Below are 230,686 nucleotides of genomic sequence, written 5' to 3' on the forward strand. Positions count from 1 at the left end.
CAGCGTCGCGGTAAGCACTGGTTTTCGGGCTCGGCAGATGCCATCTTCCAGTCGCTCAACCTGATCCACGATGAAAAGCCCGACATTGTCGTCGTGGTTGGTGCCGACCACGTGTACCGGATGGATTTCGCCCAGATGGTGCAGCAGCACGTCGAGTCGGGTCTTGGCGCCACGGTGGCAGCGATCCGCCAGCCCCTTGAGATGTCGAAGTCGTTCGGGGTTATCGATGTTGATCCCGAAAACCCGTGGCGTATTCGCGAGTTTCTCGAAAAGCCGGAACACTGCGAGGGACTGCCCGACAATCCGAACGAGATCCTGGCCTCGATGGGTAACTACGTGTTCGACGCCGACAAGCTGGTCGAGGCCGTCTCGCGCGACTCGCTCGACGATGAGTCAAAACATGATATGGGTGGCGACATCATCCCCTACTTCGTTGAGCAGGGCGATTGCGGTGTCTACGACTTCAAGAACAACGATGTGCCCGGCTCAACGCCGCGAGACCGCGACTACTGGCGCGATGTGGGTACGATCGACTCGTTCTACGAGGCCCACATGGACCTCATCGCCACGCTGCCGGTTTTCAACCTCTACAACGAGAGCTGGCCGATCATGTCGCAGCAGCTGAACTCGCCGCCGGCGAAGTTCGTACGCGATGCGCGCGGCTCAACCGGCACGATGATCGACTCGATCATTTCGCTCGGTTCGGTTATCTCCGGAGCACACATCGAGCGTTCGGTGCTCGGCCCGTGGACCAACGTTCGCAGCGGCGCACTTGTCGTGGATTCGGTGACCTTTGACCGAGTCGTGGTGAGCGACGGAGCGGTAGTGCGTCGCGCGATTCTCGACAAAAACGTGGTCGTCGAAAATGGTGCCCAGGTGGGTGTTGATCGCGCTCAGGATGAGGCTCGCGGGTTCGCCGTCACCGAAAGCGGCATCACCGTGGTGCCAAAAAATGCGATTATCAAACGGTGACCAATTCTCAGCTCCGTCTTGATCCGGTCGTCGGTAGCGGCGACATCACCCCTGGCGCCCGATTCCTTGTCGTGCTTGATGTCGATTCGACACTCATTAACGACGAGGTAATCGAACTCGTCGCCGATTACGCTGGTGTGCGTGACCGCGTGGCCGAAGTAACCGAGCGTGCCATGCGTGGCGAACTCGACTTTGAAGGGTCGCTGCGCGAGCGCGTGGCGCTGCTGCGCGGCGTGACACTGGCTGAGATCGCCGAGGTGCGGGGCCGCATCACGGTAACGCCCGGCGTATCCGCGATGGTGCGCGCGGTACACGAGCGTGGTGGCCGCGTCGCGGCGGTATCGGGCGGTTTTCATGAGGTGCTCGACGAGCTCGCTCGCGATCTACAGCTGGATCTTTGGCGCGCCAACCGGTTCGCTGCTGACGAGCAGGGCGTGCTTACTGGCGAGGTCGACGGCACCATCATCGGCAAGCAGCAAAAATTGCTCACTCTGCGGTCGTGGGCAAACTCACTCGGAGTGCCGACTGAGCGCACCATCGCCGTCGGTGACGGTGCAAATGATCTCGGGATGATGTCAGTCGCGGGCCTATCGGTAGCTTTCGACGCCAAACCGGTGGTCCGCGAACAGGCATCGATCTCGATGCCCGATCGCGACCTCTCTCAGCTCATCTCGTTACTGCCGTAGACACCAGGCGGTGGGTTGCCGTAGCAGCAGCCCACCGGCTAGTGGCCCATCCCGAGGCCGCCATCAACCGGGATGACCGCGCCGGAAATATAGCCCGAGTCGTCGGATACCAGCCAGCGGACAGTCTTGGCGATTTCATCCACCCGTCCGAAGCGACCGGCCGGAATTGATGCGAGATACTGCTGCTGGGTTTCTTCCGGCAACACCGCGGTCATCTCGGTTTCGATAAAGCCCGGCGCCACAACGTTGGCGGTGATGCCGCGGCCGCCGAGCTCGCGCGTCAGCGAGCGCGCAACCCCCACCAGGCCCGACTTCGAGGCCGCATAGTTGATCTGACCGGGCGAACCATACAGCCCCACCACCGACGAGATCAGCACCACGCGACCAAACTTTGCGCGCAGCATCCCCTTGGTGGCACGCTTAATCACCCGGAACGCACCGGTGAGGTTGGTGTCGATCACGCTCGTGAAATCATCCTCGCTCATCCGCAGCAGCAGCGTATCTTGCGTAATGCCAGCGTTCGCAACCACCACCGTGATCGGACCGAGCTCCTCTTCAACACGGGCGAAGGCAGCGTCAATGGATGCACTATCGGTCACGTCGGCGGCGACCGTGAGCGCGCCTTCGGGGCCGCCCTCGCCCGATCGCGAGGTCACTGCGACCCGATAGCCGGCGGCCATGAGGTCTTCGGCGATTGCTCGACCAATACCTCGATTTCCACCGGTTACGAGTGCGATTCGCGACTCTGTCATAGTGCTCCTTTGCTCGGCGTCTGGTTGGAAATAACACGCGGAGATACTCCGCGTCAGCGCTGACATCCTATGCGGTGAAGGTCTATCCTGGACTGATAGACAGGAGGCGGGTGCAGCTATGGGCGATCGGGTGGCCACCATCACCTCGATGGCTGATTCAATGCACGAAGAACGTGAGTCGCGCCTGCGCCAGTACGCCATCACCATGTTGATCCGCACGCTCTGCGTTGTGGGCATGGTGGTCGTGCGCGGCCCAATGATCTGGGTATTCGCGGCCGGCGCCATCGTACTCCCCTGGATCGCCGTGGTTTTTGCCAACCATCTCCGACAGCGCCGCCGAGGTAAGCTGACCAGCCCCGAAGAGCGGCCGCTGGTCGTCACACGTGCGAGTGTGAATCAAGAGGCCTGGCGCGACGCCGCGCAGTCGCAGCAACAACAACGACAGGAGCACAATGATGAGTTCCGGTGAATTTGATCTTCGCACGCGTATCGGGCTAGAGGCATTTGCGCCCGAGGTGACCTGCTCGCGAGCGAAATGCGATACGACCGCTACCCGGCGCATCGAATGGCGCAACCCGCGCATTCACAGTGAAGATCGGATCAAAATCTGGTTGAGCTGCGATGAACATCTCGAGTTCCTGCTGGGTTTTCTCAAGTCGCGCGGCTTCCCGGTGCGTTTGCACGCGGTAGCCGACCCGGTGAATGAGGAGCCGATTGTTTGACTGAGTCACATTCCGACCGCCAGCGCGGTGGCTTGCGTTTTTTGCTGTCACGTCGCTGGATCAGCTACTTCGTGTTGCTGGTTATTTTTGCGATCGCCTGCGGCTTTCTTTCGCACTGGCAGTTTGAACGTCGTGACTGGCGGCTAGGCGAAAATCACAAGGTAATCGCCAACTTCGATGCCGAACCGGTAACACTTGAGCAGGCGCTGCCACAGCTGGATTCGTTCGACCCGCAACAGGAATGGCTGCCGGTGGCGATGCGCGGCGAGTATCTCGCCGACCAGCAGCTTTTGGCTCGCAACCGACCGTATGAGCGCCAGCCGGGATTTGAAATTCTCACCCCGTTTCGCACTGACTCGGGTGAGATTTTTATCGTCAATCGCGGCTGGCTGCCAACCGGTGAGCGCGGTGATCTGCCCGACCACATCCCCGCTCCCCCCGAGGGGCAGGTCGTGTTGACGGCTCGATTGAAGCCAACCGAGCCGCAGATTCCCGGTCGCGAGGCGCCCGACGGTCAGGTGCCGACCATCTATTTACCCGGTATTGCCGAGCAGCTTGGCGGGGAGGTTTATACCGGTGCCTATGGACTCCTGCGCAGCGAAAGCGGTGACGCCGAGACCGGTACGCTCACCGCAAAACCAGAGATCACTGAGGGTAACCACCTCAGCTACGCGGTGCAGTGGATCATTTTTGCGGTAATCGCCGCGGTGGGGCTGATCCACGGCGTGCGCGCCGAATTCCGTGAGCGAAACGCCGATGACCCGCGGGTTCAGGCTGCCAAGCAGCGTGAACGGTTGCGCGCACAGCGCCGGCGTGAGCGTTACGGGCCAAGCGATGCCGAAATTGAGGATGCGCTGATCGACGAGGCAATGAACCGGTAGCTCCTGCGCCGCGATGCTGAAGCGCTAGTTCATGCCGATGAGTTCAAAATAATCGGCGCTCCACAGGTCCTCAACCGCCTCGGGCATCACCAGCACGCGTTCTGGGCTCAGCGCCGCAACCGCCCCCTCGTCGTGCGAAACGAGGATCACCGCACCCTCGTAGTGCGCAAGCGCGCCAAGAATTTGTTCGCGCGAGGCCGGGTCAAGGTTGTTGGTGGGTTCGTCAAGCAGCAGCACATTCGCGCTCGACACCACCAGCATTGCCAGTGCCAGGCGGGTTTTTTCACCACCCGAAAGCACCCCGGCGGGTTTGTGCACATCATCGCCGGTAAACAAAAACGAGCCGAGCACCTTGCGCGCCTCGGTTTCGGTGAGGTGCTGTGACACCGAAATCATGTTTTCGAGCACGGAACGCTGCACGTCGAGCGTCTCGTGTTCCTGCGCGTAATAACCGACTTTGAGACCGTGGCCGGGAATAATTTCTCCCGTATCAGGTGCATCCACACCGGCCAGGATGCGCAAGAGCGTGGTCTTGCCGGCACCGTTCAGGCCCAACACCACCACTCGCGAACCGCGGTCGATGGCGAGATCAACACCCGTAAAAATTTCGAGCGAACCGTACGACTTTGACAGCCCCGTCGCCTGAATCGGCGTTTTCCCCACCGGAGCGGGGGTCGGGAACCGGAGGTTTGCCACCCGGTCGGTTTGCCGCACATCTTCAAGCCCGGCGAGCATCCGTTCGGCGCGGCGCTGCATCTGGTGGGCCGCGGCAGCCTTGGTGGCTTTCGCACCAAATTTTGCCGCCTGCTGCTGAAGCGCGGTGGCCTTTTTTTCGATATTTGCACGCTCTTTTCGCCGCCGCTCTTCGTCAGCCTCGCGCTGCTTGAGATAGTGCGACCAGCCCATGTTGTAGATGTCGATGACCTGCCGGTTGGCATCGAGATAGAACACCCGGTTTACGGTTTCGCCGATGAGTTCAACATCGTGCGAGATGACGATGAGCCCGCCGCGATAGGTTTTTAAAAACTCGCGCAGCCACACCACCGAGTCGATGTCGAGGTGGTTTGTTGGTTCGTCAAGAATCATGGTGTCGGCATCCGAAAACAGGATGCGGGCCAGTTCGACGCGGCGTCGCTGGCCACCCGAGAGAGTGCGCAGCGGCTGGTCGAGGATGCGGTCGGGCAGCGAAAGGTTCGATGCGATTGCCGCTGCCTCCGACTCGGCAGCGTAACCACCGAGCATCGCAAATTCGTCATCGAGTCGCGAATAGCGGCGCATATAGCGGTCGCGATCGGCATCAGTTCCGGCGTCGGCGATCAGCTTTGCCGACTCGGCGAGCCGGCTGCGCACCTGGCCGAGGCCGCGCGCATCCAGGATGCGGTTACGCGCGGTCTGCTCGGGGTCGCCAGCCCGCGGATCCTGCGGCAGATAGCCGATCTCGCCGGAGCTATCGACTCGGCCCGCGCTGGGTTGGATCCAGCCCGCGAGCACCTTGGTCAACGTGGTCTTGCCGGCACCATTACGCCCCACCAGCCCCACCTTGTCGCCCGCACCAACGCGGAAGTTAACCTCACTCATCAGGGTGCGCGCGCCCACGGTGATCTCGAGATCGTGGACGGCAATCATGCGGTGGCTCCCTGTGGCTAGTTGGATCGATACGGCGGCGGCATCGGATACGGCGCGCAATAACCAGCCAATTCTAGACGTCTCGTGGCATCACCGCATCGTTTTGATCCGGGGCTAACCGCAGCTAGTGGCGCCACACAACCGAAGTTCTGTGGCGCCACCGGGCAATAGATAGCTCGCTATGAGACGGCTAGCTGTGCCTTGCGCTGGCGGTCGAGTGCTGCTTCGTCGGCGTTGATTGTGATGACCAGCGCCGTGTCGACGTGCATCGTGCTGCGCAACACGGCATACATCGCGGCGGCCAGCACTGCAGTGATAATCGGGCCCCAGGTGGCACCAAGACCACCTGCAAACTGAATCATGGCAATGCCGACCACGGTTGGAACCAGCCACGAGATCATGCCGACCACGTTGAACTGACGGTAGTGATGATCACCAACTGCGGCGTGCTCCTGACGTTTTCCGCGGTTCATCAAAATGTGTGTCACCGCGATGGCTACCCAGGCGGTTACGAGCACCCCCTGCCAAGCAAGTGCGAGGAGGATGTACTCAACGATCGGCAACAGCATCAGCAGGAAGATGATCGTTGACGAGATACACACCCACACCAGATTTGGCAGCTTGATGCGGAACACCTTCTCGCCAAAGATTCGCAGGTTGGCAGCGCCCAGGTAGTAGTTGGCCGTATTGATGCGTGTCTGCGAGGCGAATACGACGAGTAGGCCGAACAGCCCCATGAGTTTGACGAGTCCGGCGGCGATGCCGAGTTCGGATGCTTCGATGCCGGGGATCATGAAGCTGAGGAAGACCCCGAAAAAGCCGTTTAGTCCAAACGCGAGGATGTAGAACAGGGGCCCAAAGGTCACCCGCTGGTGGTATTTGATGTCTTGGCGTTTGCCGAGCGCGGCAAAGTCCATCGTGAACATCATCATGATCCACACGCCCATATAGCCGGCATAGGTGGCGAGCCAACCAGGGCCACCACTGGCGAGTGGCAGCTCGGGTCCGGTGTGTGTCAGCCAGGCGTCGTTGTATCCGTACTGCGCGACAGCCCAGATGCAGGCGATGATGAACCCGCCCCAATAAAGCGGCATCAGGATGCCGTTGATCTTGTCGAGGAAGCGACGCGCACCGCCCATGATCAGTGGCGTCGAATAAACGACGACGATTAGGTACCACATCCAGGTCTCGCCACCGAAGGCAGCCTGGAATGCGTAGGCCACGATCGAGCCTTCAAACACCGCGTAGTAGATCGCCACGAGCGCAAAGATGAGTGCGGCGATGGAGGCACCCGATCGCCCGAGGATGGTTCGCGAAAACAGCGCCACCGTGGTGCGGTTGTTTATCGCATATTTTGAGAGCAGCATGTTGATTGCCCCATAGGTGACGATCGTCAATGCGATACCGATCGCAGCATTCAACGTGCCGTAGCCCCGCGCCATGGCGGCGCCGATATAGACGAAAAACATGGCGCTGATAACACCGTAAAAGGCCATGGTCAGCGGCCCGCGCCTCATTTGGTCGTCATCGTTACCTTCGCGTGCGAGCGCGTCAGTTGCTTCGACCGTGTCGTTTGTTCCAGTGAGATTGATAGACATTTCAGACTCCCCATTGAGCCAGGCGGGTCGACTCCCCCCGCGAAAAAAAGAGTTGGTAGGGGGATGGGGCGATACCCACCCCATCCCCTGCTGCACCGACAACGATGTCGGTCAGCCGATGCGCTAGCTCCAGTGGTCGACGCTGCGGCGCTGCATCGACTCGCGGAATTGCTCGGTCGACTTCGCGAGCAGCTCGCCGGTTCCCCAGTCGAGGATCACGCCGTAGCGGCGAATCACATCGAGCATGTCGATTTCGCCGCTGCGGTAGCCCGCGGCAATTTTCTCGGCGTCGGCGGCGAACCACTCTGCGCGGTTGGCGCGGATGTGTTCGCGTGCCTTTTCGGTGCCGGCTTCGTCAAGGAAGTACTCGTCGAGCTCAATATCGCCGGTGGTGATGACCACACCGTAGTCGCGTTCGGCACGCTCGAGCGAAACATAACCGTCGATGACGTCGTCGAGCACCGCGTGAGGGTCGCGCTCGAGCGGGTCGCCGAAGCCACCACCACCGGCAGAAGGGCGCTCGAAACGGTCACCGGGCTGCAGCGTCACCGATGAGAAGACGGTGCCGAGGAAGCGTTCGTCGTCGCTGCCACGGTTGAGCCAAACACCGTGCGGAATTGAGGGCAGCCCGCCTTCGATTCCCCAGGTGAGCGAGCGTGACCGGTCACAGCAGTAGCTCATCACGGTCGACTCACCGTCGGTGAGCACGCCGCCCTTGCGGATACCGCAACCACCGCGGAATTTACCGGGGCCACCCGAGTCGGTTTGAATGGCGTGTTCGGTGGTGAGTACCGGCGAGAGTCGTTCCTGACCCTCCAGCGGCTGCACTGCCAGGCCGGCACCGAACACGGGCGCGGTGGCATCCGAACCGTCCTTGGTTGCCCGGCCGCCCCAGCCACCGGCCATCCAGTCGTACCACATGAAGTACGGCTTGGCTTCGGTGCGAGCATCGCGGCCACCGACGAGCAAATATTCGAGGTTGAAAGCGCAGGCCATGGCGCGCTCGGGCATGATCTGCGACCACAGCTCGAACACGGCGTTCATGATTTTTTCGTGCGGTCCCGAGCAGAAGCCGGTCACCGCGTTGGGCCAGCCGGCGTTTACCACGGTGCCCTCGGGACCAATATCTGCAGTAACCGCGCGATAAAAACCGGAGTTCAGCGGCACCTCGGGGAAGAATGTTTTCGTACCCGAGTACAGCGACGAGTGGGTGGTGCCGTAGGCCGAATTCAAGAACGTGGCGACAGCCGGTGCCGAACCGTTGAGGTCATAGTGAATACCCTCGTCATCAACGGTGAGCTTGATCCGGATCGGGATCATGCCCTCGGGAGTCGAAGGATCGTTGTCGATGTAGTCGACAGTCTCCCAGGTGCCCTTCGGTAGCTCGGCGATGCGGGCGAGTACGGTGCGCTCGACATAGTCTTGGGTCTCCTGCATCGCGTCGACCACGGTGTCTTTGCCGTAGCGGTCGACGAGTCGCAGCACCTCGCGCTCACACACTGCGGTCGCTTCCGACTGCGCGTGAAGGTCACCCATGGCAACCTCAGGCGAGCGGGTGTTCGAGACAACGAGCTGTGCCACATCGTGCAGGAACTCACCCTTGCGCCACACGCGCACCGGCGGGATGCGCACACCCTCACCAAAGTGGTCGGAGGCGTTGACGTAGAACGAACCGGGCACAACTCCGCCAATGTCTGCCCAGTGGCCCTTGTTCTGCGAGAACGCGATGATCTCGCCGTCCACGAAGATGGGGCGCACGAACGACACATCGTTGAAGTGGGTGCCACCGCGATACGGGTCGTTGATCATGAACACGTCACCGGGGTGGATATCGTCGCCGAATTCTTCCAGCACGGCTTGGGCTTGAAAGTGCAGTGTTCCCACGTGCACGGCGATATCGGCCGAACCCTGCATCACCGTGTTCCCTTGTGCGTCACACAGCGCCGACGAGAAGTCGCGCGAGTAGATGACGAACGAGTAGCACGTGCGCAGGATCTGTTCGCTCATCAGGTCGACTGCGGTCGCGAAGGCGTTTTTCAGCACCTCAAACGTGACCGGGTCGAGTTTACTGTCGAGAGTGTTTACCTTGGTGGTCATTTCGCGCTCCTCTCCAGGTGGATGCGGATATTCAGCCACTCGTCAATCTCAGCGTGCGTGTTAGGCGGCACGACCGTGGTGGAGTCAAGCTGGTTAATGATGGCCGGACCTTCAAATTGAGCACCGGCGGGGATGTTGTCGCGGTCGTAGACGGGGGTCTCGAGCCACTCCCCGTCGAAGTAGACGGGGCGCACCTCAACCGGCTCACCGGGACCGGCGTCTTGTTTCGTGGCGGGCACGAAGGAAGGCTTGTTGACCTTGCCCACGGCCTTGACCTGCACCTCATAGATTTCAACGGGTGCTTCATCGTTGCGGAAGGCAAATTCGCGTTCGTGACGCTCGTGGAAGGCCTCCACCGCGGCATCGAGGAAGTCGGGGCCGCTGCCGACCGGGACGACGAGCGAACGCCACTGGCCCGCGTAGCGCATCGAAATCAGTCGCTGCAGCACGGTGTCGCTTTCGCTGACGCCCTCGTGACGCAGGCGGTCACGCGCTTCGCTCTCGAGGCGACGGAAGACATCTTCAATTTTTTCGGTGGCGGTGTTTGAAAGCGCACCGGTGTGCATCTGTGAGAGGTCGTGCTGGATGTCGACCAGCAGGCAGCCCATCGCTGAGGTCACACCCGGGTTCGGGGGCACCACTACCGTGGGGATGTTGAGTTCTCGAGCAACATCCACACCGTGCAGTGCACCGGCACCACCGAAGGCGAGCAGCGCGAAATCGCGCGGGTCGTAGCCGCGGCGAATCGAAATGAGGCGGACGGCATCAGCCATATTGGCGTTCGCGACTTTGAGGATCGATTCGGCTGCCTCTTCGAGTGAAAGCCCGAGCGGCTCGGCAATTACCCGGTTGATCGCCTCGATCGAGAGGTCGCGCTGGAGCGACTTTGCGCCGCCCGCGAGTGAGGTGCCGAGACGTCCGAGCACGACGTTGGCGTCGGTGTTGGTGGGCTGGTCGCCGCCGGTGTTGTAGCAGGCGGGGCCGGGGTCGGCTCCGGCCGACTGGGGGCCGTTGCGCAGCGATCCCGCGACGTCGATGTGTGCGAGTGAGCCACCACCGGCGCCGATCGTGAGCACCTCGATCGAGGGGAAGATGATCGGGTGACCGTATTCGACCTCCCATTCCTGAGTCACGCGCAGCTCGCCATCAGCGACCATGGCGATGTCGGTTGAGGTGCCGCCCATGTCGAGACTGACCGCGTTGGCGTAGCCGCATTGCGAGGCAATGTGCTGGGCCGAAATCGCGCCCGCAGCAATACCCGAGGCAGCCAGTCGCACCGGGAAGCGGTCGACCATGCGCGGAGTCATCGAGCCACCGCCCGAGTGCAGGAGCAGCAGGTCGCCCTGGTAGCCGCCGTCACTGAGCTGTTTTTCGAGCCGGTTCACATATCCGGATACCAGCGGCGCGAGCACCGCGTTCGCAACTGCGGTGTTGAAGCGGTTGTACTCGAACATCTCGGGGAGAATTTCTGCCGAGGTCGAGATGGTTGCGTCGGGAATTTCTTCCTCGAGGATTTCACGCATCCGAATTTCGTTGGCAGCGTTGGCGAACGAGTTCACGAAGCAGACCGCGATGGTCTTGGTGCCGCGCTTGCGAAGCAGGGCGGCGAGTTTACGGGCCTCGTCTTCGTCAACCGGGGTGAGCACCTCGCCGCGGTAGTCGGTGCGCTCGGTGACTTCAAAGCGGTCGCGGCGGCGGATGTACGGGCCCGGTACGTCGCGGTAGGCATCCCAGAGGTCGTCCTTGGTGCCGTCACGGATTTCAATCACGTCGCGGAATCCCGTGGTGGTCACCAGCGCAGCCTGCGGGAAGTTGCGGGTGATGAGCGCGTTGGTTGCGACGGTCGTGCCGTGCGAAAACAGCTCGACATCCGCGAGGTTGATTTCGGCTCGTTTGACGCCGTTCATAACGGCGATCATGGGGTCGTGCGGGGTTGAGGGAACCTTGGTGACCCTCATTGTCTTTTCGTCTTCGTCGAAAATGCACACGTCGGTGAACGTGCCACCCACGTCGACGGCGACTCGAAGTTGCGTCATTGCTTCCTCCAGTTGGGTTCGTCGTTGAACTTGTCGACAAGCTTGGATTGTGAGTTTCAAAAACTCTATTGCGCAAAATACAGATTCCTCGCCGACCTCTTTGTAGTATTTACAAATACCTGTGGAGCGCCCTGCATATCAGCGCCGATGAACGGCTTGTATTTTCAGCTTCCACTCAGCCAATTTTTTACGCCGCGAATAGTTGAAAAAGGTTCATTTTCATGTGTGCTCAACTCTCTTTGAACTGGCTGCACGAAACCTTGACGCAGCTACCCGACCACCAGCAGCTGCAGAGCGTGCTGCAGCGCATCGCCCAGCAAACCGGCACCTCCGCAGTGTTATTCAACGCCGTCGGCGAGACGCGAGCAACGGTTGGCCCCGCTCCAGTACGGCTCATCTGGGAAGCGCTCCAGCCGCATCTGCATGAAAACGAAAGGGATGCATCCGCTGCATTCCCGGTGCTGCGCGTGGGCCGCTGGCAGCTGCATCCCCTCATCACCGGCACGCGCAGCGCCGCGCACGTGCTCGTACTGGCAACGCTCGATAATCGCGTGATAGATGAGACCACCAAACTCGTCGCCGGCACCGCCACTACCGCGGTACTCTCGGCCCTGCAGGGGCTTGACTCCACGCGAATTCGCGACCGCGCCGGATTGCTCGCCACCCTCGAGCAGGGTATCCCCCGAGATCGCGAGTCGCGCTTCTGGCCGCGACTGGTTGAGTTTGGTTTCATCGCGCACGCACCCTTCGTGTTCGTGACGGGCGCTCCAGCATCACCGAGCGCCGATGCTAGTCGCGCCGTTCACGAGCACATCACCAGAGTCGGTGGCGCTGAATTTGGCGTCCTTTTTGCGGATCACCTGGTCTCGGCCGCGAGCGATGAGGAATTCCACGCGCTCCTTGCCGACACTGCGGATGCGCGCGCCTGGCTTGAAAGGCTCGGCGAAAGCCACTTCTTGGGCATCTCAGGTGTTCACTCAATACTCACAGACGTACCTCGGGCACTTCGGGAAGCAGATCTCGCGAAGCGCGTAGCCGCTGATTTCGGCGCCGCTTTGCACCCGTCGACCGGTGCCCCAGTTCCCCCGGTCGCGCAAGTGCACTACGCTCAACTCCCACTGCGTCAGTGGCTTACCGCCACAGCCGACCGTGGCGAGTTTGCAGCACGACGCCGACGCATCCTGCGCGCGTTCGATGATCAGCCCGAACTGCTCCACACCCTGGTCGTGTATCTGGCTAGCCATATGGAGATTCCAGCCACAGCTCAACACCTCTATGTGCATCCAAATACGGTGCGATACCGGCTCGGCCGAATTGAAGAGGCACTCGATGCGTCAATACGCGATCCGCAGGTAATCACCGATCTCATACTGTGTCTCGAACCACGGGTTGCGGCGCTGGAATTGCAGCCCGATCGCGGCTAACAATGCTCATGCCTGCCACCAAAAAGTGCCTGCAATCCGGTGCGCAGCGTTTGCTCGCTGGCCCGCACTGACTCTGAACCGATCTCAATGCCGAGCGCCACAGCCTGAGCCCGCTGCTGCTCGTGCTGCACCTCACCCAACACCAGATGCAGTGCGGTGGAGGCGAGCTCGACCGGTTGATTCGCCTCCCGACAGACCTCGACCAAACAGGAGTGGGCGACCTCAGCCCCGAGCCCAAACGCGATGGTGCTCGCCACCATTTCGGCACCATCCGGCACCGACACAAGGCACTCGCGAATAGCCATCGCGGCGGTAACCGGGTCACGATATTGCTGGTCGGCAAGCGGTGCAATCAGCTCATCACACACCCCCGCCACCAACAGCTGCTTATTTGCAAAATGCCAGTAGAGCGCGCCCGGCTGTACCCCGAGTTCGGTGGCGATACCGCGCATCGATAGGCCCGAGAGCCCGTACTCGTGCAGTCGTCGCATCGCCACTTGCAGTATCGACTCGCGGGTGAGCTTGGTCATTGCGTCGATCCCCCTCATTGGCTATCTTGAACACTGTTCAAGTGCGTTGAACGCCGTTCAACTTTTTTATCAAACCATGCCGCCGATTACATTTCGGCGCACTCACCAGCTGAAGGAAACCCGCCAATGACCAGCAGCGAATCATCCCTCACCACCCATGGCACCGTCCTGGCTGACCACCTGGTCACCAACCGCTCGACGGTCGCAAACATTGCGCTGATCGGCGCCGGTGCCGCAACCGTTGCTTTGCTGGCACAGGTGGAGATTCCGATGTGGCCGGTACCCATCACCGGCCAAACGCTCGGCGTAATGCTCGTTGGTGCCACTCTGGGTGCCTGGCGCGGCGCCGCGGCGCTGCTCACCTATCTCGTCGCGGGGATTGCGGGACTGCCGGTATTTGCCGGTTTGACCGGCGGTATCGCAAGCGTTGCCAAACCTTCGTTCGGGTTCATCATCGGTTTCGTATTTGCAGCCGCGCTCATTGGCTGGCTCGCGCAACGCAACTGGGACCGTCGCCCGCTCCTCTCACTTGTCGCCTTTTTTGGGGCGAGCCTGGTGCCGTTTGTTTTTGGCGTTCCGTACATGTGGGTCGCGCTCGAACAGCTCGGCACCGACATGAACTTCGCGCTCGCAATGCAGTACGGCGTAACCCCGTTCATCATTGGTGGCATCGTGAAGTGGCTGCTCGCCGCTGCCCTGCTGCCCCTGGCCTGGCGACTCGTGCGCGCAGTCGAACGCGACGCAAACAACTAGTTCGACGTTAGGGCTCGGTATCCCACTAGGATTACACTATGAAAAGCCACAGTGAGATTGTCTTCGAAAACGATCGATTCCGCGCCACCAAGTGGACCATCCAGCCCGGTGGCACGATTCCGATGCACCGCCACGAATATGACTACGTGGTCGTTCCGCTCAGCGATAACCTGATGCACGTCACCACCGCTGACGGCGAACTCATTGAAGCGGCACTAAAACCGGGCACAGCCTACGGTCGCGATGCCGGCTCAGAGCACGAAAACGAAAACCGCGGCGACAGCGATGTCGTCTTTATCGAGGTCGAATACCTCAAGTAGCACGACCCGAGACAACACAAGAAAATGGGCGGATGCGGCACCACAAATCGGTGCCGCATCCGCCCATTTCAATGCTGGCGTTACCCCAACCGGGCTAAATATTGAACCCGAGCGCACGCATCATTTCGCGTCCGTCATCGGTGATCTTTTCGGGCCCCCACGGCGGCATCCACACCCAGTTGATCTTGAACCGTTCCACGACACCGTCCAATGCCTTGGCAATATCGTCTTCGATTACGTCGGTGAGCGGGCAACCGGCCGAGGTGAGCGTCATCGAAATAATCAGCGCATCCAGCTCGTCTTCCCAGTGCAGGTCATAAACGAGCCCGAGATCGACAATGTTGACGCCCAGCTCAGGGTCGACAACGTCTTTGATCGCCTCTTCGATTTCGTCGTATCGTGCCGGCTCTAGCGTGATCAGTGCCATCTTGTCTCCGTTCCTCAGAACCCGGATGGGCCCCGGTAGTGCGCCACGTTGACGAGCTACCGGGGCTCAGCGACTAGTTGCTGCTCGCGTCCGCGAGGTAGCGGTCGTAGCCCTCTTCTTCGAGTCGCTCAGCGAGCTCGGGGCCACCCTCTTCAACCATGCGGCCGTTGACAAACACGTGCACGAAGTCGGGCTTGATATAGCGCAGGATGCGAGTGTAGTGCGTGATCAGCAACACACCGAGGTCGGTCTCTTCCTTGGCGTTGTTGACACCCTCCGAGACGATGCGCAGGGCGTCAACGTCAAGACCCGAGTCGGTTTCGTCGAGGATGGCGAACTTCGGTTCGAGCAGACGCAGCTGCAAAATCTCGGCGCGCTTCTTCTCACCGCCCGAAAAGCCCTCGTTCACGTTGCGGGCGAGGAACTCGTCACCGATGCGGAGTTCTTCCATCGTGCCCTTGACGGTCTTCATCCACGAGCGGATCGCCGGAGCCTCGCCATCAACGGCGGTCTTGGCGGTGCGCAGGAAGTTCGACAGCGTCACGCCAGGGATCTCGACCGGGTACTGCATTGCGAGGAACAGGCCGGCCTTGGCGCGCTCATCCACCGACATTTCAAGCACGTCTTCGCCGTCGAGGGTGATCGAGCCCTCGGTCACCTCATAGCTGGGGTGACCGGCGATAGTGGCCGCGAGAGTTGATTTACCCGAACCGTTCGGACCCATGATGGCGTGAATCTCTCCCGAGTTGATGGTGAGATTCACACCGCGCAGGATTTCCTTCGGTCCCTGGTCGGTCTCGACGCTAACGTGCAGGTTTTCAATAACAAGCTGAGGCATTTATTCTTTCTCCTTGTAGATCGGAGTGGGATCAATCAAGATGTCATCGTTTTCGAGCTTGATCTCGAAAACCGGTACCGGCTCAAATGCCGGGAGGTTTTGTGGCCAGCCAGTGGTCAGCGAAAAACGTGAACCGTGTGCCCAGCACTCGAGTTCGCATCCCTCGACAAAACCTTCCGAAAGCGAGATGTCGCCATGAGTGCAGCGGTCACCGATCGCAAAGAGGTTACCGGCCGAATCCCGCACAACGGCAATGGGCCACTCGCCCACCACCACTCGTTTGGGTGTGTCGACCTGCACTTCGGATGCGGCACAGACTCGTTCGAACGCCATTACTTGCGCTCCTTCTCGGCCTGCTCGCGCTCGTAAATCGCTGCAATGGCGGCGTCTGCCACCTTGAGTTCTTCTTCGAGACGGTTCTGCACGCGCTCAGCGAGTGCTTCATCATCGAGTTGCTGCACGATCTCGTTGAGGAAGCCGTGCACCACGAGGCGTCGGGCGCTGAGCTCATCAATGCCGCGAGCCATCAGATAGAACAGGTGCTCCTCATCAAAGCGACCGGTGGCAGAGGCGTGTCCGGCACCCTCGATGTCACCGCATTCAATTTCGAGGTTGGGTACCGAGTCGGCACGGGCACCATCCGAGAGCACGAGGTTACGGTTCTGCTCGTAGCTATCGGTACCAACTGCGCCCTCACGAATAAGCACGTCACCAATCCATACGGTGCGTGCGCCGCTACCCTGCAGTGCACCCTTGTAATTGACATCAGTACGGGTGCGCTCGGCCGCGTGGTCGATGTACACCTGGTGCTCAAAGTGCTGACCGGAGTCGGCGTAGTACAAGCCGCGAACATCCGATTCGGCACCGTTTCCATCCAGGTGCACCTCTGGGTTCACGCGCACAGCGGCACCGCCGAAAGTGACGATCGAGTGGTCAATCGCCGCGGCTCGGCCGACGGTGGCGTGGTGGATACCCAGGTGCGCCGTGTCGTCATTCCACTCGTGCAGGGCAATGACCTTGAGCGAAGATTCGTCGTCGAGCACAATTTCGACGTTTTCGCTGTGCAGCGCCGAGCCCGTGTATTCGAGAATTACGGTGCCGCGGGCGTGACGTTCGGCGTGCAGCACGATGTGGCCGAGTGAACGCTTGGTGGCGTCATCACCCGAGATTCGCACGCGCACCGGCTCAGCAATTTCTTGCTCGGCGGGGATGCGCACCAGCAGACCCTGCTCGGTGCGGGCGTGTGCGATGGCTGAGGCAATGTTTTCAGGAATGAAGGCGCGGCCACGCGGAGCTTCATTGGCAGCGATCGAAGCCACCTCGACACCCTCGGGGGCGTCAACGTCATAGCTGAGCTGAGCCTGTGCCGCCTCGTCGACAAAGAGCGGCGCGAATTTGTCTACCGGTGAGTATTTCCACTCGGCGTCACGATTCGTGGGCGCACTGAAATCGGCCGGCACGAACGATTTGGGACGCTCCGAACGAGTCTGTACCGGAACAAATTTTTCAGCGTTGTGCGCCACCGGTGATTTTGCGGTCGTCATGTGGCTTAACCCACCGATCCTTCCATTGACATGTCGATCAGCTTGTTGAGTTCGAGCGCGTACTCCATGGGCAGCTCGCGGGCAATCGGTTCGATGAAGCCGCGCACGATCATCGACATCGCTTCGGTTTCTTCCAGGCCGCGACTCATGAGATAGAACAGCTGCTCTTCAGAAACCTTGGTGACAGTCGCTTCGTGACCGAGCTGTACGTCATCCACCCGAATATCGATGGCCGGGTAGGTGTCAGAACGCGAGATGGTGTCGACCAGCAGGGCGTCACAGATCACCGAGTTTGCGGAGTGATAGGCACCGTCGCCGATGCGCACCTCGCCGCGGTAGCCCGATCGCCCACCACCGCGGGCAATCGATTTCGAAACGATTGACGACTGGGTGTGCGGTGCGAGGTGAATCATCTTTGCGCCCGCATCCTGGTGCTGACCGGGTCCGGCGAACGCTACCGAGAGCGTCTCACCGCGAGCGTGTTCACCGGTGAGGTAGATCGACGGGTATTTCATGGTCACCTTCGAACCGATGTTGCCGTCAACCCACTCCATAGTGGCGCCCTCTTCAGCGATCGCGCGCTTGGTCACGAGGTTGTAGACGTTGTTCGACCAGTTCTGGATGGTGGTGTAGCGAACCCGGGCGTCCTTCTTGGCGATGATCTCGACCACTGCCGAGTGCAGCGAGTCGGTTTTGTAAATCGGCGCGGTGCAGCCCTCGATGTAGTGCACGTAGCTGCCCTCATCGGCGATGATCAGCGTGCGCTCGAACTGGCCCATGTTTTCGGTGTTAATGCGGAAGTAGGCCTGCAGCGGAATTTCTACGTGGACGCCCTTGGGCACGTACACGAACGAACCGCCCGACCACACCGCGGTGTTGAGCGCGGCGAACTTATTGTCACCGGCGGGAATCACGGTGCCGAAGTACTCTTCAAAAAACTCCGGGTGCTCGCGCAGCGCGGTATCGGTGTCCATGAAGATGACACCCTGGCGCTCGAGCTCTTCGTTGATCTGATGGTAGACCACCTCAGATTCATACTGTGCCGCAACACCGGCAACCAGGCGCTGGCGCTCGGCCTCGGGAATGCCGAGCCGTTCGTAGGTGTTTCGGATGTCCTCGGGCAGTTCTTCCCAGGTGGTCGCCTGGCGCTCCGAGGCGCGGACGAAATATTTGATGTTGTCAAAGTCGATCTCGCTGAGGTCAGCGCCCCAGCGCGGCATCGGCTTGCGATCAAACATCTTCAGGCCCGAAAGCCGGCGTTCGAGCATCCATTCGGGCTCGTTTTTAATCTCGGAAATATTCCGCACAACTGCTTCGCTGAGACCACGCTGCGCCGCAGCACCGGCCGCATCCGTGTCATGCCAACCGAACTCATAGTTTCCTAGGTCGTTCAGTTCAGGGCGGTCGATGAGCACGTCAGACATCGATAGCTCTTCCTCTCTTTGTGGTCGGTCGTCGGCGCGGTTCGGAGTTTCGAACATAGAATGAAACAACCTAGCGCGGCAAAACATTCCGCGCCCGCGTAGTGCCGCTTCCGCAGCCTCGCTTTTCCGACAGCAATACGAGTCTAGGCCACCGTTGATTACCGTTCGCAGCTGTTACCCAGCCCGCGGCCGGTCGTAATCCGGCAGCGGTGACGAGCTCCCGACCAGGAACTATGGCGATGCCTTCCGCAAAAACTCAGTCTTCCTTCCGCGACCGAATTATGCCCGTCGAGACCACGCGCTACACGCGGGTGATCACCTGGCTGAACGTCATCACCAATATCGGGATTGTCGGCACCGGCGGGCTGGTGCGACTCACCGGCTCGGGGCTGGGATGCTCGGAATGGCCCTATTGCACGCCCGAGTCGATCTTCCCCACCCCCGAGCTTGGCATCCACGGGATGATCGAATTCGGCAACCGCACCCTCACGTTCGTGCTGGTGGTGGTGGCCCTATTGGCGTTTCTCGCGGTGGTGCGCACGCCAAAGCAGCTCGCGCTACGCCGGATTCCGCTGTGGATCGGTGTGCTCATCATCGTGCAGGCCGTGGTGGGTGGAATTACCGTGTGGCTCGAACTCGATCCGCGTATCGTCGGGGTGCACTTCCTCATCTCAGCCCTCCTTGCTGCTCTCGCCGGACTGCAGCTTGCTCGCGTGCAGCGAGTGCATGAGCTTCCGGCAAACCTGGCGATCACGCGCGATCGTGGCGTGTGGTTTGTGGCGCTATTGGTGACGGTGCTGTGTTGGTTCACCGAGCTCGTTGGGGTGCTCACGACCGGGTCTGGCCCGCACGCCGGTGACGAGCTTGCAGCGCGTAACGGCCTCGACCCGGTGATTATGCACCACGTGCACGCCTGGCCGGGGTATGCGCTGCTGATCTCAATCGTGGTGCTGCGCATCCTGGTGGCCCGCGCCAAACTTGATGCCTCGCAAAAACTTACCGACACGCTCGCGGTATTTGTCATGATGCAGATTGGGTTCGGTATTTATCAGGCGCGTACCGGGCTGCCGATCCACTCGGTGGCAGTCCACATGGTGCTCGCAGTGACCGTGCTGGCAATGCTTTCAGTGCTGCTGGTAAATCTTCGACGCGAACTCAGCCAGCCAAATGAGGTGACTGAATAGCGCCGCGATCAATAGCACTCGCTGCCTGCTCACTGCTGCGGGATGCTGGTTCCGACCAGTCGCGGCAGGTGGGGATGCCCGCAAACATGCTCGCGTAATTCACCTTCATGCGATGCAATGAAGACTATGGAATTCCAGCGTGCTCACGTCCTGTCACTTCCAGAGCTGCACGCGCAGCTGTGCACGCTGCGCGACAGCTTGTATGCGGCCGAGGCAGCGGCCGTCGACCAGATCGCTGCGGTACAGCCCCAGCATCGTTCCAGCGCCCGCAATCTCGTCCACTACGTGGCAATTCGCCAGCACGATCTGCGCCCACTGCAGGTATCGCTGTCGGCCTATGGCCTCTCGAGCCTTGGCCGCACCGAATCTGAGGTGCTCTCGTGGCTGCTGACCGTCATCGAGACCGTTGCAGCCATGCTCGAAGGACGACACCGTCACGACATCTGGGGTGCGCTCGACAGTGGCGACCTTGTGCTCGAACGCAACACCATGGCGACCCTCGGTGGCGTCCACAGCAGCGCTGATCGCGACACCCGCATCATGGTGACGATGCCCTCCGAGGCCGCCGATGATGACGCCCTCGTACGCCGCATGGGTGCCGCCGGAATGGATCTCGCTCGCATCAACTGTGCCCACGATGATGAAACCGCCTGGAGCCGGATGGTGAATTCGGTGCGTGAACTCCCCGGTGATGTGCTCGTGGCAATGGACCTCGGCGGCCCCAAACTGCGCACCGGTCCCCTTGAAGCCGGCCCCAAAGTCGTCAAAGTGAAACCCACACGCAACGATCAGGGTGTGGTCACCGAACCCGCACGCGTGCGTTTTGTGCTCGAGAGTGAGGGCGTCGAAGCTGACACAACCGAAATCGAGACGGTCATCCCGGTGCGCGGCAAACTATCGGACCTGCGCGTTGGTGATCAGCTCAAGATGCGGGATGCTCGCGGCCGGCGGCGAAAACTGCAGGTTGTCGCTGCCAATGAGACTGCCGTGGTCGTCACCTTTGACCGCACGGTGTATTTCGAAACCGGTGAGCAGATCCAGCCCGGCGCGCTCGATGCGATCACGGTGGGTGAGCTTCCCGAGGTGCGTCAGCACCTGTTCGTGCTCGCCGGCGAGGAAATTCGTTTGCAGCGGGAAATGTCACCCCAGCCCGCACACACCACGCGGGTGCATCGCATCGGCTGTTCACTCGAGGCCGCGTTCAGTGATGTGCGTCCCGGCCACCGTGCACTCTTTGACGATGGCAAGATCGAGGGGCTCGTCCGCGAAGTTACACCGGATGAAATCGTCGTGGATGTCGTGCGTGCCGGTGCCGCTGGCGTCAAGCTGCGTGCTGAAAAGGGCATCAATCTGCCCGACACCACCCTGCGCATTCCGGCACTCACCGACGATGATCGCTCGCATCTGCCGTTTGTGGCGCAGCACGCAGACATGGTGAATCTCTCATTCGTGCGTTCGCGCGAAGACGTCGCCGACCTCATCCATGAACTCGAGCAGCTCGGTGCCAACCGGCTGGCGATCACCCTCAAAATCGAAACCGAGCCCGGCTTTATGGCGCTCCCCCAGATGCTCCTCGAGGCAATGCGCTGGGGCGAAGTTGGGGTGATGATCGCTCGCGGTGATCTCGCCGTCGAACTCGGCTTTGATCGCCTGGCCGAAGTGCAGGAAGAAATTCTCTGGGTTTGTGAGGCCGCTCACGTGCCGGTGATCTGGGCCACGCAGGTGCTCGACTCACTCGCTCGCACGGGCCTGCCCTCGCGGGCCGAGGTGACGGATGCGGCCATGGCACGCCGGGCCGAGGCGGTGATGTTGAACAAGGGTCCGTTCATTGTCGAAGCGATTTCGGCGCTCGACTCGATCCTCTCGCGGATGGGTGGCCATGTCGATAAAAAGCGCTCGCTAATGCGGCCACTCGCATCCTTCGACCTCAGTTAGCCGCCCGCCGGCGCCGAAATGTGGCGAACGCCGCTACCACTAGAGCTGCGCCCACAGCGAATAGCCACGGCAACAGACCCGGGCCATTGCCGGACGCATCCGGTTCATTCGCGGTGAGCGAGCGGCTCGATTCGACCGGCCACTCCCCCTGCGCCTCGCTGCCATCCGCACTCAGCGGCACCGCAATCGGCTCGCCGGTGTTTTCAACAAGCTGCTGAAATTCATCCCAGCCTGGCACTTCTTCGCTGATAGTGAGCTTCCACCCCATCGCCGCAAGCGGCAACCGCAGGCGCGCAAGCAATTCAGTATCGTCAAGCGCCTCGGGAATATCGCTCCACACCGCAAACATGCCGCCGGTGACCTCGGCATCGTCACCCGCGAGCTGTCCACCCGGAAAAACCCCGGCACCCCAATCACTGAGAATCGCTTCGCCGGTGGGATAGCGATAGCCCACCCGTTCACCGAGCACAAAATACAGGTACTCATCGTTCACATTGAGCAGCGGATTACCGTTCACGGCGAACTCGTCAATACCAGCTACGTCCGCGGGCCGCGTCGTCCAATAGGCCACCGTAATCTCCGGGTTGAGCGCCACCGAGCTGCCCTTCAGCATCCCGTCGCTCCACACGCGCACCGAGTAGCCGTGTTGCTGCAGCCGCGCATCCGCTTCGTTCACGAACTCGGTGAGCGCATCCGAGGCGTTCGCATCCGCGCCAATATTCGCCCGCGCATATTCGCTCAGTACCGCGATCTCGCTGTAGTCGGCGAAGTCGACAAATTCGTCAGCACCGAGATTCCACGGGCCCGGTTGAAAAAGCTCGGCGTATTCGTCGATCAGCTCGAACGCGAACTCGCGCGCCTGCGGATCACTGATATCGAGCGCGCCAAATACCGGCGAACCATCGGTCGCCCGCAGCTGCCATTCGGGATGCGTTTCAAGCACGTGATCGAGATGCCCCGGCATATCGAGTGACGGGGTGATGCGGATGTGCAGATCGGCCGCGTAGGCGATCAGCTCTCGGATTTCAGCTTTCGTGTAGGCATCGTCACTGACGATTTCGGGATGCGCATCGCTCGCAATTGCCCACCCTTCATTTTCTGAAAAATGCAGTTCGAGCTCGTTCAGTCCGAGCCACGACATTTGCAACAGCAGCTGCTCAATGGTCTCGACGGAATAGCGCTTGCGGGCAACATCCAGATGCACGCTGCGAGTCGGGCTTGACTGCCCCAGCTCGTAGCTGCCGTGGCTCACGCCACCATTAGCGTTCAGTGTTTGTAACAGTGCGCGGCCACCGCGAAACAGGCCAGTCGTGTCAGCGGCACTGATCGTGATGCCGCGCTCAGCGACCGTAATGGTGGCGTTGTCGTTCGGGTCGTCCTCATCGCGTCGCTCACGGTGTCCTTCATCGAGCGCGAGCACGAGCTGCGCCGCATCGGGCTGCTGTTCGACAACTTCTGGCGAGGTGTAGGTGATCGTTGGTTCGCTCGCCACGAGCCCGGCCGTGGCAAACTCGTGCGCGAGCCGGTCAGCTTCGCGAAGCGCGCCGGGTGCGACGTCATTGGCGGTTGACGACGATGTAAGCCCGGCTTGGACCACCACGATGCGCTCAAGTGCTGAGGGGTCCCAGATCCCGGTCGCCGGTTCGCTCGTCGTCACCGGCGGAATCGACGTAAATGGCATTTGGGCGGCGACTGGTGACTCGCTGCCGGTGGGTGGTGTGCTTGCGGTTGCCGCCGGTAGCGCTGCCGCGGGTAACCCGGCGTTCGATGGTAATAACAGTGCGAGTGTGGCCGCTGTCGCTACAACAGTCAGCCACACTCGCCGAAAACACATCCGCTTAGAGCCCCGGTAGTGTCAGATAGACGAACGGGTCGATACCCACCGCGAGGAATACGAGCGTCAGGTAGGTGATCGACAGATGGAACACCCGCATCGGCCGAGCTCGACCATCATCCTGCACCACATTGAAGTACAGCTTGTGCGCTTCCCAAATGAACCAGACGCCGCCAAGCAGTGCAACAGCCGTGTAAACCCAGCCCATCGGTGCCACCGGCACGAGCATCAGGCTGGCAATAACCGTGGCCCAGGCGTAGATCACCGATTGCAGTGCCACCGAGCCAACCCCCTCAGTAACCGAGAGCATCGGCACCGAAGCGCGGTCGTAGTCGTCGGCGTATTTCACCGAAAGCGGCCAGTAGTGTGCCGGGGTCCAAAGAAAAACGATCAGGAACAGGATGAGGGGTTCCCAGCTGAGCGAGTTGGTCACGGCAGCCCAGCCGATAAGCACCGGCATACATCCGGCGACACCACCCCAGATGATGTTCTGGTCGGTGCGACGCTTCAAGATCAGCGAATACAGCACGACATACAGCAGAATCGCCACCACCGACAGCACCGCGGCCAGCAGGTTCGACACCGCCCACAGCACCACTGTCGACAGCACACCGAGCGTCCAAGCAAAAATGAGCGCCTCGCGGTCGCTAACCTCACCGGTAACCAGAGGCCGCTTCGAAGTGCGCTTCATCAAGCGATCGATATCGCGGTCGATATAGCAATTGAAGGTGTTGGCACTGCCTGCCGACATGGCCCCACCCACCAGCACGCCGAGCATCAGCCACACATCGGGCAAACCGCGCTCGGCGAGAATCATCGTTGGCAGCGTGGTGATCAGCAGCAGCTCAATGATGCGCGGTTTGACGAGGGAGATGTAGGCGGCCAGTTTCCGACGCCAGGTCGGCGTCGCCACACCCGCCTTGGCGCCAGCTTGCGAGCCCGCGGGCTCGACTTGGTGGACCGAACCGGTGTGCGCACCGGCAATATTTTTGATTGACACAGACACCAATCCCTTACAAACGCGTTCACGGCATTCTACCGTCAGGCGCGCGCAGAGTCACGTAACGTCACGCGGCTGCAAAGCCGCGCCCATCCCGCAATTCACCGCACTCGCCCACATCTCGTGCGGTTTCGTCAGCGAAGAGCCACGCCTGCGCGCTAGGCTCGAAGCAAAGCCAAACGGCGCAACACCGTCGACTCGTTGAGGAGCCACCTTGAGCACTGTGAACTGGACCGAACTCGACCAGCGCGCAACCGACACCGCCCGCCTGCTCGCCGCAGACGCGGTCGAACTCGCAAAGGGTGGCCACCCCGGCACCGCGATGAGTCTCGCGCCCGTAGCTCATCTGCTCTATCAGAACGTCATGCACCATGACCCGGCCGATGACCAGTGGCTGGGACGCGACCGTTTCATCCTGTCGAACGGGCACGCCTCGCTGCTTCAGTACATCCAGCTCTACCTGGGCGGTTTTGGTCTGGAGCTCGACGATCTCAAAAACCTGCGCACCTGGGGTTCACCCACAGCCGGCCACCCCGAATATGGCCACCTCAAACATGTGGAAATGACCACCGGCCCGCTCGGCCAGGGCATCTCAACCGCAGTCGGTTTTGCAATGGCGCAGCGCTACGAACGGGGCCTGTTCGACCCCGACACCCCTGAGGGTGAGAGCCCCTTCGATCACTACACCTATGTGATCGCCGGCGACGGCTGCCTGCAAGAGGGCGTCGCCTCAGAGGCCGGTTCGATGGCCGGACACCAGCAGCTGGGCCGGCTCATCGCGATTTATGACTCGAACCGCATCTCGATCGAAGACGACACCAATATTGCTTTCACCGAGGATGTGGCCAAACGCTACGAGGCCTACGGTTGGGATGTGCGAGTGGTCGACTGGACCAACAACCACACGCGAGTCACCGAAGATGTGCCCGCGCTCGCCGAGGCGATCGAGGCCGCCAAGCAGGTCACCGACAAGCCCTCGCTGATCATCCTCAAGAACTTCATCGCATACCCGGCACCAAACCTGCAGAACACCGGCGCTTCGCACGGTGCCGCGCTCGGTGCGGATGAGATTCGCGCCACGAAAAAAATCCTTGGCTTCAACCCCGATGAAGATTTCATCGTCGAAGACGCGGTGCTGCAGTACACGCGCGGTCTTGCCGAGCGGATGCAGCCGGTGCGCGATCAGTGGCAGTCGCGTTTTGACGACTGGGCTGTCAAAAACCCCGAACGCAAGGCGCTGTTCGACCGGCTCATGGCGCACGAACTGCCCGCCGATATTGCCGAGGCGCTACCGACCTTCGAGGGTGTTGAAAAACTTTCAACCCGCAAGGCTTCGGGGCAGGTGATTAACGCGCTCGCAGCCGAACTCCCTGAACTTTGGGGTGGCTCCGCCGACCTTGCCGGTTCGAACAACACCGTCATCAAGGGCGCGAAGTCGTTTGTTCCCGCCGAGCACTCCACCTCGACCTGGACCGGTGATCTTACCGGTCGGGTGCTGCACTTTGGTGTGCGCGAACACGCCATGGGCGCGATCCTTAACGGCATCGTGCTGCACGGCCCCACCCGCCCCTTTGGCGGCACCTTCCTCATTTTCAGCGACTACATGCGCCCGGCCGTACGTCTGGCCGCGCTCATGCGGATCGCACCCATCTATGTGTGGACCCACGACTCGATCGCGCTCGGCGGTGACGGCCCGACCCACCAGCCGGTCGAAACGCTCACTTCGCTGCGTGCCATTCCGAACGTAGAGATCGTTCGGCCCGCCGACGCGGCCGAAACCGCGCAGGCGTGGCTCGAAGCCCTGCGCCGCCACACCGCGCCGGTGGGGCTCATTCTGAGCCGCCAAGACCTGCCCGTGCTGCAGCGCTGCGCCGGGGATGCGCGGGGTGACGAACTCGCGTCGGCCACGGCAACCAGCAAGGGTGGCTACATCCTCGCTGAGGCTCGCAATGGCGCTCCCGAGGTAATTCTGATCGCCACCGGTTCGGAGGTGCAGCTGGCACTCGCCGCGCGCGAGCAGCTCGAGGATGAGGGCACCGCAACCCGCGTGGTTTCGATGCCGAGTCAGGAATGGTTCGCGCAGCAGAGCGATGACTATCGTGAATCGGTACTGCCCGCCGCGGTAACCGCTCGCGTCAGTGTTGAAGCTGGTCTGGCGCTCACCTGGGCACCCTTCGTGGGCAGCCAGGGACGCTCGGTCTCTGTTGAAGACTTCGGCGCATCCGCCGACGGCAACGATCTGCTGCGCCGCTACGGCATCACCACTGAGGCTGTCGTTGCCGCCGCGCGCGAATCGATTGCGGCCGGCAAGTAGTCGCCCAGCCCGTCAGCACTCTCGTACCGACAAAAACTCCGAGGAGCCAGACCACCATGTCGAACCCCAACACCCAGGCACTCTCTGAACTCGGCGTCAGCATTTGGCTCGACGACCTCTCTCGCGAACGACTCACCTCGGGCTCACTGCAGCAGCTCATCACCGAGCGCAATGTTGTGGGCGTAACCACCAACCCGTCGATCTTCGCTGCCGCACTGCGTGACGGTGAAAGCTACGCCGAACAGGTTGCCCAGCTCGCGGCTGCCGGCACCGATGTCGACAGCGCCATCATCGAAATCACCACCGAGGATGTGCGTCGCGCCTGCGACGTGCTGCGTCCCGTTTACGACGCCACCGGCGGCATCGACGGCCGCGTTTCAATCGAGGTTTCGCCGCTGCTGGCCAATGACACCGAGGGAACTATCGCCGAGGCGAAGGCACTGTGGGAGAAGGTCGACCGCCCCAACGCCATGATCAAGATCCCGGCAACCGTCGAGGGCCTGCCGGCAATTACCGAGGCGATCGCATCCGGGATTTCGGTGAACGTCACGCTCATCTTCTCGCTCCCCCGCTACCGCGAGGTGATCAACGCCTATCTCACCGGTCTAGAACAGGCGCTCGAACGCGGCAATGATCTGCAGAGTATCCACTCGGTCGCATCGTTCTTCGTGTCGCGCGTGGATGTCGAGATCGACCGCCGGCTGGGTGAGGGCCACGAGCTGCGCGGCCGCGCCGCGCTCGCGAATGCCCGCCTTGCCTACCAGCTGTTTGAAGAAATGTTCAGCTCGGAGCGCGCCAAAGTGTTGCTCGATGCCGGAGCACAGCTGCAGCGCCCGCTGTGGGCATCCACCGGCGTGAAAGACCCGCAGCTGCCCGACACGCTCTACGTCACCGAGCTAGTCGCAAACAACACCGTCAACACCATGCCCGAAAAAACGCTCGAGGCATTCGCTGACCACGGTGAGCTACACGGTGATTCAATTCGCGACACCTACCACGACGCTAATCGACTGCTCGATCAGATCGACGCCGCCGGCATTTCCTACACCGAGGTGGTCGAGCTGCTCGAACGTGAAGGCGTTGAAAAATTCATTGTCTCGTGGCGTGAACTGCAGCAAACCGTCGCTGATCAGCTCGCCGCCGCCAAATAAGCTCACGCAAGCCCCCCGCTTAAACCCGTCGACCACCGCAGCCCGCTCTACCGAGAAAGTACCGCTCATGGCCATCAAGGTTTCTACCGCAAACGCTGCCACCAGTGCAGCTCGACGTTATCTCGATCAGCTTGTCGCCGAGCAGTTCGCTTCGCGGCTATTTGCACAGGACGCCACGCTATGGGGCGAGGCCGCGGTCGACGAATCAAGCAAACGGCTTGGCTGGACGGCGGCCCACGAAGTGTCAAAGCCGCTGGTTGCGCACATCACCGCGGCCCGCGATGAATTGCGCGCAAAAGGGGTCACGCGAATCGTGCTGTGCGGTATGGGTGGTTCGTCACTTGCACCCGAGGTAATGGCGCGCACCGCCCAAATCGAACTCGACGTGCTCGACTCAACCAATCCCGAACACGTTGCCGACGTGCTCGAATCCGACCTCGAGCACACCGCCGTCGTGGTGTCGTCAAAGTCGGGTTCGACGGTCGAGACCGACTCGCAGCGTCGCGCGTTCATCGCGGCGTTTGAGCAGCTCGGCATCGACCCGGCCGAACGCATCTGCATCGTTACCGATCCCGGCTCGCCGCTCGCACAGTGGGCGCAGGAGGCGGGCTACCGCCACTTCCTCGCCGACCCGAGCGTCGGTGGCCGGTTCTCGGCGCTCACCGCTTTCGGGCTGGTCCCCACGGGACTCGCCGGTCTGGATATTGCCGCGGTACTTGCCGACGCCGAATCCGTGGCCGCTGAACTCGCCGCCGACTCACCCGACAACCCGGGCCTCGTGCTCGCTGCCGCGCTTGCCGGCGGCGCCCCGCTCAAGACCTATGTGGGAATCGTTGAGGATGGCACCCCGATCGTCGGGTTCGGCGACTGGGCCGAACAGCTCATTGCCGAATCGACCGGTAAAGAGGGCAAGGGACTGCTACCGGTAGTGCTCGGCGCGGATGCACCAGAAATTGGGCTCCCCATTCCCGATCTGCAGGTGGTCCGGCTGGTCGCCGACGCCGCCGACACTCCCGCACAGGGCGATGAGATTGCCGTTTCGGGCACACTGGCCGAGCAAATGCTGCTGTGGGAGGTGGCGGTTGCTGTGGCCGGTCGAATTATCGGTATCAACCCCTACGACCAGCCCGATGTTGAGTCGGCAAAGGCCGCCGCGCGCGAACTGCTCGACAACACCCCCGAGCCCGAGGCAGCCGCATTTATTGATGGCGCAATCGCAGTGCGTGGCACCGAGGACGTGCTGCGAGGCGACGCATCAGTCAAGGACGCTGTCGCGGCCCTGCTCGCGCTGCTGCCCGAGGGTGGCTATGTCAGCATCCAGGCCTACGCCAACCGACTGGCCGCCGAGCTGCTCCCTCAGACCCGCGAATTGATCGCGCATCGTTCGCGTCGTCCGGTCACCTTCGGCTGGGCTCCGCGCTTCCTACACTCGACCGGTCAATTCCACAAGGGCGGACCGCGTGTGGGAGTGTTCTTGCAGATCACCACGGATGAAGACGTTGACGTTGAAATCCCCGGCCGTCCTTTCACTTTTGGTCGCCTGATTGCCGCCCAGGCAGCCGGGGATGCATCGGTGCTGGCAGCCGCGGGTATGCCGGTGCTGCGCCTGGAGCTGACCGACCCCGAGGCCGGTTCACAGCAGCTGCTCGACGCACTTCGTGATCTTTAGGGGATGGCAACAGAGTTGACTCCGGTTCCTGTTTCGGCCACTCATAATCCGCTCCGGCCGCCAGTCGAGCGGCGTCTCGATCGCATCGCTGGCCCCAGCAGTCTCGTGCTGTTCGGCGTTACGGGCGATCTCAGCCGAAAAAAGCTCCTGCCGGCCATTTATGATCTGGCCAATCGCGGCTTGCTCTCGCCCTCGTTCGCACTGGTTGGTTTTGGCCGCCGCCAGTGGAACGACGATGAGTTCCGCAGTTTTGTGCTCGAGAGTGTTCGCGCCCATGCGCGTACCGAGTGGAATGAAGAAGTCTGGCGACAGCTGGCCGCTGGCGTGCGTTTCGTGAGCGGTGAGTTCAACAGCGATGCGGCGTTTAATGAACTCACCCGAGTGCTCGGCGAGCTCGACCGTGATCGTGGAACCCGCAGCAACCACGCCTTCTATCTGTCAATTCCGCCGCGCTCGTTCGCCGCCGTTACCGAGCAGCTGCGCCGCTCGGGCCTGGCCGAATCGGTCGGCGATCAGTGGCGCCGGGTGATTATTGAAAAGCCGTTCGGTCACGATTTGGCCAGCGCCCGCGAGCTCAACAACATCATTGAGTCGTGCTTCCCGAGCGATTCGATCTTCCGCATCGACCACTATCTCGGTAAAGAGACGGTGCAAAACCTGTTGGCGCTGCGCTTTGCAAACACCATGTTCGAGCCGCTGTGGAATGCGAACTGGGTGGATCATGTCCAGATCACCATGGCCGAAGATATCGGCGTTTCTGGTCGCGCTGGCTACTACGACGGGGTCGGCGCTGCCCGCGATGTAATCCAGAACCACCTCCTGCAATTGCTGGCGCTCACCGCGATGGAAGAACCGCTTTCGTTCACCGCCAAAGATCTGCGTGCCGAAAAAGAAAAGGTGCTTGCGGCGGTGCGGCTCGGTGATGATCTCGGACTCACCACAGCCCGCGGCCAGTACGGCAGCGGCTGGCAGGGCGGCGAACGCGTATGCGCCTTCCGTGAAGAAGAGGGGATGAACCCCGAGTCGCTCACCGAAACATATGCCGCGATGCGCCTGCAAATTGATTCGCGTCGCTGGCAGGGGGTGCCGTTCTATCTGCGCACCGGTAAACGGCTTGGCCGCCGCGTTACCGAAATTGCGATCACTTTTAAGCCGGCGCCCGTGCACCTGTTTGCTCCTGCCGAACGTGCCTCGCTCGGGCCCAACGCCCTCGTGATTCGCGTGCAGCCCGATGAGGGCGTGACAATGCGTTTCGGTTCTAAAGTGCCGGGTGCTCGGATGCGCGTGCGTGACGTGACCATGGATATGGGCTACGGACACGCCTTCACCGAGTCGAGTCCTGAGGCTTATGAGCGGCTCATCCTCGACGTGCTGCTGGGTGACCCGCCCCTTTTCCCGCGACACGAAGAGGTGGAGCTATCGTGGCGCATCCTCGACCCTATTGAGGAGTACTGGGCAGCGGCCGGAGCACCCGAAATCTATCGTCCCGGTTCTTGGGGGCCGGCGTCGGCGGATGCGCTGATGCGTCGTGACGGACGGATGTGGAGGCGCCCGTGATTATCGAACTGACCAACACCACCACCTCGCAGATCGCCCGCCGACTCGTTGAGGTGCGTGAGGAGGGCGGCGCGCTGGCGCTCAGCCGAGTGCTCACACTCGTTGTTGTTAACGAAAACACGGTGGATGAAGAAGCCATTCGCGCCGCGAATGAGGCCAGCAGCGAGCACCCGATGCGCGTCATCGTGATCCACACGAGTCCCGATGCCGAAACCCAGTTGGATGCCGAAATCCGTGTCGGTCGCGATGCCGGTGCCGGTGAGGTCGTGGTGCTGCACGCCAGTGGCGAGGCAGCTGCAGACGCCGAGACGCTCGTGCAGGGCCTGTTGTTGCCGGACGCGCCCGTGGTGGTTTGGTGGCCTCGCTGGGCCGGCGGCTCGCCCTCGACGACTCCCCTGGGACGTTTGGCGGCCGTGCGTATTGTTGATGAGGCTACCAACCAGCTACCGCACTGTGCCTCAACACTCGAGCGGTTGCGGCGCCTGGCCGCCGATTTTCACCCCGGGGATGCGCACCTCGACTGGACCCGCCTCACCGGCTGGCGTGCACAGCTGGCGGCGGTGCTCGATCAACCACCGTTTGAGACGGTGCTGGGCGCCCGCGTCGTTGGCCGTGCCGGCAGTACGGTGCCGTTGCTGATGTCGGCGTGGCTGCAGCACTTCCTTGAAGTTCCGGTTGAAATTGTGCCAATCGCCGATGAGACCGATGAGCATCTCAGCGCCAACAGCCGTGTGAACCTCTATTCGGTCACGCTGCAGCGCAACTCGGGATCGTTTGTGTTCGAACGTATTGCTGCCGACACGCTGCGGTTTAGCCAGGAGGAGCAACCCGAGCAGCTCATCCCGCTGCCGGTGCGTACGGTCACCGAAGTGCTCACCGAAGAACTTCGTTCACTGGCCCCCGATGAGGTGTACGCCGATGTGCTGCTTCGTGGTGTTCCGCGCCTGCAGCTCGATGACCACCACGGCGCGCAATAATTAGCGCGCCAGCCCCGAACACATCCCCGCTCACCACCCAGATGGAGGATCTGATGTCGCTGCGCGACGCTGCTCTCGTCCACGCGCCCACCCCGGCGGCTGCGGCCGCAGCTCTCGTTGACGATGTACTCAACTGGTTGATTCGCCGTGCCGAAGCTCCCGAAAACATCCAGATCGCGGTCTCGGGTGGCTCACTCGGAGACGTGGTGTTGCCGCAGCTTTTCCGTGCCGGCACTGCCGCCGGTTTTGATTGGCAGCGGGTGCACTTTTGGTTCGCCGATGAACGATTTCTGCCCGTGCAGGATCCCGAACGCAATGCCACGCTGCTGGCAGCTGCGCTAGCTGAGGCTGCCGATGTGCATCATGAGCAGGTGCACGAAGTGCCCGCAGCAAGTGCTGTGGTGAATGTGGCGGCCGCAGCGGCCCGCTACAGTGACGAAATCGCTCGCACGCTGCCCGCGGATGCATCCGGTACTCCGCAATTTGATGTGATGCTGCTCGGGATGGGTCCCGACGGACACACTGCATCACTCTTCCCCGGTTTGGCCGGGGTCGAGGTGACCGACCGGGTTGCGATTGCGGTGCACGACTCCCCTAAGCCGCCCGCCGAACGGGTATCGCTAACGCTGCCGCTGATCAATGCATCCCGGATGGTGGCGGTGTACGCAACCGGGGCCGGTAAACGCGACGCGCTGGCGGATGCGCTCGGCGAAAACCGGGAAAATTATCCGATTGCTCGGATTGCCGCAAAAGAATCGCTGCGGCTATATGCCGACGATGCCGCGCTCAGCTGAGCGTAGCTCGCCCGCTACGCCAGGCCGGGGGTCTGGTACTTGGTGATAATACCCATCAGCACAATGATGAGTGCCCAAAACACGAGCACCCAGGTGGTGATGCGGTTGAGGTTTTTTTCGGCCACACCCGATGACTGTGCGCTCGAGGTAATCCCGCCACCAAACATGTCGCTAATACCGCCGCCCTTACCGCGGTGCAGCAGCACAAGCAGCACGAGCAGCACGCTGGTGATAGCGAGCAAGACTTGCAGGATGATGAGGAAGATGTCCACAGAAACCTCTTGTTTACGGATGGCACCGAATGCTGTTACGAGGCCTGCCCGGAGCCAGACCTCGTAACAGTCTAACGGTGATACGCCACAGAAAACGACTACGCGCCCACGTGGTGCCGGAATCGAACGATCGAAGCGAAATCTTCAACGTTCAGGCTGGCGCCTCCCACGAGAGCACCGTCAATATCCGGTTCGCGCATGAGCGCAGCGACATTGTCAGGTTTGACCGAGCCACCGTACAGAATCCGCAGCTGTGCGGCACGCTCGGCGCCAAAGCGCTCGGCGAGTGCAGCTCGCAGCGCCTGGCACACTTCCTGGGCCTGCTCGACACTCGCGACCTTCCCGGTGCCAATTGCCCACACTGGTTCGTAGGCGATTACCACTTCGGCGTCATTCGCAACATCTGCCAGCGCCGCCTGCATCTGCGCCACCGCGACCTCGGCCGGGTGATCGGTCGCTTCGCGCTGCTCGAGCGTTTCGCCAACGCACAGCACCGGCACCAGTTCATGGCGTAGTGCTGCCTGCACCTTCGCGGCGCACACCTCGTCGGTTTCGCCGTGAATCGTGCGACGTTCTGAATGCCCCACAAGCACGTAGCTGCAGGCGAGGCGCTTCAAAAAATCGCCCGAAATGTCACCGGTGTAGGCACCCGAATCGTGCGGCGACAGGTCTTGGCCGCCGTAGCGGACGCCGAGCTTGTCGGCGTCCACCACGGTCTGGACCGAACGGATGTCGGTGAATGGCGGAAATACCGCCACCTCAACATCCTGATAGTCGTGCCCGGCATCTTTCAGGGTCCATGCGAGCTTCTGGACGAGAGCGATCGCCTGCAGGTGATCGAGATTCATCTTCCAGTTGCCCGCCATGAGCGGGGTGCGCTGCGTTACCATCCCAGCACCTCGAGGCCCGGTAGGCGCTTGCCCTCGATGAGTTCGAGGCTCGCACCGCCACCGGTTGAGACGTGGCCGAACTCGTCATCCGCGAAACCGAGCGTTCGCACCGCAGCGGCCGAGTCGCCGCCACCCACCACCGAAAGCCCGTCGACCTCGGTGAGCGCCTGCGCAACGGCCTGGGTGCCGTTGGCAAATGCCGGGAATTCGAACACACCCATCGGACCGTTCCAGAACACCGTTTTCGAGGTGCGAATCGCCTCAGCGTAGGCCCGAGCAGTTTCGGGGCCGATGTCGAGACCGATGCCCTCAGCACCGAACTTCGATGATTCGATCGCGTCTGCTGCAACCACCTCGTGGTCGGCATCCGCGGCAAATTTTTCGGCAACGACAATATCGCTGGGCAGCAGCAGCTCAACGCCGCGTTCAGCAGCCTCGTCGATATATCCCTTGACAGTGTCGAGCTGTTCGGCTTCCAGCAGCGACTTGGCCACGGCGTGACCCTGAGCTGCCAGGAAGGTGAAGAGCATCCCGCCGCCGATAACCAGGCGATTCACCCGCGGAAGCAGATTTTCAATGACTCCGAGCTTGTCCGACACCTTCGAACCGCCGAGCACCACGGTGAACGGAGTTTCGGGGTCGTTTACCACGCGACCAAGCTTTTCTACCTCGTTGGCAACGAGGTAGCCGGCAGCTGATGGTAGCGCCTTGGCGAGGTCGTACACCGACGCCTGCTTGCGGTGCACAACACCGAAGCCGTCCGAAACATAGGCGTCACCGAACTTCGCGAGTTCAGCGGCAAAGGCTTCGCGTTCGGCATCGTCCTTGCTGGTTTCGCCGGGGTTGAAGCGCAGGTTTTCAAGCACCACGACTTGACCGTCAGCCAGGTTCGCCACCGCTTCCTGGGCGCTCTCACCCACGGTGTCGGCCGCGAGCACAACATCCTGACCGAGCAGTTCGCCGAGACGGGTTGCCGCGGGCGCGAGCGAAAACTCGGGCTGCGGGGTGCCCTTCGGGCGACCGAGGTGTGAAATGACGATGACCTTGGCGCCCTGTTCGAGCAGTGCTCGCAGCGTGGGCAGCGAGGCACGCACGCGTCCGTCGTCGGTGATCTCGGTGCCGTCGAGCGGCACGTTGAGGTCGCAACGCACGATCACGCGCTTACCGGCGAGGTCGCCGAGGGTTTCCAGCGTACGCAGAGCCATTGCTAGTTCCTTCCCTAGAGGTTCGAAGGTGTCGAAGCGGTGGGTTGTTAGAGGCGTTCAGCGATGTAGGCCGAGAAGTCCATGAGACGCTCGGTGTAACCCCACTCGTTGTCGTACCACGACGAAATCTTGACCTGGTTGCCGATAACGCGAGTCAGCGGTGCATCAAAAATCGACGAGTGGTGTTCACCGATGATGTCGCGCGAGACGATCGGGTCTTCGTTGTACTTGAGGATGCCCTTGAACTCGCCCTCGGCAGCTACCCGGAACGCCTCGTTCACCTCTTCGACGGTGAGCTCCCGCTCGGTGACGATCGTGAGGTCGGTGATTGAACCGGTCTCGACCGGCACGCGCAGCGCAAACCCGTCGAGTTTGCCTGCCAGCTCGGGCAGCACCAGGCCGATGGCCTTAGCAGCACCCGTGGTGGTCGGGATGATGCTCAGCGCGGCCGCGCGAGCACGACGCAGGTCGCGGTGCGGTGAGTCTTGCAGGTTCTGGTCAGCGGTGTAGGCGTGCACCGTGGTCATCAGACCCGAGACGATACCGAAGCTGTCGTTGAACACCTTGACGATGGGTGCGAGGCAGTTGGTGGTGCATGAAGCGTTCGAGACGATGTGGTCGGTTTCGGGGTTGTAGTCGGTGTGGTTCACACCCCACACGAAGGTGGGAGCACCAGCTCCCTTGGCAGGAGCCGAGAGCAGCACCTTCTTGGCGCCAGCGTCGATGTGGGCCTGCGACTTAGCCGGGTCGTTGAAGCGGCCGGTGCACTCAAGCACGAGCTCAACGCCCAGTTCGCGCCACGGCAGCTTAGCCGGGTCGGCTTCGGCGAGTGCGTGCACCTGGCGGTCGTCCACGTAGATGTTTTCGTCATCGTGGCGGATGTCGTTGGGCAGCACACCCGAGGTCGAGTCGTACTTCAGCAGGTGAGCAAGAGTGTGGTTGTCGGTGAGATCGTTGATGGCAACCAGTTCGAGGTTGGGGTGGCTGCCGTCGAGTAGGGCACGGGCGTAGCTACGTCCGATACGGCCAAATCCATTGATCGCGATCTTGGTCACAGGATGCTCCTAGGTGTTGGGAGTGTGCGTTTCTGGTTGAGGTAACGCGGTATTGACCCCGGATTGACTCCGGGGCCAGGTTAGCGGGAAAACGCAAACTCGGTTCCCAGCTTTTAAGCCCGCATACCCGCGGCTATCGAGTTCGGGTCAGGCGGCCGACCAACTAGATCAAATCTTCGTGCTCAAGCGCCGTTTCGGTGTCGGGAATCCCCTGCTCAGCGGCCTTTCGGTCGGCGAGGGCCAGCAGCCGACGGATGCGCCCGGCAACTGCGTCCTTGGTCATCTGCGGTTCAGCCTGACGCCCCAGCTCGTCGAGCGATGCATCCCGATATTTCAGCCGCAATTCACCGGCATAGCGCAGGTGCTCGGGCACATCGTCACCGAGAATTTCAAACGCCCGCTCCACACGCGCGCAGGCGGTCACGGCAGCCTGCGCCGAACGGCGCAGATTCGCGTCATCAAAATTGACGAGCCGGTTTGCTGTTGCTCGGGTTTCGCGACGCTGTCGGTTTTTCTCCCACTCGGCCAGCACTTCTTTCGCTCCGAGCGCCGACAGCATGGCACTAATCGCTTCGGGCTCACGGATGATCACGCGATGTGCGCCGCGCACTTCCCGCGCCTTCGTCGAGATGCCGAGCCGTGCTGCCGCACCCACGAGAGCCATGGCCGTCTCTTGGTTGGGGCAGGCGATTTCAAGTGACGCCGAGCGGCCGGGCTCGGTGAGCGTGCCGGCTGCCAGGAAAGCACCTCGCCACACAGCCACGAGCGTTTCAGCCTGACCGATCGCGAGCCGGTTTGGTAGACCACGAACGATTTGACCGCGGTTGTCCATGAGACCGGTTTGGCGAGCGAGGGTGTCACCTTTTTCGAGCACTCGCACCACGAAGGTTTTGCCCTCGCTACCAACCTGCTTGCTCACCCGTGGGCGGGCGGCAAACAGGGCGCTGAGCTCGGTGGCCAGCCGCAGGGCGGCTTTTTCGTCGCCGAGTTCAGCCTCGATAACATACTGGTTCGAAATTCGTTGCAGGCCGCCGGCAAAACGCAATAGGCTCGACACCTGAGCAGCCCGAGCCTGTGTACTACCCGGGTTCACCGAAGAGATCTCACGCTTCACCTGCGCGGTCAACAACAATTGGTTTCCTGCTTTCTCATCACTCGGTAGTTCCGCCTGAGTTGCGGCTACCGCTTTGTCTGCTCGTGCTTTGGCCGATGACGCGGTGCGAACATCCGGTTGTTATCGGAGCGCAGCCAGATCTATTCGCGACCAAGATCGCGGTGTCGCACTTGGACGGCGACATCATCGCGCTCACGAAGAATACTCGCAATTCGCTCGGTCATGGCTACCGAACGGTGTTTTCCGCCCGTACAGCCGATGCCGATGAGTGCGTGCCGCTTATTTTCTCGCTCGTAACCATCCAGCACCGGCCCAATGAGCTGGCGGAATGCGGCGAGGAACTCTTCAGCCCCATCCTGTTCGAGCACATAGTCACTCACCTGCTTGTCACGGCCGTTGAACGGTCGCAGTTCTTCAATCCAGAACGGGTTCGGCAAAAACCGCATATCGAACACCAAGTCGGCATCGGCGGGAATGCCGTACTTAAAACCGAAGCTGGTCACCGACACCTGGATGCGGTTTTCATCCGGGTCTCCGAAGCGCTCAAAAATTCGCCGCGCCAGCTGGTGCACGTTGAGCTCGGTGGTGTCAATGACCATATCAGCGATGCTGCGGATTTCGCTGAGCCGTTCGCGCTCGCGTCGAATACCCTCAAGAACGGTGCCGCCCTCTTGCAACGGATGCGGCCGCCTCGAGTGTTCGTAACGGCGCACCAGCCGCTCATCGGTAGCGTCAAGAAAAACCACGTCGACATCGTGGTTTTCACGCAGCGTCTTCATAAAGTCGGCAAAGCCTTCGAGAAGTCGGCCACCGCGGATATCGACTGCCACCACAAGCTTCGGAATAGAGCCGCTCGCGTGCGTGGCAATATCGCTCAGCGGCCGAATCATCTGCGGTGGCAGATTGTCGACTACAAACCAGCCCAGGTCTTCAAACGCCTTGCAGGCGGTAGAGCGCCCGGCCCCCGACATACCGGTAACAATGACCAGCCGCTGTCGCTCATCATCCACCGAACATACCGATGTGTCTTCCATACTTCCCCCTCAGCTGCAGGCAGTAGCTAAAGCGTACCGACCTCACCCGCGCTTCCGCTCCGAGTTTAAACCTCAGCTTGAGACTGATTTTTTAGTTCTCTGGGCTGCCGAGAGCGTCATGGATTGCTTTGGCGGTTGTTTCTCCGATGCCCGGCACCTCACACAGCTCGGCTATGGTCGCCTGTCGCAGTTTCGCCACCGAACCGAATGTGCGCAGCAGCGCTGCAATCCGTGTGGGTCCGAGCCCCTGCACCGTTTCGAGCTGCGACCGAATATCCCGGCGTCGCGATTTGCGCTGTGCCGTGATCGCAAACCGGTGGGCCTCGTCGCGCAGCCGCTGCACGAGAAAGAGCGCCTCCGATGAACGGGGCAGGATAACCGGAAAATCATCATCCGGTAGCCACAGTTCTTCGAGCCGTTTTGCGATGCCGACCACGGCGAGCCCGGACACCCCAGACTCTTCGACGGCGCGCTGTGCAGCAGCCACCTGCGGTTGCCCGCCGTCAATAAGCAGCAGCTGCGGCGGATAGGCAAATTTTGATTTTTGTTTCGCTGCCGCCGCATCCACGCCAGAATCTGCCGTGGCCCCAGCGTCGGCTTCTGGCTCGACAAGATATGCCAGGCGTCGCGAAAGCACCTGGTGCATCGCATCCGTATCGTCTCGAGCCGCGGCGATATTGAAGCGGCGATAGTGGCCGCGCTTGGGAAGCCCATCCTCGAACACCACCATCGATCCGACGATGCCGGTGCCCTGCAGATGCGAAATATCAAAGGCCTCGATCCGCAGCGGCGCTTCGCTCAAGCCGAGGACCCGTTGCAAATCATTGAGTGCGTCAGTGCGCGCAACATAGTCGGCGGTGCGCTTCAATTTGTACTGTTTCAGCGACTCGGCCGCGTTGGCATAGGCACTGCGCGAAAGGTCTGCCAGCGCCCCACGCTGTGCCTGGCGCAGCTCAACCTTTGCACCGCGTATTTGGCTGAGCACATCGGCAAGCGCTTCGGCATCATCGGGGAGTTCCGGCACCACCACGACGCGTGGCGGAACCTGCTCGAGTTCGCCATACACTTCTTGCAGCATCTGTTGAACCAGCACCGGATGCTCCACATCAAGTTCTTTATCGAGCACCCACCCGCGTACCCCGCGCACGCGCCCTTTGCGCACGGTAAACAGCTGCACTGCGGCAGCAAGTTCGTCGTCGGCAAGCCCGAATACGTCCGCGTCAGTTGAGTCGGCAACCACCACGGTTGATTTTTCGAGCACGGTGTTGAGCGCGAGCACCCGGTCGCGAAGTTTGGCGGCATCTTCAAATCGCAGTTGCTCGGATGCCTCCCGCATTTGCCGTTCAAGATCTTCCACTATCGACCGGTCATAGGTCTCCATGAAGTGCACAAATTCGGCGACGATTTTGTGGTGTTCTTCGATGCTGACCTTTTGCGAGCAGGGGCCGCCGCATTTGCCAATTTGCCCGGCGAAGCAGGGTTTGCCGGTCAGCATGGCGCGACGATAGTTGCTGTCGTTGCAGGTGCGGATGGGAAACACCCGAATCATCAGATCGATCGCTTCGTTCACCGCCCACACTTTTGGATACGGTCCGAAATAGCGTGCGCCGCGGATTTTGCGGTTGCGGGTGACCATCACCCGCGGTGCCTCATCAGCCAGGGTGACGGCCATGAACGGATATGATTTATCGTCTTTGAGCCGCACATTGAACGGTGGCGAGAGCTCTTGAATGAGCGCGTATTCAAGCTGCAGTGCCTCGACTTCATTCCGCACCACGGTCCACTGGACATCGCAGGCTGAGGTGACCATCCGGCGGGTGCGCTCAGGCAGTGTTGCCGGCGGGGCGAAATAGTTTTGTAGCCGCTGCCGCAGCCGCTTGGCTTTACCCACATAGAGCACCCGACCCGAGGCATCAATAAAGCGATACACACCTGGTTTATTGGGAATGTCTCCGGTGCGGGGCCGCCAATCCAGAGCTTCAGTCATGACGCATCATTCACTACGACTTTTGCCGCGCGACCGGCTTCGCGCCGGTGTAACCATCTCGGCGAGGAACTGACCGGTGGCACTATCGGCGACAGCAGCAACCTGCTCTGGGGTTCCCGTAGCAACAATTTCGCCACCGCCGGCACCACCCTCGGGACCGAGATCGATCACCCAGTCGGCGCATTTAATAACGTCCAGGTTGTGTTCGATGACGATAACAGTGTTGCCTTTTTCGACTAGGCCCTCGAGCACCACCAGCAGCTTGCGCACGTCTTCGAAGTGCAGCCCGGTGGTGGGTTCATCCAGCACATAAACCGTGCGCCCGTTTGAGCGCCGCTGCAGTTCGGTTGCCAGCTTCACGCGCTGCGCCTCACCACCCGAGAGCGTCGTTGCTGATTGTCCGAGTCGCACATACCCCAACCCCACATCAACCAGCGTCTGCAAATAGCGGTGGATAGCGGTGATGGGTTCAAAAAACTCGGCCGCGTCAGAAATCGGCATCTCGAGCACATCTGAGATGGTCTTGCCCTTGTAGTGCACCTGTAGGGTTTCGCGGTTGTAGCGCTTGCCGTCGCACGCCTCACATTTGACGTAGACATCCGGCAAAAAGTTCATCTCAATCTTGATCGTGCCGTCACCGCGACACTCTTCACACCGGCCGCCCTTGACGTTGAACGAAAAGCGGCCGGCCTGGTAGCCGCGCGCCTTCGCTTCTGGCGTTTCAGCAAACAGGTTCCGGATGCGGTCGAACACCCCCGTGTAGGTGGCTGGATTCGAGCGCGGGGTGCGGCCGATCGGGGCCTGGTCAACATGCACGACCTTGTCGAGATGTTCGATACCGGTCACTCGCGTGTGTTTACCCGGAACCTGTCGGGCGCCATTGAGCCGGTTGGCGAGCACCTTTTCGAGCACATCGTTCACGAGCGATGATTTCCCGGAACCTGAGATACCGGTCACTGCGGTAAAAACGCCCAGGGGGAAGTCGACCGTGACATTTTTGAGGTTGTTTTCACGGGCACCCACGACCGTGAGCTTGCGTTTCGGGTCGACCTTGCGCCGCTTCGCAGGCACCGGGATGCTGCGCCGGCCGGCGAGATAGTCACCGGTGATCGAGGCCTCGTTTTTGAGCAGCTCGTCATAGTTACCAGAGTGCACGACCTCACCGCCGTACTCCCCCGCTCCCGGGCCGATATCGACGAGCCAATCCGCAGCCCGAATCGTGTCTTCATCGTGTTCGACCACGATCAGGGTGTTCCCGAGGTCACGCAATTTGATGAGCGTGTCGATCAATCGCCGATTATCGCGCTGATGCAAACCGATCGAGGGCTCATCAAGCACGTAGAGCACACCCGTGAGTCCGGCACCAATCTGTGTTGCCAACCGGATACGCTGCGCCTCACCACCCGAGAGCGTACCCGCTGATCGCGCCAGATCGAGATAGCTCAGCCCGACCTCGGTGAGAAAGCTCAGCCGCGAACGCAGTTCGCGCAGCACCTGGGCTGCCACCTGCTGCTCGCGCGGAGTGAGTTCGAGGTTGTCAAAAAAGGCCAGCGCCTCGTCGAGCGACATCCAGGTGACATCCGCGATTGATTTGCCCTGGATGGTGACGGCCAGCACCTCGGGGCGCAGCCGCGCGCCCTGACATGTGGCGCACGGCACTTCACGCAGATACTGGCGCCACCGGTCGCGGGCGGTGTCTGATTCTGCCTCGGCGAATTGCCGTTCGAGGTAGGGCACGACCCCCTCGAATCCCGATGAGTAGGTGACGTTGCGGCCGTATCGATTGCGGTACCGCACCCGCACCTTGTGGTCTTTGCCGTGCAGCAGAGCGTGCTGCACGTCCTTCGGGAGTTTGCGCCAGGGAGTGGTGAGCGAAAAGCCAAGTTCATCGGCAAAGCCGCGCAGCAGCCGATCAAAATACTGGTAGAGCGATTTCCCCTGCGACGACCACGGCATAATCGCGCCCTCGGCGAGGGATGCATCCGGATCGCCGATAATGAGTTCCTCATCCACCGACATTCGCGTGCCGAGACCATCGCAGGTTGGGCAGGCACCAAAGGGTGCGTTAAACGAGAAGGTGCGCGGCTCAATTTCGGCGAGCGCCAGGTCGTGATTGTTTGGGCACGAGAGCTGCTCTGAAAACGTGATGGTGCGCTCGGAATCGTCGCTGTCGCGATCGACAAAATCAATCGTGACCCGCCCATCGGCCAATCGCAGCGCGGTTTCCAGCGAGTCGGTGAGCCGGCCGAGCAGGTCGTCTTTGGCGGCGAGACGGTCAACGATCACGGAAATATCGTGTTTGTACGATTTTTTGAGCGTCGGCGGGTTCGTCAGCTGCACTCGTTCGCCATCGACAATCGCACGGGCAAACCCCTGCTGTGACAGTGACGAGAACAGCTCGACAAACTCGCCCTTTTTTTGCTGCACCACCGGGGCCAGAATCTGATAGCGCGTCCCGGTGTCAAGCTCCATCAAACGGTCGGCCATCTGCTGCACGGTGGCCGCCGCAATTTGTTCACCGCATACGGGACAGTGCGGGGTCCCAACTCGCGCCCACAGCAGACGCATGTAGTCGTAAATTTCGGTGATGGTGCCAACGGTCGAGCGCGGGTTGCGGTTGGTTGATTTTTGGTCGATCGAAACCGCGGGGCTCAGCCCCTCGATGAGGTCAACATCGGGCCGGTCAACCTGCCCCAAAAACATGCGCGCATATGACGAGAGCGACTCGACATAGCGGCGCTGCCCCTCAGCGAAAATCGTGTCAAAAGCCAGCGATGACTTCCCCGACCCCGAAAGCCCGGTGAACACAATCATTTTGTCGCGGGGAACCGTAACCGACACATTTTTGAGATTGTGTACCCGTGCATGCTGCACGTGCAGCACAGGGGTCTTGGCTTGGTTGGGAGACATAAACGCAGATTCTGGCACCAAACCAGGGTACGTCGCCACAATTAGAATTGGTCGGTCCGCCGCACATCAGCGAGCCAGATCTGCCCCGATCCAAAAAGAGGCAAACCCGCAAGCCACTTCCCAATAACCGAGCTACGCTCGCCTGGTTACTCTCACAGGACTAACGCTGCTCGTCGGCAGCCGCCAGCTGGCCGCAAGCGCCGTCAATTTCTTTACCGCGGGTGTCGCGCAGCGTCGTCGGTACGCCCTTGGCACGCAGCCGTTCCACGAACTCTTCGGTGGCTTCCGGAGTTGACCGAGTCCAGATCGAGCCCGGGGTGGGATTCAGCGGGATCGGGTTCACATGCACCCAGCCGCGACCGCGCGCGTTGAGTTTGTCGGCCAGCAGGTCGGCGCGCCAAGCGTGGTCGTTCATGTCTTTAATGAGCGCGTACTCAATTGACACCCGGCGACCGGTCTTGTCGAAGTATTCGCGGGCCGCATCCAGCGCTTCATCCACCTGCCACCGACTATTGACCGGGATGAGATCATTGCGCAACTCATCGTCTGGGGCGTGCAGCGAGAGCGCGAATGTGAGCGGCAGTCCCTCATCCGCGAGTTTACGGATGGCGGGCACGAGGCCAACCGTCGATACCGTAATCCCGCGCGCCGACATGCCGAGCCCCTCGGGAACCGGGTCGACCATCCGGTGGATCGCATTCATGATGCGCTTATAGTTGGCGAGCGGTTCACCCATCCCCATGAACACAATGTTGTTCACTCGCTCGGGTACGCCATCCGCGCGCACTCCCCCGAGCTCACCGCCGGCGATCGCCCGGTTGGCCTGCACGATCTGGTCGACAATCTCGGCGGTGGAAAGATTACGCGTCAGACCGTTTTGTCCGGTGGCACAGAACGGACAGTTCATCCCGCATCCCGCCTGCGAAGAAACACACAGCGTGATCCGCCCCGGATAGCGCATGAGCACCGACTCGACGAGCACGCCGTCGAAACAGCGCCACAAAAATTTAATGGTGTTGCCATCATCGGTGCGCAGTCGGCGCACCTCGGTGAGCAGCGTCGGCAGGGTCTGTGACACCAGCTCATCGCGATCTTTCGCTGGCAGATCGGTCATATCTTCTGCCCGGTCGGTGTAATGCTGGAAGTAGTGTGTCGAAAGCTGCTTCGCCCGAAACGCCGGAAAGCCGAGTTCTTTTAGCCACTCCTGCCGCTCGGTCATGGTGAGATCCGCCAGGTGGCGGGGCGACGGCTTCACGCGCCGCTTGGCGGCGAATTGCAGCTGCGGACGCCCGTCCGGACCCATCGGCTGCACCCACCCCTCGGCGGTGGGACGCACCTGGGGTCGGTCACTGCGGGGCTGCTGAGAGCGGGTCTGGCGGCTAGTTTCGTTTCGCATCCTCTCCAGTATCCCGGATGCGCTGCAATCTTGCCGGGTTTTGGTCCAGTTAGGCGTGGCCCGCTTTTTCGATCTGCCGCAGCTCCTTTTTCATCTCGGCAAGCTCATCACGCAGCCGCGCCGCCAACTCAAATTTGAGTTCGCTCGCGGCCTGCAGCATCTGCTCGTTGAGGTCGTGGATGATCGCCTCGAGCGTCTCCGCTCCCTCGGCGCCGATCCCCTCACGACGCAGATTCGGGGTGGTGCTGCGGCGATCGTCACGGGAACGCCTCGAAAGCAATTCTTCGGTGTCGTGTCCCTCACGAATGAGCACCTCGGTGATGTCGTTGATTTTTTTGCGCAGCGGTTTCGGGTCAATGCCGTGTTCTTTGTTGTACGCCATCTGTTTGGCACGACGGCGCTCGGTCTCTTCGATCGCAACCCGCATCGCTTCGGTCTCTTTATCGGCATACATGTGCACCTCGCCCGAAACATTTCGAGCAGCACGCCCGATCGTCTGGATAAGCGAAGTAGATGAACGCAAAAAGCCTTCTTTATCGGCGTCAAGAATTGCCACCAGCGACACCTCCGGCAGGTCGAGCCCCTCGCGCAGCAGGTTGATACCCACCAGCACGTCGAACTGCCCCGCACGCAATTCGCTGAGGAGCTCCACCCGCTTGAGCGTGTCGACATCCGAGTGCAAATAGCGCACTTGTACACCGTTTTCGGCGAGAAACTCGGTGAGGTCTTCGGCCATCCGTTTAGTTAGTGTGGTGACCAGCACCCGCTCATCTTTTTCGACTCGCACACGAATTTCTTCGAGCAGATCATCAATCTGTCCCTTCGTGGGCTTCACAACGATCTTTGGATCGAGTAGGCCGGTGGGGCGAATAATCTGTTCGACCACACCATCCGCCTGAGACAGTTCGTATTTGCCGGGAGTTGCCGACAGATAGACGGTCTGGCCAATACGTTCTTTGAATTCATCCCAGCGCAGCGGCCGGTTATCGAGGGCTGAAGGCAAACGGAAACCGTATTCGACCAGGGTGCGCTTGCGTGAGGCATCCCCCTCATACATCGCACCAATCTGCGGCACTGTCACGTGCGATTCGTCGATCACCAGCAAAAAATCATCCGGGAAGTAGTCGAGCAGACAGTGCGGTGGCTCGCCCCGGTGCCTGCCATCAATATGCATCGAATAGTTCTCGATGCCCGAGCAAAATCCGATCTGCTCCATCATTTCGAGATCAAATTCGGTACGCATCCGCAGCCGCTGCGCTTCGAGCAGCTTCCCCTGCGATTCAAACTCCTGCAGCCGCTCGGCAAGTTCGGTACGGATACCGTCCATGGCCCGATGCATCACATCCTGGCTCGCCACATAGTGAGATGCCGGAAACACGCTCACCGAGTCGGCCTCACGCACAACGTCCCCCGTGAGCGGATTGAGCATACTGATCGCATCCACTTCGTCACCAAAAAGTTCGATGCGAATGGCGAGCTCTTCATACACCGGAATAATCTCGATGGTGTCACCACGCACCCGAAAAGTGCCGCGCTCAAACGCCACATCGTTGCGGCTGTACTGCATCGCCACAAATTTGCGGATGATCTCGTCACGGTCGACGAAATCCCCCACGTGCAGCGCCAGCATCGAGTCGTAGTACTCCTCGGGTTTACCGAGACCGTAGATGCATGAAACGGTCGACACCACCACCACATCACGACGCGAAAGCAGCGAGTTGGTGGTCGAATACCGCAGCCGCTCAACCTCATCGTTAATCGACGAGTCTTTTTCGATGAAGGTGTCGGTTTGTGGCACATAGGCTTCGGGCTGGTAGTAGTCGTAGTACGAGACGAAATACTCAACCGCGTTATTCGGCATGAGCTGCCGAAACTCATTCGCCAGCTGCGCGGCAAGCGTTTTGTTGTGCGCCATGATGAGCGTGGGTCGCTGCACCTGCTCAATCAGCCAGGCCGTCGTCGCCGATTTACCCGTACCGGTTGCGCCCAAAAGCACCACGTCTGTCTCACCTGCGTTGATTCGCTGCGCGAGCTCAGCAATCGCCTGCGGCTGGTCACCGGAGGGCTGATATTCGCTCACCACTTCAAACGGGCGCACAAGTCGGGTTGGTTCCATATGTTCAGCCTATGCCGCCAACCTGATGCCAGCCGCGCAATCAGTACACTCGAGACATGGTTGCCGCGCCCGATCCGAATCTCCACAGCGCCCCGGCGTACAGCGTGCTGGCAGACGATGTCGAGCATGAGCTCGAGGTCAAACGCTCGCGGTTTATCACCTATCTCGGCCGGGTTGAACAGGAGGATGAGGCTCGCGAGTTTATCGAGCTGATTCGCCAAGAACACCGCACTGCCCGCCACCACTGCTCGGCGTTTGTGCTCGGCGCGAGCCGCCAGCTCCAGCGCTCAAACGATGACGGCGAGCCGTCCGGCACCGCCGGTGCCCCGATGCTCGAAGCGCTCACCGGATTTGTGGGGCCGGGCACAGCTGTGGCTGATGTGTCTGACACGATTGCGGTGGTGGTGCGCTATTTTGGCGGCGTGCTGCTCGGAACCGGCGGACTGGTGCGCGCCTACGCCGACTCTGTTACCGAGGCGCTGGCCACGGCACGCTTTATTACCCGCCAGCAAACGCGAAAGTATACGGTGACAGCACCGCTTGATGCTGCCGGTCGGTGGGAAAACGAACTGCGCAGCGAGGATGTCGCGGTACTCGGCACCGACTACGACACCGCCGATGTGCGGTTCACACTCGGAATCCCGGACGCACCGGACGAGGTGGCCGCACTCGAGGCTGAAATTGCCGCGCTTTCGCAGGGCACGGCCGACCTCGAGCTGCTGGACACCGGCTGGGTTGATCTGCGCTAGCTCTTACCGATTAGCTTTCGTCGCTGCGCTCTTCTTTTGGGATCGTGATTGGCGCCGTGTCGTAGCTCACTTCATCAATCGTCGCGAGCTCACCGGCGCGTAGTCGGGCGTACAGTTCATCCACCTGGTCGAGCGTCTCAGCAAGCTGCCGGGTGGTGTCAATCACCACATCCGCGATCACGCGGCGCTGTTCATCGCTCACCTGCGCGTCAATGCGGGCCTGCGCCTCTTCGCGGCTCATCGCTCGGGTTTCCATGAGCCGTTCAAGACGAACCGATGCCGGTGCATCCGCCACCCAAATTTCGTCATAGTCAAAATTGGAGCGGTTTTCGGCAAGCAGCGGAATATCGTGCACAAAAATTGTGTCGGGCTCTTCGGCGCGGATGCGATCAATACGTTCGTTGGTCACGCGGCGAATTTCGGGATGCGTAATGTCGTTGAGCGCGGCGAGGGCATCGTCATCGTTAAAAACGATCTCGGCGAGTGCCTTCCGGTTGAGGCTGCCATCTGCTTCAAGCACTCCCTCACCGAACCGCTCCACGATGGCGCGCAGCGTCGGGGTGCCGGGTTGCACGATTTCGCGGGCCACTTCATCGGCGTCGATGATGAACGCTCCGAGCTCACGAAGTCGGTTCGAAATAGTGGTCTTCCCAGAGGCGATCCCTCCGGTGAGTGCGATTGTCGTCACTGGAACCTCCTTAGGGCCGGGCCACGCACCGATGCGAAGCAAACTTCCTTGTCATGCCAGACTACTCCCGAGGAGACAAAACATGCTGGAAACACTCACTGGGATCGGGCTTGCTTCGGCGGCAGGTCTCAACGCCTATATTCCGTTGCTCGCCATCGGTCTACTTGGTCGGTTCACCGATCTCGTTTCGCTACCGGCGGGATGGGCGTGGATCACGAACGACTGGATGCTCATCCTGGTTGCGGTACTCGGCACCATCGAACTCATCGCCGACAAGGTTCCAGTTGTCGATTCGATCAACGATGTGGCGCAGACCGTCATTCGGCCCGCTTCCGGTGGCATCGTCTTTGGTGCTGGCACCGCCGCCACCACAACTGCCGTCGCTGATCCGGGTGGCCTGTTCACCGAGCAAACGTGGATCTCAGTGGTTGTCGGCATTGTGATCTCGTTGAGCATTCACCTCGCCAAGGCCTCTACCCGAGCCGCAGCCACCACGACAACAGCTGGTGTCGTCACGCCGGTGATCTCCACCGGTGAGGATGCCATGAGCATTGGTTTTGTTGCGGCAGCACTATTGGCTCCGGTTCTGGTGCTCCTACTGTTCGCGGCACTCATCCTGCTCGCGTTGACGTTCGTACGGATGCTCCGCATACGGCGTCGAACTCGCCGCGAGCTTGCCGCAAGGCCCGCTTAGTCAAGCCCTCCGGTCTCACTAGACGCAACGCCCTCGGCTTCACACCAATGAGCAACCTCATCAAGTGCAACGGCGAGCCGATTGGGACAAGACACCATCGGCCAGTGACCAGAGTCGATATCAACAAGCTTGATTCTTCGTATCTGCGTGAGTTCAGGTACTTCGCCGCCGTCGATCCAAGCACGCGCTTCGGCGGGTGAAAACTCTGGGCAAATGATCGTCACCGGTATCCCAAAGCGGTCGGGGTTACAAAGTGAGACTGCCGACTGGCTCACTGTTGCGGCGACCGGTCGCAGCGCTGCTTGCAGCCGAAGTTTTGTCTCTTCGTTGAGATCGGCCGAGTCGGGGCCCGAAAATGGCTCCCAACCAGGGAACTGCATCCACCCGTCAACCGCTGGAAAGAAGTCAGCGTAGCTCGCACCGTCGGGTTGCGGGATACCACCTATGAATGCGACACCGGCGATCCGATCGCCCGCGACATCAGCCACCATCCATGCCAGTGTTGCCGCTGCGGAATGACCCACCACAAGTGGACGGTTTGCTTCGTCAATACGAGTTAGTGCCGCATCGAGTTGATCGCTCAGCGTGGCGGCACCGTTGTCGTCGTCTTGACCCGGCAAATCGACAACGAGTGCTCGGTGTCCGAGCTCCGCCAAGGGGGAAACCGTCGGAGCCCACTCATGAGACGGTAACCAAAGCCCGCCAATCAGCACAATGTCCATCACTCGCTCCTTGCCCAGATGAAGGTGTCGAAGGCGAATCTAGTGGTGCCATCTGAGAGGAAATTGCGACTGAGACACGTGGATTTGACGCAGATTCGCCGGTGGAAAACCACTTCGGGGGGCAGTTCGTGAAGAACTGCCCCCCGAAGTAAAAGCGGCAATGCCGTGAAGCTAGCGACTAGTGGCCAGCCAGCTTCTCGCGCAGCGCAGCGAGCGACTCATCGTCGGCGAGAGTGCCGAAGCTGTCATCCGACTCGCTCGAGAACGAACCCTGCGGAGCCTCGGTAGCGACCGGCTCGGCAGCAAGGGCCTTACGGACCTGCTCCTTGTGAGCTTCCCAGCGACCCTGAGCCTGAGCGTACTCCTGCTCCCAAGCCTCACGCTCGGCTTCGAAGCCTTCCATCCACTCGTTGGTTTCGGGGTTGAAGCCCTCGGGGTACTTGTAGTTGCCCTGCTCGTCGAACTCGGCGAGCATGCCGTAGGTGGCGGGGTCGAAGTCGACGCCGTCCGGGTCAACGCCCTCGTTCGCCTGCTTGAGCGAAAGCGAGATGCGGCGACGCTCGAGGTCGATGTCGATGATCTTGACGAAGAGCTCTTCGCCCACCGAAACGACCTGGTCGGCGGTCTCGATGTGCTGGTTCGACAGCTCCGAGATGTGAACGAGGCCCTCGATGCCGTCGGCGACGCGCACGAACGCACCGAACGGAACGATCTTGGTGACCTTGCCGAGCACGATCTGGCCGATGGCGTGGGTGCGAGCGAGCACCTGCCACGGGTCTTCCTGGGTCGCCTTCAGCGAGAGCGAAACGCGCTCGCGGTCCATGTCGACCTCGAGCACCTCAACGGTGACTTCCTGACCAACCTCGACAACCTCCGAGGCGTGGTCGATGTGCTTCCAGCTGAGCTCCGAGACGTGGACGAGACCGTCAACGCCGCCGAGGTCGACGAACGCACCGAAGTTAACGATCGACGAAACGACACCCTTGCGCACCTGGCCCTTCTGGAGCTGGTTGAGGAAGTTCGCGCGGGTCTCCGACTGGGTCTGCTCGAGCAGCGCACGACGCGAAAGCACCACGTTGTTGCGGTTTTTGTCGAGCTCGAGAATCTTCGCCTCGATCTCCTGGTTGAGGTAGGGAGTGAGGTCACGGACGCGACGCAGCTCGATCAACGAAGCGGGGAGGAAGCCACGCAGACCGATGTCAACGATGAGGCCACCCTTGACCACTTCGATGACAGTACCGGTAACGACACCGTCCTCTTCCTTGATCTTCTCGACGTCACCCCAGGCGCGCTCGTACTGTGCGCGCTTCTTCGAGAGGAGCAGACGACCTTCCTTGTCTTCCTTCTGGATGACCAGGGCCTCGATCTCGTCACCGAGTTCGACAACGTCGTCGGGGTCGACATCGTGCTTGATCGAGAGTTCGCGCTGCGGGATAACACCCTCAGTCTTGTAACCAACGTCGAGGAGCACCTCGTCGCGGTCGATGCGAACGACGGTACCCGAGATCAGGTCGCCGTCGTTGAAATACTTCATAGTCTGTTCGACCGCGGCGAGGAAATCATCCGCAGTCCCAATGTCGTTAACTGCGATCTGCTTGTTCGCCTGATCGGTCGTGGGATTCGTCATGTAGGTCGTGCTCCAGAGGATGGATAGGGTCGGCTGGACTGCAGCAGTGGCGGGTTTGCCATTCGCAACATCCAGAAACGGATAAAGCGCACAAAAATGCTGTTCGAGTCTACCCTACTTTTTCGGTAAATATCTACCCGACCAGCTCGGGCGCTCGGCTAGTTACTCTCGGCCGCAAGCACCTCGCGCAGCGTATCCAGGCTCACAGTGCCGAGTTTCAGGGCCCGGGTGTGCCAGTCACGCAGCGAGAAGTTCGCACCCGCGCGCTGCGCGGCCGCTTCCCGCAGCTGTTCCCAAATGCGCTGCCCCACCTTGTATGAGGGTGCCTGTCCCGCCCAACCGAAATAGCGGTTTACCTCAAAACGAATCGAGCCAGGATCCGCCATCATGTTTTCGGTCATGAATGCGAGCGCGAAATCGTAGTCCCACACTCGGCCACGATCATCGGCGCTGGCGAACTCGGCAGGTACTTCTTTGCCAAGGTGTACGCCGATATCGAGCACCACGCGTGCCGCACGCATCCGCTGCGCATCGAGCATCCCGAAGCGGTAGGCCGGGTCATCGAGGTAACCGAGCTCATCCATCAACCGTTCGGCATACAGAGCCCAACCCTCACCGTGTCCCGAACACCAGTTCATGCGGCGCCAGGTGTTGAGGCTCCCTTTTTGAGCCGTCGCTGTAGCGATCTGCAGGTGGTGGCCCGGAACTCCCTCGTGGTACACCGTGGTTAGCTCGCGCCAGGTGGCAAAACTGGTCACACCCTCCGGCACCGACCACCACATCTGGCCGGGGCGCGAAAAATCCTCGCTCGGGCCAGTGTAATAAATACCGCCCTCGTTGGTCGGCGCGATCATGCAGCGGATGGCACGCATCTGGTCGCTGATTTCAAAATGCGAACCGGCGAGGTCGGCAACCGCCTGATCGGCGCGCACCTGCATCCAGTCACGGAATGTTTCCGCCGACTCAATGCGGTATTTCGGGTCATCGTCGAGTCGCTGGGCAAGGTCGGCGATTGCGATACCGGGTTCAAACGAGTCGGCAATTTCACGCTGCTCGGCGATCATGCGCTGCAGTTCGGCGACACCCCACTCATAGGTTTCGTCGAGGTCAATCTCGGCACCCACAAACATTTTCGAGTTGAGCGCGTAGAGCTCGCGCCCAAACGCATCCGAGTCATTCGCGGCCGGTTCGATCTCGCGCTGCAGCGTCAGCGAGAGTCGGCCATACGCCTCGGCCGCATCTCGCGCAGCGGCCGCGAGTTCTTCAGCTAGCTCGGGCGCGATCGCTGCCCCCGCCGCCGCAAGTTCACCGAACGGCCCGTTCAATTTGGCGTAGGCAGCGGTTTGGTCGGCGAGCTCACGCACCTGGCGTTTAGCTGCCACATGCCCGCGCCGCACACCCTCGCGCAGCGTCTCGAGGTATCCCGAAACCGCTTCGGGCACCCGTCGCATTCGCTCGGCAATGACGGCGAAGTCATCGGCGCTCTCTTGCGGCATCAGGTCAAAAATTGCGCGGATGCTGTGCGCCGGCGTCGCAATATTGTTCACATCGCGATACGGCATTCCCGCGTCAATCAGCGCGAGTCTCAGTTCGAGGTCGCGACGCAACTCGAGTTCGGTCACGCGGTCGACCTCGTCCTGCACCGGCACCTCAGCCAGTTCGCGCAGCGCTCGAGCCACCAGCTCGCGGTCGCCTGCGATACCGGCCGGTGAATAGTCGGCGTAGGCGGCTAGATCGCCCGCACGTGCGAGGTCAATTCGCATTTCGGGGTAGAGCTCAACGAGTTGATCTACCCAGCGCTCACAAAACGCATCCAGCGGCGTTGCTGCCCGCGCTTCCGAAGCATCCCCTACCTGTGGCTGTGTCATTAGTGTCCTGCCTCCTGCCAGTTTTTGCCGCGTCCCACCGAAACATCCAATGGCACATCAAGATCTGCAGCTGAACCCATTTCATCGCGCACCAGCTGCTCGAGCCGCTCGGACTCTCCCTCAGCAACCTCGAAGATCAATTCGTCATGCACTTGCAGCAGCAGTTTCGATTGCAATTGTTCGCGAGTCATGCGTTCACTGATCCGAATCATCGCGATTTTAATAATGTCGGCCGCGGTGCCCTGAATCGGCGCGTTAAGTGCCGCCCGCTGCGCGTTCTCGCGGGCAACCCGGTTGGTTGAGTTGAGATCACCAAACGGACGCCGTCGACCGAACAGCGTCTGCGTGTAGCCATCCTTCGCGGCCTGCTCAACCGAGCCCCGCAGATAGTCACGCACGCGACCGAAACGTTCAAAGTACCCCGCCACCAGTGCCTTCGCCTCCGCAACCGGGATCCCCAGCTGCTTAGAAAGCCCGAAGGGGCTGAGCCCATACACGAGCCCGTATGACATGGCCTTCACCTTGGTGCGCATCTCGGGATCAACATCCTCGGGCGCAACACCAAACACCCGTGAGCCAACAAATCGGTGCGTGTCTTCCCCACGCACAAACGCGTCGATCAGATCACGGTCTTGTGAGAGGTGCGCCATGATGCGCATCTCAATTTGCGAGTAGTCGGCGGTGAGCAGCTCGCAATATCCCTCACCCGCAAGAAATGCCGACCGGATGCGCTGCCCCTCTGGGCTGCGAATCGGGATGTTTTGCAGGTTGGGGTCAGCAGAAGCCAGCCGACCGGTTGCGGCCCCGGTCTGCAAATAGGTTGTGTGGATGCGACCGTCCGCCGCCACCGACTTTCGGAGCGACTCGGTCATCTGCCGAAGTTTGGTCCAGTCACGATAGCCGCGCAGCGCTCCGAGGAACGGATGGGGCGATTTCAGCTCGAGCGATTCAAGTGACTCGGCGTCGGTTGAATAGCCGGTTTTCGTGCGTCGAGTTTTTGGCATGCCGAGCTTGTCAAATAGCACCGCCTGCAGCTGCTTTGGCGACGCGAGATTAATACGCTCGCCATCGATGGCGGCAAACGCCTGCTGCTCAAATTCTGCGGCGCGCTCCCCCTGCTCGCGCGAGAGCTCAGCCAGCAGCTCGGTGTCGATGGCGATACCGCTCGATTCCATCTGTGCCAGCACCGGGATGAGCGGCACCTCAATATCGGTAAACACCGGCTTCGTGGGTTCGGGCAGCGAAGCAACGGCGGCTTCGGTAGCGCGACGGATGAACCACGCATCCGCTCCGATCGACCCGGCGTCGACGCTGTCTCCCACCTCGTCAGCATCCAGCAGCGTTTCGGGGGCCGACTCGGGAAGCGTTTCGCCGAGTTCGCGCAACACCAGTTCGGCAAGCCGCTTTGGTACGCCCACGGGGTTGCCGAGAAATGCGGCGATACGACCATCATTAATCGGGCCGCCAATGACGATTCCCGCGTCGATTGCCTGTCGCAGCTGCGGTTTCGCGGTGAAGAAAGTTTTCGGAGTTTCGGTGGCAAGCCACTCCACCACCACTGCCAGCGCATCGGGCGTGGAAACCACCGCTGCTGAGTCGTTACCACCGAGGCCGGCCTGCAACAGCGTCGTGCTGCTCTTGGTATCGGCACCGAACACGAGCTCAACCCCGATACCGAGGGGGCAGCCGGGCTCTTGATCCGCAATCCACTCGCGCAGCTTGTCGGCGTTCAGGTCGCGATGCACCATCAGCTCAGCCGCGGGATGCGCGGCTCGGCTCACAGCGGCACCGTCACGCTCGGTTGCCAGCTTCAGCACCCGGTCTTGCAGGGTGCGAAATTGCAGCCGGGTAAACAGCTCGCGCACCGCATCCACATCCACCGGTGCGATTTCAAGCCCGTCTGGCTCGACACCGAGTTCAACATCGGTGAGCAGCTGATTGAGTTTGCGGTTACGAATCGCATTATCACGGTGTTCACGGAATGACTCGCCCACTTTGCCAGTGAGTTCGGTTTCGTGTTCGAGAATCGATTCGAGCGAACCGTACTGGTTGAGCCATTTCGCCGCGGTCTTCGGGCCGACTTTCGGAACCCCGGGCAGATTGTCGGCTTTTTCGCCCACCATCGCCGCCAGTTCTGAGTAGCGTTCGGGACCGACACCGTATTTTTCGGCGACCTTTTCGGGGGTGTAGCGGGTGAGCTTCGAAACTCCCTGCACCGCCGGATAGAGCAGCGTTGTTTCATCGTTAACCAGCTGAATTGCATCCCGGTCTCCCGAGACCACAAGCACCTGGTAGCCGTCCCGCTCACCCGCGTGCGCGAGCGTGGCGAGAATATCGTCTGCTTCAAAGTCATCTTTTTGCAGCCAGATAATGCCCATGGCTTCGAGCGCCTGCTGCAATAGCTCAATCTGCCCGCGGAACTCCGGTGGCGTTTCTTGCCGACCGGCCTTGTATTCGGGGTATTCCCGGTTGCGAAACGACTTTGATCCCGCGTCAAAGGCGACGGCAAGGTGTGAGGGGTTTTCATCCCGCAGCAGTGACAGCAGCATCGACACGAATCCGTGAATGGCGTTGGTGTGCTGCCCCTCGCTGTTCACGAAGCTGTCGACCGGCAGGGCATAGAATGCCCGAAACGCGAGCGAGTGGCCGTCGATGACCATGAGCGTGGGCTTGGGTTGCTGCTGTTTCGTTGTCACAGTGGCCAGCCTACTGGTCCGTTCAGCTGCGACGCTCCCGTTCACTCAGGAGATCCCCACCCACGCAGATCTCCACCCAAATAGGAGGCTTGAGCCCGATGCACACTCCCCCGCCACCGATCGCGCCCACCGCACATGTCGGCGAAACCATCAATGGGATGCTAGTTCCCGACCAGCTGCACATCACTCACGGCCGCGGTACGGGCGCGCTGGCGGCCACGATGCAGATCTACCTGATCGAGTTTTCGCCCGAGCGCACCGTCGCAGTGATGCCGGTCGAGGGCAATACACAGCCGCTCGGGTTGCTTCACGGCGGCGCGAACTGTGTGCTGGGTGAGTCGCTCGGGTCGATGTCGGCGTATGCCCACGCCACCACGATTTCGCCCGAGCACTACGCAGTGGGTATCGATATCAACGCCACTCACACCGCCTCAGCAACCAGCGGCTGGGTGACCGGTGAGTGCACCGCCATCAGCCTGGGCAGATCGGTAACGGTGCACGAAATCATCATTCGGGATGCGGATGGCCGCCGGTGCTCGACGGTGCGCATCACCAATCTCATTCGGAAACTCAACGGCTGACGGGCAGCGTTGCCGCTTTCCGTCAGCCGTCTGCGCCGCTGCCACACGCCTCTGATGCGGGGCGGCGGCATGAGCGGAATTATTTGCCGGTTTTTTTCGGAGCCAGCTGCTCGACAACCGCCTGGGCGACCTCGTGCATGGTGAGGCGGCGGTCCATCGAGGCTTTTTGAATCCAGCGAAACGCTTCCGGCTCGCTCAGACCCATCTTGTCGGTGAGCAGGCCCTTGGCGCGATCGACCAGCTTGCGCGTTTCAAATCGTTCGGCAAGATCGGCAACTTCGTTTTCAAGGGCCACGATCTGCTGGTGGCGTGCGAGCGCGATCTCAATCGCCGGGAGCAGGTCGTTCTGGGTGAATGGTTTGACCACATAGGCAAGCGCGCCGGCTTCAGTCGCCCGCTCGACAAGGTCACGCTGGCTGAACGCCGTAAGCAGCACCACTGGCGCGACATTGTCGTCAGTCAGCTGTTTGGCTGCGGCAATACCGTCGAGCTTCGGCATCTTGATATCCATTACGACCAGATCGGGCCGCAGCTCGCGCGCCAATGCCACAGCGGTTTCGCCGTCCCCGGCTTCGCCGACCACGTCAAATCCGTTGTCGCGAAGCGTTTCAACGATGTCAATTCGGATTAGCGACTCGTCTTCAGCGACGACGACGCGCCGTGGAACTTGGGGTGCATCAGTATCAGTCACAAAATCAGGCTACTCTACTCATGTTGAAAAACACTTCAAATTGAAGAACGCTCATTGTGAGCAACACATGCCGATGTGGCGGAATGGCAGACGCGGCGCACTCAAAATGCGCTGTCCGCAAGGACGTGTGGGTTCGACTCCCACCATCGGCACCAATTATTTGCGCTGCTTCTCGATTGCTCGCTGCTCGCGACGCACCGGCATTTCGGGCGCCCAGTAATACATACCGATACGTCGACCCTCAATCTCGTGAATCGGGATGTACATGTCGTAAATTTCGGCAAGTTTACGTTCGGTCATCACCTCGTCAGGTTTGCCCTGGACCACCACATGCCCCTCACGCATGGCAATGATGGTGTCGCTGTACACCGAGGCGAAGTTGATGTCGTGCACAACAATCACGATGGTTTTACCCAGCTCGGTCGCGATGCGGCGCAGGTGCTGCATCATGGCCACCGAGTGACGCATATCGAGGTTATTGAGCGGCTCATCAAGCAGCACATAGTCAGTGTCCTGACAGATCACCATCGCCACAAACGCACGCTGCCGCTGTCCACCCGAAAGTTCGTCGACGAAGCGGTCTTGCAGCTCAGTGAGTCCCAAAAACGCCAGCGCCTGATCGATCAGCACATTGTCGTGATCGGTGATCCGTCCCTGCGTGTGTGGAAATCGCCCGAAGGCGACGAGGTCGCGCACCGTCAGTCGAATGGTGACGTGGTTTTCCTGCCGCAAAATAGCGAGCCGCTTGGCGAGGACGGCCGATTTGGTCTTGCTGACGTCGAGACCGTCCACAGTGATCACGCCGGCATTCATCGGCTCGAGGCGGCTCATGAGGGAAAGCAGGGTTGATTTACCCGCCCCGTTCGGGCCAATAATCGATGTCACGCCGCCGGGTGGAATTCTCAACGAGACATCATCAACCACGACAGTGTCACCAAAGCGCTTCACAACCGAATCGATGGTGATCACAGCGGCTTCCTCCTCAGAATTAACACAATAAATAGCAGTCCGCCCACAAATTCCACGATCATCGCGAGTGCGATGTCGAGTTGGAACACTCGCTCCACCAGCAGCTGTCCCCCGACGAGGGCGATCATGCCGATGAGCGCCACGGTTGGCAGCATCGTGGCATGGTGCGAAACGCGCAGCATCCGATATGCCAGATGCACCACGATAAGACCGAAGAAGGTCACCGGCCCCACCAGTGCGGTTGCCACCGATACCGACAACGCCACCGAAGTGAGTGTGCGCACCCGCATCGCCCGCGGTGAAATACCCAGATTAGTGGCAACCGGTACGCCCAGCGCCATCACATCGAGCCGGCGATGATCGTACCAACTCACCGCCATGCTCATGACTAGCAAGACTGATGCTGGCAAGAGCAGCTCTTTGGGCACGTTCGTAAAGGATGCGAAAAAGGTGTTCTGCAGGGTCATGAAGGTGTCGGGGTCGATCATTCGCTGCAAAAAAGTCGAAACGCTTCGGAAAAGCATTCCGAGCACGACACCAATGAGCAGCAGCGTGTGCACCCGCACCTGAGTGTGTAGCAGCCAGCTATACAGCAGCACGGCGAAGATGACCATGCAGCCCACCTCGAGCCAAAAACTCCCGACCGTGCCGAATACGCTCGTCGCAGTTCCGCCAATCAAAAACACGATGACGGTTTGCAGCAGGATGTAAAGAGAGTCGAATCCCATGATGGATGGGGTCAGCAACCGGTTAGCGGTGATGGTCTGAAAGGTTGCGGTCGAAATCCCGATCGCAATCGCAACCAACGCGAAGGCCCAGATCGAGCGCAGTCGACGTCCGAGCACGTAGTCGACATTGCCACTGAGGTCGACCAGCAGGTACGCGGCAATGAGCGCGACCATGAACACCGCCAGCACCACCATGACGATCAGGTCCCGCCGCTGGTTCGCACGCTGAGCGGCACCGGCGGTGCTGCCGGAGTGGCGCGAATTCACCGCTATTTGACTCAGACTAGCCATGAGCCGCTCCCTTCCGCCGTGGCCGCAGCAGCATGGTGAGGAACATCGCGGCACCCACAACTGACATCACGAGCCCAAGCGGCACCTCATAGGGCCAATTAATGAGACGTCCAAAGATATCGCTCACGAGCACCAGCAGCATCCCGAGCACCAGCACCCAGGGTGCAGTTCGACGCACATTGTCACCGAGCAGCATCGCCACCAGGTTCGGAACAACGAGGCCAATAAACGGGATTGCTCCCACATGCACGACAACGATAGCTGTGTTGAGCGCCACGATAGCCAGCCCAAGCAGCACAATGCGTGTGTAGTTCAGGCCGAGGTTGGTGGTGAGGTTATCGCCCAGCCCGACCACGGTGAACCGGTCGGCAGCAATAAACGCCACGACGGTGAGGGCGGCGGCGATCCACATTAGCTCGTAGCGTCCCTCAATGATCGCGCTGAAGCTTGCCGACTGCAGGCTGCCGAGTGATTGCAGCAGGTCGGTGCGATAGGCGATAAACGACGCCACCGCGCCAATAACGTTACCGAGCATGATGCCCAATAGCGGCACCATGAGTGGGTCGCGCATCGGGATGCGTTTGAGGATGAGCATGAACAGGAGCGTCCCCGCGAGGCCGGCCAGTGCACCAACCGCAAGCTTCCCCATCACAGGAATGCCCGGAAAAAACACCATCACCAACACGATACCCAGCGCGGCCGAGTCGACCGTGCCGGCGGTAGAGGGCTCGGCAAAGCGGTTGCGCGCCAACATCTGCATGATCATGCCGCTGAGGGCCATGGCACTACCGGCAAGTAGCAGCGCAATCGTGCGTGGCACGCGGCTGGTCCACAGCAGGTTGATGTCGTTTGTGGCGCTGGAAACGCCGCCAGCGCCGGCAGCCCCGATTCCGAGGCTGACGACGCTCGCGGCCAAGGTGAGGGCGATCAGCGCCCACAACCCCCAGCGCGAAAAACTGCGCTGAAAACTATCCACCGATTGCAGCGGAGAGTTCGTCAATCATGCTCTTGGTGGTGTCAAGGCCACCACCCACGAGATACCAACTGGCCGCATCGAGGTAGGTGATTCGATCATTCTTGGCAGCATCGGTGGCGTTCACAATCGTGTTGTCGAGCACCTGCTCGGCTGCCTGTCCCTCGCGACCGATTGCCGCATCCCGGTCAATCACCAGCAGCTGTGCGGGGTTCTTTTCGCCGATGTATTCGAACGAAATCTCCTTGCCGTGACGCGCTTCGTCAGCGGCTGCCGCTTCATCTACAGATTCGAAGCCAAGGTCATCGAAAACGAAGCCGTATCGACCACCGGGGCCATAGGTGGAGAGCTTGCCACCGGAGCTCATGACAAACATGGTTTTACCGGCTTCACCGGCTTTGCCACGGAGTTCGTCAGCCGCCGCCGTGATCTCGTCAACACGTTCCTGAGCAGCTGCTTCTTCGCCGAACAGCGCTGCCAGGTCGAGTGCGCGCTCGCTCACGCTTTCAAGCCAATTTTTTGAGTCGCTCGACAGGTTCACCGTCGGGGCGATCTCCTCGAGCTGCGGCGCCTGCTCAGCCAGGCGGGCCGAGATGATGATCAGATCCGGGTCGAGTTCGGCAATCGCCTCAAAGTCGGGTTCTTTGAGCGTGCCAACGCTTTCGACATCGGCATAGTTCTTCAATGACTCGGGCAGCGACTTAGTGGCGGTACCAACCACAACATCCGACTTCCCCACCGCGTTGAGCGTGTCGAGGCTCGCATAGTCGAGTACGACCACGCGCTCGGGCACCGCATCAAGTGTGCGCTCACCGTCAACCGTGGTGAGTGTCAGATCCGCGGCGGCTGCACCCTGGCTGGGGCTTGCCGACTCGTTCGGGGCTGCCGCCGACGAGCAGGCGGTGAGGGCGAAGGCAGCTGCAGCGGCAACCGCTGCAGCATAAATGCGACGAATGCGCATACGAATAACTCCTGGTTTTTAACGAAAGTCGTGATCACTCCACGACCTATAGGTAAGGTTAGCCTTACCTAACCATGTAGCGCAAGCTTGCATTTGAACCGGGGCGCAACCGGTCCGGAGCTCGCCGCCACAGCAAGAGCTATCGAACTATTCGCGAGTGTGGCGCCCCCGGTAGGCGGGGATACTCTGGTCCTCTGCCTCGCCCACCCGATGCACGCGCACATCGTTTGTCGACCCCGGAACCCCGGGAGGCATCCCCGAAACGATGATCACCTTGTCGCCGCGCTTAGCCAGGTTGTTGTCGAGCAAATAGCGCTCCACCTGCTGGAACATCTCATCAGTGTGGGTCACCCGCTCGGCGAGCGTCGCTTCCACGCCCCAGTACAGATTCATACGCCGACAGATCGATTCGCGCGGCGTAAATCCAAGAATTGGGATGCGCGGCCGCAGGCGCGCGAGTCGGCGCACCGAGTCGCCCGACTCGGTGAACACACAGTGATACTTCGCACCAAGGAACTCGCCGAGATCGACCGCGGCCAGCGTGATCGCACCGCCCTGTGTAAACGGCTTCGTTCCGAGCGGCGGAATACGGTTCAGTCCGTGTTCCTCAGTGGATGCGATGATGCGGCTCATCGTTTCAACCGCCGCGATCGGATACTGCCCCACGCTCGTCTCCCCCGAGAGCATCAGCGCATCCGCGCCGTCAAGCACCGCGTTGGCGCAGTCGGATGCCTCGGCACGGGTGGGGCGCGGGTTACTCATCATCGACTCGAGCATCTGCGTGGCCACAATCACGGGCTTTGCACGGCGACGTGCCAGCTCAATGGCCTTCTTTTGCACGATGGGCACCGATTCGAGCGGCAATTCGACGCCCAGGTCGCCGCGCGCAACCATGATGCCGTCGAATGCATCCACGATCTCAGCCAGCCGGTCAACCGCCTGCGGTTTTTCGATCTTGGCGATTACCGGTAGTGTGACGCCCTCTTCTTCCATGATCTGGTGCACTCGATGGATGTCTTCGGGGCCGCGCACGAATGAAAGCGCGATGATATCGGCACCGATACGCAGCGCCCAGCGCAGATCAGCCTCGTCTTTTTCGCTCAGTGCGGGCACGTTCACGGCCACGCCGGGGAGGTTGATGCCCTTGTTGTTCGACACCGGGCCGGGCACTTCCACGCGCGCGGTGACAGTGGTGTCTGACACTTCGACCGCACGCAGCATCACCTTGCCATCGTCGATCAGCAACGGATCGCCCACCCGCACATCCTGCGGTAGCCCTTTGAAGGTGGTGCTCACGATCTCGTGATTACCAACGATGTCGTCAGTGGTGATCTTGAACAGCGTGCCCTCAGCCAGCTCATATGGCGCACCATCATCGAACTTACCGAGGCGAATCTTCGGCCCCTGTAGGTCGACGAGAATCGCCACCTGGTGGCCGAGTTCGGCGGCAGCCTCACGAACCAGTTCGTAGTTTTGGCTGTGCACGGTGTGGTCACCGTGACTGAGGTTGAAGCGAGTCACGTTCACACCGGCACTCAGCAGTGCGCGGATCCCCTCGGGTGTGTTGACGGCCGGTCCCAGCGTGGCAACGATCTTTGCGCGACGATTCATGATCCTCCGATCAATACGTGACGAATCCGGGCAGCACTTTACCTGACCGATGTGGTTTGACTGTCGGGGTTACCGACGGCGTCATCGGATGCATCCGGCAACGCTTCGCGGCTCTCGGCACCGGGGCGTTCGGCTCCGGTCGAATCTTGGGTGTCAACCGAATCTGCTGTCGCAGCATCTGGAGCAGTCACACCCGCAGTCTTGGCATCGGTGTCTTCGGGTACAAATGGCTCGTTCGACACATAAATGGTGCGTTCGAGAGGCGTCTCACGGTCACGGCGCGCGGCAACGATGTACACCGCCACGCCAACAAGCACCATCAGCAGCGCGCCAAACACATTGGAGCGCATCCCAAAAATCACTTCCGAATAGTCGACGCGAATCGATTCGATCGCCATTCGTCCCAGGCCGTACCAGATGAGATATCCGGCGAGCATCCGCCCGCCTCGCCAGCGCAGCATCCGTTCAAGCAGCAGCAACACGCCAACACCGGCGAGATTCCACAGCAGCTCGTACAGAAAGGTCGGATGGAAGAGCGTGCCAGCCGGCAGACCGGACGGATAGGCGGGGTTCGTCGGTAAAATTTCCAGCCCCCACGGCAGATTCGTGGGCCAGCCAAAAAGCTCGTGGTTAAACCAGTTGCCGAGTCGGCCGATTGCCTGCGCGAGCAGAATCGTCGGTGCGGCCGCATCCGCAAACGAAAGGAACCGGATGCCTCGCACCCGACACACCAACCAGGCACCGATCGCCCCGCCGATGAGCGCACCAATGATGGCGTTACCGCCCTCCCAGATCGCAAAAATATTCCAAAAATTCGCGCCGGGATAAAAATAGTCGGCCGGATGCGTAAACACGTGCCACAGTCGCGCACCAACAAGGCCCAGCAGCACCGCCGGCATCGCGATATCGATGATCACCCACGGTTCACCGCCGCGGCGGGTCATGCGCTGGTTCGTCCAGAGCACCGAGACAACAATCCCAGCCACGATGATGAGCGCATAGGTGTGGATGGTCAGCGGCCCGAGCGCGAAGGCACGCCATTCGAGCGGTGGTGACGGGATGGCGGTCAGTACCGGTGGCATTAACGTTCCGTTCCTCGAACAAGTTCGGTGGTGGTGGCAGACAACGCGGTAACACCGCCCTCGGCAAGCGACCGTACCAGCGCCGAACCAACAATCGCTCCCTCGGCGTAACCGAGCACATCGCGCACCTGGTCGGCGGTGGAAATACCGATGCCCACGCAGGCACGTTCACAGCCAAGGTCGTGCAGTCGGTCGGCCAGAATGCGGGCCGCGCGGTCGACGTCGGCTCGTGCCCCGGTAATTCCCATGGTCGAAACCGTGTAAACAAAGCCTCGCGAGACTCCGATGATTTTGCGCAGCCGCTCATCGCTCGAGGTCGGTGCCGCGAGGAAGATGCGGTCAAGATCGTATTTATCGGATGCGGTCAGCCACTCACCGGCCTCTTCGGGGATGAGATCGGGGGTCACCATACCGGCACCACCGGCATTTTTCAGATCGCGGGCGAAATTGTCGACGCCGCGAGCGTGCATCAGGTTGTAGTAGCCCATCACCACGATGGGCATATCGACCCGCGAACGCACCTGTTCGATCGCACGGAAAAGTTGGTCGACGTGAAAACCGGCCTGCAGCGCCCGCTGGCAGGCTGCCTGGATAACCGGACCGTCCATGACCGGATCGGAGTAGGGCACGCCGAACTCAAGCGCATCCACGCCGGCTTCCGAGAGCGCCACCGCGGCATCAACAGAAGTTTGAAAATCGGGAAACCCGGCGGGCAGGTAGGCGATCAGCGGGCCGCGACGCTCCGCACGGGCCCGATCAAGCACCGAGACGAGTTCACTCACAGCTGCCCCTCCCCGATCACGCGGTTCGCATCACCGAGCGCAAACCAGTTCATCGCGGTCTCCATGTCTTTGTCGCCGCGGCCCGATAGCGACACCACGATGATCGCGTCTTCACCGAGCTGCTTACCGACGCGCATCGCCCCCGCAAGCGCGTGTGCCGACTCAATTGCCGGAATAATGCCCTCGCTCTGCGAGAGCAGCCGCATCGCGGTCATCGCCTCCGAGTCGGTGGCGCCAATGTATTCTGCACGGCCAATCGAATGCAGCCACGAGTGCTCCGGGCCAACGCCCGGATAGTCGAGCCCGGCCGAGATCGAGTGCGATTCGATGGTCTGGCCATCGGCGTCCTGCATGAGCATGGTGCGCGCTCCGTGCAGCACACCAGCCCGGCCCACCTCAATTGTCGCGGCGGTACGGCCCGAGTTCAGCCCGTCACCGGCGGCCTCGACACCGTAAAGGCGCACCTGTGGATCATCGAGGAAGGCCTCGAACATGCCGATCGCGTTTGAACCGCCACCAACGCAGGCGAGCACCGCATCCGGAAGCCTTCCGGTGCGCTCAAGAATCTGTTCGCGGGCCTCTTCACTGATGACCTGCTGCAAATCACGAACCAGTGCTGGGAACGGATGCGGACCGGCTGCCGTACCAAAAAGATAGTTGGTGGTTTCAACATTCGCGACCCAGTCGCGGAATGCTTCGTTGATCGCGTCTTTCAGCGTCTGTGAACCCGAGGCCACCGAAATTACTTCGGCGCCCAGCAATCGCATCCGCGCCACATTTAGGCTCTGCCGCGCGATGTCGACCGCGCCCATATAGATGGTGCAATCAAGCCCAAACAGTGCTGCCGCGGTCGCGGTCGCAACGCCATGCTGGCCAGCGCCTGTTTCAGCAATGATGCGAGTTTTTCCGATGCGCTTGGTGAGCAGTGCCTGACCGAGCACATTGTTGATCTTGTGCGAACCGGTGTGGTTGAGATCTTCCCGTTTGAGAAAAACGCGCGCTCCCCCGCAGTGCTGCGCAAATCGCGGTGCCTCGGTGAGCAGTGACGGTCGACCGCTATATTCGCGGCCCAGACGACGAAGCTCGTCCAAAAACTCCGGGTCGCGCTTCGCCGAATCCCACTCTTGCGTCAGCTCATCAAGCGCTGCCATCAGGCTTTCGGGCACAAATCGTCCACCAAACTCGCCGAAGTAGGGACCTTCGGCGTGGCGCAGCTGCTGCTCGCTCATACGCTTCTGAACTCCTTAATGGCTGTCACCGGGTCGGAACCGGTCACGAGCGCCTCACCAATGAGCACCGCATCGGCGCCGGCATCGCGATAGGCACGCACGTGTTCGGGGCGTAGCACCGCAGATTCGGCCACCCGAACCACGCCCTCGGGATATTCCGGCGCAAGCTCGGCAAATAGTTCGGGATGCAGCTCAAAGGTCTTTAGATCGCGCGCGTTCACGCCGAGCACCCGCGCATCCACATCGAGCGCGCGCGCAAATTCATCGCGGGTGTGTGCCTCGATGAGGGCGGTCATACCGAGCTGTTCGGTGAAGCGCTTGAGCCGCTCTAGCTGTGCCTGGGTGAGGCTCGCCACGATAAGCAGCACCAGATCGGCGCCCGCGGCGCGAGCTTCAAGAATCTGGTACTCCTCGCCGATGAATTCCTTGCGCAGCACCGGGACATCAACCGCGGCACGCACCGCGCGCAGATCATCAAGCGATCCCAAAAACTTGCGTTCCTCGGTTAGCACACTGATCGCTGAGGCACCGCCCTGTTCGTATTGGCGAGCCAGCTCCGCCGGGTCGGGAATACCGGCGAGGCGCCCGCGTGAGGGCGAAGCGCGCTTCACCTCGGCAATAATGTGCACCTGATCATCGTGCTGCAGGGCTACAGCAGCAGCGATAGCCGGTGCCTGTGCGAGAGCAATACGTTCGAGTTCGGCCGTCGGCAGCTGTTCGCGACGGCGGGCAGCGTCTTCGAGCGACCCGGCAAACAGGTCGTCGAGAATCACTACGCTTCCTTCGGCCCGAGCCCCATAGCCTTCAGAATCGGCCAAATGATTGCGCCGGCAGGCACGCAAGCCACACCGATCCACACCAGCACCTCAGATTCGATGAACAGGCCAACAGCACCCAGCGCAAAACCGAACATGATCAGCGTGACGCCGATCCACCCGGCGACCGAGTGGCCCTCGTCCTCGTAGTGCTCGATGGCTGCCTGCTGGTTCGACATGCATAACTCCTTCAAGAGGTCTGGAACTCTCGCTAGTCTACTGTGAATTCTCGCGGCTGGAGACATCCTCGTCATCGAGCGTCGGATCTTCACCCGCGCTGAGTGCATCCCACTGGTCTACTCGCACGTCGGCTTTCGTTTGCGCAGCTGATTCGGATGCTACCCCGCCACCGGCTACCGCGTAACGCCGTCCGCCGCCTCGCCACAGCTGTGCGGTTGTGGCGGCCAACGCGCCGCCGATGGCGAGCAATGCCCCACCGAGCATCGCCAGCCACGGCGCAAATGTGCGAGCCGGCATTAGGTCTGCACTGCTGTTGAGCGCACCGGCCGGGTCAAGGTGCAGTTGCTGTTCGAGCTCTCGCTGCAGCACCTGTGCATCCGCCATTGTTGCCACGGTCACGACGCCGGCGATGCCGATCAGCACCAGCAGCACTCCGAGTACAACGCGCGGCCAGCGGCCAACGAGCCAGAGCGCTGCGACGCTCGCGAGACCGGCAAGCGACAGCGCCAAGGTTGCTGGATTTGCCACATCGGCACTGGCACTCAGCTGCTGACCGCCTTCGACCTGCACAGTTACCCACGGCAGCAGCGTGGCGACAAGACCCGCCAGCGCTCCGGCCAGCACCAGCAGCATCGCGGCCCGCTGGTATGCGCGTCCCCGAGCAAGCTGTGGCGAATTTATTTCGGTTGTGGTCACAGATCTCCAATCGGCTGCGTGAACCTCACAGCCAGCTCGTCCGTGTCCCAGCAGGTGCGCGTATTGCGGTGACAGGCGGCGCCCACCTGATGAACGCCGAGCAGTACGGTGTCGCGGTCGCAATCGAGCGCAACGGACACCAGCTGCTGGCTGTGGCCCGAGGTGTCTCCCTTACGCCACAGTTCCCCGCGCGAACGCGACCAGTACACCACCCGCCGGTGCCGTAGCGTCTCGGCGAGCGATTCGGCGTTCATCCACGCCATCATGAGCACCTCGCCGCTGTCAAACTGTTGCGCGATGGCGGGCACCAGCCCGTCATGGTTAAAGCACACCGAGTCGACGATCGTGGCAATCTCCGACTCGCTGAGCCCCTCAACGCTGCGCATCTGCAACCGCCTCACCGTCACCGGGTTGGCGCACGGGATAGCCGGCCTCGGCGATGGCGTGTTTCACCTCGGCGATCGTGAACTCACCGTAGTGAAAAACGCTCGCGGCCAGCACCGCATCCGCGCCAGCAGCAATCGCCGGTGCAAAATGGTCGAGTGCGCCAGCGCCACCGGATGCAATCACCGGCACAGTTGCGATCTCGCGTACCAGCCGTGTCAGCTCTAGATCAAACCCGGCCTTGGTGCCATCAGCATCCATCGAGTTGACCAACAGCTCACCGGCACCCCGCTCACACGCTTCCCGGGCCCAGGCAATCGCGTCAAGGCCGGTGCCCTTGCGGCCGCCGTGAGTGGTCACTTCAAAACCAGATTCGGTTTCGTTGCTGCGGCGAATATCGAGCGACAGCACCAGCACCTGGGCACCAAAACGCGCCGCAATTTCGTCAATGAGTTCGGGACGGGCGATCGCCGCAGAGTTCACGCCGACCTTATCGGCGCCCGAGGCGAGCAGTCGCGTGACATCCTTGACGCTGCGCACACCGCCGCCGACCGTCAGCGGTACAAACACCTGCTCGGCGGTTCGGGTGACCAGATCGTAGGTTGTCTCACGCGCATCACTGGTTGCGGTGACATCCAAAAAAGTGATCTCATCGGCGCCCTCGGCAGCATATTTGGCCGCCAGCTCAACCGGATCACCCGCATCCCGCAGGTTCAGGAAGTTGACGCCTTTCACCACGCGACCATCGGCCACATCCAGGCACGGGATAACCCGCACCGCCAACCCGTTTGCCGGCGCGGTGCCACCAGTTCCGTTCGTGGTCATTGCGATCACATCCGAGCCGCTTGCAGCGCGGTTACAAGGATGGCCCGCGCGCCGATTTCACTGAGCCGATCCATCACCTGGTTGAGATCGCCCAGCGGCACCAGCGAACGCACGGCCTTCCACTCCGGGTCGACCAGGTCGGAGACAGTCGGCGATTGGAACCCGGGGGTCACCTCGAGTGCGGCTTCGAGCCGGTCGGCTGGAATGTCGTAGTCCATCATGCTGTACTCGCGCGCCACCAGCACACCCTCGAGCCGCTTAATCAGCGTCGAAGCCGAATCCACCTTGTCGGGCGTGGAAATCAACACCGCGGTCGATTTCAAAATCACCGGACCAAAAATCTCCAGGCCAGCACCGCGCAACGTGTTGCCAGTCGAAACCACATCGGCAATTGCATCCGCGACCCCGAGCTGAATTGAAGATTCGACGGCGCCGTCAAGTTTCACGAGCTCGGCGTCGATGCCACGCTCGGCGAAATAGCGGCTCAGCAGCCCCACATAGCTCGTAGCCACGCGCTTACCCGCCAGTTCGGTGACATCAGTGAACTCGCCGGGGCGCGACGCGAAACGGAATGTCGAGTCACCGAAGTGCAACTCGCGCACCTCCTGCGCGCTCGATTCGCTGTCGAGCAGCAGGTCGCGGCCGGTAATGCCGATATCGAGCACGCCCTCACCCACATAGGTGGCAATATCGCGGGGCCGGATATAAAAAAATTCGACGTCATTGGCCGGGTCAATGGCGGTGAGTTCACGGCCTCGGCGTCCGCGATACCCCGCCTCCACAAGCATCTCGTTTGCGGTTTCAGCCAGCATGCCCTTATTCGGCACTGCGATGCGCAGCATCGTTAATTCCTTTCGAGTTGGCTGTCTCAGCAGCCGTCAAATAGCGGAAGATCAAATAGTGAGACAGGTCAGAGATAGCGATAGACGTCGTTCAGCTCGTAGCCTTTGGCGATCATCATCACCTGCAGGTGATACAGCAGCTGTGCCATCTCTTCCTGGCACTCAGCATCGCTTTCGTATTCGGCAGCCATCCAGGTTTCAGCCGCCTCTTCGACCAGCTTTTTGCCGATGAAATGCACGCCGCGATCAAGTTCGGCCACCGTACCCGACCCCTCAGGACGGGTCTGTGCTTTTTCTTTTAGCTCGGCAAAAAGAGATTCAAAGGTTTTCACGGTTATCCAGTCTAGTCGGGGCAGTGTGGCCAGAGTTTCGTCGTGCACCGGGCCACTCACACATTCAACTAATGAGCCGAGTGTCGATGCTCGGTGGCGAGCTGTCGCAGCCGGGCGATCTCCACCTCTGGTTCGCCACGGAACACGGCCGAACCAGCCACAAAAGTATCGGCACCCGCCTCGGCCGCCATCCCAATCGTGTCGGCCGAAATACCGCCGTCCACCTGCAGCCAAATTTCACTGCCGTGACGATTGGCCCACTCGCGTGCCTGCCGAAGCTTCGGCATGGTCTCGGGCATGAACTTCTGCCCGCCAAATCCCGGTTCAACGGTCATGATGAGCAGCTGATCAAAATGCTCGAGCAGCTCTTCGATCTGCGCGAACGGGGTGCCGGGGCGCAGCGCCACCCCGGCCCTGGCCCCCTGCGCACGAATATTACGGGCGATCGTTGCCGGTGCAGTTGCCGCTTCCAGGTGAAAGGTCACCGAAAACACTCCCATCTCGGCAAATTGCGGCGCCCAGCGGTCGGGATCGGCAATCATTAGGTGCAGATCGAGCGGCAGCTTATCCAGCGATTGCAGCCGCTCCACCATCGGCTGACCCATCGTGAGATTCGGCACGAAGTGGTTGTCCATCACATCCACATGGGCGGCATCAGCGGTGGCGATGCGGTCAAACTCATGTGCAAAGTTTGCAAAATCGGCGGCGAGGATGGAGGGCTGAATACGCACATCGGTCATGTTTCGAGCCTACCCGGCCGCCCGCCCACCGATCGCTACCGGTTGGGTTTGCGCAAGAGCGTCATAAACATCGCATCGGTGCCGTGGCGGTGCGGCCACAGCTGCACCGCTGTACCCTCTCCAAGCTGCCGCGGCACAAGATCAAGTTCAGGTGCGAGCGAACGGCAGGTGGCAACCGCATCCAGTACCGCTACCGGATGCGAACGCATTACCCGCCGCACCACCGCCGCAGTCTCAGCAAGATGCGGCGAACAGGTGACATAGGCGATCACCCCACCAGGTTTTGTCGCGATGATCGCCGCCGCGAGCAGCTCTTCCTGCAGCTGCGTCAACTCGGCAATATCCTCGGGGCGCTTGCGCCAGCGCGCCTCGGGGCGGCGCCGCAGGGCACCGAGCCCCGAACACGGTGCATCCACCAGCACCCGGTCGAAGCTCTCGGGCCGTTCGGCATAGACCCGACCGTCGAGCTCGGTGACCGGCAACTCTTCGTCGCCGTTTGTGAGCGGGCGCAGGGCATCACGCACAAGCTTGGCCCGGGCGGGTGTCACCTCATTGGCCTGAAACTCAGCACCGTGGCGCAACGCTTCGGCTGCGAGCACGGCCGATTTCCCGCCGGGACCGGCACACAGATCGAGTATTCGCTCGCCGGCGGCAATCGGTGCGACTCGGGTCAGGGCGAGGGCAACCAGTTGCGAGCCAGCATCCTGCACCCGCACGGTGCCCTCCCGCACCGAAGCAAAATCGATCGGGTCACCGTGGCGCAGGCGCATCGCCGTGGGGCTGGCAGTCTCGGCGGTGAGCACATCGGGATGCGCCGCCAGCAATTCGTCGCGATCGGCGCGGCCCGGCAGCGCCACCAGCTGCACGGCCGGGTTGTCGTTATCGGCTGCCAGCAGCGCCTCCAGCTCATCGGCACGGCCCTCAATATCGAGGGCGTCGCGCAGCGCTCGCACGATCCAAACGGGATGCGAATGTGCAACCGCCAGGCGTTCGATCGGGCCGGGATGTGCCGCCAGCACCGCGGTATGCCACTGTTCGGGTGTGCGTTCAGCGATGCGCCGCAGGATGGCATTGATAAATCCCACCGCGCCTCGCGAACCGCGAGCTGAGGCGACGTTCACGGTCTCGTTCACCGCGGCGTGTGTTTTGGTGCGCATCCCCAAAAGCTGATGCGCACCCAGTCGCAGCGCGTTCTTGGCCAGGGTGTCAATATCAGTGATCTCCCGCTGCGCGACAAGTTCAATGACCGCGTCGTAGTAGCCAATGAGTCGCAGTGTGCCGTAGGTGAGTTCGGTGGCCAGTGCCGCGTCGGCTCCAGTAACGCCGGCAGCGTCGAGCCGTGGCCGCAGCAACAAATTTGCATAGGCGTCATCACGTTCGACGGCAATCAACACATCGAGTGCCACCAGACGCGGATTGGATTCGGCAATCTGTACGCGACGGTGCCGCCCACCGCGGCGCCCACCGCGATCCCGCTGGCCGCTCGAGGCAATTGCACGTGCTGGGCCACGACCGCCGCCGCTGCGTGGTCGCCGCGACGGCCTATCGGCGCCGCTCATCCGAATATCACCGACTCGGCGCGGCAGCCCCGGAACCAATCGGCGGCATTCATGGCGGCTTTACCCGCGGGCTGCACGCGCACCAGCTCGAGCGCCCCGCTGCCGGTGCCCACCAGCACCGCTCCCGAGACAAGGCGCACCTGTCCCGGCTGCAGTTCCTCGTCAGCCCCGGAGCGTCGCGCCTCATGCACTTTGAATCGTGCCCCGTCGAGCTCGGTGCTGGCACCGGGTTCTGGGGTGGCACCACGAATGGTCGCGTACACCCGCTCGGCATCGAACTGCCAGTCAATTGTGCCGTCAGCGGCGCCGAGTTTTGCGGCGTGCGTGGGGGTCCCCTCTTGTGGTGTTGCCACCGCTTCGCCGCGGGCGAGCGCGTTCACGGTTTCGACCACGTCTGCGGCCCCAAGCTGCGCAAGCCGCTCGAGCAATTCTCCGGCGGTCTCGTCAGCACCAATTGGTTCGGCACGGTTCACGAAGGTCGGACCGGTATCGAGCCCGGCCTCGAGTTGGAACACGGCAATCCCGCTTTCGTGCTCCCCCGCCAGCACCGCCCGCTGCACGGGTGCCGCACCGCGCCATTTGGGCAGCTGTGAAAAGTGCAGGTTGATCCATCCCAGCCGCGGCATCGTCAGCAGCGGTTCGCGCACGATGCCGCCATAGGCGACGATAACGCCCAGGTCGGGCTGGAGTTCGGTGAGCTGTGCGGTGACCTGTTCGTCGAGTCGGTTTGTGCGGATGAGCGGCAGCCCGAGTTCGAGTGCGCGCGCCGAAACCGGTGAGGGCGTCAACACGCGTTTACGTCCGACCGGCGCATCTTCACGGCTGATCACCGCAACAATTTCGTGCTCGGATGCGGCCAGGGCTTCGAGGGTGGGCACCGCGGCATCGGGTGTACCGGCTACAACAAGTCGCATAGTTTTCTAGGGTACTCGGCTGTTGGTTGGCGTTCGGATTGCACGCGCCTCCCCTGCCTCAATGACGGCCCGGCCGGTGACCGTTCGACGACTAGGCAAAAACGCTGTGGTCATCCAGGTGCACCCGCAGCGTCGACGCTACACCGCGGCCACCGGCACCGCGGCGCGCAGTAGCCTGCGCCACCAGCTCGGTTTTGAGCGCGGTGGCAACTGCCGAGCCTGCGCGGTACCCAAAACGCAGCGTGGCCCGGTGCAGTTTCGGGTCGTCCTCATCGGGCACGGGGCCGAGTATCGACACCTCGGCAAGCTGTAGATCGCGGATGCGGCGCAACGCCGCATCGACCTCTCGCTGGGTGCCGCGCACAGTGGCCACGCGAACTGCCGGTGGAAATTCCAGTTCACGTCGCTGTTCAAGTTCGGCATCAACGATAAGCGCCTGCTGCCAAGATTGCAGCGCCGCAACCGGCTCGGAGACCGCGCCGGTGATCGCCACAATCGCGTCATCGGCCGATAGCGCGGCGGCGTTCGACCACATCCGCAGCACCTCAACCACGGTGTCGAGCGATTCGCGGGCCAGCGCAAACTCGGCATCAAGCAGCAGCGCCGCCCGGTAACCGTCTTCGGCAACCGGTTCGGCGCCACGGGTTGCCACCACGAGCGCCGGTGCCGCCCCGATCGTGACCTGCCGCTGCTGCCCATCCGCAACTATCACCGGCACCCCGGAAAACGCGCGGCCGAGCTCTTCGGCGGTGCGCTGATGCCCCACCGCGCCGGCACGCAGCGACTCGCCGCCACATTCACCGCAGTGCCAGCCGGCTTGAATCGCGCCACAAACCCGGCACGAAATCGGGGCTGAGTCTGAGCGCTGCACAATTTCCCCCGAGCAGCTGCGACAGCGAGCAATTTCCCGACAGCTCGCGCAGCGCAGCGTGGGACGATAGCCCGCACGCCCAACCTGTACGAGCACGGGCCCCTCGCGCAGTGCGCGACTGGCCGTTTGCCAGGCAAATTCGGGGATGCGCGCCGCGCTGGCTGCCGAATCGTCCCCGAGCGTTGCAGCGGCGGGAATCACGCGGGCTGCGGCCGGCCCGGGTGCTGCCATCTCGGTGAGCCAGCCGGAGGCAACCAGGCGCCGGGTTTCAAGTGATGGGGTGTGGGCCGCGAGCACCACTGAACAGCTCTGCATCGCCGCACGCATCAGCGCAACTTCGCGGGTGTGTGGATAGGGCGCCAGCGGTTCGCGATAGCTTTCGTCACCGTCATCCCAAATTGCGATGAGTCCGAGCGCTTCAGCCGGCGCCCAGACCGCCGAGCGCGTACCAACGACCACCTGCGGAATCGGCTCGAGCGCACGCAAATATTGTTCGTAGCGTGGCATCGGCTTCAGTCGCGAGTCGAATCGCCGTACCAGTTCGGCGGGGATGCGCCGCTCGAGCGCGGCAGCGGCGAGCTCCAGGTCACGAAAATCAGGAACGAGCACAATCGCCGAGTGTCCGTTCGCAAGGGTTGCTGCAGCCAGATCTGACAGCGCACCGAGGGCGCGCGGCTCATGGCCGTCAACTCCCACGGGCGGGCGCAGCGAAAACCTGCCGCCGGGGTTGATGATTGCTTCCGCCCACGGCATGGCTGCCACTTCGGCTCGCGGGTTGGAAATCCCCGAGGATGTGGCGGACTCGGATGCATTGCCGCCCACCGGGGCGCGGGATGCTTCGAGGCGTCGGGCCCGCTCCCCCGATTCGTCATCCAGCCAGCGCTGCTCGAGCCTGGCCGAACGCTTTGGGATCGCCAGACGCAGCACATCGGCGAGGGTGCCTGCCTGCCGGTCGGCGACGGCACGCGCGAGCCGCGCGAGTTCGTCGGTGAGCACGCGGGCTTCGCTCACCACCGAATCAATATCGGCCAGCCGGCCCGAGTATTCAGCCTGATCGGATACCCCAAGCACCCAACCCGAAATAATCCGACCGCCAACTCGCAGCGGCACTTTCACCCGCACGCCGGGCGCGATTGACTCTGCCAGCGGCGCCGGAATCGCATACTCAAATACGCGATCCAGCTGCGGCAGCGGAGAATCAATCGCAACCCGCGCGACGGAGGCCACGGCTATCGGATGGCTTGCTGTAGGGCCTCGACCCGGTCGGTACGTTCCCAGGTGAAATCAGGCAGCTCGCGCCCAAAGTGGCCGTAGTTCGAAGTTTGGCGATAAATCGGGCGCAGCAGCTGCAAATCGCGGATGATTGCGGCCGGTCGCAGATCGAACACCTCTCGCACAGCGGCAATGATTTTTTCGGGCTCAACCGTGTGCGTACCAAAGGTCTCGCAGTACAAGCCCACCGGCTGTGCCGAGCCGATGGCGTAGGCAACCTGAAATTCCACGCGCTTGGCGAAGCCCGCAGCCACCACGTTTTTTGCCACCCAGCGCATCGCATATGCCGCTGAGCGGTCAACCTTCGAGGGGTCTTTACCACTGAACGCACCACCGCCGTGACGTGCCATACCACCGTAGGTGTCAACGATGATTTTGCGTCCGGTGAGACCGGCATCGGCAGCCGGTCCGCCCAGCTCAAAACCACCCGAGGGGTTGATCAACAGCCGCGTCTTCGACGAGTCGAGCGCCACACGGCTCATCACCGGGCGAATCACCTCGCGTTCGAGATCCTCGGCAAGCTGCGCCTGCTCAACTTTGCCGTGCTGCGTCGAAAGCACGATTGTCTCGACAGTTTTCGGCACATCCCCGTCATAACCGCAGGTCACCTGGGTCTTGCCATCGGGGCGCAGATACGGCAGCGTGCCATTTTTTCGCACCTCGGTGAGGCGTTCGCTCAGCCGGTGCGCCAACCAGATCGGTAGCGGCATCAGCTCGGGCGTTTCATCGGTGGCATAGCCGAACATGATGCCCTGGTCGCCGGCACCCAGCCGGGCGATATCATCATCCGAATCGCCATCGCGCACCTCGAGAGCGTGGTCGACACCGGTCGCAATTTCTTCCGATTGGCTACCGATCGATACCGATACGCCGCACAGCCGGCCATCGAAACCAAAATCTGAACTCGTGTAGCCGATATCGCAAATGGTTTGGCGCACAATTCCGGCCACATCCGCGTAGCCCGTGGTGCGCACCTCGCCAGCCACATGCACCTGACCGGTGGTCACCATGGTCTCAACCGCGACTCGTGCGGCCGGGTCTTGTTCAAGCAGTGAGTCGAGGATGCCGTCCGAGATAAGATCGCAAATCTTATCCGGATGGCCCTCAGTGACCGACTCAGAGGTAAACAGTCGAAGTTCGGACATGTAAATCACCTTCCCTGGGAGTGCGCGGCTGCTGCCGCGTGGGAGAACTTTGTGAATGGGGTTGTGTCATCCAGCGACGGATCGCTGAACAACTGCATCTAGGATGACATCCGCCGCCGACATTTTGTCACCTTCGTGATCGGCAAGCACGCTGCCACTGTCATCGATGATCTGCACGCGGTTGTATTCGCTCTGGAATCCCTCATGCCAACCGACCTGGTTCAGCACGAGCAGATCGCAGCCTTTACGCTCACGTTTGCGACGTGCAATTTCAAGTCGCTCGGCGGCATCAGCCTCGGTTTCGGCAGCAAATCCGACGAGCGTTTGGCCGGGCACCCTGGCGGCAACGAGCTGCCGCAAAATATCTGGGTTCTTGGTGAATGTGAGCGTGAGCGCATCGCCGGTGGCTTCTTTTTTGATTTTTCCCGACTCGACGCGCTCGGGCCGGAAATCGGCAACGGCCGCGGCCATAACGATGATTTCGTGGCGCGGTGCCAGCTCGGCGGCCGCGGTCGCCATCTGTTGGGCGGTGGATACCCGCACCACGGTGACGCCTTCGGGCACCGGAACCTCGAGATTGGCAGCGATGAGCGTCACCTCGGCCCCGCGAGCAAGCGCCCGCGCGGCAAGCGCAACACCCTGCCTGCCGGATGAGCGGTTACCCAAAAACCGAACCGGATCAATCGGTTCCCGAGTGCCACCGGCGGTAATGAGCACCCGGCGGCCGCTGAGGTCGCGAGCCTGCTCATCTTCAATCGCCCGCCGCTTTGCAGCCCGCGCGGCGGTGAGGATGCTCGCGACGATGGTCTCGGTTTCGGCAAGGCGCCCGGGGCCGGAATCTCCGCCGGTGAGCGCGCCCGATTCGGGGCCGACAATAACCGTGCCGCGCTCTTCGAGGCGCCGAATGTTGGCCTGCGTGGCCGGATGCTGCCACATTTCGGTGTGCATCGCGGGTGCCACCACCAGCGGCGACCGGGACGCGAGCACCGTGTTGCCGAGCAGATCGTCGGCCATACCCGCAGCAAACCGCGCGATGCTGTTCGCCGTGGCCGGCACTACCGCGATTACATCCGCCTGTTGCCCGACTGCCACGTGACGCACCTGGGCCACACCCTCATAGAGATCGGTGTGCAACGGGTTGCGACTGATCGCTTCGAGTGTGGGCGCGCCCACAAATTTGAGCGCGTGTTCGGTGGCGATCACGTCGACGTGGTGGCCAAGCAGCACGAGTGACCGAATCACCGAAACTGCCTTGTAGGCGGCAATGCCACCCGTAACACCCACGACAATGCGCAATGACTGCGTATCGTCGTGTCGTGGATCGTGCACCACCACGCCGCTCCTGTCGCGCTGCTCTTATTCTGCGGGGGTTACCGGGTCGTCGCCAAAATCGATGAGGTCATCGAGATCGGTGACTGCGGCCTCGGGTGCGGGCTCGTGCATGACGAGCTTGTTTTGGTTGATCTCGTGCAGCGCAATCGACAGTGGCTTGTCGTCGACGTTCGAGTCGACCAGCGGGCCAACATTGCCGTACACGGTGCCATCCTGCAGATCGCTGTAGTAGTCGTTGATCTGTCGGGCCCGCTTCGAAGCGAAAATTACCAGCTCGTACTTGTTCGACACGCGCTCCAGCAGTTCGTCAATGGGCGGGTCGATGATGCCCTTGGGCTTCTCAATCATTTGTGATTTCCTTCGTCAAGTCCCATGAGGTGCAAAACCTCGTGTGCGGCATCCGAAACGGATGAGTTCACCACGTACGCGTCAAACTCGTTCACGGATGCCAGCTCAACCTTCGCGGTCTGAAGGCGGCGCTCCTGCTCGTCAGCCGATTCGGTTCCACGGCCAATGAGTCGACGCACCAGTTCATCCCAGCTCGGGGGTGCCAAAAACACCAGTCTAGCCTCAGGCATGCGCTCCTTCACCTGGCGCGCCCCCTGCAGGTCAATTTCGAGCAGCACCGGCTGTGATTTTGCCAACCGCTCGCGCAGCGGTTCTGCCGGGGTGCCATAGCGATGCGTATTGTGCACGGTCGCGTATTCGAGCAGCTCGTTATCGGCGATGAGCCGGTCAAATTCGGCGTCGTCGACAAAGTAGTAGTCGACGCCCTCGCGCTCACCCGGGCGAGGTTTCCGGGTGGTTGCCGAAACCGAGATGTGCACATCCGGGTAGTTGTCGCGGATGTATTTTGCGACGGTTCCCTTACCAACGGCGGTAGGGCCGGCAAGCACAATCACTCGCGGCTCGACAGGCGAGGCGGCCTCCCAATCAAGCAGGAACTGCCGCAACCGTTCGCGCTGCTGTTTGCCGAGGCCGCCGAGCTTTTTCACCGGCGAAATTTCGAGGCGTTCGAGGATGCGAGTCGACTTGGTTTCGCCGATATGCGGGATTGCCCGCAAAAATTGCGGCACCCGCATCGTGGCGGCCGGATGCTGCGGAGTGTCGGTGCGCAGGGCAGCGGCCAACACATCCACTGGTCGGGCCGCACCCGAGGCGAGCCGACGCTTCACCTCAGCGCGCGCCCGTCGGGCCTCGACCGCTTTTTTCGAGGCTTCAACCCGGTCGACTGGTGGTGGAGCTTGCGATTTCATTTGAATGCCCGCCGCAACAATTCGTTGTGATGATCGATCGCCGCATCCAGACCCTCAAGCCCATCGCCAAGGACCGAACGCGATGCGTTAACAATCACATTCTCGGATGACTTCCCGAAGATCTCCTTGACGTCCTCAAAACGCGCGCCCTGGTGGCCGAATCCCGGCGCCAAAATCGGCGTGTCAGGTTCGACGGCCAGATCATCCACGTCGATGCCGAGCAGTTCTTGGTCGACCGTGGCACCGAGTACAACACCGATCGAACCCTTTTCGCGACCGGCGTAGTGTTCGCGGTTCCACTGTGCGGCCCGGGCGGCAATACCACCGGCGACAGTGCGACCCTCCTGCGAGCCGCGAACCCGCATCGCGGTCTGCACCGAGGCTGATTCGGGGTTGGAGGTCGCGGCCAGCACGAACAGGCCCTTGTTGTATTTTTCAGCCTTTGCGAGCGGGCTGCTGAGCGTGTCAAAACCCTGATACGAGTTCATGGTCATCGCATCTGCTTCAAGCGGCATACCGGGAGTGAGCCAAGCTTCCGCGTAGGCGTCGAGTGTGGAACCGACATCACCGCGCTTGACATCGGCGATCACCAGCAGTCCGGCAGCCCGGGCCGCCTCGAACACGTCTTCAAGCACGCGGTAGCCGTTGGCACCGAATCGCTCGTAGAACGCAACCTGGGGTTTCACGATGCCAACTCGGCCCTGCAGCGCTTCGACGACGCGCAGCCCAAACTCGTGCGCCCCCACCGCCGATACCGGCAGCTGCCAGCGCTCGAGCAAATAGGTGTGCGGGTCGATACCGACACAGAGGTGGCCGTATTTGTCGGTGGTTTCAGCGAGCCGCTCGCCGAATGTCTTCGCGGTTGTCACCGGTTTACCTTCCGTCGCTCGTTGTATTCCTGCAGCGGCGTCACTTCCAGCCCGTCATGGAGCGCTCGGAACGATCCAACCGCAGCGTGCAACTCCGACATCGTGGTGAAAATCGGGATATCGGCCGTTACTGCTGCGGTGCGGATCTGGTATCCGTCACCTCGCGACGAGGCACCCGAGGGTGTGTTGATGACCATATCGACCTCGCCGGCCTGGATCATCTCGACAATATTCGGGCGGTTATCGGCCGCGACCTCAGTATCGCCCTCGTCAGTGAACTTGCCAACCAGCTTTGCCTCGATGCCGTGCCGGTACAGCACTTTGGCGGTGCCGTCGGTGGCGTAGATTTCAAATCCCAGGTTGAGCAGTTCCATGATCGGGGTAACGATCGCTCCCTTGTCACGGTCATTCACCGAAACAAACACGGTGCCGCCCTCGGGCAGCCCGCCGTAGGCTGCCAGCTGACTCTTGGCAAACGCGAGCGGGAAGTTTTTGTCAATTCCCATCACTTCACCGGTCGAACGCATTTCGGGCGAGAGCAGCGTGTCGACAATCGAGCCGTCGCGCGTGCGGAAGCGTTTGAACGGCAGCACCGCTTCTTTCACCGCTACCGGAGCATCCAGCGGCAGGATGGTGCCGTCACCCTCGGGCAGCAGCAGCCCCTCGGCACGCAATTCGGCGATAGTGGCGCCGGCCATCACGCGCGCAGCGGCCTTCGCGAGCTGCGTACCGAGCGCCTTCGAAACAAACGGCACGGTGCGCGAGGCACGCGGGTTTGCTTCGAGCACATAGAGCCGCCCAGCACCGATCGCAAATTGCACGTTCAGCAGGCCGCGCACGCCCACTCCCGAGGCGATGCGCAGCGTCGCCTCGCGCACCTCACGCAAACGCGCATCACTCAGAGTGATAGCTGGCAGGGTGCAGGCCGAGTCGCCCGAGTGAATACCCGCCTCTTCGATGTGTTCCATGATGCCGCCGATATAGATGTCGGTGCCGTCATACAGCGCGTCGACGTCGATTTCGGTGGCGTCGTCGAGGAAGCGGTCAACCAGCAGCGGGTGGTCGACCGTGACAATGCCCTGGTCGGCGATGCGGTCGAAGTAGTCGTCCAGCTGCTCGGTCGAGTAGACGATCTCCATCCCGCGACCACCCAGCACGAAGCTCGGGCGCACCAGCACCGGGTAACCGATGCGATTGGCAATTTCGTGGGCATCAGCGCGGTTGGTGGCCGTACCGTTGGCCGGCGCTGCCAGGCCGGCTTCTTCGAGGATGCGCGCAAACTGGCCACGCTCTTCGGCGCTGTCGATCGCATCCGGGCTGGTGCCGAGAATCGGCACGCCCGCTGCCTGCAGGCCCTTCGCCAGCCCCAGCGGGGTTTGGCCACCGAGCTGCACAATCACGCCCTTCAATGTTCCAGAAGCGCGTTCGGCGTCAATAACCTCGAGCACGTCTTCGAGCGTCAGCGGTTCAAAGTAGAGCCGATCGGAAGTGTCGTAGTCGGTCGACACGGTCTCGGGGTTGCAGTTGACCATGATCGTTTCGTAGCCCGCGTCAGCCAACGCGAACGAGGCGTGCACACACGAATAGTCGAACTCGATACCCTGACCGATACGGTTCGGGCCCGAACCGAGAATGATGACCTTCTCGCGGTCGCTCGGTGCAACCTCGGTTTCAAGGTCGTAGCTCGAGTAGTGGTAAGGCGTGAACGCCGGGAACTCACCCGCGCAGGTGTCAACGGTTTTGTATACCGGAATGATGCCGCTATTGCGGCGAATCGCGCGCACCTCAGCTTCGGTGAGTCCGCGTAGCTCGGCGAGCTGAGCATCCGAAAAACCGTGCCGCTTGGCCAACCGCAGCGTGGGCGCATCCAGTACCTCAACCGAACGCACCTGTTCGGCAATTTCGTTGATGAGTGCGATTTGGTCGAGGAACCAAGGGTCAATCTTGGTCGATTCAAAGATCTGCTCGACCGTGGCCCCCTTCGACATGGCAATTTGCACGTCGACGATCCGGCCGTCGGTGGGCGTTTTGATGATTTCCAGCAGCTCGTCAACGGTGCGTTCGTCATCGACCCAGGTAAATGATGAGCCGCGCTTTTCGAGCGAACGCAGCGCCTTCTGCAGCGCAGTGGTGAAATTGCGACCAATCGCCATGGCCTCACCCACCGATTTCATGGTGGTGGTGAGGGTGGGGTCGGCGGCCGGGAATTTTTCAAAGTTGAACCGCGGCACCTTGACGACCGTGTAGTCGATGGCCGGTTCGAAGCTTGCCGGAGTTTCGCGGGTGATGTCGTTAGCGATCTCATCGAGACGGTAACCGATGGCCACCTTGGCGGCGATTTTTGCAATCGGGAAGCCGGTGGCCTTTGAGGCCAGCGCCGATGAGCGAGATACCCGGGGGTTCATCTCGATAACGATGACACGGCCATTGCTCGGGTCGACGGCGAACTGGATGTTGCAGCCACCGGTGTCAACACCAACGGCGCGAATAATGGCGATACCCACATCGCGCAGCTTTTGATATTCGACGTCGGTGAGCGTCAATGCCGGTGCCACGGTAATTGAGTCACCGGTGTGCACGCCGACCGGGTCAACGTTTTCGATCGAACAAATCACCACCGTGTTGTCGGCGGCATCGCGCATGAGCTCAAGCTCATATTCTTTCCACCCGAGGATCGATTCTTCGAGCAGCACTTCGCTGGTGGGTGATGAGAGCAGCCCGTCTTCAACGATGCGCACGAGCTCAGCCTCGTCGTGCGCGAAGCCAGAACCCAGACCACCCATCGTGAATGAGGGCCGCACCACCAGCGGGTAGCCGAGGTCGGCGGCGAAGGCTTTGGCCTCTTCGACGGTGTGGGCAATGTATGAGCGAGCCACGTCGGCACCGCACTCGATCACCAGGTCTTTGAACTCCTGACGGTCTTCACCACGGCGAATTGCGTCAACATTGGCGCCGATGAGTTCGACTCCATGCTTTTCGAGCAGTCCGAGCTCGTGCAGCTTCATGGCCGCGTTGAGTGCGGTCTGGCCACCGAGCGTCGGCAAGATGGCGTCGGGACGCTCACGCAGGATGATTTTTTCGATCACTTCGGGAGTGATCGGCTCAACGTAGGTGGCGTCGGCGAAGTCGGGGTCGGTCATGATCGTCGCCGGGTTCGAGTTGAGCAAAATCACTCGCACACCCTCTTCGCGAAGCACGCGGCACGCCTGGGTGCCGGAGTAGTCAAACTCTGCTGCCTGACCGATAACGATCGGGCCCGAGCCGATGACGAGTACTGAATTGATGTCGTTGCGCTTTGGCATAGGTTCGTCGGCTCCTCGTTAGTTGTGCTGTTTGTCGGCTTTAGCGGCCACGACCAGGTCACGGAACCGGTCGAAAAGCGGGGATGCATCGTGCGGTCCAGAAGCGGCCTCGGGGTGGAATTGCACCGAGAACGCCGGAATATCGAGGCAGCGAAGCCCCTCGACCACCTGATCGTTAAGCCCGATGTGGCTCACCTCTACCCGGCCAAGACCCGCCGGTGAGTCGACCGGCCCGTCAAGGGGCACTTCGACCGCGAAGCCGTGGTTTTGCGCGGTGATCTCAACCTTGCCAGTGGCGGTGTCGCGCACGGGCTGGTTGATGCCGCGGTGACCGAACGGCAGTTTGTAGGTGTCAAACCCAAGGGCTCGGCCCAGCAACTGGTTTCCGAAGCAGATGCCCATGAACGGATAGCCCTCACGAAGCAGTTCGCGCAGCAGCTGTGCCTGCGCATCGTTGGCTTCGGGGTCGCCGGGGCCGTTGGAATAGAAGATGGCGTCGGCGCCAGTCGCGCGCACATCATCGGCGGTGGCGTCGGCGGGCAGCACGTGTACATCAAAACCGCGGTAGTTGAGGTTGCGGATCGTTGCGGTTTTTACGCCCAGGTCGAGCAATGCCACGACCCCGATGCGCTCGCTGCCGGTGTGTTCGGCGACATAGGCTGCATCGGTGGTAACGCGGTCGGAGAGATACCGACCGGCCATCTCGGGTTGGGCCTGCACGCGCTCGAGCTGCTCAGTTTTGGCAATGCTGAGCGCCTCGCCGCTGAACACGCCGGCACGCATTGCGCCCCGGTCGCGAATTTTGCGGGTGAGCGCGCGTGTGTCGACATCGCTGATCCCAACGATGCCGCTGTCGACGAGCGCGCTTTCGAGGTCACCCTGTGCCCGCCAATTCGACACCACCCGGCTGGGGTCGCGAACCACATAGCCGGCCGGCCAGAACCCGGCCGATTCCATGTCTTCATCGTTCACACCGGTGTTCCCAATGTGGGGTGCGGTCTGCACCACAATCTGGCCCGCGTAGCTCGGGTCAGAGAGGGTTTCCTGGTAGCCGGTCATACCGGTGGTAAACACCAACTCTCCGTAGCGCTCACCGCGAGCTCCATAGGCAAGACCTTCATAGCGGGTGCCGTCTTCAAGGACGAGGACGGCCGGTTCGGTGCGAATCATGCGTGCTCCTGGGTGTGCGTTTGCGAAATGAGTGAGGTCAGCGCGTCGAGCAGAGCTTGGCGTTCACCGGGGTGGACGACGCGGAAGTAGGTTTCAACTGAATGATCGGCGTCGATGTGCCAGCGAATAACCAGCAGGCCGTCGCGTTCTACGGCGCGATCGATGGTTGCCTGCGCCCGGGCAATCGTCTCGATGCGGTCAATGGGGATGAAAAAGGGGCGGGCGGCCGAAATACCGACGGCAACACCGCCGGGATGCACCTCGACGGTTGCGCGACCCCGATACGCAAGCGGTGGCACAACGATGCGTTCAAGCGCCCGCCCAGTTTCGGAGGTGGCGACATAGTGCACATCATCGAGTGCGTAAAGCGGTTCACCAAGCCCGGCCGGCAATTGCGGTGGTTCGGCAATATCGCGCTGTGTGCGCATCCGATAACGCCAGCCCGACAGCATCAAAAGCAGTACCGCTGCGCAGCAGCCAAGAATTACGGCGGTGGTGAGCAGCACGGTCGTTGGCACTAGCGCTCTCCCTCGGTTGCCAGCTGCGAGCGGCGAGCGGCTCGCAGTGTTTCGACGTCAACCACTTGGCCATCGCGAACGGTGGGCACGCCGCGATAAATCGTGGTGTGTACCCGGCCAGGCAATTGCAGTCCGAGGTAGGGCGAGTTCACCGATTTACCGGCCAGATCAGTCTCGGTGAACACACTCGAGGTTTCGGCGTCGTACAGCACCACGTTCGCGAGCTGACCGGCTTGCAGTGGCTGCCCCGCATCCGTCGCCTGACCAATTCGCGCGGGAGTTTCGCTCATCACGCGCGCAACACCGCGCCAGTCGAGCCGGCCGGTGTTCACCATCGTCGCGTGCACGATACGCAGGGCCGATTCCAGGCCAACCATGCCCATTGACGCGAAGTCCCATTCGGTTTGCTTCGAGTCACTGGGGTGCGGCGCGTGGTCGGTGCCGACGATATCAATCGTGCCGTCGGCAAGGGCGTCACGCAGCGCCTCCACATCGTCTTCGGTGCGCAGCGGCGGGTTCACCTTGTAGCGGGCGTCAAAGCCGCGCACTTTTTCTTCGGTGAGCAGCAGGTGGTGCGGCGTCACCTCGGCGGTGATCTGAATACCGCGAGCCTTCGCAAACCGCACCACATCAACCGATGCGCGCGTCGAAAGGTGGCAAACGTGCACGCGCGAATCAACCTGTTCGGCGAGCAGCGCATCACGAGCGATGATCGAACTTTCGGCAGCGCCCGGCCAGCCACGAAGGCCCAGTTCAGCACTGAGTGCGCCCTCGTTCATCTGGGCGCCCTCAGTGAGTTTCGGGTCTTGCGCGTGCTGGGCCACAACACCATCAAATGCCTTCACATATTCGAGTGCCCGGCGCATGATGAGCGGATCAAACACGCATTTGCCGTCGTCGCTGAAAACGCGAACTCGGGCACGCGAGTTGGCCATCGAGGCGAGCTCGGCGAGCTGTTCGCCCTGCTGCCCTACGGTTACCGCGCCGATCGGATGTACATCGGCGTATCCGGCCTCGCGACCCAGCGCCCACACTGCCTCCACCACGCCGGCGGTGTCTTGCACCGGCTGCGTGTTCGGCATGGCGAACACCGTGGTGAACCCACCCTTGGCCGCGGCTCGGCTACCGGTGAGCACGGTTTCGCTCGATTCAAACCCGGGTTCGCGCAGGTGCACGTGCAGGTCGACGAGGCCCGGCAAGGCAATCAGCCCGGTGCCGTCGATGATTTCGTCGGCGGTTTCGATGCGGCCAGCAGGTGCGATTTGTGCGATGCGATCGCCCTCAATCAGCAGGTCTTGAGCGGTCTCGCCATAGGGGCAAACGTTACGAATCAGGATGCTCATGGTTAGTTAGTGCCTTCTTTCACGCCCGAGCACAGCAGATAGAGGGCGGCCATGCGCACGCTCACACCGTTGGCCACCTGCTCGAGCACAGTGGCCTGTTTGGAATCGGCAGCGGCCGATGAGATTTCAAGTCCGCGGTTCATCGGGCCCGGATGCATCACCACGGTGCTTTCCGGCAGCGAACGGAATCGCTGCTCGGTAAGCCCCCACATTCGCGCGTATTCGCGAGTGTGCGGGAAGAATGCTGCGCGCATCCGCTCGGCTTGGATGCGCAGCATCATGACCGCGTCGGGTTTACGAGCAAGTGCCGCGTCGAGGTCGTAGCCGGTGCTGGCGGGCCAGCGGTCGAATTCGCCGGGCAGCAGCGTCGGCGGCCCCACGAGCTCGACCTCGGCGCCCAGTGCCCCGAGCAGCCACACATTCGAGCGGGCCACACGCGAGTGCAGCACGTCCCCGACGATCACCACGCGCGCCCCGTCAAGCCCGCGACCGCGCGTCTTGTTGCCGTGCAGCCGGCGGCGCAGCGTGAACGCATCCAGCAGCGCCTGGGTGGGGTGTTCGTGGCAGCCGTCACCGGCATTAATGATCGGCGCATTAATCCAGCCGCGTTCGGCAAGCATCTGTGCCGCGCCCGATGCCGGGTGACGAATGACCACCGCATCCGCCCCCACTGCGTGCAGGGTCTGCGCGGTGTCTTTTAGCGATTCTCCCTTTGAAACGCTCGATCCTTTGGCAGCGAAATTGATGACATCCGCGCTGAGTCGTTTTTCGGCCGCCTCGAACGAAATGCGGGTGCGGGTGGAATCTTCGTAGAACAGATTCACCACGGTAACGCCGCGCAGTGCGGGGAGTTTTTTCACCTCGCGGTCTTGGGTGGCGGCCATATCCTCGGCTGTATCGAGCAGCAGGATTGCTTCTTCGCGCGTGAGCGTGGCGGTTGAGATGAGGTGTCGCACTATCGTTCATCCTCGCTGTCTCGAATCACAACCGCATCCTCGCCACCGTCAATTTCTTGCAGCAGCACATCGATACGTTCACTTCGTGCGCTCGGCAGGTTTTTCCCAACAAAATCAGCGCGAATCGGTAGCTCGCGGTGGCCGCGATCGACGAGCACCGCCAGTCGTACCGCGCTCGGGCGGCCGATATCGCTGATGGCGTCAAGCGCCGCGCGAATCGTGCGGCCAGAGAAGAGCACATCGTCGACCAGCACCACTGTGCGACCGTCAATTCCCGAGGCTGGGATGCTAGTGGGGTGGGCGACCGTGATGCTGCGGCGTCGCAGATCGTCACGGTACATAGACACGTCCAGTGACCCGACAAAGTCATTTCCCAGTAGCTCGGCGTCATCGCCGCAGATTTGCCGAAGATTGGCTCCGATGCGCTGCGCAAGCGGCACACCGCGGGTGGGAATTCCCAGCAGTACAAGCCCCTCGGGCCCCTGGTTCGCTTCGAGAATTTGATGCGAGATTCGCATCAGCGCGCGCGACACATCGCCGGATTGCAGCACTGTGCGTTCGGCCAAGGTCGACCCCCCTTCCCCGCCTCACTGGACGGCAATTAAAGGATGATCAGAACGACATTCACTCTATCACCGCCCCGGCACGGCCAGCCGCTAGGCTGCTGTTGTGTCTGGACTCATTGCACTGCTCGACGATATTGCCGCACTCGCTAAACTCACCGCCGCGAGCCTCGACGATGTGGGTGCGCTCACTGCAAAAGCGAGCGCCAAGGCTGCCGGTGTGGTCATCGACGACGCGGCGGTCACGCCACAGTATGTGCGAGGTCTGGAACCAAAACGCGAACTGCCGATCATCTGGAAAATCACCAGGGGTTCGCTGGTCAACAAACTGCTGATCATCCTGCCGGCGCTGCTACTGCTCAACTGGCTGGCGCCGTGGGCACTGCCGTGGCTGCTCATTCTCGGCGGCACCTATCTCGCCTTTGAGGGCGCCGAAAAGGTGTGGCACAAGCTGCTGCACCGCGACGAGCAGCCGCTTGCCGAAGCTGCAGCCGCCGCCTCTGAGACAGATGCTGACACCGAAAAGCGCGTTGTTTCGGGCGCGATCCGCACCGACTTCATCCTCAGCGCCGAAATCATGGTGATCGCCATGAATGAGGTGCGCCTGGACAACTGGATGCTGATGGCGATCGTACTGATCCTGGTGGCGATTGCGATCACCCTCGGTGTGTACGGCACAGTTGGGCTGCTGGTCAAAATTGACGATATCGGCCTGGCACTCACGACCCGAAAGTCAAAAACCGCACAGCGCGTGGGGCAGAGCTTGGTTGCGATCATGCCCCGGGTGATGACCTTCATCGGTATTGTTGGCACCCTCGCGATGCTCTGGGTTGGCGGGCATATTTTGCTCGTGCAATCGCACGCGGTGGGGCTTGCTGAGCCCTACGGTTTTGTGCACGGCATCGCCGAGTCGGTGCTGTCCGTTGCCGGTGTTGGCGCCGTACTGTCTTGGCTGGTTGAGACTCTGATCTCAATGGTGCTCGGATTTGTCGTTGGTTCGCTGGTGGCGGGCGTCCTTGCGCTGATCCACGCATTCGCGCAGCGCAAATCAACTGAGCCGGCTACGCGCGCGGCCAACGCAGCCGGAGAATCGGGGCCCGGCCAGGGCACAGAACAGTAGGTAGCGATGTCGCACTCCCCCGCATCCCGCCGCGTCACCAAGCGTCGCCGCACGCTCGTCATCTATGGCGACGGTGATCACAAGCTGCGCCGCGACACACTCGCCGGCGAGGAACCTCTGGAGATCCGGGTCAATGACCGTCAGCTGGCCGTCACCATGCGCACCCCCGGTGATGATTTTGACCTCGTCGCCGGTAACCTCGTTAGCGAGGGGCTCATCTCTCATCGTGAGCAGCTGCATTCGATGCGCTATTGCGGCGAAAACGTCGATGAACACGGCGATCGCTCGTGGAATGTGATCGATGCGGCACTGCCGCAGCTGGCAGCGGATGCGATCACTTCCAGGAGGGTAATTACCACCTCGGCCTGTGGAGTGTGCGGTGCCACATCGATCGATGCGGTGCGTCGCAGCAGTGTCTTCGGATGCGATACGGGCTCGGCTACCGTTGCTCGCGAAACGCTCCTCGAGCTTCCCGAGCTATTGCGCGCCGAGCAGCGCCTTTTTGACAGCACCGGCGGGTTGCATGCCGCCGGTTTGTTCCGCTTCGATGGCACCGCGCTCTACGTGCGCGAGGATGTCGGTCGGCATAACGCCGTCGATAAGGTGATCGGCGCCGCGCTGCGCGACGATCGGCTGCCGGCCACCGAGACGGTCATGCAGGTGTCGGGTCGAGCCTCGTTCGAGCTCGTCCAAAAGTGTCACTTAGCGGGGGTCCCCGTAATGGCAGCCGTTTCGGCGCCCTCGAGCCTCGCTGCAGAGCTCGCCGATGAGGTGGGCATTACGCTCGTCGGGTTCAGTCGGGGTGAACGCGCGACGATCTACACCCATCCGCAGCGGGTCGCCGGCTGCGGTCAGCGTCTCTAGCGCGCGAGCGGTACCGCTGTCCTGAGTCTCGGCTTAGAGACCCGCAACCAGTTCACCGGCACAGATCCGAACCGCCAGTTCATCCCCCACCCGCAGTGTCGAGTTCGGCAGCCGCATCCGCAGCCCGCTTGCAAGCTGCGCGAGCACCTCGGTACCGTCTCCCAACAGCGCCACCACGCAGTCATTCCAATCGGCAGCTTCGGCCGGCGCCGGCAGTACGGATGTAGCCGGCACGAGCAGCGTTGCCGCGCCGGGCACCGCCTCGGAGGCACGCGACCGGGCGCCGAAACGGTCGTCGAGTTTCGCATTGCCGGCCGCGCAGTGGAAGGCGCCGTCGATGATTTCGCCGTTAATCCGGGCCAGCCCCGCAAATTCGGCGGCGAACGCGCTACGCGGCCGCCGCTGCAGCTCGCCAACACGCAAGTCTTCAATCACTCTGCCAGCCTCAATCACGATCACCCGTTCGGCGAGCCGCACCACATCCACGAGATCGTGACTGGCAAAGAGCAGCGTCAGTCCGTGCCTTGCTGCCGCCGTGGCTACGAGTTCGCGTAGCTCGGCGCTCGCGCTCACATCGAGCGCCGCAAAGGGTTCGTCAAGCACCAGGATGCGCGGCGTAGCGGCAAGTGCCCGGGCAAGCGCCACCCGCTGACGTTCACCACCCGAAAGCTCGTCGGGGCGGGCATCGGCGAGTTTTGTTGCGGCGAGCTCGGCGAGGATTTCGTGAGCGCGGCTGCGCGCCGAGGCTTTTGGCAGTCCGGTGGCAAAAGCCACATTGTCGACGGCGCTCAGGTGCGGAAACAGCAGTCCGTCCTGTGCGAGGTAGCCGATGTTGCGCTGGTCGAGCGGCACTTCACGAAGCGGTGTACCGAAGAGTGTGATGGTGCTGTTGCGGTCGATCGGTGCGAGCCCGGTGAGGGCACCGAGCAGCGTCGATTTTCCCGAGCCATTGGCACCGATGATGGCAATTCGTTCGCCCTCGGTCACCGTCAGGTCAATATCAGCGGTGATCCGGTCGCGAGGCACCAGGATGCGACCGGCAAGCGGCAGGATATTCGGGTTGCGGTTCATCACCGCTCACCTCCCACGCGCCATGAGCGCAGCGCCACCAGGACGATAATCGCGGCGGCCACCAGAATGATCGAAAGCGTATATGCCTCCTGCGCCGAAACACCGCCACCGTTAAACGCCGTGTAAATCGACAGCGGCATCGTGCGGGTAACGCCCTCGCGATTGCCGGCAAACATGGCTGTGGCACCAAATTCGGCGAGCGCCCGCGAAAAACTCAGCATCGCGCCCGAGGCGATTGCCGGGGCGATCAGTGGGAGCGTGATCCGCCACCAGACACGGCCTCGGGAAGCACCCAGACCGCGCGCCACGAGTTCCAGCCGCGGATCAACCGCGCGGATCGCCTGTTCAACCGCGAGCACAAAAAACGGCAGCGCCACATAGCTTTGGGCAATCACGACGGCAGCGGTCGAGAACGGAATTTGTTCGCCGGTAAGTGTCGTGAACAGGTGTCCTACCGCCCCGTTACGTCCGAATAGTGCCAGTAGCGCGAGCCCGCCCACAAGCGGCGGCATCAGCATCGGCACCAGCACCAGCGCGCGGGCGGCAGCGGCAGCGGTGGGCCCCAGGCGAGCGATCCACATTGCCAGCGGCACTCCCAGCAGCGCGCACACGATGGTGGCAGCAAAGGCGGTGCCGAGTGAGAGTCCCAGCGAAACGAGCGTGCTGGTGCTCGTGAGCTGCTGTGTGAGCGCTGACCACTCCACCCGGCCCGCCAGCGCCAATAGCGGCGCCACGACGAACAGCAGTGTGATGATTGCGGCGAGCACCACCAGCACCGGTACATCACGGATGGAGTGGTTGCCGCTCACGCGGGTGGGTGCCGCTTTGTTCGCACGCTCGCGAGCCCCGGCAGCCTCAAGCTCTCGTTGATTTTGCGTCATCGCCTATACGGTTATTTGCCCTCGGGCACCAGGAATCCGTAGCGTTCGAGCACCTCGCGGCCGTGTTCACCGCGCACATAGTCGATGAACGACTGGGCGTGCGGGTGGTCGCTAAGCGCCCCGATCGGGTAGCGGTTCACAATTTCAGTGGCTTCTTCGGGAGCAAAAAACTCCACTCCGTCTACTCCCACCACATCGCTGCGGTACACCACACCGGCGTCAGCCTCACCGAGCGTCACCTTGGTGAGCACGGCCTTAACATTGTCTTCTTCACTCACCACCGAAATCGACACGCCAGCCTCGGCAAAAAGGCGTTCGGTGGCACGACCGCAGGGCACGTTCGAGTGGCAAATAACGACCTTGTTGTTCGCTTCGGCGAGGTCTGCCACCGATTTAATTCGCGCAGCCGCATCCTCGGTGGTCACCACCACCGGCGAATTTTCGACAAAAATGTCGAAGCCATCTGCGTGGTCACCCTCAAGCTGAGTGAGGCTCGTTTCGTCAGCGAGTGCGAGCACATCAACCGGGGCACCCTCATTTACCTGTTGCACGAGCTGCTGCGAACCGGCCGTGGTCAGCGGCGCAAACTCCATACCGGGGTGCTCTGCCTGATAGTCGCTCATGAGCTCGGTCATGGGCTCTTTCAGCGAGGCTGCAGCGTGTATTTCCAACGGTGCCGCCTCGGTTGAAGCTTCACCGGCGCAGCCGGTGAGCGCCATTGCCACCACACCCAGCAGGGCAATCAATCGCAGTGGTTTGCGCAAGGGTCCACACCTCTTCATTGTCGATCCTGCTGCCAGATTCGGCTACAAAAACCGCACCACTGCAACGACGCGAGGTGCTATCAATACCCGTCTGGCCGGGTGCCACCAGCCTATCCGAAACAACGCGCTAGCCTGATTCTCATGCAGCTCGAACATCCCGACACTCGTGAACGGCAACGTCGCCACATAGCGCTGGCGGGTGTAGGCGAGACCGGTGCCGCAAAAATCGCCGCCGCGCGGATCGCGGTGGTCGGTGCCGGTGGCCTCGCAACCCCGGCTCTCACGCTGCTCGCTGCCGCCGAGGTGGGCAACATCACGCTGTTCGACTTCGACACGATCGAGCGCCACAACCTTTCGCGCCAGACGCTCTACCACGAAGCCGATATTGGCGAATACAAAGCCGAACGCGCCCGCGATCAGCTGGCAAGCGCGATGCCGCACGGCAGCATCCGCCCGGTTTTAGAACGCCTCACAGCCGAAAATGCCGAGCGGCTGCTCGCCGATCACGATGTGGTGCTCGACACCACCGACCACTGGCCAACACGCTTTGTGGTGGCTGACGCCTGCGAGCGGCTGGGTGTGCCGCTGGTGTGGGGGTCGGTCGTCGCATTTGACGGGATGTGCACCGTGTTTGCGCCCGGTGGCGCCGGCATCGATGCACTCATAGATCGCGACCGGATGCTCAGCTGCCCGGGCCGATCGGGCTCGGTTGAGGGCACATTTTCGCCGCTGTGCGGGCAGGTCGGTTCAGCGATGGCCGGTGAAACGATCAAACTCCTGACGGGTATTGGGCGGCCGCTCATCGGCCGCGTGCAGCTGTGGGACACCCTGGGCGCCACCATTCGCGAAATGCCGCTGCGCGCGCATCCGAACATTGAAGGAACCGAGCTGTGACACTACGACCACTTACCGAGCACCTTGACCTGGTCTTGCAGCAGGCCCGCCCGCTCACGCCGGTAAAAATGCCGCTGCACTCAGCACTCGGCTGCTATTTGGCCGAAGATGTGCGCTCGGCAATCGATTTGCCAACCGCTGATAATTCGGCAATGGACGGCTATGCCGTGCGCCTCGACGAGCGGCTGCCGGCACGAGCAGAGTTCCCGGTGGTGGCGGATGTGCCGGCCGGAGCGCACATCGATCCGCCGCTGCAACACGGCGAGTGTGCGCGCATCATGACCGGCGCCCCGGTGCCCACCGCAGCCACCGCGGTCGTGCCGCTGGAGGCGACCGATCTCGGCACCGCTATCACCGCCGAGCCTCCCAAACAAATTCGCGTCACAACGCCACCGCGGTCCGGCGCCCATATCCGTCGGCGTGGTGAAGACCTGCGCTGCGGTGACCGCGTGGCGGCGGCCGGTGACCTGCTCGGCGCCCGAAGGCTGTCGGCGCTGGCTGCCTGCGGTGTAGCCGAGGTGCTCGCTCATCCCCGCCCGCGCGTGGTGATCGTGTCGACCGGTGATGAGCTGGTCGATCCCGGCATGCCGCTGCAGCGGGGCCAGCTCTACGACTCAAATCGGGTGCTGCTGCAGGGCCTGCTTGCCGAGTCGGGTGCCGAGGTGGTGGATGCAATCCACGCCGATGATTCGGGAGCTGGGCTACTTACCGCGCTCGAACAGGCGGCGCAGCGGGCGGATGTCATCATCACCACCGGTGGTGTCAGCGTCGGCGCCTTTGATGTGGTGCGGCTCGAGCTTACGCGCAGTAATTGGCAGGTGGAGTTCACCAGGGTTGCGATGCAGCCCGGTAAGCCCCAGGGTTTTGGCCGCGCCCCCTCGGGAGCGCTGTTGTTTGCCCTGCCGGGCAATCCGGTGAGCGTATTTGCATCGTTTGAGGCCTTTGTGCGCCCGGCACTTGCCCGCCTGGCTGGCTCACGAGGGCCAATCCATCAAACGCTTTCGGCAATCGCGGCAACCGGCTGGCGCACCTCGGCGGCACGCGCCCAGCTCATGCCCGTTCGCTGGGTGGATGCCCAGCGCGTAGCCCCGGCAACCGAGCGCGGCTCGGGTTCGCACCTGGTGGCGAGGCTCGCCGCAGCCGAGGGGCTCGCCCTCATTCCCGCGACTGTCGAACAGGTGCTGCCCGGCGATGAACTCACTATTTGGAGGATCCTCGAATGACGAAATTTACCCACCTGGATGCTGCCGGTCACGTGCACATGGTTGATGTGACCCACAAGCAGCCCACCGTGCGTTCAGCCACCGCCCGCGGCCGGGTGAGCTGCCCGCCCGCGGTGGTCGCGGCGCTGCGCGACCAGAGCGTCCCCAAGGGCGATGTGCTGGCCCTGGCGCGTATCGCCGGAATCGCCGGCGCCAAACAGTGCGCACAGCTTTTGCCGCTTGCCCACGTCATCGGTGTGCACGCCGCCTCGGTTGATCTGGAAATCACCGATGATGGCGTCGAAATCACGGCCACTGTGGGCACTGCCGACCGCACCGGTGTCGAAATGGAGGCGTTCACCGCGGTTTCGGTGGCGGCGCTCGCCATCGTCGACATGGTGAAGGGTATCGACAAGCAGGTGGCGATTGAACGGATTGAGCTGGTTCGTAAAACCGGCGGTAAAAGCGGCGAATGGCTGCGCGACTAACGGCGGCTGTGGTGCTCGCCGGTGGGCGGGCGACGCGGCTCGGCGGCGCGGATAAAGCACGCGTGCTGCTCGATGGCCAATCCCTCCTCGAGCGTACGCTCTCGGCGATCGGCGAACTATCGGTGGCGCCGGTGATTGTGGGCCCAGAATCGGCGGCGGACGCGACCACGCGCGACTCTCGATTTGTGCGCGGCGGCTATCGATTCGTCCGCGAAAGCCCGGTTTTTGCGGGACCTGCAAGCGCCCTTGCCACAGGAGTCGCGGCGCTTGCATCCCTACCCGGTGCCACAATCGTGACGGTACTCCCCTGCGATCTGCAGCGGCCACACGAGGCCGTTCGGGCACTCGAGTGCTGGTATGCCGCCGATTCGGCCGACGGGGCGATACTCGTCAGCGACGGCCGTCGACAGTGGACCTCGTTTTGCGCCCGGCTCGAAGCTCTGCGACAGGTGACCGCCGCGGTGCCGATGAACGCATCGCTTCGCGGCGTGCTCAGTGGGCTGAATCTGGCTGAAATTTCGGTGCCAGCAAGTGTCACCGCCGATCTCGATACTCTGGAACAACTGCGGCAAATAGGTGCCCGGTTGCCAATGCGCCGGGTTAAAAACAACGAAAGCAGGACGATCATGTCGCGTGGAATGCATCCCGATCTCGAGCCCTGGGTGGCACAGCTTGCCCCGCAGCTGGGCGTTGATCCCGAGCAGGTGCCGCTCGAATCCATCCTGGATATGGCTCGCGATGTGGCACACGAGGTGGTGCGCCCCGGAGCCCCGGTGACCGCGTTCATGATTGGGCTCGCGCTCGGCCAGGGACGCGTCGACTCGGTTGGCGCAGCCAATGCGCTCGTGCGAGCACAAATTGAACGCCACAGCAGCGAGTCCGCGAATCGCAGCGTCGACGCAGCACCCACCGATCGCGCCGAGGAGAGTGGCAACTAATGCAGGTTCGTTTGTTTGCCGCTGCTGCCGCAGCCGCCGAATGTGAGGCCACCACGAGCACCGCAACTTCACTTGCCGAGCTGCGTGACGAGCTCGTTCGCACACTTCCCAAGGCTTTTGCCGAGGTGCTCCCCCAGTGCTCGTATTTTGTGGACGGTGTGCGCCATGAGCCGGCGGCTGATTGCCCGCTCGACGGCGTCAGCTCGGTGGATGTGCTGCCGCCATTTGCCGGCGGGTAGGCTGCGCGCCGCTACCCACCGATTGCCGACATGGGCCGATCTGGCTGTAAAAATCCCGGCTCATTAATGCCGTGACCGGCGCGCTTACCCAAAATAGCGGCCCGCATCACCCGCGCGATTTGCAAGTCTTGTTCGGCTGCCGCCGCATCCCCGCGCAAAATTTCGCGGAGATCCGACTCTTCGCGCGCAAACAAACAGTTACGCAGCTGACCATCAGCCGTGAGCCGCACACGGTCACAGGCGCCGCAAAACGGTCGCGTAACTGAGCCGATCACGCCGACCGTGTGCGGGCCATCGTTCACTTGAAAAACCTCGGCCGGTGATGAAGCACGATCGCCCGCCGGCGTCAACCGAAATTCTCGCCGCAGCGAGGCGAGGATTTCTTCGGCGGTCACCATTTGTTCACGCCGCCAACTGTGGCCCGCATCCAGCGGCATCATTTCGATAAACCGCAGTTCAGCCTCGTGTGCGATTGCAAACCGCAGCAGGTCACACAGTTCGTCGTCGTTAATGTCGCGCATCGCTACCGCATTCATTTTGAACGGCCGCAGTCCGCTGCGCTGCACAGCCTCGACACCGGCCACCGCCTGGGCGAAACGGTCGCGACGCGTGAGGTCGTGATAGCGCTGCGCATTCACGGTGTCGAGCGAAACGTTCACCCGTTCGAGGCCAGCGGCCACGAGTTCGTCCATGAGTTCCGGCAGCCGCAAACCGTTCGTTGTTAATGACACGCGAAGCGGTCCGGCCACGGTTTCGAGCTGCGTCAACCGCGCCACCACATCGGTGATGTCGGCGCGCAGCAGCGGCTCTCCCCCGGTGAGCCGCACTTCGGTGATTCCCAGCCGCACTGCTACCGACACCACGCGCACAATTTCATCGGTGGTGAGTACCTCCCGCTGCGGCAACCACGGCACACCCTCGGCAGGCATGCAATAGGTGCACCGCAGCGAGCACTTGTCGGTGAGCGACACCCGCAGGTCACGATGCACGCGCCCGAAGGTGTCGGTCAGTGGCCCCGCGGCAAAAGGGTCAGCGCCGTCGTCACCGGGCGGTTGCTGTCGAATCGTGGGGATACCGAGCGAAACCGGGGTCACGAAATCCCCACCCAGTGCGCGGCACCGTCAGCAGTGTGCTGCCGCTTCCAGATCGGCAGTTCATGTTTTACGCGCTCGATCATTTCGCTGCAGCAGCGAATTGCGTGGGCGCGATGTGCCGAGGATGCGCACACCACCACGGCGCAATCACCCACGGCAAGCTCGCCAATGCGATGTGATACCGCCAGCCGCACCTCGATATTGCCCTCGATATCGCCGCCGCAGGATGCCGCGACTTCTTCGGCGAGCTGGCGCAGCAGCCGGGCCGCATCCGGATGCGCCGAATAGTCGAGCCCGGTCACCTCACCGTGCGCTTGCGGATCGTGATTGCGCACGAGTCCCACAAACGATGAGACCGCACCGGCCTGATCGTGTGACACAGCCGCCAGATGCGCCGCCACGTCGAGTGGCGCCGAACTGATTTCGGCAATTACCACGCTCATATGCTGGCACCGTCGCCGGCGCCGTGGTCACCGCCGGCGAGCTGGTGGGCGGCGTGCCGGCCGAGCTGCACCAGCAGTTCGGCGCCGTCTTTTGCGCCACCAACCGAGCCGGGAGCGGCGATCACCAGCACCTCGTACTTGCCTTTTTCACGAATAATGCCGCCGAAGCCGCGTGAGAGCAGCGCCCCCGGTGCACCGGCTGCCACGCCGCGACGGCGCAGTTCTTCACCGATGCCGGGCAACTGCATCGTCAGCAGCGGCGCCACCGCCTGCGGAGTCTTGTCGCGTGGCGCAATTCCGGTGCCTCCGGTGAGCAAAATGGCCGCAACGCCCGAGTCGATCGCTTCTTTAACAGTCTGGCGAATCTGCTTACGGGAGTCGGGCACTGTCGCCACAAAACTCACCCGAAAGTCCGCCGCCTCCAGCACTTCGCGCGCGGCAGGTCCTGAAAGATCGTCACGCTCACCCGCAGCGCTGCGATCGGACACCGTGACGATCGCCACCTCGAGCGAGCTGCACGGTGCGTCAACGGACGAGGGGTGTTGTGTGTCTTTTGCAGTGTTCATAGCAGTCTTTCCAAGATACGCGAACAGTTACCAGACCTGTACGGTGAAACTCAGCTCGCTTGATCTACTGAGTAGTCTGCCACCGTGCGTTTGAGGGGTGCTGACATCCCCGCACGCCACAGGAAAAGCGAACGGGCCGCTAGCGAATCATGCGGCGGCTCCGCCACTCGCCGATCGCCCGCGGCCCGTATGGTCGCAGCGTCCGAAGATGACTACCCCTCGAGCTGGTCACCGATGCGGCCCAGCACGCCGTTGATGAAACGTGCCGAGTCGTCGGTCGAATATTCTTTGGCGAGTTCGATCGCCTCGTTAATGGCCACGCCCACGGGGATTTCGTCGTTATAGACGAGCTCCCACACACCGATGCGCAGCAGCGCCCGGTCGATACGCGGCATCCGGTCGAGTGTCCAGTCACGAGCGGCTGCGGCGATACGGTCGTCAATCGCCGCGGCATGTTCGGTCACACCGATCACGATCTCGCGAGCGTAACGCCATGACGCTGCCCGCTCGGGTTCGTGCACCGCCCGCTCAGCCTCAGCCGCCAACACATGCTCGAGAGTGCGTTCGGTCAGCTCGGCCTGGTAGAGCATATCGAGCGCACGCTTGCGCGCTTTTGTACGTGCCGACATCGACTAGTCGTTAACGCGACCGAGGTATTCACCCGTGCGAGTGTCTACCTTCACGCGCGTGCCCTGGTCGACAAACAGCGGTACCTGAATTTCGGCGCCGGTCTCGACGGTGGCGGGCTTGGTGCCAGCGTTCGAACGGTCACCCTGCAGACCGGGTTCGGTATAGGTGATTTCGAGCACTACCGACGGCGGCATTTCGATGTAGAGCGGTTCGCCCTGGTACATCGCGATCTGCACTTCCTGCTGCTCGAGCAGGAACTTAGCGGCATCGCCAACGATGGTCTCGGGCACGCTCAGCTGATCGAAGTCCTGCTCGTCCATGAAGACGTAGCTTTCGCCATCCTGGTAGAGGTACTGGTAGTCACGACGATCAACGGTGGCGGTCTCGATCTTGGCGCCGGCGTTGAAAGTCTTGTCTACGGTCTTGCCCTGCACGATGTTCTTCAGCTTGGTGCGCACGAACGCACCACCCTTACCGGGCTTAACGTGCTGGAATTCAACGACCTGCCAAAGCTGGCCGTCGAGAATGAGGACAATGCCGTTTTTGATATCGGCGGTGGTTGCCATTACCTGGCCCTTCTCTGCGTAAAAAATCGACGTTCTAGTCTACCGCGCCAATAAGCGGTGATGCTGTGCGCCGGGTTGGCCGCTAGGAGGCGATCTCCTGGTAGGCGGCGAACAGCAACGATTCATCCGGTGCCGTCATGATTGCTGGGCTGCCAATACGTTCAAGCACCACGAATCGCAGCATCGCCCCGCGAGCCTTTTTATCGCGCGCCATTACGGCCAGCAATTGTTGCCAGCGACCCAGCGGATAGCTCGTGGGCAGTCCGAGCAATTCCAGGATGCGGGTGTGCCGGTCGGCGTCAGCGTCACTGAGCCGCCCCGAAAGCCGGGCAAGTTCGGCGGCAAACCGCATCCCCACTGCCACGGCAGCGCCGTGGCGCCACTGGTAGCGCTCGGTGTGCTCGATCGCGTGACCGAGCGTGTGCCCGTAGTTGAGCATCTCGCGCCCACCCTGCTCGGTGAGGTCGGCCGCAGTCACCTGCAGCTTGTAGGCGATAGCGAGTTCGAGGATGCGGCGGAACTGGTCGGTGGTGGGATCGGTGGCGCGTTCGGGGTCGGCCTCGATGAGGTCGAGAATTTCGGGTTCGTGGATAAAACCGATTTTGACGGCCTCAGTGAATCCGGTCACCAGTTCATTGCGCGGCAGTGACTCGAGCACGTCCAGATCGCACACCACCCCAGCAGGGAGGTGGAAAGCTCCCACGAGGTTTTTGCCCTCTTCGGTGTTGATACCGGTTTTTCCGCCAACTGCGGCATCGGCCATGGCGAGCACAGTGGTGGGCACGTGCACGACCTTCACCCCACGCAACCATGATGCGGCCACCCAGCCGCCCAGATCGGTGGCGGCACCGCCCCCGAGCGAAATGATCGCATCCGAGCGAGTGAAATCACTTTTGCCGAGAATGCCCCACAAAAACTGCGCCACCTCGACGCGCTTACCGGGTTCTGCATCCGGCACCTCAGCGATCAGCACCCGACGATAGTGTGAGCCGAGCAGTCGGTGGAGATCCTCTGCAATATTGCGCAGGGTTGGCTGGTGCACAATCAACAGTTGTTCGACGCGGTCGCCGAGAAGCTCTGGCAGCAGTTCGTCGAGCCGCGTAATGAGTCCGCGGCCAATCAGTACCGGGCCGTGGTCACCCACGCTTAGCCGGGTTACATTCGTCACCGCTGATCGCTCTCTTTCTGTGTCTTGGCCGCGCCACTGCCGCTCGCGGGTGGTTGTGGGATGGGTTTCGGCAGCAGTGGTGAATTGATGCGTTTGAGATAGCGGCGCACCTCGTTGACCACCTGCCACATCGGTCGAAAACTCGTGTCGATGGTGATGTCGGCGAGGCGATCATAGATGGGTTTGCGCGCCTCATACGTCGCGATCCAACTGTCGATACCTTTAAGCAGCGGCCGATTCTTTTTACCGCTGATGCGCTCCTCGATTGCCGCGGGCTTTGCCACCAGCTGCACCACGACGTGATCGCCGTGCTCCAGCTCGGCCTGGGTGTCGGGGTCGAGGATCGCGCCGCCGCCGAGCGATACGACGTCGTAGTCGCGAATCGCGGCGAGCACGATTTCGCGCTCGATGCGACGAAACTCAGCCTCGCCGGCGCGCGGAATGAACTCGTGAATCGCCCCGTGCTCGCGAGCAAACAGCTTGTCGGTGTCGGCATAGCTGGCACGCAGGCGCTGGGCGACCCGCTTGCCGGCTCGCGATTTTCCTGCCGCCGGCGGCCCGATGAACACCAGGCTCATACGCGCCACTCGCTGAGTGAGTCGCCCATGGGCGAATCGTCCACCTCGGTGGCCACTGCCGCGGGGTCGATGATTTCTGGGTCGGTTGCCACCGCCTGCGGCATTGCTTCGAGATAGTTCGCCAGGTTTCGCTGCACCTCGGTAAGCGAGTCGCCACCAAATTTTTCGAGCACCGCGTCCGCGAGCACGAGCGCCACCATGGCCTCGGCCACAACGCCGGATGCCGGCACCGCGCACACGTCCGAACGCTGGTGATGTGCCGTGGCATTCGCGCCGGTGGCAATATCGACGGTGTGCAGCGCCCGCGGCACGGTCGCGATCGGTTTCATGGCGGTGCGCACCCGCAGCACGGTGCCGGTGGTCATCCCGCCCTCGATACCGCCGGCGCGGTCGGATGCGCGATGAATCTTGCCGTCGACACCGTACAGTTCATCGTGTGCATGGCTGCCGAGTCGGCGTGCGGTGGTGAACCCGTCACCGACCTCCACGCCCTTGATGGCCTGAATGCTCATGAGGGCACCGGCAAGCCGCGAATCGAGGCGGCGATCCCAGTGCACATATGAGCCGAGCCCCGGCGGCAAACCGTACACGAGCACTTCGGTGACACCGCCAATGGTGTCTCCCGAGTGGCGGGTGTCGTCAATCGCGGCCACCATGCGTTTACTCGTTTCAGCATCGAAGCAGCGCACCGGGTCGGCATCAATTTCGGCCACATCGGCGGCGGTCGGCCAGGTTGCGGTTTCGGGCACCTCGACCGTGCCGATGGCCACGGTGTGGCTCACTGTGGTGATGCCAAGCTCGGCCAAAAACCGCTTGGCCACGGCGCCCAGGGCTACGCGCGCCGCGGTTTCGCGGGCGCTGGCACGCTCGAGCGCCGGGCGTGACTCGCTAAACCCGTATTTTTGCATCCCGATGAGGTCGGCGTGACCTGGGCGGGGACGGGTGAGCGGGGTGCCGCGGCCGGTGTTGAACACTTCGGGGTCGGTGACCGGTTCGGGCGACATGACCTGCTGCCATTTGGGCCACTCGGTGTTTTGAATGCGAATACCCAGCGGCGAGGCGATCGTGTAACCGTGCCGCACACCCGACGAGAGGGTGAGCTCATCCTGTTCAAATTTCATCCGCCCGCCGCGACCGTAGCCGAGTTTGCGACGCGCCAGATCAACGCGAACGTCCTCGAGCGAAATGGGGATGCCTGCGGGCAGTCCCTCAAGGATTGCGAGCAATTCGGGGCCGTGTGATTCCCCGGCAGTGAGCCAACGAAGCATTGGCCTAGTCTCTCATGGATTTCTCAGCTGGCTGAGTTGTCGAGCGCCACACGCATCTCTTGCACGATCGCCGACTCGTTCGGCAGCGGTTCGTCAATCGCGCGGCCTGAGAACAACCGCACCTGCACCACCGCCTGCTGCAACAGCATCTCGGTGCCCGGAATCACCCGACCCGCCCACACTTTTGCAAGCTCCGTCGGCCACGGGTCGTATGCGGCCGACAGCAGCGGCGCATCGGTTACTCGCAGGTCTGGACGCACCGGGCAGCCGCCGGGAATGGTATCGATCACCGCGGCGGCATCGTCGGGCTGCCAGGATGCAAGATCTGCCGCACGCAGCTGCACGCCGGCAAGCTTCGTACCGAGTTCGGCAGCGAGCTCGGCCGCGGCATCGGGCCGGCGCGCGAACACCCGTACCTGTTGCGCGCCCATCTGGGCTGCCGCAGCGACGGCCGAAACCGCTGTGCCGCCGGCGCCGAGCACATCCACATGCCCACCGGCAGGGTCGAGCCCACCGAATGCCGCAACGATGCCGGCCACATCGGTGTTCGCGGCATGTGCCGGCGCCGCCGGGTCGAGCGTCTCAAAAACGAGCGTATTGGCGGCACCGGTGAGTTCAGCGAGCGGGTCGGCCGTTTGCGCAAATGCGAGGGCCTCAGCCTTGAGCGGTGCCGTCACCGAAACTCCGCGCCAGCCCTGACCGCGGTTTTCAAGCTGTTCGCGTAGGGCGCCAGCCGGTATTTGCCAGCGCCAATATTCCCAGTCGACACCGAGCTGGCGATAGGCCGCCAGCTGCAGCTGCGGCGATTTTGAGTGCGCGATCGGGTCACCCAGCACTGCCAGCCGCGCAGCTCCCCGACCGCGCGGAGGTTCACTCGTTACCGCGCCGGTGGGAACCTCGGGAAATACTGTTGCGCACATCGTGATCTCCTGCGTCAGCTGCCAGGTGCTACTCGTAGTCGGGGTGGTCTTCCATCCACTCCAGCCACTTCTCAACCGCCTGTTCGTGCTCTTCAAGCGTATTCGAGAACACGGTCTCACCGGTTTCGAGGTTCACGGTCACAAAATAGAGCCACTCGCCGTCGGCGGGATGCACCGCAGCTTCGATCGCCCGGTCGCCCGGATTCGAGATCGGTGCTGGGATCATTCCCTTGTGCACATAGGTGTTGTAGGGGTTGCTCTCGTCCGCGCGCTCATCATCGGTCGTCGCTGCGCGGTGCGTCTGTTCGGTCCAGTAGGTGACCGTCGCATCCGATTGCAGCGGCATATCGATTTCGAGACGGTTGTAGAACACCCGCGCCACCTTCGGGAAGTCTTCGTCGATCCGGGCCTCGCGCTCAACCAGCGATGCCATCAACACGATCTGCCAGCGGTCTTCTTCCGCAACACCCTGTTCATCAAGCGCCTGGAAGCTGCGATCGACCATGGTCTGCAAAATCTCTTGCCCGCTCACATCTGGCGCAAAGGTGTAGGTGGCCGGAAAGAGAAATCCCTCGAGCGATTTTGCCTCTTCGGGAAGGCCGAACTCCTGCGGTTTAGCGGCGAGCTTTTTGAGTTCGTCCATGGGGACGCCATAGGTTTCTTGCACCAGTTCAAAAACGACCGTCTCGCGTGTGCCCTCGGGGATGGTGAGGGTGTTTTCGATGCGGTTGTCTTCGTCGAGCAGGGCAACGAGCGCTTCCGCCGAGCTCATCTCTTCCTGCAGCCGGTAGGTACCGGGCTGAAACTGCGGTTCTTCGGGGCGCGCCAGCACGGCATCAATGAAGGCGCCCGAAGTGCGCACCACGCCCTGTTGTTCGAGTCGATTGGCAATATCGGTGCCGGTGTCCCCGGGAAGAACCGTGAACTCCACCTCGGTGCCGTTACCCGAACCCTCATAGTCGGCCGACTCATTGTTCAGGATGCTCATAATCCGGTCTCCGGCGACGTTCCATACCAGCACACCGGCACCCACCACCATCCCGATAATGAGCCCGATGACCACCAGGTTCACCACGATTCGGCGACGACGGCCCGGGGCGGGTGCGCGACGCTCGTTTTTGTGCGCACCCACTGCATCCTCGCCAAAAATTTGCGCGAATGCGTCGTCAGCCGACGCGCCCTGTGAAGGTGCGTCGGTGTCGGCTGGCCTGCCAATGTCTGCTTGAGTGTCAGCGCTCGCCAGCGTGTCGGGCTGGGTAGGAGTGTCGGGCTGGGTTGGTGAGTCGGCCGCGGTGGCCGGCTCAGCTGGTTCCCGTGACGCTGCAGCTTGAGCGTCGGGTGTGGTCTCAGCGGTTTCTGCTTGCGTCACCAGTGGCTCAGCAGTGAAGGGTTGCTGCAGCGGCTGCTGTGGCGGTGTCGGCTGATCCTGCGCAGCTAACTGCGTCGGCTGTGCCCGCTGCTCTGCTCGCTGGGCCCGCTGTTCGGCGCTCTGCTGCTGTGCTTGCTCGGCCTCAGCTTCTCGCCGACGCCGCTCCAGCTCGGCGATTTCCCGCGTGCGCTCTGCCGCACGCAGTTCACGCCTAGATTTTGGTTGCTGTTCGTCAGTCAAGTTTGTCCTCGTCGTCGACTTCAATCTCGCGACCAGCGGGTTTGCCGCTGGCACGCTCCTGGTCGAGCGCTTGTTGCAACAGTATTACCGCCGCTGCCTGGTCAATCACCGACCGCGACCGAGATGCGCTGCGTCCGGCCGCCTGAAACTGCCGGGCCGCCGACACTGTCGTGAGTCGTTCATCAATCAGCCGCACCGGCAACCCGGTGCCGGTTGCAATTTCGCGCGCCACCCGAACCGCGTCCTCGGTCGACGGGGTCGACTCACCGCGCAAGTTCAGGGGGTAGCCAACATAGAGTTCCCCCGCGTTGTATTCCGCCACCAGCTGCGCGATGCGGTCCACATGCCCGGTTCCTTCAGTGTCGCGAGTCACTGTTTCGAGCGGCGTCGCCAGCAGGCCGTCGGGGTCACTGCGCGCGACACCGATTCTGGCCTTGCCGACATCAATGCCGAAGCGAACAACGCGTCGCATCTACAGTGCCGCAACCTCGTCACGGAGGCGGTCAAGCGCGGCCGGAATCTGGCTCACATCCTGCCCGCCGCCCTGGGCGACATCCGGTTTGCCACCGCCGCCACCGCCGAGCACACCGGCAGCAACCTTGACGAGGGCACCGGCCTTGGCGCCGGCATCCCGTGCTGCTTCAGTGGTAGCCACCACGACCGATGGCTTACCGGCAGCCTCACCAATAAGTGCGATCACTGCCGCACGCGAGCCCATCCGCTGGCGCAAATCGAGCACCAGACCGCGCACATCATCGGCCGACCGCACCGAGCCTAGAGCGGCTACGACCAGCTCAACCTTGCCAACGGTCTGGGCTGAAGCAAGCAGCTCGGGAATCCGTTGACTCAGCTGTGCCGACTCGAGTTCAGCAATGCGTTTTTCGGCACGCTTGAGTTGTTCGACCAGTTCGTGCACGCGATCAGAGAGCTGCTCGCGACGCACCTTCAAACCGCCGGTAAGCTCACGCACGATTGCACGCTCGGTGGCAAACTCACTGAACGCATCCCGGCCCACCAGCGCCTCGACGCGGCGGTTTTGGGCGCCAACACTCGATTCACCAATCAGGTTAATGATGCCGATTTCGGCCGAGGTTGCCACGTGGGTGCCCGCGCACAGCTCACGCGACCAGGGGCCACCGATATCAACCATGCGCACCGTCGAACCATATTTCTCGCCAAACAGGGCGCGGGCGCCGAGCGCTTTGGCCTCGTCAAGCGGCAGCTCACGTGTAACCACTTCAAGGTTCTGGCGAATCGCGTTGTTGGCAATATCCTCGAGTTCGCTGCGGGTTTCGGCCGAGAGCGGCTGCGACCAGCTGAAGTCGAGTCGCATATAGCCCGACTTGTTGTACGAACCCGACTGGTGTGCGTCGGGGCCGAGCGTGTCGCGCAACGCGGCGTGAATCAGGTGCGTCGCCGAGTGTGCCTCCGAGGCAGCACGGCGGTACTGCGCATCCACCACGGTTTCAACGCGATCGCCCACCGCAATCTCACCCTCGGTGATGTCGACCGTGTGCGAGATCAGTCCCGGCACCGGCTTTTGCACGTCAACAACGGTCGATTCGAAACCACCGCTGGGCTTCACAATCCAGCCCTGGTCAGAGTCTTGGCCACCCGACTCGGCGTAGAGCGTGGTTTCGGCGAGGATGATTTCGGCGTGATCGCCGACGCGTGCGACCGGCACGCTCGCACCGTTAACGATGAGGCCGAGTACCTCCGACTCGCCCCGCAGCTCGTCATAGCCAACAAAAACCGTCTCGCCCGCTGCCCGTAGGTCGCTGTACACGCTGAGATCGGCCAGCTGCGAGCGGCGCGATTTCGCATCCGCTTTGGCACGCGCGCGCTGCTGGCTCATGAGCTCATCGAATTTGTCACGGTTGACATTGAGCCCCGCCTCGGCGGCCATTTCGAGCGTGAGATCGATCGGGAAGCCGAACGTGTCGTGCAGTTTGAACGCGGTGTCACCAGAAATGATGGTGGTGCCCGATTCGCGCGCACTATCGACGGCCTGCTCAAAGATGGTTGTACCCTGCGCGAGCGTGCGCAGGAAGGTTTCTTCTTCGGCGATGGCAATGCGAGAAATCCGGTCAAAGTCACGTTCGACCTCGGGGTAGGCGTCACGCATTGCGCGCATCGAAGTGCTGAACAATTCGGGGAAGGTTGCTTTTTCGACCCCGAGCAATCGCATATTGCGCACCACGCGGCGCAGCAGTCGGCGCAAAATATAACCGCGCCCCTCGTTGGAAGGTTGTACCCCGTCACCGATGAGCATCAGCGCCGAACGCACGTGGTCGGCGACCACACGCATCCGCACATCATCCTCGGCATCATCACCGTAGGCCTTGCCCGACAGTTCGGCAGCTTTGTCGAGCACCGGGCGCACCTGGTCGGTCTCGTACATATTGTCGACGCCCTGCTTGAGGAAGGCGATACGTTCGAGGCCAATGCCGGTGTCGATGTTTTTATTGGGCAGGTCGCCGAGAATTTCAAACGTGCCATCACCGAGGTCGGCACCGCGCTCATACTGCATGAACACGAGGTTCCAGATTTCGACATAGCGGTCGTCGTCGGTTGCCGGTCCTCCGTCAACACCGTATGCGGGGCCGCGGTCGAAAAAAATCTCGCTGTCAGGGCCGGCAGGGCCACCCGGTTTACCCGCCGACCAGTAGTTCGTGTCGGCGCCGAGACGCTGAATGCGCTCGGCCGGAATATCGCTGAGCTCGAGCCAGTAGTTGTAGGCCTCGTCGTCCTTTTCGTAGACGGTGACCCAGAGGTCCTTCGGGTCAAAACCGAGCCCGCCCTCTGCCTCGGGGGTTGTCAGCAGCGTGTAGGCAAAATCGATGGCCTCGCGCTTGAAATAGTCACCGAACGAGAAATTACCGCCCATCTGGAAGAAGGTGCCGTGACGCGGGGTCTTACCCACCTCTTCGATGTCGTTGGTGCGGATGCATTTTTGCACACTCGTCGCGCGCGGGAATGGGGCCGGCACCATCCCAGTGAGGTAGGGAATGAACGGCACCATTCCGGCGATGGTAAACATCACGGTCGGGTCATCCGAGACGAGGGATGCTGACGGCACGACGGTGTGACCGCGGTCAGCGAAAAACTTGAGATAGCGGTCTTTGATTTCAGCGGTCTTCATGTTCTGCGATTCGGTTGGCGAGCGGGCTGCTCGAGCGTGATTGGGTTGAGGGATGCGTTCGGGCTATTCGCCCTGCTGATCAATAGCGGCGTAGATTGCTTCGGTGCGCGCCCGGTAGCCGTCTTTGACCGCACCGGTGAACTCGTCAACAAATTCGTTCACGGATGCAAAGAACGCGCGGCCGCGCTCGGTTGAGTTGACCAGGTGGGCGGCGACAAAACCGATGGCAATACCACCGGCTACCAGTGCAGTGTTACGCAGAAACGAGCGCATGGGTGTTCTCCTCAATTAGGCAGATGCGACAGCAGCTTGAAGGGGTGAAATCGGGGTTAGTGTTTCTTACGGCGGCCGCGGGGGCGCAACGTTTTAAAACCAGCGCGGGCGGCGGCTGAAAAACCGGCAAGTTTGATGAGCGGGCCGCCGACTGTGGCAGCGGTGAGTGCCACCATCGAGTTCACATTGCTTGTGGTTTCGTGCACATCACTGGTGATCGCATCAACCTTGGCCAGCTGCCGGTTTGCTTCGGTGGCGCTGACATGCAGCTCGGTGAGGGTTGGCAGCAGTTCGTCGGTGGAAGTGCGCACCGAACGACGTAGCTCGGTGAATACACCCGCCAGTTTGAGGATGGGCACCGCCAGCAGCAGCACCAGCACTGCAAAAGCGCCTGCGGCAATAAGCCCGGCAATATCGCCTACGGTCATAAAGTGTTCTCCTCGGTGTCTGGGTGGCACTGCCTGATTGTGCCGGAAATAGCACGGGGCGGGCTGTCAAATGACAGCCCGCCCTCGATCTTAGCGAGCGACTTGGCTCGCCTGGTGCCGTTTAGCGCGAGTAGTGCTCAACAACCATCTGCACATCGCAGACGATCGGCACTTCTTCACGCTTGGGCTTGCGCTCGAGGCGAGCCTGCAGCTTGTCAAGCTCAACCGACAGGTAGCCAGGAACTGCGGGCAGCACCTCGGCGTGTCCGCCGGCGGCGGCGACCTGGAACATTTCCAGCTCCTCCGAGCGCGGCTTCACGTGGATGAGCTGACCGGGGGTCACGCGGAACGACGGGCGGTCAACGATCTTGCCGTCAACCAGGATGTGACGGTGCACAACCATCTGCCGAGCCTGTGCGGTGGTGCGAGCAAAGCCGGCGCGCAGCACGAGCGCGTCGAGGCGCATTTCGAGCAGCTCGATCAGGTTTTCACCCGACATACCGCCCATGCGGCGGGCCTGCTCGAAGGTGTTGCGCAGCTGCTTCTCACGCAGACCGTACTGGGCGCGCAGACGCTGCTTCTCACGCAGCCGAACGGCGTAGTCACCCTCGGTGCGGCGACGGGTGCGACCGTGCTGACCGGGTGCGTAGGGGCGGCGCTCCATGAGACGAGCGGCCTTGGGAGTGAGTGCCACGCCAAGGGCGCGCGACATCTTTACCTTTGCGCGGGTACGCGACTTCTTCGACACGAAGTGTCTTCCTTTCGTTGTTGCGTTGGCGCGCGTGAGCGCGCAGAACAATTGCTTCTCCGCCCCTCCCTTTGGAATTCGGGGCGTCAAACGCAAGATGCCCGCAGCCATACGGCAGCCGTTTCACATATAGCGCGAACTCAGCAACTCTAGCACCTTCTGCATCCGTTTGCCCAATCCATCCCCTTCCAGCACGTGAACTGGCCGCCTGCATCGCAGGCCGAGCAGCGTGCAACTGACCAGCCCTAACCGCCGCGAGTGATGCGCCGCAGTTTTGCCAGCCGATCGCTGAGCTCGCGTTCATAGCCGTGATCGGTGGGCGAATAGTATTCCCGCCCCACCAGCGGATCTGGTAGGTACTGCTGCGCCAGCACACCAAATTCAGTGTCGTGCGGATACCGGTAGCCTTTGCCGTGCCCCAGCGCCTTCGCACCCGGGTAGTGTGCATCGCGCAGATGCGGCGGCACTCGCCCGATACCGCCACGCTTTACCTCGGCGATCGCCGCATCAATTGCCAAATATGCGGCGTTCGATTTCGGTGCGGTCGCGAGGTATACCGTCGCTTCAGCCAGTGGGATGCGCCCCTCGGGCATCCCGATTAGCTGCACAGTGGCCGCAGCCGCTTCGGCTACCACCAGACCCTGAGGGTCGGCAAGCCCAATGTCTTCGGCAGCAAGAATCATCAGCCGGCGCGCTATAAACCGCGGATCTTCACCCGCCACGATCATCCGCGCCAAATAGTGCAGCGCCGCATCCGGATCAGACCCGCGCACCGACTTAATAAACGCGCTGATCACGTCATAGTGCTCATCGCCGTTTTGGTCATAACGCAGCAGCGCCTGGTCGGAGGCTGACTCAACATCGGCATCGCTCAATTCACTGTGCCCCTGCGCCCGCGCCGTCTCAGCCGCCGCCTCGAGTGTTGTCAACGCCCGGCGCGCATCCCCCGAAGCCAATCGGATGATCGCCGATCGGGCCGACTCGCTGATGGTGAGATCCCCGCCGAGCCCCTGCGGTGCGGCAACGGCTCGATCAATGAGCTCACCAAGATCGTCGTCATCGAGGCTGCGCAGCGTCAGCAATAGTGACCGGCTCAAAAGCGGCGCAATCACCGAAAATGATGGGTTTTCGGTGGTTGCAGCCACGAGCGTCACCCACCCCTGCTCAACTCCCGGCAGCAGCGCATCCTGCTGGGCCTTGGTGAATCGATGGATCTCATCAAGGAAGAGCACCGTGCCCTCACAGTAAAAATCACGATGCCGCATCGCCTCGTCCATCACCGTGCGCACATCCTTCACGCCGGCCGAAATTGCCGAAAGCTGCACGAATCGGCGACTGCCGGTGCTGGCCAGCGCCTGGGCGATCGTGGTTTTACCGGTTCCGGGTGGCCCCCACAAAATTACCGAGGTTCCAGCCGCCTCAGCGGCGCTGGCATCAGCGAGCCGGCGTAGCGGCGATCCCGAACGCAGCAGATGCCGCTGCCCCACCACCTCATCAAGCGAGCGCGGCCGCATCCGAGCCGCCAGCGGGGCCGCATTCCCGCCGCCACCAGCGAGTGAAAAGCCCGGAGTGTCCTGCGTAGTCATCACCTGCCATGGTAGGCCCCGCAACACAACCGGTCGGTTATGGCCCCTTTTAGCTCGGCAAATGTAGACTCGCCGGCGGATTACCGTGTGCTTTTGGGCGCACAGGATGCGGAGGAAAATTGAGCGAACCAGCCAAGCAGCGCGCAACGGGTCGGCACCAGCGCGAGCAGGAAGCCCGCCAGGTGGTCGAAGATATCCAGCTCGACCGCAAGCGCCGCGACGGACGTATCGGACTGGGGCTGCTTATCGCAGCTGTCGTGCTCGCGGTTGCCGCGCAATGGCTGTTTACCGCGTTGAAGCCCACCGACCCCGCCATCGTCGGCGCCCCCGACCCCGCGCTCGCCGAAAACCGCACCTGGACTGGCACGCTGACCCTCAACCACGATGTCACCCTCGAGATCGAAATCACCGGTGACACTGCACCCCAGGCGGCTGCTAATTTCATTGCCCTCAGCCAGTCACACTTCTACGACAACACCCCCTGTCACCGGCTCACCACCGAGGGAATTTACGTGCTGCAGTGTGGTGACCCCACCGGCACCGGAAGCGGCGGCCCCGGCTACCAGTTCGGCCCCCTCGAAAATGTGCCCGAGGATGGCATCTACCGCACCGGCACAATTGCGATGGCCCGTGCCCAGGCACCCGATTCAATGGGCAGCCAGTTTTTTATCGTGTATGAAGACTCTCCCCTGCCTGCCCCCGGTTACACGGTGTTTGGCCGAGTGACCGGCGGTATGGATCAGCTGCAAACCAAGATCATTGACAGCGGCGTCGAGCAGGGAGTCGCATCCCCGACCGACGGTCCCCCGGCCCAGCCGGTGACCATCACCGGTATCGAATTGCAGTAGCCCCGACGCTGGTTGCGGGCCGCGCCGTATCAAACGTCAACAACGATTCGAGATTGCCCGCAGTAACCGTTCGCCGAAATCATCTAACATGCGGTGGATACGCCCGTGCGAAGTGTTTCGCACGCCACCGACGAGCGTCAGCTCGACGAGCAACTGAGGAATACGTCATGTCCGAACTCCCCCAGCACCCTTTCGGCCGCGTTGAAGCCGACGGCACTGTCTATGTCACCGATGGTGGTGAAGAACGCCAGGTGGGCCAATATCCCGACGGGACCCCGGAAGAAGCACTCGCCTACTTCACCCGGAAATACGATGATCTGGCCGGGCAACTGCAATTGCTTGAGCAGCGAGTGCGCTCCGGAGCCAACCCCGGTGACATCGTCAAGGGTGCAAAAGCCCTGCAGGAACAGCTGGTCGCTCCCAATGCTGTTGGCGACCTCGAGAGCCTGCGCACCCGCTTGAACGAGATCAGCGCCGACCTCGACAAGCTCAGCGAACAGCAGCACGAACAGCAGCAGCAAGAACTTGCCGAGGCTATTGCCCACCGCGAGTCGATCGTCGCTGAAATCGAACAGCTCGCCGCCCAGCCTCCGGCGAGCATCCAGTGGAAGCGCACCTCGGCGCAGGTTGATGAGCTGTTTGCCCGGTGGCAGCAGCACCAAAAGGAGGGTCCGCGCATCCCCAAGGGTGAGGCCAACGCGCTCTGGAAACGATTCCGAGCCGCCCGCACTCACCTCGACTCGGAGCGTCGCAAATTTTTTGCCGCCCTCGACGCCCAGCACAAGCAGGCTCGTGACGCGAAGCGCCGCATCATCGCCGAAGCTGAAGCCCTCGCACCCAAGGGCGCCGGCGGCATCCCCGAATACCGTCGCCTGCTTGACCAGTGGAAGTCGGTCGGCCGTGCCGGCCGTAAGCACGATGACGCGCTGTGGGCCGAATTCAAGGCCGCCGGTGATGTGCTCTTCGCAGCCAAGCACGAAATTGAGGCGCGCGACAACGCCGAGTTCTCCGCCAACCTCGAATCCAAGCTCGCACTGCTCAGTGAAGCCGAGCCCATTCTCGAGCTCACCGACCGCCACGAGGCCCGCAAGCGGCTCACTGCCGTCCAGACCAAGTGGGATGAAATTGGTCGCGTGCCACGAGACCGTTTCAAAGAGATCGAGGACCGACTGCGCAAGGTCGAACAGCACGTGCGCAAGCTCGATGACGACCACTGGGACCGCACCGACCCCGAAAAAGAGGCCCGCCAATCGGGTATGACCTCACAGCTGCAGGACGCGATCGCCAAGCTCGAACAAGAGCTTGAAGCGGCCAAGGCGAGCGGCAATGACCGCAAGATCAAGGAAGCTGAAGAAGCCCTCGAGGCGCGTCGCCAGTGGCTGCGCGCAATCGGCTAGTTTGTAGCCCCTAGCGACTCACCCGCCTGTGGAAAACCCGGGCGGGTGAGTCGTTTTTTGACCAGGATCATCCCATGATCGACCATTCCATTGCCGGCCCACACGTGCATCCCTCGCTGCGCGGGTTTTCGACTATCGAGCTAGAAAGTATGCGGCGTGACGGCGATATCCAACGTCACGGAATCGCCGGCTACGAATTTTATTTACCGATCGGTACGGTCCCCACCGCCGTCGACCGTGCGGCCAGCCTGCTGCCGCTGTGGCGGCCGGGACGCGTATTCATTGAGGCGACCGCTCGATGGATCGTCCGCGGCGGCACACCGCCCGAACAAATTGTGATTGCCCGCAACAGCACCCGCAGACTGCCGCCGGTAGAGCGGGTGCGCTGGCTCAACCGACGAATCCCCGTCAAAGATCGGCTGCAGGTCGGTGGGGTCGAGCTGTGGATGCCGAATGCTCCGCAACTCACCGATCGAAACTAGTTGTTGCGCACTCGGTAGACGTCGTAGATACCCTCGATGCGCCGCACCGCCGCCAACAGACGATCGAGATGCGTGGTGTCGCCCATCTGAAAAGTGAATTTCGATACCGCCACCCGCGACTTTGTCGTGTGAAGCGACGCCGAAAGAATATTCACGTGGTGCTCAGAAAGCACCTGGGTGATGTCGTTCAACAAACCCGCGCGGTCGAGCGCTTCCACCTGAATATTCACGAGGAAGAGCGCATCCGAATTGGGTGCCCACTCAACATCGATTTTGCGTGATTCTTCGAGCGTCGCCACATTATTGCAATCGGAACGATGCACCGAAACACCCTGGCCACGGGTCACAAAACCGACGATTTCATCCCCCGGCACGGGCGTGCAGCATTTCGCGACTTTCACGAGAATATCTGGTGCGCCACGCACCAAGACGCCCGATTCGCTGGTGATCCGTGGCCGCACACCAGTCTCGGGAACAATCTCCGATATCGACGTCGCAGTATCCGATTCGGTATGGAGTTCGGCCCGCAGCTTTTCGATGACATTGTGACTCGAAACATGATTGTCGCCGATCGCGGCGTAGAGCCCCGATACGTCCTGGTAGGTCAATCGCGAGGCAACCGTGGCAATTGCTTCCTGCACCATATCCTGTGACATTGGAATACCAGCGCGGCGCATCGCCTTTGCCAGCTGTTCGCGCCCCTGCTCGATGGCTTCGTCGCGACGCTCCTTCGAAAACCACTGCCGAATTTTATTCCGTGCCCGCGGCGAGGCCACAAACTTCAGCCAGTCTTGTTTCGGGCCCGCGTCTGGGTTTTTAGAGGTAAATATTTCGACGGTGTCACCATTCACGAGCCTGGTATCAAGCGGCACCAGGCGGGAATTCACCTTGGCCCCCATCGTGCGATGACCGACATCAGTGTGGATCGCATAGGCAAAATCCACCGGCGTGGCCTTTTGTGGCAGCCCGATGACCTTGCCTTGCGGCGTAAACACGTAGACGTCGTTACTGCCAATCTCGAAGCGCAGTGAGTCGAGAAACTCCTCTGAGTCGCTGGTTTCTTGCTGCCAATCATTAATGCGTTTCAGCCAGGCAAGATCACTGGTTTCGCGCGCAACGTTTTTACCGCCGGTCACCTGTTGCTTATACATCCAGTGCGCGGCCACACCGTATTCGGCCCGAAGATGCATTTCTTGGGTGCGGATTTGAATTTCTACCGGCTTACCATCCGGGCCGATCACCGTCGTGTGCAGCGATTGGTAGAGATTGAACTTCGGTGTCGCGATATAGTCCTTAAACCGGCCCGGCATCGGCGTCCAGCGCGCGTGAATTGCGCCCAGCGCGGCATAGCAATCGCGCACAGTATCAACGATGATGCGCAGCGCGACAAGGTCGTAGATCTCATCGAAATCATGTCCGCGTCGCACCATTTTTTGGTAGATCGAATACAGCTCTTTCGGGCGCCCCACAATATCCCCGCGAATACGATTTTCACGAAGATCGGCACGCACCTGCGCCATCACCTTTGACAGGTATTTTTCGCGCCGTGGCTGTCGGTCTTCTACCAGCCGGCTGATTTCCTGATAGATCTTTGGATGCAGTACCGCAAACGAAAGATCTTCCAGCTCATTTTTCATGGTTTGAATACCCATGCGGTGCGCCAGCGGGGCATAGATTTCGAGCGTTTCGGTAGCTTTTTTCTTCGCTTTTTCAGGCGGCATGTATCGCCAGGTGCGCGCATTGTGCAGCCGGTCGGCGAGTTTGATCACCAGCACACGAATGTCTTTCGACATCGCAATAACCATTTTGCGCACGGTCTCGGCCTGGGCTGAATCGCCGTAGGTCACCTTGTCGAGTTTGGTGACACCATCAACCAGCATGGCGATCTCTTCACCGAATTCGTCGGTGAGCTGATCGAGCGAATAATCGGTGTCTTCCACAGTGTCGTGCAGCAGGGCGGCAGCCACCGTCACCGCGCCCACACCGAGCTCAGCAAGAATATTGGCGACGGCGACCGGGTGGGTGATGTACGGTTCACCCGACTGTCGAAACTGGCCCTCGTGCTGACGCCGGGCCACCTGATAGGCACGGTACACCAGCGGAATGTCCGCTTTCGGGTCTTGCCGCCGGAGCGTGCGCACCAGCGGTTCAATCTCCTGATAGGCGACCGGTTTGCTGAATATGCGCGCTACCAGGCCACGCCGTGAATTCGCTCCCGCGTCCGACACGTGCCCTCCTTTAACTGAGCGAGCTGTGGAACGCAATTCCGATTGCGGTGACCGCTCGCGTAGCGGACTATTCTACGCTCGCCACAGCCGACTCAACCGCCTTGTCGTGCTCGCGCACCTTGGCCTCGCCCATCCGCAACCGGGCATACAGCGGACCGGCCAAGAAAATCGTTGAGAGCGCGCCCACGATCATGCCGATGAACAGCGCCAGTGAAATATCGCGCAGGGTACCTGCACCCATCAGGAACGACCCGATAAACAAGATGCCCGCCACCGGTAGCAGCGCCACCACCGAGGTGTTAATTGAACGCACCAGGGTTTGGTTGATCGCGAGGTTCACTGAGTCAACGAATGTGCGACCACTCGTGCCATCCAGTGGCGAGGTGTTTTCGCGAATTTTGTCGAACACCACCACCGTGTCATAAAGCGAGTACCCGAGAATCGTCAGGAATCCGATCACTGCTGCCGGGGTGATCTCTACGCCGGTGAGGGTGTAAATTCCGGCGGTCACAACGAGGTCGTGCATGAGCGCGAGTATTGCCGCCAGCGACATCTTCCAGGTGCGGAAGTAGAACGCCATGAATGCCGAAGCGATCACCAAAAAAATGGCCACACCGATGAGCATCTGACGGGTGATATCGGCACCCCACGAGGGACCGATCGTTGAAACCGCGACATCGCTGGTTTCGACCTGGTAGGCCGCCGCCAGTTCGGCACGCACCTTCGAGTTGGCTTCGGACGAGAGTTGATCGGTTTGCACGCGCATCGAACCATCGCCAAGCTCCTGCACCCGGGCCGGAGTGTCAGACACTTTCGCAACCACGTCGGTGGCCAGTGTCTGATCGGTGGAGGCCGGGTGGGTGACCTGAAATTCCGAGCCACCGGTGAACTCGATACCGAGGTTGAATCCGCCGCGCACCAGGGGCACCAGCACCGAAAGCACAATCATGATTGCGGCAATGCTAAACGCGATACGGCGCTTGCCGATGAAGTTGATCGACCGCGCTCCGGTGTAGAGATCGTTACCGAATTGCTGGAAACTCACTACTTCTCCCCCGTCGTCGCGGCTGTGGTTTCGGAAGCGGCCTGCGCCTCCGCCGCCCGGCGTTCAGCCAGGGTCTGTCGGCGCTGTGCCTCACCGCTGGCGGCCTTATTACGTTTTGACAGCGCCTTCACGTCCTTACGGTCGCGCGGTGCGAATTCGCCGCGGCCGCGGTAGACGGCTCCCAGAGCTCGCGGATCGAGACCCGACATCGGATGACCACCACCGAAAAAGCGTGTGGATGCCAGCAATTGCATCAGCGGATGCGTGAACAGCGACACCACCAAAAGGTCGATGAGCGTGGTGATACCGAGCGTGATGGCGAAGCCGCGCACATTGCCCACAGCGACGACAAACAGCACGCCAGCAACCAGGAAGTTCACCGCATCCGAAGCGAGGATCGTGCGAATCGCGCGACTCCAGCCGTGTTCCACAGCGGCTGCGAGGGTACGCCCCTCGCGGATTTCATCCTTAATGCGCTCAAAATAAACGATGAACGAGTCGGCGGTGATGCCGATCGCGACGATCAAACCGGCCACACCGGCCAGCGAGAGCCGATACCCCTCTTGGCTCGACAGCAGCGTCACCACGAGGTAGGTCAAAACCGCCAATAGCGCCAGTGAGGCAACCGTGACAAACCCCAGGGCCCGGTACTGCACGAGCGAGTAGACCACCACCAGTGTCAACCCGATGGCGCCGGCAATCAGGCCGGCCTGCAGCTGCCAGCTACCGAGTGTTGCCGAAATTGTCTGGCTCGACTTGGTTTCAAAGCTGAACGGCAGTGCGCCGAACTTGAGCTGGTCAGCCAGCTCTTTTGCCGATGCTTCGGTGAACGAGCCGCTGATCTGCGACTTACCGTCGGTAATCACGGCCTCAGAAGTTGGCGCGGTGATCACTCGGTTATCCATTGTCACCGCAAAGCGACCGCGGTTGACGTCGACCTGTCCGGTTTCGGGATCGGGCTGAGTGAGATAACCGTTGAGCCGGCTGGTTACTTCGCGGAACTGTTTGGTGCCGGCGGCATCGAACTCGAGATTGACCACCCACTGACCGGTGGCAACACCCTGCGAGTTCGTTCCCATCCCGCTGGACGCATCACGAATTGAGGAGCCTTCGATTTCGACGGGGCCAAGCAAATATTTTTCGGTGCCGTCGGTGTTGCAGGTGACGAGCGGTTTTTTCGGGTCGGCAATCTGCGCCGACTTGGTCAGCTCAGCAGCACAGTCAAAGCCCGCAAATTCGATCAGTCGTTCACTGGTGATCTGCGACTTATCGCTGGCGTCGGTAGGTTCAGGCTCGGGCTCGGGCTTGTTGGGATCAACGCCGAGATCTTCCGGGCTGAGCGCCTGCACATTGGCGGCCTCGGTCGATAGCAGCACCGGACGGAACTCGAGCTTCGCGCTCGACTCGATGCGGCGGCGGGTTTCGTCGGTCATCTCACCGGGAACCGACACCACCACGTTGCGACCGCCCTGCGTGGTGATTTCAGCTTCGGAAACACCCGCGGCGTCAACTCGCTGGCGAATAATCGACACCGCCTGCGCCATCTGGTCTGCTGATGGTGCTGCCTGCCCCTCAGCAAGCTTGGCCTCCAGCACAACCTGCGTGCCGCCCTCGAGGTCGAGAGCGAGTTTCGGCGCCCAGCTGCCCTGTTGCCAGGTCACCGCCACCCAGTTCAGGGTGGTCAGCGCGACCACAATGAGGGTCAACCAGATAAGCGAATTACGTGCTGCTCGGGTGGCAGCCGATGTCCGATTTTTCCCAGCCACGCGCAGCTAAGCCTTCGGCTGTTCGTTATTAGTGTCGTCGTCGCTGTCAATGTCCGACGCATCGGCCTCGTCTGCAAGCGGATTAGCCGGTGCATCCGTCGCGTCGGTGCGAGGCGCTGCATCATCGGCAATAGCGGTGTCATCGGTCAGCGAGCTGGCGTCGTCGGGTACGACCACATCGGGGCTGACAACGTTGACGATAGTTGCCGAGTGCACCCTGAGGTTGGTGCCGGGCGTGGTCTCAATGATGGCGGTGTTGAGATCGTGGTCGATTTCAATCACGGTGCCGTAGATACCGCTCTGGGTCATCACCTCAACACCCGGTGCCAGCTGGGCACGCAGCTGCTGCTGCCGTTCCTGGTTCTTCTTGTTCGAGCGCCACATGAACACCATCATGAGCACGAGGAGAATGAGGGGCAGAAAAAGCATAATGTCCAAAATAGGCTCCCAGGTTTGGCTGAGTCGGTCAGGTTTTATTACTCAGTGCTATTGCTCAGTACGGCAAACGAACCGATTATAGGTCAGGCATCTGGACGCCGAGATGCTCATAGGCGGCGGGGGTGGCAATTCTGCCCCGCTGTGTGCGCGCAATCAGACCGGTACGCACAAGGAACGGCTCGACCACCGATTCGACCGTATCGGCTTCTTCACCCACCGTTACGGCCAGGGTGCGCACCCCCACCGGGCCACCGCCGAAACGCTGGATGAGCGCCCGCAACACTTCTCGGTCGAGTCGATCAAGGCCCCGCGCATCCACATCGTAGAGCTCAAGCGCCGCGCGCGCCGCAGCCACATCCACGTCGGTGTTGTGCACGAGTGCCCAGTCGCGGACGCGCCGAAAAAGCCGGTTTGCGATACGCGGGGTGCCGCGCGAGCGGCGACCAATTTCCGCGAGTGAGTCGGGAGCCGCATCCACGGCAAGTAAATTCGCGGTGCGGTGCAGCACCCGCTCGAGCTCAGCATCATCGTAAAACTCAAGATGCGCGGTAAAACCGAATCGGTCACGTAGCGGCGCAGGCAGCAGCCCGGCGCGGGTGGTGGCACCGACGACCGTAAACCGCGGCAGCTCGAGCGGCACCGATTGGGCACCGGCGCCCTTACCCACCATGATGTCGATACGAAAATCTTCCATGGCGAGATACAGCATCTCTTCGGCGGTGCGCGCCATCCGGTGAATCTCGTCGATGAACAGCACTTCGCCTTCAACCATGCTCGAAAGCACCGCGGCAAGGTCTCCCGCGTTCTGCAGGGCCGGCCCCGAGGTGAGGCGCAGCGCGTTGCCGGTTTCTTCGGCAACAATCATCGCCAGTGTGGTCTTACCAAGCCCGGGCGGGCCGGCGAGCAGGATGTGGTCGGGTGCCCGGCCGTCGAGTTTCGCGGCACGCAGCAGCAGATCGAGCTGCGTGCGCACTTTTTGCTGCCCGACAAATTCGTCGAGGGTGCGCGGCCGAAGCGATGATTCAAACTCGAGCTCGGCAGCCGACTGGAGTTCTTCCGGCAGCATCCGGTCGTAGTCGTCAGCAGCCATTACCGCCGACCTCCCAATTCTTGCAGTGCGGCGCGCAGCAACGACTGCACATCGCGAGCATCATCGGCATCGCGCTCGAGCACCGCCGCTACCGCAGCTGCCGCCTGTTTTTGCTGGGTGCCGAGGGCCACCAGCGCCTCGATCACATCGTCGGCGACCACGCTCGTGGCCGGGCTTGTGACCGCTTCGGTGGCTGCCGGCTGAGCTGCCGCGAGTTTGCCTTTCAGCTGCAGCAGGATGAGTTTGGCGGTTTTTGGGCCCACGCCGGGCACGGTTTTGAAGGCGCGCTCGTTGTCGTTGGCGACGGCTTCGGCAAGTTCGGCCGGTGTCAGCTGCCCGAGCACCGCCATCGCCGATTTGGGGCCCACTCCAGATACCGAGGTGAGCAGGCCAAACACTTCGCGCTCGGATACATTTCTGAACCCGTACAGCAGCAGGGCGTCATCACGCACCACAAGCTCGGTGACGATAGTTGTGTGCTCGCCGGTGCGCAATTGTAGGGCGTGTGCGGCGGTGATGAGCACGCGATAGCCGACGCCCTGCACATCGAGGACGGCCGAGGCGGCGCCGATTTGAACGATAGAACCGGAAAGCTGGGCAATCACGACGCTAGCCTAGGCGGCGCCGCGGACGTTTGGCAGCTGCCTCGGCGGCGAGCCACGCTTCCTGGGCCGGGGTGCTGGCGCGCTGTACGGCAGCGTCGACCGATCCGTGGTTGCGCGATTGTGGCGCAATTTTTGCAATCGGCGATTGGTAGGCGGCGCAGATGGCAAGTGCCAGCGCGTCGGCCGCATCCGCCGGTTTGGGTGCGGATTTAAGCCGCAGGATGCGCCGCACCATCTCCTGCACCTGGGCCTTGTCGGCGCGGCCATAACCGCTCACCGCAGCTTTTACCTCGCTCGGTGTGCGCAATTCGGTGGCGATGTCTCGAGCGGCGGCCTCACGCAGCACGATTCCGGTGATCTGGGCCACGCCCATCACGGTGTTGAGGTTGCGGGTTTCGGCAAAAACACGCTCGATTGAGACGGTGTCGGGCTGGTATTTGTCGAGCAGTGTCTCGACCGCATCCCCGATCACCTGCAAGCGTTTAGCCAGGTCACTATCAACATCGGTACGCACCACATCCACGTGCACCAACTCACAGCGCCGCGCTGCAGCGACATCAATGACACCGACCCCGCACCTGGTGAGGCCGGGGTCGATGCCGAGGATTCTGCGTGTCATCTCGACGCAATTATTCGTCTTCTGCGTCGAGCTGTGCCTGCACGTCTTCGGGAATTTCCATATTCGTGAACACGTTTTGCACGTCGTCGAGGTCTTCTACCGAGTCGATAACGCCGATGACCTTCTTGGCGGTTTCAAGGTCGACAGGCACGGTGACATTTGCCACGAATTCAGCATCCGCCGACTCGTAGTCGATACCCGCCTCTTGCAGCGCGGTACGCACGGCCACCATGTCGCTGGCTTCGGTGCGCAGCTCAAAAGTCTCGCCGTGGTCAATAACCTCTTCGAGACCGGCTTCGAGACCGGCTTCAAGCAGCGAGTCTTCGTCGGGCTTACCGTCCTGCTTCGCGACGGCGATAACGCCCTTGCGCTCAAAATTGAACGACACCGAACCCGGGTCGGCCATGGTGCCACCCGCGCGGGTGACTGCCAGCCGGGTCTCGGCCGCGGCCCGGTTTTTGTTGTCGGTGAGGCATTCGATGAGCATGGCCACACCACCGGCCGCATAAGCCTCGTACATGATGCTGTCGTAGCTAATCGACTCGCCCGTGAGCCCCGCGCCACGCTTGACCGCGCGGTCAATATTGTCGTTGGGCACCGACATCTTTTTTGCCTTCTGGATGGCGTCGGCGAGCGTCGGGTTACCGGCTGGGTCGGGACCCCCCATCTTTGAAGCGACTTCGATGCCCTTAATCAGCTTCGCGAACGACTTGGCACGTTTGGCGTCAATAGCGGCCTTCTTGTGCTTGGTGGTCGCCCATTTGGAGTGTCCGGCCATATTCCTTCCGATCCGGTTGAGATTCGTAGAGTCAACGGTTCAGTTTACTGTGCGCTCACCATGAAGCTGCCGAGAACGCGACCGAGCCCGTCAAGATCTTCGAGCACGGCAAGCTCACGCACCGAGTGCATCGACAAAATCGGGATGCCCACATCCACCGTGCGAATACCGAAGCGGGTGGCAATAAACGGCCCCACTGTTGAACCGCACGGCATGGTGTTATTTGAAACGAACCACTGCACCTCAACTCCCGCGGCTTCCGAGCACTGGCGCCACAGCGCCTCCCCGGCGCCGTCGGTGACATAGCGCTGATCGGCGTTCACCTTGATGATCGGGCCGCGTCCGGCGATGGGACGCACCGCATCATCGTGGCGCTCGGGATAGTTGGGATGCACCGCGTGCCCAACATCGCTCGAAACCACCCAGCTGGCAGCGCGGGATACGCCGCGCTCATGTGCGGTGGCATCGGGCTGGATGCGTTCAAACAGTTCGCCAAGCAGCGGGCCGGCGGCTCCGGTGCGGGTGGACGAACCAACCTCTTCGTGATCGAATGCGGCGAGCACCGAAATACCGTCCGTGGGCTGGCTGTCGATGAGCGCGCGGGTGCCGGCCCACACGCTGGCGAGATTGTCCATCCGGCCGGATGCGATCAGCTCGCCACGGGTGCCAAGGCGCGCCGGTGCTTGCGAGTCGACAAAAAAGATGTCAAAGCCGCGGATGTCATCGACCGCAACACCTGCGCTCTTGGCCAGTAGCTGTAGCGGTTCGGTCCCCTCGGCCAGTCCGAGCACCGCGTGGGTGTGCTGCTGCTGGTCAAGTTTGAGCCCGTCGGCGTTCACACGCCGGTCGAGATGAATGGCAAGTTGCGGGATGCGCGCCACCGGTTCGGTTGTCACCAGCGTGGTGCTGCCATCAGTAAGCACCAGGCGGCCGGCAAGCCGAAGATCGCGGTCTAGCCACGAGTTCGTGAGCGGACCACCGTAAATTTCGGCGTTGAGCGAGCACCATCCCGCCCGCTCGGTGCTTGGTACGGGCTTGAGCCGGAATCCGGGTGAGTCGGTGTGTGCCACCACGACGCGGAAGGGGGTGGTGTTTGCCACCTGTTCGGGGGTGCGCCACGCGATCACCGCACCATCCCGTACGACAACGCGACCGTTTGGTGCCGCACCGGCCCAATCGTCAGTGTCACCGAGCCGGGTAAAGCCAGCCGCTTCGAGCCGCGCCGCAACGCTTTCGGCAGCGTGGTACGAGGTGGGTGAGGCGACAACAAGATCCGAAAAATCCGAAAAAACTTCCTGGTGTGACAGCTCAGACATACCCGTCACTCTAGCGCCGCCCGCCGCGAGAACCGTGTAGAAGCGGAACTGTCGCCCACCCCCGCCCCAGCCGCCGCGCGCTTGGCGCCCGCCAGGATCCCTGCATCAGCCCTGCACCTGCCCCGCACCAGCCCCGCATCCGCCCGCACCCGCCCTGCACCAGCCCCGCATCCGCCCGCACCCGCCCTGCAGATTTTTGTTTCCTGACTGCATCCCGGTTGATGAAATTTGTTTCCTGACTGCATCCGGTTGAAGAGATTTGTTTCCTGACTGCATCCCAGTTGATGAAATTTGTTTCCTGGATGCATCCGGTTGATGAATTTTGTTTCCTGGATGCAAATCAGCCGGATTCGCGCCATTTCAGACCAAAACTCGACACAATGCAGCCGAAAAACAAAAAACAGGAAACAAAATTCCGAGGCCAAGAAACAAAAATCCGAGGCCAGGAAACAAAAATCCGAGGCCAGGAAACAAAATTCGTCAGCTGGGGGCGCAGCACAAAGGGCGCAGCACAAGGGGCGGATGCAGCAAAATGCATCCGCCCCTCGCGTTAGCTCGTGTCGCTACGAGTCGGCGTCAATTCGACGACGGTTGCGTTCGCGCAGCAGTAGCGCGGCCCCGAGCACGGTGAAGATGACAATCATCGTGCCAAAGGGCAGCATCGACACCTCAGCACCGGTAGTGGCCAGCGCCCCTGCGTCAGATTCCTGTCGACCATCCGCGGTCGGGGTGCCGGCGGGAATAGCAGTTTCTCCGGCGGTGCCGGTCGGCATGGCTGTCTCGCCCGGACCGGTCGGAGCTGCGGTGGGTTTACTCGGCGCCTCGGTCGGGCTCGCGGTGCCGGTCGGCTGCGGTTCGCCGCAATCGGGAGCCGTGGCTGCAGTACCCGCCGGTGCCAACCACTCGATGGTGCGACCGATCCACAGGTAGCTGCCAATCGGGTGGTTACGGAAGTTGACCGTGTGCCCGATCAGCACCATGCGCGGTCCATCCGAATCGGCGTTAACGGTCACCACCGAGGGTTTACCGGCCGCGTCCTGTACGGCGCCGCCATCGCTCGCACCCCAGTGTCCCGAAACGAAGGTTTCCGATTCGGCATAGCGCTGCTCTACCCGCACATTGCTACCAAGGTTCTCGTACCAGGTGGCTGGATAGACGAAAGCGGTCTGCAGTGAGTCATCCAGTAGCGGCGCATCCGCTGCATCGCTCACCCGCACAATACCATTAGAGGTATCCGGCCCAGAGGCCGCGGTAATTTCGGCAACACCAAACTGAGTGGCGATAGTGGCAACCGTTTCACCTTCACCGGCGATGCCCTTACCCGCATCCAAATAGGCACGCAGCTGCTGTTCGGCGTTGGTGCCGGCCTCGATCTTGAACCTGGCGGTGTCACCGATCCAAAGCACATCAATGCTGTCGAGGGTGACGCTGCCGTCTTCGAGGGCTGCTACCGACACCTCGGTGAGATCGGTGAATCCGAGCTGTTCGAAGGCAAATCGCTCTTCGGGTGCGCCCACATAACCGATCCGCGGCTGGGCGTAACCACGGTTTGCCTCGCACAGGGCCCGACCATCAGTGCCCGAAAAACGCACTCCATAGCGGTCGACAATTTGCTGCACGGTATCGGCGGTCGCGGCATCGGTACCAATGATGAAGCGTCCGTCATCGAGCACCGAAACCGGGATGCCCGCAGCCAGCAGTGCATTAACCGCCTGGTATTCGATGGGCCCGGTGGGGATGAGCTCGAGATAGTCGCCGGCGGCGGCTTCAGCCACCGAGCTATTCGTCACGGCACTAGCCGCGGTCACGGTGTCGCTTGCTGGCAACTCGAGCGCTTCACCACTGGTGCCGTGGCGGTCGACCGTGACACCCCACAGCAGCGGCAGACTCCACGCCGAAATGTCATACATTTCGGGTACCCGCTGGCTGATGTCCTGACCATCAGCCAGCAGCGCGTTCGCGAGCCCTCGCAGCGGTTGGTGCATGTCAATGACATAGCTGCCAGCAGGATAGGTCACGCCACCGAGCGTGAACTCGCCGGGAGCCTGCCGCACCTCGATGTTGTGGTGCAGCAGTTGTTCGACCAGCAACCCGGCATTCGTCTCGGAGCGCTGGGTGTCTCCGAGCGGGATCACGTATGCCCGCGGGAACTCGGTGGTGTAGACGTCGGTTTCGTCCCAGATTTCTGCCCACTGGTTCGGTTCGGGAACCGAGGCAGGGTCGATATCGGCGGGAATATTGACTTTGGCCTCACCGGCTTTACCGCGACGGAAGACCTCCAGCTGGTTTGCCTGCACCTCATCCGATTTTTCGCCGATGTAGGCGATGAATGAGTCCATGGCGACATTACCCACCTCAATATTGATGCGGGAGTTGCGCTGGTTCGTTTCGGTGTCGTCGGTGCGGCCGTGCGGCAGCTCGACAGTATTGGTGATCGCGCCGTAGAAGGTCAGGTACTGCGGCGTAAAGATCGGTGGCCAGTCATCCCAACCCTGGCGAATATCGCGGTAGGGAATCTTAATTTTGCCGGTGTTTGTCTCGGTGGGTTTGCCGTCTTCTCCCAGGTAGGTGTTGCCGGGAATATTGGCCTCGACCACGGCCTGTTCGGCAGCCAGTGCCATGTCATAGGCGTGCGGCAGGAACAGATCGTATTCGTAGTTTTCGCCGTGGGGTGGGCCGGTTGGTTCCACCTGTAGCACTCGGGTGTAGCCGTGCAGGTCGATGTAAAAAGTCGGCTGAATTACGGGAGCGAGATCGCGCAGCACTCGCGATTCTGGCGTTGCCGAGGTGATCATGTCGCGGTTTGCGTCGTAGTTTTCGGCATTGCGACGGGTGCCATTGTGGCGACCGTCCGGGTTCAGCGACACCGTGAAATAAAACCGGTGGTTCGCCAGCAGCTCGTTGGTTTGCTCACTCGTGTCGGTGCTCAGCTTTCGAATCGAATCGAGGGCAATATCGGTGCCCTCCCACTCGTTACCGTGGATATTTGCGTTAACCCACACCGGCACCTTGTATTCGGCCAGTTCGGCGTCGGTAACCGACGCCGCATCGTCACGGATGCGGTCACGCAGCTCGGCCTGCCGAGCGGTTTCGGTTTCGCTTTCGGGGGCGGTCACGGTCACGAGATAGATGTCGCGCCCTTCAACGCTGTTCCCCACGACCTGTGCCGAAACCCGGTCGCTGGCCGCCATCACTTCGTTGATGGCCGGCGCGATCTCGTGGTACGGCATGACGCCGCGGGCAATCGAGGCGTCATCGTCACTGGCTTCGGGCACCGGCAGCGGTTGCTGCTGCGGATACGAGCTCGGCGCCACATAGTCAGCGGGTTCATGCGTGATTGGGCGGGGTGACAGTTCATCCGCGGCGGCGTGCTGGGTTGTCAGCGGATAGCCTGCCAGCAGCGTTGTCGTCATTGCCAAAGCGGTTGCTGCGGCAAGGAGACGACCACGTGACAAACCCCGCTGGGTTTGAATTTGCATCGTTGCATTTCCTTCCAGACCGATCGCGATGCGGCTCCTTTGCCGCATCCAATTGGGCCTGGCGACATGGTAGCCGACCGATTCAAAGCGAGTTAACCGGCGGTTACGGGATGGAAAACAGTTTGCCCCGTGAACCAAAAATTGTCGGTTCACGGGGCAATTGCGGTAGCAGGCTCGGTTGCCCGCTACTGGATGCACGGGCTCGGCTGGCCGTTATTGGATGCACGGCTACTGGCCGCGCGAATGCGCTAGTTGGCCGCCTGCTGCTGTGCGGTCACCCTACCGGTCTCGTCGGCAATGGTGAGCCCGACCGCATCCACCTTCTGCAAAAAATATTCGTGCCAGCGCCGCTCACCGGCGGCAGCAGCCTGACGACGGCCACCGGCAGCGCGGATATCGCCGTAGGCGAGCTCGGGATGGAACGACAAACCCAGGAGGTTGCCCTGTTCGACCGCCACGATTCGATCGTCAACGCTCGCGAGCACGCGCACCTGCTCCCCCACCGATTCGACAATGGGTGCGCGAATAAACACAGCTCGGCACGGTTCCGCACCGAGTTCGGGAACCTGCAAATCAGCCTCGAACGAGTCAACCTGTGAGCCGAACGCGTTACGACGCACGAGCACATCCAGGCCGCCGAGGGTCAGCTGCCCATCGATTCCGTCTGAGATGCGGTCGGCCAGCATGATGAGCCCGGCACAGGTGCCGAACACCGGAAGTCCACCCGCAATCGCGGTGCGGATGGGTTCGCGAACGCCGTAACGGCGGGTGAGCTTGTCCATCACGGTTGACTCACCGCCGGGCAAAACCAGGCCCGCGAGCCCGACGAGATCGCCGGGCTCGCGGACTCGCCGCACCGGGCGGCCGAGCGCTTCGAGCATCTGCTGATGCTCACGCACGGCCCCCTGGAGCGCGAGAATACCTACGGGTGCTTGACTCACCAGCCGCGCTCAGCGAGCTTGTGCGGAGCGGGCAGGTCGGCCACGTTAATACCAACCATGGCCTCACCAAGACCGCGCGAAACATCGGCGATCTTGCCGGCATCGTCAAACGACGTGGTCGCCTGCACGATAGCGGCAGCACGAGCCTCGGGGTTACCCGACTTGAAAATACCCGAGCCAACGAACACACCATCGGCGCCAAGCTGCATCATCATGGCCGCGTCGGCCGGGGTGGCGATACCGCCGGCAACGAACAGCACCACCGGCAGCTCACCGGTTTCGGCAACCTCGCGCACGAGGTCGTAGGGTGCCTGCAGTTCCTTGGCGGCGACGTAGAGCTCGTCTTCGCTCTTGCCCTGCAGCGCGCGGATTTCGCCACGGATCTGGCGGATGTGCTTCATCGCCTCCGAAACGTCACCGGTACCGGCTTCACCCTTCGAGCGGATCATTGCGGCGCCCTCGTTGATGCGGCGCAGTGCCTCACCGAGGTTGGTTGCACCACACACGAACGGCACGTCGTACTGCCACTTGTCGATGTGGTTGACGTAGTCGGCGGGGCTGAGCACCTCTGACTCGTCGATGTAGTCGACACCGAGGTGCTGCAGCACCTGGGCTTCAACGAAGTGACCGATACGAGCCTTTGCCATCACCGGGATCGAAACCTCAGCGATGATCGAGTCGATCAGGTCGGGGTCGCTCATGCGCGCCACGCCGCCCTGTGCGCGGATGTCGGCCGGCACGCGTTCGAGCGCCATAACCGCAACGGCACCGGCGTCCTCGGCAATGCGAGCCTGTTCGGGGGTGACGACGTCCATGATGACGCCGCCCTTAAGCATTTCAGCCAGACCGCGCTTGACGCGGTCGGTACCGCGGGCAGCGGAAGTCGATTCAGACATGAGTTCCTTCCTTGGATTGTCTACAGCGATGGAGAATGCCGTTCATATTATCTGGGATTGCTGAGCGAAGCACGTATATCACCTTGGTGTCCGCGCCCAGTCTCAGTACACCGTGCCCTCGCTCAGTCTGCAAACCAGGCGTCTGCGAGCAGCTGCCGGAGGTCCCCCAGCAGCTGTGGCACCGGCTTCGTCTTACCAATGATTGGCAAGAAGTTTGAGTCACCAAACCAGCGCGGCACGATGTGCTGATGCAGATGCCCTGCTACCCCGGCACCCGCGACCTCGCCCTGATTCATACCGATATTGCAGCCGGCCGTATTTGAGACTCGCTCAAGCACTCGCATCGCCCGCTGCGTGAGATGCGCTATTTCGAGCACCTCATCGTCGTTGGCGAGATCGTAGGTGGGAATGTGCCGGTAGGGGCACACCAGCAAATGACCCGAGTTATAGGGATACAGGTTCATCACCACATAGGCGAACTCACCGCGAGCCACGATGAGCCCCTCGGCATCAGTTTTTTTCGGCACCGCGCAGAACGGGCACTCGGCATCCGGTTCACGCCGCTCATCCCCCGAAGTAACGTACGTCATCCGGTGCGGCACCCAGGTGCGCTGCATTGCATCCGGCACCCCGGCAAACTCTCCCGCCGAACGAAGCTCGACACCGTCGAGTTCGCCCTCAGGAAAGCCCAGGAATCCGCCAGCCACTACAGATCCTGTTCGGTATTGATGTTGCGGTGGTCGCGAATCGCACGGCCGATCAGCTCGACCGCCTCGGCCACCGGCACACCGTTGCGCTGCGAACCGTCACGGAACCGGAACGAAACCGCGCCGGCCGAGCGGTCATCTTCACCCGCGATCAGCATGACCGGCACCTTGGCCTTGGTGTGGTTGCGAATTTTTTTCGGCATCCGGTCATCCGAATCGTCAACATAGGCCCGCACGCCCTCCGTGCGCAGCTGGGCAACAATTTCGTTGAGATAGTCAGCGTATTCCTCAGCCACCGGGATGCCCACCACCTGGTCGGGGGCAAGCCACATCGGGAACGCGCCGGCGTAATGCTCCACAAGCACGCCAAAAAAACGCTCAATCGCGCCAAATAGGGCTCGGTGAATCATCACCGGGCGCTGGCGGGTGCCGTCAGCGGCGGCGTACTCGAGATCGAAACGCTCAGGCAGGTTGAAGTCGAGCTGGATGGTCGACATCTGCCAGGTGCGACCCATCGCGTCACGAGCCTGCACCGAAATCTTGGGGCCATAGAACGCGGCACCCCCCTCATCTGGCACGAGCTCCAGACCAGATTCTGCTGCCACCTCGGCGAGCGTGCGGGTGGCCTCTTCCCAGGTTTCGTCGTCACCAACAAACTTCTCGGGATCCTTCGTCGACAGCTCGAGATAAAAGTCATCAAGGCCGTAGTCTTCCAGCAGCGACAGCACGAAGTTCAGCGTCTTTGCGAGCTCATCACGCATCTGTTCACGGGTGCAGTAAATGTGCGCGTCATCCTGCGTGAATCCGCGCGTGCGGGTGAGGCCATGCAGCACACCCGACTTTTCATTGCGGTACACCGTTCCGAACTCGAACAGTCGCAGCGGCAGCTCACGGTAGCTGCGTGAACGTGCCGAATAGATGAGGTTGTGCATCGGGCAGTTCATCGGCTTCAGGAAGTACTCCTGGCCCTTTTTGACGATATTGCCCTCGTCATCGCGCTCTTCGTCGATCTGCAGCGGTGGGAACATACCGTCGCGATACCAGTCGAGGTGCCCCGAAACGTCATACAGGTGCCCCTTGGTGATGTGCGGGGTGTTCACGAACGAGTAGCCCTCGGCAATGTGGCGGCGGCGCGAGTGGTCTTCCATCTCGAGCCGAATGATGCCGCCGGCCGGGTGAAACACCGCGAGCGATGAGCCGATCTCGTCAGGGAACGAGAACAGGTCGAGCTCTTTACCGACCCGGCGATGGTCGCGTTTTGCGGCCTCTTCGAGACGGGCCTGATAGGCACGCAGCTCTTCTTTCGACGGCCAAGCGGTGCCGTAGATGCGCTGCAGCATCGGGTTTTTTTCGCTGCCGCGCCAGTAGGCGCCCGCATTACGCAACAGCGCAAAACCGTTGCCGATGTATCGGGTCGATGGCAGATGCGGGCCGCGGCACAGGTCGTACCAGCAGGTTTCGCCGGTCTTCGGGTCGACATTGTCGTAGATGGTGAGCTCGCCAGCCCCCACCTCAACGTTTTCGTTGTCAGCCGAGCCGGCGTTGCTTTTGAGATTGACCAGCTCGAGCTTGTAGGGCTCGTTTGCGAGTTCCTGTTTGGCCTGTTCGTCGCTCACCACGCGGCGCGCGAAGCGCTGGCCCTGCTTGATGATGCGCTGGGCTTCTTTGGTGATTGCTTTGAGGTCCTCTGGGGTGAAGGGCTCGGCCACATCGAAGTCGTAGTAGAAACCGTCCTCGATGAACGGGCCAATGCCGAGCTTCGCGTCCGGATGCAGTTTTTGCACCGCCTGAGCGATCACGTGCGCGGTCGAGTGCCGCAAAATGTTCAGCCCGTCCGGCGAGTCGATCGTCACCGCTTCAACCTCGTCACCGGGCTCAACTTCCCGGAACAGGTCGCGCAGCTCACCGTTGACGCGCATCGCCACCACCGGAGGCTGCTTGGTGGCATCAGCAAATAGTGCGAAGCCGTCAGTGGTCTCGGTCACCTCGACGCGGAAGGGTGCGGCAGCAGGATCGATTACGTCGTTTGACACGAGGTTCTCCTCAACGGTTAATCAGTGGATACAGGGTGACGGCCGGAGCACGCCGACTAGTCCATCAGTCTACGTCGTGCGCACCGACGCTTCGGCACCATCCGGCGAACATCACCGACTGGCGGTTAGTACACGGTGGTTCCACCGAGTTGTTCGACGAACTTTTCGGGGTTGGGAGTATTGATCACCCAGTTCTCGCCCACCAGCAGGTGGGTCGGGGTGGCGAGCTGCTGAGCTCGCCCCACCACCTCGGGAATCTGGCCGGGGCTCCGATACACAGCCAGCACGGTTGATTCACCGCAGCGGCCGGCTTCGGCGTCATATTCACCGGGGTCGACCGCTTCCCACTCATCGCACTCCCCTCCGGCTGCCACGAACGCGGCTTTGAGCTCAGCCAGCGTTTGATACTCGGTTGCCTCACCCGAGATCGTGGGCTTGACCTCATCATCACCGCCGCCAACGAGCGAGCATCCGGTGAGCGCCACTGCCGAAATCGCAAGCGGTGTAGCCAACCGCCACAGAGAAGTCTTCATGCATTCGATCCTACGTGTCGCGCTGCTCTCGGCACACACGGGGCCGCCCCGCGGGGGGTGCGATGGCGGCCAACAAAAAAGCCCCGGCACCTATCTGGCCGGGGCGAAGTGGAGCGGATGACGAGACTCGAACTCGCGACCCTCACCTTGGCAAGGTGATGCGCTACCAACTGCGCTACATCCGCGTAGAAAACTCCGGGGAGTTTTCAGTGGGCGATACTGGGTTCGAACCAGTGACCTCTTCCGTGTCAGGGAAGCGCGCTACCGCTGCGCCAATCGCCCTTGCGAGGTGACGGCGGGATTCGAACCCGCGTAAACGGCTTTGCAGGCCGCTGCCTAGCCTCTCGGCCACGTCACCGTGTGGGATTGAATCCCGTGCTCGTGAGTTTTACCTCACTTCACACTCGAGCGGATGACGAGACTCGAACTCGCGACCCTCACCTTGGCAAGGTGATGCGCTACCAACTGCGCTACATCCGCACTGCCCTGCACAACATGTTGTTTCCGCGATGTCGTTCAGCGCGTAGATGACTCTAACGCAACTTTTGCGCGAAACACAAATCGCACCGCTTTTGCGGCGAGTTGCGCACTACCCCAACGCGCATCTGCGCAGCACAGCGACTTCCCCGCAGCGTTTGTCTATCACAGCACGGCGATTTGCGCCCGCTCGCAATTGTGTGGCAAGATTGCTCCTTGTCCACGGGCGATTGGCGCAGCTGGTAGCGCGCTTCCTTCACACGGAAGAGGCCGTCGGTTCGAGTCCGGCATCGCCCACCAAAAAAGTTTGAGGCGCTGGTTTTACCAGCGCCTCAAATGCTTTCGACCGGAAACTACCGTACGCAGCTACGGCTACTCCGTGCCCATAGTCTCAGACATGCACTGCTCGGTTGCATCCATAACAACCTTCTCGGCGAGATCCTTCTCTTCTTCGCTGTCGTAGACGGTCTGAGTCTTCCCTTCCTCAGCATCCTTGACCAGGTCGCTCAGCGTCTGGTCTGACAGCTCGGAAGCGTGAATTTTTTCAGCCATGCACTCAAAAGTCTTGTCGAGCAGCTCGGGGTCAGCCCCCGCGGTGTCACCCGCCGACTTGTGGAAGGCCTGCTTGATTTCGTCAACCGACGGGCGTTCGGCGCCCGCACACGCAGTTAGCGCCAGTGCCGAAATAACTGCGGGAACAATCGCAAATTTGCGCCACTGCTTCATGAAGATCTCCTCTTAATCGGGAATTACGTAGGGAGCCTAGCGTAGTGATGCAGGTTAACGATCAGGACAATTCGCCACGTGATTAGGCGCATCGCGGGAGTTCCAACCCCTCGCACTACTTCGCAAGTCGTAACCCACCATCCATCGCGAGGATGAGAAACCGCCGCATCCCAGAAACTGGAATGCGGCGGTCCAAAGCTGCGACTACTGGGCGGGGTTCGAGTCGGCAGCAGCGCCGGTCGAGGCAATCAACCGCGAAACCGAACGCAGGTATTTTTTGCGATAGCCGCCGTCAATCATCCCGCCGCCAAAAATACCGTCGAGTGACTCCCCCGAAGCAATGATTGGAATCTGGGCGTCGTAGACGCGGTCAATAAAGGCCACAAATCGCAGGGCCTCCGATTGATCGGTCAGTTCACTCACGTCGTCGATCACCAGCGCGTCAATACCCTCAATCAGTTTCACATAGCGTGAGGGATGCACCTTGGCCAGATGGTCGATCAGGTCACGGAAGCCATCGCGCGCCACGGCCTGCCCGGCAGCCACGCGGGCTTCCGTCCGACGCTCGAGTTCGTCCGGCGCGGTCACCGTCGCGCGCCCCTCAACGGCACGACGCCGGTAGTCGACGCCGTCAATTCGCACGGTGCGGAACACATCCGCGAGCTTGGTGATTTCACGCAAAAAATCCTGTGCCGCAAATCGACCCTCGCCAAGCGCGTTCGGTGGCGTGTTCGAAGTGGCGGCAACCCGGGTGCCGGTGTCAACCAGCTCACCAAGCAGCTTCGACATCACCATGGTGTCACCGGGGTCATCAAGTTCGAACTCATCAATCGCGATGAGCTTCGTGCCCGTGAGCGCTTTCACCGCGTTCTGGTAGCCGAGCGCGCCCACCAGCGAGGTGTATTCAATGAAGGTGCCGAAGTACTTCCGGCCGCGTGCAGCGTGCCAGGTTGCCGCCAGCAGGTGCGTCTTCCCGACGCCAAAACCGCCGTCGAGGTACACACCGGCCTTAACGGGCCCGTCTTTGCGGGGACGCAGGCGCGAAAAAAACCCGCGCCCGGTCTGCGCCCCACCGATCGTCGAGGCAAAACCACGGCAAATCTCCACCGCCTCAGCCTGCGAGGGATAACTTTCGTCTGGGCGATAGTTATCAAAGCTCGCCGTTGCAAACTGCGGCGGCGGCACCAGTGCCTGCACCATCTGCTCGGTGGTCATGGTGGGCATGCGATCAACGAGATGCACGAGAGTGCCTTCGGCCACGTAACGCTCCTGAACTTGTGTACGACAGCTCGGTGCCACAACCGGCACCCTCTCCAGGTTACCGTCAGCAACCAACCACCCGAACCGCGGGAATAACAAACTTCCAAGAAGCGTTGCCATACTCGATTACCGGGCGTTGGATGCTCACCAAAAGCCGCCGCCCGCGCACGATCTGACCGCGACCGCGAATCGTTTCAAGGAGACCCATATGGCTGCCCCCATCGACACCAGTGCCAAGTTTGCCGAGTACGCGCATCCCGAACGGTTGGTTTCGACGCAGTGGCTCGCCGATCACCTTGACGAAGTGGCGACCGTGGGCTCGGGAATTGTGCTCGTTGAATCCGACGAGGATGTACTGCTTTACGAAACCGGCCACATCCCCGGCGCAGTGAAACTCGACTGGCATACCGACCTCAACGACGCGGTGATGCGCGACTATGTCGATGGCGCAGGCTTTGCCGAACTCATGTCACAGCGCGGCATTTCGCGCGACGACACCGTGATCATCTACGGAGACCGCTCGAACTGGTGGGCCGCATACGCGCTGTGGGTATTCACGCTGTTCGGACACGAGGATGTGCGCCTGGTCGATGGCGGACGCGACAAGTGGATTGCCGAGGGCCGCGAGCTCACTCGCGAGCGCCCCGAACGTGAACGTACCAACTACCCGGTTGTTGAGCGAAACGATGCCCCGATTCGTGCCACCCGTGATGATGTGTTCGCCGCCCTGCGTGATGGACGCCGCCTGATCGACGTGCGCAGCCCCGAGGAATACACCGGCGAACGCACCCACATGCCCGACTACCCCCAGGAAGGCGCGCTGCGCGCCGGCCACGTTCCCACCGCGCAGAGTGTGCCCTGGTCGCGCGCGGCAGCCGAAGACGCCACCTTCCGACCGCGCGCCGAGCTCGAGGAGATTTATTTTGCGGGTGCCGGCCTCTCCCCCGACGATGCCGAGGCGATCGCCTACTGCCGAATCGGCGAGCGCTCGAGCCACACCTGGTTCGTGCTGACCTTCCTGCTCGGGTTGGCGGATGTGCGCAACTACGACGGATCTTGGACCGAATGGGGTTCGCTCGTCGGCGCTCCGATCGTGCGCGGTAGCGAGCCGGGCGAGCCCCCCACCCGCTAACGGTTCGCTCACACTCGCCCACTACGCTTGGCGCTATGACCGATACCGCTCTTCCCGCTGAACTCGCCTCGATTCGTGATGATTTTTTGGCGCTTCCCGCAAGCGAACGACTGACCCTGCTGCTCGAACTGTCGGATGAGCTGCCGGAGGTACCCGAGCGCTATGCCGATGCCGAATTTGAACGCGTCATTGAGTGCCAGTCACCGGTGTTCATCACGGTTGAGGTGAGCGACGGCAAGGTGTCGGTGTACGCCAAGGCTCCCGCCGAGGCCCCAACCACCCGCGGTTTTGCCTCGGTGCTCGTGCAGGGCCTCGCCGGTGCCAGCGTCGAGTCGGTGCTCGCGCTGCCGGCCGATTTCCCGTTCTCGCTCGGCATTACCGAACTGGTTTCGCCGCTGCGCCTCAACGGCATGGTCGGGATGCTCACCCGTGTCAAGCGCCAGGTCGCGGAGCACAGCGCGTGAGCGCGATCACCGAGTCGATGCCCGACCCGGATACCCTGCGCATCATTCCCGGAGATGGCGCATCCGAGTTCACCATCGATCTCAAAGCGAGCGACACGAATACCCGCCTCGAAGCGATCTATCGCCCACCGCATCCAAATTGGATGCGGATGAATATGATCGGTTCGCTCAACGGCCGCGTCACCGGATCGGATGGCACCTCTGACACGCTGTCAAACCGCGCCGACCGACGCATCCTCAAGCTCATTCGGCAAATGAGCGATGCCGTCATCGTTGGCGCCCAAACCGTGCGCCAAGAACGCCACACCAGCACCGCCCCGACGAAGCTGTGCATTGTGACTGCCAGCGGCAATCTTGACGGGCACCGCATCACTCCCGACGAGGCGGCCTCCTCGGTGCTCGTGTGCTGCCCCGCAGAAGTGCGCAGCCGGGTGCTCGGCAGCATGCCCGGTGCCACAGTCATCCCGCTCACCGCGCCCGAGGGCCGCATCCAACTCGCCGATGTGCTGCACGAGCTGCACGAGCGCGGACTGCACCAGCTGGTGGTTGAGGGCGGGAACCAGCTGATCAGCCAGTTTTTGGATGCGGGGCTGCTCGACGAGGTGTGCCTCACGCAGGCACCCGTATTCGCCCCCGATTCGGCGCCGTCACTTCCCGGTTCGGGGCGCGGAACCGAATTTCGGCGCGAACTGCTCGCGGTTGATTCGGTCGGCTACGTTTATCAGCGTTTGTTCGCCCGGCACTAGCCGCCTGACTGTGAGGTCGTAGATAGACCCGCGACGATCGTCGGCGGGCGAAACTACGATTTGCCGGGCTCGCTGAGGCGATCAAACCACTTCCCCACCGCCGCCTCCCAGCGCTCAGGGTCGGTGTTCCACAGTCGCGTGTGCCGGGCGCGAGTGAATTCCTCGTAGGTGACAAGATCTGGCCGCGCCTTCGCCAAGCGCTGGCTCCCGCTCACCGGCACTACCGTATCGCCCGTTGAGGCGAGCACAAGCGTTGGCCAGCGCAACTCGGCCGCGCGAGCAACCACATCCAGTTCGGCAAGATCGAGCGGTTCTTCGGCACCCAAAACCGACCGTGCTAGCGGTGAGCCAAGCAGGCGAATACCGAGCTTCGCGATACTCGGCGGCACATTCAATTGCCCCGCCTGCCAGATCAGCGTCTCGTTCCAGTCAAGCGCCGGCGATTCGAGCATCAGCCCCACAACCAGATCGGCATGCACTGAGCGCAGCGCTGCCTGCACCGCAATTGCGCCACCCATCGACCAGCCCACCAGCACCACGCGGCGCGCTCCGCGCGATTTGGCCCATTCGAGCGCCGCATCCACATCTCGCCACTCGGTGAGCCCCAGCCCGGTTTTACCGTGATGCCCGGCTGGCGCGCCCGGATCGTTCCGGTAGCGCATCACCAGTGAATGCCAGCCCCGCTCGGCCACCAGCGGCACAGTGCGCAGGGGCTCTGTGAGCGTCGCACCGCGCCCGTGAATGTGGATGCACCAATCGCTGCTTTCGCCAGCCGCCGGAATAAACCATCCCGGCAGCTCTCCCCCTTCGCCGGGGATCGCCACCTCACTCCACGGCAAACCAAGGTCTTCAATGCCAAGCTGCGGGGCGGATGCCAACCGCACCGAACGCACCCCGGCAAAATCTGCACCAAGCACATCCCCATACCGGCGCGTCACCGTGCGGTCGGTTGCTTCCAGTCGTTCGAGCAGCCGCGCCCGGCCAGCTCCCTGCCTCCAAAGCATCGTGAACTCGCCCAGCGCATGTGACTCAACCGTGCGCTCCAACACCACCGTGCCGCGAGTGCCGTCGCCATCAGAATCGGGACGGATTTCAACCACCCGAACCGGCTCCCGAGCCTTTGACGGCAGCGTGACCACCTGGCGTGCGAGGCTCAGCGCGATAGTGCCGACCAGGGCTCCCGCAAACGTGGTTGCTCCCGCAAGCGCCGCGGTCGCGGCTCGTATGGTTCGCTGCTGCTGCATCTCACATCCCCCTCGTTCACACCCGCAGGTTTTCGTCGCTGGCACTGTGGCCGGTGCACCATTGGCTATCTCAACAGTAATAAGCAAGTTGTTCGCTCGGCGGCGTGGCACCCGATACCGTGCTGCACGGATGCCTAACCTCATGCGTGTGGTGGTAAGTCTGCATCCGGTTCCTGCCGAGTTTGATGCCGCTGTCGAAAGCATTCGAGGCGTCGAGTTCCGCAGTGATTTGCGCGTGCAAGAAATTCGCCCGCCCGAGGGGCTGGCACCGAACGCTATCGCGCTCGCGGCCGATGTGAGCCCCGAGCACCGGCACGGCGACTCACCGCTGGGAACCGGCCGATTCATCCTGATGCACGATTTGTCGCAGCCCGAAGCCTGGCGGGGTGAGTTTCGCGTGGTGTGTTTTGCGCAGGCCCCGCTCGAAACCGATATCGGCGACGATGCCATGCTGCCTGAGGTTGCCTGGTCGTGGCTGGTGGATGCGCTGGCCGAAGCGAACGCCGAATACGACTACCCCTCGGGTACCGTCACCGTTGTGAACTCTCGCGGATTTGGTGAGCTCTCACCACAGGGGCAGGGGTCGCAGATTGAAATGCGCGCCTCGTGGACACCGCGCACTACCGATATTGGTGCGCATCTTGCCGGCTGGTCGAAGCTGCTGTGCATGCTGGCCGGGTTGCCACCGGTTGATACCCGCGAGGTACCTTCGCTACAGACGTTGAGAAAGGCTCATGGTCGCGGTTGATGCACGACGGCTCGAACAGGGCGAGCTGCAGGTAATCGACACTCCCGAGGCTCTGGATGCGGCGATTGCGCGCATCGGGGCCGGCGAGGGGGCAATTGCCGTAGATACCGAACGGGCGGCGGGTTATCGCTACTCCGACCGTGCCTACCTCGTGCAGCTTTTTCGGCGCGGTGCCGGCACAATGCTCATTGACCCCGTCCCGTTTGGTTCGCTGGCGCAGCTCGGCGAGGTCATCAATGGCGAGCTGTGGGTGTTGCACGCCGCAACCCAAGACCTGCCAAGCCTGCGCGAAATTGGTCTCGATCCGCAAGAAATTTTTGACACCGAACTGGCTTCGCGCCTGCTCGGCAAAGAACGCGTCGGGCTCGGAGCGGTGGTGCATGAACTACTCGGAATCGAGCTTGCCAAGGCGCATTCGGCCTCCGATTGGTCGCGGCGACCGCTCCCCGACGAGTGGCTTGCCTATGCGGCGCTCGATGTTGAGCTGCTGCTCGACGTACACGACCGGTTACTGGTTGAGCTACGCGAGGCCGAAAAGCTCGAGTGGGCAAGCGAAGAGTTCGCCGATATTCTCACCCGCGAGCTGCGCCCCGAGCGCGAGGAGCCCTGGCGACGACTTTCGGGCATCCACACCGTTCACCGCCCGCGTCAGCTTGCCATAGCGCGCGAGCTGTGGCTGGCCCGCGATGCCTATGCTCGCGAAACCGACACCGCGCCGAGTCGTCTCGTTCCCGATCGAGCGCTCATCGCGGCGGCAAAGGAGATGCCGCGCACCAAGGGCCAGCTGGCCGCTCTCAAATCGTTTACCGGCCGCGCGTCCCGCGAGCAGCTTGACCGCTGGTGGGCGGCAATTGAGCGCGGTCGCACCACTGACGCACTCCCCGACCGGCAGGCCCGATCGGCGAACGCTATTCCCACGCCGCGAGCCTGGGCAAACAAGCGGCCCGAAGCTGACGCCCGACTCAAATCGGCAAAACCGGCGGTTGCCGAAACTGCCGAGCAGCTGAACCTCCCCACCGAAAACCTGCTCACGCCGGCAATTTTGCGGCGGGTGGCGTGGGAACCGGCCGGAGACAGCGAGGCAGCGATTGCCGAACAATTGCGCGAACTCGGTGCCCGGAATTGGCAGTGCAACATTACGGCACCAATTATTTGGGATGCTTTTGTAGCCTCGCGCCAAGACGCTGAGGAATCCGCCGCTCGGGAAAGCTAGGCTGCGAGAGTCCATCTCTGCCGTTGCCACTGCACGGCACCGATCTGCAAGGAGGCAGTTTGGCTCAGCACAGCGCCCTTGATGCGTACTTCATTGATGGTGCCCGCACACCGTTTGGTCGTGCCGGCGACAAGGGGATGTATCGACGCACCCGCGCCGATGATCTCGCGGTAAAAGCGATTCGCGCCGTTGTTGAACGCAACGCCACGATTCCGCTCGACCGCTATGACGATGTGGCGATCGCCGCCACTACCCAGCAGGGCGACCAGGGTCTCACGCTTGGTCGCACGACGGCAATTCTGGCGGGCCTGCCCAATACGGTCCCCGGCCTTGCCATCGACCGGATGTGTGCCGGTTCACTCACCTCGGTAACCACCATGGGCTCGGGAATCCGCGCCGGTGCCTACGATGTGGTGATTGCCGGCGGTGTCGAGCATATGGGTCGTCACCCAATGGGCTTCGATGCCGACCCGAACCCGCGGTTTTTGGCCGAAAAGCTCGTTGAACCCGACGCGCTCTACATGGGCAAAACGGCCGAGCGGCTCCACGACCGTTTCCCGGACCTCACTAAAGAGCGTGCCGACAGCTACGCCCTAAACTCGCAGCGCAAGGCGGATGCGGCCGTGCGGGCGGGCAAATTCGATACCGATATCGTGCCGGTTGCTATTGAATCTGACGCCGGCTGGGGGCTTGCCACCCGCGATGAGCATCTGCGCCCAGACACTTCGATGGAGGCGCTCGCCGGACTCAAGACACCGTTCCGGCCGCACGGCCGGGTTACCGCGGGGAACGCCTCGCCACTCACCGACGGTGCCACCGCATCCATTCTGGCTTCGGGTGCCGCGGTAAAGGAATTTGGGTTGACTCCGAAGATGCGCCTGGTCAACTTTGCATTTGCCGGTGTTGAACCCGAGGTTATGGGGCTCGGCCCGGTTCCGGCCACCAAGAAAGCGCTACAGCGTGCCGGGCTCACTATCGATGACATCGGCCTGTTTGAACTCAACGAGGCCTTTGCCGTGCAGGTGCTCTCATTCTTGGATGCGTTCGGAATCGCCGATGACGATCCATCCGTTAACCCGTACGGCGGTGCCATCGCCCTCGGGCACCCCCTTGCGGCGAGTGGCGTGCGGCTGATGATGCAGCTGGCGAACCAGTTTGCCGAGCACCCCGAAGTGCGATTCGGACTCACCGCCCTGTGCGTGGGTCTTGGCCAGGGTGGTGCGGTGATTTGGGAAAACCCGCATTGGAACGGCAAGCGTCACGCTCGAGTCGGAAGGTAAGACCACATGACGAACCAACTCTTTGATCGCAATCGCTACTCGGCCATTCTCAACGCTGCCGATAGCGAGGTCATCACCGAATCAAAGGTGCGGGATGTGCCGCTAGCCGGCGACCGCACGCTGGCACTCATCACGCTCGATAACAACCTCGACTACCGGCGTCCCAACACGCTCGGACCGAATACGCTCGCCCAGCTCGGTGAGCTGCTCGCCTCGCTCGCACAGCGCGCGCAGGACGGCGAGATTCACGCCGTCGCGGTCACCGGTAAACGGTTCAACTTTGCGGCCGGTGCCGATCTATCACTGGTCGACCAGATCCCCGACACGGTAGCTGCCCGTCAGATGGCCGAGCTCGGCCATGATGCGCTGGGGCTGTTCAGCAAGCTGGGTGTGCCGAGTTTCGCGCTCGTGAACGGTATGGCGCTCGGTGGCGGGCTCGAGGTGGCGCTGCACTGCGACTATCGGGTGATTGATGCATCCTGCCCTGCCGTGGCCTTCCCCGAAACCTATCTGGGCCTCGTTCCCGGCTGGGGTGGTGCCACCATCACGCCAAACCTGATCGGCATCGAAAACGCACTGCGGGTAATCATCGAGAACCCGCTCAAGATGAACCGCATGCTGAAGGCCGAACAGGCATACGAGCTGGGTTTGTTCGATCGCATGATTGCCCCGGTGAACTTCATTGAAGACTCGATCAAGTTCATCACTGCGGTGCTTGATGGTGAAAAGATCAAGCGGCCGAACGAGCCCGGAAAAATCGAACGGGCCGTGAAATGGGATGCGGCCATCAAAATTGCCCGCAAGTCGCTCGAACAAAAAATCGGTGAGGTGCCACGAGCACCCTACCGGGCGCTGGAAATTCTCGCCGCCGTGAAAAAGGGCGACCGCGAGGCCGGGTTTGAACTCGAAAACCAGGCGCTGGGCGATCTGGTGGCCAGCGACCAGTTCATGGCCTCGATGTACGGCTTCAACCTGGTGCAAAAACGAGCGAAGCGTCCTGTGGGTGCTCCCGATAGTGAGCTCGCACGCCCCGTCAACAAGGTCGGAGTGATCGGCGCCGGGCTGATGGCGAGCCAGTTCGCGCTGCTATTCGTGCGCCGTCTGCAGGTTCCGGTGGTGATGACCGACCTCGATCAAGAACGGGTCGACCGTGGCGTGGCTTCGGTGCAGGCCGAGATCGACAAGCTGCTCGACAAGGGCCGTATCAACGCCGACACCCACGCTCGACTGAAGGGCCTGGTCACCGGCACCACCGATCGCCAGCAATTTGCCGATTGCGACTGGGTGATCGAAGCGGTGTTCGAAGAACTCAGCGTAAAACAACAGGTGTTCAGCGAGTTTGAACAGATCATTCCCGAAGACGCCATCGTGGCCACCAACACCTCGTCACTCTCGGTGACCGAAATTGGTTCGGCGCTCAAGCATCCCGAGCGGCTTGTCGGTTTCCACTTCTTTAACCCCGTTGCGGTCATGCCGCTCATCGAGGTGGTGAAGGTGGATTCCACCAGCGATGCAACGCTGGCAACCGCGATGGCTGTGGCCAAGCAACTGAAAAAGAACGCCGTCATTGTTCGCGATCGCCCCGGGTTCGTTGTCAACCGTGTGTTGGCACGCATGCTCGGCGAGGTGATGCACGCGGTCGACACCGGCACCAGTGTCGAGATTGCCGATACCGCGCTGGCACCAATGGGGCTGCCCATGTCGCCATTCACGCTGCTCGAGCTCATCGGCCTCAAGGTCGGGGCGCATGTGTTGCGATCGCACCACGAGCCCTTCCCCGACCGCTTTTTCGACTCGGCAAGTTTGCATGAGCTAGCCGACCGTGATGCGAAACTGCTCAAGCGTGACGGCAAGGGCAATGTCACCGGTTACACCCGCGAGCTGCAGGCTGTAGTGGGATCGGCGGGCAACGAACCACTCACCGCCGAGCAGTTGCTCGAGCGCACACAGAATGCGCTCGCCGATGAGGTGAAAATTATGCTCGATGAGCAGGTGGTCACCGCCGCCGAAGATCTTGACCTCTGCCTGATTTTGGGGGCCGGGTTCCCGCTCATCAACGGTGGGCTCACCCCCTATCTCGACCGGATTGGCGCATCCGAGCGCGTCTTTGGTGGCACATTCCACACCCCAAAGATTCTCGGTGCTGCAACTCGCGAAGCTGCCAACTAATTGGCATCACAACGGGGCCGAGCTCGCTAGAGTTGCGAGCTCGGCCCCTTTTTTTCGTGCAGCTGCGGCGCGCGTATTAATTGTCGTGTGCGCTCGAAGCCTCGCTTGAGCTGAGCTGCCGCAGCACAGTTTCAATCGCCTGCGTTTCGGTTTCGGGAGGTTCAGGGCGCGCGTGCGGCACGCGTGAACCGAGCACCTGCGCCACGATGTTCATGGCAATTTGACGGGGCGTGAGGCCCGCATCCGCCAAAATTTCATCACGGCTCGCGTGATCGATGAACTCATCGGGCAATCCGAGCTCGGTAACCGTGGCCTCAACCTCGGCGGCACGCAGGTCTTGGCGGATGCGAGTACCGATGCCGCCAACCACAATGCCGTCCTCAATCGACACCACGAGTCGATGGTGACGGGCCAGCGCGATCACGCTCTCGGGCACCGGAACCACCCAGCGAGGATCAACAACGGTGACCCCAATCCCCTGCTTTTCAACCAGGTCAGCAACCGCCAGCGCGAGTTTCGCCATCGGGCCAACTGCGACGATCAGCACATCCGGGCGGCTGCCGCGTCGAAGCAGATCGACGCCGTCGGCAAACCGCATTTCGGCTTCCATCTCGTCGCCAACTTTGCCCTTTGAATAGCGCACGACGGTTGGGGCGTCTTCGATCGCAACCGCTTCATGCAGCTCTTCCCGCAGCCGGGTGGCGTCTCGCGGCGCGGCAATCCGGATGCCCGGCACCAGCTGCAGCAGTGAGAGGTCCCACAGGCCGTGGTGACTGGGGCCGTCCGGCCCGGTCACGCCGGCACGGTCGAGCGCAAAGGTCACGCCCGCCCGGTGCAAACCGACATCCATCAGCACCTGGTCAAGGGCGCGGTTCATGAATGTTGCGTAAAGCGCCACCACCGGGTGAAGCCCGCCAAACGCCATACCGGCGGCCGAGGTGACCGCGTGCTGTTCGGCAATGCCCACATCAAATACGCGGTCGGGGTACGCCTCTGCGAAGGGCGCGAGTCCAACCGGCCGCAGCATGGCCGCGGTAACTGCCACGATGTCATCACGTTCGGCGCCGAGTTTGACCATCTCTTCGCCGAATACGCCCGTCCACGACTGGCCCGAAGATTCTGAAACCGGTTCGCCGGTGATCGGATCGATCTGCCCCACCGCATGAAACTGGTCGTTTTTATCGTTGCGGGCGGGCTCGTATCCATGGCCCTTTTCGGTGATGGCGTGCACGATCACCGGTTTGCCGTAGGCACGCGCCAATCGCAGCGCTTCTTCCATCGCCTTTTGATCGTGGCCGTCAACCGGTCCGAGATATTTGATGTCGAGGTCGGAATACAGGCCGCCGGTGTCCCCCAGCCGGGATGCGAATCCGTGCAGCGCACCGCGAGTGGCACGGAAAATACCGCGACCGAATTTACCGAATAGCCGCGAAAACAGGTTTTTTGATTTTGATTGCAGACTCGTGTACACCCGGTCGGTGCGCACCCGGTTGAGGAAGCGCGCGATACCGCCGATTGTCGGCGCATACGAGCGACCGTTGTCGTTCACCACGATTACGAGCCGACGGTCATTGTCGTCGGTGATGTTGTTGAGCGCTTCCCAGGTCATTCCGCCGGTGAGCGCACCGTCACCCACCACCGCAACAACGGTGCGATCGTCCTGCCCCGACGCCTTCCAAGCCCGCGAAATACCATCCGCCCAGCTCAGCGAGCTCGACGCATGTGATGACTCGACAATGTCGTGCTCCGACTCGCCGCGCTGTGGGTATCCCGCTAGCCCACCGCGCTCACGCAGCTTTGAAAAATCTTGTCGTCCCGTCAGCAGCTTATGCACATACGACTGGTGACCGGTGTCAAAAATAATTGCGTCAGTTGGCGAGTCAAAAACCCGATGAATGGCCAGTGTTAGCTCGACCACTCCGAGGTTGGGGCCGAGGTGACCACCGCTGCGCGACACATTTTCGACCAGGAACGAACGGATTTCGGCTGCGAGTTGTTGCAGCTGCTGTGCGTTGAGTTCGCGCAGATCGCGCGGGCTTTGGATGCGCGCGAGTAGCGATTCGCTCATAACGCCTGTTCCCTCCTGCTCGACCAAATGCTTCCCTGCAACTGAATTCCCTGCAACTCAAGTTGCTCGATGCCGCAGCACTGAACGGTAAGAGTTCATTCTAAGCGCAGTGGGCGCAACCAGTCTGGTTGCGCCCACTGCGTGGTGTGGTTCAGAGCCGTGTGACTACTTCTGTACCAGCGACCGCAGCACGTACTGCAGGATGCCGCCGTTACGGTAGTAGTCAGCCTCACCCGGCGTGTCGATGCGCACTACCGCGTCAAACTCGACCGGCTCTTTACCCTCGGGCGAGTCGGCGGTGGGAGTGGCCACCACGTGCACGGTCTTCGGGGTGACGCCCTCATTGAGCTGCGTGAGACCGGTGATCGCGAATTCCTCGGTGCCGTCAAGGCCCAGCGACTTCGCAGATTGCCCCTCGGGGAACTGCAGCGGAACAACGCCCATGCCGATCAGATTCGAGCGGTGAATACGCTCAAAGCTCTCGGTAATTACGGCCTTGACTCCGAGCAGACGCGTGCCCTTGGCAGCCCAGTCACGCGATGAACCGGTGCCATATTCCTTACCGGCAAGCACCACCAGCGGGGTGTTCTGCGCGGCATAGTTCTGAGCCGCGTCGTAAATGAACGACTGCGGGCCACCAGCCTGGGTGAAGTCGCGAGTGTAGCCACCCTCGACACCATCCAGCAGCAGGTTTTTCAGCCGAATGTTGCCGAAGGTACCGCGGATCATCACCTCGTGGTTACCGCGACGCGAACCGTACGAGTTGAAGTCCTTGCGCTCCACACCGTTCTCGGCGAGATAGCGGCCGGCTGGCGAGTCAGCCTTGATCGAACCGGCTGGCGAAATGTGATCGGTGGTGGTTGAATCACCGAGCTTGGCGAGCACACGAGCACCGGCGATATCGGCGACCGGAGTGGGCTCGAGTGCCATGCCCTCGAAATACGGGGGCTTGCGCACATAGGTCGATTCCGCATCCCATTCGAAAGTGGCACCGGTGGGGGTCGGCAGCGAACGCCAACGCTCGTCACCCTCAAACACCGAGCCGTATTCGCTGGTGTACATTTCGGTGTCGATTGCCGATTCGATGGTCTGCTGTACCTCGGCAGCGTCGGGCCAAATATCGCGCAGGTAGACGTCGTTACCGTCGCCATCCTGGCCGAGCGGCTCGTTTTCAAAATCGAAGTCCATCGTGCCCGCCAGTGCGTAGGCGACCACCAGCGGCGGCGAAGCCAGGTAGTTCATCTTGACGTCGGGATTGATGCGACCCTCAAAGTTGCGGTTACCCGAAAGCACCGCGGTAATGGCGAGATCGTTCTCGTTGATCGCATCCGAAATCGGTGCGTCGAGCGGCCCCGAGTTACCGATACAGGTGGTGCAGCCGTAGCCAACAAGATAGAAGCCGAGCTGGTCGAGGTACTGCGTGAGCCCCGCCTTCTGGTAGTACTCGGTAACGACCTTTGAACCGGGAGCGAGGGTGGTTTTTACCCAGGGCTTGCGCTGCAGCCCCTTTTCGACGGCGTTGCGTGCGAGCAGACCGGCGGCCATCATCACCGAGGGGTTCGAGGTGTTGGTGCACGAGGTGATCGCGGCAATACCGACGTGACCGTGGTCGATCACGAAAGTGTCGTCGTCACTGTTCACCGAGACGGGCCGCGAAGGGATGCCGTCAACCTTGTCGTCATCGGTGAACTTCGGCAGCGTCTCGCGGAACACATCCTTGGCTTCGCTGAGCAGGATGCGGTCTTGCGGGCGCGAAGGACCGGCGATCGAGGGCACCACGGTCGACAGATCGAGTTCGAGGTATTCCGAGTAGTTGGGCTCGTTGGCCGGGTTGTGCCACAGTCCCTGTTCCTTGGCGTAAGCCTCGACCAGGCGCACCTGGGCTTCGTCGCGGCCGGTGAAACGCAGATAGTTGAGCGTCTCATCATCGATGGGGAACATTGCCGCGGTCGACCCAAACTCGGGCGACATGTTACCGATGGTCGCGCGATTGGCGAGCGGCACCTGGGCGACACCCTCACCGTAGAACTCAACAAATTTGCCAACCACACCGTGCTGGCGCAGCATATCCGTGATGGTGAGCACCACGTCGGTGGCGGTCACACCCGAGGGAATCGTGCCGTTGAGCTTGAAGCCCACAACCTTTGGAATGAGCATCGAAACCGGCTGGCCAAGCATGGCGGCCTCGGCTTCGATACCGCCAACGCCCCAGCCGAGCACACCCAGACCGTTCACCATGGTGGTGTGTGAGTCGGTACCCACAAGGGTGTCGGGATACGCCTGCTTGACACCGTCCTGCTCGCGAACGAAGGTAACGCGCGCCAGATACTCAATGTTGACCTGGTGCACGATACCGGTGCCAGGAGGAACCACCTTGAAGTCATCAAAGGCGGTCTGGCCCCAGCGCAGGAACTGGTAGCGCTCACCATTGCGCTGGTACTCGATTTCAACATTGCGCTCAAAAGCGTCCGAGCTTCCGAACAGTTCGGCGATCACCGAGTGGTCGATGACCAGCTCTGCCGGAGCCAGCGGATTGATGACCTCGGGGTTACCACCCAAATCGGCAACCGCTTCACGCATGGTGGCCAGGTCGACGATGCAGGGAACTCCGGTGAAGTCCTGCATCACCACACGAGCCGGAGTGAACTGAATCTCGGTGTTGGGTTCAGCCGACGCATCCCACGCACCCAGAGCCTTGATCTGCTCTGCGGTGACATTTGCGCCGTCCTCGGTGCGCAGCAGGTTTTCAAGCAGCACCTTCAGACTGAAGGGCAGCTTGTCGTGGCCGGCAACCTTGTCGATGCGATAGATCTCGTAATCGGTGCCGTCGACGTTCAGTACGTCTTTTGCACCGAAGGTGTTCACTGCACTCATGCGGATACTCCTTCGATCGGATTTATCTCGATATCAAGATATCTTATCGGGTGTTGATATTGGCTGATGACGTTTCGCTGGGTTTGGCGGCACGACGGGCGCACAGTCGAGCCAGGACGACGCTAAGAATCACGGCAAGCGCGTACAGCGGCACACCCATCACGATGCGCGCAGAAGCGAGCGCTTCAACCGCTCCGGCCTGATAGAGCGGTACCTGCACCAGCAGCCGGATGACAAACACACCCATCCACATGATGGTCAGCCCGTGCATCCACAGTCGCTGCCGACGCGATCGCCGCCAGTGCGCGAGCTCGGGCCACAGCAGCCCAACCACCACACCAATCAGCGGCCAACCAAAAGTGATCGAAAGCGCAAGTCCGACAGTCCACAGGGCGTTGATCCAAAGGCCGAGCACAAAATAATCGACCCCCTGACCGGTGGCAACGGCGATAAGGCCGCTCACGACCATCCCGAACAGCCCCGCAACCGCACCGCCGACAGGCTGTTTCATCACCAGCCGCACAATGATCGCCAGCACCCCAAGCGCTGCCGGCACGGCAACTGCCACACCCAGCTCACCAACAAACCGGAAAAGCAAAACGAATGTCAGGCTCGGAACGATGGCCTCGACAATCCCGAACCAGCCACCAAATGTTTCGAGCACCTGCTTCCCGCTCAGCTCGCCGTCCGCAGCCTTGCCAATTGCGCTGCTACGGGCCGCGTCGGTGAGCTTGTCGCGCAATTGCTCACGAGTCGCAGTGCTCGTTGACTTCGCCACCGACTCGTCAGTAGACGACGCTGACGCCGTATCTGCCGAGTTGCGCGGTTGCGGGTCGGTGGGCACTATTTTTCGCCACCGTTCTGCTGTTTGAGCAGTTGTTCACGAACTTTTTGCTGAGCGAGCTGAGCCGTGCGCTGCTCGGGAGTGGGTGGTGTTGCCTGTTGCTGCTGTGCTGCAGCCTGTGCCGCTGCCATCTGCTGTGCCATCGCCTCGGGCACCTGCAGTGGCAGCAGATCACGCGGCGGTACCGGATGCGCACCGCGCACAACCGTTAGACCGCGGAAGATCTCATAGAGCTTGTCACGAGCCTCGTCATCGACCGTTGCCTGCCCGGTAATGACCCCGCGCAAAAACCAGCGGGGACCGTCTACGCCGATGAACTCGACTCGCCGCTCAGGCTTACCGCCCGCAATCACCGGAACCTTGGCGTGCAACACGGTACCGAGATCGGTTTCACGCTCTTCAGCCGTGCCGCCCTGTTTGGCGAGCTGTTCGACGAGCTGTTCCCGCACCGAAGCCCAAAGTCCCGACGAGCGCGGGGTAGCAAATGCCTGCACCTGCACGCTCGATTCACCGTAATCCAGTGCAATTGCGACCAGGCGCTTGGTTTTTTCCTGCACTTCAAGCCGCAGCCCGAGCCCCTCTACCACCGGAATCCGAATCGCTCCGAAGTCGATAACGTTGCCGGCCTCATGGTCATCGGCCTCATCAAAAGGGCCGTTCTCTTCGCGGTCTTCGGGTGCCTCTTTATCACGCAGCCCTTCTTCGACCTCGAGTTCGTCTTCGACCTCGAGTTCTTCCTCATCGTCGAGGACGAGGCGATCAGCCTTTGCCCTGGGCTCTTCACGCTTGAAAAAATCAAAAAGTCCCATGAAACCTCTCCTGCAAATTTGCTGTTTTCAAACTACTCGGCCTCGGTTACGGCGCGCTGGCCATATCCACTCGAACCAAAGCCAGCATCGCCACGCTCACCGTTTGGCAGCTCGGTCACCGCTCGATACGTGATTTGCGGAATGGGCAGCACTAGCAGCTGGGCGATGCGGTCGCCGGCTGCGATCTCATATGCCTCGCGGTGGTCGGTGTTGAGCAAACACACCTTGAGCTCGCCCCGGTAGCCGGAATCAATGATCCCCGGGGCATTCACGATGGTGATGCCGTGTTTGGCCGCCAGCCCCGAGCGCGGGGCCACCAAACCGACCGTGCCATCTGGCAGCGCAACACTCGTACCCGTGGGCACCAGCGCGCGTTCCCCCGGCGCGAGCGTCAGTGAAATCGCCGAGACCAGATCGGCACCAGCATCGCCCGGATGCGCCTGAACTGGCTGCGTCCCGGTAAAGGGGATATCGAATGATTCGGTCATAGCTCGAGGTTACCGTGTCTGCGTCCCGAGGCGGCACGAGTGGTGACTGTCATTCAGCATCTGCACGGATGCATCCGCCCACAATGGAAGTGTGCGATTTCGAGAACGAGTAACCCCGACCATCTTCGCCTTCTTGGTGAGCGCGATGGTGATCCCGGCCGTACTCATCGTCTTTTGGCCGATCAATGCCACGGTCGGGATCATCCTGGCAGTCGCCTGCTATCTGGGGATCTGTCTCATGCTGTGGCTGTCATCGCCAGTTATCGAAATCGATTCGACAACCCTGCGCGTCGGCTCGGCACGGGTGCCGCTTCGCCACATCGGTGACGTGACCGCCTACGCCAACCGTGAGCGCGCCCGCATGGCCGCCGGCCCAGAATTGGATGCGCGCGCCTGGACTTGCTTGCGGGGTTGGGCTCCACTATCGGTGCGGGTTGAAATCAGCGACCCGCTCGACCCCGTGCCCTACTGGTTGTTCTCAACTCGCCGCCCTGTCGAGCTGCAGCGCGAACTCAAACGCGCGGCTGCGGCCGTACAGCAGCGCTAGCCACTGACAGCCACAACCGCGCGAAAAATACTTGGGCTACAGGCCCCGTTAGAAGGCGCAGTCGTTGCAGATCGGATTGCCCTCGGTCGACTGCGGCGACAGCTGCGAGCGGTGTTTGATCAGGAAACATTCCATACAGGTGAACTCATCGACCTGCGGTGGAATTACGACCGTCTCCAGCTCGACGTCCGAGAGATCGGCGTCGGAGAGGTCGAAGCCGTGCACGCCATCGCCCTGGTCGATGTCAACGTTATGAGAGCTCGACTGCGGCACTCGCTCTTTGAGAGCCTCGATCGAGTCGTTATCTTCTTCGCCTTTTCGGGGCGCGTCGTAGTCGGTTGCCATTACCATCCAAATTTCGGTTACCCGGGAAATCATTTCCCCGTCGGCGCGCTATTTTGCACGAACCTACACCATTGCGCAAGTGCCGACGCGCGGCGCGTCGAGCGCAAAACTCTCAAGTAGCACTTCAACCCGATTCCGCCACGATTTTTCGGCGCGCTGCGGTCATGTCGCCGCGCCGCGCTTGAGAGGCGAGAACATCACTGCATTGGCATCCGTATGGCTACGGCTTGAGAACCGGGAGGCACAGTGCAAGAGCTCCGTTTTGTGGGCGTCGAGCAGGGCGCCGTTATTGCAACCAACGCTGAGGGCGAACGTTTCCAGCTCGTCATCGATGAGGCGCTGCGCAATGCGCTTCGACCGCAGCCCGCACATCGCTCAACCGAGACCAAAACGGTGCCGCCACGACTGATCCAGCAGCTCATCCGGGCTGGCCGCACCGTGCGCGAGGTGGTCGACCAGACCGGTGCCGATCAAGAAATCGTCGAGCGCTTCGAGGGGCCGATTCTCGCCGAACGCGGTTATCTCGTTGAGCAGGCCCGCGCGGTGCCGGTGCGTCTGCAGCAGTCAATCGACCCGTTTGCCGGCGAGGGCGCTACCTTTGGCTCTGCAATTGACGAGCGGCTCGAGCAGCTTGGTGCCGAAAACGTACGCTGGGATGCTTGGAAAGACCCCGAATCGGGCTGGCACGTCGGCATTGATTTCACCACCGATGAGGTTGAGCGCAATGCACTGTGGGCGTTCGACCCCAAAAGCCAGTCACTCGACCCGCTCTCACCGGCGGCAACGAACCTGTCTCAGCAGGATGGCGCGGCACACGTTTCGGCACCGCATTTGCGTGCCGTCGACCACGGTAGCGCGGTGATTCCACTGGCATCTGCCGATGAATCATCCGATAGCACCGATGCTGCGGCACAGCGCCATAACACCCAGTTCGACACGGCCGATCTACTCGATGCGCTGCGTCGCCGCCGCGGCGAACGCGCCAGCGACCCGTACGACGAAGAGGCGGAATACGTTGACGATGAGTTTGATGAAAACTTCGTCGACGATTTTTCAGCAGCCCATGAGCCCGAGCGGGAAGCTACGGTCACCCCATTCCGTGCGACCGGCACCAACACCACACGCGCGGTCGATATTCCGCTCGCGGGCCTGGATGAAGACACCGAACTGGATGCGGATTCTGCGGCCGAGGAATCGAGCGCGGACACTGCTTCGAACGATCCTGATACTTCGGACGATGCCGCCGACGAAGACTCGGATGCTAGCCGCGGTGCCTCGCGCGCAGCTCGGGAATCGACTGACAGCACCAGCGAATCTCGTAGCGGCTCAGAAACCAACAGGCTCAGCTACGACACCGGATCCCTCGGTCGACGCGGCCGCTCCGGCCGGCCTCAGATGCCATCCTGGGACGAAATCGTATTCGGCACCCACAGCGACGATTAACCGGATCCGAGCACTCCAGCCGGCTGCACGTTGCGGTTAGCAAAAGGCGCTCTTGCCGGCAAAGGCACCGTGCCGCAGCAGCGGTACGAGCGTTTCGGCATCCGTAATTGACCCGTGCTGCCCAATCATCCGCCGTTTTGATTCGGGTGTGCCGGGAGCGTAATAGGTCAGCTCAGCGGTGGCGGCCACGAGCACATCCCCGATTCGGGCTTCGGCACGCGGATCAATTACCGCACCAAACCATCCCGCGGCGATCGCCTCGGCACGAGTGCACACCACTGCCTGCCCCGCCTCGTCGTCGGCGATCCGCTGGGAGAGCTCAAGACTCGCCCGAGGTGACGGGTCGCTGAGATAGAGGTGGCGCAATCGCGGCTCGCCCGCAATAGCTGCCACGCCGTCGAGCAGATCGGTGTTGAACTCGCGATAGTTTTCTTTTGGAATATCAACCATGCCGTGGTCGGCGGTGACCACCACCCCGATATCGTCCGGTAGCTCGTTGAGCAGCTGTGCGAAGGCAGCGTCAAGTTCTTCCAGCTGCTCAATCCAGGCGTCGCTACCGCATCCGTAGCGGTGTCCCGCCTGATCGAGTTCGGCGTGATAGAGATACACGAGGTGGTTGCCAGCTGCGCGACTCACACGCGCAGCAAGCTCGCAACGCTCCCGCATCGAGCCACCCGCAATGAATCGGGCACCTCGAAGCGACGCATTTGTCAGCCCAGAATCGGCATACTCGGCCACTGAAATCACCGTCGGGAGCACCCCATTACCGCGCAGCTGCTCGAACACCGTGGGGCGAAGCTGCCAGCTGGCTGGCTCCATCCCCGGCCCCCAGCCGCTGAGCTGATTGCGCAATACGCCGCAGGTCCGGTCCCACACCTCGTAGCCAACCATGCCGTTTTCGCCAGCGGCGCGCGCGGTGGTGAGCTGGGTGATTCCGGCAGCGGTTGTGGATGGAAACGAAAAGGCCGTCGCGTCCGCATCCCATCCCGATAGCAATCGCCGAGCGTGCCCGGATCGGGCCATCAGCGGGGCCACACCGAGCCCGTCCACGAGCATCACGATCACACCACGCACCGCCGGCAGCCCCAGCGAACCGGTCTCACCGCGGATCGCTGACAGACAATTCGGCATCACTGCGGCGAGTGCGGGCCGAGATTCCGCGCTGGTCAATACGATGGAGTTCACTCGGGCTAGTCTCCCACAGCCCGCGGGCCCGTTTCAGCAATCGAGGATTCGTAATACATGAGTAAGAGCCTTGCCACATTCGAGAGCCGGATTGACGATGTCGATGTCTCGGCCGAGATGCGCAGCTCATTCCTCGAATACTCCTATTCGGTTATTTATTCGCGTGCCCTCCCCGATGCGCGCGACGGTCTCAAGCCCGTGCAGCGGCGCATCCTCTATCAGATGACCGAAATGGGACTGCGTCCCGATCGCGGTCACGTGAAATCGGCCCGTGTGGTCGGTGATGTGATGGGTAAACTTCACCCGCACGGTGATATCGCCATCTACGACGCGCTGGTGCGTCTGGCACAGCCGTTCGTGCAGCGCGTGCCGCTGGTGGACGGTCACGGCAACTTCGGTTCGCTCGATGACGGCCCGGCAGCAGCTCGCTACACCGAGGCGCGCCTCACCGCGGCGGCGCTGGCGCTCACCGAATCGCTCGATGAGGATGTCGTCGACTTTGTGCCGAACTACGACAACTCGCTACAGCAGCCCTCGGTATTGCCATCGGCATGGCCGAGTCTGCTCGTCAATGGTGCCAGCGGTATTGCGGTGGGAATGGCGACCAATATGGCGCCGCACAACCTCGGTGAGGTGGTGGCTGCGGCTCGGCACCTGCTTGAGGTGCCCGACGCCACGCTCGACGAGCTGATGGAGTTTTTGCCCGGCCCCGACCTGCCCGGAGGTGCCCAGATTGTCGGTCTGGACGGCATCCGGGATGCGTACGAAACCGGTCGCGGATCGTTCAAAATGCGGGCCACCGCCAGCATTGAACAGATCACGGCACGCCGGCGCGGCATCGTCATCACCGAACTCCCCTACGGCGTCGGCCCCGAGAAGGTCATCGAAAAAATCAAGCAGGGCGTGCAGTCAAAAAAGCTCGCCGGCATTTCGAACGTTGACGATCTCACCGGACGCGACCACGGCCTGCGCCTGGTGATTGAGGTAAAAACCGGTTTTGCACCCGAGGCCGTGCTCGAGCAGCTTTACCGGCACACGCCGCTGGAAGACTCGTTTCACATCAACAATGTCGCACTCGTGGACGGCGGACCGCGCACGCTCGGGCTGATCGAGCTGCTCCGGGTGTATCTCGACCACCGTGTTGATGTGGTGCGTCGTCGCAGCCAGTTCCGTCTCAATCGCCGTCGTGAGCGGCTCCACCTGGTGGAGGGCCTGCTGATCGCCATTGTCGATATTGACGAGGTGATCCAGATCATCCGCTCATCGGACGATGCGCCACAGGCGAGTGAGCGACTCAAGCTCGTTTTTGATCTTTCGGATGCCCAGGCTGAATACATCCTCGAGCTGCGGTTGCGTCGACTCACCAAGTTTTCGCGCATTGAACTTGAGGCCGAGCGCGATCAGCTGGCACGCGAAATCGCCGAACTCGAAGCGCTGCTGGCTGATCGGCAGCTATTGCACGCCCAGGTGTCACGCGAGCTCGAATCGGTGGCCGATCAATTTACAACCCCGCGCCGCACGGTGCTGCTCAGCGAGGATGCGGTGGCTGCCTCGCCGCGCTCGAAAAAGGCCGTGAGTGCCGAGGCGCTGCAGGTGAAAAATGAACCCACCCGCGTGTTGCTATCGACTTCGGGCAAGATTTTGCGCGTCGACCTCGGCGATAATGACCTCTTCCCGGCGCCGAAACGACGCTCAAAACATGACGCCATCTTGGCGCAGGTTTCGTGCGCATCATTGGATGAAATTGCTGCGGTGACCAGCGCTGGTCGCGTCTACAAGATGGTGGCTTCATCGCTACCGGTCGCCCCGGCCGCATCCACCATCATGTCGGCGGGTGTGAATGCACGCGACTATTTCGGTATTAGCGACCGCGGTGAGCGAGTGGTGGGGTTGGTTGCGCTTGGCAGTGAAACTCCTCTCGCGCTCGGCACTAAAAACGGTGTCGTCAAGCGCGTCAATCCTGCTGATTGGGGCAAGCACACCGATCTGCCGGTGATCACGCTCAAACCGGGCGATGAGGTTGTTGGCGCTGCGCGAGCCGGCGACGATGCCCAGCTGGTGTTCATCACCTCAAACGCACAGCTGCTGCGCTATTCCGCATCGCTGGTGCGCCCGCAGGGAATCACCGCGGGCGGTATGGCCGGAATTAAACTCGCCCCGGGCGCGCGCGTGCTTGCCTTCGGTGTGATCACTGCCGATGCGGCCGAACGGGCGCGGGTGGTTACCGTTGCTGCACCAGTGTCCGACGACGATGGGCTCTTTGAAACGGATGCCTATGGCACAGCCAAGGTCAGCGCGCTCGAAGACTTCCCGCCGAAGGGCCGCGCGACCGGCGGCGTTCGGGCACAGCGTTTTCTCACCGGCGAATCTGAGCTGGCGCTTGCCTGGACCGGTGGCGAACCGCCACTGGCAAATGCGCGCGACGGCGCCATTCGGAAGCTGCCCGAGGAACTCGGTCGTCGCGACGGCTCGGGGATGCCGCTGGAGGGCGCGGTAGGTTGGCTCGGCGGTGCAATGGGAGACAACCAGGACTGACCGCGCTCGGCCGCACCAAGCTTTCCAATCTGCTATAAAACTGCTCACCAACAGTCACAGAGTGTCAGGCCAGTATCGAATCTCGCAGCATTTCACCACCTGGCGAGGTAGTTTTCGAGTTTTTCGCAAACTCTCTTTGTGAATCGCATACACAAGTGCGAAAAACGTGGCAATATGTCAGTTATGCGATGAAAGACGGCACCGAAGCTGTCGCCCATCGCTATGGCCGAGTGTCACTTCGATGCTCAACCATCTGAGTTCCCGCGAACACGACGAAGGAGTTGCAATGATGCAACCAACCCAAAAAACGCGTCCCGTCCGTCGCCTGATGTCGCTGGTGGCTGCAGCCGCCGGTGCGTCGCTGCTGCTCACCGGCTGCGTGAACAACGAAGCCGCCAGCAGCGGTGAGGGCGCTGGTGCTTCACAGGAAGCCAAGATTGAAGTCTCGAAGTCGGAAACCGCCTCGGCACTCGTCCCCGACGATGTCCGCTCGAGCGGTGTGCTGAAGGTTGGCACCGACGCTACCTATGCCCCCAACCAGTACGCCGGCGCTGACGGACAGCCTGTCGGCTGGGAGGTCGAACTGGTTGAGGCAGTGGCCGCCAAGCTCGATCTGAAGGTCGAGTGGTCAAAGCTCGGTTTTGACCAGATCATTCCCCAGGTAACGGGTGGCACCCTCAACATGGGTTCGTCGAGCTTCAGCGACACCCTTGAGCGTCAGAAGTCGGTTGACTTCGTCGACTTCTACAGTGCCGGCCTGCAGTTTGTGCGCGGTGCCGACGAAGACCCGCTGCCCGAGTCGCTGTGCGGTCTCACCATCGGCGCTCAGGCTACGACCACCTCGGACGACTACCTCAAGGCGGCGAGCGAGGAATGCAGCAAGGAGGGCAAGGAGCCCATCCAAATCCTGAAGAAGGATGGCCAGGACGAGGCCACCAACGATGTGGTGCTCGGCAACACTCCCTACATGCTCGCCGACTCACCCATCGCCCAGAACAGTGTGAAGGTTGCCGGTGATTCGGTGGCTCTTGAGGGTGACGTGTTCGATGCAGCGCCCTACGGCCTCGTGCTCGCCAAAGACTCGGAGATGACCGAGGCAGTTCGGGTGGCGATGCAGGAGCTCATGGACGACGGCACCTACACCAAGATCCTCGAAAAGTGGGGCGTTGAAGACGGTGCCTTCACCGAAGCAAAGGTAAACAGTGTCACTGAATAAAACTACTGGCAACGACACCGCGGTGGTTGCGGGTGAGCCCATCACCGCGGTGCCGCTGCGCCACCCCTGGAGAAATGTTCTCGCCGTAATCCTGCTTTTGGTGTTGGCGTTGTTCATCTACGACGCCGCCACTCGTGAGCAGTACCGCTGGCCGCTTGTCGGGCAGTACCTGTTTGATGTGCGCATCTGGCAGGCTGCGGGAGTCACCCTCGCGCTTACCGTCCTGTCGATGGTGCTGGCCGTAATCATGGGTCTGGTCCTGGCGGTCATGCGGCTGAGCGATAACCCGGTGTTGAAGTCGCTGTCGTGGCTTTTCCTGTGGTTGTTCCGCGGCACCCCGGTGTACGTGCAGCTGGTGTTCTGGGGACTGCTCGGCACGATCTATAAGACCGTGACCGTCGGCGTCCCCTTCACCGATGTCGAGCTGTTCACGTTCTCACCTTTCGAAGGGTTCAGCCTGTTCTGGCTCGCCGTGCTGGGTCTCGCGTTTAACGAGGCGGCCTATATGGCGGAGATTATCCGCTCGGGTATCCTCTCGGTCGATCGCGGCCAGGAAGAGGCTGCGAAGGCACTCGGTATGACCTGGCGGCACACCATGCTGCGGATCGTGATCCCGCAGTCGATGCGCGTCATCATTCCGCCCACCGGCAATGAGCTGATCTCGATGCTCAAGACCACGTCGCTGGTCACCGCGCTTGGCTACACGCTCGACCTCTATGCGCGTTCGCGCGAAATTTCGGCCGAGCTGTACGCACCGGTGCCGCTGCTGATCGTGGCGAGCATCTGGTACCTGGCAGTGACGAGCATCCTGATGGTTGGCCAGCACTACCTCGAGGCCCACTTCGCCCGCGGCATCGCGCCCGAGAAGCAGCGCCCCGACAACCGCACGGCCGAGCAGCTCGCCACCGGTGCTGTTGGCACCGCTGAAGACCCGACTAACACCAACACCACCGCACCGAAGGGAGACGGCGCATGAGCACGAACGCTACCGCAGCCACGCCAATGGTGCGTGCCGAACACATCGTGAAACGGTTTGGTTCGAACACGGTGCTGAAAGACATCTCGCTGACCGTGGAACGCGGTCAGGTGCTGTGCCTGGTTGGGCCTTCGGGCTCGGGTAAGTCGACCTTCCTGCGCTGCATCAACCACCTTGAAACAATCGACGGCGGCCGGATGTGGGTCGAAGATGAGCTGATGGGTTACCGGCAGCGCGGTGACAAGCTCTACGAGCTCGCACCCCACGAAGTTGCTCAGCAGCGTGCCGATATCGGCATGGTGTTCCAGCGGTTCAATCTCTTCCCGCATATGACGGTGCTCGAAAACATCATCGAGGCTCCGACGCGGGTGAAAAAGGTGCCGCGCAAGCAGGCCATCGATGAGGCCCACGCACTGCTGCGTCAGGTTGGTCTCGAGCACAAGGCTAAGTCGTATCCTGCCCATCTCTCGGGTGGTCAGCAGCAGCGCGTGGCGATCGCGCGTGCGCTGGCGATGAAGCCGAAGCTGATGCTCTTCGACGAGCCCACTTCAGCGCTCGACCCCGAGCTGGTAGACGAGGTGCTGCAGGTAATGAAGCAGCTCGCCGAAGACGGTATGACCATGGTCGTGGTCACGCACGAGATGGCGTTTGCCCGCGATGTGGGTGACCACCTGGTGTTCATGGCCTCGGGCGTGGTCGTCGAGGAAGGCGACCCCAAGGAGGTGCTCACGAACCCCCAGCGTGAGCGCACCCGCGCCTTCCTGCGCCGTGTGCTCTAGGTGTCATTTAGCGCTCGACAAAACGGGGCGGTGTCGCCATTGCGACACCGCCCCGTGGCGTTTTCCGCCGCCGTCGCTACTGCTCAGACTCGCCTTCACCGCACTCGTCGCGTTCTACCCGGTCGCGGTCGAGTTTTTTGAGATCGTAGAGCAAAAAATCAGCGTCGAGGATGCCCGAGGGCTTCTTCCCCACCCCGTTCATCCGGCCGATATCTTCAAACCCAAAGTTGCGGTGCAGTCGCAGGCTCGGCTCGTTCGCGCTGTCAATTACCGCCGCCACATGGGTGAATCCGGCATCCGCGATGGCGTGCATGAGCGCGGGGAGCAGCTGCTTGCCGAGGCCCAGACCCTGCGCATCCCGGTGCAGGTAAATCGAGTGCTCGACCACACCGGCCCAGGCATCAAACGGCCGGAACGGACCGCAGGAGGCGAAGCCAAGCACGTGGCCATCCTCTTCTGCCACCAGCACCGGATGCCCGGTGGCCCGACGCGACTCAAGCCAACCTTCGCGATCCGCTTCGGTTTCGGGTTCGATGCGCCAACTTGATGGGTTCGTAAGGGTGTCGGCGTTCAGAATCGCCACGATCTCGGGCACATCCGCCGCATTCGCTTCTCGAATTAGCACCCGATGACGTTAGCCAAGTGCCGAGCGAACCGCAAGCCCGCACCGATGTGCTGCCTAGGTGTCGATGAGTTCGGGCACAACTTCGTCGGCGCCGGCGATGATGAATTCTTTGCGCGGGGCCACTTCATTGCCCATCAGCAGCTCAAACACCGTTTCGGCCTCGGCCGCATCCTTCATCGTCATCCGCCGCAACAGTCGGTGTTCGGGGTTCATAGTGGTGTCCCACAGCTGGTCTTCATCCATCTCACCGAGACCCTTGTAGCGCTGAATCGGCTCCTGGTATCGGCGACCGGTGCGCTCGAGTTTCGCCAGTAGCTGCTGCAGTTCCTGTTCGCTATAGGTGTAGATGGTTTCGTTTGGTTTTTTACCGGGATGCACCACCACGACCCGGTGCAGCGGTGGAACGGCCGAATAGACCCGACCGGCTTCGAGCATCGGACGCATATAGCGGAAAAACAGGGTCAGCAGCAGGGTTCGAATATGCGCACCGTCGACGTCCGCATCCGACATGATGATGACCTTGCCATACCGGGCCTGATCGAGATCGAAGGTGCGTCCCGAACCGGCACCAATCACCTGAATGATGTTGGCGCATTCGGCGTTCTTCAGCATGTCGGCAAGCGATGCCTTCTGCACATTCAAAATTTTGCCGCGGATCGGGAAAAGTGCCTGCACTTCGCTGTCACGCGCCGGTTTTGCGGTGCCGAGCGCCGAGTCACCCTCGACGATGAACAGCTCGCTGCGTTCGACATCGTTTGAGCGGCAGTCAACGAGTTTCGCCGGGAGTGACGAGTTTTCGAGCGCGTTTTTGCGACGCTGCGTCTCTTTGTGAGCGCGCGCCGAAATGCGGCTTTTCATCTCGGTGACGACTTTTTCGAGCAGCATCGAAGTTTCGGTTTTGTCCTGCCGCTTTGTCGACCCAAACCGCTCTTTCAACCCCGCCGTAACCGCCTTCGACACGATTTGCCGCGCCTGCGGGGTTCCGAGCACCTCTTTGGTTTGGCCCTCAAATTGCGGTTCGGGGATGCGCACGGTCACCACGGCGGTCAGCCCGGCGAGCACATCGTCCTTTTCAAGTTTGTCGTTACCAACCTTGAGGCGGCGCGCATTTTTTGTGATTTCATCTCGCACCACTTTGACGAGGGCCTGCTCAAAACCGGCCAGGTGGGTGCCACCCTTGGGGGTTGCGATGATGTTCACAAAACTGCGCTGTGTGGTTTCGTAGCCGATCCCCCAACGCAGGGCAACATCGACGTGCATCTCGCGATCAACCTCGCGCGAAACCATATGTCCCGAGGCTTCATCGAGCACCGGCACGGTTTCGACGTACTCCCCCGACCCCTGAATGCGCCAGGTTTCGGTGACGGATGCATCCGGTGCCAGATATTCGACAAACTCTGAAATACCGCCCTCATAGCGGTAGGTTTCAACCTCGGGTTCGTCGGGATCGCGCCGGTCATCGATGGTGATTGCCAGCCCTGGCACCAAAAACGCGGTCTGTCGAGCGCGTTCCTGCAGCTTTGCCAGATCAAATTCGGCGTCCTGTACGAACACCTGCGGATCGGCCCAGTAGCGCACGCGGGTGCCGGTGACACCGCGTTTTACCTTGCCGAGTTGGCGCAGTGACGCTGATCCGGGATGCTCGGTGAATTTGGCATCGGGTGTCGGTTCGGCCTTGCCGTCGGCAAATTCGCCGGCCACGCCGCGGCGAAAGCTCATCGCGTGGGTTACCCCACCGCGGTCAACTTCAACATCGAGCCGCGCCGAGAGCGCGTTCACCACTGAAGCACCCACACCGTGCAGACCACCTGCCGCGCCATAGTTGCCGCCGCCAAATTTGCCGCCGGCATGCAGTTTTGTGTACACCACCTGCACACCGGTCATACCGGTGCGCGGCTCAATATCGGTGGGAATACCGCGTCCGCGGTCGTGCACCTCAACCGAGCCGTCGGGATTGAGCCGCACCAAAATTTCGTCGCCGTAGCCGCCCAGCGCCTCATCGACGGCGTTGTCGATGATTTCCCAAAGGCAGTGCATCAGGCCGCGCGAATCGGTCGAGCCGATATACATACCCGGCCGCTTCCGCACCGCCTCGAGTCCGTCGAGCACCTGCAGCTGTGCGGCTGAGTAGTCGTTGGCCAATGCGCCTCCGGTAGCGGTGTGAGAGCGAATAGATACAGCAAAAATCTATTGCCGTTCCTCCCAATCTCCCCTCAGGCGCACCGGCCTTCGATAAACCAATCGCTAGAATTGTCGCCAGCCAACGACCCCGATTGAAAAGTGAGCTTCGCCCGTGGCAAATCTGCGTTTTTCGTATTTTCTTGAGCGTGCCAGGGCCGCGAATCTGCCACGGGTGTGGCAGATGGCTGGCGCTATCGGCCACCAGTTCCGCAAGCCGAGGCTGAATGTGTTCTGCGACATGCTCTGGTCGGCCGCTCGCTACGATTGCGCCTTCCAAGACTTCCAAGACTGGGACTTTGCGATTCTGTCGCGTGCCGAGCGCCGCACCTACATCACGCATCCGATGTCGAACCGCTATGCTCTGCAGCTCAACACCGACAAGCGTGCCAACCGTGATCTCAGTGATAAGTCGCGTTTTAACGTGCGCTTTAGCGATGTGATCGGACGCGAGTGGCTCGACGTGCGCGAAACAAACGAGGATGAACTCGCGGCATTCCTCAATCGGTTCACGGATGTGATGGTGAAGGTTCCCGATTCACTGGGAGGCAAGGGGATCGAACGCATCCGCACCGCCGACGTCACGGATGTGGCTGCTTTTCGCGCTGAACGGATGCGTAACCGCCAGTTCCTGGTTGAGGAATTTTTGCAGCAGCATCCTCGTATGGCCGAACTCAATTCGTCGAGTGTCAACACCATGCGCATCGCCAGCTATAACGATGGCAAGCGAGTGCACATCCTTTGCCGGGCACTGCGCATCGGTGCCGGTGGCGACGTCGATAATTTTTCGGGCGGCGGTATGTACACGATGCTCTCGCCCGAGGGTACTGCGCTCTACCCGGCATTCGATGATGCCAACGCCACCCACGGTATCCACCCGCTGACCGGTGTGCCGATCGTTGGTTTTGAGGTGCCGCTTTTTGCCGAGGCCATCGAGGCGGTCAAGGCTGCGGCACAGCGCATCCCTGAGGTGCCCTATGTGGGCTGGGATGTGGCGATCGCCCCCGATCGGCCGGTTCTGATCGAGGGCAACTACAACACCGGCGTATTCCAGGCCAAGCCCTCTGTTTCGGGGCTCCGTCGCGGTTTGCTGCCGGTGTATCGCGCCGCAATCGGGCACTAGCGGTCGCGGCTCAGCTGGCCGCCGCAACGCATTGGGCGTGCGACACCGAACACGGTAGTCGCACGCCCAATCTGTTGCCAGACTCTGGCTATTTGTCGTTTCGCGGCCGGATAATTCCCATCGGTGTCGACTGGGTGCCCTGCCCGAGCGGGTTATCGGCGAGCACCCGAGCCCAGTGCTCGTTGCGTTTGTGGTCGAGTGTTGAGCCGAGAATATTGCCGCCAATGTCGTTGATGTCGACGATCAGCACGTCCACCCGGTTGCCGAGCAACACTTTCAGGTCGGTAGCAACCCGGTTGGGTTGTGCGGGACCAAGCACCACCGAACGGTCGTAGGGCGGGATTGTACCCTCTGTGGGGCCGTCAATCGCGCGCGCCTTTTCACCGGCGACGCGATAAAAATCGCCCGAGCGGCGCAGGAGTTTTTTCGACACCACCGACACCGCCGCGGCCAGCAGGATGCGCGGTGTACCGCATTCTCGCAGCGCCATCTCCATAGTCTCGGGCATTCCGAGTCCGATGCCGTGCGGGGTGCGAGTCACATACTTTGACAGCACGGTGGCCAGTCGCCGGGGCTTGATCTCTTCAAGCAGCATCGAGCGGCCCTGCGTGATTGCCACGATTTTTTCGGTGACAAACAAAATGTCGCCGTCCTGCACCACGGGAGCCGCGTAGGTGCGCACGACCTGACGGAGGTCGTCATCGGGCATAACCACATGGGTTTTGATCGGTAGCCGGTCGTAAGCCACGCCGTCGGCCGTATTGGTGAGGGCCTTGCCCTCGTTTGCCTGCAGTTGTTCTGTCACAGCCCTGCTACCTCTCCCCTAGCCGCGGGCAGCCGCAACCGCGTCGCGCAGGATGCTGAGACCGGCTTTGAGGGTTTCCATATCGCCGTTGAGTGTCGGCATGATCTTGACGACCTCGTCATAAGCGCCCGCAGTCTCGACAACCAGGCCGCGCTCAAAAGCGGCACGCGAGATGCGACCGGCAAGCTCGCGATCTTGTTCACAGACGAGGCCCTGTAGGAGTCCCCGGCCACGCACCGAAAATTCGCCAGGGTACTGCTCGGCGATCTCGTTGAGCGTGGTCACCACTTCATCCGCGCGCTCGGCGATGGTGTTTTCGAGCTGGTCGTCGCTCCAGAATTTTTCAATTGATTTGGCAGCACCGACGAAGGCAATCGAGTTACCACGGAAGGTGCCAGTGTGCATTGCCGGCTGCCACTTGTCGAGCTCGGGTTTGATCAGCAGCAGTGACATCGGGAAGCCGTAGCCCGAAAGCGACTTCGACAGGGTGACCATATCGGGTACGATGCCCGACTCTTCAAAACCAAAGAATTTGCCCGAGCGGCCAATGCCGATCTGGATTTCATCGCAGATGAGCACGATGCCGTACTCATCACACAGCGCACGCAGATCGCGCAGCCACTGCGCGCTCGCCACGTTCACGCCACCCTCGCCCTGCACCGTCTCGACGATGATCGCGGCCGGCAGATCGAGCCCGCTCGAGGGGTCTTCGATGTGCTTGCGCAGCAGCGCTACGGTGTCGATCTCGTCGCCGTAGTAGCCGTCGTACGGATGGAAGGTGACATCGTTCAAGGTCGTGCCAGCAGCCTGCCGGAACCACTGGTTCGCGGTGGCGGCCAGTGCGCCCAGCGACAGGCCGTGATAGCCGTGCGTGAACGCGACAACGCCGGTGCGACCGGTTGCCATCCGCGCCAGTTTGAGCGCGGCTTCAACAGTGTTGGCGCCGGTCGGACCGGTGAACTGTACGCGGTAGTCGAGACCACGCGGTGCCAGGATGCGATCACGGAACAGCTCGAGGAAGTGGCGCTTGCTGGTGGTGGCCATATCGAGCGCGTGCTGCAGCTGGTCGCTGCGCAAAAACTCGATTACCGCTTCCTGAATGTCCGGGTCGTTGTGACCGTAGTTGACCGCGCCGGCCCCACAGAAGAAGTCGATGTACTCCCGTCCATCCTCGTCAGTGAGCTTCGATCCCTTCGCGGTGGTGAACACCGTGGGGAACGAACGAATGTAGCTACGAACTTCTGATTCAGTCTGGTCGAAAACCGACAGGTTCATGTGGGGTCCTTCCTATGCTCGAAGCAAAAATGCTACTCCAGGTAATCACGGAGCGACTGCGAGCGAGACGGGTGGCGCAGTTTTGCCATCGTCTTTGATTCGATCTGTCGGATGCGCTCACGGGTGACGCCGAAAGTTTCACCGATCTGGTCGAGTGTTTTGGGCATACCGTCACCGATACCAAAACGCATCCGAATCACTCCGGCCTCGCGCTCCGAGAGCGAATCAAGCAGCGACTCGAGCTGACGCTGCAGCATCGTGAAGCTCACCGCGTCGGCGGGCACCACGGCCTCGGTGTCCTCAATCAGGTCACCAAACTCCGAGTCGCCATCTTCACCCAGCGGAGTGTGCAGCGAAATCGGTTCACGACCATACTTCTGCACCTCAACAACCTTTTCGGGCGTCATATCAAGCTCGTGTGCGAGCTCTTCAGGCGTGGGTTCGCGGCCCAGGTCTTGCAACATCTGCCGCTGCACGCGAGCGAGTTTGTTGATGACCTCAACCATGTGTACGGGGATGCGGATAGTGCGCGCCTGGTCTGCCATAGCGCGGGTGATTGCCTGACGAATCCACCAGGTGGCGTAGGTCGAAAACTTAAAGCCCTTGGTGTAGTCAAATTTTTCGACCGCGCGAATAAGACCGAGGTTCCCCTCCTGGATCAGGTCGAGGAACTGCATCCCGCGCCCGGTGTAGCGCTTGGCGAGCGAAACAACCAGACGCAGGTTGGCACCCAGCAGGTGGCTCTTGGCACGGCGACCGTCACGCACAATCCACTTGAGCTCACGCACATATTTCGGGTCGAGCCCTTGTTCGCGCAGCAGTTTATCTTCGGCGTACAGCCCCGCCTCGATTCGCATGGCCAGATCGACCTCTTCGGCTGCGTTCAGCAGCGGCACTTTACCGATCTGCTTGAGGTAGTCCTTCACCGGATCGGCGGTGGCGCCGGTGATGGCCGTCGAGTAGACGGGCTGGTCGTCGTCGTCCTTATTGCTCAGCACCAAAGCACCGGCGGCACGGACCGCCGTTTCTGCCTTGGCAACATCCTCTTCGGGATCTTCCGACTTTTCGTCGCGCTCGCCCAGATCGGGGTCGTCGTCAGCCTCAGCATCGTCTTCGACGTCGGCCGACTCTTCCATATCGGCCTCATCGACCTCGTGATCTTCATCGAGGTCGATCACTTCATTTTCGACCGTAGACTTGCTCGATTTTGCCGTCGACTTGCTTGCTGCGCGCTTGCGAGCGGGGGTTTTTTCTGCCACCTCGGTTGCCGAACCGTCGGCCGCGATAATCGCCTCGATCAGCTCGGCCTTGCGCATTGAGCTGATGCCGTCGACACCGGCTTCCTTGGCAATTTTGCGCAGCTCGGCGACCACCTTGCCGCGCAGCTGCGCCTCGGTAAACCCATCCCCCGCATCCTCGGCGGGCTGTTTCGCTTTCGACGCGCCAGCGGCCGACTTTGGCTTCGTTGCCTTTGCCGCCGACTTCTTTTTCGCTGCGGGCTTGCTGTCCGCTGCGGCGGTTTCGCCAGCCCCACCGGCATTCGCAATAATGGCGGCAACCAGGTCAGCCTTCCGCATCCCGGAGGCACCGGCGACGCCGGCATCCTTAGCGATTTCGCGCAGTTCAACCACGCGCTTGTTAGAAAGTTCAGTCTCGGTGTACGAAGCGACCTGCTTGGATGCGCTGGCCATGTTGTATCCCCTCTCACCGCAGGCAAAATGAAACCCCAAGTCAAGTCGCACGAAACGATTGACCGGGTTAGGCATTCGATACTACAGTGTGCCACCGCTTGCTATTCCCAGCGGCACTCAGCTTTCTACGGCGAGTGTTCCCTCGCGTATGTCCGGTACGCCTATATCCGGCAATGACCCCAAGCTGCGGCCAATTAGTTGTCGTGCTTGCGGCGCAGCTGACGTGCAACTGCCAACCACAGCGGCGCCACGGTAACGCCCTCTTCTGCGGCCAGCCGCGAGCGCGTGCGGCGCCGCTCCGCCAATAGCCCGCCGATACCAACGACGATCATCAACGGAATGGCCCAGAGCGCGATCTGGTAGGCATCCCAGCTCGGCACGCCCGCTGCGGTTTGCGGCCCGAAGTCGAGCCCCAATCCAATCAGCAGCATGGTGATTGCACTCGCAGTGAAGCCACCGATATTTACGATGCCCGAGGCCGAGCCGTAGCTGGAGGCCGGGTTAAAGGTGCGCGCGAAATCAAAGCCAATGGTCGAGCCCGGCCCACACACCCCGGTCGCAACCAGCACAATCAGGAAGTACCACAGCGGCGGCACACCGGGCCACACAATCAGACCAATCCAGGATGCGGTCATCAGGCTCGCCAGCAAAACCACAATATTTGATCGTCGCAGCGGCCAACGTGCCGTTGCCAGCCCAATCCAGGGCCCGGCGATCATACCCACCAACATGGGCACAATCAGCAGCACAGCGGCAAGTTCTTTCGCCAGCCCCAGCCCCTGCACCATGATCGGATATCCCCACAGCAGTGCAAACACGGTGCCCACAAACTGTGACGAAAAGTGCGCCCAAAAACCCATGCGGGTGCCGGGGCGCACGAAAGCGTCACCGAGTTTCACGAATGCGCCGCGCAGCGACACGCGGCTACCGGCGGTGCGCTTCCATGGAGTGTCGGAAAGCACCACCGCAACTAAAATCGCGACAATTACCGACAGTGCCGCGGTCGACAAAAACGCCACGGTCCAGTTACTCCAGTGCAGCAGCATCGCGAACGGTACCGCTGAAAGAAACTGGCCGATCTGACCGAGGTTGCTGAACCACTGCTGCATCAGCGGCACCCGGCGCTGCGGGAACCACGCGGCGATGATGCGCAGACCCGAAACAAATGTGGTGGCGTCACCGATACCCACCAGGATGCGGCCAAGCACAGCGACCTCGAGCGTTGGCGCGAAAGCCACCACTGCCTGTCCGAGTGCCATACCGATGGCACCGGCAAGAATCAGCATCCGCGGGCCGAAGCGGTCAAGCAGCATCCCGACCGGAATCTGCATGAGCGCGTATACGGCCATCTGCATCACGCCAAGTGTCGACAGGGCAGCACCGCCAGCATCGAAGCGATTGGCCGCATCCACCCCGGCAACCCCCAGTGACGAGCGCTGGGTGACCGCGATGAGATACGCGAATAGCGCGATAGCGAACATTACGGTCGGCAGCCGTCGCGGCACAAGCTGCAGGGCTGCCGTGGTGGGGTTGGTGAACTCGTCGGGTTCGTTCGCTGCCTTGTCGGTGCTCAATTCGCGCCGTCCGACCTTGATTTCAGGTAGCGCTCGAGCTCGGCCGCGATCTTGTCAGCGTCGGGTAGTTCGCCGTCGGCGTTAGCGAACGGGTTTTCGAGCGGCGTGCCCTTCAAAAAACCGTCATACTGCTGCTCGAGCACTTCGACGAGTTTGACCGCCTCATCGTTCTCGGTGAGCGTTTCGTCGAACGTGGCACGAAACTCGCGATCGCGTTCTCGCAGCGATTCGGTTGGCACCAGGATGCCGTCAACGGTGCCGAGTGCCTCGAGCAGCCGCATCGCCCCCGCCGGATAAGCACCGTCCGCCAAATAGTGCGGTGTGAGCACCACGATGCTCACCACGTCGAGCTCCTGCTGCATCCGCTGATATTCGAGCAGGTGCAGCGCGTGAGCCGGCGCTTCGACGTGTGCTTTCCACACCGAGAGCTGCTCGATAATCTCTTCGCGGTTCCCGGTTGCGGCAACGCGAATAGGCCGGGTGTGCGGCACCGGCATCGGGATGCTGTGGGCCCACGTCACACTCGACACTGCGAAATGCGTGGTGACTTCATTGAGGGCGCGAGTGAACGCTTCCCAGCGGAAGTCGGGTTCAAATCCCGAGAGCAGCAGGAAGGGCTGCCCGATCGAGTCGCGCAACAGTCGCAGATCGAGACGGGCGCTGCGGAAGTCGCTGATGTGGTTCCCTTCGACTTTCACGAGCGGCCGCCGGGCTCGATAGTCGAGCAGCGAATCAGTGTCGAACACCGCCACCAGCTGCCCGCCATCGTCAGCAAGCATGGTTTCGACGCTCAGCGCAACAGTGTGGTCGGCGTCACGATACCCGTCGAGCAGCGCCACCAGCGGCAGCCCCTGTGGCACCGCTGCCCAGTGCGCCGCGGGTTCAAAAAGTGAGTCGCGACCAATCATGAACGCCATGGTACGCGGCTCGCCGAAAAATTCTGGCTGGTTCGCTGACGGCGTGACCGTTCGCGCGGCACCGACCGGATGCTGGCAGCCGCTTGGTCACGCGGGTACGGCGCTCTTTCAGCCCGGGGCGCTTAGAGTCTGCACTATGCAGATTCCTAGTTTTTCGTTGATTGATTCGACCGCGGGCGCCGCTGGCATCATCTTCATCCCGGTGCTCGGTTCTGATACCCCGCAGCTGCTGGCTGCGAACGACTATGGCATCACCGCCGAGCGCCTAGTGGCACTCGATTTCACCGGTAAGGCTGAGGCAACCCTTCGCGTGTTGATCACCGATGGTGAAACCGAACGCCCCGCCCTGCTGGTGGGTATCGGTGGCGAGCGTGAGCTTGAGGCGATTCGCCGTGCCGCTGGTGTGGCCGCCCGCGCGCTCGCTGAGGCCGAGCAGGTCATCGTTGATTTTGCTGGCAGCGCCGACGAGGTAGAAGCGTTTGCCACCGGTTTTGCGCTGGGCGCGCACAAGCTCGACCGCTTCCTCAGCACGGCTGATGAGCACGACCGCGAGGTTGCGTTTGTGGCTGGAGGCGAGGAGTTCGCCGAGGCACTGCTGCAGGCAAGTGTGCTTTCCGAGTCGGCTGCGCTGGCTCGCGACTTGGCCAACACCCCGCCGAGCGACCTGGTTCCCGAAGACTTCGCTGCGCTCGCCCAGGATGTACTTGCCGAGTACGAGGTTGAGGTTGAGGTTTGGGATGAGGCAGCGCTCGAAGAAGCCGGTTGCGGCGGCATCCTCGGGGTCGGCCGTGGTTCAGACAACCCGCCGCGACTCGTGCAGCTGCGCTACAACCCCGAAAACGCCGCCAAACACATTGCGCTGGTTGGTAAGGGCATCACGTTCGACACCGGTGGCCTTTCGCTCAAGCCCGCCGGTTCGATGCTCGGCATGAAATTCGATATGTCGGGTGCCGCGTCGGTGCTTGCCACCCTGCTCGCGGTGGCAAAGCTCGGGCTGCACGTGCAGGTGACCGGCTACTGCTGCCTCGCCGAAAACATGCCTTCGGGCTCGGCGATCAAGCCGGATGATGTACTCACAATGCGCAATGGCACCACCGTGGAAGTCACCAACACTGATGCCGAGGGTCGGCTGGTTTTGGCCGATGGCCTGTGCCTGGCCTCAGAGCAGCGTCCCGACCTCATCATTGATATCGCCACGCTCACCGGTGCCCAGGTAGTTGCACTCGGTAGCCGCACCACCGGTTTGATGGGGAACACCGATGACTGGCGCGATGCGGCCGTCGCTGCCGCGAAGCAGACGGGCGAACCGCTGTGGCCGATGCCGATTCCGGAAGAGCTCGACGACGCGTTGAAGTCGAATGTCGCCGACATTGTCAATGCAAAGCCCGGCTTCCGTCAGGCCGGCATGCTCTTTGCGGGTGCGTTCCTCGAACGATTTGTCGGTGAAGATGCCGACGGGAAACCGCTGCCGTGGCTGCACTTCGATATCGCCGGCCCGGCCAATAGCGACAGCGCCTACGGCTACATCAACAAGGGTGCCACCGGAAATCCGGTGCGCACGCTCGTTGAGCTGATCGCCGCGGCCCAATAGCGATTACGCACACGCGCTCATGATTTGCGGCTGGTTTGGGATGCATCCGAGCCAGCCGCAAACCTTTTCTGGACTCACAATCAAGATTGCGCAAGGTTGCGCGGTGTAGGCTGACGCGAGGTATCGGCTGAGCGCGAATTCGTGGCAGTAATCCTGCTGACGACAAGCATTCTGCATGAGCACAGAACTTCCACAACACACACCGAGAGGGAGCTCCAGGAGTGTCAGAACACAACTTTGATCTGGTCGTACTTGGCGGCGGAAGCGCCGGCTACGCCGCAGCCGTCCGCGGTGTCCAACTAGGCATGTCAGCTGTGGTGATCGAAAAAGACAAGCTTGGCGGCACCTGCTTGCACCGCGGCTGCGTACCCACCAAGGCGATGCTGCACAGCGCCGAGGTGGCGGATGCGGTGGCCGATGGCGCCCGCATGGGCATCAATCTGAGTCTTGAAGGCGTAGACGCCGAGAAGATCGCCGCGTTCCGCGACGGCATCGTCTCGTCCAAGCACAAGGGTCTACAGGGCCTGCTGAAGATGCGCGGTGTCGAAGTTGTCGAGGGTTTCGGTCGTCTCGTCGACGACAAGACCGTTGAGGTCGACGGTGAGCGCTATGTCGGTAAGCACATCGTGCTGGCAACCGGATCGTACTCCAAAACCATTCCCGGCCTTGAGATCACCGGCAATGTCATCACTTCAGACCAGGCACTACAGATGAACTGGGTGCCGCGCCGGGCCGTGGTGCTCGGTGGTGGTGTGATCGGTCTCGAGTTCGCCAGCCTCTGGCGTTCACTCGGTGCCGAGGTCACCATTATTGAAGGACTTGACCGGCTTGCAGCGGCCGAGGACGTTGCGCTTTCGAAGCAGCTCGAACGCGCCTTCCGCAAGCGCGGCATTAATTTCCACACCAACACCAAGTTCGACTCGGTCACGCAGGACGAGTACGGCGTTCACGTGAAGACCGACAAGGGTGAAGTTATCGATGGCGATGTGCTGATGGTTGCCGTTGGTCGTGGCCCGGTCACCTCCGACCTCGGTTTTGAGCGTGTCGGAATCAATATGGAGCGTGGTTTTGTCATCGTTGATGAAAACCTGCAGTCTTCGGTTCCCGGCATCTACGCCATCGGTGATATCACGCCGGGCCTGCAGCTTGCGCACCGCAGCTACGCCCACGGAATTTTTGTCGCCGAGCACATTGCCGGCCTCAACCCGCAGCTCGTCAGCGACGCCAACATCCCGAAGGTGACCTACTGTGAGCCGCAGCTTGCTTCGGTGGGACTCACCGAAGCCAAGGCACGCGAAACGCACGGCGACGACGCCATCGCCACCTATGAGTACAACCTGGCCGGTAACGCCAAGAGCTCGATTCTCGGCACCGCCGGTATTGCCAAGGTGGTGCGGGTCAAGGACGGCCCGGTTGTTGGCATCCACCTGATCGGTGCTCGCGTTGGCGAGCTCGTTGGTGAGGCCCAGCTGATCGTCAACTGGGATGCTTATCCCGAGGACGTAGCGCCGCTCATCCACGCCCACCCGACCCAGAATGAAGTGCTTGGCGAGGCCATGATGGCACTCGCCGGTCAACCGCTGCACGCGGTCTAGACACCTGCTCGAGCTTGAATAACACAATTAGGAGCGATTCCAGATGACTCAGGATGTAACACTCCCCGCGCTCGGTGAGAGCGTTACCGAAGGAACGGTAACTCGCTGGCTCAAGCAGGTCGGTGAGACGGTCGAGGTCGACGAGCCGCTGCTCGAGGTCTCAACCGACAAGGTCGACACCGAGGTGCCCTCTCCCGTAGCCGGCACTGTCGAAGAAATCCTCGTTGGCGAAGACGAAACGGTAGACGTTGGCGCGGTGCTGGCCCGCATCGGCGACGGCAGCGGCGCGGCCGCGCCCGCGTCGGATGCTGCCCCTGCCGCATCCGACGCCGAACCAGAAGCTGAACAAGAAGCTGAACCCCAGACTGAGCCTGCAGCTGCTACCGAGGCGCAGCCAGAATCGGGTGACGCTCAGGACGTCACCCTGCCCGCGCTCGGCGAAAGTGTTACCGAGGGCGTAGTCACTCGCTGGCTCAAGCAGGTCGGTGAGACGGTCGAGGTCGACGAGCCGCTGCTCGAAGTCTCAACCGACAAGGTCGACACTGAGGTGCCCTCCCCCGCAGCCGGTACCGTACTCGAGATCCTGGTTGGTGAGGACGAGACCGCCGAGGTTGGCGCTGTTTTGGCTCGCGTTGGTTCGGGATCGGCAGCATCGGCACAGTCATCCGAGCCGGAAGCGGCTCCGGCCGAGGCGCCGGAAGCACCAGCGGCAGAGCCTGCACCGGCCGCACCCGCCGCAGCCACTGCACCAGCCGCTCCGAAGGCACCCGCCGCACCCCAGGCACCGACCGCCCCGAAGGCTCCGGCTGCGCCCGCAGCACCGAAGACCCCTGCTGCCCCGGCAGCACCGAAGGCACCCGCCGCACCGAAGGCCCAAGCCAGCGACCCTCGCTATGTCACCCCGATCGTGCGCAAGCTCGCGCAAGAGCGCGGTGTTGACCTCAGCACCATCGTCGGCACCGGCGTTGGTGGCCGCATCCGTAAGGAAGACGTCCTCAATGCGGTAGTCGAGGCTCCGGCAGCCGCCACCCCCGCTGCCGCTGGCACGGCCGACACCCCGACCCCGTTTGAGGTTTCGCCGCTGCGCGGCACCACCCAGAAGATGTCGCGTCTGCGCAAAGTCATTTCGCAGCGTGCCGTTGAGTCGATGACCCAGACTGCCCAGCTGACCACTGTGGTTGAGGTGGACGTCACTCGGGTTGCCGAGCTGCGCAATCGCCGCAAGGCCGAGTTCCTCGAGAAGACCGGTTCGAAGCTCTCGTACCTGCCCTTCTTCACCCTTGCGGCTATTGAGGCCCTGCAGACCTACCCGATCATCAACTCGACTGTGCAGGGCGACGAAATCGTCTACCCCGGCTACGAAAACATCTCGATGGCGGTTGACACCGAGCGCGGTCTACTCACCCCGGTCATCAAGAATGCCGCAGGAATGAGCATCGCCGACCTCGCCAAGTCGATCGATGACCTGGCAACCCGCACCCGCGACAACAAGCTGCTGCCCGACGAACTGGCCGGTGGCACGTTCACGGTCACCAACACCGGTTCGCGTGGCGCACTGTTCGACACCCCGGTCGTGTTCCTCCCGCAGGAAGCAATCCTCGGCACCGGCGCTGTTGTCAAGCGCCCGGCCGTGGTGCCCACTGCCGACGGTGGCGAGGCGATCGCGGTTCGTTCAATGGTGTACCTGGCCCTGAGCTACGACCACCGCATCATCGACGGCGCCGACGCTGCTCGCTTCCTTGCCCAGGTCAAGCAGCGCCTCGAAGAGGGTGCATTCGAGGGTAACCTCGGCATCTAGCACAACCGGGCGCACGCAGCCCAGCCGTGTGCCGGAACCGAGAGTTTGAGGGTGGATCACCGCGGTGATCCACCCTCAAACTCTGTCTCGAGCAGGGGCACTAACCGATCAGCGGCACTGACCGCACGGCGGCGCCTATTGCAGAGCGGCGCTTACTGAATGGCCAGCCCGCAGTTGCCAGGTTTATTCGCTGTGCAACCACACCTCTCGCAGCAGCCAGCCGCGCTCAACATCACGCATCACTGCCACCGCCACTCGTCCATCCGAGCTGCGGTATAACTCAACATCACCCAAATCGGTGCTTTTGTGCCACTGCGTTGCCGTGATGATGCGCGCTTGCGAATCACCTGCGCCGATAGCTTCAACATCAATTTCGAGGCCCGGCGCTGATGCTGCATACAGGGTGTTGAGACACTCCGCATCCCCGGCCTCAAGGCAGGCATTGCGCCGCTGTACGAGCTCTTCCACAACCGCTCCCGAATCGCCGGCGGCATCCGTCGAATCATCAGCCGCGACGGCATTGCTGTCGGTAGCCTGCACAGCCGAGCTAGAGCTTTCATCGGCAGACATCTCCTGGCCGCTGGCTTCGCGCTCCGTCACCACTTGCGCGCGTTGATCCGCGGGCTCCGCATCTGCACTCGCACCGGCGGCTTGCAGCACCACACCAGCAGCAACTGTGACAGCACCAATCGCGGCAACCCCCAACCAAATCGCAGGTCGGATCGGTGCGGCAAGCCGCCGGCAACGCTCAATAGTTGGTTCGAGCACCGCATAGCGCCTGCGCGGTGCGGTTGCCAGCAGCGGTTCATCATCATCAGATCCGGCCTCAAACGCATGTTGGAGACCGCTGAGTTGTGTTCGCAAAGCGCTCGGCTCGCTATGCGGCTGGGTGCTCGTGAGCGGTGGCACGGCTGCTGCGGGTGCCCAGCGAAACAGCGCGTCCAGCAGCGCGGCGGCAGCCTGATCATCGGCAACACCACTACGCAACTGATCGATCGACTGCCGCAGCGCCGCCGTGGCCGGACTCGAACACTGTGCTAGCAGGGCGTCGGCGATCTGCCCGAGCGCACGCAAATCGGAGCCCAACTGCAAATCGCGACGCAGATTTGAAAGTTTCGCCAGCTCGGTGGCGGCATGCCAATCACCAAGCTGCGGCCGGCCGGCCTCATCGATGCTGCAACATCGCAGACTCAATTCGCCGTGGGCGACGCCGCTACGATGCGCCACCGCAATCGTCTCAGCAATCGGCACGAGCATCGTGACAATACTGCCGGCCTCGAGTTCAACGCCGTGTGCCACATATTCGGCGAAGCTAGTGAGATAGTGCAGCGGATAGATCGCGATGCGCCAATGTTCGGTCGCCGGCACTTCTTCAGCCCGTGGCACGAAGTCGGCCTCGAGCCGACTCCGAATCGCACACTCAGCCAAGAGCCCGGCCGAATCAGCCTCCGGCACCACCACCGCGCACCGCTCCAAATAACTAATAGTCGCCGGATCTACAGCTGCGAAACCACCCCAGTGCGTGCTGGCCACGGCAGCAGCGTCGCCGCGCTCCCCCACAACCGCAAACTGCGCCCGCCCGGCCGCATCGTCAGCAAGACGGCGCACCAGCCGCCAGCCCGCAATGACCTCGCCCAGCTGTGGTGCATCCCCTTGCCTGGATCGTGTAATGCTCGTCATGGCAGCCAAGTGTCGCTGATCCTGCCGCAGTAACCACTCGCATACTGAGGTCGCTGTGGAAACTCGAGCTGTCAGTGGGTTGTGGAAACTGCCTTCTCGCTCAGAGCGCAGGCGCGGTTTCTGCCGGTGCGGCAGATCCCACCTAGAATTGAGCATTATGGCGAATACATCGAGCGCGCAGACGCAGAAGCAGCCCGGACGCATCCGGCAAATTATCGACATCGTCAAAATGACGGCCAAGTACGACAAGCTCGCGATCGTGTTGATGATCGCGGCGGTGGTGCTGCCGATCGTTGCCGGTGTGCTGCTTGTTGTGTTTGTGTACAACAACTGGGTCATGTGGATCCTGATGATGCTGCTGTCGCTGCTGGTGGCGCTGCTGCTGTTCATGATGACCCTCAACCGGCGAGCCGAACGCGTGGCCTACAGCCAGCTCGAAGGCCAAAAGGGAGCCTCGGGCGCGGTGCTCTCGTCGTCACTGCGCGGCCAGTGGAAAACCAGCGACACTCCGGTGGCAATGAACCCGCGCACGCAGGACGTCGTTTTCCGTGCGATCGGTAAGCCCGGTGTGGTGCTCATCACCGAATCGGATAGTGCCGCCTCGAAAAAACTGCTGGCGGATGAGCGCCGCAAGCTGCAGCGGATTTTGCCGAACGTGCCGATACACCACATCCTTGTGGGTCAGGGCGGGATTAAGCTCGGCCAGCTGCGTCGCGAACTGAAAAAGCTGCCGAAAAAGCTCAACAAGGCCGAAATCCTCGCCGTTGACAAGCGGCTCGCATCACTGCAGCAGTCATCGCTGCCAATTCCAAAGGGCATCGACCCGAACCGGGTTCGCCGCTCGCGCTCGCAGATGCGCTAGTCGCATGTAACTACACGGTGGTGGTCGGCTCGGCTGGCCACCACCGTTTTTTGTCAGCTGGCGGATGCAGCGTGAGCTACTCGGCAACGTAACGGCGCAGCACCAGCCCCGAGAGCACATCATGTGCCCCGCGCTGATCCACATCGGTGATGAGCGCGGGAATCACAAGCACCACGAGGGTCTGTCGAATCCACGGACGCCACCATCCCGGTGCCTTCCCAGCCACCGTGTTCAGGCGCATCCCGCACAGCAGATGCCCGATCGAGCCGCCAAAAAGTGTGATGGTCAGGGCCGTAATCGCCACGAACAGCACCATGATGGCGACCGGGTGATAGTTAAAAAATTGCCAGGCGAGCAGGCATGCGAGCCCCCAGTCGATGATCAGGCCGACCACTCGCCGCCCATAGCTGGCGATCGACCCCGGCCCGTCCTCGGGTAGGCCCAGACGCTGCCCGGGATACGCGGATTCTGGTGAGGCGGAGGAGTTCGACATGATTTGAAGTGTATTGCGCTGCACGACTTCCTGCATTGCGCTGAATGTCATCGGCATAACGCCCCGTATTATTGAGGCATGCAAGACGGGCCACGGACGTTGTGGCACCGGGCTCGTTTCGGCATTATGCCCAACCCGCACAACGACTGGAGAACAATGTTCACCACGCCCGCAGAATTGATGACGTTTATTAAAGAGAACGCGATCGTATTCGTCGACGTTCGTTTCTGTGACCTGCACGGGGTGCAGCAGCACTTCAACATCCCGGCAGACTCTGTGGACGAGGAGTTCTTCTCGGTGGGCCAGCTGTTTGACGGCTCCTCAATCGCCGGCTTTGCGCAGATCAACGAATCGGATCTGCAGCTCATCCCCGATGTGACCACCGCCTACGTTGACCCGTTCCGTGCCGAACCCACGCTCATCGTTATTTTTGACATCTACGACCCGCGCACCGGTGAAATTTTCCACCGCGATCCCCGTCAGGTCGCCAAAAAGGCAGAAAAATACCTCGCTTCAACCGGCATTGCCGACACCGCGTTTTTCGCTTCCGAGGCCGAGTTCTACCTGTTCGACAGTGTTCGCCACGAGGTCAGCGCCCACCGCAGCTTCTACGAGGTTGACTCGGATGAGGGGTACTGGAACTCGGCTGCCGAAGACGATGGCAACAACCTCGGCAACAAAATCCCGCTCAAGCGCGGCTACTTCCCCGTCCCGCCCACTGACAAGCAGGCAGACATCCGTGACGCCATCTCGGTGACGCTGATGGAAGCGGGTCTGAAGCTCGAGCGCGCCCACCACGAGGTGGGTACCGGCGGTCAGGCCGAGATCAACTACCGTTTCGACACGCTGGTCGCCGCAGCCGATGACCTGCTGAAATTCAAGTACCTCGTCAAGGGTGTCGCAAACGACTGGGGCAAGGTTGCCACCTTCATGCCAAAACCCCTCGCCCACGACAACGGTTCGGGGATGCACACCCACCAGTCGCTGTGGAAGGGCGGCGAGCCGCTGTTCTATGACGAGGCCGGCTACGCATCCCTTTCTGACACCGCACGGTGGTACATCGGAGGTATTCTCAAGCACGCCAACGCGCTGGCCGCATTCACCAACCCGTCGTCGAACTCGTACCGACGCCTGGTGAAGGGATACGAGGCGCCCATCAGTCTCGTCTACTCGCAGGGTAACCGCTCGGCTGCCGTGCGCATCCCGATCACTGGTGCCAACCCGAAGGCCAAGCGCATCGAATTCCGGGTTCCGGATGGCTCAGCAAACCCCTACCTGGCCTTTGCCGCGCAGCTGATGGCTGGTCTCGACGGTATCGATAACCGGATCGAACCGATGGCCCCGATCGATAAAGATCTCTACGAGCTGCCGCCGGAGGAAGCGGCCGATATCCCGCAGCTGTCGACCTCGCTCATCCACTCGCTGCGCGCACTTGAGGAAGACCACGAGTTCCTGCTCAAGGGTGGTGTGTTCACCGAAGACCTCATCCGCACCTGGATCGACCTGAAAATCAACTCGGATGTGGCGCCGCTAGCCGCACTGCCCCACCCCTTCGAGTACCAGACCACATTCGGCTGCTAAAGCGCACCGGATACGCTAAGCGCATCCAACCAGGGCCGCTGTGGCACAGCTTCGGATCGTGCCACAGCGGCCCTTTATGAGTAGCGGCGCAGCGTTGCGTAACGGTGCAGCTATTCGTCGCCGTAAAACAGCCGCTCAAACACCTGCCGTGACCGCCGCGTTGCCTCGAGGTAGTCGTTTTCGAGCTCCATACCGCTGCCCGCCGGATATCCCAGCAGCCGAGCGACACCCTCAAGCTCAACCGGATCGGTCGGCAGCACATCGGTTTGGGTGTTAGCAAACAGGTACACGGCCGAGCGGATGCGCGAGGCCAGCAGCCATGCCCGCCGCAGCACCTGCGCATCCTCGCGACTGACTAGCTCGGCTTCTTCAGCAACCGCGAGCGCCGTGAGTGTCGACGGGGTGCACAGCCCGGGAATGTCGTGGGCGCGATTCATTTGCCACGTTTGCACAAGCCACTCAACATCGCTGAGCGATCCGCGCCCGAGTTTGAGGTGGCGGCGGGGGTCGGCTCCGCGCGGCAGTCGTTCAGATTCCACCCGCGCTTTGATGCGACGAATCTCGCGCAGGTCTGACGCGCTAAGACCGCCAGCCCGGTACCGAATCGGTTCGGCCACTGTGAGAAAGTCGTCACCAAGTTTGGGGCTACCAGCCACCGGGTTAGCGCGCAGTAGTGCCTGGGCTTCCCAGCTGAGTGACCAGCGCTCGTAGTAGCTGCGATAGGCGTCGAGCGACCGGGTCAGCGGCCCGGCCTTACCTTCGGGCCGCAGTGCCGCGTCGAGGTCGAGTGGCAGGCGCGGATCCATGGTGAGTTCCACCATCCGGTGTACGTGCTGCTGCGACCAGCGCTGTTCGTCGCCGTCCTCGCTGCCGTGGTAGACAAACATGACGTCGAGGTCGGATCCGAATCCGAGCTCGGACCCGCCGTAGCGGCCCATTCCGATGACGGCGAACTCGGTGTTGGGATGCGGGTTTTCGTCGAGTAGCCGGGCGCTGGCGTCAGCGGCGCGGATGGTGGCGGTGGCGATATCGGTGAGTCCCTGAGCGGTCTGGTCGATGTTGTTGATGCCGAGGATGAATCCGATCGCCAAGCGGAGCACTTCGCGTCGTCGCATACTGCGAATGATGCGTGCCAGGTCATTTGCCTGCCGGTGCCGTTTGAGTGCGCCCGAGAATTCGATTTCGAGCGCCTCAGGGTTTGTGGGATGCAGCCGGTCGTCTGAGTCGAGCCAGCGCACCGCTTCGGGAAAAAGTTCAAAAAACACCGCGCAGAACCGGCTTGATGACAGTAGTGCGCACAGTCGTCGTGCGGCAAGGTTGGAATCGCGCAGCAGTCGCAGGTACCAGGATGCTTCGCCGTTTTGTTCCGAGAGTTTGCGAAACGCGAGCAGCCCCTGATCGGGGTTGGCTCCACGGCCGAGCCAGTCGATGAGCACTGGCAGCAGGTGCCGCTGCATCGTGGCCCTTCGAGACACTCCCTTGACGAGCGCGTTGATGTGGTTGAGGGCACCCTGCGGGTCGCGATAGCCGCTGGCGCGCAGCCGCACCTCTGCCTGTGCGCTGGTGAGCTGGAACGATTCGCTGGGCAGGGCTGCCACGGCGCTGAGCAGCGGCCGGTAAAACACCTGCTGGTGCAGGCCACGCACGCGGCGACGCACCTCGTTGAGTTCTTGCTGAAGCTGTGCTGCGGTGCCGAGCCGGGCGCCGCGGGCGATGATGCGCAGCTCAGCTTCCGAAACCGGTAGCAGGTGGGTGCGGCGCAGCTGGCGCATTTGGATGCGGTGCTCGAGCAGGCGGAGGAACCGGTAGTCGTTGATGAAATTGGCGCCGTCATCGCGTCCGATGAATCCCTGCGCGACCAGGCCGCTGAGGGCGTCGAGAGTGGAGCGCACCCGCAATGAGGGGTCGTTTTGGCCGTGCACGAGCTGCAGCAGCTGCACCGTGAATTCGATATCGCGCAGCCCGCCGGGCCCAAGTTTTAGCTCACGCTGCACTTCGTCGGCGGGGATGTTTGCGATGACTCGTTCGCGCATCGCCTGCACCTGCAACACGAAGTCGTCTCGCTCGCTGGCCTGCCACACGAGCGGTTCGATGACCTCGATGAACTCGGCTCCGAGTTCGGCGTCGCCAGCCATCGGGCGCGCTTTGAGCAGGGCTTGAAACTCCCAGTTTTCGGCCCAGCGCTCGTAATAGCGACGGTAGGCGTCAATCGTGCGCACGAGGGCGCCCTGGCGGCCTTCGGGGCGCAGATTCGGGTCGACTTCCCACAGGCCCGGTTCGACAGCCGGTTCTTCGATGATGCGCATCATCTGCCGCGCAATTGCTGTCGCAATATTTGCAACCTGGTTACCGCTGAGGTCGCTACCGTGCTGTGGCTCAGCAACGAACATGACGTCAACGTCCGACACATAGTTGAGTTCTTGCGCCCCACATTTACCCATCGCGATCACCGCGAGTCGCACCTGTTCTATCTGCGCGGCGGGGAATTTACCAAATCCTGGGCTTTCGGAGGCTACCTCGTTGCGCGCAAGCTGCAGCGCGGTTTCGACGGTGGCATCGGCCAGGTCGGTGAGCACCCCGGCGATGCGGTGCAGTGACACCGCCGGGTCGTCGAGCCGCAAGTCGTAGAGCGCGATCCAGGCCAGCACCGAGCGGTAGCCGACACGCAGTGCAGTAACCGCGTCATCCCCGGTCGTGCCGGCCACCGCATCCTGAATGGCGGCAAACACCTGGGCCCGGCTGGGCAATTCGTGTCGCCGCTCGTGAATCCACTCGAGCCGGTCGGGGTGGCGGCGCAAAAATTCACCAAATGCCGCAGACACACCCGTGAGCGTCGCCCCGCTGCGCAGCATCCGCAATTCTGAGTGCCAGGTCTCCCCTAGCTGCGGGTTTCGTTCGATTATCAACCGCAGCGCGGCGGCGGCGCCATCCGGGTCGGCGGTGGCGTTGCCGATAACTGCCAGTACCGCATCTGTGTCTATGCTCAACAGTTCAGCAATTACCGCAATATCTTCGAGTGCCGCGGTTGGGTTGGAATAACCGAGACGGATGAGTTCAGTTCGGGATGCGGTGCGCACGGTTATCTCAGTGACTAGTACTTCGCGAGCCCGGTGCGCAGCTCATAATCGGTGATCTGGGCGCGGTATTGGCGCCACTCATCATGTTTGTTGTCGAGGAAGTAGCTGAACAGCTGTTCACCGAGGGTTTGGGCGACCAGTTCCGACTCCTGCGTGAGTTCGAGGGCCGTGTCGAGGTTCGATGGCAGGGTTTTAAATCCCAGCACGCGCCGTTCTCGTTCGCTGAGGTCTCGCAGGTCGCCGTCGATTTCTTCGGGCAGCTCGTATTCTTCGGCGATGCCCTTGAGGCCGGCTTCGAGCAGCACCGCGAATGCCAGGTAGGGGTTGGCTGCCGAGTCGAGCGCGCGATATTCCACTCGCGCCGAGTTGCCCTTATTGGGTTTGTAGGTGGGCACTCGTACCAACGCCGAAGAGTTGTTGTGGCCCCAGCACACGTGGCTCGGTGCCTCATCACCACCCCAGATGCGTTTGTAAGAGTTCACCGTTTGGCAGGTGAGGGCGGTGATTTCGGGCGCGTGGCGCAGCAGCCCGGCGATGAATCGGCGCCCCGTTTGCGAGAGCTGGTGGCGCGCACCCGGTTCGTAGAACACGTTCGTATCGCCCTCAAAGAGTGACAGGTGGCAGTGCATACCCGATCCGGGCCAGCCGCTGAGTGGCTTCGGCATGAACGATGCAAACACGCCCTGTTCAACCGCAACCTCTTTGACCACGGTGCGGAAGGTCATGATGTTGTCGGCCATCGTGAGCGCGTCGGCATAGCGCAGGTCAATTTCGTTTTGTCCGGGGCCACCCTCGTGGTGGCTGTATTCAACCGGGATGCCGAGATCTTCGAGCAGGCGCACGGCGCGGCGACGAAACTCGTGGGTGACGCCGCCGGCAACGTTGTCAAAATAGCCCGCTTCATCCACCGGGATGAGCCCTTCGGGACCGGGCTTACCCGATTCGAACAGATAGAACTCGATCTCGGGATGCACAAAAAACCCAAATCCCATTTCGGCGGCGTGGTCGAGGGCTCGGCGCAGCACCCCGCGCGGGTCGGCCGCCGCGGGCTGGCCGTCGGGGGTCGTGAGGTCACAGAACATGCGCGCGGTGGGGTCAACATGGCGCCATGGCAGCACTTGGAAGGTTGACGGGTCGGGTCGCAGCAACATGTCGGATTCGGTGCGCCGGGTAAGCCCCTCAATTGACGAGCCGTCGAACCCCACGCCCTCAGAAAATGCTCCCTCCACTTCGGCGGGTGCCAGAGCGGCCGATTTGAGCGAACCGTTCACATCGGTAAACCACAGCCGCACGAAGCGTATGTCGCGTTCTTCAATGGCTTGAAGCACATAGTCTTGCTGTCGGCTCATGAGCGCACACCTTCCGAAAATATCGTCGCGATCCGGCTGCTGCGGATATATTCCAGGCTACCGTCACACCGCCTGCAGCGGCTGCGATCCGGGCTGATGCTCGGTGTCAGCGCTTAGACTGTCGGCATGAGCCAGCCAGAACCTCGCAAGCGTATTCGCACCCGGCACTTCGCCCAGGCGAAAGCTGCCGGCCACAAAATCACCGCACTCACCAGCTACGACGCGCTCACCGCCGCAATCTTCGATGCCGCGGATGTTGATCTGCTGCTGGTGGGTGATTCGGCCGCGAACGTCGTGCTCGGCTACCAAACAACGCTGCCGATCACCACGGATGAGCTCATCCCCATGGCACGCGCGGTGGCCAGTGCGGCACAGCGCGCCCTGGTGGTCGCTGACCTCCCCTTCGGTTCGTACGAAAATTCGCCCGACCAAGCCTGGCAAACCGCATCCCGGTTCATGAAAGAAACCAATGTTGCGGCGGTGAAGCTCGAGGGCGGCGAACGGATGGCGGCGCAGATCCGGCGGCTCACCGAGTCGGGTATCCCCGTGTGCGGGCACGTCGGCTTCACGCCGCAATCGGAGCACGGCCTCGGCGGGCATGTGGTGCAGGGCCGCGGCGCTGCCGAGGCTCAGCTGCTTGCCGATGCGCTCGCTGTTGAGCGCGCCGGCGCGTTTGCCGTGGTGCTTGAGATGGTGCCGGCGGATGTTGCCCAGCGGGTTACCGAACAGTTGCAAATCCCGACGATCGGGATTGGTGCCGGGGCCGGCTGCGACGGCCAGATTCTCGTTTGGCAGGATGCGTTCGGACTGACCACCGGCCGCACGCCCCGATTCGTGCGCCGCTACGCAGACCTTGCAGGTGTGCTCGGTGAGGCAGCGCGCCACTACGTGGATGATGTGCGCTCGGGTGCCTACCCATCCGAGGCAGAGATTTACGAAAACACGCAGCAGTAGCGCCGCGGCGAGCTATTCGTATTGTTCGCCGTTTCGTTCGGCCTCTTCGCGGGCGTCGTCTTCTGCCCACTCCTGCGCATTTGCGCGCAGCCGCTCATCGGCATGAAGTGCCTGGTCGGCCGTATCGAAGGGACCGAGCAGCTCATGCGCCGGCGATTGTTTACCCTGCTCAACCTCGCCGGTGCGGGTGTTGTACCAGTACTGAGTCTTTTTGTTTCCAAACATGTATCCCATGCTGGCATGGTGAACCGAGAAGCCGCCGCATACGCGACACTGCTCGCATTTGCGGCCCAGACTCGACAGCACCACCGCTCCGCAGTCACGCAGCCGGGCGCACTAGGATCAAACCATGCCGAAAGATTCACAGGGTCTGCTCGTCCCGGGCGTCGTCTCGCCCCGCCGCACCGTCCCCCACCACATACCCCGCCCCGAATATGTGGACCGTGCGGAGCCAAACGAACCCGATGGCACCGGCGATTTTTACAGTCCCGAAGAGCTCGAACGGGTGCGCGCGGCCTCGCAAATCGCCGCCGACTGTCTCGAATATCTCGAACAGTTTGTAGTGCCGGGGGCCACCACCGACCGGCTGGATGAACTCGCCCACAATTTTTTGATCGAGCGCGATGCATACCCCTCGACGCTCGGCTACCGAGGATTTATGAAGTCGTGCTGCACCTCGCTCAATGAGTGCATCTGTCACGGCATCCCCGACAGCACCGTGCTCGAGTCTGGCGATATTCTCAATATTGATGTCACGGCCTATTTCAACGGGATGCACGGTGACACGAACCGCATGTATGCCGTCGGCACGATCGACGACGGGTCACAACAGCTCATCAATGTCGCCCACGAGGCAATGATGCGCGGTATTCGGGCGGCCAAGCCGGGCCGCGAAGTGAATGTCATTGGCCGCGTGATCGAAAAATACGCGGGCCGTTTTGGCTATGAGTCGGTGCGCGACTACACCGGGCACGGTGTCGGCCGCGCCTTCCACAGCGGCCTGATCATCCCCCACTACGACACCGACCGCTTCACCGATGTGATTGAGCCGGGCATGGTGTTCACGGTTGAGCCGATGCTCGTCACCGGCTCGCAAGACTGGACCTCGTGGGATGACGGCTGGACCATTGTCACCAAAGACGGTTCGCGCTGCGCGCAATTCGAACACACGATTTACATTGGCGAGGACGGGCCCGAAATTCTCACGCTTCCCGCCTCACAACGAAACGGATAGAGGCAGCAGCATGGCGAAATCGGCACGCTACGCAATCGGCATCGATATTGGCGGCACCGGCATCAAGGGCGGTGTTGTCGACTGCAAGAAGGGCAAGCTGCTCGGTAAGCGGTGCAAAGAGGCCACCCCTCAGGGTGCTGCCATCGCGGATGTGCGTGCCGCGGTGCTCACGCTGTTGGAGCGTATCCGTGCGCAGGAACTTGATACCAAAGTTTCCGCGCTCGATACCCTCCCGATTGGTATCTGTATGCCCGCGGTGATTCGCCACGGCCGGTCGATGACCGCCGCGAATATCGCGCCGGAATGGGTGGGTTTCGATGCCCGCAGCATGTTTGCCCAGGCGTTGAGCGCACCGGTTTCGCTCGTGAATGATGCGGATGCGGCCGGTGTTGCCGAGGTTAAGTTTGGTAATGCGGATGCGGCAAAGGGTTCGGTGCTCGTGCTGACACTCGGCACCGGGATCGGTTCGGCGCTGGTCTATCGTGGCGATCTCTTCCCAAACACCGAGCTCGGCCATATGGAGCTCGACGGTCACGCCGACTATGAGCGGTACGCCTCGGCAAAGGTTCGAGAGCGTGAGGGAATCGACGATGCCACCTGGTGTGCCCGGCTCTCCCCCTATTTTCGCAAGCTTGAGGAGCTCTTCTCGCCGGATGTGTTCGTAATCTCGGGCGGAATCTCGAAGCGCGCGACCGAATTCATCCCGCTCATCGATGTCAATACGCCGATCGTGCCAGCAAAATTAAAAAATAATGCCGGCATTATTGGCGCCGCGCTGCTGGGGGCTTCGGGCTGGGAGTAGCACCGGTCGGCACAGCAAAATACGAACCGGATCGCAGCGCACGACGGGCTCGCCTGCTAGGAATCGGCTCGTAGAGCACGAACGGGCCGGCCGATACGCCGGGTTCTGTACGGGTTACCCCGTGGCGACCATCTATCTCGGCGGCACGTTACCGTGTCGCTCTAGCAGCTCACCCGGGAACTCGGCGAGCCGCGTCAACGTTCCCTATTGGCCTTGCTCCGGACGAGGTTTACCGTGCGATGCGCGTCACCGCGCATCCGGTGCGCTCTTACCGCACCTTTTCACCCTTACCCGCGCTGCGGGCGGTTTGTTTTCTGTGGCACTGTCTCGCGGGTTACCCCGGGTGGGTGTTACCCACCGTCCTGCTCTGCGGAGCCCGGACGTTCCTCGATTCACCAGAGTGAGTCGCGGTCGCCTGGCCGGCCCTGTTCGTACCGACCAATTGTAGCCCCACCCGCATCGGTGCCGACAGCACGGCCCACCCGCCGCCGTGCCGACAGCATGACTGAGACTATTGCAGGTCTGATCGTGCCGTGCGCACCAGCACTGCCCCGGTGACCGGGCAGTAGGCGAGCTCATCGGCGGCGAGGCTGCGTATTTGTGCCAGCTCGCTTTGACCAAGCTCAAGGTTTGAAGCCGTGGAAACAGTGCCAACCAGTTCGGCCGCGCCGATTCCGGAGTTTTTCCGTGCCCGCTCATATGCCTGCAACAGTTCGGCGGGGACGCTGTCAATAATGGCTTTACGCCGCAGCTGCAGATCACGCGCCTGCTCGCGAATGTGGTCGCGAGCCTGTTCGCGCCGCTGCAGCAAATCTGCCGCGAGTTCTTCAATTTCATTGAGCGAGGTGCGCGCGGTGTCGAGCTGTTGCTGGAGCTCAGCCACAGTTTCTTCCTGCTCCAGCTCACTGGCGGCGAGAGCATCGCCGCGCCTGGTCAGGGTGGCGAGCTCTGCCTGCAGCCCGGCAATTTCTTTCGTGGAGGTAGATTCGGCAAGCAACTGCTCGTCGCGCGCCCGGCGCTCTGCCACCACGCGCGAATCGTCGCGAGTGCGGGCGAGCTCTGCCTGTGCCGCATCCAGCGCCCCGTGTGCCTGTGCCGCTGCTTGCCGCCGGCTACGGCGATCGTTTTCGATCGAAAGCAGATGCTCATGCTCGGGCATGTTTTTGGCAAGGTGCTGTAGTCGATCGGTGGCGCTATCCACTTCAGCGAGTTTCAGCAATTGCAGCTGGTGTTCGGTGCTGGCTCTCATCGTGCCGGTGCTCCTCTCGTCTTGTGGCGCTCACGCCTGCTGTGCCACCGTGAATGTCCACGGGTCGGTATTGTGCGTTGACACCCGCACCTCAATATCGGGATGTGCCTCGCGGATGCGCGCGGCGGCGCCATCGAGCCACAACCACTCGCTAGCAAAATGCGCGGTATCAACGAGCGCCGGCCCGCCGGTCAAAATCGCCTGCTCGCGGGCCTCGGATGCCGGGTGATGACGCAGGTCACTCGTCAAATACACATCGGCGCCGCGCACCAGCGGGTGCGAGAGTAGCGAGTCGCCAGCGCCAGAGCAACAGGCCACTCGGCGCACCGGCTGCTCGGGTTCTCCGGCCACCCGAACCCCGCCCGCGGTGGCCGGGAAAATCGCGGCCACTCGCTCGGCGAATTCCCGTAGGGTGATCGGTTCGGGGAGTTCACCCACCAGGCCGATTCCGCGTGCGGGATTATTCGCCAACGGCTCAATCGGGATGCGTTCCTCGGCACCCGCTGGAATACCGAGACGATCAAAAATGGTTCCGGTGGGGCCTGACTCAACCACATCGGCATTTGTGTGGGCCGACTCGAGCGCGCATCCCCCGCGAATGAGCCGCGCCAAAAGCGCGCCCTTATATTGGTCTTCGGCGATTGAGGTGACGCCGCGCAGTAGCAGCGGATGGTGCGTGAACAGCAGCTGCGCTCGCCACTCGAGAGCCTCGGTCACCGTGGCAGCTACCGGATCGACGGCAAAAAGCATCCGCTCGATCACAGCATCCGGGTCGCCGCTTGCAAGTCCCACCGCATCCCACGACTGAGCGTCGGCTGCGGGATACAGCGCATCAATAGTGGCTCGCAATTCACGCAGAGTGGTCATACCGTCAGCGTACCGAACTCCAAATCTGAACCCGAGCTACACGCTGTTTACGGATGCGCAATAGGCTCTTGGGTATGGGAATTCCGAAGCGCCTGCTCGGCAGCGATGAGCAGATCATCTACCACCTTCGCACGCACATTAAGCGCATCCTGGGCTGGCTGCTGCTCGGCCTGTTGATCGTTATTGCCGCTGTTGTTGGCGCCCTGCTGCTACCTTCCAACTGGCAGCCGATCGGCTCGTGGGTCATCTTCGGTCTGGCGGTAATCCTGCTGGTTCCGCTCACGATTGTGCCGCTATTGAAGTGGGCTACCACCACCTACACGATCACCAACCGCCGCATCATTACGCGAGCCGGAATTCTGAACAAGACCGGGCACGATATCCCGCTTGGTCGCATTTCGAATGTGTCGTATGACCGTTCATTCATCGACCGGATCTTCCGCTGCGGCACGCTGATTCTTGAAACCTCAGCCGATAATCCACTGCTGCTCGACGATATTCCGCAGGTTGAAAAAGTGCACGTGCGCATCACCGAACTGCTTTTCCGTCTCGACCGCGAAGAACGATTGGCACAGGATCACTAGCGCGCGCCGAGCGAACTAGGCTGAATATATGCTCAGCCCCGAACTCGAACGCGCACAATCTCTGATCGTCTCTATCCCCGACTACCCCCAGCCGGGCATCATTTTTCGCGACATAATGCCGCTCTTGGCGGATGCGGACGCGTTTCGAGCGATCACGGCCGAGATGCTGCGCCCCTTTGCCGGCCAGTTTGATGTGGTTGCCGGTGTTGAAGCACGCGGTTTCTTATTTGCCGGTGCGGCCGCTGCCTTCTCGGGTGCCGGACTCGCGCCGATTCGCAAGGCCGGTAAGCTTCCGCGTCCGGCCGCATCGGTGGAGTACACGCTCGAGTACGGCACCGCCGCCATCGAGATGCACGACGACCTGCCGCGCGGCACCCGGGTGCTACTGCTCGATGATGTGCTTGCAACCGGCGGCACACTGCTGGCCGCGCAGCAGCTGATCGGCGAAATTGGCTGCGAGCTTGTCGGAACCAGTGTTCTGGTCGAGCTCGAAAACCTTGGCGGTGCCGAGTTACTCCGCCGCTCCGGTGGTGCACCGCTACACCGCGTGTTCAGCTACTAGGCGTTCTCGGGTTTATCACCTCTGGTCGCAGACCGCGACGACACCCAGCGAGTTCGTCTCAATCCCTCAGTCACCGGGAAACAAAAAGCGCCGGTGCAGGCAAAACCCGCACCGGCGCTGTTGTTTGAGTTGCTAGTGACCGTAGTGGCCGCGGTAGAACTCGTACGACCACCCGATCACACCGACAAGCGCGATCGGCGCGAGGAAGAAGGCGGGCCACCAGCCGAAGGCGATGCTCGCGAAAACGAACCCGATGCCAGCGGCGGTAACGAACGGCCACATCGAGTGCGGCGCGAAAAAACCGAGTTCGGAGTCAGCCTCGTGAATCTCGGCTTCTTCCCGGTCTTCGGGCAGCCGCTTCTTGCGAAACGGCTTGTCTTCAATGTCCAGGTAGAAGGCGATGAACATCGAGAAGGCGATCATCAGCACGAAGGCCACCGAGCCGACGGGCTCGGGCTGGCCGGCGTCAATCCAGGTCCACGCGATGTAGGCGGCAGCCATCACCGCGTAAAAAACCGACAGCGCCCAAAGGAGCTTTGCATTTGTCCGCATGTGTCTTACGCCTTTCCGCCGACGGTGACAGGCTCGTCGTGTGCACCGGGTGCAGCGAGCTCAGGGTGGTTGAGGTCGAACGCCGGACGCTCCGAGCGGATGCGCGGGATCGAAGTGAAGTTGTGACGCGGCGGCGGGCAGCTGGTTGCCCACTCGAGCGAGCCACCGTAGCCCCACGGGTCGTTCACGGTTACCTTCTTGCCGTTGCGGTGGGTGAGGAACACGTTGATGAAGAACGGAATCATCGAAACTGCCAGGATGATGGCACCGATCGACGAAACCTGGTTCATCCAGGTGTAGTGCGCCTCTGCCTGGTAGGTGAAGTAACGACGGGGCATACCCATCACACCGAGCCAGTGCTGGATCAGGAAGGTGGTGTGGAAGCCGACGAACAAAATCCAGAAGTGGATCTTGCCCAGACGCTCGTTGAGCATCTTGCCGGTGAACTTGGGCCACCAGAAGTAGAAGCCAGCGAACATTGCGAACACCACGGTACCGAAAATCACGTAGTGGAAGTGAGCCACGACGAAGTAGGTGTCGGAGACGTGGAAGTCGAGCATCGACGAGGCCAGGATGACACCGGTGAGACCACCGAAAACGAACGACACCAGGAAGCCGAGCGAGAACAGCATCGGGGTTTCGAAGGTGATCGAACCGCGCCACATGGTACCGATCCAGTTGAAGATCTTCACACCGGTTGGCACCGCGATGAGCATGGTCATCAGGGCGAAGAACGGCAGCAGCACCGAGCCGGTGACGTACATGTGGTGTGCCCACACTGAAGCCGAGAGCGCGGCAATCGCGATGGTCGCGAGCACCAGGGTCTTGTAACCGAAGATCGGCTTGCGGCTGAACACCGGGAAGATCTCCGAGACGATGCCGAAGAACGGCAGCGCGATGACGTACACCTCTGGGTGTCCGAAGAACCAGAACAGGTGCTGGTAGAGGATCGTGCCGCCCGCGTCGACGTCATAAATATGTGTGCCGAAAACACGGTCCATGAGCAGGCCGAACCAGGCAGCGGTGAGCACGGGGAAGGCGAACAGCACCAGGATTGAGGTGATGAGCGTGTTCCAGGTGAACACTGGCATTCGCCACATGGTCATACCGGGTGCACGCATGGTGAGGATCGTGGTGATGAAGTTCACCGCACCGAAAATGGTGGCGTATCCGGTGAGTGCCAGACCGGCAACCCAGAGGTGACCACCGGCACCGGGGCTGAAGGTCGAAAGCGACAGCGGGGTGTAGGCAGTCCAGCCGAAGGATGCGGCACCCTGCGGGGTGAGGAAGCCGAGCACCGCGATGATCGCACCGAAGCTGTACAGCCAGTAGGCGAAGTTGTTGAGTCGCGGGAAGGCAACGTCAGCGGTACCGATCTGTAGCGGCACCAGCACGTTGGCAAAGCCAGCGAACAGCGGGGTTGCAAACATGAGGAGCATGATCGTGCCGTGCATGGTGAACAGCTGGTTGAACTGCTCCTTGGTGGCAATCATTTCCATGCCGGGTGCAAACAGCTGACCACGGATCAGCAGCGCAAGCACACCACCGATGCAGAACCATACAACCGACGAAACCAGGTACATGTACCCGAGCTTCTTGTGGTCGGTGGTGGTGATTAGGTCAACGATTGCGTTGCCCTTTTTGCCGATCGTGTTGCGGTCGAGGTCGGAAACCGTGAGCGGTCCTTCGTTACCTTCGATGCCTGTCGGCCGGTTAAGCGTTGAACTCATCTTTACCCTGCCTTAGTGCTCTTCGTGTTGGATTTCGGGGACCTTGGTACCCGGGTTGTGCAAGTTGCGGTTGAACTCGTCGCCGACGGCGCCAGTGTTGCCCTGGGCGGCGAGGCTGTCGAGGTACTCCTTGTATTCGCCTGCCGAAACCACCTTGACCTGGAACAGCATCATCGAGTGGTACTCACCACACAGCTCGGCGCACTTACCGATGTAGGTGCCTTCCTCGGTGGGAGTGAACGACATCTGGTTGGTCTTACCGGGAATGGTGTCTTCCTTGTAGTGGAACTGCGGCACCCAGAACGAGTGGGCGACGTCACGCGACTTGAGGTCGATGGTGACCTTGGCGTCAACCGGCAGGTAGAGCGTGGGCAGCTTGTCCATGTTGATTTCACCGGTGGTTTTGCCGTCGGCGTCACGCACTTCTTCAGCCTGCACACCCTGGTAGTACACGGCAGCGTGGTCGTGGGGCGAGCCCTCGACCTCGAGGTAGTTGAAGTCCCATGCCCACTGCTTGCCGTAGACCTCGATGTGCACCTCGCGCTCATCGTCAGCCCAGTTCTCTTCGATCTTGGCCTGCTCACGTGCGGTGAAAGCAAAGAACCCGGCGACCAGCACGACGGGGATCACCGTAAACATGATCTCAATCGGCATGTGGTAGCGCATCTGCTGCGGCATACCGGTTTCGTTCTTCCGGCGACGGTAGGCAACCGAAGCCCAGATAACCAGGCCCCAGGTGAGCAAACCCACACCCATGAGCGCCACCCACGAGTTGGCCCAGAAGTTACCGATGGCATCACCCACGTCACTGATGCCCTTGTGGCCTGGCATATAGGCCGCAAGCTCCGCTTCAGTGCAGCCGGTGAGCACGAGCGCCGCTAGCGCGGCCGTACCTCCGGCTAGCCACTTCTTAATGTGGTTCTTCCGCACGATGGACCTTTCGAGAAGACGCATACAGACGACTCACAGTGTAGTCACATTTTCGGGCGAGCGGCGCCCACGCCACCCCGCGTGCGCGCCGCTCGCCCCGAAAAAATGCCTGCCAGTTGCGATTTTTGCCCGTTTTTAGTGGAACGAGTCACCGCAGGCACACGATCCAGCGGCGTTGGGGTTGTCGATCGTGAAGCCCTGCTTTTCAATGGTGTCGCTGAAGTCAACGGTGGCGCCCTCGAGATATGGAACGCTCATTTCATCCACGATCAGTTCAACGCCATCGAAGTCGACCACTGCGTCATTCTCAAGCTCACGCTCATCGAAATAGAGCTGGTAGATCAGCCCCGAGCAGCCGCCCGGCTGCACCGCTACACGCAGTCGCAGGTCGGTGCGTCCCTCCTGGTTGAGCAGTGCCTTCACTTTGTCGACAGCAGCCTGCGTGAGTTTCACGCCGTGCGTGTGCTCGGTCATGGTGATTCCGTCGAGGCCGCTCGCCACTTCGGTCTGGGTTTCGGTGGTCATGATTCCTCCCAATCGTTTCGCTATGTAACGCCGGCGACCCGCCGGTTATTCCGCTTGCTGGGCTGTGTCGCTTCCCAGCACAAGTCCCGCCAAAAACAGTGCCTCGGCCTTGATGGCCTTGCGCAACACGCCCAGGTGCTGCGATTCATTCGGTGAGTGCGCCCGGGTTTCGGGGTCTTCCACGCCGGTCACCAAAATCTGGGCGTCGGGGAAGCGCTCGACGAGTTCGGCAACGAATGGAATCGAGCCACCGATGGCGGTGAGCTCGGGTTCGACGCCCCACGCATCCCGCATTGCGGAGCACATCTGCGCAACGCCGGCAGCTTCGGTGTCGACCAGGAAGGGCTCCCCCACATCCAGATCATCAAACTCAAGCTCGGCACCCCAGGGCACCTGCGCCCGCAAATAGTCCATCAGTGCATCTGCCGCTTCACCGGCAGGCTGGCCGGGAGCAATACGAGCCGAAACCCGCACCCGCACCTCGGGCAGCAGCGTATTGGATGACTCTGCCACCGATGGTGCGTCAATACCGGTGATGGTGATCGCCGGCTGGTACCAGGTACGTTCGCGCACCGGGCCCACGCCGATCAGCTGACCACCGATCGCGCCAATTTCGTTCGCCAATTGCTGCTCGTCATATTCCGGCACCGGTGCGGAATGCGAGCGCAGACCGGGAACCGCGACCGAGCCGTTTTCATCCCACAGGCTGTTCAGCAGGCGCGTCACTACCAGCATGGCGTCGGGAGCCACTCCCCCGAACATGCCCGAATGCCAGGCACCGGTAAGCGAACGCACGGTGAGTGCAAAGGTCACATTGCCGCGCAGCGCAACCGTCAGTCCGGGCGTCTCGGTGCTCGGGTTATCGCTGTCGGCCACGATGATGTAGTCGGAGCCAAGCGCATCCCGATGCTCGTCGAGAAAACGACCGAAGCTGCGCGAACCGTTTTCTTCTTCGCCCTCGATAAACACCGAGATCCCGATCGGCAGCTGCTGCTGATGTGCCTCACAAATATCACGCAGGGCTTCAAGCGCGGCAATGTGCAGCATCACCCCGGCCTTGTCGTCACTCGCACCGCGACCGTAAAGCCGCTCACCGCGGATCGTCGGCTCATACACCGGCGAATCCCACTTACGCTCATCCCCGGGCGGCTGCACGTCATGATGCGCGTACAGCAGCACGGTGGGCGCACCGGGTGCGGGGGCGCGGTGCGCAATCACGCCCGGTTGTCCCGGCCGGCCGGCAGCATCCTCATACTGGTGAATTTCGACCTCATCAAAAAGTCCGGTCTGCACGAGCTGCTCGCGCACAAATTCGGCGCTGCGCTGCACCTGCTCGCGATCAAAAGCGTCCCAAGAAACTGATGGGATGCGAACCAAATTGGCGAGCCGATCAATGGTGTGAGGCATCCCGAGATCGATCCGGTCGACGAGTTCGCTACGGAATTGGTCGAGTGATGCGGAGTTGTCCGCCTGTTGAGATTGCGACATAGCGACAGCGTACTGGCAGCTGCTGAGTCAACTAGGATAGACAGGACCTAGCCACCCGGAGGTAGAACAAGGACCATGGCAAAACACCAGACCCAGCCGGCCGAAAACAGCGACAACGAAGCCGCTGCCCCGACCCAGGGAAAGAAGGGCCCCACACCTCGTCGTCGAGAGCGTGAGGCACAAAACTTCCACCCGCTGGTTCCGGAAGACCGCAAGGCTGCCTCAAAGCAGGCGCGCGAGCAGATTCGCCGTGAACAGGCGAAGGCACGCGAGGGTATGGCCCGCGGCGAAGACCAGTATCTGCGCCCGAAAGAGCGCGGCCCGCAAAAACGCTTCCTGCGTGACTTTGTCGACATTCGTTTCACACTCGGTGAGCTGCTGGTGCCGTTCATGTTCCTGGTGATTTTTGCCACCATGATCCCCGGCCTGCAGTACTACAGCACCTTCGCGCTGCTGGCGATCTGGACCTATCTCATCGTCTGCATCGTCGAGGGCGTCGCGCTCGGCCTCATTGCCCGCAAGCGGGTCGCGAGCGTTATCGGCGAGAGCCGAACCGAAAACGGTTTCGTGTGGCAGGCAATTTCGCGCAGTATGCAGATGCGGTTCATGCGTCTGCCGAAGGCCCGTGTCAAGCGCTTCAGCTCAATCGAGTTCACCGCCAACTACAAATAGCGCGGTAAAACACCGGCGCCGGGCACTCGCAATCGTTGCGTGCCCGGCACCAGTGTTTTACGCCAGTAACTATCGCCCGCGTCGACGCAGGCGTTCGAGTCCGCGGTTGATAGCGGCCGCCCATTGTGGTCCCTCGTAAAGGAACGCCGTGTATCCCTGCACCAGGGTGGCACCGGCTGCGAGTCGTTCGTGCACGTCATACGCGTCGGTCACGCCGCCCACCGAAATGATGCAGGGTGCATCACCAAGCTCGGCACGCAACAGCTTCAGCACCTCGAGCGAGCGTTCCCGCACCGGCGCACCCGATAGGCCACCGGCACCGAATGCTTCCACCACTCGTGAACTGGTTGCCAGCGGTTCGCGCTGGATGGTCGTGTTCGTTGCCACGATGCCGGCGAGGCCGATGCGCCGCACCAGCTCGGCGATGCGTTGCACCTGATCATCGGCCAGGTCGGGCGCGATTTTTACCAGCAGCGGTACCCCGTCGGCAGCTTCCAGGGTTGCCCGCAAAATCGGCTCCAATGCGTCAAGTTCCTGCAGACCGCGCAGCCCCGGGGTGTTCGGCGACGAAACATTGATGACCAGATAGTCGGCCTGCCCGCGCAGGGTTTTAGCCGCCGAAACATAGTCGTCAACCGCATCCTCGGCCGCAGTCACCTTGTTTTTGCCAATATTGATGCCCACAATCGCCTGGCGGTTGCGACGCGCTCGCAGATTCTCAAGCGCGGTTTCGGCACCGTCATTGTTGAATCCCATGCGATTGATGAGAGCGCGATCGTTAACCAGCCGGAAAAGCCTCGGCTTTGGGTTACCGGGCTGCGCCTTTGGTGTGATGGTGCCGACCTCGACGTGACCGAAACCGAGCGCGGTCAACCCATCAACCAGGTCAGCATTTTTGTCAAACCCCGCGGCCAGCCCGAAGGGCGATGGGAATTCCATCCCGAGCGCTTCTACGCGCAATGAGTTCGCCGGGCGTGTGCAGCGGCCCAGCACACGCCGAACCGGCTCACAGCGTCCGATGCCCCGCAGCACACCAGCGGCAATGTGGTGCGCCCGTTCGGCGTCCATCCGGCGAAATACCGTGTCGAACACGACCTGATATCCGGAGCGTACGAGCCGAGTGAACACTGTGGTCCTTTCCGCTTGGGCCTTAGTCGGCGCTGTCTGTTTCGCTGGCGTATTTCGCGGTGACGCCGTCATGTTTGAGCTGTTCGATCGCACGCTCAAAATCGTGCATCGAATCGAAGTCGAGGTAGACGCTGGCAAAACGCAAATACGCGACATCGTCAATTTCGCGAAGGAATGGCAGCACCGCGAGCCCCACATCTCGTGCGCCCACCTGCGACACGCCAGTCGCGCGGATAGTTTCTTCAACACGCTGTGCGAGCAGCCCCAGGTCGCCCTCGGTGACCGGCCGCCCCTGGCAAGCCTTTCGCACCCCGTTTTTTACCTTTTCGCGTGAAAACGGTTCCTCAACTCCGGAACGTTTTTTTACGCTGAGGCTGGCGGTTTCAATTGTCGAAAACCGGTTACCGCATTCGGGGCACTGCCGTCGACGACGAATCGCGGTGCCGTCATCGATCGTTCGAGAATCGACCACCCGCGAATCATCATTCCGACAAAACGGGCAATACATCAGCGCTCCGACTCGAATCGTGCGTCGACCGACTCGCCGTGGGCGGGCAGGTCTTCGTCGTGTGAAATGGCGCGGATGTGATCACGCACCGCAGCCAATGCTTCGCGGTCATAACGGATGAGCTGCTGGGAACGCAGGAACGTGTGCGCGCCCAGTCCGGATGCGTGCGCCGATGAGCCTCCGGTGGGCAGCACGTGATTCGATCCGGCCACATAGTCACCCAGCGGCACCGGCGCGTAGGGGCCGATAAAAATTGCACCGGCATTGGTGATCATGGCAACCGTGGCTGCATCATCGGCGGTATGAATTTCGAGGTGTTCGGGGCCGTAGACATTCGACACCCGACAGGCGGCCGCGATATCGTCAACCAGCACGATGGCCGATTGTTCGCCGCGAAGAGCGATACCGGCACGCTCGCTTTGTTTGGTGGCTACCACCCGCGGTTCGAGCGCGGCCAGCACGCGGTCGGCGAACGCCTCATCATCGGTGACGAGCACGCTCGAAGCGAGCTCGTCGTGTTCAGCCTGACCCAGCAGGTCGGCGGCCACCAAATCGGGGTCGGCCGAGTTATCGGCAATGATCAAAATCTCGGTGGGGCCGGCTTCGGCATCAATACCGACCACCGATTGCACGGCCCGCTTGGCCGCGGCCACCCAAACATTGCCGGGACCGGTAATCACATCAACCGGTTCGAGATCAATATCTGCCACACCGTAGGCGAACGCACCGATGGCACCGGCACCGCCCATCGCGTAGACCTCGGTGACTCCGAGCAGCCCCGCCGCAGCAAGGATGGTGGGGTGAACGTGTCCGTTGTGATCGGCCTGCGCGGGTGAGGCGATGGCGATGGATGCAACACCGGCCACCTGCGCGGGCACGACATTCATCACGACGCTCGAGGGATAAACCGCTTTGCCTCCGGGAACATACAGGCCCACGCGGTCGACCGGCTGCCAGCGCTGCTCGATAGCAGCGCCGGGTGCAACCTCGGTGAGTGCCGGCGGCGGCACCTGGGCTTGCGAGGCCTTGCGCACGCGGGCGATCATCTCTTCAAGCGCGGCACGCACTTCGGGTTGCAGCTGTGCGGTTGCCGCCTCAATTTCTGCGACGGGCACTCGAATTGCCGACACCGTGGTGCGGTCGAAACGCTCGGCCTGCGCCTTGAGCGCTGCCTCGCCGTGTTCACGAACCTCATTGATGAGCTCGGTGGCTCCGGGCACCGCCGCGGTGACGTCGAGTTGTGGGCGAGGAAGGACGGTACGCAGCTGCCCGGTCGAAAACTGTCGACCGCGCAAATCAATGGTGTTCATCATGATGGTCCCATTCTAGTTGTGTGCCCGCAGAGGCTCATCCGCGAGCGCGACTGCGAATTATGACGGACGCTCCCCCAGGCATTCCGGCCCGAGTAGCGCCACAAGTTCTGAGTACAGTGCTCCCGAGTTTTCCACCCGGTGTGGAAGCTCAAACCGGCGGATCGCATAGGGCGTGCGCAGCCTGATCCGCACCTCGCTCTCGCCGGCATTGCGCCGCAATAGGGCGTCGAGCTCGGTGACCAGTGGCACAGTAGCTTGGCGATCGTTCAGGGTGATCGTGAGTGCGTGGTTGTCTCCCACCGACAGCTGCGGCACGGTCACCCCCTGTGCGGTGATCGTAACCCCGTCATCACGCTGCTGTGCCCGGCCTCGGATCACCGCGATCGTGTCAGATTTCAGCTGCGCAGCATACTCCTGATAGGTCTTGCCGAGGAACATCACCGTGATTTCACCGCCGAAGTCTTCGACGGTCACCATGGCGTAGGGGTTACCCGATTGCCGGGCAATGCGGTGCTGCACCACGGTCATCAAGCCGGCGATCTGCACCTGTGAGCCGTCCGCGACCTGCGCATCCTCGGCCGTCAAATGCAGAATCTGATGGGATGCGAGCTTCGCCAGATCGGCCTCGAGTCCACGCAGCGGGTGATCGGAGACATATAGCCCAAGCATGTCACGCTCAAAAGCGAGCTTGTCACGGCGCGAAAATTCGGGGCGTTCGGGAACCACCGACTCTTCTTCGGCAAACTCTTCGAGGCCGGCAAACAGATCGACCTGACCGTGCGCCTCATTACGTTTTTTCGCCACTGCCGCGTCGACGGCATCCTCGTGAATTTCGACAAGCGCGCGTCGGGTGTAGCCCAGTGAATCGAAAGCGCCGGCTTTGATGAGCGACTCGATAGTGCGTTTATTGGTAACCGAGGTCGGTACTTTGTTGAGAAAATCGTGGAAAGAGGTGAACTTCCCCTCGCGTTCACGAGCGGCAACGATGTCGGCAACCACCTGATCGCCGACGTTACGCACCGCGCCCAAACCGAAACGAATATCCTCACCGACCGCGCGGAAGCGCAGTGTCGATTCGTTCACATCCGGCTGCAGCACCCGGATGCCCATGTGACGGCATTCGTTGAGATACTCGGCGAGCTTGTCGCGCGAGTCACCCACCGAGGTGAGCAGCCCCGACATGTATTCGGGCGCGTAGTGGCACTTGAGGTAGGCCGTCCAATACGACACCACACCGTATGCCGCCGAGTGTGCCTTGTTGAACGCGTAGTCAGAGAACGGCAGCAGGATGTCCCACAGCGCCTGCACTGCCGCCTTTGAGAAGCCGTTGGCGTGCATCCCGGCTGAAAATTTTTCAAATTGTTTTTCGAGCTCGGCCTTTTTCTTTTTACCCATTGCGCGCCGCAGCAGGTCAGCCTGTCCGAGCGAGTAGCCGGCAACCTTCTGGGCAATGGCCATCACCTGTTCCTGATAGATGATGAGGCCGTACGACTCAGCCAGGATGTCACGCAGCGGCTCTTCAAGCTCGGGATGGATGGGAGTTACCGGCTGTAGACCGTTTTTGCGATGCGCGTAGTTGACGTGCGAGTTCGCGCCCATCGGGCCGGGGCGATACAGCGCGATCGTTGCCGAAACGTCGTTGAAGTTGTCAGGCTTCATGAGCCGCAGCAGCGCCCGCAGCCCGTCACCATCCAGCTGAAAAACGCCCAAGGTGTCGCCGCGTGATAGCAGCCGATAGGTACCGGCATCGTCAAGCGGCATCCGCTCGAGGTCGATTTCTTCGCCCCGGTTTTCGGCAATATTGTCGATCGCATCCGAAAGGATAGTCAGGTTGCGCAGGCCCAAAAAGTCCATTTTGATCAGGCCCAGCGACTCGCAGCTCGGATAGTCGAACTGGGTGACGATCTGGCCGTCCTGTTCGCGACGCATCAGCGGAATCACGTCGATGATCGGGGCCGACGACATGATCACGCCGGCAGCGTGCACACCCCACTGTCGTTTAAGTCCCTCGATCCCCTTCGCGGTGTCGAATACTTTTTGAAACTCGGTGCTGGATTCAATAACCGAGCGAAGCTCGCCCGCCTCTTTATATCGGGGCGCATCGGGGTTGAAGACATCGCCGAGCGGAATGTCCTTGCCCATCACCGCTGTGGGCATTGCCTTGGTGAGGGTTTCGCCCACCGAGAAGGGGAAGCCAAGCACCCGTGATGCATCTTTGAGGGCCTGTTTCGATTTGATCGTCCCGTAGGTGACAATCTGTGCCACATGGTCGTCGCCATATTTTTCGGTGACGTACTGGATCACTTCGCCGCGCCGGCGGTCGTCGAAGTCGATATCAAAGTCGGGCATCGACACTCGATCGGGGTTGAGGAAGCGCTCGAAGATCAGCCCGTGCTCGATCGGATCAAGGTCGGTGATACGCATGGCGTAGGCGCACATTGAGCCGGCGCCCGAACCACGTCCGGGGCCCACGCGCACACCATTTTCTTTTGCCCACTGGATGTAGTCGGCCACCACCAGGAAGTAGCCGGGGAACCCCATTTGTTTGATGATTCCGGTCTCGTAGTCGGCTCGTTCGCGCACCTCGGCGGGAATGTGCTCGCCGTAACGATAGTGCAGGCCACGGTCGACCTCTTTTTCAAACCAGCTGGCCTCGGTTTCACCCTCGGGCACCGGGAATGCCGGCATAAAGTTTGCCGACTCATCAAATTCGGCATTGCAGCGCTCGGCAATCAGCAGCGTGTTGTCACAGGCGTCCTGAAAATCGCGGAAAAGATGCCGCATCTCGGCGGGTGACTTCAGATAGTAGCCCTCACCATCAAATTTAAACCGGTTTGGATCATCCAGTGTCGAACCCGATTGCACACACAGCAGCGCCGCGTGATGCACGGCATCTTCTTTGCGCGTGTAGTGCAGGTCGTTGGTGACCACTCGCGGCAGGTTCATTTCTTTGCCGAGCCGCAGCAGGTCATCCCGCACACGTCGTTCGACCTCGACGCCGTGGTCCATGAGTTCGAGGAAGAAGTTTTCTTTCCCGAAGATGTCTTGGAACTCGCCCGCCGCCTGCTTGGCAAGCTCGTACTGCCCCAAACGCAGCCGTGTTTGCACCTCTCCCGATGGGCAGCCGGTGGTGGCGATAATTCCCTTACCGAAGCGGTTCAGCAGCTCGCGGTCCATGCGGGGCTTGAAATACTGCCCTTCAATCGACGCCCAGCTCGAGAGCCGAAAGAGGTTGTGCATCCCCTGCGTGGTTTCGGCCAGCATGGTCATATGCGTGTAGGCACCACCACCCGACACATCGTCACCGCCGCCGTTGCCCCAGCGCACACGTTCGCGGTTACTGCGGTGCGTGCCCGGAGTCAGGTAGGCCTCGGTGCCAATGATTGGTTTGATCCCGGCCTGTTTGGCAGCCTTATAAAACTCGTAGGCCGAAAACATATTGCCGTGGTCGGTGGTCGCTAGCGCCGGCATCCCCATTTCAGCGGCCAGCTCGCACACCTCGTTGATTTTTGCTGCGCCGTCGAGCATCGAATACTCGGTGTGATTGTGCAGGTGTACGAACGAGTCGGACGTGGACACGGCGCCTCCGGTAGCTGGTTAGGGATTGCTCCAGTCTAGTTGGCGCGGCCACCCGCTGATGCTGTCGCCGGGCAGGGGTAGTGACTCGCCGGCGGCGCCGACTCGCCGCTGTTAGTATTCGACGCCGTGGCGAAGCACTTCGAGCGCATGCTGGAGATCACGGGGATAGTTCGAGGTGAACGACACGTACTCCCCCGTGGTCGGATGCACAAACCTCAGCCCCACCGCGTGCAGCCACTGCCGGTCGAGACCGACCGCGGCGGCGAGCTTGGGGTCGCAGCCATAGAGCGGATCGCCCACGCAGGGGTGCCCTTGAGCCGAGGTGTGCACGCGAATTTGGTGGGTGCGTCCGGTTTCGAGTTTCACTTCGAGTAGCGATGCGCGACGAAACGCTTCAATCGTGTCGTAGTGCGTGATCGAGGGTTTACCACCGGCCACCACCGCAAACTTCCAGCTCGAACCGGGGTGGCGGCCAATTGGCGCATCAATAGTGCCTGACAGCGGGTCCATGAGCCCCTGCACAACAGCGTGATAGGTCTTGTCGACCGCGCGATCACGAAACGCCTGTTTCAACACCGAATAGGCGGTTTCTGATTTCGCCACCACCATCAATCCCGAGGTGCCAACATCCAGCCGGTGCACGATGCCCTGGCGCTCAGGCTGCCCTGAAGTGGTGATCCGAAAGCCCGCGGCTGCTAGTGCGCCGAGAACGGTCGGCCCGCTCCATCCAACCGAGGGATGCGCTGCCACGCCAACTGGTTTCATCACGACCACGAATGATGGTTCATCGTGAACGATTTCGAGTTCGGGAACCGGGATGGGCTCGACCCGCAGGGGCTGTTCAGGTTCCCACTCGACGTGCAGCATTGCACCGGCTGGCAGGCGGTCGGATTTCGCGGCTGCCACACCGTCGACGAGAATGTCGCCGGCTGCGGCTATCTCGGCAACCCGACTGCGGCTCATACCCAGGAGTTTGGCGACACCGGCGTCGACGCGCTCTCCCACGAGACCGTCAGGCAGCGGCAGAATTCGTGTCTGTTTCATGGCTTTCCTCGGCAGAGTTGGCGCGGGTCGCAGCAGCCTTCGCTTTGGCCGTGCCGCGTTCTCCGTCAAAACCAATGTCGAGGATGGTCAGCAGCGCGACCATGATCATGCCGCCGACGATCGCGATATCGGCGAGATTGTAGATGGCTGGAACAATCCACGGGGTCGAAATGTAGTCAACCACGTGCCCTTCAAAGGTACCCGGTGCCCGGAAGAGCCGATCACCGAGGTTGCCCAGAGTGCCGCCGAGCACGAGGCCGAGCACGATGGCCCACCACACCGAGCGGATACGACGCGCGTTTACCACGATAACCGCGACCACCACGGCGGCAATGATGGTGAAAATCCAGGTCATCCCTGAGGCGATGGAAAAGGCGGCGCCGGGGTTTCGCACAAAATGAATTTGCAGTATTTCGCCGAGCACTTCGATGCGCTGCCCCTCGGCCATATGGTCGACAACGAGCTGTTTGATCAGCTGATCGGCCGCTAACAACACGGCCGCGACCCCGACCAGCAATGCGATATGCCTTGCGCTGGCCGCGGGTCGCGGCGCGGTGTTAAATTCAGTCACTCCGGATTTTGCTATTAGGCGTCAGCCTCGCCGCCGCCCGAGGCGTTGAGGTCGTTAAGCTGGCCCTCGATGAAGCTGCGCAGGTTGGTGCGGTAGTCGCGTTCGAACACGCGGAGCTCTTCAATACGCTCCTCGAGCTTCTGCTGCGATGCTTCGAGGCGGGTGGTGATATCACGTTCGCGGGTCTCGGCGTCGCTGACCAGCGTGTGTGCGCGGTTTTCGGCGTCAGCCACGAGGCGGGTTGCCTTGGTCTCAGCCTCTTCGGTTACGGCCTGGGCCTGCGAGTTGGCGTCATCAACAATGCGCTTGGCATTGGCCTCGGCCTCGGCGATCATCTGGTCGCGGCGTCGAGTACCCTCGGCGACGTGCTCGTCGTGCAGGCGACGAGCCAGCACGAGCAGCGACTGCGATTCGCCAGCTTCGTCACCGCTGGCTTCAGGAGCGACAGCCGGCACGGGCTCAGCAACGGGTGCCGGAGCCGGAGCTTCTTCCCGAGCCCCCGGAGCAAAGTCTGCAACGGGTGCGGCTTCGCCAGCACCGCCAGCCTTGAGCTGCTCGTTTTCAGCCTTGAGCTGCTCGTTTTCGGTGATCAGTCGACGGAATTCGGCGACCACCTCGTCAAGAAAGTCGTCAACCTCGTCCTGGTCGTATCCTTCGCGGAACTTCGTCTGCTGAAACCGCTTGTTAACGACATCTTCCGGCGTAAGCGCCATGAGTCGGGCCTCTCTCTTGGTTGATTAGAAAACAGCTCGGTACCGAGACAGATCTCGATCTACATCGACAACCTTACGTCACAACCACAACATTCGTCACATTGTCCGCTCAATTTTCGCCGCTACCGTGAACTCACCACGGCCATATAGCTCGCAAAATAGCTCAGCAGATTCAGCGCGATGAGCACCACAAGCCATGAAAGATCAAGTGCAATATTTCCCACCCGCAGCGGCCGAATCCATTTGCGCAGTAGCTTCAGCGGCGGATCGGTCAGCCGGAAAACGAGGTCGACCAGCACCAGCAGCAGGCCCCTTGGTCGCCACCGCGGTGCGAGCACCATGGCCCAATCAATAATCAGGCGCGCCCACATCACCGCCGTGTAGATACCGATGACGTAGAACAGTGTGATCCACAAGAGATGCAAGTGAGTTCCAACCTGTCAAATATGAGATTGACGGTGTGCCCGTGGGCACACCGTCAATGAGGCACGTTAACTAAATTAGCTGAAGAAGGTGTTGTCGTCAGCCTGACCCGATTCGTCATCGTGAACGTTCACGTGCTCGGGTGTCAGCAGGAAGACACGGTTGGTGACGCGCTCGATTTTGCCGAGGAGCCCCTGCGCGAGACCCGAAGCAAAGTCGATGATTCGGCGTGCATCCCCGTCACTCATCTGCGACAGGTTCATGATGACCGGCACACCGTCACGGAAGTGCTCGGCAATCACTTTGGCATCGTTGTCGAAAGCCTTCGGGTGGACGGTGAGAATCTCGTTCATCTTCGGTGCCGCGGGGGTCGGCTTCACCACGGGGGTCGCGTGCGGCGCGGACGCCCGGTTAATGGGGGTTACAGGGGCCGGGGTGGCGCGCTCGGTAACCGGTTCTACGCGGTCGGTTTCAGCATTCGCCGTCGACTGAGCGACCTGCCCCTGGAGATCGTTCTGGTTGTCGGCTTCCTCGGCCAGTCCGAGGTAAACCATTGCGTTACGAAGCGGGTTTCCCATGTGTGCCTCCTGACGTTTCTGCAAATACGTTACGGGGCGGTGGGCCGATTTCCGGTGATTGCCGTGCCGATTCGCAGGTGTGTCGCACCCTGTGAAATCGCTGAGTGGAAGTCATGCGACATGCCCGCCGAAATCCATTCCGCATCCGGCACAATCGCCCGAATCCGCTCAGAAGTGAGCCGCACCTGCTCAAATGCCGGTAGCGGGTCGGCGCCCAACGGTGCCACCGCCATTACACCGCGCAGGCGGATGGTGGGGGTTGCGGCGATCTTTTCGGCAAGCGCCTCAGCTTCGGCAAGCGGCACTCCCCCGCGATCGGGGTCGCCGTCGAGCGAGAGCTGCATCAGCACGTCGAGCGCACCGGATTCGCCACGGTCGAGCGTCGACAGCGCGGTGACAAGCTCTTCACGGTCGATTGAGTGCACGGCATCGGCGTAGCGTCCCACCTGGCGAGCCTTGTTGCGCTGCAGCTGGCCAATGAAGTGCAGGCGTCCGGCTCCCAGCTCGTGAATGCGCTGGGCCTTGTTGCGCGATTCGGGGTGTCGGTTTTCGCCAAAATCACGCACACCCAGCTCGGCCAGCACATCGATGAGTTCGAGCGGCTGATATTTGGTGACTACGATGAGCGTCAGCTCATCGCTTGACCTGCCCGCCTCACGCGCAGCTTCGGCAATTTCACCCCGCACCCGTTCGAGCCGTTCGGCAACGGCCGCGGCATCAATCACCGTGCTCATCGCAAAAACGAGGGGATGTCGAGACCGCTGCTGTCATCATCATCGAACGGGTTGTCGTTCTGGCGCGGCGCAACCGTGGGCTGCTCGGCGGTGCTCCAAGCCGGAGTCTGCTCCAGACTCGGAGCGGCCTCCTCGGCGGTCGAAGCGGGCTTAGCTGCCGGTTCTGCCGACTCATCAACGGGATCGATGTTACGAGCGGTGGCTTCGGCCACTGTGGGCAGCGACAGGGGGGCACCTTCGGCCTTCGATTCTGGCTTCACCAGCTCTTCGCCGCGAGCGGCAGCCTTCGGGTCGCCACCAATGAAGCCGGCCGCGATAACGGTGACGCGCACCTCATCACCGAGCGTGTCATCAACGGCGGTACCGAGAATGATGTTGGCGCCGTCGAACACCGCGTCGCGCACCAGCTGAGCGGCCTCGGCCACTTCGAACATTCCGAGGTTTGAACCACCCTGCACCGACAGCAGCACGCCGTGTGCGCCCTCAATCGAGGTTTCCAGCAGCGGTGATGCCACCGCCAGCTCGGCGGCTTTGACCGACCGGTCGGCGCCACGCGCGGTACCGATACCCATGAGCGCCGAACCGGCCCCCTGCAGCACCGACTTGACGTCGTTGAAGTCGACGTTGATGACACCCGGGTTGGTGATCAGGTCGGTGATGCCCTGCACACCGGCCAGCAGCACCTGGTCTGCTGTCGAAAATGCTTCGAGCATTGAGATGCCACGGTCGCTGATCTCCAGGAGTCGGTCGTTGGGCACCACAATCAGCGCGTCGACCTCGTCTTTCAGCGCGGTGACACCGGTTTCGGCCTGATCCATACGGCGACGGCCCTCGAAGCTGAAGGGCTTGGTCACGACACCGATCGTCAGCGCTCCTATTGACTTGGCAATGCGTGCCACCACCGGCGCACCACCGGTGCCGGTGCCACCGCCCTCACCGGCGGTAACGAACACCATGTCAGCACCGGCGAGCGCCTGCTCAATTTCTTCGACGTGCTCTTCGGCGGCGCGGCGACCAATTTCTGGATCGGCACCGGCACCGAGGCCGCGGGTCAGTTCACGACCAATGTCGATCTTGACGTCCGCATCCGAAAGCATGAGGGCCTGCGCGTCGGTGTTTACCGCAATGAATTCGACGCCACGCAGGCCGATCTCGATCATGCGGTTGACGGCGTTCACGCCGCCGCCACCAACGCCGACGACCTTGATGACGGCGAGGTAGTTGTTCGTGTTGGCAGAAGTGGTGTTCGACACTGCGTGACCCCTTGTCGTTGGGTGGTTGAGCCCCGTAGCGGGCACAAACCCGGTCGCGGACGATTGTTGGTTGTAACGTTATGGCCGTTTGGTCGCTGAGCTCAGCGAGACCTCGCGCGTGTTGCCCGAAGCGTGCAACTTGCCTCAACCAGGGGTTGAAACTTTTACCGGATGCGCTCGCTACGGCTGCACCCACTACGGTTGGGTATCGCGTGACACCGGGTTATCGGGGCTCGACACATCAAAATATGCGGGCTGTCCGCCGGATGCGGTTACGAGCGCTTCAAGCACCTGTGCTTTGCGATCGGATTCCTCGGCGCTCCCCCACACCACGAGTGTGCCGTCCCGCAGCGTCAGGGTGACACTGTCGAGCGTGTTTGCCGATATTTCGGCAACCTTTTTTCGGAACTCATGATCGAGCGCGATCGATGCCTTGGCAGCCGCCTGGAATCCGGGTGCGTCGACGCTACTCACGCGAAGCACCGGGATGTCTTCGGGCAGCTGATCTGCCCGCCAGAGCTCAGTACCAACCGCATCCACCATGACGGCACCGTCGTCACCGGCGATCGCTCCCACCGGTACGCGCTCTACCACATCAACTACGAGTGTCGAGGGTGGCTCGGTGCGCACCGAGTAGCTCTGCACCAGCACAAATTGATCGAGCAGCGCACCCACATCCGCATCGGTCACCTGTGCCAGCGGCTGGCCCTCGAGCTGTTTGAGTGACGCTTCGATTGCATCCCGATCGGCGCGCTCCACCCCGGTAACGGCCACCTCGCGCACACTGAACAGCGGCGTGAATACGCCGATCGCCACAAAAGCGATGACAAAGGCGGTCAGCCCCGCAATGCCCCACAGCACATTACGACGGGTGCGGGCACGGCGGGTGAAGCGGCGCACCTCGTCATGCTCGAGTTGTTTGCGAGCGCGGCGCGCCTGCCGCAGCGATGGCAGTGGCGAGTCGGTGGTGCGTTTGTTGCTATCGAACTCGATGCGGTCGCGTTCGGCACTGGCTGCGGTCGGCGCTTCGCGTTCGTCGGTGCCGTAGCCATAATCGTCATCGTCGCGGCGCGGGGGCCAGTCTTCCCCCGAACCGCTACGAAAACGATCGAATATTCCCACTGCTATTCGGCCTGTCCCGAAGCCACCCCGGCGGCTTCCGAATCGGATGCGCGAGGTGCGCGTGCGTGTAGCGCTTCGAGCAACTGGGGAATGATGAGGTTCACATTGCCGCAGCCGAACGTGATCACAAAATCGCCCGGCTCGGTCCATTCGGCAACGCGGGTGGCGGCGGCAGCCCAGTCGGGGCGGTAATCAACCCGGCTCGGATCTTTGAATTCACGCACCACCAGCTCGCCGGTGACGCCGGGCACCGGGTCTTCGCGGGCGCCGTCAACATCGAGCACCACCGTGTGGTCGGCGAACGTCTCGTATGCCGCGGCAAACTCGTCGCTCATCGCCTGGGTTCGCGAATACAGGTGCGGTTGGTGCACGGCGAGGATGCGGCCCTCACCAACCACTTCGCGTGCTGCGGTGAGTGCGGCCACGACCTCGCGCGGGTGGTGAGCGTAATCGTCATATACCGAAACGCCGTCAATCGTGTCGTGCAATTCAAAGCGCCGCTTCGTACCGCTGAAGGCCGCAAGCCCCCGCAGTGCATCGGCCGGGTCAATACCGAGTTCACGCAGCACGGCCACTGCGCCGGTGGCATTGAGCGCGTTATGGAAGCCTGGCACCGCCAATTCGCCCTCGTATTCGATGCCGTCAACGGCGATCCGTAGTCGGGTGCGGCCCTGCATCGGGGTGGTTTCAAGCAGTCGCACATCGGCGTTCTCGGATGCTCCAAACGTGACCGTGCGCGGGTGGCCAAGTCGTTCATGAAGCGCCACTGTCAGTTCGTCATCGGCGCTGAGCACCACTGCCTCGCTGGCGCCGCTGGCGAAGTCGACGAACGCCTGCTGGAATGCATCCACGCTGCCATAGTGGTCGAGGTGATCGTTGTCGATGTTGGTAATCAGCGCGATCGCCACGTCATAAAACAAAAATGAACCATCTGATTCATCGGCTTCAACGACGAATTCACTACCTGAACCGCGACGCTCATTGGTGCCGAGCGGCGCCACTACCCCGCCGTTGACAAAGCTCGGATCGTGACCGAGCTCGACGAGCGCCGTGGCGATCATCCCCGTGGAGGTGGTTTTGCCGTGGGCGCCGGCCACCGCGATCAGCCGCGAGTTTTGGGTCAGCCACACCAGCGCCTGCGAGCGGTGCAGCACCGTGATGCCACGATCGCGGGCTGCCAATAGTTCGGGGTTGTCCGGCCACAGTGCCGAGGTGACCACCACCGCATCCACATTTTCAGGAAGGTTTTCGGATGCGTGCCCGATCGCCACCTGAGCGCCGGCCGCACGCAAATTGCGGGTGTAGTCGGATTCGCTACGGTCAGACCCCGATACCTCGACACCCGCATCAAGAAACATTCGGGCGATGCCGCTCATCCCCGAACCACCAATTCCGATAAAGTGCGCGCGCCCGATTTTTGCGGGAATCTGCGCATCCGGATCCGGTTTGATTACCACGGTGATTCCTCTCCTGAACGTTTACCGCCGGCAATCTCGGTGCGCCGGAGGCGTTAACGGGCCAGTTGAACAGGTGCCTGCTGCGTCAGTGAATTCGCTGCTGAGCTGGCAACCGGCCCGATCGGTTTTTCAGCCTAGGCGCTTTCGCCGATCGCATCCGAGATCAGCTCGGCGAGCCGTTCGGCAGCGTCATTGATCCCGATCGCGGCGGCGTTGGTGGCCAGCTGCGCCATTGCCTCCTCGTCGTGCATGAGCGGCAGCAGTTCGGCGCGAATCCAATCGGCGTCAAGCTCGGCATCCGCCACAGTGCGAGCCGCACCGGCATCAATCACCGAAGCGATGTTTTTTGCCTGCTCGCCGTTGCCGACCGCATAGGGCACATACACCGCCGGTAGCCCCACGGCAAGAATTTCTGACACCGTGGATGCACCGGCTCGCGAAAGCAGCAGGTCGGCCGCGGCAAACGCGAGGTCCATGCGATCGCAGTATTCAACCACGTGGTAGTTCGGTAGCTGCGGGTCATCAAACGGTGAGAGCTGCCCAACAATGTGCACCACCTGCCAGGCTTGCCCCGGTTCGGTTTCACCTTCGGGCTGCGGGGTGCGGGTGAGATCGGCTCCGGCCTCGCGAATCGCGTCGTTGATGCGTTTGGCTCCGAGCGATCCGCCGGTCACCACGAGGGTGCGTCGCTGCGGGTCGAGTCCAAAATAGGCGATGGCTTCGGGGCGCAATGCCTCGCGATCAAGCCGCGCGATTTGTTTGCGCAGTGGCATTCCCACCGTCACCGCATTCGGCAGCGGCGTGTTTGAAAACGCCACCGCCACCCGTGCTGCCCAGCGGGCACCGAGCCGGTTGGCGAGTCCGGGCATGGCATTGGCTTCGTGCACCACCACCGGAACTTTGCGGCGGGCAGCCACATAGGCTGGTGTTGCCGCATAGCCACCAAATCCCACCACCGCGTCGACACCACGGTCAGCAATCAGCCGGCGCACAGAGCGCACCGCGCCAAAAAAGCGGCCGGGAAAACGCAGCGCGGCGCCATTAATCCGGCGTGGAAACGGCACTTTTTCGATGAGCTTGAGTTCGTAGCCGTGGGCGGGAACGAGCCGTTCTTCAAGGCCGCCCCGGGTGCCGAGCACGATGATCTCGGCGTCGGGCTCACGTTCGCGCAGCGCATCGGCGGTGGCCAGTAGCGGGTTAACGTGGCCGGCGGTGCCGCCCCCTGCGAGCAAATAGGTCGTCATCGCGAGACGGGCTCCTTTCGCGGTTGGTTTGCACCGGTGGGCTTGGTGCGAGCCGAGCTGGCAGCGGACGGATCGGTGCCACGACTCACCGACAGCACAATTCCCATGGCCAGCATCGTGGTCACGAGGGCCGAACCACCGGATGACACAAACGGCAGCGGCACGCCGAGCACCGGCAGCAGCCCGATCACCACCGAAATATTCACGAACGCCTGGAAGATGATCCAGCTGAACACCCCACCGATAATGGCTCGGGCGGGTGCATCGGCTGCGCTGCGCCACATCCGCAGCAGCACAATCGCCAACGCGGTGAACATGCCGATCACCAGCATCGCACCGAGCAGCCCAAATTCTTCACCGATGATGGCGAAGATGTAGTCATTATCGGCTTCGGGTAGCCACGACCATTTCGCAGTTGAGTTGCCGAGTCCCACCCCGAGCAGCCCTCCGTGGGCGAGCGCGTAAAAACCGTGTGTTGTTTGCCAGCACAGATATTCGTAGTCGCAATCGCCCGAAAAAAATGCGGTGATGCGGGCCACGCGGTTCGGCGAGATTGCGGCGGCCGTAATGGCACCGGCAGCAGCGAGCACAACACCCCACACTGTCCAGCGCAGCGGCATACCCGAAAACCACATCGTGCCGAGCAGTACGACAGCCATCACCATCACGGTGCCGAGGTCTTTACCGGCCATCGCCAAGCCGATGATGAGCAGTGCCGGCAGCAGGATGGGCACAATTAGGTGCTGCCAGCGCTCGATGGGTTTACCCTTCATCCGCAGCACCGCACCAAACCAGACGCACATCGCAATTTTGCCGATCTCGGCTGGCTGCAGCGAGGTGACACCCAGGTCGAGCCAGGCACGGTTACCGCCCTCGGTGATGCCCAGCGGAGTGAACACCAGTGCCTGCAGCACCAGGGTGACCGCCAGCAGCAGGCCCGCAATTTTGCCGGTCCACAGGTGTCCGGGCAGTCGAGACGCCACATACATGGCACCGAACCCGAGCACCGCGAACACAGCCTGCCGCAAAAACTTCGACGAGATCCCGCTGCCGGCCGCGAATGATTCAACGGCCGAGCTCGACAGCACCATCACGAGACCGAAGCCGGTGAGCAGCGCCACAATTGCCCACAGCATCGTGCGATCAAAATCAGCGGGCGTGCCGGGCTTGCCAAGGCGGATGCGGTACGCCCAGCCGCGGGGCGCGTCACCGGCCGGGTTGTGCTGGCTCATCGCGGCTCCCCTCGGGCTGATTGGGCTAGTGGGCTGGTTCGGTACTGGACTGATTGGGTTATTGGGTCGTGTCGGCCACCGCTGCTCGGACTGCCTGCTGGAATTTCTCGCCGCGGTCGGAGTAGCTGTCAAACTGGTCCATCGACGCCGCGGCCGGGGCGAGCAGCACCGTGTCGCCGTCTTGGGCGAGCTCGAGTGCCGCCGCAACTGCCTGTGGCATCACTCGATCAGTGTCGTCGCAATCGATCGCAACCAGCGGCACCTCGGGCGCGTGTTGGGCGAATGCGGTCTGCACCGGTTCACGATCGGCGCCAATCACGATTGCTGCGCGCAGCCGCTTGGCGTGGCTGGCCACAAGCGGCGCGATATCGACGCCTTTGAGCAGGCCTCCCACGATCCACACGACGCTGCGATAGGCCTGCAATGAGGCTTCGGCCGCGTGGGCGTTGGTGGCCTTCGAATCATCAACCCAGCGAATGCCGTTGTGGGTGAGCACCTGCTGGTTTCGATGCTGGTCGGGAGTGAACCCGGCAATCGCGGCCGAAATCTGTTCCGGACTCACGTCGATCGCTCGTGCCAGCGCCGCGGCCGCAAGCACATCTTCAACGAGGTGTTTCGCGCTCATAGCGCGCTCGCGCAGCTCGTCGAGGGTCGTGAGTTCGAGTGCCCTGGTGCGCCGATCATCGAGAAATGCGCGGTCGACAAGCACCCCGTTGACCACTCCGAGCGCACTCACCGGCGGCACGTCGGTGCCAAAACCGATGGCCCGGCAGCCTTCCACCACGTCGGCAGCTTCAACCAGTTCGCGGGTTGTTTCGTCGGCAAGGTTGTACACGCACGCAATACGGGCCAGGTGGTAGGCGCGGCCCTTCGCCTCTCGGTAGGCTGCAAACGAGCCGTGCCAGTCGAGGTGGTCGGGCGCAACGTTCAGCACCACCGCGGCCTCTGGCGACACTGTGTGGGTGTGGTACAGCTGGTAGCTCGAAATTTCGACCACGAGCACGTCGTACCCCTGCGGGTCGCGCACCGCATCCAGCACCGGAATTCCAATATTGCCGGCGGGAGCAACGCGCATCCCCGACTCGGCCACCATGTGCGCCGCCAGCTGTGTGGTGGTGGTTTTGCCATTGGTGCCGGTCACGAGCAGCCACCGTGAGGGCGTACCGGTTTTGTCGCGCAGTCGCCAGGCGAGTTCGATATCTCCCCATACCGGAATTGACTCGGTTTGAGCCCAGCGCAGCAGCGCGTGATGCGGTGGGTAGCCGGGTGAGGTGACCACCAGATCGGCGTTAAAGTCGCGCAGCTGCTGCGGCACCTCATCCTGTGTTTCGGTGACGACGCACGGCACCTGCAGCACCTGCAGGATGCGCTGGCGATCTTCATCGGGTTTGCCAGCGATGACGAGCACCTCGCAGCCGAGCTCGGCGAGCGTGTCGGCAACCGAAAAGCCGGTCATCCCGAGGCCAAACACCGCAACGCGCAGGCCACGCCATTCTGCATGCCAGCTGGTAAGCGAATCGAGTTTTTTGGTCATAGTGTCAGCCCCGCAGCAATTGCCCACTCAGCGTAAAAAATTGCCAGCCCGAGCACCGCGAGCAGGCCTCCGATAATCCAGAACCGCACCACCACGTTTTGCTCGGCCCAGCCTTTGAGTTCGAAGTGGTGGTGAATGGGTGACATGAGGAAGATGCGCTTGCCCTTGGTCACCTTGAAGTAGGCACGCTGCACGATGACCGAACCGGTCTCAATCACGAACAGCCCGGCAATCACCACGAGCAGGAGCTCGGTGCGAGTCATGATCGCGAAGGCGGCCAGTGCGCCACCGAGCGCGAGCGAACCGGTGTCACCCATAAAAATTTTTGCCGGTGAGGTGTTCCACCACAGGAAGCCGACGAGCGACCCCACGATAGCTGCCGCCAAAATCGTCATATCGAGCGGCGCGTGCGCCTGGTAGCAGGCCTGTGCCACATCGGGTGACAGCCGGGGCGTATCGCACTGCTGGTTGAACTGCCAGTAGCCGACAACACCATAGGTACCGATCGCAAAAATGGATGCACCGGTTGCCAGCCCGTCGAGACCATCGGTGACGTTCACTGCGTTCGAGGTTGCGGTGGTGATGAACACAATCCAGAGCACCACCAGCACTGTGCCCGCCACAGCACCCAGCATGAACAGGTCGATGGGGGTGTCACGAATCACCGAGATAGCGCTCGAGATCACCGGCACATCATTGGCGTTGACGAATTGCAGCCCAATCAGCGCAAAAACTGCGGCCACAATCACCTGACCAAAAATCTTTTGCCAGCCGCCCAGACCGAGTGACTGGTGTTTGCGCACCTTGAGAAAATCATCTACGAACCCGATCACGGCGTGGCCCACCATCATGAACATCGCCAAAAGGCCGGTTGCAGTGGGGCCCTCTCCGGCGGTGTACACGGCAATGAAATAGGCGATCACCGAACCAAGCACGAAGATCACACCGCCCATAGTGGGGGTGCCTCGTTTCGCGTAGTGCTCCTTGGGGCCGTCTTCACGGATGTACTGTCCCCAGCGCAGCCGGTTGAAGCCCTTAATGAACACCGGCGTGAGGAAGAGGGTGAACAGCAAACCGATCGCGCCGGCCAGCAGAATGGCGATCACGCAGTAGTTCCTTTCACAAACTCGGCAATTCGGTCACCGAGCGCGAGCAGCCCGGCAGAATTCGATGATTTCACAAGCACAAGATCCCCCGGTTGCAGGTAGCTTTCGAGAAACTCAAGTGCGGCATCGGCATCGGCAGCAAAAGTTGCTTCATTATCCCAGCTGCCCTGCGCCACCGCGGCGAGGTAGAGCGGCCGAGCCGACTGCCCCACAACCACGGTCTGAGTGATCCCCAACCGTACCGCAAGCTCACCAAGCCGGTCGTGTTCTTGTACGTGCAGATCACCGAGTTCACTCATTTCGCCCAGCACCGCGACGGTGCGCTGGCCGGGCTTGGCGATCTGTGCGAGTGTGCGAAGCGCAGCTCGCATCGAATCGGGATTGGCGTTATAGGCGTCGTTGATCACTGTGATCGGTTCGCGAACCAACAGCTCCATGCGGCCACGCTCAGCGCGCGTGACCTGTTCAAGCGTGGCCACGATATCCGGCACCGCGATTCCTTCCGCCCATGCCGCGGCGGTCGCGGCAAGCGCGTTCATCACGTGGTGCTCACCGATCACGGCAAAGTGCACCCGCACCGGTTCATGGCCGGGAACGTGCAGCGTGAACTCGGTGCCCTGCTGCCCCACCGTGACCTCTGTGGCACGCACCTGGGCCGCCTCCGAGCGACCAAAGGTGATCACGCGGGCCGCTGTCAATTCGGCCATTGCCATGACGCGCGGGTCGTCGGCATTCAACACGGCGATGCCGTCTTCCTGCAGTGCCCGCACCATCTCTGATTTGGTGCGGGCAGTTGTTTCAATGCCGCCGAACTCGCCTGCGTGGGCCAGCCCGACCACGAGCACAATGCCCACATCCGGTCGCGCCATCCTGGTGAGCCGGGCAATTTCGCCCTCGGCGCTCGCTCCCATTTCGGCTACGAGCGTGTCGGTGGATGCATCCACCTTCAAGAAGGTCACCGGCGCACCCACCTCGTTATTGAACGATTTGATCGGGGCAACAACATTGCCGTGCTCACCAAAAATTGCCGCCAGCAGGTTTTTGGTTGTGGTTTTGCCGTTTGAGCCGGTGACCGCAACCACCCGCATCCGGCCCAGTGACCGCACGTGTTCTACCACGACGCGGGCCAACTCTCCCAGCGCGACGACCGTGTCGGTCACCACAATCTGCGGCACATCCACGTCGAGTTCACGTTCGACGACGCACACGGCAGCGCCGGCAGCGGCTGCCTGCGGCACGAAGTTGTGGCCGTCGGTGTGTTCACCCGGTTTTGCAAAAAAGATGTCACCGCTGCCGATATTGCGCGAATCGGTATCACACACACCGCACACGGTCTGTTCCGGGTCGGCCCCGACCAGCCGGCCGGTCATGGCTGCGGCCATGTCGCCAAGTCGCATTTCGATCATGCCAGTGTGCCTTTCGGTTCCGGTTCGGAAGGGTTCTGGGATGCGGGGATATCGCCCGCGGATGCCGGCCGGGTAATAATGCCCCTCAGGTCGAGACCATCGTTGCGTTCGAATGCATCCTGGAGCTGTTCAAGCGCCCAGCCCGCCTCATCCAGGGCAACGAGCGCGAGTGCCAGCACGGTGCGCGCATCCTCGGCGTTTTCGGTGCGCACCACCGTTGACACGATCCGGTCGTCGCGGCCGCGAAGCGTGAATCGACCGGCATCATCAATACGTGCTTGCCAGTCGGCGGGAGTGACACCGAGCCCGACGGTGGTTACCGGAACCCGCGATTCTTCGACCGCGTGGGTGGCAAGCGCGTCATTGACCAGTACCACTGCGCGCCGCGAGTGGTCGGGGCTCATCGCGTCAGCGAGCATTGCTTTTGTGCGCGGTTCGTCTGCGAGTCCGCCACAGTAGGTCACCACATCGATGTCGACCTCATCAAGGTGATGGCCGGCCATCTCGTCGCTGGAAAACTCAAATACGGCGGTATCGACGCGCATTTCGCGCAGTCTCGCCAGCAGAGCGTGCAAATCGTCGGCTCGTGCGGGTGAGGAGATGCTCGCGGCGTCCTCATCGTTGATGCGCGCGACTGACGACTCCATGAGTGCCCGGTACTGCCCGAGCAGTGCCAGCACCGCGTCGACGCACCGCGCGACGGCCCCGCGCTGTGGACCGCCGAGGGTCACGAGCATCCGGAAGTCGTGCTCAGCGGTGCGATACACCCAGGATGCGATTGGGCCAAGCGCAAGCGCGGGGTCGCTCACCACCAGCACCGGTACATCCACATTCGGTTCGGGGATGCAGTGCGGTGCGGCGATTACCGCAACGGCGCCCCGCTCGACCGCTGCGGCAATTGCGTTTGCCTCGCTGCCGGCTGGGTCGATGGCGATGTAGAGGTCGCCGGCACGGGTCGTTTCGACGCGGCTGGTCACACCGGTTACCTCGATCTGGTCGAGGTCGGCGTCACTTTCCAACCCGAAGTGTGCGCACAGCTCTGAGAGCTCACGAGCGGCCTGGTGGTGGGGACGTAAAGAAGATTCGGACATAGCTTTCGGTGGGTTCGTGCTCAATAACGCGCGTCAATTTCGGGATAGGGCTCAGGTGACGGCGGAACCTGATATTTTGCGAGCACATATGACATGGTCTGTTGCCAGGCAACCGGAGTTGACCCGGAACCGGTGACCATCCTAGTCGGCCGGTACATGCCCACGAGGACGGCGAACTGCGGATCGTCTGCCGGGGCGAGTCCAGCCATCGTGGTGTAGTAGGTGCCCTGGTAGTAGGTGCCGGTTTCGGGGTTCACGGTCTGCCCGGTACCCGATTTAGTTGCCACCCGGTATCCGGGAACGGCCAGGTCTTCATGGCCGGGGGCCCGCGCCATCGATTCCATCCCGTCAATCGCCAGCCGTGCGGCTTCGGGCGACACAACCTGCACCGACTCACCGCCGGGGATTTCCGTGAGCGTTCCGTCTTCTTGGCGGCAGCCGCGCACGAGTTTGAGTGGTAGCCGTTTGCCGCCGTTGCCGATGGCCTGATAGGCGCTGGCCATCTGGGCGGCGGTGGCGGTGAGACCCTGCCCGAACATTACGGTGTAGTTGGTTTGACTGTCCCAGTCTTCCGGAGCGTGCACGGTTCCGGCGGCCTCACCGCTAAACCCGACGGCGGTCGGCTCGGCGAGCCCGAATTTGCGCATGTAGTCGTAGCGCACTTCTCGCGACAGTCGCGACCCAAATTCGGCCGTACCGACGTTGGAGGATACCGCGATCACGCCATTGAGGTTCATCTCAATCGGCGCGTGCGCGTCGTCATCACCGAAGCTTGCGTCGTCATGTGGCCATTGGTCGGGCACGGTGATGGTCTCGTGCGGATCTACCTTGCCCTGGTCGTAAAGCATGGCCGCAGTGAGTGGTTTCATGATCGAGCCCGGTTCGAACGAGGCACCGAATGTGCGGTTACCGCGATCATCGGGATTGGCGTCGGTGGGCACGTTTGGGTCGACGGTTGGATACTCGGCGGCAGCAACGATTTCACCGGTTTTTACATTCACCACGGTGATCGTGCCGTACTCAGCCTGCTGATAAGTCACCTGCTCGGCGAGAATCTGCTGCACGCGATATTGCACATCGCTGTCGATGGTGAGCTCGAGCGTGCCGCCCGGACGCGGTTTTTCGACCGTGACCACGGTGCCGGGAATTGCGACGCCGTCGGCCGACCGCTCGTACATCTCTTTTCCGTTCGCACCGGCAAGGCACTTGTCGTACTGCAGTTCAAGCCCGGCCAGGGGCTCTCCGGCAGCGTCACTGAACCCAACGATATTGCCCGCGACCGCACCCGCTGGATAGCTGCGCTTGGGGTGCGGCTGCGGGTATACCCAGGGGATGCGGAGCTTACGGATTTCTTGATATTGCTCAAGCGGCACCATCCGCGCCAGATATGCGAAGTTTGCATCGGGATCTTCGGCCAAGATTGCGTCGATTTCGGCACGCAGGGTCTTAGCATCCTGACCGGTGATTTTGGCGATCCGTTGAAGCGAATCATCGACCGTCACGACTTCGGTCTCGCCGGTTTTGGGGTTCGAGCGGTTGAAGTCGACCATGTTCACGGGCGCGATGGTGATATCGAAGCGATCGACCGAGGTGGCCAGTGGCCTGCCTTCGGCGTCGACAATTGAACCGCGCGTGGTCCACAGTGAATTGACAACACCGCGCCGGCCATCAGCTTCTTCGTTAATGGCGGCGGCGCTGAGCACCTGCAGGTCGAATAGTCGCCCACAGAAGATGACCAGCATCGTAATGATGAGGCCAAGCGGCACGATAAGCCGCCATTGATGCCCTCGCCGGTGACGCTTACTCTTCACGCTCTCCGCCCATGGTCACAGTTCATTTCGGTGCCGCGGCAGCGCACTGCCGTAGCTTTTTGCATCCCCACTCGCTGCGCAGCCCGGCCTTTCGCACACCGTGCGGTGTGTTCGAAACCTAGTGCGTGTCGGGTGAACTCAGCTCGAACTCTGACGGTACGCCAGCGGGCTCCGGCCGCGGTGTTGACGCTCCGGGGTTCTTAGCCTTCTGAGGTTTTTGTTGGGTCTCTTGCTCGGCACGGTCACGGTCACCGCTCGTGATTGCATTCGGCACGAGGTCGGGGTTGATCGCGGGCAGGTTGGCAGGCGCGTCCGAACCACCGATGATGCGGCGCTGCTCGATGTCGAGCGAAGGCACGCCCGCTGCCGGAACCATCCCCAGATCGGTGGCCATTTTTGACAGGTGCTGCGGTGACGCCATGGCGTCAATCTGCTCCTGCGCCGAGGTGCGCTCACGCTGTGCCTGCACGCGCTGGCTGGCGAGTTCATCCTCGGTGTAGGCACCGCTAATCAGCAGCAAGCTGAGGGCAAGCCGCACACCGAGCATCCCGGCGATCAGCGCCAGCGCGAAGACCACGGCACGACGCGTGCCCCGTCCCCGAGCCCGCTTACCTTCAATGACGCGCAGGTCGGGACGGCGTTCAGCTCCTCGCTCGGGTACTTCGGGCCCGGAGGGCGCGACCGGTCGGACGACCCGGCTGGCTTCGATCACGCTCATCAATTACTCCTGATCCGTTCAACTGCGCGCAAGCGAACTGGCTTGGCGCGGGGGTTGTCGTCAACTTCGTTGTGGTCGGCTTGCTCGGCCCCGCGAGTGAGTGAGACAAATTCGGGTTCGAGCTCTGGCGGAATGAATGGCAGGCCGGCTGGCACATTTGCCGTGGTGGCCTCGTGAAAGATGTGCTTCACAAAACGGTCTTCAAGTGATTGATAGGCCTCGACTACGACGCGACCACCCACACGCACCCGCCCCAACGCCTGCGGTATTGCCGACTCGAGCGCCTCGAGCTCGCGGTTCACCGCGATGCGCAGCGCCTGAAATACGCGCTTAGCCGGGTGGCCGGCGTTGCGCTTGGCCGCCGGGGTGGCCTGCTGCAAAATTTCGACAAGTTCGAGCGTGGTTGCCGGTGGGTTGGGTGCGGTGACAATCGCACGCGCATAGCGCCCGGCCAGCGGTTCGTCGCCGTAACGGCGAAACAGGTCGCGTAGCTCGGCCTCGCTCGACTGTGTGAGCAGTTCAGCGGCGGTGATGCCGACCGACTGATCCATTCGCATATCGAGGGGTGCATCCCGCATATAAGAAAAACCGCGCTCGGCTTCATCAAGCTGCAGCGACGAAACACCGAGGTCAAAAAACACCGCATCAACCTCAGCCACGTCGAGCTCATCAAGCTTTTCGTTGAACTGGTCATAGACGGCGTGCACGGTGGTGACCCGGTCACCAAACTCGCTTAGCCGCTGCTGCGCGAGCGCAATGGCGTCGCTGTCGCGGTCGAAGCCGATAAGCCGCGCCCGCGGATTAGCTCGCAAAATGGCGGCCGCGTGGCCACCCATTCCGAGGGTGCAGTCGACGTAGATCGCATCCGAGATTTCGAGCGCTGGTGATACCAGCTCGACCACTCGCTCGACCATCACCGGGGTGTGGATGACTGCGGGGTCACCGTAGCGGCTGTCTGCGGTGTTTTCCATATCTGCCCCTGTCTGCTTTGTTCTGAACCTCGAACCCGCGCTATTCCCGACCCGCCGCCGGGGAAGGTGCTTCGGGACGTGATCTGCTGCCGGGGAAGGTGCCTCAGATCGCCGAACAGCACGAGATCGAAGCTCAGAGCTAGAACAGTCCTGGGATCACCTCCTCCGCGGTCTCCGAGAAGCTGGCTTCGTTGGCATCGAGGTAGGTCTGCCAGGCCTGTGCGTCCCAGATTTCGGCGCGATTACCGGCACCGATAACGGCCAGTTCGCGGTCGAGCCCGGCGTATTGACGCAGCTGCGCGGGAATGGTGACGCGGTGTTGACGGTCGGGGGTTTCACTGTGGGCGCCCGATAGCAGCAGTCGCAGGTAGTCGCGCGCCTGCTTGCTGGTGACGGGGGCTTGACGGATGCGGTCGTGAAACCCAGCAAATTCGTCGTTCGAGAAGACGTAGATGCAGCGGTCTTGACCGCGGGTCATCACCACACCGTCAGCCAGTTCGTCACGAAATTTTGCCGGCAGGATGAGCCGCCCTTTTTCGTCGAGCTTGGGCGAGAAGGTGCCAAGAAACACGATCGCCCCTCCTCTCGACGCGACTCATCTCCACCAACACCCACCACTTTACTCCACTTCACACCACAAAGGCAGATTTCTAGGCATAAAACTGCGGAAATTTTCAGGTTCTACCGCTGAATTATGCGGGTGGTGTGAAGTGGAGGAAAAAACCACATTTTGGGGCTTTCGGAACCGTAAACCCCCGCCGCAGGGAGCAGCGGCACAAAATTTGCCGCAATCGAGTGGCTGCCGGTGGTGGCGCGGTGCACTGAAGGCATCGCGTAGAAAGAAGACCACACAGGCATCGACGCCGTGGGAAAACAATCCCGCCCCAACCGGCTTGGTTGGGGCGGGAGGAAAGTGGAGAGTCGGCCGAAACGACCGGCGACTACCGGCTAGAGGTCGCCGCGGCGGCGCTCATCCCAGCGCTCTTCAAGACGAGACATATAGTCAGACTGTTTTGACCGCTGTGCACTCGTGGCCTGCTTGCGCGGGGCTGAGTCGGCGGCCGCACCGCTGGCCGAACCGTTACCGCGCAGCGCCCAGGCAATACCTGCGACGGTGACGATGAATCCGAGCAGACCAATGAGCGGCTGGTTAATGGCCAGGCCGGTGACCACAATGCCCAGGCCAACGGCCACTGCAAGCACTGCGATACTGATAGACCGAGCTGAAATTCCGCCCTGCCCCGAAGGCGCGGTTGACATGAAGTCGGCGTCTCCCTGGTAGAGACTGCGCTCCATCTCATCGAGCAGCCGCTGTTCCTGTTCAGAAAGTGCCATCATTACCTCGCGTTTGCAGCTTGCGGATTCACCGCTGTCTAACTGCTCATTGTAGGCCGAGATGACTTTGTAAAGTAGGTATGTGCCTGAAAGTATGCCGTTGTCTGCTGATGCCCTTGTAAATGCCGTTAACGATCGTATCGCGGCGGTCGTCTCTGCCAAGCGCGACGAGTTCCTCCCCCTTGGCGACGACCTCGTTCCGGTGTTTAACCAGATCAGCTCGTTCACCGAGGGCGGTAAGCGTGCCCGAGCCCGATTCGTTGCCGCCGGTGCCGCTCAGGCCGTGGGACAAACGGTACCCGCCGATCTCTATACGGCTATCGTCGATGCCGCAGCCGGCCTCGAACTGTTTCACGCCGCCGCGCTCGTGCACGATGATGTGCTCGACCGCTCTGACACCCGCCGCGGCAAACCCGCAACGCACCGGGTGTTCGAGCAGCTGCACCGCGAGAGCTCGTTTGCTGGCGAAGCCGAACACTTCGGCACCTCGGCAGCAATTTTGATTGGCGATCTGCTGCTGATGTGGAGTGATGATCTGCTGCTGAGCGCCTGTGCCCACATTGATGAGCGCTCGGCACGCCGAGTGCGCCACGAATATGCGCGGATGCGCACAGAGGTGACCGCCGGCCAGTATCTCGATGTGCTTGCCGAGCTGAACTGGCACACCGTTCCGGTGGCCGAGCACGCTGAACGGGCAATTGCCATCGCCACTTCTAAATCGGCACGCTACTCGGTTGAGTCGCCGCTCGTGCTCGGCGCCCTGCTGGCCGGTGGCGATGACGACACGGTCGCAGCCATTCGCGCCTACGGCCTCCCCCTCGGGCTCGCATTTCAGCTGCGCGACGATGTGCTGGGAGTGTTCGGCGATAGCCAGGTCACCGGGAAGCCCGCCGGCGACGATCTGCGCGAGGGCAAGCGCACCCTGCTAGTGGCAGAGTTTGAACGCCGCGCTGATGGTGAAGATCGTGAATACTTTGTGCGCCACCTCGGCAATTCCGAGCTGACCGAAGCCGATGTCGAAAAGATGCAGCAGCTGCTGCTCGATAGTGGCGCGCTGGCGGCGGTTGAAGCGCGTATCCAAGGGTGGCTCGACGAGGCGCTCAGCGCCATCGACAAGGCTGCCCCGAATGAGCAGGTGCGCGCCCTCCTTGGCGAGCTCGCCGAACGAGCCGCAGTGCGGAACGCCTAGGAACGGGCCTCACTCAGCACGGTTCATGCGACGCGGCCCCGCTCAGCGCGGCTCGCGCTCATGAACCGTTTGACATCAGCTGGCTAAAACGCCAGCAGCTGCGCCGATTTACGCACGCTGGTTTTGTGCCCGCGCTGCAACGCCGCAACCGGCGCCTCGCCGAGCGCACTATCTTCACTCAGCATCCAGTTCATGGCTTCTTCACCCTCGAGTCCCATATCAGACAGCAGGGTGAGTGTGCCGCGAAGCCCCGGGAGCGGTTCACCGTTCTTAAAAAAATCTGCCGGGATGCGGGGCTCACCATCAACCTGTGCCGCGAGCAGGTACCGGTCTTCGAGCAATCGACGGAGCTTGTTCTTTGAAACGCCAAGTAGCTCGCACACCTGTGTAAACGTGAGCCACTCGCGTGACGAAAAGTGTTCTGACACCCTTCTATGGTTGCAGATTATCGAGCCGCGCGGGGTATCTACGGAGTTTCACCCGGTGTTCGTTGCGTGATCCCGATACTCTGCCCAACGTGAACGCAGCGAACCCCGATACGGTCATTGGTCGTCTCATCGACGACCGCTATCGCGTGCGTTCGCTTATCGCCCGCGGCGGTATGGCCACGGTGTATGTTGCCACCGATCTTCGCCTCGATCGGCGCGTGGCAATCAAAATCATGCACGACCATCTGGCCGCGGATGAAGCTTTCCGTGACCGCTTCATTCGCGAGGCACGAGCGGCGGCCCGCCTAGCGCATCCCAATCTGGTCAATGTGTACGACCAGGGTGAGGATGGTGACCTCGCCTATATGGTGATGGAATACGTGCCCGGTATCACGCTGCGTGACCTGCTGCACGACCACCACCGGCTGACTGTCGAGCAGACCATCGACATTATGGATGCGCTCCTGGCGGGGCTGCAGGTGGCGCACCGACAGGGCATCGTGCATCGCGATATCAAGCCCGAGAACGTGCTGCTGGCTGATGATGGCCGCATTAAGCTCTCCGACTTTGGACTCGCGCGCGCGGCCACCTCGAATACGGCCACGGGCTCAGTGTTGCTCGGCACGATCGCCTATCTGGCGCCCGAGCTGGTCACCAAGGGTTCGGCCGATGTGCGCAGTGATGTCTATTCGGCGGGGATCATGATGTATGAGCTGCTGGTGGGCGAGCAGCCCTACCGCGGCGATGAACCGGTCAATATTGCGTTTCGGCACGCCAATGACGATGTGCCACCACCCAGCGAAAAACAGCCCGGCATCCCCCGGGTGCTCGACGATCTGGTGCTGTGGGCCACTGAACGCAATCCCGATGATCGGCCGACAGATGCCGGGGCAATGCTAGCGGCGCTGCGTCAGGCCGAGCGCGATATTGCGGCCGGCGGTGGCGCGCCGGTGCCGCCAGACTCGCCCACGCTGCCTGCCGACTCGGGCGAAGCAACTCGGTTGCTTGCCACCGCGGATGATCATGACCAGCCGTGGCACAGCGTGAACCAACCCACCGGGGCGATCAACGCTGACCCGATGGCTGCGGTGGCCGAACCGTTGCTGCGTCCCTCGGCGGGGCTCCCGGCCACGGCGGCACGACTCGAACGGATCAATCGCCAAAAACGTCGTTCGGGGCAGGTAACCGCCGCGGTTGTCGTGCTTTTGATGGCGTTCGCCGGTGTCATCGGCTGGTGGCAGGGGTACGGGCCCGGTTCGTATCTGGTCACTCCCGACCTGGCCGGCATGTCTGAGGCGGATGCACGGCAGCAGATCAGCAGCTCGGGTTTTGTGCTCGGTGAGGTGCAACACGAAAACTCGCTCGATACACCGGCGGGTCAGGTACTGCGCTCCGATCCCGAAAGCGGCTTGAGTTTGGCACCGAAGTCGTCAATTTCGATTGTGATTTCTGATGGGCCGAGCATCCTGACCGTGCCGGCGCTCGCCGGGCTCAGCCGTGATGAGGCTATTGCCGCCATCGAAAATGCCGGGTTTGTCTATCTGGATGCGAATGAGCGGCGTGAGTTCTCGGCCAGCGTGCCGGACGACCATGTGATCTCCGGAACCACCGAAGACGGTGCCCCACTCCCCCAAGAAATGGCCGAGCAGTCGACTATTCGACTGGTGGTTTCAGAGGGCAAGGTACCCGAAGTTGCCGGTCAGAGCGAGGCTGATGCGATGGCCACACTCGATGCCGTTGGGCTCAAGGGCAATGTTGTTGATCGACCGTTTTCGTCGGATGTGCCCGAGGGTGTGGTGATCTCGCAGTCGTCCACCACTGACCCGATCGTTGCCGGCGACACGATCAATCTGGTGGTTTCCAAGGGTCCAGATCTCGTCGAGGTGCCCAAGGTTGAGGGCGAAAAGCTAAAAAACGCGATTAAGAAGCTCGAGGATGCCGGATTTAAGGTGTCGCATCGCGTGCCCGAGCTATTTATCGATAGCGCCAGGGTTGTCTCATCCAATCCACCGGCCGGCGAAAAGATCGAGCGCGGTAGCACGGTTGAGTTGACCACCGAGGTTAAGCTCTAGCGCATCCCCGATATCGTCATGCGGCGGCGCAAATAAGTGGCCGGGTGCGTCGAACTCGGTTCCAGGCACCCGGCCACATCAGGCGTTTGCGTCGACCCGCTAGTTTGCTGCGCCGCGGTTTTGCAGCAGCTCAGCGACCAGGAAGGCCAGTTCGAGCGATTGGCGGTGGTTGAGGCGCGGGTCGCACAGGCTCTCGTAGTGCGTTTCGAGCGTGGCCTCGTCGATCTGGTCAGTGCCGCCGAGGCATTCGGTGACATCGTCGCCGGTGAGCTCGATGTGAATACCACCCGGATGCGTGCCGGCTTCGGCGTGGGCGTCGAAAAAGCCACGCACCTCTTCCATGACATCGTCGAAGCGACGGGTTTTAAAACCGCGCTCGGTGGTGAAACCGTTGCCGTGCATGGGGTCGGTGATCCACAGCGGCGTCGAGCCCTCTGCCTTAATCGCACTGAGCAGCCCCGGCAGTGCTTCGCGAATTTTTGTCGCGCCCATGCGGGTGATAAAGGTGAGTCGACCGGGTTCGCGCTCGGGGTCGAGCTTATCGAGCAGGCGCAACACGGTGTCGGGATCGGTGGTGGGGCCAAGCTTCACGCCGATCGGGTTGCGCACTCGCGAGAAGAAGTCGACATGCGCTTCGTCAAGGCCGCGCGTGCGTTCGCCGATCCAGATGAAGTGGGCCGAGGTGTCGTACGGCGTGCCGGTGCGCGAGTCGACCCGGGTGAGCGCGCGCTCGTATTCGAGTAGCAGCCCCTCGTGGCCGATGTAAAACTCCACCTCGCGCAGAGCGTCGAAGTCGGCGCCGGTGGCGGCCATGAATTGCAGAGCCCGGTCGATTTCGCGGGCCATGACCTCGTAGCGCGAGTTTTTTGGGTTTGAGCGGAAATCATGGTTCCACGAGTGCACGGCACGAAGATCGGCGTAGCCGCCGGTGGTGAAGGCGCGCACCAGGTTCAGCGTCGAGGCCGAGATGTGGTAGCCCTCGAGCATCCGCTGCGGGTTGGGGGTGCGGGCCTGCTCGGTGAAGGCAAAGTCGTTGACGATATCGCCGCGGTAGGCGGGCAGCGTAACGCCCTCGCGGCTTTCGACATCTTTCGAGCGGGGCTTCGCGAACTGACCGGCCATCCGACCGAGTTTTACCACCGGCATCGAGGCGCCGTAGGTGAGCACGAGTGCCATCTGCAACACCGTCGACACTCGCGCCCGAATTTTGTCGGCGGTTGCCGCGGCGAATGTTTCGGCGCAGTCGCCGCCCTGCAGCACGAAGGCATCACCGCGCGCTGCGGCGGCCAGCCGGGTGCGCAACCGGTCGACCTCGCCGGCGAATACCAGCGGCGGCCGGGTGGCGATATCAGCCAGCACCTTATCGGCCTGGGCGCGGTCGGGCCAGCTGGGCTGCTGCCGAATCGGAAGCTCGCGCCAGTTGTCGAGGCCGTGGTCGCCAAGCTGCGGCTGCGTCAATTGAGTGTCGTTCATCATCCTGTTTGCATTCATATTGGAGTCGAGGTGGTGCTGCCAAAAAATCCGGCCTGGGATCTTGCAGCCTATCGGGATTTGATTGCGTGCGGATGCGGCCGGTTACGATTCGGCGGCCGTCGCGCGCTGTGCATCAAGCTTTTTGCGCAGCGTGGATGCGTACACATCGGCATACTCTTGGTCGCTCAGCTGGGCAATTTCGCTCATGATTTCGTCGGTGATAGCGCGAAGCACGAAACGGTCGGCTGGCATAGTGCGATATCGACTGAAATCGAGCGGTTCTCCGAAAATAATGCCGGTGCGGCCCCGGACGGGGCGCTTGGCGCCGATGGGCATGATTTTGTCGGTGCCCACCATCACTACCGGGATCACCGGTACCGATTCATCTGCCGCGAGCAGCATCCGCGCAATTCCCGTACGGCCACGGTAAAGCCGGCCGTCGGGACTGCGGGTGCCCTCGGGATAGATACCGAGCCAGCGTCCCGAGTTCAGCACATCGACCCCGGTGTCGAGTGAGCTCTGCGAGGCTTGTCCTCCCGAGCGGTCGATCGGCAGCTGCCCAACCGACGTCATAAACCACTTCGTCATGCGACCCTTTACGCCCTTGCCGCGAAAATATTCGGCTTTAGCGAGAAAGTACACCTGGCGTTTCACCACGAGCGGCATCAGAATCGAGTCGATCACCGAGAGGTGATTCGAGGCAAAAACCACCGGGCCCTTTTTCGGAATGTTCTCGAGACCAACGATGTCCTGCGGAAACAGTCGTTTCACGGTTGGGCCGACGAAGACGTGCTTGAGCAGCGAATACATCATTGGCATTGGCGAACACTCCATATGGTCTTGCGGGCGTGAGTCATCATACCTGGCCGCACATCCGTAGCGCCCGAACCCACACGCATCCAGGCCGTTCATTCACCGCGTCGGCTGCGCAACAAGGTGGGGCGCCGTCTCCGGGTGCCGATCACGAGCATCCGCAACGAACCCGGTATTGTTTGATTTATCCCGGCGACGAGGCCGCGACCTGCGCGCAACCCGCGTGAGATGTGCCTCGCCGCGCATCCCTCACACGAGAAAGGCCGCCACGGATGACCGACAACGCCGTCGTTCAGTATGAGCGCGAATTTCACACCCCGGCTGTTGCCGCGCACGATCCCGCCAGCTCCACGTATTCGCTGCTGCTCAATCGAGTCAATCTCACGCCTGATGCGCCGCTTTTTTCGGTGCCCGAAGGCGATGGTTGGCAGGATGTTTCGGCCCGGCAATTTCTTGATGAGGTGCACGAGGTTGCCCGAGGGCTGATTGGCGCGGGCATTCGCCCCGGTGAGCGGGTGGCGTTTATCGGCTCCACGAGCTATCAGTGGTCACTTATTGACTATGCGCTGTGGGCGGCTGGTGCGGTGATGGTGCCGGTGTATGAGACCGACTCGCCGGAGCGAATTAATTGGATCATCGATCACTCCGAGGCGATCGCGGTAATCACGCAGCTTCCCGAGCATGCCGAAAAAATTACCGAGCACGATGCGCCGCTCCCCGACCGCGTCCGGAAACTCTGGCAGCTGCATGATGGCGGGATGGACGAGCTGCGGCAGGCGGGCGACGGTATCACTGACGAGCAGGTGCGCTCGACCGGTCTGAGCCGGGTGGCCGACGACGAAGCCACGCTCATCTACACCTCAGGTTCAACCGGCAAACCCAAGGCTGTCATCCTGACGCACAGCAATTTCGTGGATCTCAGCAATAACGCCGCCCGGGCGCTGTCGGTGATGGTCAACAAGCCCGGTGCGTCGACGCTGCTGTTTATTACGCTCGCCCACGTGTTTGCCCGGTTTATTTCGGTGATGTGTGTGAGTGAGGGCATCCGGGTTGGGCACCAGTCTGATACCAAGCGGCTCGTTCCCGCGCTCGGTTCGTTCCAGCCCACCTTCCTATTGGCGGTGCCGCGGGTTTTTGAAAAGGTTTATAACTCAGCGGCACAGACCGCGGCGGCCGGTGGTAAGCGAGGCATTTTTAACCGCGCTGTGCGTGTCGGAGTCGCCTATTCGAGGGCCCTCGATGCCGGCCGGGTACCGCTCGGGCTGCGGCTGCAATATCGAATTTTTGACAAGCTCGTGTTTGCGAAGCTGCGCAAAACGCTCGGCGGCAAGGTAGAGCACGCGGTGTCGGGGTCGGCTCCGCTGGGGCTTTTTCTCGG

208 protein-coding genes, 6 tRNA genes and 1 other RNA gene (2 of these 215 only partly in view) are annotated in these 230,686 nt (G+C 61.7%); 61 read left to right on the forward strand and 154 right to left on the reverse strand.

Annotation, left to right across the window (positions count from 1 at the left end):
• Together glgC and serB are read left to right on the forward strand one after the other, a co-directional pair.
• On the forward strand, positions 1–972 hold the 3' portion of the coding sequence (gene glgC / locus PV375_RS08255; RefSeq protein WP_201615111.1) for a glucose-1-phosphate adenylyltransferase. It extends 270 nt beyond the left edge of the window; 972 of the gene's 1,242 nt are visible here — the last part of the coding sequence; the start codon falls outside the window, past its left edge; its stop codon occupies positions 970–972.
• Complete coding sequence (gene serB, locus PV375_RS08260) at positions 969–1,658, forward strand: phosphoserine phosphatase SerB (RefSeq protein ID WP_230976103.1); 690 nt, start codon at positions 969–971, stop codon at positions 1,656–1,658. Before glgC ends, serB begins: the two co-directional genes overlap by 4 nt.
• A gap of 38 nt (positions 1,659–1,696) precedes the next feature.
• Here the strand turns inward: serB and PV375_RS08265 are convergent, their stop codons facing one another.
• Positions 1,697–2,410 (reverse strand): beta-ketoacyl-ACP reductase, encoded by a 714-nt coding sequence (locus PV375_RS08265; protein ID WP_332106895.1) that lies wholly within the window; start codon positions 2,408–2,410, stop codon positions 1,697–1,699.
• A 148-nt stretch (positions 2,411–2,558) separates the two neighbouring features.
• Here PV375_RS08265 and PV375_RS08270 point away from each other — a divergent pair, with 148 nt between their 5' ends.
• The 3 genes from PV375_RS08270 to PV375_RS08280 are packed head-to-tail and all read left to right on the forward strand — an operon-like array spanning position 2,559 to position 4,013.
• On the forward strand, positions 2,559–2,879 hold the full coding sequence (locus PV375_RS08270; RefSeq protein ID WP_201615115.1) for a DUF3099 domain-containing protein: 321 nt from the start codon (positions 2,559–2,561) through the stop codon (positions 2,877–2,879).
• Positions 2,863–3,132, forward strand: a complete 270-nt coding sequence (locus PV375_RS08275) for a hypothetical protein (protein WP_439108907.1) — start codon at positions 2,863–2,865, stop codon at positions 3,130–3,132. The genes PV375_RS08270 and PV375_RS08275 overlap by 17 nt, the downstream gene beginning before the upstream one ends.
• A complete protein-coding gene (locus tag PV375_RS08280) occupies positions 3,129–4,013 on the forward strand; it encodes an SURF1 family cytochrome oxidase biogenesis protein (protein ID WP_230976104.1) in 885 nt (294 codons plus the stop codon). The genes PV375_RS08275 and PV375_RS08280 overlap by 4 nt, the downstream gene beginning before the upstream one ends.
• Positions 4,014–4,037: 24 nt before the next feature.
• On the opposite strand, the gene PV375_RS08285 is transcribed toward PV375_RS08280, so the two are convergent.
• The 4 genes from PV375_RS08285 to PV375_RS08300 form a co-directional block, all read right to left on the reverse strand.
• On the reverse strand, positions 4,038–5,639 hold the full coding sequence (locus PV375_RS08285) for an ABC-F family ATP-binding cassette domain-containing protein (protein ID WP_332106896.1): 1,602 nt from the start codon (positions 5,637–5,639) through the stop codon (positions 4,038–4,040).
• A gap of 179 nt (positions 5,640–5,818) precedes the next feature.
• Complete coding sequence (locus PV375_RS08290; protein WP_332106897.1) at positions 5,819–7,237, reverse strand: purine-cytosine permease family protein; 1,419 nt, start codon at positions 7,235–7,237, stop codon at positions 5,819–5,821.
• Positions 7,238–7,360: 123 nt separating this feature from the next.
• Complete coding sequence (locus tag PV375_RS08295; protein ID WP_332106898.1) at positions 7,361–9,334, reverse strand: hydantoinase B/oxoprolinase family protein; 1,974 nt, start codon at positions 9,332–9,334, stop codon at positions 7,361–7,363.
• A complete protein-coding gene (locus tag PV375_RS08300; RefSeq protein WP_332106899.1) occupies positions 9,331–11,370 on the reverse strand; it encodes a hydantoinase/oxoprolinase family protein in 2,040 nt (679 codons plus the stop codon). The genes PV375_RS08295 and PV375_RS08300 overlap by 4 nt, the downstream gene beginning before the upstream one ends.
• 221 nt (positions 11,371–11,591) lie before the next feature.
• Here PV375_RS08300 and PV375_RS08305 point away from each other — a divergent pair, with 221 nt between their 5' ends.
• A complete protein-coding gene (locus tag PV375_RS08305) occupies positions 11,592–12,794 on the forward strand; it encodes a PucR family transcriptional regulator (protein WP_332106900.1) in 1,203 nt (400 codons plus the stop codon).
• Here PV375_RS08305 and PV375_RS08310 read toward each other — a convergent pair.
• Complete coding sequence (locus tag PV375_RS08310; RefSeq protein WP_332106901.1) at positions 12,791–13,324, reverse strand: TetR family transcriptional regulator; 534 nt, start codon at positions 13,322–13,324, stop codon at positions 12,791–12,793. The genes PV375_RS08305 and PV375_RS08310 overlap by 4 nt on opposite strands.
• A gap of 126 nt (positions 13,325–13,450) precedes the next feature.
• On the opposite strand from PV375_RS08310, the gene PV375_RS08315 reads away from it, so the two are divergent.
• Positions 13,451–14,077 carry a biotin transporter BioY gene (locus tag PV375_RS08315; protein WP_332106902.1) on the forward strand — a complete coding sequence of 209 codons (627 nt, stop codon included), beginning with the start codon at positions 13,451–13,453 and terminating at the stop codon, positions 14,075–14,077.
• 38 nt (positions 14,078–14,115) lie between these two features.
• Positions 14,116–14,397, forward strand: a complete 282-nt coding sequence (locus PV375_RS08320) for a cupin domain-containing protein (RefSeq protein ID WP_201516975.1) — start codon at positions 14,116–14,118, stop codon at positions 14,395–14,397.
• A 94-nt stretch (positions 14,398–14,491) separates the two neighbouring features.
• Here the strand turns inward: PV375_RS08320 and PV375_RS08325 are convergent, their stop codons facing one another.
• The 5 genes from PV375_RS08325 to sufB all read right to left on the reverse strand — a co-directional run bounded on the left by PV375_RS08325 (position 14,492) and on the right by sufB (position 18,630).
• The gene (locus PV375_RS08325; protein ID WP_201516974.1) at positions 14,492–14,824 is read right to left on the reverse strand and encodes a metal-sulfur cluster assembly factor; all 333 of its coding nucleotides are present in this window, start codon (positions 14,822–14,824) and stop codon (positions 14,492–14,494) included.
• Between the two features lie 73 nt (positions 14,825–14,897).
• Positions 14,898–15,662, reverse strand: a complete 765-nt coding sequence (gene sufC / locus PV375_RS08330; RefSeq protein ID WP_332106903.1) for a Fe-S cluster assembly ATPase SufC — start codon at positions 15,660–15,662, stop codon at positions 14,898–14,900.
• The gene (locus tag PV375_RS08335) at positions 15,663–15,995 is read right to left on the reverse strand and encodes a non-heme iron oxygenase ferredoxin subunit (RefSeq protein WP_332106904.1); all 333 of its coding nucleotides are present in this window, start codon (positions 15,993–15,995) and stop codon (positions 15,663–15,665) included.
• Positions 15,995–17,206: a Fe-S cluster assembly protein SufD gene (gene sufD / locus PV375_RS08340; protein WP_332106905.1), complete on the reverse strand. Its 1,212-nt coding sequence runs from the start codon at positions 17,204–17,206 to the stop codon at positions 15,995–15,997. The genes PV375_RS08335 and sufD overlap by 1 nt, the downstream gene beginning before the upstream one ends.
• A gap of 5 nt (positions 17,207–17,211) precedes the next feature.
• Positions 17,212–18,630, reverse strand: a complete 1,419-nt coding sequence (gene sufB / locus PV375_RS08345) for a Fe-S cluster assembly protein SufB (protein WP_332106906.1) — start codon at positions 18,628–18,630, stop codon at positions 17,212–17,214.
• A gap of 239 nt (positions 18,631–18,869) precedes the next feature.
• On the opposite strand from sufB, the gene PV375_RS08350 reads away from it, so the two are divergent.
• Both PV375_RS08350 and PV375_RS08355 read left to right on the forward strand, forming a co-directional pair.
• On the forward strand, positions 18,870–19,814 hold the full coding sequence (locus tag PV375_RS08350; protein WP_332106907.1) for a COX15/CtaA family protein: 945 nt from the start codon (positions 18,870–18,872) through the stop codon (positions 19,812–19,814).
• A gap of 126 nt (positions 19,815–19,940) precedes the next feature.
• The gene (locus PV375_RS08355; RefSeq protein WP_332106908.1) at positions 19,941–21,749 is read left to right on the forward strand and encodes a pyruvate kinase; all 1,809 of its coding nucleotides are present in this window, start codon (positions 19,941–19,943) and stop codon (positions 21,747–21,749) included.
• Here PV375_RS08355 and PV375_RS08360 read toward each other — a convergent pair.
• Positions 21,742–23,406: a family 20 glycosylhydrolase gene (locus PV375_RS08360; RefSeq protein ID WP_332106909.1), complete on the reverse strand. Its 1,665-nt coding sequence runs from the start codon at positions 23,404–23,406 to the stop codon at positions 21,742–21,744. The two genes, PV375_RS08355 and PV375_RS08360, sit on opposite strands and share 8 nt — an antisense overlap.
• 181 nt (positions 23,407–23,587) lie before the next feature.
• Positions 23,588–24,496 (reverse strand): heme o synthase, encoded by a 909-nt coding sequence (locus PV375_RS08365; protein WP_332107102.1) that lies wholly within the window; start codon positions 24,494–24,496, stop codon positions 23,588–23,590.
• A 301-nt stretch (positions 24,497–24,797) separates the two neighbouring features.
• On the opposite strand from PV375_RS08365, the gene tkt reads away from it, so the two are divergent.
• The 6 genes from tkt to pgl all read left to right on the forward strand — a co-directional run bounded on the left by tkt (position 24,798) and on the right by pgl (position 33,045).
• Entirely contained in the window at positions 24,798–26,897 is a 2,100-nt protein-coding gene (tkt, locus tag PV375_RS08370) for a transketolase (RefSeq protein ID WP_332106910.1), read from the forward strand.
• A gap of 56 nt (positions 26,898–26,953) precedes the next feature.
• On the forward strand, positions 26,954–28,048 hold the full coding sequence (gene tal / locus PV375_RS08375) for a transaldolase (RefSeq protein WP_332106911.1): 1,095 nt from the start codon (positions 26,954–26,956) through the stop codon (positions 28,046–28,048).
• A 67-nt stretch (positions 28,049–28,115) separates the two neighbouring features.
• Positions 28,116–29,717 carry a glucose-6-phosphate isomerase gene (locus PV375_RS08380; RefSeq protein WP_332106912.1) on the forward strand — a complete coding sequence of 534 codons (1,602 nt, stop codon included), beginning with the start codon at positions 28,116–28,118 and terminating at the stop codon, positions 29,715–29,717.
• Between the two features lie 3 nt (positions 29,718–29,720).
• A complete protein-coding gene (gene zwf, locus PV375_RS08385) occupies positions 29,721–31,274 on the forward strand; it encodes a glucose-6-phosphate dehydrogenase (protein ID WP_332106913.1) in 1,554 nt (517 codons plus the stop codon).
• Positions 31,271–32,251 (forward strand): glucose-6-phosphate dehydrogenase assembly protein OpcA, encoded by a 981-nt coding sequence (locus PV375_RS08390; RefSeq protein WP_332106914.1) that lies wholly within the window; start codon positions 31,271–31,273, stop codon positions 32,249–32,251. The genes zwf and PV375_RS08390 overlap by 4 nt, the downstream gene beginning before the upstream one ends.
• Positions 32,252–32,304: 53 nt before the next feature.
• On the forward strand, positions 32,305–33,045 hold the full coding sequence (pgl, locus tag PV375_RS08395) for a 6-phosphogluconolactonase (RefSeq protein WP_332106915.1): 741 nt from the start codon (positions 32,305–32,307) through the stop codon (positions 33,043–33,045).
• A 14-nt stretch (positions 33,046–33,059) separates the two neighbouring features.
• Here the strand turns inward: pgl and secG are convergent, their stop codons facing one another.
• From secG to uvrB, 10 genes are all read right to left on the reverse strand, one after another.
• Complete coding sequence (gene secG / locus PV375_RS08400; RefSeq protein ID WP_201516961.1) at positions 33,060–33,317, reverse strand: preprotein translocase subunit SecG; 258 nt, start codon at positions 33,315–33,317, stop codon at positions 33,060–33,062.
• Between the two features lie 98 nt (positions 33,318–33,415).
• Entirely contained in the window at positions 33,416–34,207 is a 792-nt protein-coding gene (gene tpiA, locus PV375_RS08405; RefSeq protein ID WP_332106916.1) for a triose-phosphate isomerase, read from the reverse strand.
• Positions 34,201–35,412 (reverse strand): phosphoglycerate kinase, encoded by a 1,212-nt coding sequence (locus PV375_RS08410; protein WP_332106917.1) that lies wholly within the window; start codon positions 35,410–35,412, stop codon positions 34,201–34,203. Before PV375_RS08410 ends, tpiA begins: the two co-directional genes overlap by 7 nt.
• A 47-nt stretch (positions 35,413–35,459) precedes the next feature.
• Entirely contained in the window at positions 35,460–36,467 is a 1,008-nt protein-coding gene (gene gap, locus PV375_RS08415; RefSeq protein ID WP_201516958.1) for a type I glyceraldehyde-3-phosphate dehydrogenase, read from the reverse strand.
• Between the two features lie 163 nt (positions 36,468–36,630).
• Entirely contained in the window at positions 36,631–37,599 is a 969-nt protein-coding gene (gene whiA / locus PV375_RS08420) for a DNA-binding protein WhiA (RefSeq protein WP_201520762.1), read from the reverse strand.
• A 122-nt stretch (positions 37,600–37,721) separates the two neighbouring features.
• Entirely contained in the window at positions 37,722–38,615 is an 894-nt protein-coding gene (gene rapZ / locus PV375_RS08425) for an RNase adapter RapZ (protein WP_332106918.1), read from the reverse strand.
• Between the two features lie 91 nt (positions 38,616–38,706).
• Positions 38,707–40,602 (reverse strand): excinuclease ABC subunit UvrC, encoded by a 1,896-nt coding sequence (gene uvrC / locus PV375_RS08430; protein WP_332106919.1) that lies wholly within the window; start codon positions 40,600–40,602, stop codon positions 38,707–38,709.
• A gap of 6 nt (positions 40,603–40,608) precedes the next feature.
• Entirely contained in the window at positions 40,609–43,512 is a 2,904-nt protein-coding gene (uvrA, locus tag PV375_RS08435; RefSeq protein WP_332106920.1) for an excinuclease ABC subunit UvrA, read from the reverse strand.
• 160 nt (positions 43,513–43,672) lie between these two features.
• Positions 43,673–44,908: a 23S rRNA (adenine(2503)-C(2))-methyltransferase RlmN gene (gene rlmN, locus PV375_RS08440; protein WP_332106921.1), complete on the reverse strand. Its 1,236-nt coding sequence runs from the start codon at positions 44,906–44,908 to the stop codon at positions 43,673–43,675.
• Between the two features lie 49 nt (positions 44,909–44,957).
• The gene (uvrB, locus tag PV375_RS08445) at positions 44,958–47,024 is read right to left on the reverse strand and encodes an excinuclease ABC subunit UvrB (protein WP_332106922.1); all 2,067 of its coding nucleotides are present in this window, start codon (positions 47,022–47,024) and stop codon (positions 44,958–44,960) included.
• A 56-nt stretch (positions 47,025–47,080) separates the two neighbouring features.
• On the opposite strand from uvrB, the gene PV375_RS08450 reads away from it, so the two are divergent.
• Positions 47,081–47,773, forward strand: coding sequence for a YigZ family protein (locus PV375_RS08450; RefSeq protein ID WP_332106923.1), 693 nt, complete (start codon positions 47,081–47,083; stop codon positions 47,771–47,773).
• Between the two features lie 10 nt (positions 47,774–47,783).
• Here the strand turns inward: PV375_RS08450 and coaE are convergent, their stop codons facing one another.
• A complete protein-coding gene (gene coaE, locus PV375_RS08455) occupies positions 47,784–48,461 on the reverse strand; it encodes a dephospho-CoA kinase (RefSeq protein ID WP_332106924.1) in 678 nt (225 codons plus the stop codon).
• Positions 48,462–48,543: 82 nt separating this feature from the next.
• On the opposite strand from coaE, the gene PV375_RS08460 reads away from it, so the two are divergent.
• Positions 48,544–49,155, forward strand: a complete 612-nt coding sequence (locus PV375_RS08460) for a DUF4126 domain-containing protein (protein WP_332106925.1) — start codon at positions 48,544–48,546, stop codon at positions 49,153–49,155.
• On the opposite strand, the gene PV375_RS08465 is transcribed toward PV375_RS08460, so the two are convergent.
• The 4 genes from PV375_RS08465 to polA all read right to left on the reverse strand — a co-directional run bounded on the left by PV375_RS08465 (position 49,152) and on the right by polA (position 56,032).
• A complete protein-coding gene (locus PV375_RS08465; RefSeq protein ID WP_332106926.1) occupies positions 49,152–49,877 on the reverse strand; it encodes an alpha/beta fold hydrolase in 726 nt (241 codons plus the stop codon). The two genes, PV375_RS08460 and PV375_RS08465, sit on opposite strands and share 4 nt — an antisense overlap.
• A 178-nt stretch (positions 49,878–50,055) precedes the next feature.
• Complete coding sequence (rpsA, locus tag PV375_RS08470) at positions 50,056–51,504, reverse strand: 30S ribosomal protein S1 (RefSeq protein ID WP_201516949.1); 1,449 nt, start codon at positions 51,502–51,504, stop codon at positions 50,056–50,058.
• 158 nt (positions 51,505–51,662) lie between these two features.
• The gene (locus PV375_RS08475; RefSeq protein ID WP_332106927.1) at positions 51,663–53,372 is read right to left on the reverse strand and encodes a DUF885 domain-containing protein; all 1,710 of its coding nucleotides are present in this window, start codon (positions 53,370–53,372) and stop codon (positions 51,663–51,665) included.
• On the reverse strand, positions 53,372–56,032 hold the full coding sequence (polA, locus tag PV375_RS08480; RefSeq protein WP_332107103.1) for a DNA polymerase I: 2,661 nt from the start codon (positions 56,030–56,032) through the stop codon (positions 53,372–53,374). The genes PV375_RS08475 and polA overlap by 1 nt, the downstream gene beginning before the upstream one ends.
• A 194-nt stretch (positions 56,033–56,226) precedes the next feature.
• On the opposite strand from polA, the gene PV375_RS08485 reads away from it, so the two are divergent.
• Positions 56,227–56,649: a PaaI family thioesterase gene (locus tag PV375_RS08485; RefSeq protein ID WP_332107104.1), complete on the forward strand. Its 423-nt coding sequence runs from the start codon at positions 56,227–56,229 to the stop codon at positions 56,647–56,649.
• Between the two features lie 79 nt (positions 56,650–56,728).
• On the opposite strand, the gene PV375_RS08490 is transcribed toward PV375_RS08485, so the two are convergent.
• Positions 56,729–57,340, reverse strand: a complete 612-nt coding sequence (locus PV375_RS08490; RefSeq protein ID WP_201516947.1) for an ANTAR domain-containing response regulator — start codon at positions 57,338–57,340, stop codon at positions 56,729–56,731.
• Positions 57,341–57,409: 69 nt separating this feature from the next.
• Here PV375_RS08490 and PV375_RS08495 point away from each other — a divergent pair.
• Positions 57,410–57,495, forward strand: a tRNA-Leu gene (locus tag PV375_RS08495).
• 1 nt (position 57,496) lies between these two features.
• Here the strand turns inward: PV375_RS08495 and PV375_RS08500 are convergent.
• From PV375_RS08500 to pyrR, 30 genes are all read right to left on the reverse strand, one after another.
• On the reverse strand, positions 57,497–58,309 hold the full coding sequence (locus PV375_RS08500; protein WP_332106928.1) for an iron ABC transporter ATP-binding protein: 813 nt from the start codon (positions 58,307–58,309) through the stop codon (positions 57,497–57,499).
• Positions 58,306–59,328 carry an iron chelate uptake ABC transporter family permease subunit gene (locus PV375_RS08505; RefSeq protein ID WP_332106929.1) on the reverse strand — a complete coding sequence of 341 codons (1,023 nt, stop codon included), beginning with the start codon at positions 59,326–59,328 and terminating at the stop codon, positions 58,306–58,308. Before PV375_RS08505 ends, PV375_RS08500 begins: the two co-directional genes overlap by 4 nt.
• Positions 59,321–60,328: an ABC transporter permease gene (locus tag PV375_RS08510; protein WP_332106930.1), complete on the reverse strand. Its 1,008-nt coding sequence runs from the start codon at positions 60,326–60,328 to the stop codon at positions 59,321–59,323. Before PV375_RS08510 ends, PV375_RS08505 begins: the two co-directional genes overlap by 8 nt.
• Positions 60,297–61,262, reverse strand: coding sequence for a siderophore ABC transporter substrate-binding protein (locus PV375_RS08515; protein ID WP_332106931.1), 966 nt, complete (start codon positions 61,260–61,262; stop codon positions 60,297–60,299). Before PV375_RS08515 ends, PV375_RS08510 begins: the two co-directional genes overlap by 32 nt.
• Before the next feature lie 147 nt (positions 61,263–61,409).
• The gene (pyk, locus tag PV375_RS08520) at positions 61,410–62,873 is read right to left on the reverse strand and encodes a pyruvate kinase (protein ID WP_332106932.1); all 1,464 of its coding nucleotides are present in this window, start codon (positions 62,871–62,873) and stop codon (positions 61,410–61,412) included.
• Between the two features lie 38 nt (positions 62,874–62,911).
• Entirely contained in the window at positions 62,912–63,955 is a 1,044-nt protein-coding gene (gene lgt / locus PV375_RS08525; protein WP_332106933.1) for a prolipoprotein diacylglyceryl transferase, read from the reverse strand.
• Positions 63,955–64,737: a tryptophan synthase subunit alpha gene (trpA, locus tag PV375_RS08530; RefSeq protein WP_332106934.1), complete on the reverse strand. Its 783-nt coding sequence runs from the start codon at positions 64,735–64,737 to the stop codon at positions 63,955–63,957. Before trpA ends, lgt begins: the two co-directional genes overlap by 1 nt.
• Entirely contained in the window at positions 64,734–65,966 is a 1,233-nt protein-coding gene (gene trpB / locus PV375_RS08535) for a tryptophan synthase subunit beta (protein ID WP_332106935.1), read from the reverse strand. The genes trpA and trpB overlap by 4 nt, the downstream gene beginning before the upstream one ends.
• Positions 65,963–66,736 carry an indole-3-glycerol phosphate synthase TrpC gene (gene trpC / locus PV375_RS08540; protein WP_332107105.1) on the reverse strand — a complete coding sequence of 258 codons (774 nt, stop codon included), beginning with the start codon at positions 66,734–66,736 and terminating at the stop codon, positions 65,963–65,965. The genes trpB and trpC overlap by 4 nt, the downstream gene beginning before the upstream one ends.
• 2 nt (positions 66,737–66,738) lie before the next feature.
• The gene (locus PV375_RS08545; protein ID WP_201516939.1) at positions 66,739–66,960 is read right to left on the reverse strand and encodes an HGxxPAAW family protein; all 222 of its coding nucleotides are present in this window, start codon (positions 66,958–66,960) and stop codon (positions 66,739–66,741) included.
• Positions 66,961–66,997: 37 nt separating this feature from the next.
• Positions 66,998–67,657 (reverse strand): Trp biosynthesis-associated membrane protein, encoded by a 660-nt coding sequence (locus tag PV375_RS08550; protein ID WP_332106936.1) that lies wholly within the window; start codon positions 67,655–67,657, stop codon positions 66,998–67,000.
• Entirely contained in the window at positions 67,654–68,043 is a 390-nt protein-coding gene (gene hisI / locus PV375_RS08555) for a phosphoribosyl-AMP cyclohydrolase (protein ID WP_332106937.1), read from the reverse strand. Before hisI ends, PV375_RS08550 begins: the two co-directional genes overlap by 4 nt.
• Positions 68,030–68,866 (reverse strand): imidazole glycerol phosphate synthase subunit HisF, encoded by an 837-nt coding sequence (gene hisF / locus PV375_RS08560; protein WP_332106938.1) that lies wholly within the window; start codon positions 68,864–68,866, stop codon positions 68,030–68,032. The genes hisI and hisF overlap by 14 nt, the downstream gene beginning before the upstream one ends.
• 5 nt (positions 68,867–68,871) lie before the next feature.
• Positions 68,872–69,708 carry an ATP phosphoribosyltransferase gene (gene hisG / locus PV375_RS08565; protein WP_332106939.1) on the reverse strand — a complete coding sequence of 279 codons (837 nt, stop codon included), beginning with the start codon at positions 69,706–69,708 and terminating at the stop codon, positions 68,872–68,874.
• A 68-nt stretch (positions 69,709–69,776) separates the two neighbouring features.
• Positions 69,777–70,040, reverse strand: a complete 264-nt coding sequence (locus tag PV375_RS08570; protein WP_201516934.1) for a phosphoribosyl-ATP diphosphatase — start codon at positions 70,038–70,040, stop codon at positions 69,777–69,779.
• 68 nt (positions 70,041–70,108) lie between these two features.
• On the reverse strand, positions 70,109–70,780 hold the full coding sequence (rpe, locus tag PV375_RS08575) for a ribulose-phosphate 3-epimerase (RefSeq protein ID WP_332106940.1): 672 nt from the start codon (positions 70,778–70,780) through the stop codon (positions 70,109–70,111).
• Positions 70,781–70,815: 35 nt separating this feature from the next.
• Positions 70,816–72,339 (reverse strand): transcription antitermination factor NusB, encoded by a 1,524-nt coding sequence (locus PV375_RS08580; RefSeq protein ID WP_332106941.1) that lies wholly within the window; start codon positions 72,337–72,339, stop codon positions 70,816–70,818.
• A complete protein-coding gene (gene fmt / locus PV375_RS08585; RefSeq protein ID WP_332106942.1) occupies positions 72,336–73,253 on the reverse strand; it encodes a methionyl-tRNA formyltransferase in 918 nt (305 codons plus the stop codon). Before fmt ends, PV375_RS08580 begins: the two co-directional genes overlap by 4 nt.
• Before the next feature lie 91 nt (positions 73,254–73,344).
• Positions 73,345–75,351 (reverse strand): primosomal protein N', encoded by a 2,007-nt coding sequence (locus PV375_RS08590; RefSeq protein ID WP_332106943.1) that lies wholly within the window; start codon positions 75,349–75,351, stop codon positions 73,345–73,347.
• A gap of 2 nt (positions 75,352–75,353) precedes the next feature.
• Positions 75,354–76,541, reverse strand: a complete 1,188-nt coding sequence (metK, locus tag PV375_RS08595) for a methionine adenosyltransferase (protein ID WP_332106944.1) — start codon at positions 76,539–76,541, stop codon at positions 75,354–75,356.
• 66 nt (positions 76,542–76,607) lie between these two features.
• Complete coding sequence (coaBC, locus tag PV375_RS08600) at positions 76,608–77,837, reverse strand: bifunctional phosphopantothenoylcysteine decarboxylase/phosphopantothenate--cysteine ligase CoaBC (RefSeq protein ID WP_332107106.1); 1,230 nt, start codon at positions 77,835–77,837, stop codon at positions 76,608–76,610.
• A gap of 60 nt (positions 77,838–77,897) precedes the next feature.
• Positions 77,898–78,221: a DNA-directed RNA polymerase subunit omega gene (gene rpoZ, locus PV375_RS08605; protein WP_201516928.1), complete on the reverse strand. Its 324-nt coding sequence runs from the start codon at positions 78,219–78,221 to the stop codon at positions 77,898–77,900.
• Positions 78,218–79,129 carry a guanylate kinase gene (gmk, locus tag PV375_RS08610; RefSeq protein ID WP_332106945.1) on the reverse strand — a complete coding sequence of 304 codons (912 nt, stop codon included), beginning with the start codon at positions 79,127–79,129 and terminating at the stop codon, positions 78,218–78,220. The genes rpoZ and gmk overlap by 4 nt, the downstream gene beginning before the upstream one ends.
• Complete coding sequence (gene pyrF / locus PV375_RS08615; protein ID WP_332106946.1) at positions 79,126–79,998, reverse strand: orotidine-5'-phosphate decarboxylase; 873 nt, start codon at positions 79,996–79,998, stop codon at positions 79,126–79,128. Before pyrF ends, gmk begins: the two co-directional genes overlap by 4 nt.
• Positions 79,995–83,300 carry a carbamoyl-phosphate synthase large subunit gene (gene carB / locus PV375_RS08620; RefSeq protein ID WP_201516926.1) on the reverse strand — a complete coding sequence of 1,102 codons (3,306 nt, stop codon included), beginning with the start codon at positions 83,298–83,300 and terminating at the stop codon, positions 79,995–79,997. Before carB ends, pyrF begins: the two co-directional genes overlap by 4 nt.
• An 18-nt stretch (positions 83,301–83,318) precedes the next feature.
• Positions 83,319–84,470 carry a glutamine-hydrolyzing carbamoyl-phosphate synthase small subunit gene (gene carA / locus PV375_RS08625; protein WP_332106947.1) on the reverse strand — a complete coding sequence of 384 codons (1,152 nt, stop codon included), beginning with the start codon at positions 84,468–84,470 and terminating at the stop codon, positions 83,319–83,321.
• A complete protein-coding gene (locus tag PV375_RS08630) occupies positions 84,467–84,988 on the reverse strand; it encodes a PH-like domain-containing protein (RefSeq protein ID WP_332106948.1) in 522 nt (173 codons plus the stop codon). Before PV375_RS08630 ends, carA begins: the two co-directional genes overlap by 4 nt.
• The gene (locus PV375_RS08635) at positions 84,988–86,331 is read right to left on the reverse strand and encodes a dihydroorotase (protein ID WP_332106949.1); all 1,344 of its coding nucleotides are present in this window, start codon (positions 86,329–86,331) and stop codon (positions 84,988–84,990) included. Before PV375_RS08635 ends, PV375_RS08630 begins: the two co-directional genes overlap by 1 nt.
• Positions 86,332–86,333: 2 nt before the next feature.
• Positions 86,334–87,287 (reverse strand): aspartate carbamoyltransferase catalytic subunit, encoded by a 954-nt coding sequence (locus PV375_RS08640; protein ID WP_332106950.1) that lies wholly within the window; start codon positions 87,285–87,287, stop codon positions 86,334–86,336.
• Positions 87,287–87,853 carry a bifunctional pyr operon transcriptional regulator/uracil phosphoribosyltransferase PyrR gene (gene pyrR / locus PV375_RS08645; protein ID WP_201516921.1) on the reverse strand — a complete coding sequence of 189 codons (567 nt, stop codon included), beginning with the start codon at positions 87,851–87,853 and terminating at the stop codon, positions 87,287–87,289. The genes PV375_RS08640 and pyrR overlap by 1 nt, the downstream gene beginning before the upstream one ends.
• A gap of 103 nt (positions 87,854–87,956) precedes the next feature.
• Here pyrR and PV375_RS08650 point away from each other — a divergent pair, with 103 nt between their 5' ends.
• Together PV375_RS08650 and fdhD are read left to right on the forward strand one after the other, a co-directional pair.
• Positions 87,957–88,970, forward strand: coding sequence for a DUF808 domain-containing protein (locus PV375_RS08650; protein WP_332106951.1), 1,014 nt, complete (start codon positions 87,957–87,959; stop codon positions 88,968–88,970).
• A 6-nt stretch (positions 88,971–88,976) separates the two neighbouring features.
• Entirely contained in the window at positions 88,977–89,834 is an 858-nt protein-coding gene (fdhD, locus tag PV375_RS08655; RefSeq protein ID WP_332106952.1) for a formate dehydrogenase accessory sulfurtransferase FdhD, read from the forward strand.
• Positions 89,835–89,867: 33 nt separating this feature from the next.
• On the opposite strand, the gene PV375_RS08660 is transcribed toward fdhD, so the two are convergent.
• Genes PV375_RS08660 through modA form a run of 3 tightly spaced genes read right to left on the reverse strand, consistent with a single transcriptional unit; the run spans position 89,868 to position 92,550 of the window.
• Entirely contained in the window at positions 89,868–90,905 is a 1,038-nt protein-coding gene (locus PV375_RS08660) for an ABC transporter ATP-binding protein (protein WP_332106953.1), read from the reverse strand.
• Positions 90,905–91,786 (reverse strand): molybdate ABC transporter permease subunit, encoded by an 882-nt coding sequence (gene modB, locus PV375_RS08665; protein ID WP_332106954.1) that lies wholly within the window; start codon positions 91,784–91,786, stop codon positions 90,905–90,907. Before modB ends, PV375_RS08660 begins: the two co-directional genes overlap by 1 nt.
• A gap of 11 nt (positions 91,787–91,797) precedes the next feature.
• Positions 91,798–92,550: a molybdate ABC transporter substrate-binding protein gene (gene modA / locus PV375_RS08670; RefSeq protein ID WP_332106955.1), complete on the reverse strand. Its 753-nt coding sequence runs from the start codon at positions 92,548–92,550 to the stop codon at positions 91,798–91,800.
• Positions 92,551–92,691: 141 nt separating this feature from the next.
• Here modA and PV375_RS08675 point away from each other — a divergent pair, with 141 nt between their 5' ends.
• Genes PV375_RS08675 through PV375_RS08695 form a run of 5 tightly spaced genes read left to right on the forward strand, consistent with a single transcriptional unit; the run spans position 92,692 to position 96,311 of the window.
• A complete protein-coding gene (locus PV375_RS08675; protein ID WP_332106956.1) occupies positions 92,692–93,444 on the forward strand; it encodes a HesA/MoeB/ThiF family protein in 753 nt (250 codons plus the stop codon).
• Positions 93,441–94,667, forward strand: a complete 1,227-nt coding sequence (locus PV375_RS08680) for a molybdopterin molybdotransferase MoeA (RefSeq protein WP_332106957.1) — start codon at positions 93,441–93,443, stop codon at positions 94,665–94,667. Before PV375_RS08675 ends, PV375_RS08680 begins: the two co-directional genes overlap by 4 nt.
• Positions 94,664–95,134, forward strand: a complete 471-nt coding sequence (gene moaC, locus PV375_RS08685; RefSeq protein ID WP_332106958.1) for a cyclic pyranopterin monophosphate synthase MoaC — start codon at positions 94,664–94,666, stop codon at positions 95,132–95,134. The genes PV375_RS08680 and moaC overlap by 4 nt, the downstream gene beginning before the upstream one ends.
• On the forward strand, positions 95,119–96,072 hold the full coding sequence (locus tag PV375_RS08690) for an NTP transferase domain-containing protein (RefSeq protein ID WP_332106959.1): 954 nt from the start codon (positions 95,119–95,121) through the stop codon (positions 96,070–96,072). The genes moaC and PV375_RS08690 overlap by 16 nt, the downstream gene beginning before the upstream one ends.
• A complete protein-coding gene (locus PV375_RS08695) occupies positions 96,072–96,311 on the forward strand; it encodes a MoaD/ThiS family protein (protein WP_332106960.1) in 240 nt (79 codons plus the stop codon). Before PV375_RS08690 ends, PV375_RS08695 begins: the two co-directional genes overlap by 1 nt.
• Positions 96,312–96,322: 11 nt before the next feature.
• On the opposite strand, the gene moaA is transcribed toward PV375_RS08695, so the two are convergent.
• The 16 genes from moaA to PV375_RS08775 form a co-directional block, all read right to left on the reverse strand.
• Positions 96,323–97,405: a GTP 3',8-cyclase MoaA gene (gene moaA / locus PV375_RS08700; protein ID WP_332106961.1), complete on the reverse strand. Its 1,083-nt coding sequence runs from the start codon at positions 97,403–97,405 to the stop codon at positions 96,323–96,325.
• Positions 97,402–97,848, reverse strand: a complete 447-nt coding sequence (locus tag PV375_RS08705) for a molybdenum cofactor biosynthesis protein MoaE (protein ID WP_332106962.1) — start codon at positions 97,846–97,848, stop codon at positions 97,402–97,404. Before PV375_RS08705 ends, moaA begins: the two co-directional genes overlap by 4 nt.
• Positions 97,845–98,414 (reverse strand): MogA/MoaB family molybdenum cofactor biosynthesis protein, encoded by a 570-nt coding sequence (locus PV375_RS08710; protein ID WP_332106963.1) that lies wholly within the window; start codon positions 98,412–98,414, stop codon positions 97,845–97,847. Before PV375_RS08710 ends, PV375_RS08705 begins: the two co-directional genes overlap by 4 nt.
• Positions 98,415–98,626: 212 nt before the next feature.
• A complete protein-coding gene (gene nusB, locus PV375_RS08715; RefSeq protein ID WP_332106964.1) occupies positions 98,627–99,043 on the reverse strand; it encodes a transcription antitermination factor NusB in 417 nt (138 codons plus the stop codon).
• 3 nt (positions 99,044–99,046) lie between these two features.
• Complete coding sequence (gene efp, locus PV375_RS08720) at positions 99,047–99,610, reverse strand: elongation factor P (protein ID WP_332106965.1); 564 nt, start codon at positions 99,608–99,610, stop codon at positions 99,047–99,049.
• A gap of 82 nt (positions 99,611–99,692) precedes the next feature.
• Positions 99,693–100,778 (reverse strand): 3-dehydroquinate synthase, encoded by a 1,086-nt coding sequence (gene aroB / locus PV375_RS08725; RefSeq protein ID WP_332106966.1) that lies wholly within the window; start codon positions 100,776–100,778, stop codon positions 99,693–99,695.
• Positions 100,775–101,356 (reverse strand): shikimate kinase, encoded by a 582-nt coding sequence (locus tag PV375_RS08730; protein ID WP_332107107.1) that lies wholly within the window; start codon positions 101,354–101,356, stop codon positions 100,775–100,777. The genes aroB and PV375_RS08730 overlap by 4 nt, the downstream gene beginning before the upstream one ends.
• Entirely contained in the window at positions 101,353–102,624 is a 1,272-nt protein-coding gene (gene aroC, locus PV375_RS08735; RefSeq protein WP_332106967.1) for a chorismate synthase, read from the reverse strand. Before aroC ends, PV375_RS08730 begins: the two co-directional genes overlap by 4 nt.
• 23 nt (positions 102,625–102,647) lie before the next feature.
• Complete coding sequence (locus tag PV375_RS08740) at positions 102,648–103,544, reverse strand: shikimate dehydrogenase family protein (RefSeq protein ID WP_332106968.1); 897 nt, start codon at positions 103,542–103,544, stop codon at positions 102,648–102,650.
• A gap of 28 nt (positions 103,545–103,572) precedes the next feature.
• The gene (gene mltG / locus PV375_RS08745; protein ID WP_332106969.1) at positions 103,573–105,153 is read right to left on the reverse strand and encodes an endolytic transglycosylase MltG; all 1,581 of its coding nucleotides are present in this window, start codon (positions 105,151–105,153) and stop codon (positions 103,573–103,575) included.
• Positions 105,146–105,625 (reverse strand): Holliday junction resolvase RuvX, encoded by a 480-nt coding sequence (ruvX, locus tag PV375_RS08750; protein ID WP_332106970.1) that lies wholly within the window; start codon positions 105,623–105,625, stop codon positions 105,146–105,148. Before ruvX ends, mltG begins: the two co-directional genes overlap by 8 nt.
• Positions 105,626–108,295, reverse strand: coding sequence for an alanine--tRNA ligase (gene alaS, locus PV375_RS08755; RefSeq protein ID WP_332106971.1), 2,670 nt, complete (start codon positions 108,293–108,295; stop codon positions 105,626–105,628).
• 63 nt (positions 108,296–108,358) lie between these two features.
• The gene (locus PV375_RS08760; RefSeq protein ID WP_201516901.1) at positions 108,359–108,568 is read right to left on the reverse strand and encodes a Na+ dependent nucleoside transporter N-terminal domain-containing protein; all 210 of its coding nucleotides are present in this window, start codon (positions 108,566–108,568) and stop codon (positions 108,359–108,361) included.
• A 56-nt stretch (positions 108,569–108,624) separates the two neighbouring features.
• A complete protein-coding gene (locus tag PV375_RS08765; RefSeq protein ID WP_201516900.1) occupies positions 108,625–108,996 on the reverse strand; it encodes a DUF948 domain-containing protein in 372 nt (123 codons plus the stop codon).
• 121 nt (positions 108,997–109,117) lie between these two features.
• Entirely contained in the window at positions 109,118–109,744 is a 627-nt protein-coding gene (gene rpsD, locus PV375_RS08770; RefSeq protein ID WP_201516899.1) for a 30S ribosomal protein S4, read from the reverse strand.
• A 245-nt stretch (positions 109,745–109,989) separates the two neighbouring features.
• Positions 109,990–111,330, reverse strand: coding sequence for a replication-associated recombination protein A (locus PV375_RS08775; RefSeq protein WP_332106972.1), 1,341 nt, complete (start codon positions 111,328–111,330; stop codon positions 109,990–109,992).
• A 119-nt stretch (positions 111,331–111,449) separates the two neighbouring features.
• Between PV375_RS08775 and PV375_RS08780 the strand changes: the two genes are divergently transcribed.
• From PV375_RS08780 to PV375_RS08790, 3 genes are all read left to right on the forward strand, one after another.
• Positions 111,450–112,178: a peptidylprolyl isomerase gene (locus tag PV375_RS08780; RefSeq protein ID WP_332106973.1), complete on the forward strand. Its 729-nt coding sequence runs from the start codon at positions 111,450–111,452 to the stop codon at positions 112,176–112,178.
• A gap of 167 nt (positions 112,179–112,345) precedes the next feature.
• Positions 112,346–113,575, forward strand: coding sequence for a DUF349 domain-containing protein (locus PV375_RS08785; RefSeq protein ID WP_332106974.1), 1,230 nt, complete (start codon positions 112,346–112,348; stop codon positions 113,573–113,575).
• 74 nt (positions 113,576–113,649) lie between these two features.
• A complete protein-coding gene (locus tag PV375_RS08790) occupies positions 113,650–114,057 on the forward strand; it encodes a hypothetical protein (protein WP_332106975.1) in 408 nt (135 codons plus the stop codon).
• Here PV375_RS08790 and PV375_RS08795 read toward each other — a convergent pair.
• From PV375_RS08795 to PV375_RS08835, 9 genes are all read right to left on the reverse strand, one after another.
• The gene (locus tag PV375_RS08795) at positions 114,054–116,285 is read right to left on the reverse strand and encodes a RelA/SpoT family protein (protein WP_332106976.1); all 2,232 of its coding nucleotides are present in this window, start codon (positions 116,283–116,285) and stop codon (positions 114,054–114,056) included. The genes PV375_RS08790 and PV375_RS08795 overlap by 4 nt on opposite strands.
• A gap of 67 nt (positions 116,286–116,352) precedes the next feature.
• Positions 116,353–117,330 carry a protein translocase subunit SecF gene (gene secF, locus PV375_RS08800; protein ID WP_332106977.1) on the reverse strand — a complete coding sequence of 326 codons (978 nt, stop codon included), beginning with the start codon at positions 117,328–117,330 and terminating at the stop codon, positions 116,353–116,355.
• Positions 117,330–119,096, reverse strand: a complete 1,767-nt coding sequence (gene secD, locus PV375_RS08805) for a protein translocase subunit SecD (protein ID WP_332106978.1) — start codon at positions 119,094–119,096, stop codon at positions 117,330–117,332. Before secD ends, secF begins: the two co-directional genes overlap by 1 nt.
• 6 nt (positions 119,097–119,102) lie before the next feature.
• The gene (gene yajC / locus PV375_RS08810) at positions 119,103–119,525 is read right to left on the reverse strand and encodes a preprotein translocase subunit YajC (protein ID WP_332106979.1); all 423 of its coding nucleotides are present in this window, start codon (positions 119,523–119,525) and stop codon (positions 119,103–119,105) included.
• An 85-nt stretch (positions 119,526–119,610) separates the two neighbouring features.
• A complete protein-coding gene (ruvB, locus tag PV375_RS08815) occupies positions 119,611–120,624 on the reverse strand; it encodes a Holliday junction branch migration DNA helicase RuvB (protein ID WP_230976003.1) in 1,014 nt (337 codons plus the stop codon).
• Entirely contained in the window at positions 120,624–121,229 is a 606-nt protein-coding gene (gene ruvA / locus PV375_RS08820) for a Holliday junction branch migration protein RuvA (RefSeq protein WP_332106980.1), read from the reverse strand. The genes ruvB and ruvA overlap by 1 nt, the downstream gene beginning before the upstream one ends.
• Positions 121,230–121,233: 4 nt before the next feature.
• Complete coding sequence (gene ruvC, locus PV375_RS08825) at positions 121,234–121,848, reverse strand: crossover junction endodeoxyribonuclease RuvC (RefSeq protein WP_332106981.1); 615 nt, start codon at positions 121,846–121,848, stop codon at positions 121,234–121,236.
• Between the two features lie 10 nt (positions 121,849–121,858).
• Complete coding sequence (locus tag PV375_RS08830) at positions 121,859–122,626, reverse strand: YebC/PmpR family DNA-binding transcriptional regulator (protein WP_201516889.1); 768 nt, start codon at positions 122,624–122,626, stop codon at positions 121,859–121,861.
• A gap of 44 nt (positions 122,627–122,670) precedes the next feature.
• Positions 122,671–123,942, reverse strand: a complete 1,272-nt coding sequence (locus PV375_RS08835; protein ID WP_332106982.1) for a M18 family aminopeptidase — start codon at positions 123,940–123,942, stop codon at positions 122,671–122,673.
• A 284-nt stretch (positions 123,943–124,226) separates the two neighbouring features.
• Here PV375_RS08835 and PV375_RS08840 point away from each other — a divergent pair, with 284 nt between their 5' ends.
• Complete coding sequence (locus tag PV375_RS08840) at positions 124,227–124,496, forward strand: hypothetical protein (RefSeq protein ID WP_332106983.1); 270 nt, start codon at positions 124,227–124,229, stop codon at positions 124,494–124,496.
• Positions 124,497–124,505: 9 nt separating this feature from the next.
• Here PV375_RS08840 and PV375_RS08845 read toward each other — a convergent pair whose 3' ends face one another.
• On the reverse strand, positions 124,506–127,421 hold the full coding sequence (locus tag PV375_RS08845) for a M14 family zinc carboxypeptidase (protein ID WP_332106984.1): 2,916 nt from the start codon (positions 127,419–127,421) through the stop codon (positions 124,506–124,508).
• 129 nt (positions 127,422–127,550) lie between these two features.
• Between PV375_RS08845 and PV375_RS08850 the strand changes: the two genes are divergently transcribed.
• Positions 127,551–127,673, forward strand: a complete 123-nt coding sequence (locus PV375_RS08850) for a hypothetical protein (RefSeq protein ID WP_332106985.1) — start codon at positions 127,551–127,553, stop codon at positions 127,671–127,673.
• Here PV375_RS08850 and pdxT read toward each other — a convergent pair.
• The 9 genes from pdxT to PV375_RS08895 form a co-directional block, all read right to left on the reverse strand.
• Positions 127,670–128,365, reverse strand: a complete 696-nt coding sequence (gene pdxT / locus PV375_RS08855) for a pyridoxal 5'-phosphate synthase glutaminase subunit PdxT (protein WP_442903944.1) — start codon at positions 128,363–128,365, stop codon at positions 127,670–127,672. The genes PV375_RS08850 and pdxT overlap by 4 nt on opposite strands.
• Positions 128,359–129,258 carry a pyridoxal 5'-phosphate synthase lyase subunit PdxS gene (gene pdxS, locus PV375_RS08860; protein WP_201516886.1) on the reverse strand — a complete coding sequence of 300 codons (900 nt, stop codon included), beginning with the start codon at positions 129,256–129,258 and terminating at the stop codon, positions 128,359–128,361. The genes pdxT and pdxS overlap by 7 nt, the downstream gene beginning before the upstream one ends.
• A 122-nt stretch (positions 129,259–129,380) precedes the next feature.
• Positions 129,381–129,875, reverse strand: a complete 495-nt coding sequence (locus PV375_RS08865) for an HIT family protein (protein ID WP_332107108.1) — start codon at positions 129,873–129,875, stop codon at positions 129,381–129,383.
• A gap of 89 nt (positions 129,876–129,964) precedes the next feature.
• A complete protein-coding gene (gene thrS, locus PV375_RS08870; protein WP_332107109.1) occupies positions 129,965–131,884 on the reverse strand; it encodes a threonine--tRNA ligase in 1,920 nt (639 codons plus the stop codon).
• A gap of 239 nt (positions 131,885–132,123) precedes the next feature.
• Positions 132,124–132,531, reverse strand: a complete 408-nt coding sequence (locus PV375_RS08875) for a hypothetical protein (RefSeq protein ID WP_332106987.1) — start codon at positions 132,529–132,531, stop codon at positions 132,124–132,126.
• Between the two features lie 109 nt (positions 132,532–132,640).
• Positions 132,641–132,716, reverse strand: a tRNA-Gly gene (locus tag PV375_RS08880).
• A 25-nt stretch (positions 132,717–132,741) separates the two neighbouring features.
• Positions 132,742–132,813: transfer RNA gene (locus PV375_RS08885), tRNA-Val, on the reverse strand.
• A gap of 5 nt (positions 132,814–132,818) precedes the next feature.
• A tRNA-Cys gene (locus PV375_RS08890) sits at positions 132,819–132,889 on the reverse strand.
• Positions 132,890–132,938: 49 nt separating this feature from the next.
• Positions 132,939–133,011: transfer RNA gene (locus PV375_RS08895), tRNA-Gly, on the reverse strand.
• A gap of 221 nt (positions 133,012–133,232) precedes the next feature.
• Here PV375_RS08895 and PV375_RS08900 point away from each other — a divergent pair.
• A tRNA-Val gene (locus tag PV375_RS08900) sits at positions 133,233–133,308 on the forward strand.
• Positions 133,309–133,380: 72 nt separating this feature from the next.
• Here PV375_RS08900 and PV375_RS08905 read toward each other — a convergent pair.
• Together PV375_RS08905 and zapE are read right to left on the reverse strand one after the other, a co-directional pair.
• Positions 133,381–133,734: a hypothetical protein gene (locus PV375_RS08905; RefSeq protein WP_201516884.1), complete on the reverse strand. Its 354-nt coding sequence runs from the start codon at positions 133,732–133,734 to the stop codon at positions 133,381–133,383.
• 204 nt (positions 133,735–133,938) lie between these two features.
• On the reverse strand, positions 133,939–134,958 hold the full coding sequence (zapE, locus tag PV375_RS08910) for a cell division protein ZapE (RefSeq protein ID WP_332107110.1): 1,020 nt from the start codon (positions 134,956–134,958) through the stop codon (positions 133,939–133,941).
• Between the two features lie 244 nt (positions 134,959–135,202).
• Here zapE and PV375_RS08915 point away from each other — a divergent pair, with 244 nt between their 5' ends.
• Genes PV375_RS08915 through PV375_RS08925 form a run of 3 tightly spaced genes read left to right on the forward strand, consistent with a single transcriptional unit; the run spans position 135,203 to position 137,336 of the window.
• The gene (locus PV375_RS08915; protein WP_332106988.1) at positions 135,203–136,126 is read left to right on the forward strand and encodes a sulfurtransferase; all 924 of its coding nucleotides are present in this window, start codon (positions 135,203–135,205) and stop codon (positions 136,124–136,126) included.
• A gap of 35 nt (positions 136,127–136,161) precedes the next feature.
• The gene (locus tag PV375_RS08920) at positions 136,162–136,590 is read left to right on the forward strand and encodes a SufE family protein (protein ID WP_332106989.1); all 429 of its coding nucleotides are present in this window, start codon (positions 136,162–136,164) and stop codon (positions 136,588–136,590) included.
• Positions 136,587–137,336, forward strand: coding sequence for a dihydrofolate reductase family protein (locus PV375_RS08925; RefSeq protein ID WP_201520811.1), 750 nt, complete (start codon positions 136,587–136,589; stop codon positions 137,334–137,336). The genes PV375_RS08920 and PV375_RS08925 overlap by 4 nt, the downstream gene beginning before the upstream one ends.
• A gap of 53 nt (positions 137,337–137,389) precedes the next feature.
• Here the strand turns inward: PV375_RS08925 and PV375_RS08930 are convergent, their stop codons facing one another.
• Positions 137,390–138,580 (reverse strand): alpha/beta hydrolase family protein, encoded by a 1,191-nt coding sequence (locus PV375_RS08930; RefSeq protein ID WP_332106990.1) that lies wholly within the window; start codon positions 138,578–138,580, stop codon positions 137,390–137,392.
• A 130-nt stretch (positions 138,581–138,710) separates the two neighbouring features.
• Here PV375_RS08930 and PV375_RS08935 point away from each other — a divergent pair, with 130 nt between their 5' ends.
• The 4 genes from PV375_RS08935 to PV375_RS08950 are packed head-to-tail and all read left to right on the forward strand — an operon-like array spanning position 138,711 to position 143,990.
• Positions 138,711–139,328: a DUF3000 domain-containing protein gene (locus PV375_RS08935; protein ID WP_332106991.1), complete on the forward strand. Its 618-nt coding sequence runs from the start codon at positions 138,711–138,713 to the stop codon at positions 139,326–139,328.
• On the forward strand, positions 139,315–140,541 hold the full coding sequence (locus PV375_RS08940) for a ribonuclease D (RefSeq protein ID WP_201516877.1): 1,227 nt from the start codon (positions 139,315–139,317) through the stop codon (positions 140,539–140,541). Before PV375_RS08935 ends, PV375_RS08940 begins: the two co-directional genes overlap by 14 nt.
• A gap of 59 nt (positions 140,542–140,600) precedes the next feature.
• Positions 140,601–141,821 carry a thiolase family protein gene (locus PV375_RS08945; RefSeq protein ID WP_332106992.1) on the forward strand — a complete coding sequence of 407 codons (1,221 nt, stop codon included), beginning with the start codon at positions 140,601–140,603 and terminating at the stop codon, positions 141,819–141,821.
• A gap of 6 nt (positions 141,822–141,827) precedes the next feature.
• Positions 141,828–143,990, forward strand: a complete 2,163-nt coding sequence (locus tag PV375_RS08950) for a 3-hydroxyacyl-CoA dehydrogenase NAD-binding domain-containing protein (RefSeq protein WP_332106993.1) — start codon at positions 141,828–141,830, stop codon at positions 143,988–143,990.
• Between the two features lie 76 nt (positions 143,991–144,066).
• Here PV375_RS08950 and dxs read toward each other — a convergent pair whose 3' ends face one another.
• The 5 genes from dxs to dut form a co-directional block, all read right to left on the reverse strand.
• The gene (gene dxs, locus PV375_RS08955) at positions 144,067–146,058 is read right to left on the reverse strand and encodes a 1-deoxy-D-xylulose-5-phosphate synthase (RefSeq protein WP_332106994.1); all 1,992 of its coding nucleotides are present in this window, start codon (positions 146,056–146,058) and stop codon (positions 144,067–144,069) included.
• 165 nt (positions 146,059–146,223) lie between these two features.
• Positions 146,224–148,932: an aconitate hydratase AcnA gene (acnA, locus tag PV375_RS08960; RefSeq protein WP_332106995.1), complete on the reverse strand. Its 2,709-nt coding sequence runs from the start codon at positions 148,930–148,932 to the stop codon at positions 146,224–146,226.
• A 43-nt stretch (positions 148,933–148,975) separates the two neighbouring features.
• Entirely contained in the window at positions 148,976–149,776 is an 801-nt protein-coding gene (locus PV375_RS08965) for a DUF3159 domain-containing protein (RefSeq protein WP_332106996.1), read from the reverse strand.
• Positions 149,776–150,585, reverse strand: a complete 810-nt coding sequence (locus tag PV375_RS08970) for a DUF3710 domain-containing protein (protein WP_332106997.1) — start codon at positions 150,583–150,585, stop codon at positions 149,776–149,778. The genes PV375_RS08965 and PV375_RS08970 overlap by 1 nt, the downstream gene beginning before the upstream one ends.
• A gap of 32 nt (positions 150,586–150,617) precedes the next feature.
• Complete coding sequence (gene dut / locus PV375_RS08975; protein WP_332106998.1) at positions 150,618–151,073, reverse strand: dUTP diphosphatase; 456 nt, start codon at positions 151,071–151,073, stop codon at positions 150,618–150,620.
• Between the two features lie 91 nt (positions 151,074–151,164).
• On the opposite strand from dut, the gene PV375_RS08980 reads away from it, so the two are divergent.
• Positions 151,165–151,620 (forward strand): DUF3093 domain-containing protein, encoded by a 456-nt coding sequence (locus PV375_RS08980; RefSeq protein ID WP_332106999.1) that lies wholly within the window; start codon positions 151,165–151,167, stop codon positions 151,618–151,620.
• 48 nt (positions 151,621–151,668) lie between these two features.
• Here PV375_RS08980 and PV375_RS08985 read toward each other — a convergent pair whose 3' ends face one another.
• Positions 151,669–151,965 (reverse strand): DUF4193 domain-containing protein, encoded by a 297-nt coding sequence (locus tag PV375_RS08985; RefSeq protein ID WP_201516869.1) that lies wholly within the window; start codon positions 151,963–151,965, stop codon positions 151,669–151,671.
• A gap of 246 nt (positions 151,966–152,211) precedes the next feature.
• On the opposite strand from PV375_RS08985, the gene sepH reads away from it, so the two are divergent.
• Entirely contained in the window at positions 152,212–153,408 is a 1,197-nt protein-coding gene (sepH, locus tag PV375_RS08990) for a septation protein SepH (protein WP_332107000.1), read from the forward strand.
• A 36-nt stretch (positions 153,409–153,444) separates the two neighbouring features.
• Here sepH and PV375_RS08995 read toward each other — a convergent pair whose 3' ends face one another.
• Positions 153,445–154,593 carry an alkaline phosphatase family protein gene (locus PV375_RS08995; RefSeq protein ID WP_332107001.1) on the reverse strand — a complete coding sequence of 383 codons (1,149 nt, stop codon included), beginning with the start codon at positions 154,591–154,593 and terminating at the stop codon, positions 153,445–153,447.
• A gap of 57 nt (positions 154,594–154,650) precedes the next feature.
• Here PV375_RS08995 and PV375_RS09000 point away from each other — a divergent pair, with 57 nt between their 5' ends.
• The 4 genes from PV375_RS09000 (at position 154,651) to PV375_RS09015 (ending at position 160,099) form a co-directional block, all read left to right on the forward strand.
• Positions 154,651–157,128 carry a DNA gyrase/topoisomerase IV subunit A gene (locus PV375_RS09000; protein WP_332107002.1) on the forward strand — a complete coding sequence of 826 codons (2,478 nt, stop codon included), beginning with the start codon at positions 154,651–154,653 and terminating at the stop codon, positions 157,126–157,128.
• 286 nt (positions 157,129–157,414) lie between these two features.
• Complete coding sequence (locus PV375_RS09005; protein ID WP_332107003.1) at positions 157,415–158,344, forward strand: ABC transporter substrate-binding protein; 930 nt, start codon at positions 157,415–157,417, stop codon at positions 158,342–158,344.
• Positions 158,331–159,320, forward strand: coding sequence for an amino acid ABC transporter permease (locus tag PV375_RS09010; RefSeq protein ID WP_201516866.1), 990 nt, complete (start codon positions 158,331–158,333; stop codon positions 159,318–159,320). The genes PV375_RS09005 and PV375_RS09010 overlap by 14 nt, the downstream gene beginning before the upstream one ends.
• Complete coding sequence (locus PV375_RS09015) at positions 159,317–160,099, forward strand: amino acid ABC transporter ATP-binding protein (RefSeq protein ID WP_276529507.1); 783 nt, start codon at positions 159,317–159,319, stop codon at positions 160,097–160,099. The genes PV375_RS09010 and PV375_RS09015 overlap by 4 nt, the downstream gene beginning before the upstream one ends.
• Positions 160,100–160,175: 76 nt before the next feature.
• On the opposite strand, the gene PV375_RS09020 is transcribed toward PV375_RS09015, so the two are convergent.
• Positions 160,176–160,724, reverse strand: coding sequence for a GNAT family N-acetyltransferase (locus PV375_RS09020; protein WP_332107004.1), 549 nt, complete (start codon positions 160,722–160,724; stop codon positions 160,176–160,178).
• 54 nt (positions 160,725–160,778) lie between these two features.
• Positions 160,779–162,866, reverse strand: a complete 2,088-nt coding sequence (locus PV375_RS09025) for a DNA gyrase/topoisomerase IV subunit B (protein ID WP_332107005.1) — start codon at positions 162,864–162,866, stop codon at positions 160,779–160,781.
• A gap of 151 nt (positions 162,867–163,017) precedes the next feature.
• On the opposite strand from PV375_RS09025, the gene PV375_RS09030 reads away from it, so the two are divergent.
• On the forward strand, positions 163,018–164,025 hold the full coding sequence (locus PV375_RS09030; RefSeq protein WP_332107006.1) for a sugar-transfer associated ATP-grasp domain-containing protein: 1,008 nt from the start codon (positions 163,018–163,020) through the stop codon (positions 164,023–164,025).
• Positions 164,026–164,113: 88 nt separating this feature from the next.
• Here the strand turns inward: PV375_RS09030 and PV375_RS09035 are convergent, their stop codons facing one another.
• The 5 genes from PV375_RS09035 to PV375_RS09055 form a co-directional block, all read right to left on the reverse strand.
• Positions 164,114–164,830, reverse strand: coding sequence for a coenzyme F420-0:L-glutamate ligase (locus PV375_RS09035; RefSeq protein ID WP_332107007.1), 717 nt, complete (start codon positions 164,828–164,830; stop codon positions 164,114–164,116).
• 18 nt (positions 164,831–164,848) lie between these two features.
• Positions 164,849–166,105, reverse strand: a complete 1,257-nt coding sequence (gene ectB, locus PV375_RS09040; protein WP_332107008.1) for a diaminobutyrate--2-oxoglutarate transaminase — start codon at positions 166,103–166,105, stop codon at positions 164,849–164,851.
• Positions 166,106–166,137: 32 nt separating this feature from the next.
• A complete protein-coding gene (locus PV375_RS09045; RefSeq protein ID WP_442903943.1) occupies positions 166,138–167,796 on the reverse strand; it encodes an RNA polymerase sigma factor in 1,659 nt (552 codons plus the stop codon).
• A gap of 194 nt (positions 167,797–167,990) precedes the next feature.
• Complete coding sequence (locus tag PV375_RS09050) at positions 167,991–169,370, reverse strand: MFS transporter (RefSeq protein ID WP_332107010.1); 1,380 nt, start codon at positions 169,368–169,370, stop codon at positions 167,991–167,993.
• Positions 169,367–170,278: a proteasome assembly chaperone family protein gene (locus PV375_RS09055; protein ID WP_332107011.1), complete on the reverse strand. Its 912-nt coding sequence runs from the start codon at positions 170,276–170,278 to the stop codon at positions 169,367–169,369. The genes PV375_RS09050 and PV375_RS09055 overlap by 4 nt, the downstream gene beginning before the upstream one ends.
• Positions 170,279–170,423: 145 nt before the next feature.
• Here PV375_RS09055 and PV375_RS09060 point away from each other — a divergent pair, with 145 nt between their 5' ends.
• The 3 genes from PV375_RS09060 to sucB all read left to right on the forward strand — a co-directional run bounded on the left by PV375_RS09060 (position 170,424) and on the right by sucB (position 175,271).
• On the forward strand, positions 170,424–171,878 hold the full coding sequence (locus PV375_RS09060; RefSeq protein WP_332107012.1) for a leucyl aminopeptidase: 1,455 nt from the start codon (positions 170,424–170,426) through the stop codon (positions 171,876–171,878).
• Between the two features lie 221 nt (positions 171,879–172,099).
• Positions 172,100–173,473, forward strand: a complete 1,374-nt coding sequence (lpdA, locus tag PV375_RS09065; RefSeq protein ID WP_332107013.1) for a dihydrolipoyl dehydrogenase — start codon at positions 172,100–172,102, stop codon at positions 173,471–173,473.
• 43 nt (positions 173,474–173,516) lie between these two features.
• Positions 173,517–175,271: a 2-oxoglutarate dehydrogenase, E2 component, dihydrolipoamide succinyltransferase gene (sucB, locus tag PV375_RS09070; RefSeq protein ID WP_332107014.1), complete on the forward strand. Its 1,755-nt coding sequence runs from the start codon at positions 173,517–173,519 to the stop codon at positions 175,269–175,271.
• 183 nt (positions 175,272–175,454) lie between these two features.
• Here the strand turns inward: sucB and PV375_RS09075 are convergent, their stop codons facing one another.
• Complete coding sequence (locus PV375_RS09075) at positions 175,455–176,951, reverse strand: hypothetical protein (protein WP_332107015.1); 1,497 nt, start codon at positions 176,949–176,951, stop codon at positions 175,455–175,457.
• A 157-nt stretch (positions 176,952–177,108) separates the two neighbouring features.
• On the opposite strand from PV375_RS09075, the gene PV375_RS09080 reads away from it, so the two are divergent.
• Positions 177,109–177,813: a DUF4191 domain-containing protein gene (locus PV375_RS09080; protein WP_332107016.1), complete on the forward strand. Its 705-nt coding sequence runs from the start codon at positions 177,109–177,111 to the stop codon at positions 177,811–177,813.
• A 76-nt stretch (positions 177,814–177,889) separates the two neighbouring features.
• Here PV375_RS09080 and PV375_RS09085 read toward each other — a convergent pair whose 3' ends face one another.
• Complete coding sequence (locus tag PV375_RS09085) at positions 177,890–178,306, reverse strand: RDD family protein (protein WP_332107017.1); 417 nt, start codon at positions 178,304–178,306, stop codon at positions 177,890–177,892.
• Between the two features lie 156 nt (positions 178,307–178,462).
• Between PV375_RS09085 and glnA (PV375_RS09090) the strand changes: the two genes are divergently transcribed.
• Positions 178,463–179,887 (forward strand): type I glutamate--ammonia ligase, encoded by a 1,425-nt coding sequence (gene glnA / locus PV375_RS09090; protein WP_332107018.1) that lies wholly within the window; start codon positions 178,463–178,465, stop codon positions 179,885–179,887.
• Positions 179,888–179,997: 110 nt separating this feature from the next.
• Here the strand turns inward: glnA (PV375_RS09090) and PV375_RS09095 are convergent, their stop codons facing one another.
• Both PV375_RS09095 and glnA (PV375_RS09100) read right to left on the reverse strand, forming a co-directional pair.
• A complete protein-coding gene (locus tag PV375_RS09095; RefSeq protein WP_332107019.1) occupies positions 179,998–182,964 on the reverse strand; it encodes a bifunctional [glutamine synthetase] adenylyltransferase/[glutamine synthetase]-adenylyl-L-tyrosine phosphorylase in 2,967 nt (988 codons plus the stop codon).
• 14 nt (positions 182,965–182,978) lie between these two features.
• Positions 182,979–184,313 carry a type I glutamate--ammonia ligase gene (gene glnA, locus PV375_RS09100; protein ID WP_332107020.1) on the reverse strand — a complete coding sequence of 445 codons (1,335 nt, stop codon included), beginning with the start codon at positions 184,311–184,313 and terminating at the stop codon, positions 182,979–182,981.
• A 126-nt stretch (positions 184,314–184,439) separates the two neighbouring features.
• On the opposite strand from glnA (PV375_RS09100), the gene panB reads away from it, so the two are divergent.
• On the forward strand, positions 184,440–185,267 hold the full coding sequence (gene panB, locus PV375_RS09105; protein WP_332107021.1) for a 3-methyl-2-oxobutanoate hydroxymethyltransferase: 828 nt from the start codon (positions 184,440–184,442) through the stop codon (positions 185,265–185,267).
• Between the two features lie 12 nt (positions 185,268–185,279).
• Here panB and PV375_RS09110 read toward each other — a convergent pair whose 3' ends face one another.
• The gene (locus PV375_RS09110; protein ID WP_332107022.1) at positions 185,280–185,501 is read right to left on the reverse strand and encodes an SPOR domain-containing protein; all 222 of its coding nucleotides are present in this window, start codon (positions 185,499–185,501) and stop codon (positions 185,280–185,282) included.
• 115 nt (positions 185,502–185,616) lie between these two features.
• On the opposite strand from PV375_RS09110, the gene map reads away from it, so the two are divergent.
• Complete coding sequence (gene map / locus PV375_RS09115; protein ID WP_332107023.1) at positions 185,617–186,501, forward strand: type I methionyl aminopeptidase; 885 nt, start codon at positions 185,617–185,619, stop codon at positions 186,499–186,501.
• A gap of 10 nt (positions 186,502–186,511) precedes the next feature.
• The gene (gene ppgK, locus PV375_RS09120; protein ID WP_332107024.1) at positions 186,512–187,303 is read left to right on the forward strand and encodes a polyphosphate--glucose phosphotransferase; all 792 of its coding nucleotides are present in this window, start codon (positions 186,512–186,514) and stop codon (positions 187,301–187,303) included.
• Between the two features lie 78 nt (positions 187,304–187,381).
• Here the strand turns inward: ppgK and rnpB are convergent.
• The 3 genes from rnpB to PV375_RS09135 form a co-directional block, all read right to left on the reverse strand.
• Positions 187,382–187,730: RNase P RNA component class A (rnpB, locus tag PV375_RS09125), an RNA gene on the reverse strand.
• Between the two features lie 84 nt (positions 187,731–187,814).
• Entirely contained in the window at positions 187,815–188,552 is a 738-nt protein-coding gene (locus PV375_RS09130) for a zinc ribbon domain-containing protein (RefSeq protein WP_332107025.1), read from the reverse strand.
• A gap of 30 nt (positions 188,553–188,582) precedes the next feature.
• Positions 188,583–189,419 (reverse strand): Nif3-like dinuclear metal center hexameric protein, encoded by an 837-nt coding sequence (locus tag PV375_RS09135; protein ID WP_332107026.1) that lies wholly within the window; start codon positions 189,417–189,419, stop codon positions 188,583–188,585.
• Positions 189,420–189,493: 74 nt separating this feature from the next.
• Between PV375_RS09135 and PV375_RS09140 the strand changes: the two genes are divergently transcribed.
• Positions 189,494–190,003, forward strand: coding sequence for a PH domain-containing protein (locus tag PV375_RS09140; RefSeq protein WP_332107027.1), 510 nt, complete (start codon positions 189,494–189,496; stop codon positions 190,001–190,003).
• 28 nt (positions 190,004–190,031) lie between these two features.
• Entirely contained in the window at positions 190,032–190,565 is a 534-nt protein-coding gene (locus PV375_RS09145; RefSeq protein ID WP_332107028.1) for an adenine phosphoribosyltransferase, read from the forward strand.
• Between the two features lie 132 nt (positions 190,566–190,697).
• Here PV375_RS09145 and ctaF read toward each other — a convergent pair whose 3' ends face one another.
• The 5 genes from ctaF to PV375_RS09170 all read right to left on the reverse strand — a co-directional run bounded on the left by ctaF (position 190,698) and on the right by PV375_RS09170 (position 195,790).
• A complete protein-coding gene (gene ctaF / locus PV375_RS09150) occupies positions 190,698–191,117 on the reverse strand; it encodes an aa3-type cytochrome oxidase subunit IV (RefSeq protein ID WP_332107029.1) in 420 nt (139 codons plus the stop codon).
• A 5-nt stretch (positions 191,118–191,122) separates the two neighbouring features.
• Positions 191,123–192,847, reverse strand: coding sequence for an aa3-type cytochrome oxidase subunit I (gene ctaD, locus PV375_RS09155; protein WP_332107030.1), 1,725 nt, complete (start codon positions 192,845–192,847; stop codon positions 191,123–191,125).
• Positions 192,848–192,859: 12 nt separating this feature from the next.
• Positions 192,860–193,801: an aa3-type cytochrome oxidase subunit II gene (gene ctaC / locus PV375_RS09160; RefSeq protein WP_332107031.1), complete on the reverse strand. Its 942-nt coding sequence runs from the start codon at positions 193,799–193,801 to the stop codon at positions 192,860–192,862.
• Between the two features lie 111 nt (positions 193,802–193,912).
• A complete protein-coding gene (erpA, locus tag PV375_RS09165) occupies positions 193,913–194,302 on the reverse strand; it encodes an iron-sulfur cluster insertion protein ErpA (RefSeq protein ID WP_201518689.1) in 390 nt (129 codons plus the stop codon).
• Positions 194,303–194,347: 45 nt separating this feature from the next.
• Positions 194,348–195,790: a dipeptidase gene (locus PV375_RS09170; RefSeq protein ID WP_332107032.1), complete on the reverse strand. Its 1,443-nt coding sequence runs from the start codon at positions 195,788–195,790 to the stop codon at positions 194,348–194,350.
• A gap of 75 nt (positions 195,791–195,865) precedes the next feature.
• Here PV375_RS09170 and PV375_RS09175 point away from each other — a divergent pair, with 75 nt between their 5' ends.
• The gene (locus PV375_RS09175) at positions 195,866–196,462 is read left to right on the forward strand and encodes a DUF3043 domain-containing protein (RefSeq protein WP_332107033.1); all 597 of its coding nucleotides are present in this window, start codon (positions 195,866–195,868) and stop codon (positions 196,460–196,462) included.
• Positions 196,463–196,531: 69 nt separating this feature from the next.
• Here the strand turns inward: PV375_RS09175 and PV375_RS09180 are convergent, their stop codons facing one another.
• The 24 genes from PV375_RS09180 to PV375_RS09295 all read right to left on the reverse strand — a co-directional run bounded on the left by PV375_RS09180 (position 196,532) and on the right by PV375_RS09295 (position 223,336).
• Positions 196,532–197,554, reverse strand: a complete 1,023-nt coding sequence (locus tag PV375_RS09180; RefSeq protein WP_332107034.1) for a quinone-dependent dihydroorotate dehydrogenase — start codon at positions 197,552–197,554, stop codon at positions 196,532–196,534.
• 58 nt (positions 197,555–197,612) lie between these two features.
• Positions 197,613–198,098, reverse strand: coding sequence for a transcriptional regulator NrdR (nrdR, locus tag PV375_RS09185; RefSeq protein WP_201518692.1), 486 nt, complete (start codon positions 198,096–198,098; stop codon positions 197,613–197,615).
• Positions 198,098–199,411, reverse strand: coding sequence for a histidinol dehydrogenase (hisD, locus tag PV375_RS09190; RefSeq protein ID WP_332107035.1), 1,314 nt, complete (start codon positions 199,409–199,411; stop codon positions 198,098–198,100). The genes nrdR and hisD overlap by 1 nt, the downstream gene beginning before the upstream one ends.
• Positions 199,412–199,468: 57 nt before the next feature.
• Positions 199,469–202,939: a DNA polymerase III subunit alpha gene (dnaE, locus tag PV375_RS09195; protein ID WP_442903945.1), complete on the reverse strand. Its 3,471-nt coding sequence runs from the start codon at positions 202,937–202,939 to the stop codon at positions 199,469–199,471.
• A gap of 162 nt (positions 202,940–203,101) precedes the next feature.
• Complete coding sequence (locus tag PV375_RS09200) at positions 203,102–204,034, reverse strand: RluA family pseudouridine synthase (protein ID WP_332107037.1); 933 nt, start codon at positions 204,032–204,034, stop codon at positions 203,102–203,104.
• Positions 204,003–204,605, reverse strand: a complete 603-nt coding sequence (gene lspA / locus PV375_RS09205) for a signal peptidase II (protein WP_332107038.1) — start codon at positions 204,603–204,605, stop codon at positions 204,003–204,005. Before lspA ends, PV375_RS09200 begins: the two co-directional genes overlap by 32 nt.
• 14 nt (positions 204,606–204,619) lie before the next feature.
• Complete coding sequence (locus tag PV375_RS09210; RefSeq protein WP_332107039.1) at positions 204,620–205,318, reverse strand: DivIVA domain-containing protein; 699 nt, start codon at positions 205,316–205,318, stop codon at positions 204,620–204,622.
• 122 nt (positions 205,319–205,440) lie between these two features.
• Entirely contained in the window at positions 205,441–205,743 is a 303-nt protein-coding gene (locus tag PV375_RS09215; RefSeq protein WP_332107040.1) for a YggT family protein, read from the reverse strand.
• Between the two features lie 75 nt (positions 205,744–205,818).
• Positions 205,819–206,319 carry a cell division protein SepF gene (locus tag PV375_RS09220; protein ID WP_332107041.1) on the reverse strand — a complete coding sequence of 167 codons (501 nt, stop codon included), beginning with the start codon at positions 206,317–206,319 and terminating at the stop codon, positions 205,819–205,821.
• Positions 206,320–206,348: 29 nt separating this feature from the next.
• Positions 206,349–207,053: a YggS family pyridoxal phosphate-dependent enzyme gene (locus PV375_RS09225; protein WP_332107042.1), complete on the reverse strand. Its 705-nt coding sequence runs from the start codon at positions 207,051–207,053 to the stop codon at positions 206,349–206,351.
• A complete protein-coding gene (ftsZ, locus tag PV375_RS09230; protein ID WP_332107043.1) occupies positions 207,050–208,306 on the reverse strand; it encodes a cell division protein FtsZ in 1,257 nt (418 codons plus the stop codon). The genes PV375_RS09225 and ftsZ overlap by 4 nt, the downstream gene beginning before the upstream one ends.
• Positions 208,307–208,501: 195 nt before the next feature.
• Positions 208,502–209,428 (reverse strand): FtsQ-type POTRA domain-containing protein, encoded by a 927-nt coding sequence (locus PV375_RS09235; RefSeq protein WP_332107044.1) that lies wholly within the window; start codon positions 209,426–209,428, stop codon positions 208,502–208,504.
• A gap of 2 nt (positions 209,429–209,430) precedes the next feature.
• On the reverse strand, positions 209,431–210,885 hold the full coding sequence (gene murC, locus PV375_RS09240) for a UDP-N-acetylmuramate--L-alanine ligase (protein ID WP_332107045.1): 1,455 nt from the start codon (positions 210,883–210,885) through the stop codon (positions 209,431–209,433).
• 134 nt (positions 210,886–211,019) lie between these two features.
• Entirely contained in the window at positions 211,020–212,129 is a 1,110-nt protein-coding gene (locus PV375_RS09245; RefSeq protein WP_332107046.1) for a UDP-N-acetylglucosamine--N-acetylmuramyl-(pentapeptide) pyrophosphoryl-undecaprenol N-acetylglucosamine transferase, read from the reverse strand.
• Entirely contained in the window at positions 212,126–213,361 is a 1,236-nt protein-coding gene (locus PV375_RS09250; protein ID WP_332107047.1) for an FtsW/RodA/SpoVE family cell cycle protein, read from the reverse strand. Before PV375_RS09250 ends, PV375_RS09245 begins: the two co-directional genes overlap by 4 nt.
• Before the next feature lie 58 nt (positions 213,362–213,419).
• A complete protein-coding gene (murD, locus tag PV375_RS09255) occupies positions 213,420–214,895 on the reverse strand; it encodes a UDP-N-acetylmuramoyl-L-alanine--D-glutamate ligase (protein ID WP_332107048.1) in 1,476 nt (491 codons plus the stop codon).
• A complete protein-coding gene (gene mraY / locus PV375_RS09260; RefSeq protein ID WP_332107049.1) occupies positions 214,892–216,001 on the reverse strand; it encodes a phospho-N-acetylmuramoyl-pentapeptide-transferase in 1,110 nt (369 codons plus the stop codon). The genes murD and mraY overlap by 4 nt, the downstream gene beginning before the upstream one ends.
• Positions 215,998–217,407 (reverse strand): UDP-N-acetylmuramoyl-tripeptide--D-alanyl-D-alanine ligase, encoded by a 1,410-nt coding sequence (locus PV375_RS09265; RefSeq protein WP_332107050.1) that lies wholly within the window; start codon positions 217,405–217,407, stop codon positions 215,998–216,000. The genes mraY and PV375_RS09265 overlap by 4 nt, the downstream gene beginning before the upstream one ends.
• On the reverse strand, positions 217,404–218,498 hold the full coding sequence (locus PV375_RS09270) for a hypothetical protein (protein ID WP_332107051.1): 1,095 nt from the start codon (positions 218,496–218,498) through the stop codon (positions 217,404–217,406). Before PV375_RS09270 ends, PV375_RS09265 begins: the two co-directional genes overlap by 4 nt.
• Positions 218,499–218,518: 20 nt before the next feature.
• Complete coding sequence (locus PV375_RS09275) at positions 218,519–220,264, reverse strand: peptidoglycan D,D-transpeptidase FtsI family protein (RefSeq protein ID WP_332107052.1); 1,746 nt, start codon at positions 220,262–220,264, stop codon at positions 218,519–218,521.
• Positions 220,265–220,427: 163 nt separating this feature from the next.
• Positions 220,428–221,027 (reverse strand): hypothetical protein, encoded by a 600-nt coding sequence (locus PV375_RS09280; RefSeq protein WP_332107053.1) that lies wholly within the window; start codon positions 221,025–221,027, stop codon positions 220,428–220,430.
• Positions 221,027–221,998, reverse strand: coding sequence for a 16S rRNA (cytosine(1402)-N(4))-methyltransferase RsmH (gene rsmH / locus PV375_RS09285; RefSeq protein ID WP_332107054.1), 972 nt, complete (start codon positions 221,996–221,998; stop codon positions 221,027–221,029). The genes PV375_RS09280 and rsmH overlap by 1 nt, the downstream gene beginning before the upstream one ends.
• A gap of 139 nt (positions 221,999–222,137) precedes the next feature.
• A complete protein-coding gene (gene mraZ, locus PV375_RS09290) occupies positions 222,138–222,569 on the reverse strand; it encodes a division/cell wall cluster transcriptional repressor MraZ (protein WP_201518712.1) in 432 nt (143 codons plus the stop codon).
• 377 nt (positions 222,570–222,946) lie between these two features.
• Positions 222,947–223,336 (reverse strand): DUF3040 domain-containing protein, encoded by a 390-nt coding sequence (locus PV375_RS09295; protein ID WP_332107055.1) that lies wholly within the window; start codon positions 223,334–223,336, stop codon positions 222,947–222,949.
• A gap of 97 nt (positions 223,337–223,433) precedes the next feature.
• Between PV375_RS09295 and PV375_RS09300 the strand changes: the two genes are divergently transcribed.
• Positions 223,434–224,522 carry a polyprenyl synthetase family protein gene (locus tag PV375_RS09300; protein WP_332107056.1) on the forward strand — a complete coding sequence of 363 codons (1,089 nt, stop codon included), beginning with the start codon at positions 223,434–223,436 and terminating at the stop codon, positions 224,520–224,522.
• A gap of 83 nt (positions 224,523–224,605) precedes the next feature.
• Here the strand turns inward: PV375_RS09300 and PV375_RS09305 are convergent, their stop codons facing one another.
• Positions 224,606–224,950 carry an Rv2175c family DNA-binding protein gene (locus PV375_RS09305; RefSeq protein WP_332107057.1) on the reverse strand — a complete coding sequence of 115 codons (345 nt, stop codon included), beginning with the start codon at positions 224,948–224,950 and terminating at the stop codon, positions 224,606–224,608.
• Positions 224,951–225,039: 89 nt separating this feature from the next.
• Between PV375_RS09305 and pknB the strand changes: the two genes are divergently transcribed.
• The gene (gene pknB, locus PV375_RS09310) at positions 225,040–227,022 is read left to right on the forward strand and encodes a Stk1 family PASTA domain-containing Ser/Thr kinase (RefSeq protein WP_332107058.1); all 1,983 of its coding nucleotides are present in this window, start codon (positions 225,040–225,042) and stop codon (positions 227,020–227,022) included.
• A gap of 99 nt (positions 227,023–227,121) precedes the next feature.
• On the opposite strand, the gene PV375_RS09315 is transcribed toward pknB, so the two are convergent.
• Positions 227,122–228,498, reverse strand: coding sequence for a class II 3-deoxy-7-phosphoheptulonate synthase (locus tag PV375_RS09315; protein ID WP_332107059.1), 1,377 nt, complete (start codon positions 228,496–228,498; stop codon positions 227,122–227,124).
• 99 nt (positions 228,499–228,597) lie between these two features.
• Positions 228,598–229,308, reverse strand: coding sequence for a lysophospholipid acyltransferase family protein (locus PV375_RS09320; protein ID WP_332107111.1), 711 nt, complete (start codon positions 229,306–229,308; stop codon positions 228,598–228,600).
• A gap of 272 nt (positions 229,309–229,580) precedes the next feature.
• On the opposite strand from PV375_RS09320, the gene PV375_RS09325 reads away from it, so the two are divergent.
• Positions 229,581–230,686 carry the 5' portion of an AMP-dependent synthetase/ligase gene (locus PV375_RS09325; protein ID WP_332107060.1) on the forward strand. It continues 760 nt past the right edge of the window, so the window shows 1,106 of its 1,866 coding nt (coding positions 1–1,106); its start codon is at positions 229,581–229,583; its stop codon lies off the right edge, out of view.

The sequence above is a fragment of the Gulosibacter sp. GYB002 genome, assembly GCF_036577665.1.
Lineage (GTDB): Bacteria > Actinomycetota > Actinomycetes > Actinomycetales > Microbacteriaceae > Gulosibacter > Gulosibacter hominis.

Excerpts from the sequence above, each read along its gene's own strand:
- PV375_RS08265 (WP_332106895.1), bottom strand. The coding sequence starts at position 2,410 with ATGACAGAGTCGCGAATCGCACTCGTAACCGGTGGAAATCGAGGTATT.
- PV375_RS08270 (WP_201615115.1), top strand. The coding sequence starts at position 2,559 with ATGGCTGATTCAATGCACGAAGAACGTGAGTCGCGCCTGCGCCAGTAC.
- PV375_RS08275 (WP_439108907.1), top strand. The coding sequence starts at position 2,863 with ATGATGAGTTCCGGTGAATTTGATCTTCGCACGCGTATCGGGCTAGAG.
- PV375_RS08285 (WP_332106896.1), bottom strand. The coding sequence starts at position 5,639 with ATGATTGCCGTCCACGATCTCGAGATCACCGTGGGCGCGCGCACCCTG.
- PV375_RS08290 (WP_332106897.1), bottom strand. The coding sequence starts at position 7,237 with ATGTCTATCAATCTCACTGGAACAAACGACACGGTCGAAGCAACTGAC.
- PV375_RS08295 (WP_332106898.1), bottom strand. The coding sequence starts at position 9,334 with ATGACCACCAAGGTAAACACTCTCGACAGTAAACTCGACCCGGTCACG.
- PV375_RS08300 (WP_332106899.1), bottom strand. The coding sequence starts at position 11,370 with ATGACGCAACTTCGAGTCGCCGTCGACGTGGGTGGCACGTTCACCGAC.
- PV375_RS08305 (WP_332106900.1), top strand. The coding sequence starts at position 11,592 with ATGTGTGCTCAACTCTCTTTGAACTGGCTGCACGAAACCTTGACGCAG.
- PV375_RS08310 (WP_332106901.1), bottom strand. The coding sequence starts at position 13,324 with ATGACCAAGCTCACCCGCGAGTCGATACTGCAAGTGGCGATGCGACGA.
- PV375_RS08315 (WP_332106902.1), top strand. The coding sequence starts at position 13,451 with ATGACCAGCAGCGAATCATCCCTCACCACCCATGGCACCGTCCTGGCT.
- PV375_RS08320 (WP_201516975.1), top strand. The coding sequence starts at position 14,116 with ATGAAAAGCCACAGTGAGATTGTCTTCGAAAACGATCGATTCCGCGCC.
- PV375_RS08325 (WP_201516974.1), bottom strand. The coding sequence starts at position 14,824 with ATGGCACTGATCACGCTAGAGCCGGCACGATACGACGAAATCGAAGAG.
- sufC (WP_332106903.1), bottom strand. The coding sequence starts at position 15,662 with ATGCCTCAGCTTGTTATTGAAAACCTGCACGTTAGCGTCGAGACCGAC.
- PV375_RS08335 (WP_332106904.1), bottom strand. The coding sequence starts at position 15,995 with ATGGCGTTCGAACGAGTCTGTGCCGCATCCGAAGTGCAGGTCGACACA.
- sufD (WP_332106905.1), bottom strand. The coding sequence starts at position 17,206 with ATGACGACCGCAAAATCACCGGTGGCGCACAACGCTGAAAAATTTGTT.
- sufB (WP_332106906.1), bottom strand. The coding sequence starts at position 18,630 with ATGTCTGACGTGCTCATCGACCGCCCTGAACTGAACGACCTAGGAAAC.
- PV375_RS08350 (WP_332106907.1), top strand. The coding sequence starts at position 18,870 with ATGCCTTCCGCAAAAACTCAGTCTTCCTTCCGCGACCGAATTATGCCC.
- PV375_RS08355 (WP_332106908.1), top strand. The coding sequence starts at position 19,941 with ATGGAATTCCAGCGTGCTCACGTCCTGTCACTTCCAGAGCTGCACGCG.
- tal (WP_332106911.1), top strand. The coding sequence starts at position 26,954 with ATGTCGAACCCCAACACCCAGGCACTCTCTGAACTCGGCGTCAGCATT.
- PV375_RS08380 (WP_332106912.1), top strand. The coding sequence starts at position 28,116 with ATGGCCATCAAGGTTTCTACCGCAAACGCTGCCACCAGTGCAGCTCGA.
- zwf (WP_332106913.1), top strand. The coding sequence starts at position 29,721 with ATGGCAACAGAGTTGACTCCGGTTCCTGTTTCGGCCACTCATAATCCG.
- pgl (WP_332106915.1), top strand. The coding sequence starts at position 32,305 with ATGTCGCTGCGCGACGCTGCTCTCGTCCACGCGCCCACCCCGGCGGCT.
- tpiA (WP_332106916.1), bottom strand. The coding sequence starts at position 34,207 with ATGGTAACGCAGCGCACCCCGCTCATGGCGGGCAACTGGAAGATGAAT.
- PV375_RS08410 (WP_332106917.1), bottom strand. The coding sequence starts at position 35,412 with ATGGCTCTGCGTACGCTGGAAACCCTCGGCGACCTCGCCGGTAAGCGC.
- rapZ (WP_332106918.1), bottom strand. The coding sequence starts at position 38,615 with ATGGAAGACACATCGGTATGTTCGGTGGATGATGAGCGACAGCGGCTG.
- uvrC (WP_332106919.1), bottom strand. The coding sequence starts at position 40,602 with ATGACTGAAGCTCTGGATTGGCGGCCCCGCACCGGAGACATTCCCAAT.
- uvrA (WP_332106920.1), bottom strand. The coding sequence starts at position 43,512 with ATGTCTCCCAACCAAGCCAAGACCCCTGTGCTGCACGTGCAGCATGCA.
- rlmN (WP_332106921.1), bottom strand. The coding sequence starts at position 44,908 with ATGCGAAACGAAACTAGCCGCCAGACCCGCTCTCAGCAGCCCCGCAGT.
- uvrB (WP_332106922.1), bottom strand. The coding sequence starts at position 47,024 with ATGGAACCAACCCGACTTGTGCGCCCGTTTGAAGTGGTGAGCGAATAT.
- PV375_RS08450 (WP_332106923.1), top strand. The coding sequence starts at position 47,081 with ATGGTTGCCGCGCCCGATCCGAATCTCCACAGCGCCCCGGCGTACAGC.
- PV375_RS08460 (WP_332106925.1), top strand. The coding sequence starts at position 48,544 with ATGCTGGAAACACTCACTGGGATCGGGCTTGCTTCGGCGGCAGGTCTC.
- PV375_RS08465 (WP_332106926.1), bottom strand. The coding sequence starts at position 49,877 with ATGGACATTGTGCTGATTGGCGGGCTTTGGTTACCGTCTCATGAGTGG.
- rpsA (WP_201516949.1), bottom strand. The coding sequence starts at position 51,504 with ATGACGAATCCCACGACCGATCAGGCGAACAAGCAGATCGCAGTTAAC.
- PV375_RS08475 (WP_332106927.1), bottom strand. The coding sequence starts at position 53,372 with ATGACACAGCCACAGGTAGGGGATGCTTCGGAAGCGCGGGCAGCAACG.
- polA (WP_332107103.1), bottom strand. The coding sequence starts at position 56,032 with ATGGTCATCGACGGCCACTCGCTCGCGTTTCGGGCATTCTATGCCCTG.
- PV375_RS08485 (WP_332107104.1), top strand. The coding sequence starts at position 56,227 with ATGCTAGTTCCCGACCAGCTGCACATCACTCACGGCCGCGGTACGGGC.
- PV375_RS08505 (WP_332106929.1), bottom strand. The coding sequence starts at position 59,328 with ATGGCTAGTCTGAGTCAAATAGCGGTGAATTCGCGCCACTCCGGCAGC.
- PV375_RS08515 (WP_332106931.1), bottom strand. The coding sequence starts at position 61,262 with ATGCGCATTCGTCGCATTTATGCTGCAGCGGTTGCCGCTGCAGCTGCC.
- pyk (WP_332106932.1), bottom strand. The coding sequence starts at position 62,873 with ATGAATCGTCGCGCAAAGATCGTTGCCACGCTGGGACCGGCCGTCAAC.
- lgt (WP_332106933.1), bottom strand. The coding sequence starts at position 63,955 with ATGCCACCGGTACTGACCGCCATCCCGTCACCACCGCTCGAATGGCGT.
- trpB (WP_332106935.1), bottom strand. The coding sequence starts at position 65,966 with ATGAGCGAGCAGCAGCTGCGCCACGCCGAAGGTCCCTACTTCGGCGAG.
- PV375_RS08545 (WP_201516939.1), bottom strand. The coding sequence starts at position 66,960 with ATGTCGAACCAGCAGGCAGCCATCGAGCACTACGAGGACGAGGGCCAC.
- hisI (WP_332106937.1), bottom strand. The coding sequence starts at position 68,043 with ATGCGCAGCGTTGAGGGGCTCAGCGAGTCGGAGATTGCCACGATCGTC.
- hisF (WP_332106938.1), bottom strand. The coding sequence starts at position 68,866 with ATGACCACGAACGGAACTGGTGGCACCGCGCCGGCAAACGGGTTGGCG.
- hisG (WP_332106939.1), bottom strand. The coding sequence starts at position 69,708 with ATGCTGCGCATCGCAGTGCCGAATAAGGGCATGCTGGCTGAAACCGCA.
- rpe (WP_332106940.1), bottom strand. The coding sequence starts at position 70,780 with ATGACCGATGTGCGTATTCAGCCCTCCATCCTCGCCGCCGATTTTGCA.
- PV375_RS08580 (WP_332106941.1), bottom strand. The coding sequence starts at position 72,339 with ATGAGCGGCGCCGATAGGCCGTCGCGGCGACCACGCAGCGGCGGCGGT.
- fmt (WP_332106942.1), bottom strand. The coding sequence starts at position 73,253 with ATGCGACTTGTTGTAGCCGGTACACCCGATGCCGCGGTGCCCACCCTC.
- metK (WP_332106944.1), bottom strand. The coding sequence starts at position 76,541 with ATGTCCGAACTTCGACTGTTTACCTCTGAGTCGGTCACTGAGGGCCAT.
- rpoZ (WP_201516928.1), bottom strand. The coding sequence starts at position 78,221 with ATGATTGAGAAGCCCAAGGGCATCATCGACCCGCCCATTGACGAACTG.
- gmk (WP_332106945.1), bottom strand. The coding sequence starts at position 79,129 with ATGAAATCGCAAGCTCCACCACCAGTCGACCGGGTTGAAGCCTCGAAA.
- carB (WP_201516926.1), bottom strand. The coding sequence starts at position 83,300 with ATGCCAAAGCGCAACGACATCAATTCAGTACTCGTCATCGGCTCGGGC.
- carA (WP_332106947.1), bottom strand. The coding sequence starts at position 84,470 with ATGATTCGCACCGAACCGGCCGTCCTCGTCCTTGAAGACGGCACCCGC.
- PV375_RS08635 (WP_332106949.1), bottom strand. The coding sequence starts at position 86,331 with ATGAGCATCCTGATTCGTAACGTTTGCCCCTATGGCGAGACCGCTCAA.
- fdhD (WP_332106952.1), top strand. The coding sequence starts at position 88,977 with ATGTCGCACTCCCCCGCATCCCGCCGCGTCACCAAGCGTCGCCGCACG.
- PV375_RS08660 (WP_332106953.1), bottom strand. The coding sequence starts at position 90,905 with ATGAACCGCAACCCGAATATCCTGCCGCTTGCCGGTCGCATCCTGGTG.
- modB (WP_332106954.1), bottom strand. The coding sequence starts at position 91,786 with ATGACGCAAAATCAACGAGAGCTTGAGGCTGCCGGGGCTCGCGAGCGT.
- PV375_RS08675 (WP_332106956.1), top strand. The coding sequence starts at position 92,692 with ATGCAGCTCGAACATCCCGACACTCGTGAACGGCAACGTCGCCACATA.
- moaC (WP_332106958.1), top strand. The coding sequence starts at position 94,664 with ATGACGAAATTTACCCACCTGGATGCTGCCGGTCACGTGCACATGGTT.
- PV375_RS08690 (WP_332106959.1), top strand. The coding sequence starts at position 95,119 with ATGGCTGCGCGACTAACGGCGGCTGTGGTGCTCGCCGGTGGGCGGGCG.
- PV375_RS08695 (WP_332106960.1), top strand. The coding sequence starts at position 96,072 with ATGCAGGTTCGTTTGTTTGCCGCTGCTGCCGCAGCCGCCGAATGTGAG.
- PV375_RS08705 (WP_332106962.1), bottom strand. The coding sequence starts at position 97,848 with ATGAGCGTGGTAATTGCCGAAATCAGTTCGGCGCCACTCGACGTGGCG.
- PV375_RS08710 (WP_332106963.1), bottom strand. The coding sequence starts at position 98,414 with ATGAACACTGCAAAAGACACACAACACCCCTCGTCCGTTGACGCACCG.
- nusB (WP_332106964.1), bottom strand. The coding sequence starts at position 99,043 with ATGTCGGCACGTACAAAAGCGCGCAAGCGTGCGCTCGATATGCTCTAC.
- efp (WP_332106965.1), bottom strand. The coding sequence starts at position 99,610 with ATGGCAACCACCGCCGATATCAAAAACGGCATTGTCCTCATTCTCGAC.
- PV375_RS08730 (WP_332107107.1), bottom strand. The coding sequence starts at position 101,356 with ATGAGCCTGGTGTTCATCGGGCCGCCGGCGGCAGGAAAATCGCGAGCC.
- aroC (WP_332106967.1), bottom strand. The coding sequence starts at position 102,624 with ATGCTTCGTTGGCTCACTGCCGGGGAATCACACGGCCCCGAATTGCTC.
- PV375_RS08740 (WP_332106968.1), bottom strand. The coding sequence starts at position 103,544 with ATGTGCGCAACAGTATTTCCCGAGGTTCCCACCGGCGCGGTAACGAGT.
- ruvX (WP_332106970.1), bottom strand. The coding sequence starts at position 105,625 with ATGCGACGCGTTGTTCGCTTCGGCATTGATGTCGGCAAGGCCAGAATC.
- alaS (WP_332106971.1), bottom strand. The coding sequence starts at position 108,295 with ATGAAGACCGCTGAAATCAAAGACCGCTATCTCAAGTTTTTCGCTGAC.
- PV375_RS08760 (WP_201516901.1), bottom strand. The coding sequence starts at position 108,568 with ATGCGCTCGTTTCTGCGTAACACTGCACTGGTAGCCGGTGGTATTGCC.
- PV375_RS08765 (WP_201516900.1), bottom strand. The coding sequence starts at position 108,996 with ATGACCGTAGGCGATATTGCCGGGCTTATTGCCGCAGGCGCTTTTGCA.
- PV375_RS08775 (WP_332106972.1), bottom strand. The coding sequence starts at position 111,330 with ATGACTACGCAGGACACTCCGGGCTTTTCACTCGCTGGTGGCGGCGGG.
- PV375_RS08785 (WP_332106974.1), top strand. The coding sequence starts at position 112,346 with ATGTCCGAACTCCCCCAGCACCCTTTCGGCCGCGTTGAAGCCGACGGC.
- PV375_RS08790 (WP_332106975.1), top strand. The coding sequence starts at position 113,650 with ATGATCGACCATTCCATTGCCGGCCCACACGTGCATCCCTCGCTGCGC.
- yajC (WP_332106979.1), bottom strand. The coding sequence starts at position 119,525 with ATGCTTTTTCTGCCCCTCATTCTCCTCGTGCTCATGATGGTGTTCATG.
- ruvB (WP_230976003.1), bottom strand. The coding sequence starts at position 120,624 with ATGGCTGCTGACGACTACGACCGGATGCTGCCGGAAGAACTCCAGTCG.
- ruvC (WP_332106981.1), bottom strand. The coding sequence starts at position 121,848 with ATGACACGCAGAATCCTCGGCATCGACCCCGGCCTCACCAGGTGCGGG.
- PV375_RS08830 (WP_201516889.1), bottom strand. The coding sequence starts at position 122,626 with ATGGCCGGACACTCCAAATGGGCGACCACCAAGCACAAGAAGGCCGCT.
- PV375_RS08835 (WP_332106982.1), bottom strand. The coding sequence starts at position 123,942 with ATGTCTGAGCTGTCACACCAGGAAGTTTTTTCGGATTTTTCGGATCTT.
- PV375_RS08840 (WP_332106983.1), top strand. The coding sequence starts at position 124,227 with ATGAAATTTGTTTCCTGGATGCATCCGGTTGATGAATTTTGTTTCCTG.
- PV375_RS08845 (WP_332106984.1), bottom strand. The coding sequence starts at position 127,421 with ATGCAAATTCAAACCCAGCGGGGTTTGTCACGTGGTCGTCTCCTTGCC.
- pdxS (WP_201516886.1), bottom strand. The coding sequence starts at position 129,258 with ATGTCTGAATCGACTTCCGCTGCCCGCGGTACCGACCGCGTCAAGCGC.
- PV375_RS08865 (WP_332107108.1), bottom strand. The coding sequence starts at position 129,875 with ATGCAGCGCACCTGGGTGCCGCACCGGATGACGTACGTTACTTCGGGG.
- thrS (WP_332107109.1), bottom strand. The coding sequence starts at position 131,884 with ATGCGCGTCAACGGTGAGCTGCGCGACCTGTTCCGGGAAGTTGAGCCC.
- PV375_RS08875 (WP_332106987.1), bottom strand. The coding sequence starts at position 132,531 with ATGAAGACTTCTCTGTGGCGGTTGGCTACACCGCTTGCGATTTCGGCA.
- PV375_RS08905 (WP_201516884.1), bottom strand. The coding sequence starts at position 133,734 with ATGAAGCAGTGGCGCAAATTTGCGATTGTTCCCGCAGTTATTTCGGCA.
- zapE (WP_332107110.1), bottom strand. The coding sequence starts at position 134,958 with ATGCCCACCATGACCACCGAGCAGATGGTGCAGGCACTGGTGCCGCCG.
- PV375_RS08915 (WP_332106988.1), top strand. The coding sequence starts at position 135,203 with ATGGCTGCCCCCATCGACACCAGTGCCAAGTTTGCCGAGTACGCGCAT.
- PV375_RS08920 (WP_332106989.1), top strand. The coding sequence starts at position 136,162 with ATGACCGATACCGCTCTTCCCGCTGAACTCGCCTCGATTCGTGATGAT.
- PV375_RS08930 (WP_332106990.1), bottom strand. The coding sequence starts at position 138,580 with ATGCAGCAGCAGCGAACCATACGAGCCGCGACCGCGGCGCTTGCGGGA.
- PV375_RS08935 (WP_332106991.1), top strand. The coding sequence starts at position 138,711 with ATGCCTAACCTCATGCGTGTGGTGGTAAGTCTGCATCCGGTTCCTGCC.
- PV375_RS08940 (WP_201516877.1), top strand. The coding sequence starts at position 139,315 with ATGGTCGCGGTTGATGCACGACGGCTCGAACAGGGCGAGCTGCAGGTA.
- PV375_RS08950 (WP_332106993.1), top strand. The coding sequence starts at position 141,828 with ATGACGAACCAACTCTTTGATCGCAATCGCTACTCGGCCATTCTCAAC.
- dxs (WP_332106994.1), bottom strand. The coding sequence starts at position 146,058 with ATGAGCGAATCGCTACTCGCGCGCATCCAAAGCCCGCGCGATCTGCGC.
- acnA (WP_332106995.1), bottom strand. The coding sequence starts at position 148,932 with ATGAGTGCAGTGAACACCTTCGGTGCAAAAGACGTACTGAACGTCGAC.
- PV375_RS08970 (WP_332106997.1), bottom strand. The coding sequence starts at position 150,585 with ATGGGACTTTTTGATTTTTTCAAGCGTGAAGAGCCCAGGGCAAAGGCT.
- dut (WP_332106998.1), bottom strand. The coding sequence starts at position 151,073 with ATGACCGAATCATTCGATATCCCCTTTACCGGGACGCAGCCAGTTCAG.
- PV375_RS08985 (WP_201516869.1), bottom strand. The coding sequence starts at position 151,965 with ATGGCAACCGACTACGACGCGCCCCGAAAAGGCGAAGAAGATAACGAC.
- PV375_RS09000 (WP_332107002.1), top strand. The coding sequence starts at position 154,651 with ATGAGTAAGAGCCTTGCCACATTCGAGAGCCGGATTGACGATGTCGAT.
- PV375_RS09005 (WP_332107003.1), top strand. The coding sequence starts at position 157,415 with ATGATGCAACCAACCCAAAAAACGCGTCCCGTCCGTCGCCTGATGTCG.
- PV375_RS09015 (WP_276529507.1), top strand. The coding sequence starts at position 159,317 with ATGAGCACGAACGCTACCGCAGCCACGCCAATGGTGCGTGCCGAACAC.
- ectB (WP_332107008.1), bottom strand. The coding sequence starts at position 166,105 with ATGAACCTGTCGGTTTTCGACCAGACTGAATCAGAAGTTCGTAGCTAC.
- PV375_RS09045 (WP_442903943.1), bottom strand. The coding sequence starts at position 167,796 with ATGGCCAGCGCATCCAAGCAGGTCGCTTCGTACACCGAGACTGAACTT.
- PV375_RS09055 (WP_332107011.1), bottom strand. The coding sequence starts at position 170,278 with ATGATTGGTCGCGACTCACTTTTTGAACCCGCGGCGCACTGGGCAGCG.
- PV375_RS09060 (WP_332107012.1), top strand. The coding sequence starts at position 170,424 with ATGCAGATTCCTAGTTTTTCGTTGATTGATTCGACCGCGGGCGCCGCT.
- sucB (WP_332107014.1), top strand. The coding sequence starts at position 173,517 with ATGACTCAGGATGTAACACTCCCCGCGCTCGGTGAGAGCGTTACCGAA.
- PV375_RS09075 (WP_332107015.1), bottom strand. The coding sequence starts at position 176,951 with ATGACGAGCATTACACGATCCAGGCAAGGGGATGCACCACAGCTGGGC.
- PV375_RS09080 (WP_332107016.1), top strand. The coding sequence starts at position 177,109 with ATGGCGAATACATCGAGCGCGCAGACGCAGAAGCAGCCCGGACGCATC.
- PV375_RS09085 (WP_332107017.1), bottom strand. The coding sequence starts at position 178,306 with ATGTCGAACTCCTCCGCCTCACCAGAATCCGCGTATCCCGGGCAGCGT.
- glnA (WP_332107018.1), top strand. The coding sequence starts at position 178,463 with ATGTTCACCACGCCCGCAGAATTGATGACGTTTATTAAAGAGAACGCG.
- glnA (WP_332107020.1), bottom strand. The coding sequence starts at position 184,313 with ATGAGCCGACAGCAAGACTATGTGCTTCAAGCCATTGAAGAACGCGAC.
- panB (WP_332107021.1), top strand. The coding sequence starts at position 184,440 with ATGAGCCAGCCAGAACCTCGCAAGCGTATTCGCACCCGGCACTTCGCC.
- PV375_RS09110 (WP_332107022.1), bottom strand. The coding sequence starts at position 185,501 with ATGGGATACATGTTTGGAAACAAAAAGACTCAGTACTGGTACAACACC.
- map (WP_332107023.1), top strand. The coding sequence starts at position 185,617 with ATGCCGAAAGATTCACAGGGTCTGCTCGTCCCGGGCGTCGTCTCGCCC.
- ppgK (WP_332107024.1), top strand. The coding sequence starts at position 186,512 with ATGGCGAAATCGGCACGCTACGCAATCGGCATCGATATTGGCGGCACC.
- PV375_RS09130 (WP_332107025.1), bottom strand. The coding sequence starts at position 188,552 with ATGAGAGCCAGCACCGAACACCAGCTGCAATTGCTGAAACTCGCTGAA.
- PV375_RS09135 (WP_332107026.1), bottom strand. The coding sequence starts at position 189,419 with ATGACCACTCTGCGTGAATTGCGAGCCACTATTGATGCGCTGTATCCC.
- PV375_RS09140 (WP_332107027.1), top strand. The coding sequence starts at position 189,494 with ATGGGAATTCCGAAGCGCCTGCTCGGCAGCGATGAGCAGATCATCTAC.
- PV375_RS09145 (WP_332107028.1), top strand. The coding sequence starts at position 190,032 with ATGCTCAGCCCCGAACTCGAACGCGCACAATCTCTGATCGTCTCTATC.
- ctaF (WP_332107029.1), bottom strand. The coding sequence starts at position 191,117 with ATGCGGACAAATGCAAAGCTCCTTTGGGCGCTGTCGGTTTTTTACGCG.
- ctaD (WP_332107030.1), bottom strand. The coding sequence starts at position 192,847 with ATGAGTTCAACGCTTAACCGGCCGACAGGCATCGAAGGTAACGAAGGA.
- ctaC (WP_332107031.1), bottom strand. The coding sequence starts at position 193,801 with ATGCGTCTTCTCGAAAGGTCCATCGTGCGGAAGAACCACATTAAGAAG.
- erpA (WP_201518689.1), bottom strand. The coding sequence starts at position 194,302 with ATGACCACCGAAACCCAGACCGAAGTGGCGAGCGGCCTCGACGGAATC.
- PV375_RS09170 (WP_332107032.1), bottom strand. The coding sequence starts at position 195,790 with ATGTCGCAATCTCAACAGGCGGACAACTCCGCATCACTCGACCAATTC.
- PV375_RS09175 (WP_332107033.1), top strand. The coding sequence starts at position 195,866 with ATGGCAAAACACCAGACCCAGCCGGCCGAAAACAGCGACAACGAAGCC.
- nrdR (WP_201518692.1), bottom strand. The coding sequence starts at position 198,098 with ATGTATTGCCCGTTTTGTCGGAATGATGATTCGCGGGTGGTCGATTCT.
- hisD (WP_332107035.1), bottom strand. The coding sequence starts at position 199,411 with ATGATGAACACCATTGATTTGCGCGGTCGACAGTTTTCGACCGGGCAG.
- dnaE (WP_442903945.1), bottom strand. The coding sequence starts at position 202,939 with ATGCTCGACGGCGCAGCAAAAATCAACGAGGTGTGCGAGCTGGCCGCT.
- PV375_RS09200 (WP_332107037.1), bottom strand. The coding sequence starts at position 204,034 with ATGAAACAGACACGAATTCTGCCGCTGCCTGACGGTCTCGTGGGAGAG.
- PV375_RS09210 (WP_332107039.1), bottom strand. The coding sequence starts at position 205,318 with ATGGCGCTTACGCCGGAAGATGTCGTTAACAAGCGGTTTCAGCAGACG.
- PV375_RS09220 (WP_332107041.1), bottom strand. The coding sequence starts at position 206,319 with ATGGGAAACCCGCTTCGTAACGCAATGGTTTACCTCGGACTGGCCGAG.
- PV375_RS09225 (WP_332107042.1), bottom strand. The coding sequence starts at position 207,053 with ATGAGCACGGTGATTGATGCCGCGGCCGTTGCCGAACGGCTCGAACGG.
- PV375_RS09245 (WP_332107046.1), bottom strand. The coding sequence starts at position 212,129 with ATGACGACCTATTTGCTCGCAGGGGGCGGCACCGCCGGCCACGTTAAC.
- PV375_RS09250 (WP_332107047.1), bottom strand. The coding sequence starts at position 213,361 with ATGAGCCAGCACAACCCGGCCGGTGACGCGCCCCGCGGCTGGGCGTAC.
- murD (WP_332107048.1), bottom strand. The coding sequence starts at position 214,895 with ATGACCAAAAAACTCGATTCGCTTACCAGCTGGCATGCAGAATGGCGT.
- PV375_RS09265 (WP_332107050.1), bottom strand. The coding sequence starts at position 217,407 with ATGATCGAAATGCGACTTGGCGACATGGCCGCAGCCATGACCGGCCGG.
- PV375_RS09270 (WP_332107051.1), bottom strand. The coding sequence starts at position 218,498 with ATGTCCGAATCTTCTTTACGTCCCCACCACCAGGCCGCTCGTGAGCTC.
- PV375_RS09280 (WP_332107053.1), bottom strand. The coding sequence starts at position 221,027 with ATGAGCGTGATCGAAGCCAGCCGGGTCGTCCGACCGGTCGCGCCCTCC.
- rsmH (WP_332107054.1), bottom strand. The coding sequence starts at position 221,998 with ATGGAAAACACCGCAGACAGCCGCTACGGTGACCCCGCAGTCATCCAC.
- PV375_RS09295 (WP_332107055.1), bottom strand. The coding sequence starts at position 223,336 with ATGATGGCACTTTCTGAACAGGAACAGCGGCTGCTCGATGAGATGGAG.
- PV375_RS09315 (WP_332107059.1), bottom strand. The coding sequence starts at position 228,498 with ATGATGAACGACACTCAATTGACGCAGCCGCAGCTTGGCGACCACGGC.
- PV375_RS09320 (WP_332107111.1), bottom strand. The coding sequence starts at position 229,308 with ATGATGTATTCGCTGCTCAAGCACGTCTTCGTCGGCCCAACCGTGAAA.